A 230,686-nucleotide genomic window follows, 5' to 3' on the forward strand; every position below is an offset into this window, starting at 1 on the left:
TCTGGGCCAGGAATGGTTCCAGTTTGTCCAGCGGCAGAGCTGACGGGCCGTCACATTTGGCCTGATCCGGAGTTGGGTGCGCTTCGATAAACAGGCCGGCAATACCGGTCGCCAGACCAGCCTTAGCCAGTTCTACAGTTTGCTCACGACGACCGCCGGAAGCCGCGCCGGAAGGATCGCGCATCTGCAGAGAGTGAGTTACGTCAAAGATGATCGGGCTGCCGTTAGACGCCTTTTTCATTACCCCAAAGCCCAGCATGTCGACCACCAGGTTGTCGTAACCGTGGCAAGAACCACGTTCACACAGAATCACTTTTTCGTTACCGCATTCAGCGAACTTCTCAACGATGTTACCCACCTGACCCGGACTCATAAATTGTGGTTTCTTCACGTTAATCACCGCACCGGTTTTCGCCATCGCTTCCACCAGGTCAGTCTGACGCGCCAGGAAAGCCGGCAACTGGATCACGTCCACAACGTCGGCAACTGGCTGAGCCTGAGCTTCTGTGTGAACGTCAGTAATGATCTTCACACCAAAAGTATCTTTCAGTTCCTGAAAGATTTTCATCCCTTCTTCCAGGCCAGGGCCGCGGTAAGAGTGGACAGAACTGCGGTTCGCTTTATCAAACGACGCTTTGAATACGTAAGGAATACCCAGCTTTTCAGTTACTTTTACGTAGTGTTCACAGATCTGCATCGCCATATCGCGCGATTCCAGTACGTTCATGCCAGCAAACAGAGTAAACGGCTTGTCGTTCGCTACCGGGATATCACCTACGTGAACAATTTTCTGTTCCATTGTTTTTTCTCTTGGTTAGGCTTAGTGCAGGGTCACAGCGTCGTGACTCAGGGCATTAAGTTGAGTTTTCAGTAATTCTGCGGCCGGATCATCCGGGCACTGTTCAATAAAATATTGGTAGTCGGTCAAGGCAACCTGATGACAATCCAGCTGCTGGTAGATAAAACCGCGATCGCGAATTTCGTACGGATCATCCGGGACAAATGTCAGGGCCAGATCGGTACATCGCAGGGCAAGAGTATAGCGCTCTTCACGCAGCAGAGCACTTTTCACCAGCGCCAGCCAGCGACCGATAATGGTCGGGTGATCGGCCGGTTTGAGGTGATCGGTTTTCAGTTTCGTCAGCGGACCTTTGTGGCCAATCAACCACGCCTGCAGCGTATGCAGCGAGACATATTCACCCGAAAACGGATTGATGTAACGCGGCCCTTCATCCGGCCAGTGCAGCTCAACAATGAACTGAGTCGGGAATGTCACGCCTTGCAGCGGAAAGCCAAGCTGGCGGCCGAAATAGAGCAGCAGAGCCCCCAGACTGACCGGGATCCCTTTCCGTCGCTCCAGTACTTTATCGATAAAGGCGTTACTGGAATCAAAGTAGGCTTCACTGTCACCGGCAAAGCCCCACTCAAAATAAAACAGACGCAAAAACGCCTCAAAGCGTTGTTTCTCATCACGCTCATGCAACAGAGCAAGCTCGGCTTCATCCAGCAGACGCTTAAGCTCCACTTCAGCCCAGGCGACCTGAGTGTCAGGATTGATGGCTTTATTCAGCGCCAGAGCGCCGTCCACCAGCTCCATCGCATCAAAATCTTCATCACACAAATCCAGCATCAAACTACTCTATCGGTTGGTTATTTCTTCAGGTTATATCTGCACGCCCTGCGACAAGAAACACGCCTTAACATGCCATGGCAAGGCAAAACAGCCTGTCAGCCAAAGAACATCGGAACTTTGGTCACCGCGATTTTACCGGCAATCGCCAGCCAGCCCAGCGCGCCAAAAAAGGCCAGAGTGCGCATCAGCTTGGTACGGCCCAGCTTAAGTGCAAACAGACCCAGGGCGATATAAGCCAGTACACAGGTCAGCTTATCCGTCATCCACGGCGCAGCGGCCGTAAATGGAATAAAACCTGTGATGGAAATCAGACCGATACCGGACAGTAACAGAAAGGTATCAACAACATGGGGAGTCACTTTGAGGAACTTATGTTGTAACAGAGCTGAATCGCGCATCATGAGTACATAACGTACTGTCAGCAGCAGCGCACTGAGTGCGATGGTCAGCATGTGAAAATGTTTTAATCCTTCGTACATTCTATTCCTCTTTATTTTAACGTAATCAGCAAGCCGGGAATTGCCCCAGAGTGACGCGGTCATTACCGGCATAATCCTGTTCGGTGCTCACTGACTGATAACCTAAATCCTGCATAATGGTGCGAACCGCCGCGCCCTGCTGATAACCGTGTTCAAACGCCAGCCAGCCGCCCGGCAACAGATAATCCCGCGCAGCCTGACTGATATGTTTGATATCGGCTAAACCGTTATCGGCAGCGACCAGTGCTGTTTTGGGTTCAAAACGCACATCGCCCTGATCAAGATGAGGATCATGCTCATCAATATAAGGCGGGTTGGAGACAATCAAAGCAAACTTTGTACCGGCCGCCAATGGCGAGAACCAACTGCCATGCAGAAACGTGACATTGGTGATATTTAAACGGCGGCCGTTTTCGCAGGCAAGCTGCTGTGCCTCAGGACGTAAATCAATGCCGACCACCTGGCGCTGAGGTAACTCTGATGCCAGAGCCAGAGCAATCGCTCCGGTTCCGGTTCCCAAATCGAGAATATCCCCTTCCTGAGTCACCGCTTTGTCCAGAGCCAGTTCCACCAGGCGTTCGGTATCCTGTCGTGGGATCAGGGTTGAGGGAGCAACTTTGAGCGGCAACGACCAGAATTCGCGTTCACCGAGAATATAAGCGACCGGTTCACCAGTGCAGCGCCGTGCCAGCAGGGCATCAAAACGAGCCTGCAGCTCACCGTCCAGCTCTTTATCCGGCCAGGTCAGCAGGTAAGAGCGTGGTTTATCCAGAGCGTGACACAGCAGCACTGCAGCGTCCAACGCCGGCGAATCGCTGCCGCTGGCGCTCAATTGCAAAGTCGCCGCCTTCAAGGCAGCTTCTATGGTCAGAGACATAAATCAGTGTTGCTCAGCCAGAGCGGCCAGCTGGTCAGCCTGGTGTTCCTGAATCACAGGGTCAACCAGAGTCTGCAGTTCACCTTCCATTACTTCGCTCAGACGGTAGATCGTCAGGTTGATACGGTGATCAGACACACGGCCTTGCGGGTAGTTGTAGGTACGAATACGGTCGCTGCGGTCACCGGAACCCAGCAGGTTACGGCGGGTATCCGAAATTTCAGCGGCACGTTTCGCTTCTTCGGCCTGGGCAATACGCGCGGCCAGCACTGACATCGCTTTGGCTTTGTTTTTATGCTGAGAACGTTCGTCCTGACATTCAACCACGATACCGGTTGGTAAGTGGGTAATACGGATCGCAGAATCCGTGGTGTTGACGTGCTGACCACCCGCGCCCGATGAACGGAAGGTGTCGATTTTCAGATCTGCGGTACGGATTTCCGGGATTTCAGCTTCTGGCACTTCCGCCATCACCGCGACAGTACATGCCGAGGTATGCACACGGCCCTGAGATTCCGTCGCCGGTACACGCTGTACGCGGTGACCGCCGGATTCAAATTTCAGCACGCCGTAGGCGCCATCACCGCTGACCCGGGCAATCATCTCTTTGTAACCGCCGTGTTCCGCTTCATTGGATGACATCACTTCGATACGCCAGCCACGCTTTTCTGCGTATTTGCTGTACATACGGAACAGATCACCGGCAAAAATGCCCGCTTCATCACCGCCCGCTCCGGCACGAATCTCCAGGAAGCAGTTGCGGTCATCGTTAGGGTCTTTTGGCAGCAGCAGGATTTGCAGCTCGTCGCTCAAGCGCTCAATCGCCGCTTTCGATTCTTTGATCTCTTCCTGAGCCATTTCACGCATTTCTGCGTCATCTTCTTTGGCCATCTCTTCGGCGGCCGCCAAGTCATCTTGCGCCTGCTGGTAAGCCTGGAAACACTTGGTGATCTCTTCAAGCTGAGAGTACTCTTTTGACAGAGCACGGAACTTGTCCTGATCACCAATCACCGCTGGATCGCCGAGCAGATGCTGGACTTCTTCGTAACGCTCTACCAGGGATTCAAGCTTAACTAAAATCGACGCTTTCATAGTTTCTTCTTTAATGAATAAGGAGTGATAAATTATTGCGGGTCATCAAGACCCAGACTTTCTCTGATTACCGCCAGTTTACCCGGTTCGCCCTGCTCGGCGGCAGCCTGCATGGCACGTGTTGGGGTGTGGATCAGTTTATTGGTCAGTTTGTTACTCAATTCGGTCAGCAGTTTCTCCGGATCGCCACCGGCCGCTAAGGCCTGCAGGCTTTTACTCAGCAGGTCCTCACGAATTTCATTCGCCGCTTTGCGGTAATCACGAATACTGTCAACCGCCTGCAACGAGCGCATCCACGACATAAAGGCCGCGCTCTCTTCACTGACGATCGCCTCAGCCTGAATCGCCTCGACCTTACGCTGCTCTATATTACTATCGACGATAGACTGCAAATCATCCACTGAGTAGAGATAGGCATCATTGAGATCGCCGACCTGAGCCTCAATATCGCGCGGGACCGCAATATCGACCAGCAGCATCGGCTGATAACGGCGTGCTTTGAGTGCAGTCTCTACCATACCTTTACCAATAATAGGCAACGGGCTGGCGGTCGAGCTGATGACGATATCCGCTGCCGCGAGATGTTCAGGGATTTCATTCAGGGCGATAACCTCAGCGTCAAACTGCTCAGCCAGAGTCATGGCCCGTTCACGGGTGCGGTTTCGCAACAATAATGCGTTTGCAGTTGTGACTGGCGAGGTGCTTGGCTACCAGCTCAATGGTTTCACCGGCACCGACCAGCATGACGGTCGCATCAGAAAGTGATTCGAAAATATGTTTTGCCAGCGTACACGCGGCGTAAGCCACCGAGACCGCGCTGCCACCGATTTCAGTCTCGGTGCGCACGCGTTTGGCGACAGAAAACGCTTTTTGGAATAACTTTTCAATCGACGGGTCAACCGCCCGACTCTCGCGCGAGTCAGCATAAGCCTGTTTCACCTGCCCCAGGATCTGCGGCTCGCCCAGCACCAGTGAATCGAGACCACAGGACACCCGCATCAGATGACGAATGGCTGCCTGCTCTTCATGTACATATAAGCTGGGTTTGAGATCTTCAGGGTTAACCTGATGAAACTGAGACAACCACTCAATCAGTTTATTCTTGCTCGACGATTTCACATCGCAATAGATTTCGGTGCGGTTACAGGTCGACAGAATCACACTGCCGTGCACATAGGCGCTGTCAGACAGTTGCCCCAGAGCCTCAGACAATTTGTCTGGACCAAAAGCAACTTTTTCTCGCAATTCAACCGAAGCCGTATTGTGATTGATACCAATAGCAAGCAAGGACATCTATCGAGGGTTCTCTGATATGAAATGGACTAGGCGCAGAATTTTACTTGATGGACTCGTTTATTGAAAGGGCAACAGGGATTTGTTTTCCCGACAGCGTGATTTCAATGATATAGTGAATCGATCCCCCTCTCCAGACTGGATAAATAACGAGCAAATCATGACTTTTAAGCCACGTATTTACCTGATCTTTGCCCTTTTACTGACGCTGGCTGGCTGTAGCATGGCCCCCGAGCCGGTCAGTGAAGTGCAATGGCAGTCACACCAGGCCAGATTGGCTAATATTTCGCAATTCCGTCTGTCCGGAAAAATGGGCTATATCTCTCCGGAACAGCGTGAATCATTTAATTTCCAATGGCAGAAAAAGGCCGACAGCAGTCAGCTGCGCCTGACCAACTTTCTCGGCCAGACGATTCTCAACCTGACCATTTCTGCCCAGGGTGCGCGGGTCGAAACCTATGATGATCAGGTCTACACGGCCGATAATGCCGAGCAGCTGATCTGGCAACTGACCGGACTGGATATTCCGATCAATCTGCTCCAGGACTGGATCCTCGGCTTACCGTCTCAGGCCGACCAGTACCAACTCAACAGCAATAACACCCTGCAGAGCCTGGACAAAACCGCCGGTAATCGCAGTTGGCATGTCGATTATGCCCGCTACCGTGAATATCCGTGGCAAAGCACTGCCCTGCCTCTGCCGGATAAACTGAAACTGACCCAAAGCCAGACCGCAATTAATCTGGTGGTATCAAAATGGACTCTGACCCCATGATCCAAGGCCCGATTATTGATCAAACCACCCATTGGCCGTCACCGGCTAAACTGAATTTGTTTTTGTACATCACCGGTCGCCGCGCGGACGGTTATCACGAACTGCAAACTCTTTTCCAGTTTCTGGACCATGGTGACACCTTGGCCATTCGAGCCAATAACAGTGGTCAGATAGAGCTTTCGCCGCCTTTACCGGGCGTAGCCACCACAGATAACCTGATCTGGAAAGCGGCCACAGCTCTGCAGCAAGCCAGCGGTTGTTCGTTAGGCGCCGAGATAAAACTCGGCAAAGTTTCTGCCAATGGGCGGCGGGATTGGCGGAGGATCGTCGAATGCCGCCACTGTGTTGGTGGCACTGAATTTTTTATGGCAAACCGGCCTGAGTGATGAACAACTGGCGGAGATTGGTTTAGCGCTCGGCGCAGATGTACCAGTGTTTGTACGCGGTTTTGCCGCCTTTGCCGAAGGCGTGGGTGAGCAGCTGGTCGCGGTTGAGCCAGAGCAAAAATGGTACCTGGTGGTGCGCCCGGATGTGAGCATTGCCACCAAGGATATTTTCACTCATCCGCAACTGACGCGCGACACCCCAAAGCGTGATCTGGCAACGCTGGTTGACACTGGTTACGAAAACGATTGCGAAAAAATTGTCCGAATGCTTTACCCAGAGGTTGATAAGCAACTTTCTTGGCTGCTACAATACGCGCCGTCAAGATTGACTGGGACGGGATCTTGCGTTTTTGCTGAGTTTTTGAGCAAGAAAGAAGCGGAAGCTGTCCTTGCCAAATTGCCTGACAACGTCTCTGCGTTTATTGCCTATGGACGCAATGTTTCACCGCTGAAAGAGACGCTGGCTGATTACCAATTGGCCTACACCCAACCTATTTAAAAACTGGACGCAACCCTGAGGTTTCCACCGTGCCTGATATGAAGCTATTTGCTGGTAACGCCACACCTGAACTAGCCCAACGTATTGCTGAACGTCTCTACATTTCCCTTGGTGATGCAACTGTATCCCGTTTCTCTGACGGCGAAGTCGCAGTACAAATCAACGAAAATGTTCGTGGTAGCGACGTATTCATCATTCAATCAACTTGTGCACCAACCAACGATAACCTGATGGAGTTGGTGGTCATGATTGATGCAATGCGCCGTGCTTCAGCAGGCCGTATTACTGCTGTTATTCCTTACTTTGGTTATGCTCGTCAAGATCGCCGCGTGCGTTCATCCCGTGTGCCAATTACTGCAAAAGTTGTTGCAGACTTCCTTTCTAACGTCGGCGTTGACCGCGTGCTAACCATCGACCTGCATGCAGAGCAAATCCAAGGCTTCTTCGATGTACCAGTAGATAACATCTTCGGTACACCGGTACTGCTGGAAGATATGAAGGTGCGCGGCCTGGAAGATCCGGTAGTCGTTTCTCCTGACCTGGGCGGCGTAGTGCGTGCACGTGCTACTGCAAAAGCTCTGGGCGATATCGATATCGCGATTGTCGACAAACGTCGTCCACGCGCTAACGTATCTGAAGTGATGAACCTGATCGGTGACGTTGAAGGTCGTGACTGTGTTATCGTTGATGACATGATCGATACCGGCGGCACACTGTGCAAAGCAGCAGAAGCGCTGAAAGAGCGCGGTGCGAAACGTGTATTTGCTTATGCAACTCACGCGGTGTTCTCAGGCAATGCTGCTAAGAACATCAAAAACTCTGTTCTTGACCAAGTGATCGTGACTGACTCAATCACTCTGTCAAAAGAGATGGCTGCGACCGGTAAAGTGACTCAACTGACTTTGTCGACCATGCTGGCTGAAGCGATTCGTCGTATCAGCAACGAAGAATCTATCTCAGCTATGTTCAACTAAGCAGCTTCGCTCAGATTATCTCTTCTGAATTGAGCGCTTCATCTTCGGATGAGGCGCTTTTTTGTTTGCTGGCGATGTGAGTTTACTGGCGGTATGAGTTTACTGACGGTGCGAGATTGACACCTGACGCGGCATATTTGCTGAGCAAGCCATTAGCTCACGGATACCCAGCGTCTCGTTGACACTCAGCCTCTCATTTAGCCGCATCGCGCACGAAAATGCAGAGTATCGCCCCACGGCGCTTTTCTGTGCTATCATACCGCGCTTTTTGTTTCCGAAGGGATCCTAGCCTTGAGTCAACCAATTAAATTACTGGTCGGTCTGGCCAATCCGGGACCAGAATACGCCAGGACACGCCACAATGCCGGTGCATGGGTGGTCGAAGAAACTCGCGCGCATTCACAATGTGGTACTCAAAAATGAACCAAAATTCTTTGGTTTAACCGGTCGAATCGTCGTTAACGGCGAAGATCTGCGTCTGCTGATCCCAACGACCTTTATGAACTTATCCGGTAAAGCCGTGGCCGCACTGGCCAAGTTTTACCAGATAAAACCGGAAGAGATCATGATCGCGCACGATGAACTCGATCTTCCTCCGGGCATTGCTAAGTTTAAACAAGGTGGTGGTCATGGCGGCCACAATGGTCTGAAAGACACCATCAGTAAACTGGGCAACAACAAAGAATTTTACCGTCTGCGGATTGGCATCGGCCATCCCGGACACAAAGATAAAGTAGCAGGCTATGTGTTGGGTAAAGCTCCGGCTAAAGAGCAGGAGTGTCTGGATGCAGCAGTGGACGAATCCGTTCGTTGTCTCGACATCTTAATCAAAGATGGCCTAACAAAAGCGCAAAACCGCTTACACACGTTCAAAGCTGAATAAGGTTTACAGTCATGGGTTTTAAATGTGGCATCGTTGGTCTACCAAACGTTGGTAAATCAACACTTTTTAATGCACTAACAAAAGCAGGTATCGAGGCGGCAAACTTCCCGTTTTGTACCATCGAACCAAACACAGGTGTCGTTCCGGTACCGGATCTGCGTCTAGACGCACTGGCAAACATTGTTAACCCAGAGCGTATTCTGCCAACCACGATGGAATTCGTTGACATCGCGGGTCTGGTTGCAGGTGCATCAAAAGGTGAAGGTCTGGGTAACAAATTCCTGGCTAACATCCGTGAAACTGACGCGATCGGTCACGTTGTACGCTGTTTCGAGAACGAAAACATCGTTCACGTTGCGGGTAAAGTCTCTCCGATTGAAGATATCGAAGTGATCAACCTGGAACTGGCTCTGGCTGATCTGGACAGCTGTGAGCGTGCAATCCAGCGCCAGGCAAAACGTGCCAAAGGCGGTGACAAAGACGCTAAATTCGAGCTGACCGTGCTGGAAAAACTGCTGCCAGTGCTGACTGAAGGTGGTTCTGCCCGTACTGTGACTCTGTCAAAAGAAGAGCTGGCAGCCATTGGTTACCTTAACTTCCTGACTCTGAAGCCGACCATGTACATTGCTAACGTGTCTGAAGACGGTTTTGAAGACAACCCGTATCTGGATGCTGTACGTGAATTCGCAGCCAAAGAAAACAACGTTGTGGTTCCGGTTTGTGCCGCGATCGAATCTGAGCTTTCAGAACTGGAAGAAGAAGAGCGTGACGAATTTCTGGCGGATCTGGGTATCGAAGAACCGGGCCTGAACCGGGTTATCCGTTTCTGGTTACGATCTACTGAACCTGCACACTTACTTTACTGCAGGCGTTAAAGAAGTACGCGCCTGGACTATTCCTGTCGGCGCAACGGCTCCGCAAGCAGCGGGTAAGATCCACACCGACTTCGAGCGCGGCTTCATCCGTGCTGAAGTAGTGGGTTACGATGCTTACATCGAGTTCAACGGTGAAAGCGGCGCGAAAGAAGCGGGTAAATGGCGTCTGGAAGGTAAAGATTACATCGTAAAAGATGGCGATGTTATCCACTTCCGCTTTAACGTTTAACCGCTGCGTTTACCTCTCCGTTTAAATAATATTCAACTCGGCTGAGGTAAAATCAGGCAGCTGAACAAAAGCCAACCAAGCGGTTGGCTTTTTTGTTTTCACGGCGGTTAAATCTGAGAAATCCGTTCAGGTCAAAGGTAATGAATCTGTTGTTTTACTAGCGCTTTTTGATCACAAACACGCCTCTTTGATTAAAAATAACCCGAACAGTCAATTTCAGGGAATTTATTCAAAAAAACTGTTGACGCTCCTGAGCCATATCCGCATAATGCGCTCCGTTCTCAGCGATAAGGCAACTTTGAAGCGAGTAACGAAAAGTGAAAAATTGTTGGCTACGTAGCTCAGCTGGTTAGAGCACATCACTCATAATGATGGGGTCACAGGTTCGAATCCCGTCGTAGCCACCATTTCCTAAATGCTTTCGCTTGATTCAATCGAGCAAGAGTAATTAGGAAATAATGCGGAAGTGGCGAAATTGGTAGACGCACCAGATTTAGGTTCTGGCGCCGCAAGGTGTGAGAGTTCAAGTCTCTCCTTCCGCACCATTATTTAAGATAACGCAAGTTATCGCCTGCAGGTCTATCGCCAAGCGGTAAGGCAGCGGCTTTTGATGCCGCCATTCCCTGGTTCGAATCCAGGTAGACCTGCCATTTTTACACCTTGTCTGAGGTTATCAGACAGAATACTGAATTTGCGGTGGTGGCGGAATTGGTAGACGCGCTAGCTTCAGGTGCTAGTGTCCGTTAGGACGTGAGGGTTCAAGTCCCTCCCTCCGCACCAAATTCAGTATGTCGTAGGTCTATCGCCAAGCGGTAAGGCAGCGGCTTTTGATGCCGCCATTCCCTGGTTCGAATCCAGGTAGACCTGCCATAATTCTTTACGTTTCAATACGATGTAAAAATCATTGGAACTGAATACGAGATTGTATTATAGTTTCTCGCTCAAAATTGATGGCTACGTAGCTCAGCTGGTTAGAGCACATCACTCATAATGATGGGGTCACAGGTTCGAATCCCGTCGTAGCCACCACTTATTCAAGTCAATCATTTTAATGATTGACTTAGAATACCGGGACGCGGAAGTGGCGAAATTGGTAGACGCACCAGATTTAGGTTCTGGCGCCGTAAGGTGTGAGAGTTCAAGTCTCTCCTTCCGCACCATCATCCCGACATTCTGAAACTGTTTTGCGGAAGTGGCGAAATTGGTAGACGCACCAGATTTAGGTTCTGGCGCCGCAAGGTGTAAGAGTTCAAGTCTCTTCTTCCGCACCATAATTTGCGATAACGATAAGTTATCCGCTGTAGGTCTATCGCCAAGCGGTAAGGCAGCGGCTTTTGATGCCGCCATTCCCTGGTTCGAATCCAGGTAGACCTGCCATTTTTTACACCTTGTCTGAGGTTATCAGACGAAATACTGAATTTGCGGTGGTGGCGGAATTGGTAGACGCGCTAGCTTCAGGTGCTAGTGTCCGTTAGGACGTGAGGGTTCAAGTCCCTCCCTCCGCACCAAATTCAGTAGATTGTAGGTCTATCGCCAAGCGGTAAGGCAGCGGCTTTTGATGCCGCCATTCCCTGGTTCGAATCCAGGTAGACCTGCCATTACACAACGATGATTCGATATACCAAGTCGGGTTATCTACAAAACATGATGCGGAAGTGGCGAAATTGGTAGACGCACCAGATTTAGGTTCTGGCGCCGCAAGGTGTGAGAGTTCAAGTCTCTCCTTCCGCACCATTATTCTTAACTATTAACTTTGTTGATCGATAAGAATAACAGAGTGGCTACGTAGCTCAGCTGGTTAGAGCACATCACTCATAATGATGGGGTCACAGGTTCGAATCCCGTCGTAGCCACCATTTCCTAAATGCTTTTAAGTCAGGTTAACTGTCTGAGAGTTTTTAGGAAACATGCGGAAGTGGCGAAATTGGTAGACGCACCAGATTTAGGTTCTGGCGCCGCAAGGTGTAAGAGTTCAAGTCTCTTCTTCCGCACCATGTTAACGATAATATGAAAAACTTTTCAATATTATCAAAAAGCTGCGTGACAAGAGCTTAAGTTCCGGTTACTATCCCAGAACAGGTTGTCACAAGATAGCTTAACAGAGTAATACTAAATTTTGCGGTGGTGGCGGAATTGGTAGACGCGCTAGCTTCAGGTGCTAGTGTCCGTTAGGACGTGAGGGTTCAAGTCCCTCCCTCCGCACCAAATTTAGTATCTTGTAGGTCTATCGCCAAGCGGTAAGGCAGCGGCTTTTGATGCCGCCATTCCCTGGTTCGAATCCAGGTAGACCTGCCATACAACGATGATTCGATATTCCAAGTCGGGTTATCAACAAATCAAGTTGCGGAAGTGGCGAAATTGGTAGACGCACCAGATTTAGGTTCTGGCGCCGCAAGGTGTGAGAGTTCAAGTCTCTCCTTCCGCACCATAGATTGACAAACCCAGCCTCGGCTGGGTTTTGTTTTATCTGCTGATAGACTTTATCTGCGACTAAAAAGCACTCACTGCACCTATCCCTTTCCCGCAGACTAAAAAATCCAACCGAAGCTGGATCTTTTAGTGGCTGCCTTGTTTTCAAACTCACTATTTAGTTTACGCACTCACCAGGTAATTCATAAACCAGGTAGTTCATAAACCCAGCCGTTGATAAACCAACCAGTTCATCAGCCAATCAGGGCATTTGCGAACCATGCATGACTGAACTTATCCCAGTAGCGCCAACGCGGTATTTGGGGCCTGTCTTGCCTGTGCCAGAACCGAACCAGACGCCTGTGCCAGGATCTGAGACTTAGTCAGTGCCGTGGTTTCTTTGGCAAAGTCCGTGTCCTTGATGCGGCTCTTAGACGCATTCACGTTCTCGTTAATGTTATCCAGGTTACTGATTGCATGGTTAAAGCGGTTCTGGAATGCACCCAGTTCAGCCCGGTGACTATCAACAAACTTCAATGCCGCATCCACCACAGCCACCGATTGCTGCGCGCCGCCCACAGAGGTAACGTCAATCGTATCAACCGTCAGCGCCTGACCATCCTGGATCCCCAGCTCACCCGCCAGACTACCACCAAAGCTCACCGGTCCGGTAACCTTGTTATTGTCAGCAAACAGCTGCAGCCTGCCCTCTTCATCCACGGACGCTTTGACCATATCGGTCTGACCATTGATATAAGTAGCCAGTTTCTTCAATATCATCGCCTTCTTTGGCGTTAATTGAGATGGTCTGTTCACCGCCAAAACGATCATTGAGGGTAATGGTCAGATCATTCGCATCTGCAGCCACACCCCAGTTACTGTCTTTCCCTTGTGATGCTTGGTAGCCGGTGCCACCCATCATGCGGTTATCACTGCGCATGTTGTTCAGGGTCAGCATGACTGCTTCACCGCTGTCAGCACCAATCTGAAACGCTTTGGTTTCAAAGGTACCATTAAGCAGCTTGTTACCACCAAATGAAGTGGTTTCCGCAATCCGGTTCAGTTCATCATTCAACGCTGTCACTTCTTCCTGGATCGCCTGACGCTCTGATTTCGAGTTAGAGCCGTTGGCCGATTGCAGCGACAAATCACGCATACGTTGCAGAATGTTGGTGGTTTCATTCATCGCACCTTCAGCGGTCTGAGCCATCGAGATACCGTCATTGGCATTGCGCACCGCGACATCCAGGCCACGGCTCTGGACATTAAGGCGGTTAGATATTTGCAGACCGGCCGCATCATCTTTTGCACTGTTGATTCGGTAACCTGACGACAAACGTTCCATAGAAGCCTGTTGGGCGTTGGTCGCACTGTTCAGATAACGCTGAGCTGTCATTGCTGACACGTTAGTATTTACATTAACCGCCATAAGATTATCTCCTGTTGATTTTCAGACGTAGCGGAACTTAACGAACGGTTTCCGACGTCTCGGAAATCCAAAGTGTTCTCTCAAAGTTATCTCTAATAGCGACCCGGCTAAATTTAGCTTTAGACAAACGCAGCGAATAAGTTAAAAAACGAGCAGTTGATGAAAGAAGTGCGAGATAAGGCGTAAAAGTGAACAGCAGAGGACAAAAAAGACTAAAGATTAATCAAATACGGACGGTGCAACAAAATGCACATCAGGACAAATGAATGGAGTCTCAATCAGAAGTGAGTAAACAACAGGCAAAAGAAAAGCCCCTTTCCTTTGAGAGAACCGGGGCTGGGTTGGAAGCCAACGCCAATGTGGAGATCAGAGAAATGAACACATTTTGGCTACCAGATTGTGTATGACAACGTTTGCTTAACAAGCAGGTTTAGGTGAGAGAGCTTGCCAATCTCCGGTTATCATACTTTGCCAGGGTGCCTTCATCATAAGCTCACGTCTGAGCCGGAAATAAAGGCTCCCTATCTTACTGCAATAGTGAAATTGCAGAGTTAGGCAACTGTTTTGCTTGGGCAAGAATCGAAGTCCCCGCCTGTTGCAGAATTTGTGCTTTGGTCATTTGCGTGGTTTCTTTCGCAAAGTCGGTATCTTTAATCCGGCTCTTCGAAGCTTCCACGTTTTCCTGGATATTAGCCAGGTTGCTGATACTGTGGCTCAAACGGTTTTGCTTCGCACCTAGGTCTGCACGCTGTGCATCCACATATTTCAGTGCAGCATCCAGGATACCGACTGCGTTTCTGTGAGCCACCTACCGAGGTCACATCAATGTCCTGCACTGTTGTGTAGACACCGTTATCAGTACTCAGCCCCAACTCATTGGCCAAGCCACCGGAAATGCTTAAACCGGATGCCAGATTCGGTTCCGCGACAAAAACTTGCAGACGTCCCTCATCATCAACCGAGGCTTTAAACATATCGGTCTGACCGTTGAGATAGGTCGCCACTTCTTCAATATCATCCCCAGCTTTGGCATTGATATTAATCGTCACCGGTTCACCGTCTGCTCCGGTGTACTCTAACTGCATAGTGTTGGCATTAGCCGGTACACCCCAGTCCTGATTCTTGCCTTGCTCAGCAAGGTACGACACACCGCCCATACGATGGTCATCAGCACGGATGCTGGTCAGACCCATGATCACCGCTTCACCTGAGCTGGCACCGATCTGGAAGGAGGCTTCACCAAAAGAGCCGTTCAGCAGCTTACGGCCACCGAAAGAGGTGGTTTCAGCGATACGGTTCAGTTCATCCTGCAGAGCTTTCACTTCTTCGTTAATCGCGCCACGTTCAGACTCTGAGTTAGTACCGTTCGCCGATTGCAGTGACAAGTCACGCATACGTTGCAGAATCGAGGTAGACTCATTCATCGCCCCTTCCGCTGTCTGCGCGATCGAGATGCCATCGTTGGCGTTACGCATTGCCACATCCAGACCACGAGACTGAGCTGTCAGACGGTTTGAAATCTGCAGACCGGCCGCATCATCTTTTGCACTGTTGATACGATTACCTGACGACAGACGCTCCATCGAGGTGTTCAGCTCGTTAGACGACTTATTCAGATAACGTTGTGCGGTCATGGCCGACACGTTGGTATTGACGTTAATGGTCATAGTTTGCTCTCCTATCGAGTTCGCAAGCTTTATGCGAAGCGGTCAGCTGGACTCTTTTGGAAGCACTGACCGTGAATAACTTGCCAAACACGCATCACTGCGCGTTTTAGAACCGTATTTATAAACTGTGGTAATAATTTAAGGTTACTAATAACAATCCAAATTGTGTGCCAACTTTAAAATTGTGAGTAATTAAAAATTTATCTAACTATTTTTCAATCACTTAATTAAAGTCTTGTACTTAAAAGGCGTATCAGCTGTTAACCATTACCCCGAGCGGCAAACCACCATAGCCACATACATTGCCGCTTATTTATTCACCACCCGAGGCGGCAAATCCTGCCCTGTCAACGCGGCAAAAAAATGCCCATCAGGTAAAAGGTTAACCAACCTCACCACTGACACCCGGTTTAAGCTGCGTTCCTTTTCATTTCGCTGCTGTCATCTCACTTCGCACATATGGCATAGCTCATATGGCAGAGAAGTGCGATGCAGTTGCGAGCAGATAAAGAACAAGCACCACCTATCGTGCTGATCAGCGCAAGGCGTAATCAAATATAATTAAACAGAGTTAAATCTTTGGTTTTACCAAACGCTTGCTGAGAAGCCTGCAGCGCACGGGAATTCTCATTAAACTCGATCACCGCTTCCGCGTAGTCTAGATCCTCAAACTGGCTTTTCGACTTCGCCAGACTGATTTTAAAATCTTCATGCTGCTCTTCCTGAATATCCAGAGTACTCAGGTGGGCACCAATATCAGTCCGTTGTTTATTAAGATGGATAAAAGCGGTATGAAATTCTTCGGTCATCTGCTGCAACTTTGCTGTGGTCGAAGCGTCAGACACTGACCCTTTAGAGAGCTCAATGGCATCTCTGAAGGTATCGAAAATACTGTAGTTCTCGCGTGGCGTCAGCGACATGCTGTCACCGGCAGTCAGCTGGCCTTTGACGTGAATGGTCAGCCCTTCGTATTGAATACCGGTTTTCGGGTCAAAATCATCCGCAGCAACTACGTCTCCGTCACGCTCCAGCTGATAACCAAACTGGCCGTTTTGCATATCGACAAAGGTCACCGTGTATTGACCATCGTCATCCGGGTCGCTGTTGGTCGCTCTCTCAAGCAACAGTTCTGAGCCTTCCTGCAACTGATAATCCGGTGCGTAATCACCAAACGGGTTTTCAATCTCCATGAACATCTTGCTGCCCGGGGTATTAAACGGCACTTCCAGGCTGTTAGAGATCTTCATCTTGCGCTGGTAATCATCTCCGGCGTACGACACATTGCCGGCATTATCGCGAAAGAAACGGCTGGGTAGTCGGCTTGGTGCCGGCAAAAATATAATTACCCGATTCGTCCTGCACATTGGCCAGGCTGAGCATGTTGTTCGAAATCTCCTCCAGCTCACGGGCTTTAGCTGCCCGGTCTTCAGGAGAAAGTGAGCCGTTGATCATTTCCATCACGTTGCGTTTCGCTTTATCGGCAAAATCTTCAGTGTTGGAGACAATCACTTCCTGATGCTCAAGCCGGTTACGCACCAGAGTAATGGCATCAATGTACTGGCGCAGCTGCTCTTCCTGCTGTGACACATTCTGGATATAGTGGGTTGCCAGGGGATTATCCGCCGCTGACAACAGTTTCTTACCGGAAGCCAGCTGAGCCTGATTGTGATGAACTTTCGATTCCTGACGACGCAAATCATTTTGCACCGACTGATAATTGTGGAAGCTGGAAATACGATTAAACATTCAGTTGCTCCCCCTATCTCAGTGCCAGAATGGTGTTAAAGGTATCGTTGGCCGCCTGCATAATGCGCGACGATGCCATATAAGCCTGCTGAAACTTCATCATATTGGCCGCTTCTTCATCCAGGTTGACCCCGGATACAGAAGCCACCCGTGATTCGGCAGACTCTTTTTCTAAGCGTGCCACGTCGGTCAGACGCGATGCGGTCGACATTTTGAGACCAAATTCGGTATTCAGATTGTGGTAGACATCGATAATGGTCGAGTTGTTGTCATCCACGGTTTTATCACTCTGAATATCAATCATTTTGCGCAGGTTGCCATTGTCACCATCGGACGGGACCAGGTTGGCGGTAAACTTATCATCACGCAGGGCACCACGGCTCAGGGTAAAGATGGTCTCGCGCCCGCCATTCTCCTGCTCCGGAATGGTAATGGTCAGCTGCTCCTGATTGTCGTCAAACTGATAAGGTTCGTTGACCAGGATATTGCCGGCTTTATCCTGCACGCGCAGTTGCAGGCCACCGCTTGGATTACCGTCGCCATCGCGCGGCTGAATCACATAAGCTTCAAATTCACGCACGTCACCCGCCTGCTCAATATTGAATTTGGCGGTCCCCTGAGCAAAAGCGGTCGAAGCTTCATAACTCTGAGCGGCAATTTTGGACGCATCGTCGGTGGCCATGCGCATATTTGCCGCCCCATCACGGGTAGGACGGATAATCACCCGTTCGCCGGCGCGCGGCTCGTTATTAATCTGAATACGGAAACCATCCAGATCGATATGATCGCGTACAGGCACCACAGTGCTCTGTTCACCGTTCGGGCGGGTAATGATGTAATCGTCACCGTTATAGCTCAGTGAGTACTCGCCACCTTGCAACTGGCTGATATCCTGAATATAAACCGCCATGTCGGCCTGTGAATCGCTGGCGGTGATCACGCGGGCCTTGGCTATTTCGTCCGAGTTCACATCAATAAAGATATCGCTGCCGACATCGCCGCGCAGATCCAGGCCCTGATGCTGTAATTTATTGACTTCATAACTGAATGAGGTTGCCATTCGGCCCAGTTCATCCAGCAGCCCGGGTATGTGCTTATCACGCATATCCATCAGTGCTCCGATCTTACCGCCGATGTCGCGTGCGGTAATCGGCTTGATACCGTTGCCTTCCACCATAGCCAGACGATGCTGTTTCACATCCGGGTACCCATCAATCATCTTCAGCTGACTGGCCTCAGTACCGGAAACCAGAGTGTGACCGTTACCGATATGAACATTAAATCCTTCAGCATTTTTGCGCGGCGTCACGGTAACCTTAGTGTACTCAGACAGCTCTTTAACCAGCTTCTCGTGCTGGTCCATCAGGTCATTGTGCGGCCCTGGAGTACGCATCATCAGACGTTGCAGATCGCGGATTTCCAGACCGAGCTGGTTAATACGTTTAATGCCGACATCCAGCCCCTTGTTCGTCACATCAAACTGACGCCGGATGGTCTCATGGAAGTCATTCATGTTCTGGCTGATTAAATCGGCTTTTTCCAGCACCACTTTACGTGCGCCGACATCATTCGGAGAATCTGCCAGGCTTTTTACCGAATCAAACCATTCATTGAGGTTTTCCGGGATTTTTTTCGATGCGACCGACGACAGCAGCTTGGAAAGCATATCGAGGTTTTCTTCACTGTCGCGTTTAAAGGAGTAGTCGGTGGTGGCAAGGTTGAGCTCTTTAACGGCAAACTGATCCCATGAGCGGCGAACATTTTCCACGTGCACGCCCATGCCATACGTTTCACCGCCAAACTGGCGCGGCGTATTGGTGCCTTGGATGACAGACTGACGACTGTAACCCTCTGTATTAACATTAGAAATGTTATGACCAGTGGTGTTAAGTTGTCTCTGAGCTGTCAGTACGCTTTGCGCACCCAAATTCAGCAGATCAGACGCCATAATGCCCCCAAAAACCAAGAAAATTGCCGCACTAATGCAGCACCTGTTAAGGTAAAAGCAATATGTATGCCAAAAGAGAAAGTCAGACTAAGCCACAGAAAAATAAGGGATTGGTGACAAGATAAAATTGAGAATACTCATCAGGCAGCAGTAAAAAACCGGCAAGAATGCCGGCTTATTAATAAAGAAGCGATGCGGTTTTGCATCCACGCTTACAGCACATCCATCTGCTCTATCTGACTTTTCACCCGTAACACCTTGTCGGCATACTCAGGATCCGTGGCATAACCGGCCTGATGGATCCCGCGAATGAAGGCTTCATCATTACCGTCATGCTGCAGCGCTGTATTGTAACGTGGGTTATTTTCCAAAAAGCGCACATAGTCATTAAAGCTGTCCTGATAGGTGCCGTAGGAACGGAATGCCGCTTTTTCCATCACTGGTGTGTGGTTGTAATATTCCAGCGTCTGGGTCGCGACTTTATTACCCTGCCAGCTGCGGTCAGCTTTAATGTTAAAAAGGTTATGGCTGCTGCCACGCGCATTTTTGACCACTTTCTGCCCCCAACCGGTCTCCAACGCCGCCTGAGCCAACAGCAGTGAAGCATCAATTCCCAGAGCTTTGGCCGCTTTATTCGCATACGGCTTGAGCGAGGTCACAAACGACTGCGGTGATTCAAATGCATCCGCTTTCTCACTGGCTACCGGGCTTGCCGCTGCGGCAACCTCCGCCGGCTCAGTTGCCGGTTGCATTGCCGCCTGCTCACGGGCACGCTCGACGCGGCGCATGGCTTGGTCAAAATTATCGCCCTGATCAGCACCGGCATTATCGCCTGCAGAGAGCTGGGCAACTATCATATCGGCTAACCCAAGCGAACCGGAAGCACTCAGTTTCGCTGGTCATCTGTTCATCCAGCATCTGACGGTAAAAGTCTTCATTCTGACTGTCGAACATTCCCGATTTGAAGCTGGCATTAGCATCACGCATCGATTTCAGCATCATGGTCGTGAATATCGATTCGAATTGGCGCGCCGCCGAGCGCAGCGCTTCTTTTTCCGATTGTTTGTCGCCGGTTACCGCCTGCTTACGCAAGCTGTCCAGGCTGGCAATATCGTGAATAAAACCGACATCATTAGGATTATTAACCATGACCTGCTCCTTAAATAATGATCAGTTGGCCTTCAATGGCACCCGCTTGTTTCAGCGCCTGCAAGATAGCCATCAGATCCGACGGAGCGGCGCCCACCTGATTGACGGCGCGGACTAAGTCGTCCAGCGTCACCCCTGGCTCAAGTTTAAACATCTTGCCTTGTTTTTCAGTCACTTCAATGGACGAGTCCGGTACGACCGTAGTCTGTCCTGCCGAGAGTCCGTTTGGCTGGCTAACATTCAAATCTTCTTTAATCGCGACCGTCATGCCGCCGTGAGTGACCGCAGCCGGTCTGAGACGCACATGCTGGCCGACGACTATGGTGCCGGTACGCGAGTTGACGATGATTTTTGCCGCACCGTCAGCCGGATTGAACTCCAGGTTCTCAATCGCAGATAAGAAAGCCACACGCTGGCTGACATCACGTGGCGCGCGCACTTTGACCGAGGTGGCATCGACGGCCGACGCCATTTGCGGCCCCAGGAACTGGTTCACCGCATCCGCCATACGCTGCGCGGTGGTGAAATCAGATTCAAACAGGTTAAAGGTAATAAAATCGCCGCGGCTGAACGGGGTCGGAATTTCGCGCTCGACAATAGCACCGTTGGAGATGATGCCCACGGTCGGGTTATTGCCGACAATACTCGAACCATCCGCACCGTTAGCACTAAAACCGCTCACGACCAGGTTGCCCTGAGCGACGGCATACACCTGTCCGTCCAGGCCTTTGAGGAAAGTCTGCATCAGCGTACCGCCACGCAGGCTGGACGCGGAACCAATCGATGACACGGTCACATCAACGGTTTGCCCCTGTTTGGAAAACGCCGGTAAATCAGCCGTGATGATTACAGCGGCAACGTTTTTGGTTTTTGGCTTGGTACCCGGCGGCAATTGGATGCCGAAATTCTGCAGCATCGCGTTAAAGCTTTGATCGGTAAAGGGTGTGGATTCGCCGGTGCCCGGCAAACCGGTGACCAGGCCGTAACCCACCAACTGGTTACTGCGCACACCCGCTACCTGAGCCATATCTTTGATACGGGCAGCCTGAGCCGTTGCCGCAACAAACATCAACAATAACAATGTGAGTCTTTTCATGGTGGATTACCTGTCTCTTTATAAAAACAATGAGGCCAATCTGGCCCCATCGATACCTCAAGCTGTCAAAACTTCGACCATCGGGTCCGACTTACAAAGAGACATTAAAAAATCGTGCCAAGAATCCAGGTTCTTGCATATCTTGATTGGTTCCGGTGCCTGAATACTGAATCCGGGCGTTGGAAATACGGTTTGATGCTATGGTGTTATCAAACGCAATATCATCCGGACGAATGGTGCCGCTGAGACGAATGTACTCATCCCCGGCATTCAGAGTCAGCCATTTCTCGCCGCGGATCACCAGGTTACCGTTCGCCAGTACTTCGATCACTTCCACCGTAATCGAACCAGATAAGCTGTTGCTCTGGTTGGCGGCAGAACTGCCGGAGAACTTATTGTCATTCGACAATGCGTAAGAAAAATTGTAGTCGCCCAGTTTAAGCTCCTGCCCGCCGACACTGAGCGGATCCATCGAAGCATCATTGGTTTTAGACAAATCCGCATCGGCGCTTTTGGCTGCCTTGGTGCTCTCATCCAGGTTAACCGTGATGATGTCCCCGATACCATGCGGCTTGGAGTCATCGTACAAGCTGTTAGCATGGTCGAGATTAAACAGAGAACCGGTTTCTGCCGCATAATGCTCCGGCTTTTTCTTAGGATGAATCGGCGCCCAGGCCGGGTCACCCGCCACCGGGTCAGTACGATTACGCAGGGTATCAATAAGACCTGTGCTGTCGGCCTCAGACTGATCGCCTTCAACCGCATCCACCACTGTGGTGCCTTGGGCAACATCCGGCGTTTCAATCGGCTCCTGCAGCAGGCTACAACCCGATAACAGCGAAATCAAAGCTAAACTGAGTAAACGTTTCATCGCAGTATTCTCTTGCTAATCTATGACTCATCCAGCGCTTACAGCTGCTGGTTAACAAAGCTCATCATCTTGTCTACAGCTGAGATAACTTTCGAGTTCATCTCGTAGACACGCTGCGCTTCAATCATGTTGACCAGTTCTTCGGTCACATTCACGTTGGAACTTTCCAGCATCGACTGACGAATATTACCCAGACCATCCAGACCAGGAACTCCTTCCTGCGGATCGCCGCTGGCGCCGGTCGGTAAGTAAAGGTTCTGTCCGATCGGTTCCAGGCCACCAGGGTTAATGAAATCAACCGTGGTGATCTGACCCAGCACCTGGTTGTCCTGCTGGCCACGTACCCGTACTGACACTTCACCGTCATTACCAACCGAAATCGAGATAGCATCGTCAGGGATAACAATCTCCGGCTGCAGCGGATAGCCGTCGCCTGAGGTCACGATCACGCCTTCAGCGTTCAGGGTAAACTGGCCATTACGGCTGTAACCGATGTTGCCATCGGGCATCAGAATCTGGAAAAAGCCATCGCCTTCAATCATCATGTCCAAACTGTTGGACGTGGTCTGTGCATTACCATGAGTATGCACTTTTTGGGTTGCGACAACCTTTGAGCCTGCACCCAGCATCAGACCACTCGGTAATTCGGTGTTCTGAGACGACTGGCCGCCTGGCTGGTTAATATTTTGATAAAACAGGTCTTCAAACACCGCACGGCTTTTCTTAAAACCTACGGTCGAGGCGTTGGCCAGGTTGTTGGAAATGGTCGCAATGTTGGTTTGCTGTGCGTCCAGACCCGTTTTACTTACCCATAATGCCGGCTGCATATTAAACTCCTGTTCTCGGTTAGCTCATGCGCAGCAGAGTATCGGATGATTTATCCATGTCTTCTGCCGTTTTCATCATCTTGACCTGCATTTCAAACTGACGTTGCAGATCAATCAGGCTGGTCATTTCGCCAACCGCATTTACGTTACTGCCTTCTACCGCACCGGTCAGGATTTTGACCGTTGCATCTGCGTCATAGGTTGCGTTGGGATCTTTCGCCCGGAACAGACCATTGACATCTTTGTATAACGATTGATTATCGGGTTTGACCAGTTTGATACGATCAACGATTTCCATCGCATCCGGCGGCGCGCCCTGCGGACGAACTGAGATGGTCCCGTCATTGCCGATTGACACTTTGGCCAGCGGAACCGGCAGCGTGATAGGCGCACCGTTCTCACCCAGCACCAGATGACCGCTGCCATTCATCAGCAGTCCGTTCGCGTCGATATTGAGATTGCCGTTCCGGGTCAGACCTTCTTTGCCGGTTTTATCCATCACTGCCAGCCAGCCATCGCCCTGAACAGTCACATCTAAATCTCGGCCGGTCGTGATCACGCTGCCCTGCTGAAAATTGTGCCCCGGACGCTCAGTCATACTGAATACCCGGCTTGGCAGGCCATCACCGTACGCTTGCATGGAACGCGCCTGCTCCAGATCCGCCCGGAAACCGGTGGTACTGACGTTGGCCAGGTTGTTCGCTCTCAGCTGCATTGCTTGCATATTCTGCTTGGCGCCACTCATGGCTAAAAACAAAGCACGATCCATAATTTGCTCCCAAAATCGTTTATTAACTGTAATAAAGCAATTGGCGTGCCAAAAATAAATAGTGTTTTAAATCAGATTATTAGAAAAGATAAAGCAGGAGATTGTGCAGAGAGGAAGACAGATTTTGCCGCGGCAATAAGGCAAGTGGCAATCCTGTCAAACCAGCGTTGCCGCTGGTTTGACAGACCAGATGAAAGGATTATCGAATCTGCAGGATGTTCTGTTGCAGCTGGTTGTGGACTTCCAGAGCACGTGAGTTCGCCTGGAAGTTACGCTGCGCGGAGATCAGGTCCACCAGCTCCTGAGTCATATCAATGTTTGACTGCTCGAGTGTGCCGTTTCTTAATGGTACCAAATGAACCTTTGTTGGATTCACCCCAGATTTTACCACCGGACATCTGAGTCGAATCCCACTGAGTACCACCTTTCTTATCCAGGCCTTGCTCGTTCGGTACACGCACCAGACCCACACGGCCCAGAGTCACGTTTTCACCGTTCGAATAAGTACCCATGACACTGCCGTTTTCGTCAAAGTCGATTTTAGTCAGGAAGCCGGTTGTCGCACCATCTTCATCGAACTTAGTCAGCTCAAACGGAGCGGCAAACTGAGTTGCCGCGTCCAGACCAAAAGACAGGGTCTGATTGACATCGGCACCGTTCAGGTTGATCGGGTTAGCACCAGCGCCCAGCGGGTCAGATACGATCGGCTGACCATTGTTCAGGCTTGCCAGTGTACCATCGTTGTTGAAACGCATGGTGTGACCCACTTGTCCGTTGCCCGCTGTCGCATCACCGCCGGTAATGTTAATTGGCTTCTCACCTTCACGGTCAGTCACTGTGTAGTAAGTCTGCCATGTATTCGGCTGAGTCTGATCTTTCAGATAATACGTGGTTAACTTATATGACTGCCCCATCGAGTCATAGATGGTTGACGAGGTTGAACGGTTGTAAGTTTCCGGATCGGTAAAATCGAACAGCGTCGGATCTTTCAGATCGCCATTAGCCGGTAGGTTAACACCCACATCAATATTTGAAGTCTGCTTTGGCTTACCAAATTCAGCTGGAATGTTCAGCGGTGAAGGCTCATAAGACAGCACTTCGCCGGTATCCGGGTTAACCTGATAGCCCAACAGGAACTCTTCATTCGAGGTCACCATGTAGTTGTCTTTGTTCAGGTGGAAAGCACCGTTACGCGTCAACTCATTTTGCTGCGGCACCATACGATCTTTAGAAACCGCAAAAAAGCCGGTACCTGAGATACGTAGGTCCATCGGGTTGTTGGTATAAATACTGGAACCTTCATGGAATTGCTGCGCGACCTTGTTCGCCATCACACCACCACCCGGAGTGGTTTTCGCGTTAGTGAACAGTGAATTCGAGTAAACATCACCAAATTCCGCACGCGACTCTTTAAAACCAAAGGTATTGGCGTTCGCAATGTTGTTACTGGTGGTGTTCAGATCTAACTGAGCTGCGGACAAACCGCTTAGAGATACATATGACATTCCAAATTCTCCTATCTAGCTAGCATGATTATGCTTGGCCAACTTCTAGTACTTCAGCAAGTCGAACTGGCGATTCAAAACCAGCCAGATTGAGCAGTACGTTACCATCACCTTTACCCAGGAGAAACGCTGTTGACATTGGCATAGGTCGAAACCTCAAAGTCTTTGCTTTCACCATTCAGCAAACCCGAAGCTCTCACTTTGTATTTGCCGCCCGGCAATGGATTACCGTTTTGATCATTACCGTCCCATTCGATGCGGTTGTCACCGCTTGGCTTCGCTCCGAGATCAAACGTGCGCACCAGCTGGCCCGCTTCGTTTTCAACTCGCACCATCACGTTTTCCATGGATTGAGGGAGCTTCACCATCGCCGCCATACTGGCGCCGTCCTTTTTCACCCCTGCTGCACCTGGTACCAGTACATCACGACCTACCAGAGAAGATGCCTGCAGAGCTTGGTTTGATGTCATCGACGCGTTGAGACTTTCAAACTGCTTGTTCATGTTGCCGATACCATCAACCGTGGCAAATGAAGCCATTTGCGCGATCATCTGGTCGTTGCCGACCGGCTTAAAAGGGTCTTGTTGAGAAAGCTGCTTGGTGAGCAACGACAGGAAATCTTCTTGTTTCAGATCCTGTTTACCCGTTGTCTCAGTTGGCTTGTTTTTCTCTTGAAGCGCTTTTAGCTGGTCAACATAGGACAAGCCGCTTTGACCAACGTTATTAATTCCGGCCATTCGCTACCTCCTTATCCTTATTGACCCATCTGCAGCGTACGCAGCAGCATTTGTTTACTCGCCTCAGCAACCTGAACATTACTTTGGTATGCGCGGGATGCTGAGATCATATTGGCCATTTCTTCCATCACGTTAACGTTAGGCTTGTAGATATAACCTTCGTCATTAGCGAGTGGGTGATCCGGATTAAACTCCGCAGAGAGCGGCTTATCGCTTTCTATAATGCCCAACACTTTGACCGGCACGTTGGCATCGTTGTTGTAACGCGCCTTACTTAACTCAGCACCAAACACAGCATGACGGGCTTTGTAGGTGTCTTTCGCAGAGCTGCTGACACTGTCCGCATTCGCCAGGTTGCTTGAGGTGGTATTTAGACGAACAGATTCAGCACTCATTGCAGAACCAGTCACATTGAACACATTAAATAGGCTCATCTAATTATTCCCCTTTGATTGCTTTGGTTAAGTTCTTAAACTTACCGCCTAAGAAGTCGAGTGATGCCTGGTGACGCATCTGGTTTTGCATAAACAGGTTACGCTCCAGATCCACGTCTACCGTGTTGCCATCACCGGTGTCAGGTTGTGTAGGAAGCCGGTAAAGCATTTCCCCTGTCACATTCGCGGAGGCAGGAATATGCCGACCATCGGTAAGGCTAAGACCAATGCTTGCCTCCGAACTTGCCGCTTGCAATGCCTTCTGGAAGTCCATTCCTTTCGCTTTGAACCCAGGTGTGTTTGCTTGCGCAATGTTAGAAGCAATCACTTCCGCATTACGTTCACGCACACCCACCGTGTACTGGTGGATACCGAGTGCATTGTCAAAAGAAATAGCCATACTGTGCCTCTTTGATAGAACTGACCGTTACTGATGAATCTATAGCAATTAGCGTACCAACTTTAAAAATACGTGATTGCCGCATCTTCATCCTTATGCTGTTTTGCAAAATACACGCCAGAGCAGTGAGAAAAGATCATATCCGGTAATATTTTCATCCAACCCTATTTACAAAGCCGCCACCGGGGGAATGTCAGCCCGGCGGCAAGCCTGCCGCGCACCTTTGCCTACTTAGTATAGCCGTCATCTTTCACCGGAAGCATCTTTAACCGGACACACACCTTTAACATATCCATCGCTCTCACATCGGCTTCTTAGCGGAGCTCCTTGCGGGACAGACACGAGAGGAATGTAAAAGGAAGAAGTGCGCAAACGGGACACACACCTTAAGCCGATCGCAGAAGGCCTTGCCAGCGGCAACTGAGAGGTGCCACGGAGAGTACAGCGGCAAACAAAAGCCCGGCAATTTGCCGGGCTGGTCGATGAGTTAATGAAGCTACTTAAGCTTATAGATGATACCTGGGTTACAGCGCACCATCTCAAAACGGTCAGTCAGACCGGTCAGAGATTCTGATGCCCCAAGCAGCAGGTAGCCACCGGGATTAAGGCTGCTTGCCATTTGATTAAGTACTTTAGACTTCATCTCTGGCGAGAAGTAAATCAAGACGTTTCGACAGAAAATAATGTCGAACTTACCTAGCAAGCTATAACTTTCCATCAGATTCTGCGGGCGGAAATTAACCATTCGCTTGACGTTGTCTTTGATCTTCATCCGGCCATCACCGGCGTCTTCAAAGAAGGTGCGGCGGCGCTCCGGAGAAAGACCACGTCCAAGAGCCAGGTTGTCATACACACCAGCGCGGCACATATCCAGCATACTGGTCGAGATATCGGTCGCTGTAATCGATACGCTGGGTAACACACCAGGACGACGCTGCTGTACTTCCAGCACAGTCATCGCCATCGAGTACGGCTCCTGGCCTGAGGAAACTGGCCGAAGACCAGATTTTGATCGGACGCTTGTTCTTAGCCAGTTCAGGCAACAGCTTGTCGGCCAACACTGTGTATGGATAGGTATCACGAAACCATAGGGTTTCATTAGTCGTCATCGCGTCCACTGCGGCGACACGCAACTCACGATTGCGGCCGGTTGTAACATCACGCAGCAGATCGGATAGCGATGCCAGCTTGAATTTGCTGACAAGCGGACTCAGACGACTTCTGACCAGGTATTGTTTACTGTCTCCCAGCACGATGCCGCACTGAGATTCCAGAAAGCGGCAGAAATCACGATATTCTTGATCGCTGATAGTTATCGCAGTCATTCAGTTCTCTTTATTCTACTAAAGCTTTTTTCACTGCGTTACCCAGTTCATCCGGGTTAAATTTCGCAATGAACGAATTCGCACCGACTCGCTCAACCATCGCTTGGTTGAAGACACCACTCAGTGAAGAGTGAAGAATAACATACAAGTCTTTGAGAGCCGGGTTACGACGAATTTCAGCAGTTAGGGTATAACCATCCATTTCCGGCATTTCAATATCTGAAATAACCAGAGAGATCTGATCGTAAATACTCCCCTCTTTTGCCATGTTGGCCAATTGCTGATGAGCATCTTTGCCGTCTTTGGCGAGGATACACTCAAATCCAATTGACTCAATTGCGCGTTGCACCTGTTTGCGTGCCACGCTTGAATCGTCCGCAATCAGTATACGGCGTACAATTTCTTTTTCCTGCTCAGCATGAGCAATCTGCTCGCCAATGCTGGCATCCATCACTTCGTTGACCGGAGCGATCTCAGCCAGAATTTTCTCTACGTCGAGAATTTCCACCAGCTCGTTATCAATATTGGTTACCGCAGTCAGGTAGTTACCTTTACCAGCTCCTTCCGGTGGTGGCAAAATGGCTTCCCAACGCATATTGATGATGCGCTCAACTGAACTAACCAGGAAAGCCTGAATCGTACGGTTGAACTCAGCAATAACCACAAAACTTTTGTCAACTTCGGTGGTCGGACGGCCGCCGATCGCCAGACTTAAATCAATCACCGATACGGTCTGACCACGGATGTGCGCAACGCCTTTTACCAATCGATGCAAATTAGGCATTGCAGTCAAACGAGGGCACTGGAGAACTTCTTTCACCTTAAATACGTTGATGCCATAACGTTGGCGTCCGTTCAGACGGAAGGTTAGTAATTCCAGTCGGTTTTGACCGACGAGTTGCGTACGTTGATTCACAGAATCAAGAATACCCGTCATATGCACATCTCCATCTTAAACATTTTTATGTGAAAAAGTGATAATCTACCTGAGGCTATGAAGAAACCAGAGAACCGAACCATGATTTCGAATACCCGTGTATGCCAACATACCAAATGTAAGTGTAGAGCTTTCTGCCACTTTTATTATAACTGTATCGGCTTTTTGTTAGTTTTCTTTAGTCTTTCTGTGCACAGTGCGACACCGGAACAAATTGTTCAAATCCAACAAGCCGCTCAGCAGCACGTTTCTGAGTAACGTGGATACACCGGCCGGCAGCGAACTGGATGTCAGTGCCGCCAATGTCGATGAGCGTATTTTCGCCACCGACTGCCCTGCACCACTGCAGACCTCATCATCATCTAACAACGGCTCTGCCAGTGCGATCACTGTGTTAGTAGAATGTGAGCCTGATAACTGGAAAGTCTACGTTCCGGTCAAATTAACCGTAACGGTTCCCATGGTCACCGCACTCACACCGCTGACCCGCGGTCAGATCATCACAGATCATAATGTGACTATGAGTATGGTAGATCTGCTGCGCTTCAGACGGCAAGGTTTTTCCTCTCCGGATTTGGTGGTCGGAGCAAAGACCAAGAAAAACCTTAAGTTAGGTGATGTCATCGAGCAAAATGATGTTTGTGTGGTTTGCCGTAATGAAAACGTACGTATCCGCGCCGTCAGCGGCGGGATGAGCATCACAACCGAAGGCACCGCGTTGTCAGACGGGACCTTTGGCGAACAGATAAAAGTGAAAAATAGCAAATCTAACCGTATAATAGATGCTCAAGTCAGCGGAATAGGTGAAGTCACCGTACGATTTTAGCTGCCTCTACTCAACGCAGGGAAATTTACCCGACTGTTAAGAAAAAGCTAAAGTTCGTCGCTCAACAGTCGATATTGACGGTACACGTTCATAGTTTTATAAGGCTCAAAAATATGGCAGGCATTGATAACATTCGCTCAGGTAACTCGTTGACGACAACGAACAGAAGCCCTGCGCGTTCAGAATCTAATGCATCATCAACAACTTCTGGCTCAGTCAGTCAAAGTTCTCAACCGCGTAGCGATGCGGTATCGCTGAGCTCTCAGGGCAAAGCGATCGGTGAAATGCATAACGAAATGGCCGCGACGCCAAGTTTCGACAGCGCCAAAGTCGCTGCAATCAAAGAAGCGATTGCCAACGGATCGTACAAAGTCGATCCGGAGAAACTGGCCGACAATATGATCAAATTTGAAAATGAACTGGGTGGCCTGTAAGCTGATACTCAGTCCGGCAAAAAGGTGATGAAGTCATGGCAGCATTAAAAGACTTAGTCGAGTTCCAGCTCAGAAACGCTCAGGATCTGTCCGCGTTACTGGAGCAGGAAAAAATTGCCATCACCAGCCGTGTTGCCGCGGATATAGAAACGCTGGCAAAACAAAAAATTACTTTAGTTGGCCAGTTGCAACAGACCGATCAGCGCATTTCCAATCATCCTCATGTTCCGAGCCTGACAGAAGATGAATACTTGGCGAATCTGGTCGAACAAATCCGCACCCTGGTACAAGAGTGCCAACAAGCCAATGCCGTCAACGGTGAAGCGCTGAATCGTGCCCAGCTCAGTTTCAACAAACTGAATAATCTGATGCAACAAAGTCACGGTAAAATCGGTATGACTTACAACGCGACCGGTCAAACCCATACCGTGTCGACCTTAGGCACCAATATTAAAGCTTAAGTTAGTTTTTTGGTTCACGGTGTCAACGTGCACTAGTCAGATAATAAAAATGCAGATAATAAAAAAGCGGCTTGAACGGCCGCTTTTTTATTATCTGGAGAGAAGAGAGATCAGCACAGAGTTAGGATCAGAATAATGTTTGCTGACGATTTTCCGGTACCTGCTGCACTTCACCGTAGTCACGCAGACGATCCATTTTACGAATGTCGAGACGCAGCTCAGTCACGTAATTGTCGCCGACTTTATAACTGCGCACCACTTCCGCACCGCGAATCACACCATCAACAGCACCGGCCGTCAGTTCAGTACCCATGCGCTGATCCTGCAGTTGCGAACGCCCGCTGACGCGCATCCCGTACACCTGTTCGGCGAGTTCACGATAAGCATCTATTTTCGATGCGCGCATCGCGCGAAACCTGTTTCTCTGCCGTATCGCGGCCACGCTGTTCATTAATATTGGCGTAACCTACCGCCGTTAACCATTCATCCGCGCGCAAAGTCTGGAGTGGCTGACATCCGGATAAGGCCATCACAGCGGCCAGCAATAAGAGTAATCCGTATTTCATCCTTTCCTCCTAGGGACGCAATATCACAGTGTAGGGTTGAGTCATGGTTGGATCGGAACGAATTAACACCCCATCCTGAGTACGCATACTGTTCAGCGTATCCAAATCGCGGCCAATACGATCCGCCGGCAAAAAGCCTTGTGCCGTTGCCACCACAACGCGCGACTGCATGCCGACCACGCGAGCATTAATTAATACCCCGCCTTCCTGACGCAACATAGTCCCGGTTAGTACGTACTGGATCTCTTGTTGCTGGGCCAGATCCTTCCATTCACGACTGAACGCAAAATCACCCTGTTGAGTGACCTGAATGGAGCCTGTGGTTTTGAAATCCACCACTTTAAAGCCACGACGCTGAAACTGATAAATCAACCCTTCCGAAACGGAATTACCCAGCCAGTTAGTGGTGTCCATATTCTGTAAATCAACAAAAGAGGTAATCGCTATCGGGGTGCGTGCGGTCACACTGGTATTCGATTCCACCAGATCTTCGGTCAGACTGTCCACAAAGAAGTTCAGGGTATGACGCGGACTCTCCATCAACATGAACTGTGAACCGCCGTATGACTCTTTGCCGTTATAAATCGGGGCATAAGAGCAGGCGGTCAACATGACCACCGGCACTAAACAAAGCCATTTTTTCATTATCTTCATCTCCAGATATACTAAGGCGATACGTTCAATTTCACTCTCTCTGATGAAACTGGAACGCTCTTTGCTTTTCTAAGCTGAGACCACTTTGAACAGCAAATGCCTACATCAGCTGAAAATTAAAAAGCAAAATTTGTACCTGACTGGTAAATTACGATGAAAAAAAACATTTCTTCTTTAGTTTCAATGCTTTTATTGGCACTTTGGATTCCTGCAGCCCACGCGGCCTGGTATGAAGTTACCGGAACCTCGACCATTGTTGCCTCCGAGGAATCGGCAAGACTGCATGCATTGGAAGATGCCATCTATAAAGCGGTAAATTTTGCCGGGGCAGATATCGGCAGCATCAGCAACCTGCTGCCACTCTTGCAAGACAACCGGCGCGAATATCTGTTTGCCAATCATGAGGTACGCTCAATTTTAGTGGAAAACCGCCTTGTGGTCGGGAATGTGATGCAGGTGCGCGCCCGGATTGATATTTATCCATCGGCAACAGCTTGCCACATCAGCAACTATAAAAAGACATTTATGATCGGCAATATTGATGTTGCCTCCCCACAACAAGCCGTGATGGGTCAGATCTACGATGTCGGCGATGACTTCGCCCATATCCTCAACCGCCAGATCGAGCAGGACTCACACAGCTTTATGTCCGTGGGGACGACTGATTACGACATGGACGCCCGCAACCCGGAACGAATCAAAATGTTGGCTCAGGATTCAGGCGCTCAGTACCTGGTTGGTGGAGTGATCACCGACCTGACCGCAACCGTAGATCAGAAAACCTTTCAGGACGATGTGATTAACCGCCAGTTCGCTTTGGAACTGCATGTATTCGACGGCAAGACCGGCAGCGAAGTCTATAAAGGTAACTATCGTGAAGTGGCAAACTGGCCGTTTCGCGAAAACCAGTCAGGTCGATACCCGCAGCGCGCGCTTCTGGACATCCACTTACGGCCAGATGCTGCTCCAGGTTAGCCGCGATATCATGCTGGATCTGGAATCACAGATTTCCTGCAAAATAACCCTGCCCGAGGTCGTGGCCAAATTTGGTGAAACCGTGACAATGGATTTAGGCAGAATTCACGGCGTCAGAGAGGGCGATAAGCTGCAGCTGTGGCACACCGGTGCCTTTATCGATCAAAACGGCCTGCCGCGTAACAAAGTATCACAAAGCGAAATCACCCTGACCGTAAGCCGTGTCTATGACACCAACGCAGAACTGACCGTAGACCAGCCTGAGCTGGCTTCCAGTATTCAAGTTGGCGACGTAATGCACAAACAGCTGTGATTGTGATTTGAAAACATGAATTTATTCAAATAATTGGGTAGTATATTACCCATCCGCTCCCGTGGCACAGCTGGATAGCGCGGCCCCCTCCTAAGGGGCAGGTCACAGGTTCGAATCCTGTCGGGAGCGCCATCTTTTTACAGGGCTTAGTGATGAATATCGCTAAGCCCTTTTTGTTTGCCGCCTCCGCTAATTAGCAAATAAGACAACATGACGTATGGCCGGACTCAGATCTCAGCGGTATTGAACATCTAACCTCAGCGACTCATTCTGTATAGCCTGACAGGCTACGCAACTGACTCTGCGCCCAAAGAAATAAACTCAGTTAAACATCAATATCACCGACAAAAAAATCCCCTCAACCACAAAGATGAGGGGATTAGAGATAAACTCGCTATGCTTTATCGGCAACACTAGGTTGTATCACTTCGCATTAGGCTTTGCAGCGCAGCTTATCAGATAGCTTGAGCTTATAGCTCGATATCCGCAATCGGTGCTTTCTCAGGGATAACCGCATCAGCATCTGGTGCCGGCGCATCGCCTTGCGCCTGCTGAGGTTTGTGCAGACCGAGTACGGTACTGGTGTAGTTCAGCTCGTTTAGCGTCGCTTCAACATCACCATTCAGATGCTGACCAAATGAAGGAATGATCTGCTTCAGTTTATCGTTCCAGACACCATCAACACGCTCGCTAAATACGGATTTCAAAACATTCAGCATGATAGGGGCTGCGGTAGACGCACCTGGCGATGCACCCAGCAGAGCCGCCAGTGTTTTATCTTGTGAAGCAACGACTTCAGTACCAAATTGCAGACGACCGCCTTTCTCTTGGTCTTTCTTGATAATTTGTACACGTTGTCCTGCTGTCCACAGTCTCCAGTCTGCTTTTTTCGCATTCGGATAGTACTTCTGCAGCTCAGCAAAACGGTCCTCGTCATCCTGCAGCACCTGGCCAATCAAGTAAGTCACCAGATTAAAGTTATCCAGGCCGACATGCACCATAGGCATCAGGTTATCTGCGGTGGTCGAACTCATAAGATCCCACAGTGAACCATTTTTCAGGAACTTAGTTGAGAAGGTAGCGAACGGACCAAACAGGATCACTTCTTTACCATCAATGCGACGCGCATCCAGGTGTGGTACTGACATAGGTGGCGCACCGACTTCAGCCTGACCGTACACTTTGGCCAGATGCTGTTGCACTACTTCCTGGTTTTCGGTGATAAGGAAACTGGCCACCGACCGGGAAGCCGCCATAGTTATCCGCTTCAGGAATACCCGATGCCTGCAGCAGCGGCAATGACGCGCCACCAGCACCGATGAAAACGAATTTAGCGTGGATCTGTTTTTCCTGCTCGCCGTTGGCCAGATCAGCCACAGTCACAGTCCAGCTGCCGTCCGTGTTCTGTTTCAGGCCACGAACTTCAGTTTGCAGTTGCAGATCAAAGTTCGGTTGCGATTGCAGCGAGCTGACCAGTTGGCGGGTGATTTCACCGTAGTTCACATCCGTCCCCAGCACTGAGCGGGTGGCGGCAACTTTCTGATTCGGATCACGACCTTCCATGACCAGCGGCGCCCAGGCTTTGATCTGTGCCGGATCTTCTGAATAATCCATACTCTGGAACAGCGTGTTTTTCTGCAATTCAGCGTAACGGGCGCGCAGGAAGTTAACATTAGTATCACCCCACACGAAACTCATGTGATTGACGCTGCGGATAAAAGATGCCGGGTTATGCATCACTTGCTGATCGACCTGATAAGCCCAAAACTGACGGCTGATCTGGAAGTCTTCATTCACCTTAACCGCTTTGGTTACATCGACGCTACCATCCTGCATTTGCGGAGTATAGTTCAGCTCCATCAGCGCAGAGTGACCGGTACCTGCGTTGTTCCAACCATTCGAGCTTTCTTGGGCAACATTGTCCAGACGTTCAACCATGGTCATGTTCCACTCAGGCTCCAGCTCCTGCAGATACGTCCCCAGAGTCGCGCTCATGATCCCGCCGCCAATCAGCAGCACATCAACCGGTGAATCATTATCATCAGCATACGCTGACGGAAAAGATGTCATACTGGCAACAGCAAACAACATCATGACTAATTTTTTCATAAAGACACTGACCTTAAATATAAAAATTGAGCAGCGGAGGGAAAACCCGCCTTTGCTCTAAAAAATGGATAACCGATGGATATTAAGTAGTTAATCTGTCAACAACGCATCAATAAATAATCACCTCAAGCCATGTGCCTTAAATAAATAATGATAAAATTAATTAATAGCGCAACACGACCAGATTTAAATTAACATTATTAAAAATAAGCATCGTTATATTTTGAATGAAAAACACGGTGTAAAATCACTCAATAAAGATTAACTAACCATGACTTAGCAGTCATAAAAATAAGACTTCACTTATTTAGCTTTGACTAAATACACTGCGTGCCACAGTGTCCTTCCTTGTGGCACGCAAACTACCACAGCAAAAATGTGAAGTAAACAAACAAATCAACAACAAAAGCTTCACGAATTTGGTCTTTTTTAAATAATTCAATATATAGAATAACATCCCATATAAAGACGCATTATAAACACTACAATATCAAAGGTTATGCACTAAAAAATAAACACTCCGTCAAATACCACTAATAAAATAAGGTATTAGCTAAATACAAAAATAGCCGTAAATATATAATGTTACTTTCCGGAAAATCGCTGTATTTTCATTCATCTTACTAACTACATTTAGCATCTTTCAAGAGATGTGTTTATATCCGTACCAATAATAATCAGGAAGACATAAACGGGACACTCCCCTTTGCGCACTCCACCTTTAACCATACTTTCCATACAGAGTTATTGCATGCCGCAGAGAGCTGAACCGGAGTTATTTAAGAAGCCAATTGTGTTCAAGACATAAACGGGACACTCCCCTTTACGCACTCCACCTTTAACCATACTTTCCATACAGAGTTATTGCATGCCGCAGAGAGCTGAACCGGAGTTATTTAAGAAGCCAATTGTGTTCTGGCTAAACTCAGCCACAATCCAACCATTCAGCCACTACGAGTTTATGTTATGACCACGGCGCGATCCCAGCTTATCTTTCCAGACATCACTCCCTACTATCATTGTGTGTCACGCTGTGTGCGCCGCTCCTTTTTGTGTGGTCAGGATCCGCTGACCGGACAGTGCTATGAACATCGTAAAACCTGGGTTGAGGAACGAATCTTGGTCCTCGGCGAAATTTACTGCATCGATATCTGTGCTTATGCAGTCATGAGTAATCACTACCATCTCGTCGTACGTATAGACCAAAAGACCGCTCAGTCCTTATCCGCCGCAGACATCATTGCCCGCTGGCGCTGTGAACATCACCTCCCGCCGCTAATTGAACGCTACCTGACAGGGGCACTGAGCAATCAGACCGAGCTAAATCTGTGTAACGAGATAATCGAGATCTGGCGCAGCCGCCTTGGATCACTGAGCTGGTTTATGAAAGAGCTTAATTACGACATCGCGGTGCAAGCAAACCGGGAGGACGAATGCACCGGCAGATTCTGGGAAGGTCGCTTTAAATCCCAAGCACTACTGGATGAAAAGGCACTGCTTGCCGCGATGGCTTACGTCGATCTAAACCCGGTTTCGGGCACGAGTAGCCGACGCTCCTGAGCAATCTGAGCATACCTCGATCAAAGCTCGGCTGGATTGCTTCACCCAAGGAAGGAATGAAACAGGGAGTCTCGCCAGTTTTGTCGGTTATCAGCCGCTGGATAATAGTGACGGGATACCATTTCGGTTTATGGATTATCTTGAACTTCTTGACTGGATTGGAAAACAGATTCGTCATGATGGTAAAGGTCATATAGCTCAGCATCTGCCCGCAATTCTGCAGCGACTTTCACTGACACAGCCACAATGTTTAACCTTGTGTACTCAGCTTGAAACCAAATCCAGACGATGGATAGGTGGCTCTCAACCATTGCGCATTGCCAAGCAGAACCTCAACAGACAACGAATGGTTGGCTTAGTCATTACATAGATACAATGAATACTTTAATGATTTAGCGCTGCTTTCATTTCTCATTAATGAGAGTTAATTTAATTTCCATCATCAATAGTGAGGAAAATTTAGTACTTATCCCTCTCCGCTTACACCATAAAATAAGCAACTACATTCTTATTAGATAATCTCATCTAGCTAAATTATCCGCCGCAAAAATAACAACCCACGCAATTAACCCTGTCCGTTTAGTGGCTAATTTTCAGGCCAATTCGTTGTTTTTTATACGGCGCCTTTTTTTGCAAAGATGTGTGTCCAGTTCCATTTCTAAACTTGTGTGTCCCTTTTGTGGCGGGGGCCAGCTTCATTTCGCGCAAATCTGACATCGCCCTGATGAAGGGCGATCAGTTTCCCCTATTCTGTCGCTACTATTCTTGCGAATTTATTCTACTATTACTATTAACAATATTATCTATAACATCGCGTATGACAAAGAGTAACCTGGAAACCAACACTGGTCACCGCTTTATCTCTAAAGCCAAGACGGCGTATAAGATTCATATTCACACCCCTGATGACAAAGTTTTGCATCGGTCGGTGGGCTACATCCGGATTGGTGAGAAAAAGGGTTTAAAAAAAGCAATCAAGATGCGTAACGAGCTTGGACGAGAAATGTGGGGGCCATATTGGCGACGTATCCTGAAAGACCCGTATCTGATGACCCGGCTGCCCCACAGTCTGGAGCCTAAAATCATCTATAAACCGCGCCCGACACAGGATAACCCGGACTGCCGTGATGCCTGTTACATCGCAGCCTGGCGTAACTATGATGACAAAGGCCGCTGCACGTTCAAAAGCGTGGTCTGCTCTATCAATAAGCATGGCAAATTAGCCGCTTACACTAAAACCAAAAAGGCTCTGCTGGAAGCACATAAAGACTGCCTCGACATCTTGGTCTATATGGGCCGTTTAAACAGTATTGATCTCAAATAATCCGTTGGGTTGATATTGTCACAACGAGGTTCAACGTAACACCAGTCAAGCAAACAAGATGAAAAAGCCCACCATTCGGTGGGCTTTGTGCTAACTATCGCTGATTATTCTTGCACTTGGTAATCAAATGCCGGAATCACGATTTCTACACGGCGGTTTTGCTCACGACCTTCTGCAGTCTTGTTCGAAGCAACCGGGTTACTTTCACCCTGACCTGTCGCTGTGATTCGAGAAGCTGCAATGCCTTTTTCTTCCAGTGCTGTAGCAACAGCCTGAGCACGTTTCTCAGACAGCTTCTGGTTGTAGGCTTCAGGACCGCTTGAGTCAGTGTGACCGGTCACTTCTACTTTTGCCTGTGGGTGTTCATTCATGAAGACCACCAGGTCATCCAGCTGAGCTTTTTTCTCAGCACTCAGCGATGCGCTGTCGTTAGCAAAGGTTTTGCTGTCCAGACGCTGGAAACTCAAAAGTTTTGGTTACGATCTGTGGCTCCGGCTCAGGTGCTGGCGCTGGCTCGGCAACTGGTGCTGGCTTCACAGGTGCCATTACCGGTGCTGGCTCGTCATTACCGCCAAAACGGTAAACCAGACCTAAGGTTGTTGTATGCGCTTTGGCACGTACAACATCGTTGTTGATATCACTCAGGTACTGATACTCAAGACGAACACCAAGATTGCTGGTTGCTGCATATTCCAGACCCGCAGCACCCAGGTATGAGTAGTCAGAAGAGTGACCGTAGAACACACGCGCACCACCGACTTTACCGTACAGGTCAAGAGAATCCGTCAGACCGACGCTCAGTTTCGGCGCGATAGTGAATGCTTCTGCCGTGTCGCGATCAATGCCCGCGCCATTAAATTTACCCAGGTAATCGTAACCACCTTCCAGTGCCAACCAATCGTTGAAGTTATAACCGAGTAAAGCCCCTGCCGTCGTACCATCCAAATCACATGATTCGGTGTTGTGACACGCGTCATCAAGCCAGGTTTTACCGACTTTCGCGCCAACATACACATCGGCCATAGCTGCCGTTGATGCGACTAACATTGACGTGGATACCATTGCTGCTAACTTTTTCATAACCATTCCTTACGGTTCATTATTGTGATTGTAAGACTCGCGACTTTAACGTCTTTGTGAACCTGTTCATTACCGACTTCCCGTTAAAAAGCGGGCCTCCGTAGTTAACTATAATGAATACCTATGAAAAGTTGCATATAGTTTTGGTTAAGTTTTGTTAGTTTTCTGCGAATTCTCGAATATAAACGCTTGCAAATCGCACGGTTATCTCACTTCTGACCCAATCAATAACATACAGATATAAAAAAACCGCAGTCATAAACTGCGGTTTTACATTCATATGTACTATTCAATCAGGCTGATATTAAAACCGCCGGTAGGTTTGAATATTACTGTGCGTTTGCTTCACGCTCTTCAATGTATGCCAGTGCCAGCTTGATACGAGCAATGACACGCTCCTGACCGATCAGGTTCATCACAGCATCCACGGAAGGAGACTGACCACCGCCAGTTACAGCAACGCGCAGTGGCATACCGATTTTACCCATGCCGATTTCCAGCTCTTCACACACAGCAGCAATCACCTGATGCAGTGCTTCAGTATTCCACTCTGTCAGAGCTTCAATCTTGCTCAGAGCAAGAGCCAGAGGCTCTTTCGCTACACCACGCAGGTGTTTTTTCGCAGCGCCGGCTTCAAATTCAGAGAAATCTTCAAAGAAGTAACGCGACTGCTCTGCCAGTTCAACCAAAGTATGGCAACGCTCACCCACCAGCTTAACAATGTCAGTCAGTGCCGGGCCATTGTCTTTGTTGATGCCTTGGTGATCAAAATGCCATTCCAGATGCTTAGCAACATGTTCAGGTGACGAGGTTTTGATGTAGTGGTTGTTCAGCCACAACAGTTTGTCAGTGTTAAACGCAGATGCCGATTTAGAAATAGCATTCAGGCTGAACAGCTCAATCATCTCTTGCTGAGAGAAGATTTCCTGATCGCCATGACCCCAACCCAGGCGCACCAGGTAGTTGATCAGTGCTTCTGGCAGATAACCTTCATCACGGTATTGCATTACAGAGACCGCGCCATGACGTTTAGACAGTTTGGCGCCGTCGTCGCCCAGGATCATTGCACAGTGAGCAAAAGTCGGGATAGTCGCACCCATTGCTTTGTAGATGTTGATCTGACGCGGCGTGTTGTTGATATGGTCTTCACCACGGATAATGTGGGTAATGCCCATGTCTACGTCGTCAACAACAACACAGAAGTTGTACGTTGGCGAGCCGTCTGTACGACGAATGATCAGATCATCCAGTTGGTCGTTACGGATTTCGATACGGCCACGGATCTGGTCATCAAAGACCACACTGCCTTCTTTCGGGTTGCGGAAACGGATAACACAAGGATCACCCTCTTTTGCCGCTTCGTTGACCGCTTTGATCTTTGGATGGTTCGCATCGTAACGAGCCATCTCTTTATTCGCTTCCTGCTCAGCACGAATTTCGTCCAGCAACTCTTTTGAAGCGTAACATTTGTAAGCTTTGTCTTCGGCCAGAAGCTGTTCAACCACTTCGTTGTAACGGTCAAAGCGCTTCGTCTGGTAGTAAGGGCCTTCATCCCAATCCAGTCCAAGCCAGCTCATGCCTTCCAGAATGGCATCTACTGCTTCCTGAGTTGAACGCTCAAGGTCAGTATCTTCGATACGCAGTACAAATTCTCCGCCCTGACTTTTTGCATAAAGCCAAGAATACAGTGCGGTACGGGCACCACCTACGTGAAGAAAGCCAGTTGGGCTGGGAGCAAAACGAGTCTTAACCGTCATTATGATTTACCTTTGTCTGGAACTTCTGCTGAGAGTTCAGCATGCGCGAAATTTTGGCCAGTATTCTAGCACCCACAGCTCCCAGTCCACAACGGTGATTGGCATATTCAGCTGCGCTTTAGCCCGGATGGACCTGAAAAGTTGCCCCGAGATGAACAAAGCTTGACCTTGCCGCAAGGGGAAGGTTTATCCTGCTATTATTAGATATCGGAGGGAAAACCATGAGCCATTTTACTTTAAGTTTATCGGGTTTAAATTGCATGGGCTGCGCACGTAAGCTTGAGCGCCGCATTAATGAAGATTTCAGTGCCGAGATTCAGACTCTCTCTCCGACCTTTATCGAACTGGATGTCGATGCGTCGCTTGATCAAGTGCTTGATAGTGTCGAATCTCTTGGCTATCAGGGCGCAGAGGCTCTCGAATTTGATCTGCAAGGGCTGAGCTGCGGGGGGTGTGTCAACAAACTGACCAAACAGCTCGAACAGAGTAACCAGATTGCACGCCTGAAAGTAAACAAAGACTCACTCTCACTAAGAACGACTTTAAGCGCAGACGACATCATCGCCAAAGTAGCTGAGGTGGGTTACCAGGCACAACTGACCGGCACTGCGGCAAACTCTGAGACGGCCGCACAAGTCGAGTCAGATGCAGTCTCTCACACCGTAACCACTCCTGACTCTGGTCAAGACAAGGTGACGGCTGCCCAGTCTCCGGTGGCCTCTATCGCACAATCAGCACCGGCAGACTCCTCACAAGTCAGTACCCACTTACTCATTAAAGGCATGACCTGCGCCAGCTGCGTTTCGTCGGTGGAAAAAGCGCTGAAATCCGTCAGTGGTGTCGACCTAGCGCAAGTTAATCTGGCAGAAACAGAGCGCACTGGTCATCGCAACCGAGGACGTCACCGCGCAATTGGTTGCCGCTGTGCAAAAGGCCGGTTATCAGGCTGAATCCGTCGATGATCCGGCCGAACAACAGCAAAAACAGCAGGCGCAACTTGAACAGGTGAAAAAAGAGCACCAACGCAGTGCTCTGGCTGGTCTGGTGGTCGGTGTGCCACTTATGGCCTGGGGCGTGCTGGGCGGCAACATGATGATCCGTTCCGGCAGCGATCAAATCGCCTGGGGGATCATCGGCTTATTGTGCCTGGCGTTACTTGCCACCGCCGGACGCAGCTTTTTCAGCAGTGCCTGGCAAGCGCTGAAACATGGCCGCGCCACTATGGATACTCTGGTTGCACTTGGTACCGGCGCAGCCTGGTTTTATTCCGTTCTGGTGGTGGTGTTTCCGGACTGGTTCCCGCCCGCTGCACGCCATGTCTACTTTGAGGCCACAGCGATGATCATTGGCCTGATTTCACTCGGTCATTATATCGAAACCAGTGCCAAAGCCCGGACCACCCAATCGTTGCAGGCCCTGATTAACCTGCAGCCACAACAAGCGACTCTGATTGAAGGCAACACCGAGCGCACCATCGCGGTTGCAGAAATCAGCCAGGGTATGCAGCTGCGGATCAAACCCGGTGAAAAAGCCCCGGTGGACGGTAAAGTCCTCGACGGCGACTCGTATATCGATGAGTCAATGCTAACCGGCGAGCCAATCCCAGTGCACAAATCCGCCGGCGATCATGTTTCCGCCGGAACCATTAACCAGGACGGCAGCCTGATCATCACCGCCACCGGAACAGGCTCGCAAACCATGCTGGCCAGAATTATCCAGATGGTACGTCAGGCGCAAAGCAGTAAACCGGCGATTGCAAAAATGGCTGACCAAATTTCCGCGGTATTCGTACCGACCGTGGTCGCCATCGCTTTGCTGGCTGCCGCCGTCTGGTTCTGGGTCGGTCCTGAACCTCGCGCCAGTTACATGCTGGTGATCGCCACCACGGTTCTGATTATCGCCTGTCCTTGTGCCCTTGGCCTTGCCACCCCGCTTTCAGTGACCGTCGGAGTCGGTAAAGCCGCGGAAATGGGCATACTGATCCGGGATGCCAACGTACTGCAAAGCGCCAGCAAGATAGACACCGTGGTGTTTGATAAAACCGGCACCCTGACCGAAGGTAAGCCTGTCGTACAACAAGTGGTCACCTTGCAGGGCGAAGAGTCCGTGATGCTCGGCCTGGCTGTTGCGCTGGAGCAACATTCAGAACATCCGCTGGCCAAAGCGATTATTGACTACGGCAAGCAGCATCAGGTTAAAGCGGCGACGATTTCTCAATTTAATAATCTGCGTGGCCGTGGGCTGGAGGCGCAGTATCAAGATCAGAAAATTCAGGTCGGGTCACTGGATCATTTCCAGCACAGCGGGATTAACCTCGACCCGGCGCAGCAAACGCTGCAGGAATTTGCCCGTCAGGCCTGGACCCCCGTAGCTATTGCCTGTCAAGGACAGTTACTCGGATTTATCGCTATTGCCGACCCGATTAAGCAGAGTGCGCAGCAAGCCATACGCGCCCTCAACGAGATGAATATTCATACCGTAATGCTGACAGGGGACCATCAAAGCGTAGCCGATGCTATCGCCAGAGAGCTTGGTATCCAGCAGGTGATTGCCCAGGTGCTGCCTGATCAGAAAGCGCAGCAAATAGAGCAACTGCAGAGTGAAGGCCGACGTGTTGCAATGGTTGGTGACGGCATCAATGATGCACCGGCACTAGCACAAGCAGATATCGGTATCGCGATGGGCAGCGGCAGTGATGTAGCCATAGAAAGCGCTCAGATGACGTTGCTTAACTCCTCACCACTGGCCGTCGTCAGCGCTATCGAACTGTCTCGGGCCACAGTGAAAAATATGAAACAGAACTTACTGGGAGCCTTTATTTACAATACATTAGGTATCCCGATTGCTGCCGGCGTGCTCTACCCTGCGTTCGGCTTTTTGCTCAGTCCGGTGGTCGCAGGGGCAGCCATGGCGCTGTCTTCGATCACTGTGGTCAGTAATGCCAACCGACTGCGCTTGGTGAAAACTCGTTTTCATTCCTGAATACAAGAGGCAACTATGAATAAATACTCACTCGGACTTGCACTGTTGTTTGCGTTTTCCGGCCAGGCGTTAGCCACCGATGTCATTAACCATAAGTCTCCTTATTGTGGCTGCTGCGGCGAATGGAGCAAGCATATGCAAGAGCACGGTTTTAATGTTAAAGAACAGCTGCACAACAATATGAATGGCATTAAGCAGCAACTGGGGATCACTCTGCAGTTAGCATCCTGCCATACGGCTGAAATCAATGGTTATGTGTTTGAAGGGCATATCCCGGCGGCAGACATTGAGGCTTTCCTCGCTAACCCGCCGAAAAATGCCAAAGGCCTCGCGGTTCCCGGTATGCCTATGGGTTCGCCGGGCATGGAGTATGGCGATCAGAAAGATGCCTACGTGGTGTACGCCTTTAACGAACAAGGCCAGACCTTCAAATACCGGCAATACCCCGCCAATCAGTAATGCCCACCCTAACAGCCCTGCTTCGTGCAGGGCTGTTACTTATTGCGCATGCACATGCTTTACGGGACACACACCTACCATCTTCGTCATCACCCAATCACTGCGTTGAAGTATGTGCGTACAGGACAGACACCCTAACCTCACGGTTTCAGGCTTTATCCACCATTTGCCTGCCGTCGGGTAAAGGTGTGTGTCCTCGTTAAGAAGAAACAGCTTGCACCGGGAGTAACCACAAGGTGTGGGTCCGGCGAAAAATAAAGGTGCGTGTCCCGCTTAAAAACAGTCATAACAAGTCGACCTTTGCCTGCGGGTTCCGGTAAGGTAACTATCTTCAAATACGCAAGGAATACATTATGGCCGGGATCTCCCGCATTATCACCACATGCTGTCTGTTGGCCGCCCTCTCTCTTCATGCAGAGCCTCTTTACTGGCAAGCCAGTAAAGGCAATCTTCAACTGACAATTTTTGGCTCGATCCACGTTGGTGAGCCGAAAATGTATCCTTTACCGCAGCCTGTATACCAGGCTCTGCAGGACGCAGACGGCTTAATCGTTGAAGCCGATATTCGCAACAATCAACATATCCGTTACCCGTACGGGCAACCCAGCGCTGAGCAAGTTTTATCCGATGAGCAGGTTTTTATGCTGGATAAGGTGGTAAAAGATCTGGGTCAGGACGCTGAAGTATTTCGCCAACTGGCGCCATGGAAAGCTGCTTTATCAATCCAGTTAATGCAACTGCAACAACTCGGCTTTCATCCGACACAAGGCGTCGATGCCGTACTGATGGACCAGGCAATCAAAACCAATAAACCCATCGTGGCCCTAGAATCGGTCCAGTTTCAGGTTGATCTGCTGACCAAGCAACCTGATGCCGGTCAGGAGATGTTGACGGCCCTGCTCGAAGACTGGGAAAAAAATCAGGCCATGACTGAATGCATGATCGACAGCTGGATTGCCGGCGACGTCGACAATCTTAATTCAATGGCACAACTGACCGAGATGTCTCCTGAGCTGGAACAAGCCATGGTGCAAAACCGCAACCGCGACTGGGCTGATAAGCTGGCCAGCGGTCAGTTGCTGCCCCAAAGTCAGAGTCAATATCTGATGGTGGTAGGAACCCTGCACCTGGTCGGCCAAGACAACCTGCTGAGTATGCTGCAACAGCGCGGTTTTACCGTACACAAGCTCAATCATTCCCAAACGGCAGATTGTCAGTTTTATTAAGTAAGTGAGGGTCTAGGGTCTAGGGTCTAGGGTCTAGGGTCTAGGGTCTAGGGTCTAGGGTCTAAAATTCAAACACCGGAAATGAAAAAAGCCCCGTCATTTCTGACGAGGCTTTTCAATATGGTCGGTGAAGAGGGATTCGAACCCCCGACCCTCTGGTCCCAAACCAGATGCGCTACCAAACTGCGCTATTCACCGATAACGTTGTGTATAGTACGGATTCTGATTTTTGGTGCAAGCCCTTTAGCAGATTTTTTTTGCATTTTTGTTTTGTTCGCTTAAAACTCCATCAAACACAAAAAAATGTGACTAAAAACACAGCGATATAAACATTGTCGCAACCTATGCAACATAATTAATCCAGATCAGTGTCGTCTCCCTCAACAGATTTTACCTTAGTCCTGTCTTCGAACGCTTTGGAGGGAATACGGACCGACAGCTCAAGCTCCTATTGGGTAATGCAATTAGGAAAGTATCTTGAAGCTCTGGGTCTGGTGCTGTTACACAGCGATTTCTTCATTTGTCAAAGTCATGAACGACAAATCTCCTCACTAGATCGCTTAGCTGCTATTGCAAAATAGAATTTCGCTATGCACCGGAGTAGGTAACTTGTCTGCTCCGGTTTTTTATTATTAGTCGTTGATCACCCACACCATTCCGTTGGTATAATCCTGATATTCAATAATGATTTCGAGATGCGATTATGTCTCAGGATGATTTCGAACTGTTTCAGCAGATGATGGGAGACGTCAAACCCATCACACAAGACACCGCTGAACTGAAAAAACACCACACCATCACCGAAGGTCATCTGGCCAAGCGCGAAGCGGCAATGAGCCTGTCCGAAGACGACCCTGAGTATCTGTCGATCGACTTCGCACCAATGCTTAAACCAGACGATATCATTGAGTTCAAGCGTGACGGAGTGCAGGAAGGCGTTTTCCGCAAATTACGTCTGGGCAAGTATCCGGTTCAGGCCCGCCTTGATCTGCATCGCAAAACACTCAAACAGGCACGGGATGAAGTGGTCAACTTCCTCAGGCAGTGCATGCGCATGGATATCCGCACGGTGCTCATCGTGCATGGTCGCGGTGAAAAGTCTAATCCGCCGGCGATGATGAAAAGTTATGTCGCCAATTGGCTCCATCAGATTCAGGACGTGCAATGTGCTCACTCGGCACAGCGTTTCCATGGCGGCAGTGGCGCGGTCTACGTGCTGCTGAAAAAGAGCGCTGACAAAAAAAGTGAGAATCGCGAACGCCATCAGAAACGACTTGGCTAATCACGCTGACTTGCTACAATGCGCGCCAACCAAGCGTCGCTGAAACGCGCGCATTTACGCAGACGATATATCCTCTGCCTCCCGCTTGCCGTGGCTAACGCTGTGCGAGCCCATTCCGTTGTGAAACGTCAGGAGAACTCATGTCGCAACCTATCGAAAAACGCCTCAATAAATTTATCAGTGAAACAGGCTTTTGCTCACGCCGCGAAGCAGACAAACTGATTGAACAGGGCCGCGTGACCATCAATGGCCAGTTGCCGGAGATGGGCACCAAAGTTACGGAAAACGATGACGTATGCATTGATGGCAAGCCTCTGCGCAGTAAGGAAAAGCCGGTTTATATTGCCCTTAACAAACCGACCGGTATCACTTGTACCACTGAGCGTGATATCCCGGGTAACATCGTGGATTTTATCGGTCACAAGAAGCGTATTTTTCCGATTGGCCGCCTCGATAAACCCTCTGATGGTCTGATTTTTCTCACCAACGACGGTGATATCGTCAATAAAATTCTGCGCGCCGGTAACAGTCATGAAAAAGAGTACGTAGTGCGGGTCGATAAGCCGATCACACCTGAGTTCATCAACCAGATGGCATCAGGGGTCAAGATCCTCGATACCGTGACTCTGCCATGTAAAGTCACGCAGGAAACCAAATTCTCGTTCCGTATCGTTTTGACGCAAGGACTTAACCGCCAAATTCGCCGTATGTGTGAAGCGCTGGGCTATGAAGTGTTCAAACTGCGCCGGGTGCGCATCATGAACATTTCACTGGACGGGATTCCGAATGGTAAATGGCGTTACCTGACCGATGCGGAGATTGCCGAGATCCTGGCGATGTGTGAAGGCTCCAGCGGCACTGAAGAAGCATCGCGAGTTGATAATAAAGGCCAGCGCATTCGTAAAGCGACGGATGCCAAATTGTATGACAGTCGCGAAGAAAACCAACACTCGAGAGCACGCCGCAACCCGAAAACGTTCCGCGGCCATAATGCCGATGAATACCGTCATGCACCGAACTCGAAAAAGGGCCAGCAGCGCCAGTCAGAGCGCTCCGCAGAACGGGCGAACGGCAAGACAGAACGCGACAACGCTAAAACTTACAGCGATAAAGCGCCTGCAGCACGTAAACCAAAAAGTTACGTTTCCAACACATCTCATAAGCCCAATGTTACACCACGCAAAGGTGGAACACTGAGTCTGAAAAAATAGCACCATGATGCAGAAGCGTTGATTTGCTGGTAAACGTTAATTTGCTAATAAGAAAGGGAGCCATTGGCTCCCTTTTCAGTTTATAACAAGCTCGCGTTAAGCTTACTTGGTACCGAAGATTTTGTCACCGGCATCGCCCAGACCCGGAACGATATAGCCTTTATCATTCAGTTTCTTATCGATAGCCGCTGTGTACAGCTCAACATCCGGGTGCGCTTTCTCCAGTGCTTCAACACCTTCAGGCGCGGCCACCAGCACCAGTACTTTAATCTGGTTACAGCCTTTCTCTTTCAGAAGATCGATGGTTGCAATCATAGAGCCGCCGGTCGCCAGCATAGGGTCGACAACCAGAGCAATACGCTCTTCCATGTTCGAGGCCAGCTTATTGAAATAAGGTACCGGCTCAAGTGTTTCTTCATCACGGTAAATACCGACCACGCTGATACGTGCGCTCGGCATGTGTTCCAGAACGCCATCCATCATGCCCAGACCAGCACGCAGAATCGGCACGACCGTCACTTTTTTACCTTTAATTTGCTCTACTTCAACCGGGCCATTCCAGCCTTCAATGGTGACTGTTTCAGTTTCAAAGTCAGCGGTAGCCTCATAAGTCAGCAGGCTGCCAACTTCGGTTGCTAACTCACGAAAACGTTTAGTGCTGATATCACCTTCTCGCATCAGGCCAATTTTATGTTTCACTAGAGGGTGTTTCACTTCAACAACTTTCATTTCCATCTCCGGCATAATTTAATCAAACTTTCCGATTATACACTGAAATTCACCTTATGTTGACGTTTGTCCGGGATTTTTAGCGCTGTCATCGCCCGATTCAGCGCGCTTATTCCGCCCTTCAGCCCTTGTGCCACATAAACTTTGCCCCACAAGCCCGCCTCATCCAGGATCCCGTTCGAGGCGGAAAAATCAAATTGGGCGTAAAAATTTCAGGTTACAAAAATGGCAGAAAAAAACTGACGCAAACGTTTTCCTTTTTGTTTTAAGCCCTGTAGAATAACGCCGTTTTCATATCCAACTAGATCGAGGACTTTCCCCGTGAGCGGCAACAACACTTCTCTTAGCTACAAAGATGCTGGCGTAGATATCGATGCAGGCAACGCGCTTGTTGAACGAATTAAAGGTGCAGTAAAGCGTACTCGTCGCCCAGAGGTAATGGGTGGCATTGGTGGCTTTGGTGCATTGTGTGAACTCCCAACCAAATACAAACAACCGGTCCTGGTGTCAGGCACGGATGGTGTGGGTACCAAACTACGTCTTGCTTTGGATATGAAAAAGCATGACACCATTGGTATCGACCTGGTTGCGATGTGTGTGAACGACCTGATCGTACAAGGCGCTGAACCACTGTTCTTCCTTGACTACTATGCAACCGGTAAACTAGACGTTGATACCGCAGCAGACGTAGTCTCCGGCATTGCTGACGGCTGTCTGCAAGCTGGCTGTGCCCTGATCGGTGGTGAAACTGCTGAAATGCCAGGCATGTACGAAGGTGAAGACTACGACGTGGCAGGTTTTTGTGTCGGTGTAGTCGAAAAAGAAGATATCATTGACGGCAGCAAAGTCGCAGCCGGCGACGCACTGATTGCTGTGGGCTCCAGCGGCCCTCACTCAAACGGCTACTCTCTGGTTCGTAAGATCCTGGAAGTATCCGGCGCTGACAAAAATGAGCTACTGGAAGGTAAAGCAATTGGCGAACACCTTCTGGAGCCAACAAGAATTTACATCAAATCAGGTTTAAAACTGATTGCTGAGCATGACATTCATGCGATTTCTCACATCACTGGTGGTGGTTTCTGGGAAAACATTCCTCGCGTACTGCCAGAAGGCACTAAAGCGGTTATCGACGGCAAGAGCTGGGAATGGCCTGCAATCTTCAAATGGCTGCAACAGCAGGGCAATGTAAACACTCACGAAATGTACCGTACATTTAACTGTGGTGTCGGCCTTGTGATTGCACTGCCAAAAGAGCAGGCTCAGGCTGCGGTAGAACTGCTGCAGCAAGAAGGTGAAACCGCATGGGTTATTGGTGAAATCGCCGCTGCTCAGGAAAATGAAGAGCAAGTAGAGATCAAATAATCAATGAAAAGTATTGTTGTTTTAGTTTCAGGAAATGGTACCAATTTACAAGCGATCATCGATGCTTGTGAAACAAGTATTAGCGATGGCAAAGTAACGGCTGTTTTTTCAAACAAAGCAACTGCTTATGGCTTAGAACGAGCTAAAAAAGCAGGTGCGGCTGCAGTGTTTGTCGATCCAAAAGCGTTTGAAACGCGTGATGCATTCGATCACGCCCTGATGCAACAGATCGATGAATATCAGCCGGACCTGATTGTTCTGGCCGGTTACATGCGAATTCTGAGTAGTGAATTCGTGCGCCATTATATAGGTCGCATGATCAATATTCACCCGTCGCTGTTGCCGAAATACCCGGGGCTGAATACCTATCAGCGCGCTATCCATGCCGGTGATGAAGAGCACGGTACCAGTGTTCATTTCGTTACCGAGCAACTTGACGGTGGCCCGGTGATTCTGCAAGCCAGTGTGCCTATCTACGATGAAGATACGGTGGATAGCCTGACCAAACGCGTTCAGGAGCAGGAATACCGCATCTACCCGCTGGTGACCCAGTGGTTCGTTGAAGGACGCCTGGAGATGAAAGAGGGTAAAGCCTATCTTGATGGTAATCCGCTTGGCATCCACGGCCATCCTGACCAGTAACCGTCCGGGACAAAAAAGTTGATACAAAAAAGGGTTGATATGATATCAACCCTTTTTTTATTTGTGCCAACCAGCCCCAACGACTGGCAGAAGCCGGGACTACTCCAATGGCGCTTTCGGCGACTGGTCTCCCGGTTTACCCGGCACAAACTCAACATCCGCCAGTTGCTCAACATTGGTTGCAATCAGCTCACCACAATGAAACAGGTTATACTCTCCAGGCTTCATGCGCTGCCAGATTTCATTCATGGTCAATGGCTGAGTCGCGATCACCGACACCACATCATTCGGTGTGGTCTCTTCCTGGAAATTGACTTCAACATCTTCATCGATCAACGCAGCATGTCCGAACGGCGCGCGGCGGGTAATCCAGTATAAGTGGTTGGTGCAGTAGCTCATCACGTAGTCGCCATCGGATAACAGCATGTTAAACACGCCTTTGGCGCGTAACTGGTCACACAGCGTAGCAATGTAGGCAAACACTTCGGTCATATCCTCAGGGATCTGCGGATAACGGTGCTCCAGCTCATCCAGCAGCCAGCAAAAGGCAACTTCACTGTCTGTCTCACCAACCGGTCGATGGCGACCGGAAATCAGATGCTGATAATCCGTCAGCTGACCATTATGAGCAAACGTCCAGTACCGCCCCCATAACTCACGGGTAAACGGATGGGTATTCTCCAGATTCACACCACCGCGATTTGCCTGACGAATATGGCTGATCACCGCGCAGCTTTTGATGGGGTAATTCTGAACCAGTTCAGCAATTTTTGACTGGCAACTTGGGCTGGGATCTTTAAAAGTACGAAAGCCTTTACCTTCATAAAAGGTGATTCCCCAGCCGTCACGATGCGGGCCGGTACGTCCGCCACGCTGCATCAGGCCGGTAAAACTAAAACAGATATCGGTTGGCACATTAGCGCTCATGCCGAGCAATTCACACATGGTTTAAACCACTCCTCTTTAAACCACACTTAACCTTTCAGCCATCCCAGAGTCCCGGGCCGCAGCCCGGGTTTCTTGATTACGCCATCTCTTTTTCAATCAACTGAATGACAATGTGGATAATCTTAATATGTACTTCCTGGATACGGTCTGCATAGCCAAAGTGAGGAACGCGGATTTCCACGTCGGCCACACCCGCCATTTTACCGCCGTCTTTCCCGGTCAGAGCGATGGTTTTCATCCCTTTCGCTTGGGCCGCTTCCATCGCTTTGAGGATGTTGCCAGAATTACCGGATGTCGACAGACCAAACAGCACATCCCCTTTAGTACCGACCGCTTCAACATAGCGCGAGAACACGAAATCGTAGCCGAAATCATTGCTCACACAAGACAGGTGACTTGGATCTGAAATGGCAATACCAGGGTAACCCGGGCGATTCTCACGGTAACGACCTGTCAGCTCTTCAGCAAAGTGCATTGCATCGCAGTGTGAGCCACCGTTACCACATGACAGCACTTTACCGCCCTGTTTAAAGGAGTCAGCGATCAGTTTCGCTGCGGCTTCAATCTGAGCCAGATTGTGCTCGTCGCTCAGAAACTTGTTCAGAACATCGGCCGCTTCAGTTAATTCACTTCTAATCAGATCCTGGTACATAGGTATATTCTCTTTATTACGCTGCTGGCAGACAAACTCTCTACAAATCGGAGAGTTTCGTTACCGATGAGTTTACCCAAACGATTTCCTCTGTCGAGAGTTAGCCTGCAAGATTTGCCACATTCAGCGTAAATCGCCTCCTAATACCCGGGCTTGATCCAAAATTTAGAAGCTTTACTCCATTCAGATCACTTTTAAGTATTGCAGGGTTTTACATTTTATTAATATTCCGATTACACTTAACTGGTAAGACCAGAATAAAACACAATCAAACACTCCGGTCTGAATAAGGATAAAAATATGGAAATCTTGCTCTCTGTCTGTGGGTTGATGGTTGTTCTCGGCGGCTGCCTCTATCATCGTACCTCGTTAACTACTGCCTTAGCCGCCCTGACCGTTACCCTGCTCGCCCTCACTCTGTTTGGTCCGCTGGGTACCATCAGTTGGGCCCTGTATCTGGCTGCGGTTGTCCTGCTGGCAATCCCTGCGGTACGCCAGTCCGTGCTATCGCGCAGAGCGCTGAGCGGCTTTAAAAAAGTTCTGCCGGCCATGTCGCAAACGGAAAAAGAAGCCCTCGACGCCGGTACGGTATGGTGGGAAGCCGAGTTGTTTAAAGGTAAACCTGACTGGCAACAGATGCATCGTATCAAGGCACCTGAACTGTCAGCCGAAGAGCAGGCATTTCTCGATGGCCCGGTCAATGAAGTCTGCGCTATGGTCAGTGATTACCAGGTCACCCATGAGCTGGCTGACCTGCCACCACAGGTGTGGCAGTACCTCAAACAACATAAATTCTTCGCCATGATCATCAAGAAGCAGTATGGCGGCCTGGAGTTTTCCGCTTACGCCCAAAGCCTGGTGCTGCAAAAACTGACCGGGGTGTCGGGAGTGCTTTCCTCAACCGTAGGCGTTTCCTAACTCCCTGGGTCCGGGTGAGCTGCTGCAACACTACGGCACCACAGAGCAAAAAGAATACTACCTGCCACGTCTGGCTGAAGGTCGTGAAATCCCCTGCTTTGCTCTGACCAGCCCGGAGGCCGGTTCCGATGCCGGTTCTATTCCGGATTTCGGTATCGTCTGTCACGGTGAGTGGCAAGGCAAACAGGTTTTGGGTATGCGTCTGACCTGGAACAAACGCTATATCACTCTCGCTCCGGTTGCGACTGTGCTTGGCCTGGCGTTTAAACTGCGCGATCCGGACGGTTTGTTAGGCGACAAACAAGAAGTGGGCATCACCTGTGCTCTGATCCCGACGGACCTGCCAGGGGTGGAAATTGGCAACCGCCACTTCCCGCTCAATGTTCCGTTCCAGAACGGCCCGACCCGTGCCAGTGAGCTGTTTGTGCCGCTCGATTTCATCATCGGGGGGCCGCAAATGGCCGGCCAGGGCTGGCGTATGCTGGTGGAATGTCTGTCGGTCGGACGCGGCATTACCCTGCCATCCAACTCAACCGGAGGTATCAAAACCGCAGCACTGGCGACCGGAGCCTACGCTCGTATCCGCCGTCAGTTCAAACAGCCTATCGGTCAGATGGAAGGCATCGAAGAGCCACTGGCCCGTTTGGCGGGTAATGCTTATGTGATGGATGCGGCCAGCAACATGACCGTCGCCGCCATCGATAGCGGGGAAAAACCTTCGGTGATCTCGGCCATTGTTAAATATCACTGCACCCATCGTGGTCAGCGTGCCATTATCGATGCGATGGACATCGTGGGCGGTAAAGGGATCTGCCTGGGCCCCTCTAACTTCCTGGCGCGCGGATATCAGGGCGCCCCGATTGCCATTACTGTCGAAGGGGCCAATATTCTGACCCGCTCAATGATTATTTTTGGCCAGGGTGCGATCCGTTGTCATCCCTATGTTCTGCAGGAAATGGCAGCGGCCTATTCCGATCAGCCGGACGCTTTAGCCCAATTTGATAAGGCTCTTGCCGGTCACGTCAGCTTTACCCTCAGCAACCTGGTACGCAGTATCTGGTTTGGCCTGAGCGACGGACGCGGCTCACAGGTTCCGGTGCGGGATGCGACCCGACGTTACTACCAGCAGCTCAACCGCTACAGTGCCAACCTGGCACTGCTGGCTGATATCTCCATGGCAGTGCTCGGTGGCTCACTGAAACGCAAAGAGCGCCTGTCTGCGCGACTGGGGGATATTCTCAGTCAGCTTTACCTCAGCTCCGCGACCCTGAAACGGTTTGACAATGACGGGCGACCGGCTGAAGACCTGCCTCTGGTGCACTGGGGACTGCAAGACAGCATGCAGCAAGCAGAAGTGGCTATTGATGAGTTCCTGGCCAACTTCCCGAACCGCCTGCTGGGCAGAGTGCTGCGAATGCTGATTCTGCCATTTGGCCGGGTGCGTCAGGCGCCCAGTGACAAGCTCGACAGTCAGGTGGCGAAAATTGTGCAAACACCAAGTGCCACCCGCGACCGCCTGGGCCGCAATCAGTACCTCGAGCCGAGCGAACACAACCCGGCCGGTAAAATTGAGCTGGCTTTGCAGGTGATACTCGAAGCTGAACCGCTGTTTGATAAAGTGTGCCAGGCACTCAACCAGCGCCGTCCGTTCACCGGTCTGGATGAAGTGGCCAAACTGGGGCTGCAGAACAATATCCTGACGCCGGAACAGGCAAAACTCCTCAGCGAAGCTGAAGCGCACCGTCTGGCCACCATCAATGTGGATGATTTTGCGCCGCAGGAGCTGGCCGCAGAGAAAACTTCTCCGCATCTGGGTGATGCCGCCTGAGTCGCAGATCCGCCGCCCCCACGGGCTGATAACAGCTAGGTGTAAACCAAAACGTGTAAACTAAACAGGAGGCAAAAGCCTCCTGTTTTTTGTTATCGCTCTGTTCACTGACTGCTCAGCTGCAAGCCGCTTCACTTTATTTACTGACCGTTAACCCTATCACTGCTTAGTGAATGACGTAGCCGCAGCTTGTGCTATTTTTTCGGCACATTGAGCTGCATCTCCGGCTTCGGCTCTCTGCCGACGCGTAATTTACGCATCACAAACCAACCAACCACAATCAGCAGTAAAACCACCAGATTACCCACCACAATGTAAATGATGCTGCGCTGACGTGCATCTTCGCGCATCTGAATCATCAGACGTTCCTGCTCTATTTTACGCTTAGCGGCCGCTTCCTCTTCCTGCAAGCGGCGGGTTGCCGCTAAATCAATGCCTTTAACGACGCTGTAGGTATGCAGACCAATCGGAAAGTAGAGCTCGCGCTGACTGGCCAAATCGGTCGCATACAATTTAGCCTGCCACGAATAGTTGCCGACCTTTTCACGGTTCGGAATCGTCAGCGTTACCTTCAGTGCCTCTTTCGCAGCCACACCTTCGGTAAGAAACTGCTCGTGGTCAGCATTGAAATGCTCCACATGGGCAGCCAGTGATCCAGGCTCAATCATACCCTGCTCGCCGCTGACGACCAGCTGGTGCGGCTGACCATCTTCACGGGACTGGATAAAGGTGGTCGAGACCGGTGACGGATACACCAGTACTTCCTGTTCCTGAGCTCGCAGGAAAACGCCGTTGCCGGAAGTAATTCGCACCCGGTACTTGCCAGGGTCGGGGGAAATCGGCAGCGAGACTGTAAACACGCCATCACCCGGTTTTTCATCCAGCCCCTGACCATCATCGGCAAATTCACCAATCACAGTCGGCAGTGGACGGGCCTCTTTGAGCAACGACTCTTCGTTTTCGATGTACTTGGTAAAGGTTACTTTCAGATTCACGCGATCCAAAAAGTCCCTCAGCAGCAGAGGCTTGCCATCGGAAGTCAGACGGGCCGTAAACTTGATCTCCTCCCCCTGATAAACCCGGTTCGGAAACACATCTGAGCTGAGCTGAAGGTGAGAAATAAGCTTGATATTGTTCCTCGGCGACACCTTCCCCACTGCCTGCCAGGGGCCCGGCATCGGATTATCAATCGAGATGATGTCCATAGCAGGCTCTTCGTACCAGCGTACATTGTCCGGCTTGCGCCAGGCGTAATACTTTTTACCATCCGGACGAACCAGGACCACCGGCTGAGAATTGTTTTCACGATAGATCACAAAGGTGATCTGAGAGATGGTCGGATCGACCCGAAACCGGTTATCCAGCAAAGACAGGGTTGACTCATCGCTGGCAAATGCACTGACACTAAACAGTAATCCGAATAATACCAACCCTATTCTAAACATAGATTCTCCCTACTGGCGCCAGAGGCACGCCCCATTTTTTTCAACAAGATCCAGGCGTTTCCTGGTGTGCTTGTATTTCATCGGCCGTCGCACGCAAAACCTTTAGCGCTTTTCGACCTTCACTGACCCGTTTGATGTTATCGCCACCAGCGCCGTTTTCCTGTGACCCGGCGGAGAATTGCAGCGAAGTCTGGCCACCGGTCATCAGCAGATAAACATCAGCAAGGATCTCGGCATCGAGCAATGCCCCGTGCAAAGTACGGTGTGAGTTATCAATACCGTAGCGCTCACACAGAATGTCCAGGTTGTTACGTTTGCCCGGGAAGATTTTCTTCGCCATGGCCAGCGTATCGGTTATCTGACAGTACTGCTCGGTTTTACCAATCGAAGCGTTGAGTTTACTGAACTCATAATCCATAAAGCCGACGTCGAAGGGCGCGTTGTGAGCGACCAACTGGGCGCCTTTGATAAAGTCGAGAAACTCATCATGCACATCTTTATATTCCGGCTTATCGACCAGAAATTCATCGGTAATACCATGCACTTCCACCGCTTCGGCCTGGATTTCACGATCCGGTTTGAGGTAAACATGGAAATGACGACCGGTCAGCTTACGGTTGATGATCTCCACCGCACCGATTTCGATGATCCTGTGCCCTTCGTAATGAGGACCGCCTTCAAGGTTCATACCTGTGGTTTCGGTATCGAGAACCACAATGCGACCGTAATCAGAATTGTTGCTAGTATTCATGAGGATTTATATGTCAGACTATGCCAATTGTGTGCCAAACCCAATAGTATCAAATCATGAAGAAACAGGTGGAAATTTTCACTGACGGTTCTTGTTTAGGCAATCCGGGGCCGGGCGGCTACGGGGTCGTTATGCGCTATAAACAAGTGGAAAAAACCCTTGCCAAAGGCTATCGCCTCACCACCAATAACCGCATGGAAATGCTGGCGGCCGTGGTCGCGCTGCAAACCCTGAAAGAGCCGTGCGAGGTGCAACTGACCACCGACAGCCAGTATGTGCGTCAGGGTATCACCCAGTGGATTCATAACTGGAAAAAACGCGGCTGGAAAACGGCCGATAAAAAACCGGTCAAAAATGCCGACTTATGGCAGGCACTGGATAAAGAAACCGCGCGCCATAAAGTGGAATGGCACTGGGTAAAAGGCCATGCCGGTCACCGCGAAAACGAAATGTGTGACGAACTGGCACGCACCGCGGCTGAAAATCCCACCGAAGAAGATACCGGTTATCAACCAAGTTGATGTTGCAGCTCGGTTGATGCACCTTATATGGCCGGGCTAGACGTTTCCAAGTTCAATGTTTCAGCTAGCAGCGCCTCAGGCGTTATTTCTGTTCAGACATCTGTTTAGACTGAGATTTAACCCGGTAATTCACTCCGACTGGTGACAAACGACGTTTGAAACGCCAGTGTGGTTTAATCGGCTTAAGCGGATAGGTACGCTTGCGCGCCACGATGAAATACAGGCTGCCAAAGACACGCCCGTAGTCACCAAGACCATTTTCCAGCCAGGTCCACAGCGGACGATATTTCTGCATCGGAAACAACGCATACTGATCGCACTCCACGACCTGATAATTGAGCACTCCAAGCCAGTCTTTAATCCGGTTAGGGGTAAACATGCGTCCGCTCCACGGCAGGCTACGCTTACGCCAAGGCAAAAAACTGGCCAGCCCGGTCAGACTGAGCGGGTTAAAGCCGGTCAGAATGATGTAGCCATCATCAATCAAGACCCGGTCTACCTCACGTAACATCCGGTGCGGGTCGTTACAGTAGTCCAGTTGATGGGTCACGATCACGGCATCAATACTGCGTTCCAAAAAGGGTAATTCACCACTGTCGGCGATCACAGTATGCAATGGGTTCTGGATATCGAGATGAACTTGGTGTTGAATATTACAGTTACAACTGGCAAGTTCGCAGCTCAGGCCACCCAGTTTCAACATATGATAGCCAAACAGTTTCGGGCACCACTCATCAAGCCGGGTTTGAATCGACTCACAGACCCACTGGCCATTTTTCATTTGAGACCACGAATGCGGTGTCTCAAGTTTTTTTTCACTGCGTGCTGGTTTCATTGCTAACTCGCTTCACCAAGGTGACTGGAGATAACTCATGTTACATATCAAAAGCATACCCGCATTTAATGATAATTACATCTGGCTGATTAAAAATAGCGATCAGCGTTGTGCGGTGGTCGATCCGGGCGATGCCGCGCCGGTGCTTGACTATCTGGCTCAGCATGAACTGGTTTCTGGATGCCATCCTGATCACCCATCATCACCATGACCATATCGGCGGAGTGCCTGAACTGGTGCGTCAGTTTCCGCACGTTGATGTCGTCGGCCCATCCAAAGAGCCGATTCCGACCCAGACCCATCCGGTCGACGGCGGCGATCAGATTGAGCTGTTTGATGAACGTTTTATGGTGCTTGATTTACCGGGCCATACCCTGGGCCATATCGGCTATGTCGGCGACGGCAAGCTGTTTTGTGGCGACGTGCTGTTTTCTGCCGGCTGCGGGCGGGTATTTGAAGGCACGATGGAGCAGATGTTCACGTCACTAAACAAACTCACCAGCCTGCCTGATGAAACCGAGGTGTACTGCGCACACGAATACACCGCCAGTAACATCGCTTTTGCCATGGCCGTCGAGCCCGATAACGAACAGTTACAAATTTATCGTGATGAAGTCATCCGCCTGCGCGGCCAGGGTAAATCCACCCTGCCGACCACTCTGCAACGGGAGAAATGGATCAATCCTTTCTTGCGCACACAGGCTTCAAGCGTCATGAAGTCAGTGAGCAATCGCACCGAGCAAACGGATGCGTTGTCGGTATTTAGTGCATTACGTGAGTGGAAGAACGAATTTTGACGTATTCTTGCTTGTCACGGGATTAATACGGAAAGTATTATCAGCAGCCAACGATAAAAAAGGCTGTCTTACATGCGAGTACAATTCAGCTGGGTAATTGCACTGCTACTTGCCGGATGCCAAACTACCCAGCCTTTGAGTCAAGATACATCAGAAAACAGGGAAAAGAGCACTGCATCTGCCCAGATGACCGTGCCGCCAACCCCATCCAAAACTACGCTGAAAGCCCCGAAGGTAGTCCCCCCTCAGGAGCAGGATGACGTGTGGCAGCGCATCGCTATGCAACTGTCGCTGCCGATTCCGGATGACGAAACGGTCAACTACTACCGCACCTGGTATATCAAACATCCGGGCCATTTAGCGATTGTCGCCGAGCGGGCCAAACCTTTTCTGCATTTAATTACCGAAAAAATCGAACAGCGTCATCTGCCACTCGAACTGGCTCTGCTGCCTGTAGTGGAAAGTTCGTTCGATGCGTTTGCCTATTCACACGGCAGTGCGGCCGGCTTGTGGCAGTTTGTACCGGCGACCGGCAAAATGTACGGTCTTAAGCAGAACTTCTGGTATGACGGACGTCGTGATGTAGACGCCGCCACGGATGCTGCGCTCGATTACCTGACCTATCTGGGTAACCGTTTTGACGGCAACTGGTATAACGCCATTGCCGCCTACAACAGTGGCGGCGGCCGGGTCTCCCAGGCGATGCGTAAAAACATACGCCACGGAAAACCGACCGATTTCTTCTCACTCGACCTGCCGAAAGAAACCAGCGGTTATGTGCCTAAGTTACTGGCTCTGGCTGATATCATCGCCAACCAGGAAAAATACGGTATCGAGCTGCCAGCGATCGCTAACCAGCCGGTACTGAAACTGGTTGATCCGAAAGAGCAGCTCGACCTCGCCATTGCGGCCAAGTATGCCGGCATCAGCGTCAAAGAACTGCAAAGCTATAACCCGGCCTTTAACCAGTGGGCCACGGCGCCTAACGGGCCGCATCAACTGCTGATCCCGGTTGATAAAGTCACGCGCTTTGAACAGCAAGTGGCCGCCAATAAAGGCAAAGGGATGAAGCTGATTCGTTATCAGGTGAAAAGCGGTGATACCCTGAGCGTGATAGCCAATCGCTACAACACCACCACCAAAGTTCTGCAAACTGCCAATAGCCTGTCCGGCACCTCGATTCGTATCGGACAGCATTTGATGGTACCGACGTCAGTCAAAGATGAAAAAGCCTATGCGTTAAGCGCCAGTAACCGTCTGGCCAAAACCCAGTCTTTGGCCCGCGGGCAGTACAAGCTGACCCATACCGTGCACTCCGGCGAGAGCCTGTGGACCATCGCACGAGCAAACAACGTGTCGCATCAGGCATTAGCCAAATGGAACGGTATGGGCCCGCGCGATACCTTGCGGGTAGGGCAGAAATTGGTGATCTGGAAAGACAGCAGCGACGGCGCCATCATCCGCACCGTATTTTATCAGGTACGCAGTGGTGACACCCTGAGCGGCATCGCTTCGCGCTTCAGTGTCAAAACACGTGATATCGTGCAGTGGAATGAATTATCGAATCAGAAATACCTGCGCCCGGGCCAGAAACTGAAATTGTATGTTGATGTCACTAAGGTCACGGTATGACACCTTCAGGTAATCCTTTGATCATGCTGGTGGATGTTTTCCGTTCACCGAGCGACTGTTTTGCCGCCCTCTACCAGCGCAGTCTGTGGGGCTGGCAAACCTATCTGGTGTTAATGATTACGCCGTTTCTGTTCTGGGGAGCGTACTTTGATAACGTTAACTTTGAGTGGCTTCGGCAAGGTCTGCAGGCACAACTGACCAGCGCCAACCCGGCGCAGCTGGAACTGCTGCAGCCGGATACACTGATGGCCAGTGAAATTATCAGCGATCTGGTGGGGCGGACTCTGACCATTCTGACCCTGGCGTTGTGGTTTCGTCTGGCAACAAAGCCGGTCGCGCCACAGATGGGCTACTGGAAATGGTTTGCCGCCAGCAGCGTGGTGCTGTTCCCGGCTGTGATTGGTGATTTAGCCAGTTACGTCAGTCTGTTACTTAAGCATGGTCAGGTGATGAACTACGCCGCAGACCTCAATAGCCTCAATGGCCTGATTAAACTGCCTCTGACCAGTGACTGGGCTCAGTTTGCCGGTGCTTTCCCGCTGCTGCTGCCTTGGTACATTGTGCTGGGTTATACCGCGGTCGGCACCTGGACTCAGCTTGAACGCGGTCAGGTGCTGGTGATCGCCACCCTGCCCTGGCTGGCGTTTTACCTGATCTGGGCCCTGTTTATCGGCTTAAGTTAACCTTTATTGCCGCCCTTTACTGGCTTAAGGTAAACGTCACCAACAAAGGATTATGATCTGAGGCGTCCGAAGCGGGCGCCTCTGCCGCTTTCAGACTGAGCTGTTTAAAAAACACGTGATCAAGTGGCAGACCATTCACAAAACGGACCCGTTGATCGGGAGTAAAGCGCACTTCCTGTAACCCGTGCGCCGTCATTACCTGACTGAGCCATTGGGTCCGCTCCTCACTCCAGCTGTTAAAATCACCGGCGACGATAACCGGCCCCTGATGCTGATTAAGCTGACCGAGCAGTTGCTTAATCTGAGCCTGATACTCTGTGGTACCTAAGGTAAAGTTAATCGCGTGCAAATTCACCAGAGCCAGACTCTGGCCTGAACTGAGCGGATACAGGGCGTACAGGGCGGATTTAGGCAGTCTTAACCAGGGTTTCCAGCGCGGTAAAGGCGCACACCTGTTGCGGCGCTGCACGTGCAGCATTAAGAACACCCGCTGACTCACCAAGTACCTCAAACGCGTTGACCTGATTGGCCTGCCAGCGCCTTTGCTGCAGCCAGGCTTGCAATTCATCGCTCATACTCGCCTCCTGCAACAAGAGTAAATTCGCATCCGCACTCAAATCCTGCAACACCGATTGCCAGTCTGGCCGGTTCTGCTTATAAATGTTCCACACCACCAGCTTCAGCGTACCATCATGGTCGAGATAATCGTGGGCCGGATACTGAGAGCATTGCTGTGGCAAGGTATCGGTAAGGGGAGCAGCCTGAGTTAACTGTGGTTCATCTGGCACCGAAAACAGGACTGCAAAGCTGGCTGGCACCAGCAGGACAGCCAGCAGCAGTCCCCAGACTATAAGGCGTTTTTTCATCACAATTGATCCTGTCAGATATTACCTGCACCTTAGCACTGCGCTGATCACGCGACAAGCCAGCACGACTCTCAGTGCACTTTACTCACATGCCGCGGACAAAAAAATAAGGAGCCGAGGCTCCTTATTCAACAATTCAGGCAATCATGACGTGAGTTCACCCGGCAGGGGTTATACCGCGTCTTCGTCTTCTTCACCGGTACGGATACGCACTACGCGCTCCACTTCAGTAATAAAGATCTTACCATCACCAATTTTGCCGGTTTGAGCGGTTTCGATGATGGTTTCAACACAACGGTCCGCCACATCTTCTGTCACGACAATTTCCAGTTTCACTTTCGGCAGGAAATCGACCATGTACTCAGCGCCGCGGTACAGCTCGGTATGGCCTTTCTGACGGCCAAAACCTTTCACTTCAGATACTGTCATACCGGTAATACCGACTTCCGCCAGAGCTTCACGAACATCATCGAGTTTAAATGGCTTGATAATGGCTTCGATTTTTTTCATGTTCATCCCTTAAACTTCTCTTTGATAGCAATATTATCTGCTAGCCGTTGTAAACAATCAATAAAAAGCCCGAGCGAAGCTCGGGCTGTGTCTCAAACTGAGGGATAGATACCATTACAGGCTGGCGTAATAAGCCGCCAGGTTGGCAATATCCGTATCGCTCAGCATAGAGGCCTGAGGCTGCATAATCATAGCATTGCCGCCAGTACGCTCTTTGTTTTTGTATGCATTCAGTGCATTGATGATGTATTGCTCGCTCTGCCCTTTCAGGTTCGGATAGCCCGGAATTACCGCAATACCATCTGCGCCGTGACACGCTGCGCACACGGACGCTTTGGCTTTGCCTGCCGCTGCATCACCGGCTGCCATGGCATTGCCGGCCAGCAGACTCAGACCCAACATCATTCCCATCGTGAGTTTATTCATTGCTTACCCTTATTTTCCATATTGTTATACGCGTAGTTATCTACTTACTATACCAATATCCATATACGACAAATAAGATACATAAGACAAATATCTATAGTAAGACAAATTGCTATAGTAAGATAAATAGCTATATACGCTGTTTTTACACCCAAATATCACTGCTGCCAGATGAGCTCACCATCACTGCCGCTGAAATCACGCTCAACAAACAGACCGGCCACAGCAACAACCTGTTGCTGATACATGAGTATCGGTATCCGGCGTCGCTGCCAACTCGGAATCTGATACTCCTGAAACAGCTTTTTCAGTTTGCGTGAACCGGCTCTTCCCACCGGACAAGCCGATAATCCCTGCGGCTCAAAAATGACCCGTAAATGTTCCGGCTCGGCGGGAATACGCAGGTTACCACCAGGTGTGACACGCAACACAAGTTGCCCTATATCATCTGGTAAATCAAGTACCTGGTCAGGCTTAATCTGCCGACCCCAGGCGGAGACATCGGCCTGCTGGCCAACACAATATAAACGGCGATTAAAACGCCGGATGTCATACAGCCCTAATTTTAGCTTAGGATTCGCATCCTGCTCAGCCTGCGCCACTTCATGCCAGATGATATCAGTCTGGATACGGCTTGGCATATTCAACTCATGACGGTTCAGCCAGGCGCGCAGCAATTGCCGCCGCACCGCAGCACTGTGTCTGGTCAGGCTGTCAATCGCGAGACTTCCGTCGGCGTGCAGCGCCTGCTGCAGCGCATCCGTGAGTAATTCAGCCAGTACGCCTTCCTGTTCAGCACACAGTTCCGCACTGCGCTGCACCGCCTGACGAATAGCGGGCCAGCGCTGAGTGAGCAGCGGTGTCACCTCATGACGGAGAAAATTACGCTCATAACGGGTATCGAGATTACTTTCATCTTCCACCCAGGCTAACTGCTGCTGCGCAGCAAACGCTTCTATATCGCTCCTGGCGACAGTGAGCAGCGGCCGCAGCAACCGGCCTTGGCCAAACGCAGCGCTGCGCGGCATTGAAGCCAGTCCTTTCGGACCGCTGCCGCGCTTGAGTGCCAGTAAGAAGGTTTCCAGTTGATCATCACTGTGCTGGCCCAGCAGCAGACAACTGTGCTGGTCAATATGGCCAGACAACGCCGCATAACGCGCCTGGCGCGCCAGCTGTTCAATACTGTCACCCTGACCTGTCTCGAAGTTCACCCGCTCAACGCATAAGGGAACCGCTAACGCGTCGCACCAGGCCTGGCACTGCTCAGCCCACTCATCGGCATTAGTACTGAGGCCATGATGAACATGCACCGCTGAGATAAGGGTACCGTGCTGCGCGCGGTAACGTGCCAGCAGTTCCAGCATGACCCGCGAGTCAACGCCACCACTCAACGCCAGCACATAGTGCCGGGCCGGATGCTGACTCAGGGACTGACTGAAATGAGCGTATAGATCCATCATGACTCTTTGATCGAACAGGTAAGGAAAAGCGTGTGTATCTGCTCCAGTATATACACAAAGCCTCACTCTGGCAGCACAGGCCGCCAGGTTATTTGATTGACTTAAAAGCAAAAAGGCCGGACTGAGTCCGACCTTTTATCGTTATCGCGCAGAGCGGTATGCTAATCAGCAGTAACCGTAGCTCATCAGACGCTGGTAGCGGCGCTCAAGCAGAGACTCTTGATCCAGCTTTTCCAGATCTTCCAGCTGACGCAGCAGCGTCGCTTTCATATTAGCAGCCGTCTGTACGTGGTCACGATGCGCGCCACCCAGCGGCTCTTCAATGATTTCATCAATCAGCTCAAGCTCTTTCAGACGAGGAGCAACCAGGCCCATCGCTTCTGCAGCCTGAGGCGCTTTGTCTGAATCACGCCACAGAATCGAGGCACAACCTTCTGGCGAAATCACTGAGTAGGTTGAATATTGCAGCATGTTAACGTAGTCACCCACACCGATTGCCAGTGCACCACCTGAACCGCCTTCACCCACAACGTTACAGATAACAGGTACCGTCAGGCCTGCCATCACTTTGAGGTTTTTCGCGATCGCTTCAGACTGACCACGCTCTTCCGCGCCAACACCAGGATACGCACCTGCTGTATCGATGAAGGTGATGATTGGCATGTTGAAACGCTCAGCCATCTCCATCAGACGCAGAGCTTTACGGTAACCTTCCGGCTTTGGCATACCAAAGTTACGTTTCACTTTTTCACGCGTTTCGCGACCTTTCTGGTGACCAATCACCATCACCGGACGACCGTCCAGACGAGCCATACCGCCGACAATAGCTTTATCGTCAGCAAAGGCACGGTCACCAGCCAGTTTCGTCAAACTCAGTGAATACATTCTCGATGTAATCCAGAGTGTAAGGACGCTGCGGATGGCGTGCCATCTGCGCTACTTGCCATGCACCTAAGTCACTGAAGATTTTCTTTTTAAGCTCCAGGCTTTTCTTTTCTAGCTGTTCAATCTCTTTTTCCAGATCGACTGAAGTATCGCCGCCGTGACGTGAAACATCACGTAGCGCCTGAATCTTAGCTTCAAGTTCTACAATAGGTTTTTCAAATTCTAGAAAATTTAGGCTCATCTACCGATCCTTTTTTACTCAGCTCGCAATGGCGCAGCTGAATTTTAGTTAAATTCGAGTTCTACCTGGTCTTTGCCAAGCAACTGTTTTAATTCGTCTAACAATGTATCGCTTGGAGTGACACGCCACTCAGTGCCTAACGTCAGGCGTGCTCGCGCATCTGGGCGCTGGTAGTATACATTGACAGGGACAGTCCCTGCTCGGTGAGGCTCTAAGATGTGACTAAAGCGCTCAAAAAACTGCTCATTGATCTGCGATTGCTCAATCGAAACCGACAAGCCTCGGGCATATTTTTCACGCGCGCTACCCAAGTCCATGACTTCGCGCGCCGACATTTTAAGGCCACCGTTGAAGTCATCAAAGCTGACCTGTCCGGAAATAACCAAAATTTTATCTGTTTCTAACAATTCTGCATAGCGATCCAGCGCATCGGAAAATAACATCACTTCCATCCGGCCGCTACGATCATCAATTGTCATGATACCAATCCGGTTACCGCGTTTGGTCGTCATGACCCGTGCTGCGATGACCAGACCAGCCACAGTCACCGACTGATCGCGTCGGGTTGGCGTCGCCTCATTCAATCGACAACTGGTGTACTTGTTGAGTTCCTTCAGGTACGCATTAATCGGATGCCCGGTCAGGTAAAGACCCAATGTCTCGCGTTCACCTTCCAGCCACACTTTTTCCGGCCATTCATCGACCTGGGTGTACTTCTGCTCCACCTCTTCCGGCGCATCGGTCAGAACACCAAACATATCGGTCTGGCCAAATGCTTCCGCCTGGTGATGCTGACTGGCTGATTTCACCGCATCGCTCAATGAAGCCATCAGCGCCGCGCGATGCGGCCCGAGACGGTCCATGGCGCCGGCCAGAATCAGCTTCTCAATCACCCGTTTGTTGACTTTTTTCAGATCAATCCGCGCACAGAAATCGAACAGGTCCTTGAAGTAACCGCCTTTAGATCGAGCCTCCAGAATCGCTTCAATCGGCCCTTCACCGACACCTTTAATCGCCCCGATACCATACACTATCGCGCCGGCATCATCGACGTTAAACCGATACAGGCCGGAGTTAATGTCCGGTGGCAATACGGTCAGCCCCATGCGCATACACTCATCGACCAGGCCCACCACTTTCTCGGTGTTGTCCATATCCGCGGTCATTACCGCTGCCATGAACTCCGCCGGATAGTGAGTTTTGAGCCATAGCGTCTGGTACGATACTAAAGCATAGGCGGCTGAGTGCGATTTGTTAAACCCGTATCCGGCAAATTTTTCCACCAGATCGAAGATTTTCATCGCCAGTTCGCCGTCAACACCGTTATTTTCGGCCCCTGACTGGAACACAGCGCGCTGCTTAGCCATCTCTTCCGGTTTTTTCTTACCCATCGCCCGGCGCAACATATCCGCGCCACCTAAGGTATAGCCAGCCAGAACCTGGGCGATCTGCATGACCTGTTCCTGATAGAGAATGATGCCGTAGGTCGGCTCCAGAATCTCTTTCAGCGACTCGTGCTGCCATTTTTCATCCGGATAGGAGATGGCTTCACGACCATGCTTACGGTCGATAAAGTTATCTACCATGCCCGATTGCAGCGGGCCCGGACGGAACAGGGCAACCAGTGCGATGATGTCTTCAAAACAGTCCGGCTGCAGACGTTTAATCAGCTCTTTCATACCGCGCGATTCGAGCTGGAATACCGCGGTGGTTTCTGAGTTTTGTAAGACCCGGAACGAGGCCGGATCAGCCAGCGGAATTGACTCGATACGCACCGGCGCCTCACCGGCTTTTTCACGCCGCGGGTTAATCAGCCCCAGCGCCCAGTCGATGATGGTCAGGGTACGCAGGCCAAGGAAGTCAAACTTAACCAGACCGGCGTATTCGACGTCGTTCTTGTCAAACTGAGTCACCGGATGGTGGCCTTCAGCATCACAATACAGAGGTGCAAAATCGGTAATCGAGGTCGGGGAAATCACCACCCCGCCCGCGTGTTTACCGGCGTTACGTGTACACCCTTCCAGAATGCGACACATATCGATCAGTTCTTTAACTTCTTCGTCGGCTTCGTACAGCTCCGGCAGGGCCGGTTCGGCTTTAAACGCTTTTTCCAGCGTCATACCCGGGTCCGGCGGGATCATTTTCGAGATGCGATCGACAAAGCCAAACGGATGCCCCAGCACCCGGCCAACATCGCGAATTACCGCTTTCGCCGCCATGGTACCAAAGGTGATGATCTGCGATACCGCATCGCGGCCGTACATTTCCGCCACGTGATCAATCACCAGATCGCGTTTATCCATACAGAAGTCGACGTCGAAATCGGGCATGGATACCCGCTCCGGGTTAAGGAAGCGTTCGAACAGCAGATCGTATTCAAGCGGATCCAAATCGGTGATTTTCAGGGCGTAAGCCACCAGAGAACCAGCACCTGAGCCCCGCCCCGGGCCTACCGGAATATCGTTATCTTTCGACCATTGGATGAACTCCATTACGATCAGGAAGTAACCCGGGAATCCCATCTGGTTGATCACCTGCAGCTCGATCTCCAGACGCTCATCATAAGCCGGGCGACGCTCGGCTCTCACGGCCGGATCCGGAAACAGGAATTCCAGACGCTCTTCGAGGCCTTCCTGCGACTTTTTGACCAGGAATTCCGTTTCCAGCATCCCCTCAGTCGGGAATGCCGGCAGGAAATATTCGCCCAGACGTACAGTCACGTTACAGCGCTTGGCAATCTCGACACTGTTTTCCAGTGCCTCCGGAATATCGGCAAACAGATTGCACATCTCTTCTTCGCTGCGCAGATACTGCTGCGCGCTGTAGTTCTTTGGCCGGCGCGGGTCTTCTAAGGTGTAACCATCGTGAATCGCCACCCGGATTTCATGGGCATCGAACTGTTCCGGTTCAAGAAATACCACGTCGTTGGTCGCCACCACCGGCAGGTCGGCCTGCTCAGCCAGTTCAAGCGCAAAATGGAGATAACTTTCTTCATCGGCACGCCCGGTACGTACCAGTTCAAGATAAAAATGGTCAGCGAAATGGGTCTGGTAAAACTCGACACATTTCTCCACCAGCGCCTGGTTACCTTTCAGTAGCGCACGGCCGATATCACCGCTTTTCGCACCGGACAGCAGGATCAGGCCTTCGGAATATTTCACCAGCCACTCTTTATCAATCACCGGCTGGTGCTGAACATGACCACGCAGATACGCATCGGAGATCAGCAGGGTCAGGTTTTTGTAGCCTTGATTATTTTTAGCCAGGACAGTAATGCGGGTCAGCTCATCACCAAACTCGTCAGAACGCACGGCAAAGTCAGCGCCGACAATCGGCTTGATGCCACAGCCATGCGCAGTGCCATAGAACTTCACAAGACCACACAGGTTGGTAAAGTCGGTCAGGGCCATTGCCGGCATGCCCATTGCTGCCACTTTTTTCACCAGAGGCGGCACTTTTGACAGGCCGTCAACCATGGAGAAATCACTGTGAACACGTAAGTGGATAAACTTTGGGTCTGACATTTAATTCTGTCCTGGGGTACTGATAAATTTAACTGGCGCTTATTCTACGTAAATCTGCGCTGAGATACAGGGCTTATTCCTGTCTCAGCCATTGGCTAGTCGAGACCAAGAGCCCGCTTAACCGGGCCGAAACTGCGCCGGTGTTCGGCAATGACGCCATGTTGCTCAATGGCCGCAAAATGGGCCTTGGTCGGATAACCTTTATGCTGGGCAAAACCAAATTCGGGATGGGCCTTATCCAGCTCTTCCATCTCCTGATCGCGCACCACTTTAGCTATGATCGACGCCGCACTGATCTGCGCCACACGCAAATCGCCTTTGACCACAGCTTCAGCCGCCATAGGCAGCGCCGGGATCTTATTGCCGTCGACCAGCACCAGGTCCGGCTGTATTGCCAGCCCCTCCACTGCCCGCTGCATCGCCAGCATGGTGGCCTGGAAGATATTCAGCTCGTCGATTTCCTGCGGGCTGCAGCGACCGACCGACCAGGCCAGCGCTTTTTGTTGAATTTCCGGCAGCAACGCCAGGCGCTTTTTCTCCGACAATTTCTTCGAGTCGTTGAGTCCGGCAATCGGATTATTAGGATCGAGAATGACTGCCGCGGTCACCACATCGCCGACCAGCGGGCCGCGCCCGACTTCATCCACACCGGCAATACAGTGGAAACCGGCCGGAATCTGATACGGAGGAAGTTCTTGTTGCGGTTTTTTCGCCATAATCTGCTCTGAGCCTGAAATGTTGGATTGTGTGATTAGTGTTGAATGCTTTAATTAGTGTTGAACAAGAGCGAGTACGGCCTGCGCCGCCTGCTGGTCGGCGTCTTTACGAATCCAGTGATGCATCTGGTCAAATTTATCCAGCATCACCCGGTTGTCGCTGTCGAGTAACTGGCTGACTTCCCGGTAGAGGTTATCCACGGTGCAGTCATCCTGCAGCAGCTCTTTGACCAGCTCCTGCTCGGCAAGAATATTCGGCAGCGAAACGTACTTGGTTTTAAGCAGTCGTTTAGCCAGAAATGCCGTGATAGCATTGACCCGGTAACCAACCACCATAGGGCGTTTGAGCAGCATGCACTCCAGCGCAACCGTCCCCGACGCCAGCAACACCGCGTCGGATGCCGTAATCACATTACGCGCGGTATCATCGACCAGAAACAAAGTGCAGTTCAGGGGCTATCGCCTGCCAGGCCGCTTCAAATTGTTCACGTCGTTTCTGATTGACCAGAGCGACAACAAAACCGAGGTCCGGATAACTCTGCTGCAAACGCTGACAGGTGCGAATAAACGGCTCGGCCAGCATTTTCATCTCACTGCCCCGGCTGCCCGGCAGCACAGCCAGCCAGCGCTTCGCCGGATCAAGGCCCAGCAGTTGCTGCGCCGCCTGCTGATCACTCTGGAAAGGAATCGCATCGGCCAGGGTATGACCAATAAACTCACACGGCACATTAAATTTATCGTAGAAGGCTTTCTCAAACGGCAGAAACGCCAGTACCAGATTGGTCGCAGCTGCAATTTTAAAGATGCGCTTCTGGCGCCAGGCCCAGACAGACGGACTGACGTAGTGCACGGTTTTGATCCCGGCCTGCTTAAGATCGAGCTCAAGGCGCAGATTGAAATCCGGCGCATCGATACCGACAAACACATCCGGCGGATTAGTGGTGAAATACTTAACCAGCTCTGCTTTGACTTTAAGCAAACGCGGCAGACGTCCAAGCACTTCCACCAGTCCCATCACCGCCAGCTCTTCCATATCAAACAGAGACTGACAGCCCTGGGCCATCATCTTCGGACCACCAATGCCGACAAACTCAGCATCCGGATAGCGGGCTTTAACGGCTTTGATAAAGCCCTCGCCCAGGGTATCACCGGATAGCTCACCTGCCACAATGCCGATACGTAGTGGTTTTTTCACGCCGAATGTCCTCTATAAAACTAACTTATGCATTTTGGGCAGCAGCTTTGAGAAAAAGCGGCTGTCCAAAAAACATGACGCACAAAACACGCCGGGCTATAAAACACAAAAAGACCGTCCGCAGGCGGACGATCTTTTTCCATCATCGGATTAGCCGAGCTTAGCGGATAATGCCACGCTCAGAGCTCTCCAGCAGGTCAACAAAGCTCTGCACAGATGACCACTCAGCCGCCATCTCTTTCAGTACGACCAGGGCTTCAGCCTGAGTTTTACCGGCGCGGTAGATCTCTTTGTACGCTTTTTGCAGAGCTCGAATTTCTGCTTTTTCAAAGCCGTTACGCTTAAGACCAACCAGGTTAAGACCAAACGGAGACGCATGGTTACCCTGCGCCAGCACGTAAGCCGGTACATCCTGAACCACGGCAGAACAGCCGCCGATGTAGGCATAAGCGCCGACTGAGCAGAAACGGGTGAATCGCTGACAGAGCCATGACACCTGCGTAATCATGCACGGTCACGTGACCGCCCAGAATCGCGTTGTTACCAATGTGCGTGTGGTTGCCCACAATCACATCGTGCGCAATGTGCGCATTAACACATAGCAGGTTGTCGTTGCCGACCACGGTTTCGTGTTTATCCTGCGTGGTACCACGGTGGATCTGGACTGCTTCACGAATGACGTTACGGTCACCGATGATAACGCGCGTATCTTCGCCGCCGTACTTCTTGTCCTGGTTCTCTTCACCAATGACAGCATGCGGGAAAATGCGGTTGTCTTTGCCGATTACTGTGTTGCCTTTGATCACAACATGCGACATCACTTCCGTGCCTTCACCAATGGTGACGCCGGCAGTAATGTAAGTAAATGGCCCAACCGTGACATTAGCGCCAATCACTGCGCCGTCTTCGACCACCGCTGCCGGGTGGATTTGTGCCGTTTCGTGGATCATATTAAAATTCTCTGCGTGCACATTTCAGTTCAGCTGAACACACCACTTCACCGTCAACTTTCGCAACGCCATTAAACAGTGCGATACCGCGACGCTCTTTAACGAATTCCACTTCAATCATCAGCTGGTCACCAGGACCCACTGGTTTACGGAATTTTGCGTTGTCGATGCTGGCAAAGTAGTACAGCTCGTTTTCTTTTGGCGCACCGAAGGTTTTGAATGCCAGCAGGCCGGTTGCCTGTGCCATAGCTTCAAGGATCAGTACACCAGGAAAGACTGGAAGCTGGGGAAAATGACCGGTGAACTGAGGTTCATTCACTGAAACATTCTTAAGGCCAATCAGGTATTTACCTTCTTCATAATCCGTTACGCGATCAATCAGCAGAAAAGGATAACGGTGTGGAAGAAGCTCCTGAATTTCAGTGATATTCATCATTTTCTTTTCAGTAGTCAAAGTCATATTCCTATTTATCAATACAAAAATTAATTAGGGCATTATAGACGAAAAAGACTCGCATATTGCGAGCCTTTTTAACAAAAAACCGGAATTATGATTCCGCTTTTTGCTCAAGCAGCTTCTCTACCGCCTTTAAGCGCTTATTCATCTCATCAATACGATGAACGCGAGCTGCTGTCTTACGCCACTCTTTATTAGGTTGCAGCGGAATGCCTGAAGAGTACATGCCCTTCTCATCAATACTGCGCATCACCATCCCCATACCGGTAATGGTAACACCGTCTGCTATCGTGATATGGCCGTTAATTACCGACGCGCCGCCGATGATACAGTATTTACCGATCGTCGTACTACCGGCCACAATAGTACCACCGGCCATGGCTGTACCATATCCGATGTGCACGTTGTGGGCGATTTGGAGTTGGTTATCGAGAATAACGTTATCTTCAATCACGGTATCATCGAGTGCACCACGGTCAATGGTGGTACACGCCCCGATTTCAACCCGGTTACCGATACGCACTGAGCCAAGCTGAGGAATTTTAATCCACTCGCCACGCTCATTGGCATAACCGAAACCATCCGAGCCAATCACAGTGCCGGACTGCACCAGGCAGTCCGTACCGATAGCCACATCATGATAAATACTGACGTTAGCCCACAGCTTAGTATTGTTACCCAGCTTAGCATTTTGGCCAATAAAGCAACCTGCGCCAATTACCACGTTATCACCCAGCTCAGCGCCAGATTCAATCACCGCATTGGCGCCAATTGAAACATTACTTCCTAACTTAGCGTCCTCGGCCACCACTGCACTCGGTGCAATGCCGCCTTTAGCCGGCGCCGGAGTGGTATCCAGAGCCTGTGCCACCTTAGCAAACGCCACATAAGGGTCTGCAACCACCAGAGCGTTGGATGGGCATAGCGCCTGCTCCGCCGCTTTCACCATGATCACGGTGGCTTGACACTCTGCCAGGTGTTTACTGTATTTCGGATTTGACAGGAAGGTTACATCTCCCTGCTGTGCGCGATTCATCGGCGCAACGGCAGATACCACTGCGCTGCTGTCACCGTGAACCTCGCCCCCAGTAATCGTTGCCAATTCGGCTAAAGTTAGTGTTGTCATAATGATTTAATTATTTAATTGCTTTGATAACTTGTTCGGAAATATTGTACTCAGGCTTGCCGTATTGCATTGCACTCACGTCAATGATCATATCGTAGCCATCTTTTTCCGCTACTTTTTGTACTGCATCCTGAATCACTTTGAACAGTTTTTGCTTCTCTTCTGCTTCACGACGCTTAGACGCTTGATCCAGTGCCTGAGCTTTGATCTTGTATTTGCTGTCCAGCTGACCAATCTCAATACGCAGTTTCTCTACGTCTGCTTCGCTCATCAGTTTCTGAATCGCGTTTCAGTTTCTCGATTTTGGTCTTAGCTTCAGCCTGAATGCTTTGCAGTTCAGCCGCTTTATCCTTGAACTCTTCCTGCATCTTTTGCAGAACCACATCACGCTGTGGCAGAGCCTGGAAGACTTGTGCAGTGTTAATGAAACCCACTTTTTGCGCAGCTTCAGCCGCCTGCGCAATAAATGAAGAGCTGAGTACAATAAGGCTAACACCTGCAGCTTTGATGATGTTTTTCAAAATAGCTTCCTCTATTAGAAGGTTCGTCCGATTGTGAAAGTGAAGAATTCTTCGTCGTCACCTTCGTATTTCTCAATAGGTTTCGCCAGTGAGAACACCAGTGGTCCCATCGGCGACATCCATTGCAGCGCCACACCGTAAGATGAGCGGTAGTTGGTTGGATCCGAGTAATCGTAGTAATAGTTAGCACCGTAAGCGGCACCACCATCACGGTAGTCAAATTCGGTATCCCACACGCTGGCCATATCGTAGAAAATACTGGTACGAATCTGGTTACGTGCTTCATCCGATGCGAAAGGCGTCGGAACGATCAGCTCCACGCTGCCGAGGGCAACCGCGTTACCGCCCACTGAATCATCGGTCGCGGTATCCGCACCGTTGTTCGAGCCGGAGTAATCACGATACACCGCTTTAGGACCAGCAGAGTTCGAGCCAAATCCACGCAGCGAGGTAAAGCCACCTGCGTAAAAGTTTTCATAGAACGGATAGAGGTTATCTTTGCCGTCGGTCTGACCATAGCCGTTACCGTAACCTAAGCGGCCACGCAGTAACAGCGTAAACTCATGCTTTTTGGTCAGCGGAATGTACTGACGCACATCATATTGCAGTTTAAAGTACTTGGCATCCGAGCCAGGTACGGTCATTTTGGCCGACGCACGCTGATAGTTACCTGCGGTCGGGAAGTAACCTTTATTAAGGTTATTGCGGGTCCAGGCCACGTTGATATCAAAGTCATCGGTGATCAGACTGCCGTCTGAGTCCATGTTGCTTTCCTGAGCACGCAGGAACTGCTCAACCTGCAGGTAAGGCGTCAGGTTACCGATCTTGTTGTGGGTGTAGCCGACACCAAACTCAAAACGGTTCAGTTCATCAAACGGGAAACCCCAGGTCAGACTGGTGCCGTAACTTTCGTTGGTATAGTCAACAATACCGGCTTCTGATGCTTCAAACTTGTTGAAGAACACTTTGCCGCCCAGGCTGACGCCGTCGATGTTCCAGTACGGGTCACGATATTCCAGCGTGATGTTACGCTGATAATCGTTGGTGGTCGCGTTAATACCAACCCGGTTACCGGTACCAAGGAAGTTATCCTGAGTCAGACCCACGGTAAAGCTCACGCCTGATTCGGTACCGTAGCCAACACCAAAGTTGACGCTGCCCGAGTTGGCTTCTTTGACGTTATACACCAGGTCAACCTGGTCATCAGTACCCGGTACACGTACCGTCTGCACATCAACGGTTTCAAAGAAACCAAGACGGTTGAGACGGGCTTTACCGGTATCAATCGCTTTCGAGTTCAGCCAGGAGCCTTCCATCTGACGCATCTCACGGCGCAGTACTTCATCTTTGGTCGCATTGTTACCGACAAAACGGATATCACGTACATACATACGTTTGCCCGTTTCAACGTTAATCACCAAAGATACCTGCTGTGTTTCATCGTCAAATTCAGGAATAGTCCGCACCTGAGGATAAGCATAACCTGCTTCACCCAGTTCACGTTTGATTGACTCTTCCAGCTGTGTCACCGCCGACCCCTGATAGGTTTCACCCATCTCAAACGGGATCATGGCTTTAAAGTCATCTTCTTTGCCAATCAGCTCACCACGGAATTTGACATCCTTCACCGTATAAGGCTTACCCTCGTTGAGGTTCATGGTGATATACACACCCTTTTTATCGGGTGAGATAGAAACGTTGGTCGAGTCCACCTGGAACTTGAGGTAACCACGATCGAGATAGAAGGAGCGCAGCGCTTCAATATCACCGGCCAGAAACCTGCTTCTGATATTTATCATCAGACAGGAAGTTCCACCACGCGACATCCACATTAAGATTAAAACGCGAGCGCAGCTCTTCATCTGAGAAGACATCATTACCGATAAAGTTGATCTGCTGAATTTTAGCCGAGACACCTTCGGTGAAGACAAATTTCAGGTCGGCACGGTTACGTGGCAGCGGTGTGACAACCGCTTTAACCGTGGCGTTGTATTTACCTACACTGTAGTAGAAATCTTCCAGGCCCTTTTCGATGTTGCTCAGCTTAGTGCGATCCAGTGCCTCACCAACGCGAATGCCGGAAGCATCCAGGTTCTGTTGCAACTGCTCTTCTTTAATCGCCTTGTTGCCGGAAAAAGAGACGCTAGCAATTGTCGGACGCTCTTTGACCTGCACCATCAAAGTATCGCCGTCACGCAGCACTTTGACATCTTCAAAGTTACCGGAGGCGTAAAGGGCTTTAATGATCTCGGCCACGTCCTGAGAATCCACGGTATCGCCAACCCGTACCGGCATTTTCAATAATGCGGCACCCAGCGCTACGCGTTGCAAACCCTCAATCTGAATGTCCTGCACAACAAAGTTTTCGGCACTGTGCGCTGACACGCTTGTTGCGAGCAGTGTCGCGAACAGGATTTTTTTCATTGCCATATTTGTTTTAGTTAGTCCTTACTACAACCTTTGCCTAATGCGTATCAATCACAGGCGAGTAAAATCGTTAAATATTGCCACGGCCATCAGAGAGAAAATGATCATACCACCGATGCGGTAGCCCATTTCCTGTACTCTTTCCGGTACCGGACGACGAATGACAGCCTCAATGGCAAAAAACAGCAGGTGGCCGCCATCAAGCATCGGCAGAGGAACCAGATTAATGATCCCTAAGTTAACGCTGATCAACGCCAGAAAACCAAGGAAGTAGACCAGACCGTAATCCGCGGTCGTCCCGGCCCCTTTGGCAATCGAAATCGGGCCACTCAGGTTATTCAGGCCGACATCCCCTACCAGCAGTTTTTTCAGCATGCTGATCGTCAGATCAATAATCTGCCCGGTTTTATCAACCGCTTTTCCGATCGATTCAAATACACCAAATTGCAGTTCAAATCGATAATTTTCCGGCCAATCTGCGATTTTTGGCGCAATCCCCGCAAAACCAATCACTTTTCCTTGAGACAGCTCTCGCGCCTGTGGATTCAGCTCTACCGACAGGCTCTGCTGATCACGCTCAAGGTCAAGCGTCAAGGATTGCTCAGGGTGTGCCTGAATCGCCTCAACCACCTGTTGCCAGTCTGTAATCGGCTGACCGTCAATGCGGGTCAGCACATCCCCTACCTGTAATCCGGCGCGCTCTCCGGCTCCGCCGGCAGACACACTGGTCAACTCCGGCGAAATTGCAGGGGTAAATGGATTAAATCCAAGCGCTCCCATAGCAGACTCTGATTCAGGATCAAAGTTCCAACTGCTCAGGTCAAAAGTTTTGATTTCGTCGACACCGACACCGTCTGGTGAAGAAACCGTCATCGTCATGCGCTGATCGCCAATATGGGAAATCAGCCCCATGTTCACCGATTCCCAGTCCGGCGTTTCCACCCCGGAGACGGATTTAATTTCCATCCCCGACTGCAGGCCGGCATCGGCAGCGATCGAATACGGGGTTACAGTACCGACCACCGGCTTAACGGCCGGGATGCCGATCATAAATACCAGCCAGTAGGCAAACACGGCAAAGATAAAGTTAAATGCCGGACCGGCACTGACAATCGCACTGCGTTGCCAGAGCGGCTTTTTATCAAACGCAAACTGCTGCTGTTTCTGGCGCTACATCATCGACACGCCCGTCGAGCATCTTGACGTAACCACCCAGCGGAATCATGGCAATACTGTACTCAGTGCCATCTTTACCGATCCGTTTCCAGATAGACTTACCAAAGCCGATCGAGAATTTTTCGACCCGGACACCACATTTTCTTGCTACCCAGAAATGGCCGTATTCATGCACAGCCACCAAAATGCCCAGGGCAACAATAAACGACACCAGATTCCACAATATGCCACTCATAACAATCGCTCTTTTAACTCCTGAGATGCCAGACTGCGAGCCATTGTATCCAGCTCCAACAGGCTTTCCAAGGTATAGGAATGTAACGGATTATTCATGCCGCAAATTTTAGACAACACCTGCTGGTTAATAGTTGCGATATCAGTAAACCGGATTTGACCGTTCAAAAATGCCTCAACCGCCACCTCATTCGCCGCATTGAGTGAAGTCGTGGCATGCTGGCCTTCGTAGCAGGCGTCGATGGCCAGCTTAAGACACGGATAGCGCTGGTAATCGACATCCATAAAAGTCAGTTCACTCAAACGGGTAAAATCAAGCGGAGCCACTCCGGCTCCGACCCGCTCCGGATACGCCAGAGTATGAGCAATCGGTGTCGCCATGTCCTGCTCACCTAGCTGGGCAATCACAGAACCATCACGGTACTGCACCATGGAGTGAATCACCGACTGGGGATGAATCAGCACTTTGAGCTGCTGCGGCGCCGCGTTAAACAGCCATTTGGCTTCAATAAATTCCAGACCTTTATTCATCATAGTGGCGGAATCGACCGAAATTTTGGGCCCCATCGACCAGTTTGGATGGGCGATCGCCTGCTGCGGCGTCACATCAGATAACGTGTTGATATCACTATAACGGAAAGGACCACCGGAGCCGGTCAGCAGAATGTGAGAAACGCCGCTTTGGGCAAGATCACAACGTCCGAGACGAGTCTGAATTTCCACTGGCAGGCACTGGAAAATCGCATTGTGCTCGCTGTCGACCGGCATCAGCTCTGCGCCGAACTCTTCCACTGCGTCAATAAACAGCTGGCCGGACATCACCAGGGCTTCTTTATTGGCGAGCAGAAACGCGTTTACCGGCTTTGACCGCGGCCATGGTCGGCAGCAGCCCTGCTGCACCGACAATCGCCGCCATCACGGTGTCGACTTCATCGCAGGCAGCAACCTGACACATAGCGTCAGTGCCGTACAGCACCTCGACATTCAGCTTAAGTTCACGCAGTTGCGCCTGCAGTGTCTGCGCGGCTTGCGCCGTGGCCATCACCGCATATTTCGGCTGCCAACGCTGGCAAAGCTCACGCATTTTGTCAACATTGCCACCTGCCGCCAGTGCGACCACGGTAAATTGTTCAGGATTCTCTGCGACTACCTTGAGCGTACTGGCTCCGATTGAACCCGTTGCCCCCAGAATCGTTAATTTACGCATAGCAAAAACCGTTGTGATTAAAGATGAGCAGGCCAAATGCCTGCTCAAACATTAGAACAAGAAGTATAGAAGAGCGAATACAGGGAAAGCAGCCGTCAGGCTGTCGATACGATCCAGAATACCACCGTGTCCGGGAATGATGTTGCTGCTGTCTTTGATGCCGGAGACACGTTTAAACATGCTCTCGACCAAATCACCCAGCACCGAGATAACCACAGTGAGCAAAATGGTCAGCAACATAACCGGTAAAGAACTGAATTCAATGGCGAACAGATCCGCAAACACCCAACCAACCAGCATGGCAGCGATCACACCGCCCACCAGACCTTCGATGGTTTTATTCGGACTCACCGCCGGAGCCATTTTGTGTTTACCGAAGCTTTTTCCGGAAAAATAGGCGCCGCTATCGGCCGACCAGACGATCAGGCACACAAACAGCACCAGTTTGGCACCGTGGAAAAAATCACTGTCTATCTGCTCTGCACGCAGAAACACCACGCTCCAGAAAAACGGCAGCAGGGTCAGCAGCCCAAACGCATGGCGTGAGACATTGCAGCCTTCCCACCAGCTACGTGATTTCGGATAAGTGATCGCGAGAAAACTTGAGTACAGCCACCACAGCGTACCCAGCACTAATACAGCATAATGCAGCGTTGAAGGCTCACGTAGATCGGCGGCTGCCGGAGAAATAATAAAAAAGCTTGCTCCACCAACGATAACCGCCGGTAACAGCGCAGAGTAACGTGAAGAGTGCTCAACAAACTGAGTCCACTCCCAAAAGCCCAATAAGGTAACTACGGCCAGAGCGGCCACAAACCAAGCCAGCGGCAAATAGACAATGCCGGCAATCACCAGAGGGGCAAGAATGAGCGCGGTTATAATTCTTTGCTTCAAACTCAGAAATCCTATTCTATGATTCCATCAGTGCCTTAACCTGCTCACCAGTGCAGCCGAATCGGCGCTCGCGGTTCACAAACCAGGTCACTGCTTCAATTAAGCTGTCTTCACCAAATTCAGGCCAGTATTGCGGCGTGAAATACATTTCTGCATACGCCAGCTGCCACAACATAAAGTTGCTGATGCGGCATTCACCACTGGTGCGGATCAACAGGTCCACTTCCGGAATATCGGCCATGGTCAGATGCTGGGTAATCATGGCTTCATCAATCTGCGATGGATCCACTTCACCGCATGCGACCTTACGGGCGATTTCACGTGTGGCCTGAGTAATGTCCCACTTACCGCCATAGTTGGCGGCAATATTGACCACCAAACCGGTATTATTGGCAGTCAGGGCTTCCGCCTGGGCAATTTTTTTCTGCAGCCGCTCACTAAAACGACGTGTGTCGCCGATGATACGGAGACGCAGGTTATTCTTGTGCAATTTTTTGACTTCGGTCGACAGAAACTGTGATGAACAGCTCCATTAACACACCGACTTCTTCTTCAGGACGACGCCAGTTCTCGCTGCTGAATGCAAAGAGGGTGACCGCTTTGATGCCTAGTTTCGCTGCAGTAGAGATGGTTTTTCGAACAGCTGAGACGCCATTTTTATGGCCGAAGACTCGAGGTTTACCTTGCGCTTTCGCCCAGCGCCCGTTGCCATCCATAATGATTGCAATGTGCTGAGGTAAAACATCTGAAGAGAGTTGCGAATTTTGCATAGGAACGTATTGACGACAAAAAAGATGATGAAGAGTAGCATAAAAAAACGCTGTGCTGCGAGCACAGCGCTTTTATCACTGAAATTAATCGGAAATTATACTTCCATCAATTCTTTTTCTTTTGCTGCCAGCACTTCATCAATGCGTTTAACAGCAGCGTCAGTCAGTTTCTGAATTTCGTCCTGCGCTTTATGATCTTCATCTTCAGAGATTTCTTTCTCTTTCAGCAGGGCTTTCAGATCCGCGTTCGCGTCACGACGAATGTTACGTACAGCAACACGACCGCCTTCAGCTTCACCACGTACGATTTTAACCAGATCACGACGACGCTCTTCAGTCAGTGGTGGCAGTGGTACACGGATTACCGTACCTGCTGACATTGGGTTCAGACCCAGGTCAGACATCAGGATCGCTTTTTCGACTTTTGGCGTCAGCTCTTTGTCGAATACGGTGATTGCCAGAGTACGAGCATCTTCTGCTACGACGTTAGCAATTTGGTTAAGAGGCGTTGGTGCACCGTAGTACTCAACTGAGATGCCAGATAGCAGGCTTGGGTGCGCACGGCCAGTACGAACCTTACTCAGGTTGTTCTTTAGTGCTTCTACACTTTTGTCCATACGCTCTTGAGCGTCTTGTTTGATCTCATTAATCACAATTTCACCTTAATTCTTATTTCATCTTGCCAGTGATTCTTAAGCGGAGGTAATCAAAGTACCTTCCGTCTCACCCATCACTACGCGGCGCAGAGCGCCAGGTTTGTTCATGTTGAAGACACGGATTGGCATCTTGTGGTCACGAGCCAGAGTAAATGCCGCCAAATCCATAACTTTCAATTCTTTCTCAAGTACATCGTTGTATGCGAGCTTATCATACAGCTGTGCGTCTGGGTTGGCTACCGGGTCTGCACTGTAAACGCCGTCGACTTTTGTCGCTTTGAGAACTATGTCCGCTTCAATTTCGATACCACGCAGACATGCAGCCGAATCAGTAGTAAAGAACGGGTTACCGGTACCTGCAGAGAAGATCACCACTCGGCCCTGACGCAGTTGGCTAATCGCATCTGCCCAGTTGTAGTCATCACACACACCGTTCAGAGGAATTGCTGACATTACGCGTGCGTTTACATAAGCACGGTGCAGTGCGTCACGCATTGCCAGACCATTCATTACTGTTGCCAACATGCCCATGTGGTCACCCACAACGCGGTTCATACCAGCTGCAGCCAGACCAGCACCACGGAACAGGTTACCGCCACCGATAACAACGCCAACCTGAACACCAAGTTCTACCAGTTCCTTGACCTCCTGCGCCATGCGATCAAGAAACGGTTGGATCGATACCAAAACCTTCTTCGCCTTGAAGCGCTTCACCGCTAAGTTTTAACAGAATACGTTGATATGCTGGTTTAGGGTTCGTTGTCATGGACTTTACCTTCCAAAGAGAGTTCAAAGAGTTGTTTAACAGTCATGATTGGAGGCCAGGTTAAGACCTCCAATCATCACGGCTAAACGAAATGCATGCCTAGTCGTGAAAAGACCGCAGCCTGGGCTACGGTCTTTATCTGAGCAGTCTCGAAAAGGATTAACCTTTTTGAGCCATTGCTACTTCTTCAGCAAAGCTCAGCTCTTCTTTCTTCTCGATACCTTCGCCTACTTCCAGACGAACGAATGAAGTTACAGAAGCGCTTTTCTCTTTCAGAACTTCACCTACAGATTTCTTAGGTTCCATTACGAAAGGCTGGCCAGTCAGAGAAACTTCGCCAGTGAACTTACGCATACGGCCTTCAACCATCTTCTCAGCGATTTCTTTAGGCTTGCCTTCGTTCATTGCGATTTCTACTTGAACTTCACGTTCTTTAGCAACAACGTCAGCTGGTACATCTTCTGGGTTCACGTATTCTGGACGTGAAGCAGCAACGTGCATTGCAACGTGCTTCAGTGTTTCTGCGTCGCCTTCACCAGCAACAACAACACCGATTTTCTCACCGTGACGGTAAGAAGCTAGAGCTACACCCTGTACGTACTGTACGCGACGGATGTTGATGTTTTCACCGATTTTAGCAACCAGTGCAACACGCTCTTCTTCGAATTTAGCTTGTAGCTCTTCAACAGATACTTTAGAAGCCAGTGCTTCTACAGCTACTTTCTCAGCGAATGCTGCGAAGTTTGCATCTTTTGCTACGAAGTCAGTTTGGCAGTTAACTTCAAGAAGAACCGCAACGCCTTCACCTTCTTTGATGATGATCGCGCCTTCAGCAGCAACGTTGCCTGCTTTTTTAGCAGCTTTAGCAGCGCCTGACTTACGCATGTTCTCGATCGCTAGCTCGATGTCACCGTTAGTTTCAACAAGCGCTTTCTTACATTCCATCATGCCTGCGCCAGTACGGTCGCGCAGTTCTTTAACTAGAGCAGCAGTAACAGCCATTCTCTATTCCTCAGTTGATTCTGGATGTGGTAAAAATTGGGGGCCTACGTTTTCGGCCCCCAATGCTAACTATAATAACTTAGCTTATGCTTCAGCTTTGTGGCACATAGAACTAAGTATTACTATGAGCAGCTATTATTCAGCTTCTACGAAGTCGTCTTTGTCAGCAACAGCTGCAACGTCTTTGTTGCGGCCTTCAGTCAGAGATGCAGCAGCAGCGTTCAGGTACAGTTGAACAGCGCGGATTGCGTCGTCGTTACCTGGGATGATGTAGTCGATGCCGTCTGGGCTAGAGTTAGTATCAACTACTGCAAATACTGGGATACCCAGGTTGTTTGCTTCTTTAACTGCGATGTGCTCGTGATCAGCGTCGATTACGAACAGAGCGTCTGGTAGACCGCCCATGTCTTTGATACCACCAAGAGACTTCTCTAGCTTCTCCATTTCACGAGTACGCATTAGAGCTTCTTTCTTGGTCAGCTTGTCGAAAGTACCGTCAGTAGATTGTACTTCCAGCTCTTTCAGACGCTTGATTGACTGGCGAACAGTTTTCCAGTTAGTCAGCATACCGCCCAACCAGCGGTTGTTAACGTAGTACTGGTTGCTAGCAATAGCAGCTTCTTTAACCGCTTCAGATGCAGCGCGCTTAGTACCTACGAAAAGAACTTTACCTTTTTTCTCGCCAACTTTAACCAGCTCAGACAGAGCTTCGTTGAACATAGGTACAGTTTTTTCCAGGTTGATGATGTGAACCTTGTTACGAGCGCCAAAGATGAATGGCTTCATTTTTGGGTTCCAGTAACGAGTCTGGTGACCGAAGTGAACACCAGCTTTCAGCATATCGCGCATTGATACAGTTGCCATTATATAATCCTCTATGGGGTTAGGCCTCCACATCCCCCATGTTTCCGACCTCTCAGACTTACGCTGGAGGCACCCCGGATCATGTGTCGGAATGTGTGTGATTTAAAGTTAAATGTTAGTGGAATCGTATCTGTTTCGCCAAATGAAGAAATCAGACCGGGTTTCCGGCGCGCTTTATACCATATTTTGCGCTCAGGTGGCTAGTAAAAAATCGGTCGGCCTCACAGCCGGACCTCGCTCGTCATGCCCGTTATCGCTCTCTTTTTGACACACGCGGCAGCCTGGTTAATGACAATTCAATCACCTCTGATTCTCATTCTTACTTGACGGTATTGTTGCGCTTCCCTCTTCCACTGTTACAATAGCCCGATTAGCACAATGTGTGTGCATAAGCGTTAGTAGAGAAAGCCGATGTCTGTAATTATTAAAACTGCTGAAGAAATTGAAAAAATGCGCGTAGCCGGCCGTCTGGCGGCTGAGGTTCTGGAAATGATTGAACCTCATGTTAAGGCGGGCGTAACGACCGAAGAAACTGGATCAGATCTGTCACAAGTACATCACTGAAGTTCAGGGCGCAATTCCGGCTCCTCTCAATTATCACGGTTTCCCTAAATCTATCTGTACGTCAATCAACCACATCGTCTGCCACGGCATCCCGGCAGAGCAAGACACTGCTTACGGCCAGATCACCCGCCCGGCAGTGCTGAAAGATGGCGATATCATGAACATCGACATCACAGTGATTAAAGATGGCTATCACGGTGATACCTCGAAGATGTTCCAGGTCGGTGAAGTTGCTCCGGCGGATAAGCGCCTGTGCCTGGTTGCGCAGGAATGTCTGTACCTGGCACTGAAAAAAGTCAAACCGGGTACACAACTGGGTGAGATTGGTACCGCGATTGAAAAACACATCAAGACCAACAACAAGAATAACCCGCGCCTGAAATTCTCTATCGTGCGTGATTACTGTGGCCACGGCATCGGTGCCGGCTTCCATGAAGAGCCACAAGTTGTGCACTACCGCAACAGCGACCGCACAGTGCTGCGCGAAGGAATGATTTTCACCATCGAGCCGATGATTAACGCCGGTAAGTTCGGCTGCCGTCTGGATGATGAAGATAACTGGACCGTTTACACCGCCGACGGCAAAAACTCGGCGCAGTGGGAACACACCATTCTGGTCACCGCAGACGGCTGCGAAATCCTGACCCTGCGTGAGGAAGAGAGCATCCCACGCGTGTTCCACAACGCATAACCCGCTTCTAATCCCTGCTTCGGCAGGGATTTTTTTATCCCCGGTTTCCGGCCCCACGCCTTGGCAGCTCTGACGTAATATCTTGAGGCCGCTGACCGTTATCTGATAAATTCAATCACAGTATGTATTGAAACATTTGCATGGACGCACTTATGCCCTATTTATCTCCTGTGAGCCTGAGCGAAGAACAACTGACCATCAGTGAACTGAAACAGCAGCTCGAACAGTTTGCCCAGTATCAGAAAGACGAATTCCTCAGCCATCATCCGGTTGCCGATCTGGTTATCGGCCGTGCCGAATACATGGATCTGTTGCTCAACCGTTTATGGCGCCACTTCGGTTTTGATCAAATCGCAGAGATGAGCCTGGTGGCCGTGGGCGGTTACGGCCGCGGCGAGCTTCATCCGCTGTCCGATATCGATATTCTGGTGGTCTCCAGCCACAAGCTCCCCGACGACATCGCCGCCAAAATCAGCGAGTTCATCACCTTCTTATGGGATTTGCGTCTTGAAGTCGGTCATGCGGTACGTACCGTCTCTGAATGCGGCGATATCGGCCGCGAAGATCTCACCGTCGCCACTAACCTGCAGGAAGCACGTTTGCTGAGCGGCAGTGAAGAGACCTTCCACCGCCTGAAACTGGTTATCCATTCAGAAAGCTTCTGGCCCAGTGAAACCTTTTACCGCGCCAAGATTCAGGAGCAGCGTGAGCGTCACGCACGCTACCACGACACCACCTACAATCTGGAAACCGGACATTAAATCAACGCCGGGCGGCCTGCGCGACATCCATACCCTGGGCTGGGTAGCGCGCCGCCACTTCGGGGCCAAGACGCTGTATGAAATGAGCACGTTTGGCTTTCTGACCGATGCGGAGTTTCGTGAACTGGTCGAGTGTCAGGACTTTCTGTGGCGGGTACGTTTTGCCCTCCATCTGGAGCTGAAACGCTACGACAACCGACTGACATTTGCCCATCAGGCTCAGGTCGCTGAACACCTGGGGTTCACCGGTGAACATAACCGTCCGGTCGAAATGATGATGAAAGAGTTCTACCGTACCCTGCGCCGGGTAGCTGAACTCAACAAAATGCTGCTTAAGCTGTTTGATCAGGCGATCCTCAATAACGGTGAAGAGTGCGAGCCGCAAATCATCGACGATGACTTTCAGCGCCGCGGCAACCTGATTGAAGCGCGTAAACCGGCGCTGTTTCAGGCCCGTCCGGAAACCATTCTCGACATGTTCCTGCATATTGCCAATGACTCGAGCATAGAAGGTGTGTCACCACCGACCATGCGCCAGCTGCGCACGGCGCGTCGGCGTCTGAATAAGTTCCTGCACACTATTCCGGCGGCGCGGGAAAAATTCATGGAGCTGACCCGCCACCCCAATGCGCTGCATAAAGCCTTCAGCCTGATGCACAAACTGGGCGTACTGGCGGCTTACCTGCCGCAATGGAGCCAGATTGTCGGCCAGATGCAGTTCGATCTGTTCCACGTCTATACCGTCGATGAACACAGCATTCGCCTGCTCAAGCATATTCATGTCTTCTCTGACATGAAAAACCATGATAAACACCCGATTTGCTGTGAAGTTTACCCTAAAATCCAGAAAAAAGAGTTGTTAATCCTGGCAGCCATTTTCCATGACATCGGTAAAGGCCGCGGCGGCGATCACTCTGAAATCGGCGCAGTTGAGGCCTACGACTTCTGTATTGAACACGGCTTGTCCAAACCGGAAGCTAAACTGGTTTCCTGGCTGGTACAAAACCACCTGCTGATGTCGGTCACCGCCCAGCGCCGCGACATCTACGATCCGGATGTGATTATCGAGTTTGCCAAAAAAGTACGCGATGAAGAGTACCTGGAATACCTGCTGTGTCTGACCGTAGCGGATATCTGTGCCACCAACCCGGAATTGTGGAACAGCTGGAAACGCACCCTGCTGGCCGAACTTTACTACTCAACCCAGCGCGCCCTGCGGCGCGGACTGGAAAACCCGGTCGACGTCCGCGACAGGATCCGTCACAACCAACAGATGGCCTCTGCCCTGCTGCGCAAAGAAGGCTTCAGTGCGCGTGAAATCGAGCTGTTGTGGCAACGTTTCAAAGCCGACTATTTCCTGCGTCACACTCATAAACAGATCGCCTGGCACGGCACACACCTGCTGCGTCTGGAAGATCACACTAAACCCATGGTGATGATCAGTAAAAAAGCACCGCGCGGCGGCAGCGAAATTTTTGTCTATACCAAAGACCAGCCAGCCCTGTTTGCCACTGTGGTGGCTGAGCTCGACCGGCGCAATCTCAGCGTCCATGACGCCCAGATTATGACCAGCAAAGACGGCTATGTACTCGATACTTTTATGGTCCTGGATCAGAAACGGTAATGCGATTGAAGAAGCCAACCGCGAACCTTTAACCCAGCAACTGTTACAGGTACTGCAGGAAGGCCAGCGGCCTAAAATCCGCCCACGCCGTATTCCGCGTCAGTTACAACATTTTAAAGTCAAAACCCAGGTCGACTTTTTACCCACCAAGAGTAAAAAACGTACCCTGATGGAGTTTGTCGCGCTCGATACGCCGGGATTACTGGCTACCGTCGGTGCCACCTTCTCCGAACTGAATCTTGATTTGCACGCGGCAAAAATCACCACCATCGGCGAACGGGCAGAAGATTTATTCATTCTGACCGGCGCCCACGGCGGTAAACTGAGTGAGGAAGAAGAACAGACATTGCGTGAACATCTGGTAAGTAACGTCTCCGAACTTGCGCCGAATTAGGACAAACTCGCGGGAAGCGCGATCTTGCCCACAAGTTAGAGGTGTGGGTATAAAGTAAGCTATCTCAGTCAGTGACAGGCTGCTACATTATTAATAACCGTCTCACTGTTCACTATCGTACTGATAATAAAGAGGTCGCTTATGTTTCCACACCTCACGGGTCTAGGAATTTCCGAACCGACGCAAATTGAACGCTATTCGCTGCGCCAGGAGGCACACAAAGATGTCTTGAAAATCTATTTCAAGAAGCAGAAAGGCGAGCTGTTTGCCAAAAGTGTTAAGTTCAAATACCCACGCCAGGTTAAAAATGTCCTGGTCGACAGTGGCAGCCATCAGTACAAAGAGGTCACGGAAATCAACCGAAACCTGACTCTGGTGATTGAAGAGCTCAACAAAGTGACCCGTCATGTCAGCGTGAGCACAACGGATACTAAACAGAAGATTCTCAACGACCTGCGCCACCTGGAAAAGGTGGTCGCAAGTAAGATTGCCGAGATTGAAGCCGATCTGGAAAAACTGTAACCGGCCTGCTCAGCAGTACGTTCACCGACCAACAAAAAAGGTTCCTTCAGGAACCTTTTTTCGTTTAAACCAGCCACCCGGCCCAGTGCCCGACCAGCACCAGAGCAATCGCCGCCATCACACCGGCCACCAGATCATCGAGCATGATGCCGAATCCGCCGTGAACCCGCTTATCAAGCCAGCCAATCGGCCAGGGTTTGACCATGTCAAAGAAGCGAAACAGCACAAAGCCAGTGACCAGCCAGCGCCAGTCCAGCACCGGTAACTGCATGACCGGTACCACCAGCATGGTGATCCAGAATCCGGCAAATTCATCCCACACAATGGAGCCGTGATCGTGCACCTGCATGTCATCAGAAGTGACCTGACAGATTTTAATTCCAATCACAGAAGCGGCAACAATCACCACTACATACAGTGCCAGCGGCAGTTGTGCCAGCAGCAGATAAAACGGCACCGATGCCAGAGTGCCCATCGTGCCTGGCACCACAGGCGACAGACCACTGCCGAACCCGGTAGCCAGCAGATGCCACGGATTATTCATATGTAAACGAGACTTGGGATTGGTCATTTTACTTCCTTGAAGTGATCATAGCCGCTCAGCGACCAATCTAGTTTCTGGCCGTTGTTCATCAGCTCAAACACACCTTGCGGGCGAATCTGACCAATACAGGTCACTTTGGTGCCGCAGTGCGCCAACGCACTATTGAGCGTGCCCTTGTTTTGCTCAGGGACGGTGAAACACAATTCGTACTCTTCGCCACTGGTCAGTGCATACTGCTGCGCAACCTGAATCGAAGGGGCAAACTGACGCAGTTTCTTTCGACATCGGCAGACAGTTGACATCCAGACTCACACCGACCTGTGACTGATGCAGAATATGCCCCAGGTCTGAAATCAGACCGTCCGAGATATCGATTGCTGCGGAAGCGAGGTTGAGCAGAGCCTGCCCGGCCAGAATGCGTGGAGTAGAGAGATAGTGGCGCTGCTCGAGCTCAGCGGCGAATGGTTCATGCCGTTTGGCGGGATCAAGAATCACATCCAGCCCCGCTTTGCTGTCACCCAGTTCACCGGTCACATACACCCAGTCACCGACTTTAGCCTGGTTACGCAGTAAGACTTTATCTTGCGGCACAAAGCCCTGAACTGTCAGCGTAATGCTGAGCGGACCTTTGGTCGTGTCACCACCTATCAGCTGAATGTTGTAGTAATTGGCCAGCTCAAAGAACGCATTACAAAATGGTTCCAGCCAGGCTTCATCAATCTGCGGCAGAGTCAGCCCCATAGAAACCCAGGCCGGTGTCGCGCCCATCGCGGCTAAATCACTCAGGTTAGAGGCCAGTGCCTTATGCGCCACCCAGGCCGGATTGGCATCCGCCAGAAAGTGAGTACCAGCAACCAGGGTATCGGTGCTGATGGCAATACGCACGTTATCAGGTGCTTTGACGATGGCGCAGTCGTCACCGAGAGTCAGGTGGACATCTTTGCGCTGCGCCTGACGGGCAGAAAAATACTTATCGATTAGGTTAAATTCACCAAACATCAGGAGTACCAAGTCTTGTCGACAAGACTGAATTGACGATAGAAAAAGACTAAACGAACTATATAGAAAGACCAAACGTACTAGACAGAAAGATTAAACGAACTGTGTAGAAAGACGAAATTTACTATATAGAAAACACGAAATTGACGATATAAAAAAGGTCAGCGATTGCTGACCTTTTCATTGTAAAGCGAATTACGATTTTTTGCGTACATGGGGTGCGGCTTTATCCAGCACACCATTCACAAATTTATGGCTGTCTTCTGCAGCGAAGACTTTAGCCAGTTCAATCGCTTCATTGATGACCACTTTGTAAGGAACATCATCGCGGCGAGTCATTTCGTACATCGCCAGACGCAGCAACGCCAGCTCCATCATATCCAGATCCTGCATAGGACGAGATACAAACGGGCGTAGTTTGCTGTCTAATTCAGTGTGGTTCAGAACAACCCCTGCGAGCAGGTCACGGAAGTATGCCACATCAGTTTCTGGCGCTGAAAGTGCAGGTTCTGCAGCATGATGCTCTTCTTCATCATACTTACCACTGGATAAAAATTGCTCTTCGATAGTCGCAACATTATCTTTAGTAATCTGCCACGAATAAATAGCTTGTAGCGCAAACTGGCGTGCATTACGACGTGCGGCTGGTTTCACACTGGCCCCCATTAGGAATCAATTTCAGAAAGAACGTTAATCATCTCAAGTGCGCTTAGTGCAGCTTCTGCACCTTTATTACCAGCCTTGGTTCCTGCGCGTTCAATAGCTTGATCGATTGTATCAACGGTCAGAACACCGAATGCGACAGGAATGCTGAATTCCATCGACACTTGTGCCAGACCTTTATTCATTTCACTACAAACATAGTCAAAGTGTGGTGTACCACCACGAATTACTGAACCCAGCGATACGATCGCATCAAATTTACCGGTTTTCGCCACACGTTGGGCAACCAGTGGTAGCTCTACCGCACCCGGGCAACGAACTACAGTGATGTTGTCGTCGCTCACTTGGCCGTGACGCTTCAAAGTGTCGATGGCACCAGACAGCAGACTTTCGTTAATAAAACTGTTGAAACGAGAAATCACAATCGCAACTTTTGCATTTGGTGCTGGGAAACCACCTTCGATCACTTTCATAAGCTTTCCTTTAACTATGTTCATCAAGTGAGAATCGCCGGATTCTAGCACAATTTTGTGAGCGATATCTAATGGAAATTGACACACTCAGCCCACACTGACCCAGCCCTCTCCCTGAGAACTTGATTGAATTTGAATTTATTATTAAGGCTTAAACACTTGCCGCCCACCTTGGCGACAGGTATCGGTTTTATTGCTCAGACCCATCAACGGGCCTGAGCGAAGTTTGCTTACTCGCAGATGTACTCAACCACGTTGAGGCCAAAGCCACCTAAAGCGTGGTATTTTTTGTTCGGTGACGACAGCAGACGCATATCACTCACACCCAAATCTGCCAGGATCTGCGACCCGACACCGACGCGACGCGAGGTGCCCTGTTTCTTAGCCAGTGTCGGCGCTTCACCTTTGTCCTGCTGTTCAAACATTTTCAGACGATGCAGCAGCAGTTCAGTCGACTCTTCATTACCGAGGATAACCAGCACGCCACCATCCTGACCGATGCGTTTCATCGCTTTGTCCAGCGTCCAGCTACGCTCGGCATTGCGGTCACTGCGCAGCAGATCGGTAAACGTATCTTGCAGATGAACCCGAACCAGCGGTACTTCTGTAACCAGATCGCCTTTCTTCAGCGCATAATGCAGTTGGTTATCGATGATATCGCGATAGGTCACCAAGTCGAACTCACCAAACTCGGTCGGCAGCTTACACTCAGAAACACGCTCAATCGTGGTTTCGGTGTTATTGCGGTATTCGATCAGATCAGCAATGGTGCCCAGTTTAATGTCGTGCTTGTCAGCAAACAGTTCCAGATCCGGGCGACGCGCCATCGTGCCGTCATCATTGAGGATCTCAACAATCACCGAAGCCGGCTCCAGGCCCGCCAGACGCGCCAGGTCACAACCGGCTTCCGTATGGCCGGCACGAATAAGCACACCGCCGTCCTGTGCGGCCAGCGGGAAGATATGACCAGGCTGGACCAGGTCAGAAGCTACTGCGCCTTTCGCTACCGCCGCCTGCACAGTTCGGGCACGATCAGCGGCAGAGATACCAGTGGTTACGCCACGGGCCGCTTCAATAGAAACAGTGAAGTTGGTGGTATACTGAGCATTGTTATCCTGCACCATAGGTGGCAGGCCAAGGTTGTGACAACGCTCTTTGGTCATGGTCAGACAAATCAGACCGCGGCCGTGGGTCGCCATAAAGTTGATCGCTTCCGGCGTAATATGCTCGGCAGCCATGATCAAATCACCTTCATTTTCCCGGTCTTCATCATCCATCAGGATGACCATCTTACCGAGGCGAATATCTTCGATAATTTCTTGCGGCGTACTAATTGGCATGATTCTCGTCCTATTGTCCGGTGCGCGCACGTTACGTGTTACGCGAAACCATTTTGTTGTAAGAATTCCATTGTAATGCGTGACTCTGGCTGCTCGGCTTGACGACCGCCCTGCAGCAGTCGCTCCAGATAACGGGCCAGCACATCCACTTCCAGGTTCACTTTATGTCCGACCTGGAACTGGTCGATCGTCGTCTCTTGGGAAGTGTGCGGCACTATGGTCAGTTTAAACGCATTTTTACGCAAGTCATTGACGGTTAAGCTGATACCATCAACCGTTACCGAACCTTTCTCGGCGATGTACTTGCTCAGCTCAGCTGGAATCGCGACCCAGAATTCGATCGCCCGACCGACCGCATTACGTTCAACGATTTCACCTACGCCATCCACGTGACCCGACACGATATGACCACCAAAACGGGTTGTCGGTAACATGGCTTTTTCTAAGTTTACTTTGTCACCCACTTTGTAGTGAGCAAAACCCGACTTTTTCAGGGTCTCGAGCGACAAATCAGCGCTGTAGCTGTGGTCATCAAATGCCACCACGGTCAGACAGACACCATTGGTAGCAATACTGTCCCCGAGTTTGACATCACTCATATCCAGAGCGCCGGCATCGACAGAGATGCTGATGTCCTCGCCTTTTGGCGTAATCGCAGTCAGCGTACCGACCGCTTCGACAATTCCAGTAAACATAATCTAATCATCTTTCAATTGTGGCTTTGCCACGATGCGAATATCCGGGCCGACCATACGGCAATCCTGAATTTTAACATCCAGAACCTGCTGCATATCGGTCAGTCCCAAAGCTCCAAACAGGCCGCGTCCGTCGCTGCCCATCACCTTTGGTGCCAAATATAAAATCAGTTCATCAACCAGTTGCTGCTGCAGCAGTGATTTGGCCAGAGTTGCCCCTGCTTCTACCCAAATATGGTTGATGTTGTGCTGCTTAGCTAGTGCTCCCAGAGCCTGAGCGAGGTCGAGCTGACCATCCGTATTCACCGCCACGCATACTTCAGCGTCCTGTTCGGCCACGCGCAGTACCGCGCCGTCTGCCGCATACAGTTTCAGTTCCGGATGCAGCTGGTGCTGACGATCCAGCACCACACGCACCGGCTGACGCAACTCCTGCTCAGCATAAGCGTCCTGAACGCCTTGCGGTAACTCAGACCAGCGTACCGTCAGCGAGGCATTATCGGCCAGTACTGTCTGGCTGGTTGACAGAACAGCACCTGCTTTAGCGCGCAAGGCCTGCACATCACGACGCGCCTGCGCAGAGGTGATCCACTGACTGCGTCCGTTGGCGAGCGCCGTCTGTCCATCCAGACTGGCAGCCATCTTAAGTTGCACGAACGGCATGCCGCTTTGCATACGTTTAATGAAAGCCGGATTAAGCGCGTACGCATCCTGCTCCAGCAAGCCCACTTCTACCTCAATGCCCGCATCGCGCAGCATCTGAATACCGCGTCCGGAAACCTGAGGATTCGGGTCCTGCATCGCGCAGATCACTTTCGCCACACCGGCATTAATCAGGCCTTCGGCACACGGCGGAGTGCGACCGTAATGAGAACAGGGTTCGAGGGTGACATAGGCGGTCGCACCTTGCGAAACGCTCACCCGCCATGCGCAGCGCATGGACTTCAGCGTGGGGCTGACCGGCACGAAAATGGAAACCTTCACCGACGATCGTCTCACCCTGGGTGATGACACAGCCGACATTCGGATTAGGTGCAGTGGTAAACTGCCCGCGCTGGGCTAATTTGATCGCGCGGGACATCATCTGAAAATCAAAAGGAGTAAATGTAGGCATAGTCGGAAATGATCAATCTTCTAGTTTGGCAATCTCTTCACCAAATTCACGTACATCTTCAAAACTGCGATATACCGAGGCAAAACGGATGTAGGCCACTTTATCCAGCTCTTTGAGCTGCTCCATGACCAGATTGCCGATAAGCTTACTCGGCACTTCTCGTTCGCCGGTAGCACGTAATTTGGATTTGATGGTGGTGATAGCCAGATCAATTGAATCGGCGCTGACCGGACGTTTTTCCAGTGCACGCTGCAAACCACCTACCATTTTGTCTTCATCAAACGGTTCACGGTTGCCGTTAGACTTGATTACACGCGGCATCACCAGTTCGGCCGTTTCAAATGTGGTGAAACGTTCATTACAAGCCAGACACTGGCGACGGCGGCGCACCTGGTGGCCATCTGCAACCAGACGTGAGTCGATCACTTTTGTATCGTTCTCAGAACAAAAAGGACAATGCATATCACCTCCATAACAATCCTGTCAGTGTACCGGAATTGCTTGAATGAAGAAAAGAAAAAGGGGCATATACGCCCCTTTTCAGTTCAACTTCACGCGATTTTGTTAACTGCGTGACAAGTAGTTCGCTTTCCCGACCCATTTGTAGCTGGTCAGCTCTTCAAGGCCCATAGGTCCGCGTGCATGCAGCTTCTGAGTAGACACCGCGACTTCAGCCCCCAGACCAAACTGAGCACCGTCGGTGAAGCGGGTCGAAGCATTGACGTACACCGCAGCCGAACCGGCAGAATTGATGAAGAGTTCAGCATTGAACAGGTCATTGGTCATGATGGCATCCGAGTGACTGGCATTGTGCTCACGCATGTGCTCAATCGCTTCCTGCACGTCTTTAACCACTTTAACGCCCAGGGTGTAGCTCAGCCATTCCATATCGAAATCACCCGCCTGGGCCGCACGGACTTCCGCCGCTGAGGTCATCAGTGGTTGCGCTTTTTCTTCCGCGACAAAACTGACCTTGTTGCCGAGTTTGGCAATCAGTTTTTCCAGTAGCGGCTGCGCTACGGCTTCATGCACCAGCAAGGTATCGAGTGCGTTACAGGCCGACGGACGCTGCACTTTGGCGTTTTCAATCACGTCAACTGACTTATCCAGATCGGCACTGGCATCGACAAAAATGTGGCTGATACCAAAACCGCCGATAATCACAGGAATGGTGCTGTTCTCTTTACACATCTTGTGCAGGCCAGCGCCACCACGCGGAATGATCATATCGACGTAGTCATCCAGTTTAAGCAGTTGGGTCACCAGTTCACGATCCGGTTTCTCAATGTACTGCACTGATGCAGCAGGCAGATCCGCTTTCTGCAGCGCCGACTGAATCACTTTGACCAGTTCCATATTGGAGAAAAAGGTCTCTTTACCACCACGCAGAATAGAAGCATTACCGGTTTTCAGACACAATGCCGCAATATCGATGGTCACGTTAGGACGCGCTTCATAAATGACACCGACCACACCCAGAGGTACGCGACGGCGAGAAAGCGACATGCCGTTTTCCAGCACCTTGCTGTCAATTTCACTGCCCACCGGATCGCTCAGGCTGATCACGTTACGCACGTCACCGGCAATCGCGCTCAGGCGCGCTTCGTTCAGTAAAAGACGATCCAGCAGCGCATCGGTCAGACCGGCTGCGCGGCCAAGTTCAATATCTTTGGCATTCGCAGCCAGAATTGCATCAGCATTTGCTTCCAGTTCATCGGCAATAATCGCCAGCGCCTGGTTTTTCTGTGCCGTCGAGGCGGTGGCTAACTGAAAAGCGGCCTGTTTGGCGGCTTTTCCCATCAAGGTTAAATCCACTTTCTCTTCTCCCTACTTCTATTCCTGAATCACGACCATGTCGTCGCGGTGAATCACTTCTGAGCCATAATCATAGCCAAGTGTTTCGATAATAAGTTTACTGTGCTTACCGGCAATTTTTGCCATGTCGTGGCTCGAGTACGCGGCAATACCACGCGCAATCAGATGGCCATGACCATTGGTCACCCGTACCACTTCACCACGGGAGAATTCGCCCTGAACACGCACCACGCCTTTAGCCAGCAGGCTGCTGCCTTTGGTGGTTACTGCGCGCACGGCGCCGTCATCAATGAAAATATCACCGGATGCGGCCGGACCGGCCAGAATCCAGCGTTTGCGGTTTTCCAGCGACTCTTCCAGCGGCAGAAAACGAGTACCCTGCGGGTTATTGCTCAGTGAGTCAAAAATCACGTTCGGTGCACGACCTGCGGCTATGATAACCTCTATGCCGGCCCGGCGCGCGATGTCCGCCGCCTGCAACTTAGTGGCCATACCACCGGTCCCCAATGTAGTACCGCTGCCACCGGCAATTTTGCGCAGAGTGTCATCGATGGTTTTGACTTCTTTAATCAGCTCCGCGTTGGGATCTTTACGCGGGTCAGCGGTAAACAAACCTTTCTGATCAGTCAGCAGCAGTAATTTATCGGCACCACACAAAATACCGACCAGCGCCGATAAGTTATCGTTATCGCCGACTTTGATTTCATTGGTCGCTACCGCATCATTTTCATTCACGATCGGAATAATACCGTGGTCAACCAGGGCATTAATGGTATCGCGCGCATTAAGGAAACGTTCACGGTCTTCCAGATCGGCGCGAGTCAGCAACATCTGACCAATTTTAATCCCATAAATAGAGAACAGACGTTCCCACGCTTCAATCAACTGACTTTGCCCGACAGCGGCCAGAAGCTGTTTGCTGGCGATCGCGTTGGGCAATGCGGGGTAACCAAGATGTTCACGGCCTGCTGCAATTGCACCAGACGACACGATCACCACTGAGTGACCCTGTTTTTTCAGTTCAGCACACTGACGCGCCAGTTCGACCATATGCGCACGGTCTAGCGCCAATGTACCACCGGTAAGAACACTGGTTCCTAGTTTCACAATCACTGTTTGTGAAGCTTTTCCGCTTTGTTGATTCGATTTCATGATTTCTTCTTGGTGGAAACATTTGAGAGAGGATGTTTTAGCAATCAACTGACCAATGCACAAGCAGAAAAAGGTGCTAAAAGCACCTTTTTGATTCAGTTTTCCAATACTAAGGGCGAATCAGACAAATTCGGCTGATTTTGCGTCCAGGGTTAAGCTGAGAGCGAAACGCTGCTGCAGGGTATCTTCCAGTTTTTGATGAAACTCTTCCTGAATACGGCTGACTTCCGGCAGTGCTTTAGCAGGCGGAGCATCGCTGTCCCACTCACCGGCCAGATTGTAGCGCCCGATATGATAATTGGCCTCAAAACCGTCGCCGCTGGCATTTAATTCCATCCACCAACCCCAGAATTCACGTTTTTCCGGTGACTTCTTGTCGTTGACGCACACCGCGAGACAATCAAACAGATAAAAGCCTTCTTTGCACTGTCCTTCGCGCAAATACGGACCGATTGCCTTCAGGGCTGCCAACAAACGATAATGAGTAGGATTTTGCGCCATCTCAGACATATTGACTCCTTGCTTCCATGTTAAGAATGACAATTATTATTATTAATCATGAAGTTAATAATACACATTCACCACTCTTAACTAATTTGTGCAAAAAGTCACCTACAGAGTTCATCTTCTAGCCAATTTATCGCCAAATCGAGGGATTGCTCATAACCCTGACTGATTGTCTTACTTTTTATTTGCTTAGCTTTGCCACCTTGGCTAAAGAGCGCAACCAGTTGATTATCACTATAAGGTGACACAGGATCGCCCTCCAGACCCATGGCCAGGATTGGCACCTTGGTGCGCCGACTGGATAAAAAGCCCTGAACTTTGAGAGACCAGGCCATCATCTGCCCGGCCAGACTGTCAATATCGACCGCGTTTTTGCCCAGACGCGATGCCAGTACATCGATATACATCTTCGGCATTTTTTTCATTTTCGGCGGTGAAACCAGCACGTCATGAATCGGCGCGCCGAGTGTGACACACGCTTTGATGCGCTCAGGTTCGAGAAACGACAGCCGCACCATGGCATTGCCGCCAAAGCGAAAACCAATCAGCCCGACCCGGAAGTGATCCACCCACGGCAGGGTATGCAGCTGGCTCAGGACTTCCTGATGTAAACAGCAAGAATCTTCGGTCAGGGTCCAGTGCGAGCTCTGACCGACTGACGGCATATCTAAAGTCAGCATGGCGATATTGCGCTTGGCGAGAAAATCGCGGAACAGGCGCCACATATCAGTTTGCAGACTGTCGAGCCCGGCGCTGACAATCACCACCGGCTGTGGTTTGTCGGTTTTCGATAAATGCAGATGACCAATGATTTTTTTATTCTTAAACGGAAACTCGAGACGTTTAATCACGTACTTGGTGTGAGTCGCCGCTTGCGCATAAGCCGTATTGGCCAGCACCTGGGCCTGAGTTGCCAGATTGTCATTTTTCAGGTGCGGGTAGCCGGCAATGCTGAAACAAAGCGAGGCGGAAAACATTTCATCTGCGGCTTGTTCGCCCTGCTGCTGCTGAGCCCGTAACTGGTGACGCATACCGAGCTTAGTCCACTCAAATGCCCAGTTACCACTGTGATAGCCCATGACGGTATCCAGCCACTGCTCTTCAGTGCGCGAATGTGTAGACGATGCGATCCGGGCCAGTACCTCTTCCTGCTCTATCGGATCAATGCCCTGCCACGCCCACTGTAAGCGACGCAGGTTGCGATACCAGGCATGCCCCTCCTCTGCCATTTTATCGGCCAGGAACTTATGGCTGCTCGGCATGTATTGAGTGAGTGATGAGGTCTCTTGAGCTTGCTTGTACTTTTGGAATAACGTCTCAGAAAGGTTTTTACTGACTTCTTCGGACATAACGCGTCTCTGTTGAGGGCAATGGCCTAATAGTAATAAAAAAAATGGCCCTATACAGGGCCATTATCAAATAAAGTTGCGATCTTGGACTTATTTTTGTTTGCGGTTAACCGGCTCAACAAAAGACAGCGCCATATCCCATGGCTGTTCAATCCAGGTATCCTGCTCAATATCTACGATGTACTCGTCAACCAGGTCTTTACCCGCTGGTTTAGCACATACAGTAACAAATTTCGCTTTTGGATACATTTCACGGATTTTACGTGCTGTATCGCCGCTGTCGACCAGGTCATCAACAACAATAAAACCTTCGCCATCGTGCTCAGGAGCTTTCAGAACATTCATGTCACGCTGGTGATCGTGGTCGTAGCTGGAGATACACACGGTATCTACGTAACGAATACCCAGTTCGCGGGCCAGAATTGCTGCTGGTACCAGGCCACCTCGGCTCACACCCAGGATACCTTTCCATTGTTCTGCAGGCATTTGAAGTTGTGCCAGTTCACGGCAGTACTTCTGCATATTGTCCCAAGTGATAACGAATTTTTTGCTCATTGTGATAAACCTAACTTTAAAAAATGTAGTGGACTGCGCTTACGCAGCCACAATGTATTTAGCCGCGAAGATGATTGCCATCACCCAGACACTGAGTGATACGCTGCGACCTTTACCACTCAGAAGCTTGATCACTGCATAAGCGATAAAGCCCATTGAGATACCTTCTGCAATCGAGAAAGTCAGTGGCATCAGCAGACAGGTCACGACGGTTGGCGCCGCTTCGGTCAGGTCACGCCAGTCGATGCTGACCAGACCAGACAACATCAGAATCGCCACATAAAACAGCGCACCTGACGTTGCGTAAGCTGGAATCATACCCGCTAATGGCGAGAAGAATAGTGCAAGCACAAACAGAATGCCAACCACAACCGCAGTCAGACCGGTACGACCGCCTGCTGCGACACCTGATACACTCTCAACGTAAGAGGTGGTGTTTGAGGTACCCAGCAGAGCGCCCACTGAAGTTGCGGTAGAGTCCGCCAGCAGTGCGCGGTTAAGACGTGGAATTTTGCCGTCTTCACCAATCAGGTTCGCTTTGGTTGCCACACCCACCAGCGTACCGGCAGTGTCGAACAGATCAACGAACAGGAAGGCAAACACAACCGAAATCATGCCGACTTCAAATACAGAAGAGAAATCCAGTTGCAGGAATGTCGGCGCAATACTTGGTGGCGCAGACACAATGCCGCCCCACTGAACATCACCAAACAGCAGACCCAGCGCAGTAATCGCCAGGATTGCGATCATAACAGCACCTTTCACGTTGCGGTGTACCAGCGCGATGGTCAGGAAGAAGCCCAGAGAACCCAGTACTGCAGGCAGAGAAGTGATGCCACCCAGTGAAACCAGAGTTGCCGGGTTATCAACCACGATACCCGCATTTTTCAGCGCGATGAACGCCAGAAACAGGCCGATACCGGCCGAGATACCGGTGCGCAGCGACAATGGAATCGAGTTGATGATCCACTCACGAATCTTAAACAGACTCAGAATGATAAACAGCACGCCTGAGCAGAATACTGCTGCCAGCGCAACCTGCCAGGTGTAACCCATACCCAGTACCACTGAGTAAGTGAAGAATGCGTTCAACCCCATACCCGGCGCTTGGGCGATTGGGTAGTTAGCCACGAAGCCCATGATGAAACAGCCGACCGCCGCTGCCAGACAGGTCGCGACAAACACCGCGCCGTGATCCATTCCGGCGTCGGAAAGAATCGCAGGGTTAACAAAAATAATGTAAGCCATGGTCAGGAAGGTGGTGATCCCGGCAATGACTTCAGTGCGCACGTTAGTGCCATATTCACTGAGTTTGAATAGCCTTTCCAGCATGTTCGATTCCTAATAAAGGTAAAAGAGTAAACGGTTGCGTAATCGATTGGGCGCAGATTATAAAGTTATCAAATCACAAATTCCAGACAGAATTTATGGGAACGAGAAGCAGGCGGGAACAGAATAAGACCAGAATGGCACAAAAGCGCGGGATTTTAGAGCAAAAATACCAATTTTTTTAATAACTTGCAAAAACGAGATCTAACTCTCCCTTTACTGAATCATAAAAGGGAGAGTTGCAGAATAAACCTCAGATGATCACATTTTAAACCAGCTAGTTCATCACCTTATTAGGCAACCAGGTGACCAGATCCGGGAACAGCATACAGATGACCAGCACGGTAAACTGAACCAGAATGAACGGCGTCACCGACTTGTACAGGTCCATCATGGTCACCCCTTTCGGCGCGATACCTTTCAGGTAGAACAAGGCAAAACCATAAGGTGGTGTCTGCACCGCAATCACGATGTTAAGAATCATCAGCACCCCGAACCAAATCGGGTCATAACCGAGCGATACCGCAACCGGGGTGAAAATCGGCGCGCACATCAGTACGATAATGAATTCATCAATGATGAAACCCAGCAGCAGCATGATCACCTGGAACATCATGATAATCACAATCGGCGGCAGGTCGAGGTCGCGGGTAAAACCGGACACCATGCCCTGAATTCCCATCAGCAAATGGAAATTACTGAATACCGACGCGCCGAGAATAATCCACATCGCCACACTGACCAGCAGCGCAGTCTGCATTCCGGAGCGCATCAACAGCTCAGGTTTAAAACGTTTAAACAGAATCGACAGCAGAATCGCCCCGACTACCCCCAGCGCACCGGATTCGGTTGGCGTCGCGATCCCGGCAATAATACTGCCCAGCACGATGACGATCAGTGCAAACGAAGAGGCACCATCACGAATGGTCTTAAACATCTCATACCCTTTCGGGATTTCGATGTCATTGTCACTGTCGAGCGGTGCGCGCTCAGGACGCAGCTTACAGCTGATCACCACATAAGCAATCAATAACACTATGGTGATCAGAGCCGGCACCATAGCCCCGAGGAACATTTTACCCACGGAGTTCTGCGTCGCCGAAGCGAACATAATCATCGGAATACTCGGCGGAATCAGGATCCCCAGCGAGCCCCCGGCCATGATCACACCCAGCGCCAGCTTCTTATCGTAACCACGCTCCAACATAGGTTTGAGTGCGATAGAACTTGAGGTCATGATACCGGCACCGATAATGCCCACCATGGCACCAATCATCGAACACACACCGATAACACTGATGGCCAGAGAGCCACGCACACGGCCAATCAGCAGCTGGCTGGCATTAAACATCGCATCACCGATACCAGAACGGGTCAGGATTTGCCCCATATAGATATAGAGCGGGATAGCGAGCAGGATGAAATTAAAGAAGGTGCTTTCCACTGTGGTCGGAATGATGTTGAACATCGACTCGCCCCAGGTCAGATAACCGACCCCCATGGCAATTCCGCCCAGTGCCAGCCCCACCTGAGCACCGAGGACAAACGCGGTCAGAATACAGCCCAGCAACACCAGGGTTAACATCTCAATTCCCATTTGTGTTCTCCTTGTCAAAAACGGAATTCAACTGGTCGTTATCGACCTTAAAGGGCTGTTTCGCTCAGATGGACGTGTTTGTGAACATCGCCATTTAATTCGCGGCCTTTGATCAAAAAGAACAGGTTTGCGATCAGCTCAGTGGAATATTCGGCGATAAAGATGATGGCAGACACGGTAATCATCAGCCAGAAGTGGTGCATCGCAGGCGCCCACTCACTCTGAGTTTTATAGTTAAACTCCAGGGCTTCAAAAAACATACTGCCGCAGGTTTTGGCCATCACCGCCAAGAAACCAATCGCCAGGATGCCGGTCAGGACATCAAAAACACGGCGGGTCTTCTCTGACACTTTGGCGTGGACAATATCCACGTTAATGTGTGCTTCGCGCTGCTGTGCATACGCGCCGCCAAGGGCTGCAATGTAACCGAATAAAAACAGTGACGTGTCGTAACCCCAGATGGTCGGTTTGTTTAACACATAACGGGCAAACACTTCATAGAATACGATCGCAGCCAAAACGGGAAGCAAGTACGACACTGAGCGTCCAATCAGACTGACGATGTATTTCGTGAATTGGCAATACCTCAGTAAAATGGCTTCAAGCATAAATAAACTCCCTGTAAAAAACAGGTGAACCCAGAGGGTCCACCTGCGTTATGCCTTATTGTTGCTCCAGAATATCAACCAGCTGTTTGGAGTACTTATCTTCACTTGCGTACTCTTTCGCCAGTGACAGACCCGCCTCGTTCCAGGCTTGTTTGTCAGCGTCAGAAGGCTGCGGGCTCCATAGCAGACCTTTGGCTTCCATGTCAGCAACGGCCTGAGATTCCCATAGTTTTGATTTAGACATCTGCTCCTGAGCGTGAACCGCGGTCGCCGCTTTCACAATCGCCTGCAGATCTTGTGGCAGTTTGTTCCACTCTTTCTTGTTAACGATGATAGGCAGTACCTGCGCACCTGCCAGAGGCAGCGGATACATGTACTTAGCCACTTCAACGTGGTTACCGTCACGGTGGTCAATCATGTTAGAACCGATAGAACCATCGATAACACCGGTAGCCAGTGAGGTGTAGATTTCACTCCAGGCCAGAGAAACTGGCGAAGCGCCTAAATTACGCAGGAATTTGCCGTACGCACCTGGCGCACGAATCTTCAGACCTTTGAAATCGGCGATAGAATTGATTGGCTCTTTAGTGATGATGTAAACCGGTGGCTGAATGTACGGGTCAAGCCATTCCAGGCCTTGTGAACCGTATGCTTCTTTCAGAACCTTGCCCCAGCCTTTGTCGTGAAACAAGGTGGTCAGCTCGGCAACATCCGACGTACCGCCAGGTAAACCGACTTCAACCACACCAGCAGGAAATTCACCCGCATGCATCGGCTGGAAACGGTGCGCCCATGGTAATCAGACCCGATTTCACCGCAGTCAGAATGCCGCTGGTACCCACCCCCTCACCGGAGTAAAGCACCTGCACAGCAATACGGCCGTTTGACATGGTTTCAATGTTTTTGGCCAGGTCTTCATACACTTCACCAAAGGCAGTGCCACGACCATATAAGTTGGCGAAACGCCAGTTGTAATCAGCCGCCATGGCAGCGGTTGAACAGACCAGAGTGCTGACACCCAGCGCCGCGGTCAGAAAGGCTTTCGCCAGTTTAGTTCCTTTAACGCTTAACATAGAAATTTCTCTTCCTGCATGGTTACACTTTTGTTATTTATTTGTTTCCCGGACTCAATATGAAGAACACGGCAGGAATGCGATAGTGCCAGTCGGGCAGTTGTTATGGTACCAGCGGGTTAGTGCCAACTGGTACCAACGTTTGTGACAAACTGGTACTTAGGGTCGACTGAGGTTTGTGTCTAACATGCAATCAACAGCCTACAAAAGAGACACAAACATGGAGCAAATTGTTAACACGACGCTATTGAAAGCGACCTGTCCGGCCAGCGATGATGCCATCGCGGTTTTGAACCCGGCTACCGATGAGATCCTGGCGTACATTCCGTCCATGGATACGCAGACTATTCACACCATGATCGACCGCTCCAAACAGGCGCAGGCCGAATGGCAGGAAAAAAGTGCCGCTGAGCGCTCTGCTGTTCTGAAACGCTGGTACGATCTGATGATCGACAACGCCGACGATCTGGCGCGCATCATGACTCTGGAACAGGGTAAACCGCTGGCAGAAGCCAAAGGTGAAGTGATGTACGGTGCCTCTTTTATCCAGTGGTTTGCCGAAGAGGCCAAACGCACTTACGGCGATACCATTCCAGCACCTACCGGCAATAAACGCCTGATGACCATCAAGCAACCGGTCGGTGTCGCGGCAGCAATCACGCCGTGGAACTTCCCGATTGCGATGATTACCCGTAAAGCCGCACCGGCACTGGCTGCTGGCTGTAGCTTTATCGTGAAACCGGCCAACCAAACACCGCTGTCAGCATACGCCACCGCTGAACTGGCGTATCAGGCGGGTCTGCCACAAGATTTGCTGATTGTGCTCAACAATCATTCATCCGTCGCCGTGGGTGATATTTTCTGCAGTCATGACGACATCAAAAAGCTGTCGTTCACTGGCTCAACTCAGGTTGGCCGCCATCTGATCACCCAATGTGCTGACACCATCAAGCGCACCTCAATGGAGCTGGGCGGCAACGCACCTTTCATCGTGTTTGATGATGCCGACATTGACGAGGCGGTCAAAGGCGCAATGGCCTCAAAATTCCGTAATGCCGGCCAGACCTGTGTGTGTGCCAACCGCTTCTACGTCCAGGATGGCGTCTATGATGCTTTCGTTGAGAAGTTTGTCGCCGCTGTGGCTGAACTGAAAATGGGTAATGGCCTGGAAGCCGGCGTTAATATCGGTCCGCTGATTGATATCAAAGCCAAAAACAGCGTCCTCGGCTACATCGACACGGCGATTGCGCAGGGTGCCAAAGTGGCACTGGGCGGTAAATCAGCCGGCGGCCTGTTTGTCGAACCAACCGTTCTGACCGACGTGACCCAGGATATGGACATCATTCAGACTGAACTGTTTGGCCCGGTTGCTCCGGTTGTCCGCTTTAGCCAGGATGAAGAATTGGTCGAAAAAGCCAATGACACCATCTACGGCCTGGCGAGCTACTTCTACACCAATAACATTCACCGCGCTTTCCGTATCGCCGAGAAACTGGAATATGGCATGGTCGGTATCAATGAAGGTCTCATCTCCAATGAAGTCGCACCCTTTGGTGGTGTGAAACAGTCTGGTTTTGGCCGCGAAGGTGCCAAACAAGGCATCGATGAATACCTGAACGTTAAATATCTTTGCTTGGGCGGCTTCTAAGCCTCTCCTGAATCACGAAAAGGACACCTCATTATGACAAACTCGGAATGGCAAAATCGCAAGGAAAAAGTCGTTGCAAAAGGCATGGCTAACCTGGCCCCAATTTATGCAGCGAAAGCGGAAAATGCATTGATCACCGACATCGAAGGCAACCAGTACATTGACTTTGCAGCGGGTATCGCGGTCAACAACACCGGTCATTCACACCCACGTATCGTGGCAGCAGTGAAAGACCAGCTGGATAACTTCAGCCACACCTGTTCTATGGTGACCCCTTACACCAGCTTCGTTGAACTGGCAGAAAAAGTGGTCGAAATCGCGCCGGGTGACTTCGACAAGAAAGCAGCATTTGTAACGACCGGTGCAGAAGCCGTAGAAAACGCGGTTAAATTTGCCCGCGCCCATACCGGCCGCAGCGGTGTTATCGCGTTTAAAGGTGGCTTCCACGGCCGTACCAACATGTGTATGGGTCTGACCGGTAAAGTCGCGCCTTACAAAATCGGCTTCGGTCCGTTCCCGGGTGACATCTTCCACGTACCATACCCAAATGCTTACCACGGTATCAGTGAAGAGCAGAGCTTGAGCGCGCTTAACGATCTGTTTGCGTGTGACATCGAGCCGTCACGCGTGGCAGCCATCATCTTTGAACCGATTCAGGGTGAAGGTGGTTTCTATCAGGCACCGAACTCCTGGGTCAGCGCGATTCGCGAACTGTGTGACAAACATGGCATCGTGATGATCTGTGATGAAATCCAGACTGGCTTTGCCCGTACCGGTAAAGTGTTTGCGTGTGAATACTATGATGCGAAACCTGACCTTATCACCATGGCGAAAGGCATCGCAGGCGGCTTCCCTCTGTCGGGCGTGGTCGGTAAAGCAGACATCATGGACTCAGCCACTCCGGGCGGTATCGGCGGTACTTACGCGGGTTCACCACTGGCTTGTCGCGCTGCACTGGAAGTGATTGGCATCATTAAAGATGAGAATTTGTGCGAAAAAGCCCAGCATGTCGGCCTACAATTTAAAGAAAGTTTGATCGAGATGCAGAAAGCGATCCCACAGATCGGGGATATTCGTCAGGTCGGCGCGATGATCGCAATTGAGCTGAACGATCCTGAAACAAAACAACCACTTGCAGATGTGACCAAACAACTGGTATTAAAGTGTCATCATCAGGGCGTGATCCTGCTCTCATGTGGTGTGAAAGGTAACGTGATTCGTTTCCTGCCACCACTGACTATCGAGCCGGAGCTAATCACCAAAGGCCTGGAGATCATCACCAAGGAACTTCAGTCGTTAATCTGAGCTTCAACGATGCTTTAAAAAAGATGTGCAGCAATGCACATCTTTTTCTCTCCCGCTGTCGTTGATTCTGAACGGATTCGACTCTTTGATAAGCAGGAAAGCTATGCTGTACCAATTTATCCATATCGACCCGCAAGATTCGCGAACCCTGCAGGATCAAATCAAAGGTGACATAGCCAAAGCCATCTTTGCCGGTTTTGTCCCCAAAAATACCAGTATCATGTCGTCTCGTCGCTTAGCCGAGCAGCTCAAAGTCTCTCGTAACACCATATTGCGCGTGTATGAACAGTTAGCGGAAGAAGGCGTTCTGGTCCCGATTGAGCGCAAGGGCTACTACGTTAATCCGCAGCTAGAAACTGCAAGTACCATCCGCCGAGCAACAGCAGCAACCCGGCAGCCAAAACCTCAACTGGGTCAACTATCTTAATGCCGAGCATACCGTCTCAGACATCGCGGTGAAAAACCTCAACCAGTATCCTTATCTGTTTGTCAGCGGCATGGTGGATGAGGATCTGTTTCCGGTTTCGGAATGGCGCAAATGCAGTATTCAGTCACTCAACAAAAGTAACCATCGCAGCTGGACCTCGGACGATCATGATTACCATGAACTGATCGAGCAGATCCGCACCCGAGTGCTCACCAAGCGCGGGATCTTTGTCGGCAAGGAAAATATCGCGATCACGCTCGGCAGCCAGAACAGCCTCTATTTTCTGTCCAAACTGCTGGTATCTAAACGCAGTTGTGTCGCCATGGAAAATCCGGGCTACCCGGAAGCCCTGCATCAATTTCAGGCACGGCGTGCCCGGGTCATGCCGATCGAAGTCGATCGCAACGGCATGGTGATCGATGAACGCCTCACCTCAGCCAATGTGGTGTACACCACGCCGAGCAACCAGTTTCCGACCACGGTACGCATGTCCGCCGAGCGACGCAAGGCCTTGATGGATTGCGCCGAGCAGCATGATTTTCTGGTGATTGAAGATGACTTCGAACATGACATTAACTTCATGGAACACAGTTGTCCGCCGCTGCGCTGCGAATATCAGAGCGAACGCATCATCTATATTTCCAGTTTTACGTCCAGCATTGCCCCCGGGCTGCGGATCGGTTTTATTGTCGCAGCAGCGCCGCTGATCGCACAGATAAAATCTCTCCAGGTACGCACCCACAGCCTGCCTCCGAAAAGTAACTGCCAGACGCTGGCGCTGTTTCTCAGTCTGGGGTATTACGACGTACTGGCGCAAAAACTGCTCAAACGCTATCGCGACAAATGGCTGACGATGGAAAAAGCGATGAATTACTACTTCCCTCAGTCCGGCGCGATCCCGTCGCTGGCCGGGACCGCATTCTGGGTGGAGTACAAGCAGGGCTTCGATGCCGAACGTTTTGAGCAACTGGCACAAGAGCAAGGCATCCTGATTAACAACGGGGCCAAATACTTTAGTTGCGATCATAAAAACAACAGCTTTCGTCTCAGCTTTCAGTCGATCCGTTGTGAGAACATCCGCGAAGGCATCAAACAGCTGGCCGCGATTGCCAAACAGATTCTGCCGATCCCCCGCATTGAGGATTGTACCAGCGCACCACTGGATAGCGCGCAAATCCGCGCCGCACTGACCAATCAGACCCTGCTGACTAAAGACTGCTTTAATATTCCTTATCGTATTACTCTGCAGGCGGACGGTAAGTTGCTGGGCATTTCAGAACGCCCGAATGATATGGATGAAGGCTACTGGTGGGTTGAGAATAACAAATTTGTCTACCAGTGGCGTAACTGGCAGTTTTCCGATATCCGCTATATCACGATTGTGCAGGAAAACGGTGAGATCAAACGCTTTGATGAGCAGGGCTATTTTATCGGTGAAGCGCGCATCGCCTCCTGATCCCCACCTCCCGCATCACACCTTTACCCCTGGTCCGGCTGGATCCTCAGTCATCCCAAGCGATAACAAACCGGATCAACAGGCAAAAAAAACGCCACCTGAACTCAGGTGGCGGAGAATTCTATTAATCAAATTGATTAAAAATAAATTCCAATATAGGGGTGAACAAAACTGTTCAGGAAGCAAATTTGATCTCAATAACCAAAACTTGCTGGATATGCAAAGTTCCCGGTAAATACAGCACGTTTTTGCCAGAACATTACAGACGATAAACCTTTACTCATTACTATCACCTTTATAAACCAAACATTGTGTTTTGATTTCTCGGTTCCCTGGAGGCGATAAATCGGACTCATCCTTTGAGCATTTTTGCTTCGCTTGCGAAGTGGTTATAAATATACCACCAAGAAATTTTATTACAACACATAAGGTGATAAAAATCACACAAACCACACAAAGTGACTTTAATTTGAATTTTTTGGTAATTAAATTACAAAATAGTCAGCCTGAATGCTAAAAAAATTACTTCTAGATAGCAATGTGTTGCTTATAGTGTGATTCAGATTACAGCGCATCAGACACGACTGTGCTAACCGGGATGTATACGGTAATGAATAGCACTACACCCTCTCAGCGCATAGTGATATGCTCTTCAGTAGATTCACTATGTCACAGCCCGATATCAGTTAATTTCTCCGGAAATTAAACAATAACCAGTAAAAATTCGGGAAATGTTATACAAAAGGAGTTAACTGTGTCTGAGTTCCATTCTGAAATCAGTAAATTATCACCAGCGCCTGTCTGGCAGTTTTTCGATATGATCTGTTCGATCCCTCACCCGTCTAAACATGAAGAAGCGTTAGCCCAAGCTATCATCCGCTGGGCTGAAGATCAGGGTCTGGCAGTTCGTCGTGATCCAACCGGTAACGTGTTTATCAAAAAACCGGCCACTCAGGGTATGGAACACAAGAAAGCGGTGGTGCTGCAGGCTCATATTGATATGGTGCCCCAAAAAAATGAAGACACCGATCATGACTTCATCCGCGATCCTATCCAGCCTTATATCGATGGCGAATGGGTGACGGCGAAAGGCACTACATTAGGTGCCGATAACGGAATTGGTATGGCCACCTGTCTGGCGGTGCTGGCATCCGATGAGATCAAACACGGACCGCTGCAAGTCCTGCTGACCATCGATGAAGAAGCCGGTATGAGCGGAGCGTTCGGCCTTGAAGCCGGTTGGCTGGAAGGCGATATCCTGCTCAACACCGACTCCGAGCAGGAAGGCGAAGTTTACATGGGTTGTGCCGGTGGGGTAGATGCAGCGCTGACCTTTAACATCCGCCGTGAAGCACAACCGGCCGGTTACGTCACTCGTCAACTGATTCTGAAAGGTCTGAAAGGCGGTCACTCCGGGGTCGATATCCATACCGGACGCGGCAATGCCAACAAGCTGCTGGCGCGTTTTCTTGCCGCTCACGCCGCTGAACTGGACCTGCGTTTGATTGAATTTCGCGGCGGCAGCCTGCGTAACGCCATTCCGCGTGAAGCGTTTGTGACGCTGGCCGTTCCGGCCTCGAACCAGGATAAGCTTGATCGCTTGTTCCAGACGTATATCGAACTGCTGCAAAGCGAGCTGGGCCGAATCGAAACCAATCTGGTTGGCTACAACCAGGCATCCGATAGCCAGGCAGAAGTGCTGATACTGGCCGATCAACAGCGTCTGATCGCCGCACTCAATGCCTGCCCGAACGGCGTCATGCGCATGAGTGATGAAATTGAAGGTGTCGTGGAAACGTCACTCAATCTCGGTGTGATCACCACAGAACAAGACACGGTCAAGGTATTGTGCCTGATTCGCTCCCTCATCGATTCCGGCCGCAGCCAGACGGAAGGCATGCTGGCTTCCGTCGCTGAACTGGCCGGTGCTGAGATCACATTCTCAGGCGCTTACCCGGGCTGGAAGCCGGATGCTAACTCAGAAATCATGCAAATTTTCCGTGACATGTATGAAGGCATCTACGGCCATAAGCCTAACATCATGGTCATTCATGCCGGCCTGGAATGCGGTCTGTTTAAAAAGCCATATCCGGACATGGACATGGTCTCTTTCGGTCCGACGATTAAATTTCCTCACTCCCCGGACGAAAAGGTCAAGATAGATACTGTGGGCCTGTTCTGGCAACAAATGGTCGCCCTGCTGGAAAACATCCCGGCCAAAAACTGATCCCCCTCAGCCGGGACATCTCGTCCCGGCTGCTTTTCCTCTACCCGCCCATAGGCTCAATGGCCGGCACACGGCGACTTTCTTGCGTGGCAGCTCACAAATAAGTTATTAATATTTTTTGTCGATACGGAAAATTTTATTCGTTAGCTAATATTGATTAATCACTGATAGAGTTCGCCTCCTTGAAGTTCCCTGAGTTAATCACCAAACTCTATTCAAGCGATAACGCCATTATGATGTGGTATCGGGGATGCGGCTTTACGTTCGACTTTTACGTCTGATGGCCAGATCCGTGTCTGAAATTCTCCAAATAATGAACTGCAATGAAAGAAAAAATGATTGTCGGATGGCGAGAAACTCTCAGCCTTCCAGCTTTAGGCATTGATAAAATTAACGCAAAGATCGATACCGGAGCCCGAACGTCTTGCTTACATGCATTTAAGATCGAGAGCTTTCGCAACCAAGATGAACTTTGGGTTCGTTTCTGGATGCACCCAATCCAACATAATGACGACGTCGTCGTCGTGTGTGAAGCTAAAGTGGTCGATGAGCGCACGGTACGTGACTCAGGAGGCCATGAAGAAACCCGCTATGTGGTTCAGTCTGAGATCTGTCTGGGCGGACAAACCTGGCCGGCAGAAATTACCCTGACCAACCGTGAAAACATGGCTTTCCGTATGCTGCTGGGGCGCACCGCAATGCACCACAGAATCATTGTCGATCCTACAGCATCGTTTTTGATCCCTTTCGAGGAGTGTAAATAATGAAAATTGGTATTCTGTCTCGTAATTCGTCTTTGTATTCAACTAAGCGCTTGATCGAGGCTTGTAAGCAACGCGGCCATGAGGTCAAAGTGATCGATGCCCTGCGTTGTTATATGAATATCAATTCACAAGAGCCGGAAATTCACTTTAAGGGTGAACAGCTCTCCGGCTTTGACGCAATCATTCCACGTATCGGCGCCTCGGTCACCTTTTATGGTACAGCTGTCCTGCGCCAGTTCGAGATGATGGGGGTTTATCCGGTTAACGAATCGGTGGCTATCAGCCGCTCACGCGACAAACTGCGCTCGATGCAGCTGCTGTCCCGCAAAGGCATCGGTATGCCAATTACCGGCTTTGCCAGCAAACCGGATGATGTCAAAGACCTGCTCGACATGGTGGGCGGCGCGCCAGTGGTGATCAAACTGCTGGAAGGCACGCAAGGTATAGGTGTGGTTCTGGCCGAAACCCGTAAAGCGGCCGAAAGCGTTATCGAGGCCTTTATGGGTCTGAAAGCCAACATCATGGTTCAGGAATACATTAAAGAAGCCGGCGGTGCTGATATCCGCTGCTTCGTCATCGGCGACAAGGTCATCGCGGCAATGAAACGTCAGGGCGCAGAAGGCGAATTCCGCTCTAACCTGCATCGTGGCGGTACCGCATCACTGATCAAGATTACTCCGACCGAACGCAAAACCGCGATTGAAGCGGCCAAATCAATGGGGCTCAATGTCGCGGGTGTCGATCTGCTGCGCTCTGAGCGCGGCCCACTGGTGATGGAGGTGAACTCATCGCCGGGCCTGGAAGGCATCGAAGCTGCAACCGGAAAAGACATCGCAGGAATGATTGTCGAATTCATTGAAAAAAATGCGGCCAGTAAAAGGACTAAAACACGTGGTAAAGGCTAACAGAAAACAGATACCCTACCAATTCCTGGGGGAAACCATTCCCCCAGCCAGCCGAAAAGTCATCGAGCTGGAAGCGGCGAAGCTTTATACCCATTCGCCGCTCTCAATCCCGGTCGAAATCATCCACGGTTACGCACCGGGTCCGGTTCTGATGGTGAATGCCGCCATTCATGGCGATGAACTCAACGGTGTTGAGATTGTCCGCCAGCTCAACAGCACCATAGACCCGAAAAAACTCAAAGGCACACTGATAGCGGTGCCGATCGTCAATGTATTTGGCTTTATTCATAAATCCCGTTACCTGCCGGACCGCAGAGACCTCAACCGTTGCTTTCCGGGCAGCGAAAAAGGCTCGCTCGCCTCACGTATGGCGCATACGTTCTTTTCTCAGGTTGCTCTCAACTGCGATTACATCATCGATCTGCATACCGGTGCCATTCATCGCACCAACCTGCCGCAGATTCGTGCCGATTTGAGCAACGAAGAAACATTACGTATTGCACAGGCGTTTGCGACTCCGGTAGTGATTGATTCGCCGTTGCGTAACGGCTCGCTGCGCAGTGAGGCAGAAAAAGCCGGTATTACCGTTCTGACCTATGAAGCCGGTGAAGCACTGCGCTTTGAGCCTATTGCGATTAATGCCGGCATTGTGGGCGTTAAACGGGTGATGCAGGCGGTGGGTATGTTACGAGCCAGCCGCAAGAAACTGCCGACCTCCGTGATTGCCAAATCCACCAGCTGGCTGCGCGCGGAAGCAGACGGCATCCTGCGCACCGTGGTGTCGCTGGGCGATCGGGTAGAAAAAGGTCAGGTTTCTGGCGTATATCAACTCCCCGCTGGGTAACGTCGAGGTCGAGATCAAGGCGAATAAAGGCGGTATTGTGATTGGTCAGCAAACACTGCCGCTGGTTAATGAAGGCGATGCCGTGTTCCATCTGGCCTATTTCACCCAGCGTGATGATGTGGTCGAACAGGTTGTCGGCGACTTTATTGAAGAAGTCGCAGATACCGATCTCGAACCGCTGACGACGGGGCAGATAATGCCACCCTCCCCGCTTTGAGCCGGCAACATTGTACTGTTCACAAACAGATGCTGTTCACACAGAAATGCTGAGCACAAAGATACCAAGTCACAGTACAAAACAGACTAACGCCACATAGCCAAAGCCCCTGCAGCGATGCAGGGGCTTTGTTGTTTTCGTGAGTAGCTTGTCGCCGGCATTAACCCAGTGATGCCCAGATAACCGTAATCACCAGCAGCGGGCAGACAAAGCGTACATACCAAGGCCAGATTTTGCCAAACAGGCTTTGGCTGAACTCCGGAAAACCCTGGCGCAGCTCATTGAATTTCTCGTTACGTTTCCAGACCCAACCACCAAACAGACAGAACATCAGGGCGGCGACCGGCTGCAGATACTGGGTGGCGGTCTTTGCCACCAGGCCAAACAGCGCGCCAAAGTTATACACGATCACCACACTAAACAGCGCAATCAGACCGCCCAGTACCCAACTGGTTGGAGTACGTTTGGTATTCAGACGTTCACTGACCAGAGCAACCGGACACTCAAGCATCGAAATCGATGACGTTAAAGCGGCAATCGTCAGCAGCAGGAAGAAAACAATCGCAAACAGCTGCCCCAGCAGCCCCAAGCTGTCAAACATTAGTGGCAGAACCGTAAACACCAGCGTGTCCGAGCTGAGCAGAGAACCATCCTGGGCATAGATTTCAACCCCTTTGTGCATCGCGACAAACATCGCAGGCATCACTACCAGACCGGCAATAAACGCGACCGCTGTATCGACCAGAGTGACACTCATTGCCATTTTCGGCAGATTCTCTTTTTTGCTCAGATACGAACCGTAAATCAGCATTGAGCAACCACCAATGGTGAGAGAAAAGAAGCCTTGCCCCATCGCGGCCAGAATCAGGTCGCGATCCCAAATCTTGGTAAAGTCCGGGACCAGATAATGCTGTAAGCCTTCCATCGCCCCCTGCTGGAACATGATGTAGACAAACAGGACGGCAAACAGGACAAACAGTGCCGGCATTAAACGGGTCGACCACTTTTCAATTCCCTGCTTCACGCCGCCCTGCACAATCAAAATCGTCAGGACATAAAACAGCAAGGTACCCAATAAATTACGCTCAACCGAAAAACCTTTAAACCATGCGGCGGCGTCAGTCAGACCGAGTACATCACTCATGGCGCCAAACATATAGCAGAGGATCCAACCGCCGACAATGCTGTAAAAGGCCAGCACGGCACTTGGCACACTGAGGCCAATCCAGCCAACCAAACCACCAATACGCTTGGCGACATGATTATCAGTAAGTGAGTGCATACTATCAACCGGATTTGCCTGGCCGTAGCGACCAATCGCCATTTCGACCACCAACATCGGATAGGCAACCACAAAGATAAGGATCAGATAGACCAGCAAGAAGGCTCCGCCACCATTACTGGCTGCCTGAGTAGGAAACCCCCAGATATTGCCCAGTCCGACCGCAGCGCCGGCCGCAGCCAGGATAAAGCCCAGACGGGATCCAAAGGTTTCTCGAGAATTGTTCTGTGCCATTACGACTCACACATACCATTAAACTAGTTGGCTAGTACACTAATATAAACCAACAAAATACTCAATGAGTAAAAGAATGGTTTACTGGATAAATCGTATTTTTAGCTTAATTTGTGTGGCAAAGGAGAGCCTGTATGGTTTTTCTGTTTGCCAGCTTGCCAGTCGACCACTTGATAGCGATTCCGCCCGGTATGTTTGGCCTGATACAAAGCAGCATCCGCATGATGGAATAAGTGCAGATAATCATCGAGTCCCGCTTGAAACGCTTTGACGCCACCGATACTGACAGTAACCGTTTCTCCTAGAGGGGAACTTTGGTGTGGGATCGCCAACTGACGGATCTGTGCACATAATTGCGCGGCATAATGGCTGATATTAGGCTCACTATCGCCAGCCAACACGACACAGAAACTCTTCACCGCCAAAACGGGCGACCACTTTATCGCCACTAAAGTCGATCTGCTCCAAAGCCTGGGCAACTGATTTAAGCACCTCATCGCCCTCAAGATGGCCGTAGTAGTCGTTATACAACTTAAAGTAATCGACATCGATCAGATAGACCGCTAACCAGTCATATTTGAGTTCAGCAATAAAGTGTTTCAGTTGCCGCTCCAGCTTACGCCGGTTGGAAAGTCGGGTCAGAGGATCGTGATCAGATTGCCAGCGCAATTTATTGCGGCTCTCTTCAAGCTCAGCAAAAATCCGATTAATTGCACGGGCAAAATCCTTCATTTCACGCGATACAAACAAGCTTTCGTCCGGCATTTTACCGCGTGACGCTTTAAAATTCTCCAGCGCCATATTAGCTTGGGTAATCGGCCGCACCAGATAACCGACCATGAGTAAGCTGACAAAGAACAGCAACAGCGAGAAAGCGATCAATGCGATAATTTCGTCAGTGCGAATAAAATCGGGCAGCTTCACTTTATGCCACAACTTGATCAGCACACTCGCATGGCCCTGAAAATCAAGCGGAGTAAGGTAAGTCACATTGACTTGCTTAGCAGGTAAAGAAGTAAAAGGCGCCCGACTCAGGACATCAATATCAGTCCCGGTTGCCTGTTCGACCACGCTCTCAAACTGGCTGCGTACCTTCTTCATAAAGATCAGAAAACCTTTGTCACAGTTCAATCCTTCGCTGTCACATACCCTTGATGCTGCGGCCAGATAAGGCTCCTGATCGATGACGACGAAACGCACTTTCGGATCAACCATGTCAGCCGAAGAGCGCTGCGACTCACGCAGCATGACCGGGAAATAAGGAATAAAGCTGTCATAGCCGATCTGCTGACCGGCTTCATCATCATATTGCATCCCCCACACCAGACTGGCATCGGGAGCAAAAATGAATATCCCGTCCAGTGACTGGGAAGTAAACGCATGAATGCCGATACTGTCTTCAACAAAGCTGGGATCAGGCGAAACAATATAATCGGCCATGTCATTCCAGGCCGCATAGTCCGCCATCGAGCTGCCCATCTCCTTCTTTTCCAACGCAATCACGGTTTCGACCCGCTTGGTCTCTTCATGCTGCAAAAGCAGAGCATGTTGCGTCTCACGTTCAAATGACCAGAAATATTTAAACGTGAGATAAAAAAACACAAAACAGACCACCACACAGGTGGCGGTAATCGCGGTTAACCAACGAATACTGATATTGGAAAGTAACATGGCACCTAACTAAACAGGAATAACGAAAAAGAGCGCCGTCGCGCCCTTTTATTTTAGATCGTAAAAACCTGATAATTCTTGAGTTCAGGTATCTTTTTATGCAGTTGTTGCTCTTGTTGCACCATTTCGTCGAGCGAATCACATAACTCTTGACGTTCTTCCTCGATGGTTTGTGAATGCTCACTAAATCTCTGTTCCAGACGCGAGCGCAACTGGGCCATGGTGTTCCCCAGCTCGGTCAGGTTGATGCCGCCATCTTGGCTCATCTTAGCGGCAATCGCGTCAAACGCACCGCTGAGAAATTCCTGGGTAAACAGCGCACGGGCTTTATCAAAATCCTGCTGCCATTGCTGGCTCATGGATTCAAACGTATCCGCCGGCAGAACCCAGTCGCCCTCTTTTTGGTAGCGGGCTTCAATATCCGTCACAAACTGCTGCAGTGAATGTTTGACCTTGTCAAACGCCTGTGGCGAATCGATACTGTCAGCCACATCGTCCAGAATATCATTGGCCATGGCAACGCCATCCTGGGCAACCTGACGCGCTTTCGGTAACGCGTCGGCGATACTTTCACGGTAGGACTCCAGCGCATCCTGCTGCTCGGAATTCAGCGCCTGTTTCTGACCTGACAAATACAGATTGTTGTCGTGATCCAGTAAGGCTGTCGCACCATTGGCGGTATGGATTTCAACATCAGAGCCACGGCTGAGACGCAGTTCATTTTTCACATCCACCGTCTGGCACTGAGCCGCCCACAAAGAGCCACTGGATAACAAAGAAATCACTAATACTAACTTTTTCATCATAGCCTCAGTTTGTCTGTTTTCGCTCACCATAACCAAAACCATTCAGCGCTTGGTTAGCCGCGTGTCAGTTATTGCTCTGACTGATGTGACCATCGTCAATGCTGCGCAGCATATGCTGTCGCCAAATAAAGCGCAAGCGTGGCGCATACATCTGCCGGTGACAGGTTCCATCGTGGTGGATTCAAAAAAAACTCAGTTGCCGGATCTGATCTTCCGGCTTTAACATTACGCTCAATCCAAGCAACCGAATTTCGCGTCCTTTTTGCCGTTTGAGCACCTCGCTCAGCAACAGCTTAAAATCTTCCAGTTCAAGCTGTGGGTGAATGTGCTCTATGGTGGTCTGCTGAAAATCGGCGAACTTCACTTTAATCCCCTGCTTGATGATACCGCGCTCGGCCGCGGCGCGGGTCAGACGAGCATCCAGTTCAGGGTAGAGACGCTGCTCAATCACCTGCCAGCACTCCTCGTAAGTCGAAATATTGTGGCTGAAGGTTCGCTCGACCCCGACCGACTTGCGCTCGCGTTCAACCACGACTTCTCGCTCATCAATGCCGTGGCTTTTCTTCCATAACGACGCTCCCAAGCGACCAAAGCGGCGCAGCAGCTCCCGGTAGTCACTGTTCTTAATATCTTCGCACACAAAAAAACCGGCCTGATTGAGCTTTTCCAGGCTGACTTTGCCGACCCCGGGTATCTTGCCCAGAGGCAGCTTATCGACCACGTCCTGAACCTGTTCCGGCGTCACCACATAACAGCCGTTAGGTTTGTTGATATCGGAGGCGACTTTGGCAAGAAACTTAACCGGAGCAACCCCGGCCGATGCGGTCAGATGCAGCTCATTCCAGATATCGCGCCGGATGGCTTCAGCAATCAGAGTCGCGCTACCGTGGCAAGCCGGTGATTCGGTGACATCCAGGTAGGCTTCATCCAGCGACAATGGCTCAATCAAATCGGTATAGCGCTGAAAAATAGCATGAATCTGGCGGGAAACGTCTTTATAAACCGACATGCGCCCGGGAAACCACCAGCAGGCCCGGGCACAACTTTATCGCCTGGGCCGTCGGCATCGCTGAATGCAAACCGAACTTACGGGCTTCATAGTTACAGGTGCTCAACACGCCACGCTGCTTCTCTGAACCGCCGACAGCCATCGGCCGGCCGCGGTAGTGAGGGTTATCCCTCATTTCCACAGCAGCATAGAAACAGTCCATATCAATATGGATAATTTTACGAATCCGCTCGGCCATCTTTGTTCAGTCAGTGATGATAGATTACTGGTTAAAAAAACAGTATACACCAGTTAAGCCGCGAATCGATCAGCATGAGCAACAATTCATCGATCTGCTTTCATCTGTCAGTGAAGCGAACAAGCCAATGAGACGTCCGGGAGGCACTGCTGTGTCTCAAGCAATCATTCAGGGACGCAGCATCACATCGAGCTGATCCACCAGCTCCGCCCAGTCAGCATCCTGTTCAATCGCCTGTTTGAGAAAATGCGCCTGGGATGCGCTCCAGAATCGCGCCTCATATAAAGGCGCACTGTCACGCTGATGCTTATGCTGAGTAATAAAATCGCGCATTTCCTGCGGACTGCTGCCTAACCCGAGCTGTTCAAACAGCTCCGCCATACCATGTTGATGCAGTTCCATAATTCCTCCAATAAGGGGATTGCTCTGATCCCATGAGTGCGTAAAACAATCTAACGTGTCAGGACACAATAAATATCCGAACCCGCTTTCATTGAGTATAGCGGTGCCAGGCGAAAGCACCTGCCAGGCCACAGGCATAAAAAAACCGGCCTGAGCCGGTTTTCTCTGCTATTTGGCTTTAAGCAATTATTAGCTTTTAAGCCGTGGCAACGAGTTAAGCAATGCGATCTTTTTCCCATGCCGCAATGCGTTCCGCACGGGCTGCTTCTCGCGCTTCGCGCTTCTTACGCGCATCACACGGCTCAGGACAGTTACACACTTTCTCGATGCCAACCGCACCCAGACCACCGCAGCTGCCTTTAACCACTTTTTTCTGGAAGATATAGCCGACCGCCATCGCAGCGATAACAGCCAGAAATACTCCGAATGTAATCAGAAAAGTATTCATAATTCCACGCTCACTCAGTTAATTACGGTTGAGATAAGGCTTGAAAGCACTTGATGCGACTTCTTTAAAACCATCGTCAGTCTTTACAATCATAAAGACCGGAACCTGGTTTTGTTCCGCAATCTCAATTCCTTTTTTATCGCCTAATACCATCAGGCCGGTCGCCAGACCATCGGCCGTCATACAGGACTTATCTAATACGGTAACAGATACTACACGGTTATGTATAGGACGCCCAGTCTGTGGATCGATAATGTGCGAGTAACGGACACCATCACGTTCAAAGTAATTGCGGTAATCACCGGAGGTGGCAATCGCCATGTCGCCCGGCTCAATGATTTCCTGCACGCTACGTTCATCAACGGTTGGTTTCTCCACCGCAATACGCCACGGCACACCATCACGGTTAAGGCCTTTGAGCCGGATTTCTCCGCCGACTTCCACCATGTAGTTGTGAATGCCCTCTGATTGCAGATAGTCAGCAACCACATCCACACCCCAGCCTTTGGCAATCGTTGACAGGTCAACATACAGATGCGGCAGATCTTTACTCAGCTTATTACCATCCACACTCAGATGATGAATACCGACATTCGCCTTACGCTCGGCCAGTTTCCTCGTCACTCGGTACCACTTCCGGACGTGCCTCAGGGCCAAAGCCCCACAGATTGACCAGAGGACCGACGGTCACATCCAGTGCGCCTTGCGTCACCTGATTAAGACGAATCGCCTCTTTCACCACGGTCGCAGTCTGCTCAGAAACCTCATACGGATCCGTACTCTGATGCTGATTAAAACGACTCAGCTCTGAATCCTTACGGTAGGTCGACATCTGGTCGTTGACCTGCTCCAGCAAGCGATCCACTTCGGTTTGCAAATCTTGTGACGACGGCTGGCCGTCCTGAACTATGTATTTAATGTTGTAGGTCGTGCCCATAGTCGGGCCACTTAAATGCACTTGCTGAGGTGGCTGCTCACAACCAGCCAACAGCATTAAGGATGCGAATGCAACAAGCCAGGTTTTCACTTGTTTACTCCTTGAGGTCAGTAAATAGATATAGGGAAATCCGAATCCCGGCGGTCAGCAGGCTCCTCGCCTTATTTACCTATATCTACTCAGATATGTCTCGGTGTGAATATATTGATACCCAAACCAGAGAGCCAAAAAAAGAATGGCTGACTCAAACGAGCCAGCCATAGAGATATCACTTACTGTGGATTAACCACCGAAGTCATCCAGCAGGATGTTTTCGTCTTCAACACCAAGGTCTTTCAGCATACCGATAACGGCGGCGTTCATCATTGGTGGACCACACATGTAGTATTCACAATCTTCAGGCGCATCATGGTCTTTCAGATAGTTTTCGTACAATACGTTGTGGATGAAGCCAGTGTAACCATCCCAGTTGTCTTCCGGCGTAGGATCAGACAGTGCACAATGCCAAACGAAGTTATCGTTCTCGCTTTGCAGCATGTCGAAGTCTTCTACGTAGAACATTTCACGACGTGAACGTGCACCGTACCAGAAAGACATCTTACGTTTAGATTGCAGACGTTTCAGTTGGTCGAAGATATGTGAACGCATCGGAGCCATACCAGCACCACCGCCGATAAAGACCATTTCTGCGTCAGTATCTTTGGCGAAGAACTCACCGAACGGACCAGAAATTGTACACTTATCACCTTCTTTCAGTGACCAGATGTAAGAAGACATTTGGCCTGGTGGTACGTCTGGGTTGTTTGGCGGCGGAGTCGCGATACGCACGTTCAGCATGATGATGCCAAACTCTTCCGGGTAGTTAGCCATTGAGTATGCACGGATGATTGGCTCATCCACTTTAGACTCGTAGCGGAACAGGTTGAATTTATCCCAGTCACCACGGAATTTTTCCGGTACGTCGTAATCGGCGTACTTAACATGGTGAGCAGGTGCTTCAATCTGAATGTAACCACCAGCACGGAAAGGTACTGATTCGCCATCCGGGATCTGCAATTTCAGTTCTTTGATGAAAGTCGCTTTGTTATCGTTAGAGATAACAGTACATTCCCACTTCTTAACACCAAAGATCTCTTCCGGCAGTTCCAGTTCAAGATCGTTTTTCACTGCAACCTGACAAGCCAGACGCTCACCTTCACGCGCTTCACCTTTAGTAATATGGTCAAGCTCGGTAGGGAGAATGTCGCCACCGCCAGATTTAATTTTCACACGGCACTGACCACAAGAGCCACCACCACCACAAGCAGACGAAACGAATACGCCAGAGCCCGCCAGGGCACCCAGCAGCTTACCGCCTGGTTGGGTCACGATCGCTTTTTCAGGATCGCCATTGATAGAGATTGTAATGTCACCTGTTGGTACCAGCTTAGATTTGGCGAACAGAATCACCAGAAACCAGAGCCAGAACAATCAGAGTAAACATCACTACACCAAGAATAATGTCCATTGACTATTCCTTTATTGTTGCGGTTTACCCGACTTACAGTTGAACACCAGAGAAAGACATAAAGCCCAGCGCCATCAGACCCGCTGTGATAAAGGTAATACCCAGACCACGCAGACCAGGAGGCACGTCAGAATATTTCATCTTCTCACGGATACCTGCAAGAGCGACGATAGCCAGCATCCAACCCAGACCAGAACCGAATCCGTAAACCACAGATTCACCGAAGTTGTAGTCACGTTGTACCATGAAAGATACACCACCAAAGATCGCACAGTTTACTGTGATCAGCGGCAGGAAGATGCCCAGCGCGTTGTACAGAGGCGGGAAGAAACGATCGAGGATCATTTCCAGAATCTGTACCAGCGCCGCAATTACACCGATAAAGGTAATAAAGTTCAGGAAGCTAAGATCCACTCCCGGAGCCAGCGCATCAGGTTTCAGAACCAGATTATAAACCAGGTTGTTAACTGGTACAGAGATAGTCAGTACAACAGTTACCGCAATGCCCAGACCAAATGATGTCTTAACTTTCTTAGATACCGCCAGGAAGGTACACATACCCAGGAAGAAAGACAGTGCCATGTTCTCGATGAAAATCGATTTAACCAGCAAACTAATATAATGTTCCATGACGCCCTTACTCCTTCGCTTCTACTTGTTCAGGTTTGAAGGTACGGATCGTCCAAATCAGGAAACCGATTAAGAAGAATGCTGAAGGTGCCAGTAGCATCAGACCATTTGGCTGGTACCAGCCACCTTTGCTGATCAGAGGCAGCACTTCCAATCCGAACACTTTGCCTGAACCCAGCAGCTCACGGAAGAAGCCCACAGTGATCAGTACAAAACCGTAACCCAGACCGTTAGCGATACCATCGATGAACGACGGAACCGGTGCTGACTTCATCGCGAATGCTTCTGCGCGACCCATTACAATACAGTTAGTAATGATCAGGCCAACGAATACCGACAGCTGTTTAGAGATGTCGTACAGGTATGCTTTCAGGATTTGGTCTACCACGATTACCAGTGATGCGATGATCGCCATCTGAACGATGATACGAACACTGCTCGGAATGTGGTTACGGATCAAAGACACGAAAAAGTTAGACAGAGCAGTAACAAACATTACCGCCAGAGTCATAACGAATGCCGTTTCCAGCTTAGTCGTTACTGCCAGAGCAGAACAGACACCAAGAAACTTGCAGCGCGATTGGGTTGTTATCCAATACCGGCGCGACAATGCTCTTTTTAAGATCTTTTGCGCTAGCCATTAGTTCAGACCTCCGTCACGAACTTTTGTCAGGAACGGACCAAAGCCCATGTCACCTAACCAAAAGTCGAATTGATGTTGAACACCATTACTGGTCAGTGTTGCACCCGACAGAGCATCAACACCGTGCTCAGAACCTGCTGGCGCGCCACCTTTCACGATTTTAATCGCTGGTTTGTGGTTTTCGTCATACAGCTTCTTACCTGGCCACTGGGCACGCCAAGATGGGTTTTCAACTTCGCCACCCAATCCAGGAGTTTCACCCTGTTCGTAGTAAGTAATGCCCGCAACAGTGTTGCCGTCTGTTTCTACTGCAACAAAAGCGTACATCATAGACCACAGGCCGTTACCGTGAATCGGCAGAATCACTTTAGACACTTTGTCGCCGTCTTTCACCAGGTACACTACGCCGGTATTTGAACGGCGAATGATCTTACCGAAGTCTTCATCTGCTGGCAGTTTGATTGACTCAGCAGGATCTTTCGCTGCTGCGCGCTGATCAAATTGCGCTGCGTTACCTTCGACAAAATCACCGGTCTTAAAATCAATCAGACGCGGTTCGATGTACTGAGCAAACAACTCAGGAACAGAACCTGACTCTTGAATACCCGCAACTTCGATGATTTTGCTTTGCTTGTCTAACAGTGCGTTACGTTGCTGTTTACTACGCAGACCCACTGCCGCTGTCGATACGATGATTGAGCACACCAGGCTCAATGCAATAACAACAAACAGCGTCTTTTTAATGCTATCGTTCTTACTTGCCATAGCGCGCTAGTCTCCGTTTGATGTTTTTCTCAACCACAATGTGGTCGAACAGCGGTGCAAATAGGTTCGCGAACAGAATCGCCAGCATCATACCCTCAGGGTAAGCCGGGTTAATCACGCGGATAAGCACACACATTAGGCCAATCAGAATACCGTATGCCCACTTCGCTTTATTAGTAAATGAAGCGGAAACCGGGTCCGTCGCCATGAAGAACATACCGAATGCAAAACCACCCAGAACCAGGTGCCAGTGCCAAGGCATGCTGAACATTGCGTTGGTATCTGAACCAATCACATTAAACAGGGTCGACAGCGCAATCATACCGATCATCACACCTGCGATGATGCGCCATGAAGCAATACCCATATAAACGATAAATGCAGCGCCGATAGCCAGAGCCAGCGTCGATACTTCACCAATAGAACCAGGAACATTACCGATGAAAGCATCCATCCAGGTAATTGCCTGGCCAGTTGCCGAGTTCACCAGAGCACCGTTACCGCCTTGTGCCCACTGGCTCAGTGCTGTTGCACCAGAGAAGCCATCTGCCGCAGTCCAAACCAGGTCACCAGAGATTTGCGCCGGGTATGCAAAGAACAGGAATGCACGGCCTGCCAGAGCAGGGTTCAGGAAGTTACGACCTGTACCACCGAACACCTCTTTAGCAACCACGACACCAAAGGTAATACCCAGAGCCGCTTGCCATAGTGGCAGCGTTGGCGGAACGATCAGTGCGAACAGGATAGAAGTAACAAAGAAACCTTCGTTAACTTCGTGCTTACGCACCATACAGAACAGCACTTCCCAGAAACCACCGACAATAAAGACAGTCGCGTAGATAGGCAGGAAGTAAGTTGCACCCAGCAGCATTTTGCTGCCCCAACCCGCGTCAGACGCAAGCGTGCCACCCAGCATCTCTGTCAACCAGTAATGCCAGTTGCCATCGATGATAGAGGTCAGTTGCGCACCCGCATACATGTGGTTTAGTGCTGCGATAGCCTGACCACCAGCGTTGTACATACCCCAGAACATTGCCGGGAATACTGCTAGCCAAACCATGATCATGATACGTTTCAAATCAACGCTATCACGAACGTGTGAGCTTTTTTTCGTCACCAAGCCAGGGGTGTAGAACACTGTCGCAACAGCTTCGTACAGAGCAAACCATTTTTCATGTTTGCCACCTGGTTCAAAGTGAGGCTCGATATCTTCAAGAAACTTTTTGAGGCCCATGAAAATTACCCTTCCTTCTCAATCTTGTCCAAGCACTCACGCAGAAGCTGACCGTACTCGTACTTACCCGGACATACAAAGGTACACAGCGCTAGATCTTCTTCGTCCAGTTCCAGTGCGCCCAGTGCTTGCGCACTGTCGGAGTCACCGGCACAAAGATCACGAAGCAACAGAGTCGGCTCCATGTCCAGCGGCAATACTTTTTCATAGTTACCGATTGGTACCATTGATCGATCACTACCGTTCGTCGTTGTGGTCATGTTGAACAGCTGACCTTTGAACAGGTGACCCAAGAAGGCACGGGTGACTGAGAATTTGTTCTTACCCGGCATAGCCCAGCCCAGGAAGTCCTTCTCGCGACCTTCACGCAGTACAGAGACTTGCAGATGGTAGCGACCAAGGTAAGCATGAGGACCAGACGCTTTCACACCAGACAGCACAGAGCCAGAGATAACACGCACTTCACCAGGCATGATTTCATTGCTGGTCAGTTGGTCAAGGCTTGCACCTAAAACGGTACGGATAAGACGTGGTTTGTTTACGACAGGGCCAGCCAGTGACACAACGCGCTCACTAAACAGTTCGCCAGTCAGGAACAGCTTACCAATCGCGATAACGTCTTGATAATTGATGCTCCAAGCCACTGTTTCTGCATTTACCGGATACAGGAAATGCATGTGAGTGCCAGGCAAACCGGCAGGGTGAGGGCCGTCAAAGACGTGCTCTTCTACGTTTGACTGAGAAGAACGTGGCAGGCTGTTGCCTTTCTTACACACGTAAACTTTGCCTTCAGTCAGAGCAGACAGCACATCCAAGCCAGCAACGAAGGCTTCGGATTGCTCATTGATGATCACCGCCGGCTCTGCTGCCAATGGATTGGTGTCCATTGCCGTAACAAAGATTGCCTTAGTGGTGGAATCAATAGCGGGAACCTTGCTGAACGGACGAGTACGCAGCGATGTCCAAAGACCAGATTCAACCAGTTGAGTTTTCACCGCTTCACGGTCAAGACTAGCTAGCTGATTGGCTTCAAACTTGTTGAAAGTTACCTGGTCATCACCTGCTACTTCAATCACTACGGATTGAAGAACACGTCTTGCACCACGGTTGATTTCAACAACTTTACCGCTGACAGGTGAAGTAAACAGAACCCCTGGATTCTTCTTATCTTCAAAAAGAAACTTGAGCTTTCTTTACTTCATCACCTACGCGAACATGCATCGTAGGACGCATGCCAACGTACTCTTCGCCAAGCAAGGCGACTTTGTTGATGGCTTTGCCATCACTAATCACCTGGGATGGAGTTCCTGCGATAGGAAGGTCCAAACCCTTTTTTATTGTAATCATACGCACTTGCACTACTTTTTTATCGGGAAAAAGATTCTTTAATTGCGTAAATTCGAGACGCACTGAACTCTGCGAGCTTGCATGAATAGAAGCGACTGCAGAAGTGGACTGTCTCTAGACACGACATTTTCAGTGTCCGCTTCTGGCTGTAAAAAGCCAAAACCGCAACATCCTATTAAAAATCTCAGCACCTAGTCAGAGTGAGATTTATCAGGTGCGATATTCTAGCACCTTTTCGGAACTTGATGCCATGATCAATCCCCTCATCAGTCGCTTTATTTGGGGTTAAATGAAGAAGCAGACCGATGTATTGACCATAAATTTGAAGCACCGCACACTTAACTAGTGCGGCTGTTTTCGCGCACTGGGTCACACATTTATTGACCAAAACAATGCTTGATTCTGATTTTATTAACGCAACTTGTTGAAAAGGTGTTAAGCATTTGCACACTCTTCCACCTGTTCGCGCAATGTTTAAACTTAATGGCCACCACCGACACACATCGGGCTGTCCGGGGCGCTGTTTTCCTTCTCATTCCATTCTTGTGGCGTATAGGTGTGAATCGCCAGCGCATGGATATGATTTGACAGCTCTTCCATCAGTGCCTGGTTGACCTGACGATGACGCGCCAGTAAACGCTGCCCAGCAAAACTGTCACTGACAACAATCACCTTAAAATGGCTTTCCGAACCAGGCGCAACATTGTGCATATAGCTCTCATTTATAACTTTAAGATATTCTGGCTGAAAAGCATTATGTAATTTGGTTTCAATCACTTCTTGAATCATAGGTATTCCTTGTCACGCGAACGCGGATAAACGTAAACCGGATGGCTCAACACCAGCATAGAGGCTTAGCGTATAAAGCGTCATTTAAGGCTGATGGCCTTTAAACTGATGGTCTTTAAATATGTGGCTTAGTTTACTCGCGCATGACGGGAAGAGAAAGGTTTTGGTTTCAACATCCATGTCCATTTGAGACAATGAACGCGACTTGTCATTAACTACATTGCAAATATGAAAACTGAGCTTTCACTTCACGAACGCCACCTCACGCTAAGCCGTTTCCCGCCGCGTAACAATGAGACGCTGCAAGCCTGGGACGCCGGTGACGAGTATCTGATTAATTATGTTGAGGATTCGGGCTTGCCGGCTGACAGCCACATTCTGGTCCTCAACGACAGCTTTGGAGCGCTGAGCTGCTGGTTCTCTGACCAGCACCGGGTCACTATGATGAGCGACTCGTATATCGCCCATCAGGCCACGCTGAACAACTTACAACACAACCATTGCGCCCCGGTGACATTACTGAGCACGTTAGATGCTATACCTGACGATGTCGATCTGGTCATCATGCAAATACCGCGTAATAACCGTCACTTAGTATGGCAACTTAGCCAGTTAAGGCAGCACCTGCCAACATCGTGCCAGGTTATCGCCGTCAACAAGGCGAAAGAGATTCATACCTCGACGCTTAAGCTGTTTGAGAAGTACCTTGGGACTACCACCACCTCTCTGGCCTGGAAAAAACATCGTTTAGTGTTCAGCCAGCCAGACAGCCAGGTCGTACTTGACGTCAGTCCGGATACACGCTGGCAAGTGGAAAACAGCGACATCACGCTGAATAATCTGCCGAACGTTTACTCCGGAGAGAGCCTGGATCAGGGGGCGAGATTTTTATTACCTCACCTGCCGAATGATGAGAAGCTGGAACAGTTTATTGATCTTGGCTGTGGTAACGGCGTGTTATCGGTACGAATGGGTCAGCTTAACCCGCAGGCACGCATTACTTGCGTGGATGAAAGCTTTATGGCGACCGAATCGGCACGGCAAAACCTGCAGAGCAACCTGCAGGGCGAGCGAAATGTGTCCTGTATTACCAATAACTGCCTGGATGGCTTCGAGGCCAACAGCACTCAACTGGTGGTATGTAATCCGCCCTTTCACCAACAGCAGGCGATTACCGACCACATTGCATGGCAAATGTTCTGTGACTCAAAGCATGTTCTCAGTAAGGGTGGCAAATTATTAGTGATCGGCAATCGTCACCTCGGCTACGATGTAAAACTGACGAGATTATTTGGCCGCTCTCAAGTAAAGACTGTCGCCAGCAATAAGAAATTTGTTATCTTACAGGCTATTAAGCAATAAGCATTTAAGCATTTAAGCATGCTCACTAAACGAAAGGAATTGACCATGAAGAAACTGGTTCTCGCGGCGTCTATCGCTCTGTTGACGGCGTGTTCAGCCCCTCAACAGCCACAGCTTAACTTTATGCCTCAGCCAGTGCTGAGCCGCAGCGACATTGTCAAAAACAGCACCTTTACGCTGGTCAGTAAAGATGTTCGCTCTGCGCAGTACGTCGCTTTGGTTGACAGTGGTCGCAATAACATTGAACCGGTCCATGCCAAGCAGAAACGTACGTATCGCACTGGAAAATGCCCTGTCTGAACAGTTCGCTTCTCAAGGCTTCCAGTTGACAGTGAACAGTGAAAACACCGTGACGCTGGAAGTTCAGGAAGCTCTGGTTAACGTCACTCACTCCATTTTTGAAAACCAGATGGATGCAAAAGTAACCCTGGAACTGACCGCAGAAACGCCACAAGGCAAACTGGTAAAAAGCTACAACGGCACAGCAAAACGTACGGCTGCACTGAGCGCATCTGACGAAGACATCGAGAACGTACTTAACGATGTGGTGAACTTAGTGCTCAAAGAGATCTCTAATGACAAAGAATTGCAAACTTACATGAAGGACCGTTTCCGTGGCTAAACTGTGGCTAACGGCACTGGCGCTGCTCAGCAGCGCTGTATGGGCCGGACCGAAAGTAGAATTTGAAACGACACTGGGTAATTTCACTGTCGAGTTGAATGATGAAAAAGCACCGATCAGCAGTGCGAACTTCCTCAAATATGTCGAAGACGGCAGTTACGTCGGTAGTCAGTTCCACCGTATCATCCCGGGCTTTATGGCTCAGGGCGGTGGCTATGATAAAGACATGAATCAGCTCAAGACCTACGCACCGATCAAAAATGAAGCAAGCAATGGCCTGGCCAATAATACCGCGACCATTGCTATGGCACGTACCGCGAATCCGAATTCTGCGACACGCCAGTTCTTCATCAACCTGACTGACAATAATTTCCTCGATTATAACCAACGTCCACCGGGTTACGCGGTATTCGGCCAGGTGGTTGAAGGTTTTAGTGTCATTCAGACGATGGCGAAACAGCCGACTCACTCAGTTGGCCGCATGGGCGACGTACCGCAAACTCCTATCGTGATCACCAAAGCCACCCTCATCAAGTAATCTCATCAGGGCTCTGACAATTATCAGGGCCCTGGTTTTAAGGAATCATTCATGCAGAGCGACCAGTCTTATACCTGGAAAGAAACCGTGCTTAGTTACTTTGACCGCCGCTTACTTTGGGTTTTCATGCTCGGCTGTTCAAGTGGTTTCCCTTGGGTGCTGATTGGATCCAGTATGTCCGGTTGGCTGACAGATGCCGGGTTAACCTTATCTGCCATCGGCTACTTTGGCAGCGTGTTCTCGGTCTACGCGATTAATTTCCTCTGGGCACCTCTGGTTGACCGGGTAAAACTACCGCTGCTGCAACCCTTGCTCGGACAACGCCGCAGCTGGATATTTTTCTGCCAAAGCCTGGTTCTGCTCTGTACACTGGCGATTGCCAAGGTCGACCCGGCCAGTAACCTGTTGCTCACTTCCATGCTGGCACTGGCGATTGCCACCGCTTCAGCTACCCAAGACATCGCCATTGATGCTTTTCGTATCGACAGCTTTCCTAAATCAGAGCCCTCCAAACTGCCCCAGGCTTCAGCCATGGCCGTCATCGGATGGTGGACCGGCTATTCGCTGCCGGGTTATCTGGCCTTTGTCAACGCAGACCAGGTCGGCTGGAATCAGGTTTACCTCGGGATGGCCGCTATTGTGGTACTGCTGATGTTTTTTACCCTATTAGTGGGTGAGCCCAAAACCCTGCGCGATCAACTGCAACAACAAGCAGAGAGTCGTCACAGCAAGTATGTCCATTCAAAGCTCGGCCGCTGGCTGAGTGTCACTCTGATTGAGCCTTTCGTTGACTTCTTTCGCCGTAACGGCACTCAGGTGGCTCTTACCCTGTTGCTGTTCGTATTCTTGTTTAAGATTGGTGAAGCGTTTCTTGGGTCGAATGTCGATCGCCTTCTATAAGGAAATCGGTTTTAGTAATGAACAAATTGGCTATTACTCTAAACTCATTGGATGGGGAATGACCATGCTGTTTACCTTTATCGGCAGCATGTTCAACGTGCGGTTTGGTATTGTGCGCGGCCTGATGATTGGCGGCATTGCCATGTCGGCCAGTAATCTGATGTTCTCGTGGATTGCCGAAGTCGGACCAAATGAGGATCTGCTGCTGGCAACTATATTTGTCGATAACTTCACCACCGCTTTCTCTACCGTGGCATTTGTTTCCTTCCTTACCGTTGTCACCGGCCAGGCATTTTCCGCTACCCAGTACGCCTTATTAGCCTCTTTGGGTAACTTTGGTCGTACGGTATTGGCATCGTTCAGCGGCAATCTGGCAGAGATGCTCGATAACTGGTCGCTGTTCTTTATCCTGACAGCTGTCATGGTGGTTCCGAGCCTGATTATGCTTTATTCGCTGCGCCACTACTTCACAGACATGCTGCGCAATGCCCAGCAAAAACATCAAGACGAAGTCTCATCGGTCAAGCAGAGCGATTAATCTTCCGGACCACTGAATGGTTAAATAAAAAACCGCCTGTCGGCGGTTTTTTATTAGCTTAACGCTTGGCCAGTCCTTTACGCTGCAGATAATCGAGCATGTAAGGGCGAGACTCCTGACTGAGCTTAGTGGTGATTTGCTCAGACCAGCCCTGCTGCTTAGCGTTACTTGAGCGGGAGCTGTAGTACTCGATCATGGTCTGATCGTATTGTTCGATCAATGCATGATCGAGTGGCTGATAGCTGTTCTCATGCACGATCACCTGAGGGCTGAGACGAGGCTTGAGTTGAGGATCCTGATCCGGTTCTCCAAGGCACATACCAAACAACACCGCAGTATAGGGAGGCAGGTCCAGCAGAGCATCAACCTCATCCGGCGCGTTACGCAACCCACCAATGTAGACGCCACCCAGACCGATAGATTCTGCAGCCAGCAAACAGTTCTGCGCCATAATACCTGAGTCAACCGCACCGATTAAAGTCAGTTCCATAAACTCAGGTTTGACATTCGGGTTCATCGCGTAATGACGCTGATAGTCGATACAGAACACCAGAAACTCTGCCGCACTCTCGACATATACCTGATTACCCGCCAGTTGAGCGAGCTTGGCCCGCTTCTCTTGATCGGTGATCCGGATGATAGAGACAACTTGTAACAAGCTGGAAGATGAGGCGGAAATACCTGACGCAATGATAGTATCCAACTGCTCTTTGGATACCGGTGTATCGGTGAAAGCCCGAATCGAGCGATGTCCCTGAATCGTTTCAATGACACTGTTCATACCCAGCTCTCCCGTAATTAATAATGTTCGCCGTTGTCGTAATACTGTTCCGGCTTGAGCGCAGTAAAAATAACCGCGACATTAAGCTCTTCACCGATAACATCACGCACCTGACGGGTAATGATTTCGGCAACCTTATCCTGCTTTTCCTGGCCCCGATCGAACCAAAGGACTTCGACAAACGGATAAGCCGGAGAGACTTCTTCCTCAAAGAAAAACGTGGTGTAGATATATTCAAAGGTAAAATCAGCACGCGGCGACTGCATGATCGACTCTAGTTCATCAATCAGGCTTTTGGATAATACTTGTACCGTCTGCGGCTCTACCGCGCGAAAACGAAAATGTGGCATAAATTTACTTCCTCTTTTTCAAAGCATAATAACAGCTTAAAAATAGAGGTTCGACCTTATGCCACTCAATTTATTTAATTGATATCCCGCCACCATCAAATCAAGTGCGATTTAAAGAAGATCAAGGTTTTCCCCCAGGCCGATTCGGCGGCCTCTTCGTTGTAACGGGCAGTCGAATCATTATGGAAACCATGGTTCACACCAGGGTAAACCACCGCCTCATAAGGCACCTGATTCGCCTGTAAGACTTGTTGATATTCTGGCCATGTATCGTTAACGCGCTTGTCCAGCTCAGCAAAATGAATCAACAGTGGCCCCTTAACCTGAGCACGCAGACTTTCAGCTGCTGGTGTGCCATAAAATGGTACCCCTGCATTCAGTTCATCCGGTATAACAGCAGCCAGCATATTGACGATATAGCCACCAAAACAGAAACCCACAGCACCAAGCTTACCGGACGATCCCGAATAAGACTTAATAAAACGCGCCGCAGCAATAAAGTCCTGTTCAATTTTAGCGCGGTCCATACTGCTCTGCATTGCGCGGCCATCATCATCATTGCCAGGATAACCGCCGAGTGGATAGAGTGCATCAGGAGCGAAAGCAATGAAACCGTTTCATCGCCAGACGACGGGCGACGTCTTCGATATAGGGATTCAGACCACGATTTTCATGCACAACTAAAACCACCGGCAGCGGTTTGGTCATCTCTTTCGGCATCACCAGGTAGCCACGACCTTTGCCATGCCCTAGAGGTGAATCGAACTCGGTATACGTCGCTTTGATCTTTGGGTCATTGAATGAGACCTGCTCCGCCAAAGCGTAGTTAGGCATCAATACTGAGGTTAGACTCGAAACAGTCAGCCCGACAACAGCCAGACCAGACAAGCGTTTGATGAATTCACGGCGGTCAATGATGCCGTGAGCATATTCGTCATACCAGTCAAACGCTTCCTGAGGAATATCATGAGGCTCCAGGGCCGATTGAGATTGAGAAGAAGTGGTGCTGCGCATAGCAATATCCTTGTCATACAGATGCATAATCCAGTATCAAAAAGCTTAGATGAAATAAGACAAATTGCCTGAATCGACAAGGGAGAATTTACTGCCAAGGGCAAAATAACGTTAGCAGAGGAACCGAAAACTCTACCAATTGGAGCTAAATTTCGTCGATATTCATACCAATCGCACTAATTTTATGATCTAATATCAGCTTCAATAGGAGCTGATATGACGACCCCTGACTTCCCAAAACTTATTCGTGAAACATCCGATGCTAGGATGCGTACGAGACTTCTTGCTATATCTCATTTCGTGGATGGAAAAAGCCGCACTCAGATCGCCAAATATTTAAAAGCCAGCCGTACCAGTATCAATAACTGGGTCGCGGCTTATTTAAAGAATGGTGTTGAAGGCTTGGTAGAAAAGCAGCATACAGGCCGTCCTCCACGACTGACTGAAGACCAGCTATCTCAGTTAAAGCTGTACATCACTTCCAATGCGATTAAGCCTGAAGGTGGCAGACTACAGGGGACAGATATTATTGAATTCATCCATGAAGAATTTGGCCTATCGTACAGCTTATCAGGCATCTATAAGATATTGAGAAAGCTTGATTTAGTTTGGATAACAACGCGTTCAAAGCACCCAAAGCAATCTGTAGAAGCACAAGAAGCTTTTAAAAAAATTCCCAATAGAAACGATCCTTAAGATCCCAGGACATGTTGCTTTAAAAGATGTTCAAATCTGGTTTCAAGATGAAGCCAGATTTGGCCAGCGCAACACAACAACCCGAATATGGGCAGAAAAAGGGACTCGTCCCAGAGCGGTACAACAACAGCAATTTGAGTATGCGTACCTATTTGGAGCGGTGTGCGTTAATACCGGAGAAACTGAAGCTATTGTTGTTCCGATGAGCAACATGGAAGCAATGAAAGAGCAACTCAGGCTCATTTCTCAATCCACACCCGCAGACAAACATGCTGTCGTCATCATGGATCAAGCCAGTTGGCATCAAAGTTATCTTGCTGATTCATTCAAGAACCTGACTGTCATTCATATACCGCCCTATTCACCGGAAACTCAACCCAATAGAGCAGGTATGGAGTTGGTTGCGTCAGAACGAAATAGCCAATAGGTGTTTTGAATGTTACGACGATATTGTCGACAAGCTGTGTAGTGCTTGGAATCGTTTTTGTGCAGACAAAAGCAGAGTCATTTCGCTCTGCTTTAGAGATTGGACTATATTGACCAGTTAATTAGTGTGATTGGTATCAAACGTAAAAAAGCCCCAGTATTGCTGCGGGGACGCCTAGTCTGAGGTTTCTTATACCAATCGCACTAATTTTATGATCTAATATCAGCTTCAATAGGAGCTGATATGACGACCCCTGATTTCCCAAAACTTATTCGTGAAACATCCGATGCTAGGATGCGTACAAGACTTCTTGCGATATCTCATTTCGTGGATGGAAAAAGCCGCACTCAGATCGCCAAATATTTAAAAACCAGCCGTACCAGTATCAATAACTGGGTTGCGGCTTATTTAAAGAATGGTATTGAAGGCTTGGTAGAAAAGCAGCATACAGGCCGTCCTTCACGACTGACTGAAGACCAGCTATCTCAGTTAAAGCTGTACATCACTTCCAATGCGATTAAGCCTGAAGGTGGCAGACTACAGGGGACAGATATTATTGAATTCATCCATGAGGAATTTGGCCTATCGTACAGCTTATCAGGCATATACAAGATATTGAGAAAGCTTGATTTAGTTTGGATAACAACGCGTTCAAAGCACCCAAAGCAATCTGTAGAAGCGCAAGAAGCTTTTAAAAAAATTCCCAATAGAAACGATCCTTAAGATCCCAGGACATGTTGCTTTAAAAGATGTTCAAATCTGGTTTCAAGATGAAGCCAGATTTGGCCAGCGCAACACAACAACTCGAATATGGGCAGAAAAAGGGACTCGTCCCAGAGCGGTACAACAACAGCAATTTGAGTATGCGTACCTATTTGGAGCGGTGTGCGTTATACCAATCACACTAATTAACTGGTCAATATAGTCCAATCTCTAAAGCAGAGCGAAATGACTCTGCTTTTGTCTGCACAAAAACGATTCCAAGCACTACACAGCTTGTCGACAATATCGTCGTAACATTCAAAACACCTATTGGCTATTTCGTTCTGACGTAACCAACTCCATACTTGCTCTATTGGGTTGAGTTCCGGTGAATAGGGCGGTATATGAATGACAGTCAGGTTTCTTGAATGAATCAGCAAGATAACTTTGATGCCAACTGGCTTGATCCATGATGACGACAGCATGTTTGTCTGCGGGTGTTGATTGAGAAATGAGCCTGAGTTGCTCTTTCATTGCTTCCATGTTGCTCATCGGAACAACAATAGCTTCAGTTTCTCCGGTATTAATGCACACCGCTCCAAATAGGTACGCATACTCAAATTGCTGTTGTTGTACCGCTCTGGGACGAGTCCCTTTTTCTGCCCATATTCGGGTTGTTGTGTTGCGCTGGCCAAATCTGGCTTCATCTTGAAACCAGATTTGAACGTCTTTTAAAGCAACATGTCCTGGGATCTTAAGGATCGTTTCTATTGGGAATTTTTTTAAAAGCTTCTTGCGCTTCTGCAGATTGCTTTGGGTGCTTTGAACGCGTTGTTATCCAAACTAAATCAAGTTTTCTCAATATCTTATAGATGCCTGATAAGCTGTACGATAGGCCAAATTCCTCATGGATGAATTCAATAATATCTGTCCCCTGTAGTCTTCCACCTTCAGGCTTAATCGCATTGGAAGTGATGTACAGCTTTAACTGAGATAGCTGGTCTTCAGTCAGTCGTGGAGGACGGCCTGTATGCTGCTTTTCTACCAAGCCTTCAACACCATTCTTTAAATAAGCCGCAACCCAGTTATTGATACTGGTACGGCTGGCTTTTAAATATTTGGCGATCTGAGTGCGGCTTTTTCCATCCACGAAATGAGATATAGCAAGAAGTCTCGTACGCATCCTAGCATCGGATGTTTCACGAATAAGTTTTGGGAAGTCAGGGGTCGTCATATCAGCTCCTATTGAAGCTGATATTAGATCATAAAATTAGTACGATTGGTATTATTGATACTGGTACGGCTGGCTTTTAAATATTTGGCGATCTGAGTGCGGCTTTTTCCATCCACGAAATGAGATATAGCAAGAAGTCTCGTACGCATCCTAGCATCGGATGTTTCACGAATAAGTTTTGGGAAGTCAGGGGTCGTCATATCAGCTCCTATTGAAGCTGATATTAGATCATAAAATTAGTGCGATTGGTATTAATACCGGAGAAACTGAAGCTATTGTTGTTCCGATGAGCAACATGGAAGCAATGAAAGAGCAACTCAGGCTCATTTCTCAATCAACCCCCGCAGACAAACATGCTGTCGTCATCATGGATCAAGCCAGTTGGCATCAAAGTTATCTTGCTGATTCATTCAAGAACCTGACTGTCATTCATATACCGCCCTATTCACCGGAACTCAACCCAATAGAGCAGGTATGGAGTTGGTTGCGTCAGAACGAAATAGCCAATAGGTGTTTTGAATGTTACGACGATATTGTCGACAAGCTGTGTAGTGCTTGGAATCGCTTTTGTGCAGACAAAAGTCGAGTCATTTCGCTCTGCTTTAGAGATTGGACTATATTGACCAGTTAATTAGTGTGATTGGTATTAATATGGCAGGGGGACTAGGTCGGCACACCGAAGATTCGGCCGGGCTGGCGTTTCCTGCAGCCAACACGCGCCAATTTGTAAAATCAGGGGAATCCGTTGCTCTGTCAATTAGAGCTCAAATTCGCCAATATTGAGACGTAAAAAAGCCCCAGCATTGCTGCTGAGGCTTCTTAATATGGCAGGGGTGGAGAGATTCGAACTCCCAACACGCGGATTTGGAATCCGCTGCTCTGCCAATTGGAGCTACACCCCTGTAGTTCGTTTTTAATGAGTCGACACTCAGAAATAAGTGGCGGAACGGCCGGGCTTGCGTTCAAGCGGGACTCATTCGACCATAGGGCGAACCCTACAAATAAGTGGCGGAGCGGACGGGACTCGAACCCGCGACCCCCGGCGTGACAGGCCGGTATTCTAACCAACTGAACTACCGCTCCGCATTGGCCAGACTATGAAGTCTTTTCTCGTTTTTGCTTTCAGGCTATTCCTTAAAAAGGAGTAATCTGAAGCAAGAAATTAAAGCCTGGCGATGTTCTACTCTCACATGGGGAAGCCCCACACTACCATCGACGCTGTTTCGTTTCACTTCTGAGTTCGGAATGGAATCAGGTGGGTCCAAAACGCTATGGTCGCCAAGCAAATTCTGTTTTTATTTTCACTTTTTCTAAAAAGTGAAGACAAAAAATTCGGAAAGCTGTTTATGTTCTCACACACATTCAATGTACTTGCATTGAGTCCAATCAAAACCCCTTGGGTGTTGTATGGTTAAGCCTCACGGGCAATTAGTACAGGTTAGCTCAACGCCTCACAACGCTTACACACCCTGCCTATCAACGTTCTAGTCTCGAACAACCCTTTAGGACACTTAAAGTGTCAGGGAAGACTCATCTCAGGGCTCGCTTCCCGCTTAGATGCTTTCAGCGGTTATCGATTCCGAACTTAGCTACCGGGCAATGCGTCTGGCGACACAACCCGAACACCAGAGGTTCGTCCACTCCGGTCCTCTCGTACTAGGAGCAGCCCCCTTCAATCTTCCAACGCCCACGGCAGATAGGGACCGAACTGTCTCACGACGTTCTAAACCCAGCTCGCGTACCACTTTAAATGGCGAACAGCCATACCCTTGGGACCGACTTCAGCCCCAGGATGTGATGAGCCGACATCGAGGTGCCAAACACCGCCGTCGATATGAACTCTTGGGCGGTATCAGCCTGTTATCCCCGGAGTACCTTTTATCCGTTGAGCGATGGCCCTTCCATTCAGAACCACCGGATCACTATGACCTGCTTTCGCACCTGCTCGAATTGTCATTCTCGCAGTCAAGCGGGCTTATGCCATTGCACTAACCTCACGATGTCCAACCGTGATTAGCCCACCTTCGTGCTCCTCCGTTACTCTTTGGGAGGAGACCGCCCCAGTCAAACTACCCACCAGGCACTGTCCTCGAACCGGATAACGGTCCAGAGTTAGAACATCAAACATACAAGGGTGGTATTTCAAGGACGGCTCCAACGCAACTGGCGTCACGTCTTCAAAGCCTCCCACCTATCCTACACATGTAGGTTCAATGTTCAGTGCCAAGCTGTAGTAAAGGTTCACGGGGTCTTTCCGTCTAGCCGCGGGTACACTGCATCTTCACAGCGATTTCAATTTCACTGAGTCTCGGGTGGAGACAGCGTGGCCATCATTACGCCATTCGTGCAGGTCGGAACTTACCCGACAAGGAATTTCGCTACCTTAGGACCGTTATAGTTACGGCCGCCGTTTACCGGGGCTTCGATCAAGAGCTTCGACCGAAGTCTAACCCCATCAATTAACCTTCCGGCACCGGGCAGGCGTCACACCGTATACGTCATCTTACGATTTTGCACAGTGCTGTGTTTTTAATAAACAGTTGCAGCCACCTGGTATCTGCGACTCTCAATAGCTCCATCCGCAAGGGACTTCACCGTCAAGAGCGTACCTTCTCCCGAAGTTACGGTACCATTTTGCCTAGTTCCTTCACCCGAGTTCTCTCAAGCGCCTTGGTATTCTCTACCCGACCACCTGTGTCGGTTTGGGGTACGATTCCTTACAATCTGAAGCTTAGAGGCTTTTCCTGGAAGCATGGCATCAATGACTTCATCACCGTAGTGACTCGACGTCGTGTCTCAGCCTTAAAGAGAGCCGGATTTACCTAACTCTCAAGCCTACGCACTTGAACCTGGACAACCGTCGCCAGGCCCACCTAGCCTTCTCCGTCCCCCCATCGCAATTGTAAGAAGTACGGGAATATTAACCCGTTTCCCATCGACTACGCCTTTCGGCCTCGCCTTAGGGGTCGACTTACCCTGCCCCGATTAACGTTGGACAGGAACCCTTGGTCTTCCGGCGAGGAGGTTTTTCACCCCCTTTATCGTTACTCATGTCAGCATTCGCACTTCTGATACCTCCAGCAAACCTTACAGTTCACCTTCAACGGCTTACAGAACGCTCCCCTACCCAATGCGATAAATCGCATTGCCGCAGCTTCGGTTTACAGCTTAGCCCCGTTACATCTTCCGCGCAGGCCGACTCGACTAGTGAGCTATTACGCTTTCTTTAAATGATGGCTGCTTCTAAGCCAACATCCTAGCTGTCTGAGCCTTCCCACATCGTTTCCCACTTAGCTGTAATTTGGGACCTTAGCTGGCGGTCTGGGTTGTTTCCCTCTCCACGACGGACGTTAGCACCCGCCGTGTGTCTCCCGGATAGTACTTACTGGTATTCGGAGTTTGCAAAGGGTTGGTAAGTCGGGATGACCCCCTAGCCTTAACAGTGCTCTACCCCCAGTAGTATTCGTCCGAGGCGCTACCTAAATAGCTTTCGGGGAGAACCAGCTATCTCCGAGTTTGATTGGCCTTTCACCCCTAGCCACAAGTCATCCGCTAATTTTTCAACATTAGTCGGTTCGGTCCTCCAATTGATGTTACTCAATCTTCAACCTGCCCATGGCTAGATCACCCGGTTTCGGGTCTATATCCAGAGACTGAACGCCCAGTTAAGACTCGGTTTCCCTACGGCTCCCCTAAATGGTTAACCTTGCCACTGAATATAAGTCGCTGACCCATTATACAAAAGGTACGCAGTCACACCACGAAGGTGCTCCTACTGCTTGTACGTACACGGTTTCAGGTTCTATTTCACTCCCCTCACAGGGGTTCTTTTCGCCTTTCCCTCACGGTACTGGTTCACTATCGGTCAGTCAGGAGTATTTAGCCTTGGAGGATGGTCCCCCCATATTCAGACAGGATAACACGTGTCCCGCCCTACTCGATTTCACTGAACATACGCTGCCGGTTACGGGGCTATCACCCTGTTTCGCGGTCCTTTCCAGAACCTTCACCTGACGCATATAAAGCTTAAGGGCTAATCCAATTTCGCTCGCCGCTACTTTCGGAATCTCAATTGATTTCTTTTCCTCGGGGTACTTAGATGTTTCAGTTCCCCCGGTTCGCTTCATTAACCTATGTATTCAGTTAATGATACGTGCTTATGCTCGTGGGTTTCCCCATTCGGAAATCCCAGACTCAAATGACTCTTACTGTCTCATCTGGGCTTATCGCAAGTTAGTACGTCCTTCATCGCCTCTGACTGCCAAGGCATCCACCGTGTACGCTTAGTCACTTAACCATACAACCCGAAGGGGTCTTTACGTATGGCAAACAACCAAGGTTTAGTTGTCTCTCATTATTTGAATGAGCGAGAGACATTTCGATTTTGCCGGACTCAATTTTGAAACTCGTTAAACAAGTTTCTACCAAGCACACTTGAATGTGTTGTTGGTGTATTCCACTCAGGAATACATTGAGAACTTTACAAACAAATCTTATTCACAAGGAATAAAGTTTGTTTTGTCAGCTTTCCTAATTGTTAAAGAGCAAGATTCGTATCTCTAATGAGATGAACCAATTTTAAGAACACTTATCTCTTCGTATGAAGAAATGTGCTTAAAATTGGTGGAGCTAAGCGGGATCGAACCGCTGACCTCCTGCATGCCATGCAGGCGCTCTCCCAGCTGAGCTATAGCCCCACGAATCTCTTTAAATAAACCATCAATCTGTGTGAACACTCATCGCAATAATCATTCGTATAAGGAGGTGATCCAGCGCCAGGTTCCCCTAGCGCTACCTTGTTACGACTTCACCCCAGTCATGAACCACAAAGTGGCAAGCGTCCTCCCGAAGGTTAAACTACCTGCTTCTTTTGCAGCCCACTCCCATGGTGTGACGGGCGGTGTGTACAAGGCCCGGGAACGTATTCACCGTGGCATTCTGATCCACGATTACTAGCGATTCCGACTTCATGGAGTCGAGTTGCAGACTCCAATCCGGACTACGACGCACTTTTTGGGATTCGCTCACTTTCGCAAGTTGGCCGCCCTCTGTATGCGCCATTGTAGCACGTGTGTAGCCCTACTCGTAAGGGCCATGATGACTTGACGTCGTCCCCACCTTCCTCCGGTTTATCACCGGCAGTCTCCCTGGAGTTCCCGACATTACTCACTGGCAAACAAGGATAAGGGTTGCGCTCGTTGCGGGACTTAACCCAACATTTCACAACACGAGCTGACGACAGCCATGCAGCACCTGTCTCTCAGTTCCCGAAGGCACTAAAGCATCTCTGCTAAATTCTGAGGATGTCAAGAGTAGGTAAGGTTCTTCGCGTTGCATCGAATTAAACCACATGCTCCACCGCTTGTGCGGGCCCCCGTCAATTCATTTGAGTTTTAATCTTGCGACCGTACTCCCCAGGCGGTCTACTTAACGCGTTAGCTCCGAAAGCCACGGCTCAAGGCCACAACCTCCAAGTAGACATCGTTGACGGCGTGGACTACCAGGGTATCTAATCCTGTTTGCTCCCCACGCTTTCGCATCTGAGTGTCAGTATCTGTCCAGGGGGCCGCCTTCGCCACCGGTATTCCTTCAGATCTCTACGCATTTCACCGCTACACCTGAAATTCTACCCCCCTCTACAGTACTCTAGCCTGCCAGTTTCAAATGCAATTCCGAGGTTGAGCCCCGGGCTTTCACATCTGACTTAACAAACCACCTGCATGCGCTTTACGCCCAGTAATTCCGATTAACGCTCGCACCCTCCGTATTACCGCGGCTGCTGGCACGGAGTTAGCCGGTGCTTCTTCTGCAGCTAACGTCAAACGAATGCGCTATTAACACACCCGCCTTCCTCACTGCTGAAAGTACTTTACAACCCGAAGGCCTTCTTCATACACGCGGCATGGCTGCATCAGGCTTGCGCCCATTGTGCAATATTCCCCACTGCTGCCTCCCGTAGGAGGCTGGACCGTGTCTCAGTTCCAGTGTGGCTGATCATCCTCTCAGACCAGCTAGGGATCGTCGCCTTGGTGAGCCCTTACCTCACCAACTAGCTAATCCCACCTGGGCATATCCTGACGCGAGAGGCCCGAAGGTCCCCCTCTTTGAGCCGAAGCTATCATGCGGTATTAGCCATCGTTTCCAATGGTTATCCCCCACATCAGGGCAATTTCCCAGGCATTACTCACCCGTCCGCCGCTCGCCGCCCTTAACGTTCTCCGAAGGTTCAGTTAAGTCGCTGCCGCTCGACTTGCATGTGTTAGGCCTGCCGCCAGCGTTCAATCTGAGCCATGATCAAACTCTTCAATTTAAGATTTTGTCGGCTCAATGAATACTGACTTCAAATTACCTTAGTAATTCAAAGCTATTATCGTTCCAACAGAACGATAATGAATTGACTGTGTCGATACCGAAGTATCGATTGGTCACTCAGTTCATTGATACCTAAGTTGATTCTTTAGAATCATCTTCGATTATCATCAACGAGTGCCCACACAGATTGATAGGTTTATATTGTTAAAGAGCGTTGCTTTTCGAAGCTTTCTTCTCAAAGCGGACGGCCATTTTAGCGACTTAATTTAGCGAGTCAACCATTTTTTTATTTTAAATTTCTTTAACTTAAGAAACTTAATTTTCCGTCTTCGCTGCCCTGCCTGCTAAAGCAGTTTTGCCTGACAACGGAAGCGCATTATAGGGAGGAATAAACGCTTGGCAAGAGTAATTTAAGAAAAAAATGACCTTTTGCAATCAAGCGAACAAATAAACATCACATTGATTCTTAAACCAACAAATCCTGCCCCAAACATCTAAAAAACTACTTTTTCAACGCCATCAGGCCTGGCTTTCAGGTCACACAGAGGAACAAAAAACAAAAGCCATGCTGGGCATGGCTTTTACTGTTTTACTGGCTGGCACTTATACGGCCATCTTTGACTTCCAGTTTGATCGGCGTGCCAGGCAGGAATTCTCCGGCCAGGATTGATTTCGCCAACGGGTTTTCGACGTTTCTGCTGGATAGCGCGTTTGAGCGGGCGCGCACCATAAACAGGGTCGAAACCGACCTGAGCAACCATATCCAAAGCTTCATCGCTGACTTTAAGCTCGTAGTCTCGTTCCACTAAGCGTTTACGCAGACGCTCAAGCTGAATAGAAGCAATCGACTTAATCTGATCCCGTCCCAGAGGATGGAACACCACGCTCTCATCCACCCGGTTGAGGAACTCAGGACGGAAATGATGACTGACCACTTCCATCACCTGCTCTTTAATACCCTGGTAATCGAGCTGAGCAAAGTTTTCCTGAATCCGTGACGACCCCAGGTTCGAAGTCATAATCACCACTGTATTGCGGAAATCAACCGTACGTCCCTGACCATCAGTCAGACGTCCGTCATCCAAAACCTGCAACAGAATGTTGAACACATCCGGATGAGCCTTTTCTACTTCATCGAGCAAAATGACGGAATAGGGTTTACGGCGTACTGCTTCAGTCAGATAGCCGCCCTCTTCATAACCAACATAACCCGGAGGCGCGCCCACCAGGCGTGCCACTGAGTGTTTCTCCATAAACTCGGACATGTCGATACGTACCATGGCATCTTCACTGTCGAACATGAAGTTGGCCAGAGTTTTACACAGCTCAGTCTTACCCACCCCGGTCGGACCAAGGAACAGAAACGAGCCGATTGGCCGGTTTGGATCCGATAGTCCGGCACGGCTGCGTCGAATCGCATTTGCGACCACTTCGACCGCTTCAGCCTGACCAATGACACGCTGATGAAGTACCTCTTCCATGCGCAGCAGTTTCTCTTTTTCTGCTTCAAGCATTTTCGATACCGGAATACCGGTCTGCTTCGACAGGACTTCCGCGATTTCGGCATCGGTCACTTTGTTGCGCAGCAGAGTCATCTCCTGCATTTCAGCCTGGGCTGCCAGATCAAGCTGTTTCTCCAGTTCAGGGATACGGCCATATTGTAACTCGGACATACGGCTCAAATCACCGGCGCGGCGCGCCACTTCCAGATCAAGACGAGCCTGCTCCAGTTCACTTTTAATATGCTGGGTACCAGACAAGGCTGCTTTTTCCGCATTCCACACTTCTTCCAGCTCCGCGTACTCACGCTCTTTTTCCTCAAGCTCATCGTTGAGAATATTGAGACGTTTTTCACTGGCATCATCGTGCTCGTTGCTCAGTGCCTGCTGCTCAATTTTCAGCTGGATAATTTTACGCTCCAGCTTATCCAGAGCTTCTGGCTTGGAGTCAATTTGCATCCGGATGCTGGATGCGGCTTCATCGATCAGGTCAATCGCTTTATCCGGTAACTGACGGTCCGAGACATAACGGTGGGATAAACTTGCCGCCGCCACGATCGCCGGGTCGGTAATTTCCACATGATGATGCAGCTCGTAACGCTCTTTCAGACCACGCAGAATCGCCACGGTATCTTCCACACTCGGCTCATCAACCAGTACTTTCTGGAAACGACGTTCAAGGGCCGGATCTTTCTCGATGTACTGACGGTATTCATCCAGTGTAGTGGCACCGACACAGTGCAGTTCACCGCGCGCCAATGCGGGCTTTAGCATATTACCGGCATCCATCGAGCCTTCACCCTTACCGGCGCCGACCATGGTATGCAGCTCATCAATAAACAGAATGACGTTGCCCTCTTCTTTGGCTAACTCATTCAGGACCGATTTAAGGCGTTTCTTCAAATTCACCTCTATATTTGGCACCTGCCACCAGCGCGCCCATATCGAGCGAGAGCACACGACGACCGCGCAGCCCTTCCGGCACCTCATTATTGATGATGCGCTGGGCCAGGCCTTCGACAATAGCAGTTTTACCAACCCCGGGTTCACCGATCAGTACCGGGTTGTTTTTGGTCCGGCGCTGCAGGACCTGAATGGTACGGCGGATTTCGTCATCACGGCCAATCACAGGATCAAGCTTGCCTTGCTCGGCACGCTCGGTCAGATCGATGGTGTATTTTTCCAGCGCCTGACGCAGTTCTTCTGCATTCTGATCATTGACCTTCTGACCGCCACGAATTTTCTCTATCGCGTCGGTAACCTTTTTCTCGGTCAGACCAAACTCTTTAAGTAATTTGCCGAGCGGACCATGATCCTGCAACGCTGCCAACAGGTAAATTTCAGAGGAGATGTAGGCATCCTGACGCTTTTGCGCCACTTTATCGCACAGGTTAAACAGGTTGCCCAGGCCACTTGAGAGCTGAACATCCCCGCCGATACCGCTGACTTTCGGCAAACGATCAAGCATTTCACCTAATTTAGAGCGCAGTTGCATGGCATCGACATCCAACATCGTCAGCAACGGACGAATCGGACTGCCATTTTGATCCAGGAGTGCCACCATAAGGTGTACAGGTTCGATGTACTGATGATCCCGCCCAAGTGCCAGTGACTGAGCGTCAGAAATCGCTATTTGGAATTTGCTGGTAAACCTATCAAGACGCATAACAACCTTCCTAACCTCGTCTGAGATAAACTATTAACGATTAGAAAGATGGTTACGCAAAGGGGAATTTTCAAGGCAAGACCACTAACTTTATCTGGTTTAATTTTCACCAATCCAGATGAAAGTGGCCTGACGGCCGGTCACACCATCACGGCGATAGGAATAGAAACGTTCTGCATCCTGATAGGTGCACAGTCCGTTGTCGAATATGGCATCAATACCGAGACGGTTCAGACGCAGTCGCACCAGCTGATTCATGTCAGCCCACCACTTACCGGTTTGACGACCAGGTCTGAAAGCCTGCTCAGCCTCAGAGTGTGCGGCGCAAAATGCCGCCACGACATCATCGCCGACTTCAAATGCCTGCGGGCCGATGGCCGGCCCCAGCCACAACAGGACATCCTGACCGGCAAAATTGGCCAGGGCATTTTCGATAATGCCACCGGCTAATCCGCGCCAGCCGGCATGCACTGCCGCTACCTGAGAGCCCTGAGTGTTGGTGATCAGCACTGGCAGACAATCGGCGGTCATGGCACTGCACACCACATTGGCGCTGTCAGTCCAGACGCCGTCGGCGTCCAGTATCTGCTTTGTTGGCTCACCGACCTGTACTACCCGGGTGGAATGAGTCTGATTCAGCCACACCGGCGCAACCGGCATACCTGACTGCTGTTGCAGCCAGTCACGGTTACGTTGAACGAACAGAGGATCATCCCCAACATGCATGCCAAGATTCAGCCCGGCATATGGCTGAGGTGAGACTCCGCCGGTCCGGGTTGAAGACAGTGCACGCACTGTTTTTGGCGCTGGCCAGTTGGGGGTAATCCAGCTCATGCTCAATACTCTTCCGAATGATTCAGTTTGGCATCTTCACGCAGCGCTTCGCTCATCGCGACCATATCGTCCGGTACCGGAGCATGGAATTCCAGCTCTTCACCCGTAATCGGGTGTTCGAAACGCAGCATGACAGCATGCAGCGCCTGGCGGTCAAAACCACGAATCATTGCCGTCAGCTCTTCGGTCGCACCTTTAGGAATACGCGCGCGGCCACCGTATGCACTGTCACCCAGCAGCGGATGCTGCAGATAAGACATGTGGACACGAATCTGGTGAGTACGGCCAGTTTCCAGACGCAGACGGATACGGGTGTGTTCACGGAAATGCTCCGCAACACGGTAATGGGTTACCGCGGGTTTACCCAGCGGGCTGACTGCCATCAGAGTACGCTTGGTTGAGTGACGGCCAATCGGTTTATCAATCATGCCACCAGCGGTCATTTTACCGATCGCAATCGCCTCGTATTCACGGGTAATGTTACGCTTTTGCAGTTCACGTACCAGACGGGTCTGAGCCGGAACGGTTTTCGCGACCACCATCAGACCGGTCGTGTCTTTATCCAGACGATGCACAATACCGGCACGCGGCACTTCAGCGATAGCCGGGTAATGGAACAGCAAAGCGTTCAGCACGGTACCGTCCGGCGTTCCCGCCCCCGGGTGGACTACAAAATCACGCGGTTTGTTGATAACGATAATGTCGTCATCTTCGTAGACGATATCGAGCGGAATATCCTGTGCTTCCCAGCGCTGTTCATCTTCCAGTTCTGCCTGAACTGTGATCTCTTCACCACCCATGACTTTAGTGCGTGGTTTTGTCACCACACTGCCGTCAACGGTAACTTTCCCTTCCAGCAACCACTCTTTGAGGCGCGAACGGGAAAAATCGGTGAATAATTCAGCCACAGCCTGGTCTAAACGCTGACCGAGCTGGCTATCTTTTACTGTTTGAGTTAATTCAATCTGCTGAGCCATATCGAACTTTTTTAAAAACCGTGAGACTAATAGTCACTAGTATGGAAAAATATGGCGCCATTGTATCTGTTACTGCCAAGAAAGTAACGAACCGTTTTGCGGAGCGCCGATGCTCCAAGTGTATCAGCTTTAATTGCAAGGAACTCACTCCTGACATGAAATACCAAACTTTATCAGGCTTACTCGCGTTATCTATTCTGGCTGGCTGTTCAAGCACGAAAGAGATTGTGCCGGATGTACCACCCGCTCAGCTGTACACCGAAGCGCAGACCTCGCTGCAGGGTGGCAACTGGATGACAGCGATTGAAAAGCTTGAAGCACTGGATTCACGCTACCCGTTCGGGGCGTATTCCGAACAAGTGCAACTGGATCTGATTTACGCCTATTATAAAAATGATGATCTGGCGTTGGGTCTGGCGACCATTGAGCGCTTCATCCGCTTAAACCCGACCCATGAAAAGATGGACTGGGTACTCTACATGCGCGGCCTGACCCATATGGCGCAGGATCGTAACTTTATGCATGACCTGTTCAATGTTGATCGCAGTGACCGTGATCCTGAGCCGGTGAAAGCCGCATTTGCCGACTTCAAAAAGCTGCTGCAACGCTACCCGGCCAGCCCTTACGCAGAAGATGCGCAGCGCCGCATGTTTGCGCTGAAAAACCGCCTGGCCGATTACGACCTGGCAACCGCCGATTTTTATCTGCGCCGTGAAGCCTGGATTGCTGCAATTAACCGCACCCAGGAGCTGCAAAAAACCTATCCGGATACCGAAGCTGCGCGTAAATCACTGGAGATCCAACTGGAAGCCTATCAGCAACTGGGTCTGAAAGACTCAGTTGAGCGTACCCGCAAGTTGATGCAACTCAACCCGGAGCAGTAAGCAGGCGATAGCGTTAAACTCATCGCTTTGTGATGACTGAAAGCCACTTCTTCGGAAGTGGCTTTTTTGATTCGGCTAAGATGGCCAGGCAACAGAGACACACAAAGTCAGGATTTACCCGCTGTGACGGCATCGGAATAAAGAGAGAAAGCAGCAAGGTGAGCCACCTCACCAGAGGCGCTGTATACAAATTAAGCGCAGAATTTTTTCAGGTCGAAGCAAGCCACTAAAAAGCGGGGATTTTTTAGTAACAACACTCCCCACTGTAGCCCGTTCATTGTGAATCTCAAGCTTTTTTCTTCACTCACGATTGCACTCTTTGCTTAAGATCACGTTTGTTTTCACTCGCAGGAATACCAGATACAAAAGTGACATTGATCACATTTTTTTTAGTTTGAAAACGGCAATCTGAACTCAACCCATAAGGGATGCAACAGAGGAAAAATCACTATGCAAATGAATATCACTGGTAAAAACATTGAAATCACCTCTGCAATCCGTGCGCACATTGAGAGTAAATTCAAAAAGCTGGAAAAATGGCAAGTAGACATCATCGGCTGCCAGGCCAGCTTTAGCGAAGAACCTAACAAACAGAAAAAATTTGAGGCAACCATCAGCATTCCAAAAGGACAAATCAACGCCTCAGCAGTCCATGAAGATCTTTACGCAGCCATTAACGAGGTAGAGCAGAAACTCGAACGTCAACTGAATAAACTGCGTCATAAGCCGGAAGCTCGTCGTACTGACAAACCAGAGCTGGAAGAAGAAGTGGAAGAATAAGGAAACGGTTTTCGAGATAGCGCCTGCGGGCGCTATTTTTTTGCTTGACGCTCCCAGCCCGCTTGCTTATTGTGTGTTCTCTTTCACCCCTTTATACGGACAAACATGACTCTGCACTCACTGTTCTTTTTTGACTTCTTTTTTCTCCAAAACTAGTTGGAGGCACGCTCGTTCGCGAAAGATAAGTCAAAAACGAACAGAAAGCCTCCCATACGGGGGGCTTTTTTTATAAGGACAATAAGTATGACAGACAGACAGTATTCACTCGAAGAGATTCGACTGCGCCTCAATGAACTCGATGATCAACTTCTCAGCCTGCTTTCTGAGCGCCGCAGCCTCAGTATCGAAGTGGCGAAAAGTAAAGTTGAAACATCCAAGCCGGTACGTGATGCCGCACGAGAGCAGCAACTGCTTGTCAAACTGATCCACGCAGGCAAAGACAAATATCAGCTCGATGCCCCCTACATTACCAAAATTTTCCATACCATCATCGAAGACTCTGTGCTGCTGCAGCAAACTTACCTGCAAAACCTGGCCAACCCGCAAAGCCGTAAGCCTTTGGCCCGAGTTGCTTTTCTGGGTTCAAAAGGCTCCTATTCCCACCTTGCGACTCGGGAATATTTCAGCCGCAAAAATACCGAACTGATTGAATTGAATTGTGAACAGTTCAAAGAGATCACGACCACGGTTGAATCCGGCCACGCTGACTACGGCGTACTGCCGATTGAAAACACCAGTTCTGGCTCGATCAATGAAGTGTACGATCTGCTGCAGCACACCACGTTATATATTGTGGGTGAAATTACCCAGCCGATTGAACACTGCCTGGTGGCAACCCAGGATATCCGCCTGGAAGATATCAAGGTCCTCTACTCTCATCCGCAGCCGCACCAGCAATGCAGCGAATTTATCAGCCGCCTTAACGGGGTAAAACTGGAAACCTGTGCCAGCACCGCCGATGCAATGAAAAAAGTTCAGGAAACTGGGCCGCAATGATGTCGCCGCTATCGGCAATGCGTCGAGTGGCAAACTGTATGGCCTGCAACCTATTCAGGGCAATATTGCCAACCAGACCGAAAACCACACCCGTTTTATTATCGTGGCACGCAAACCGGTTGAAGTGTCGGCTCAGATCCCGGCCAAAACCACGCTGATTATGTCAACCTCACAGGAAGCAGGATCGCTGGTTTCTACCCTGCTGGTACTGCAGCGTTACGGTATCAATATGACCAAGCTGGAATCACGTCCGATTATGGGCAATCCGTGGGAAGAGATGTTCTATGTCGATCTCGAAGCCCATCTCGATTCCGAGAGTATGCAAAAAGCGCTGCTTGAACTGACCCGCTTAACCAAACACCTCAAGGTATTAGGTTGTTATCCAACGGAAAATGTCAAACCGACCCAGGTAAAGCTAGCTGAACGATAGCTGAATCATATATTTCACTGTAAACGCTGGTAGTTGCATATTCTATCCCTATAATAGGCACGCTATTTTGATTAGTGATAATGGATGCACTACCGGTGGTTTTATATTACCGGGCATGTGAGTAAGGACTAACACAAGGATAGATGCCCGGTGACTGCCGGACTCGCTCAGATACGGATGACCAGAACGCTCCTCTTTGCTTTACTCGGGCTCTCCATGCCAGCAATGGGACACGAGCTCAATATCTATCTGTGGGAAGACACCCTGTCGCCACGGGTTATCGACGCCTGGAACCAAACCCACGATACACCTCTGCACCTTTATCATTTTGACAACGATGACGAACGCAGTCTGCTGATGCTGAACAGCGTCCAACTGCCATTTGATGTCGTTATTCTCGACAATGTCTCCGCCCATATCTTTTCGCGCCAGAATGAGTTTGAAGACCTCTCTGAACTGTCGGGGCGAGACAATAACTTTCCGCGCTGGAATCAGGCCTGTGGTACTCATGCGATACCGTACTTCTGGGGCTATGTCGGTATCGCTTATCGTAAAAGTAAACTTGCGGCGCCACCAACACACTGGTCTCAACTGGTCGATATCAGTGATGAGTTAAAGGGGCATATCGGACTGATTTACGACAGTGTCGAGACTCTTTTACCTACTCTATACAGCCTCGATTACTCACCGATCACCGATTCCTTGCCAGAGCTGAAAAAAGCCTATCAGGTCATGGAAGCCGCTACCCCGAATGTGTTGACCTATGAATACGCATTGAGCTACGTGCGCAGTCACACTCAAAACGACGACTTATACATGGCATTGGCCTACAGCGGCGACCATTACGCACTGAATCGTTTTTTCGATAATGACGACTGGGCCTTTACTCTGCCGCAAGGCAAGCCTTATATCTGGATTGACTGCCTGGCTATCAACAGCAATTCACAACAAAAAGCCGAGGCACGTGCGTTTCTTGAGTTTCTGATGCGTCCTGACATCGCAGCAATGAATGCGCTGGATATGCAAAGTGCCACTCCGAACCGTGCCGCGTTTCAGCGCATGCCGGCGACATATATTCACGATAGCAGCCTCCACCTGTCCGATGAGCAACTGGATCAAGGTATTATCGACCATGAGCTCTCACCACGAAATCTCAGCGTCAGAGCCAAAATCATCAATAACGTGATCGACCTTCATGAAGCTAAACCATAGAATCCTGCTGCTAATCGCACCAGTTATCCTGCTCAGTGCGGCCGCATCAAGCTATATCATCTACAGCAGCCAGAAAGATGCCCTGCTTAAGCGCACCGACAGTTATCTGCAGCTCAACATGGAAAAGCTGGCCAGCCATTTCGGGCAAACGCGTGCCCTGCTTAACAGCTACTCGTTCACATTGGCCAAAAGCGATATTCTCCGGCACTACTTTGAGCATGAAAACAATCCCTATCGTGAGCTGGAAACTGGTGGATAACCTCAATGAGACTATCGATATTCTTCAGCCCAGTGATGTCGATTTTGTCGCGCTGTCTATTTTGGATGAACAGCACAATGAGCTCTATTATGCCGAGAACAGTAACGATCCTTTCGCGCGCTTTGACCCCAAAGTCAAACACTTTGTCGAGCAGCAATTTAAGCAGACTCATAACACTTCCAACGTCAGCTACACCGAAAACTCTGGCGGTGAAGGCGTTCTGGTCCGTTATGACGTGCTGGATACCCAAACCCTGCAGACCCCGCTGAGTTACAACCGGGATGAAATATTTTTCGTGGTGGTGTACGTCACGCTTGATAAATTCAACGCGCTGCGCAGACAAATAGAATTTGATAACCAAAGCCCGCTGTTTTTCCAGCCCCAGCCACCGCAGAAGCCGCAACAACTGACCCAGAGCGTCGAACTGCAACCGGACATGTACGCCATTCTCGATCCGGCCCCGCTGCTGCTGCGCCAGCATCTCAACAGTATCCAGAAAGAGCTGATGATGTCGTTTGGTTTATCGGCGTTGATCACGGTAATCCTGCTGCTGATGCTGCTGTATAAGCATATGATCAATCCGATCCTGCGTCTGGATGAACAGTTGCAGGAGGTAGAGAATAAACAGCGTAAGAATATTGAACTGCGCGACTCGGATGATGAGATTGGCCGCCTGTCAGCCCGTTTTTATGCCATGTATGCCGAGCTCGACAGCTCTTATCAGCAAACCAAAACTCTGGCCGAATACGATCATCTGACCAAGCTGGCCAACCGACGTCAGTTTCATCACAAAGCGGAGAAAACCCTGCTGGATATCCCGGGTAACCATCACCTGTGGGTGCTGTATATCGACCTGGATAACTTTAAATACGTCAACGACAAATACGGCCATCAGGTCGGTGATTCTCTGCTGGTTAACTTTGCCTCTCACGTCAGGCTGGTGTGCGAGGAATTCGAGCTCTATCAGGTCTCCAGCCTGGCTGCCCGTCTGTCTGGTGATGAGTTCGCTATTTTATTAAGCGCACCGGCTGACGGCGCACATTACGCTGATGATTTTGCCCAGCGTCTGCTGGATCCGATTCAGAACCGTGACTATTCCCCTCTGAGCCACTTTCCGATTACCGCCAGTATCGGGATTGCCACCTATCCGCAAGATGGCGTTTCGGGTGGAAAAACTGCTGCTTAACTCAGATACCGCGATGTATCAGGCCAAAAACGCCGGTAAAAATCAGATTGCCCACTACTCACAGCAACTGGATGATATCGTCAAACGGCGCAATGACATTGAACGTGCTTTGCGAGAGCAAAATTTTGATCAGGAATTCAGCCTGGTCTATCAACCTTACTTCACCTGTTCCGGACATAAAGTCGCCGGATTTGAAGTCCTGTTACGCTGGTTCTCTCCGCAACTGGGCGAAGTGGCTGCGGACGAATTTATCCCGATCGCCGAGCAGACCGGTCTGTTTGGGATCATTGATCGCTGGGTTATTCAGTCCGCTTTCGCCGACTTTAACACCTTGAGCCGGGAATTTTCCCAGCCGGTACAGCTGTCGATCAACCTCTCCTCAGCCGAGCTGGACTCAAAAAATCTGGCTCAGTTTATCGAACAACATGCCCGTTATTACGATCTGGAGCCGTACCGGATTGAGTTTGAAATTACCGAAACCTTTGCCGCTAATTCGCAAAGCTACCCGCTGCTGGATGAACTTTCCAAACAGGGGTTTGGCCTCACCATTGATGATTTTGGGTCGGGTTACACCTCGATAGCCCAACTGGTACAATATCCGGTACAGAAAATAAAATTTGATCGCCAGTTCCTGGATACTCTGCTCAGTACCAATAAGCAGCAAGTGATTAAACCACTGATAGAGCTGTGTCACTCACAAGGAATTGAAGTGACCGCCGAAGGGATAGAAAGTGTGGAAATGCATCACTGGCTGGCCGAATATCAGTGCGATTTTATGCAGGGCTACTTTTTTGGTAAGCCGATGACGCTGACAGAGATACGTAACTGGCAACAATACAGCGAGAGTAATCAGTTTTATGCACAAAGTGATCATTGCTTCACTTAATCCGGCCAAAATCAGTGCCGTAGAAAGCGCATTCAGCAGCGTGTTTCCCGCACAGGCATTCAGTTTTAGCGGTGTCAGCGTCGCCAGCGAGGTCGCCGATCAACCGATGAGTGACGCCGAAACCAAACTCGGCGCGCTCAACCGGGTCCGTAATGCCCGGCAGGCAGTCAGTGACGGCGATTATTATGTCGGCCTGGAGGCGGGAATTGAGGGCGGTGTTACGTTTGCCTGGATGATTATCGAATCCGGATCGCGGCGCGGTGAGTCACGTTCAGCCAGTTTGATGCTTCCGCCGCAGGTATTAGCAAAACTGGCTGACGCCAATGAACTGGGCGACGTGATGGATGAAGTCTTCGGCACACAAAATATTAAACAGCAAGGCGGTGCGATTGGCTTGCTGACCCAGCACCAGCTGACCCGCAGTTCGGTCTATCATCAGGCACTGATTCTGGCTTTGATCCCGTTTATTAATCCGGAGCATTTTCCTGCCGCAACGATATAAGCCAGGCAATGCCCGCGATTAATCCGATTAATCGTATGCCGGTCGTGTAACAGAGACAAAAACGCCAGCCTGGGGCTGGCGTTTGATTTATCCGGGCTGTGGTTATTTCAGTATCAGCTTAGCCAAGGTATCCCGCTCTGCATCGGTGCGGGATTTTAGTTCGTTAGAACCACGGGTAATGGTTGCAATTCCCACTCCGAGCATCTGGCTGACCTGACGCTGAGACAGTTCACCTTTGAGCAGCTCACACAGAATATTGACCCGTGCGACCAGCGACTCACGTTCATCCGGGGTCATTAACATCGTCAGCAGCATTGTATGCTGATCGCTAGCAGCGGCCTCTTTCACCACTGGCATCAATTGTGACCAGTCGTCGTACTCAGGTTGTTGTGACATGATTGTACTCGTTGAGTGATACATGAGCTCTATTGTAGTGAACACTCAAACGGAATCAATATTTTGTCGCGATCTCCTGTGAATTGAGAAACGCGCCATCAACCCCTTTAAGATCACGGTAATAGGTTTCAAACATCAGAATGTTCTGCACATAGCCGCGCGTCTCACGAAACGGAATGGCTTCGATAAAGGCGAACGCATCCAGTTTACCACCACTCTCTTTGCGCCAGCGGTCGACCCGATGCGGACCTGCGTTATAAGCCGCAAAAGCGAAAATACGGTTATTGTCGTATTTCTCCAGCAGCCCGTTAAGATAATGGCTGCCTATCTCGATGTTTTTGCCGACCTCAAACAGGTCGTCCGCACCGTTATAGCTAATTTGATACTTTTTCGCAGTGTAACTGGCCGTAGCCGGCATAATTTGCATGATACCGCGCGCACCCACTGGCGAGCGAGCTTCCGAATCCATCGCACTCTCCTGACGTGCCAGAGACATCAGCATAATCGGATCCAGGCCATGCTTATCGGCATAGAAATCAAACCACCATTGATGAGCCAGAGGAAAGCGCAGTTGCATATTATCCCACATCCGCGCCGATATCGACGCCGTCACCGTGAGGTGATGCCAATGCTGGCTGGCAGCATAGGCCGCCAGCATCTCTTTTTGCGGCTGTTTGACCCGGCTCAGCAGCCAGTACCACTCACTTTTCGCGGCCGCGATTTTATCCCGTTCAATCAATTCCTGAATTCGCACCAGACTGGTGTGATAAGGCTTAACCTGCGCCGCATCCAGATCCACCGTCGAGATCGGGTATTTGATCGACTGTTGCAGCGCTTTTGCCGCCGCCACACTGTAGAAGTTACGCTGGCCTAAAATAGCGCGCAGCCGCTGGTTGCCCTGCTCCTGCTTACCGAGCGCGATTTCACTGCGCCCCAGCCAATACTGCCAGCGGGTCTCTTGCTGTTCGTCCTCCGGGAATTGCTTTATCCAGTTTTCGACGCCTTGCCAGTCGAGATTAACCAGAGCCAGCCGGATACGCGCTTCAATCAGATCGCTGTTGTGGCTGCCGACAATCATGTTGTCACGCCACTGGCGCAGCGCCACTGACTCAACCTCCATCATGCGCCGGGCGATGTACTGACCAACCCGTGAGGTTTGTTGCTCGGACCAGTTCTGCGCCTTAGCAACCGGTGCCAACAGTGGTTGAGCTTTCAGCTCATCAATCCGGGCCAGCTTCTCCAGCGCCAGCACCGCCTGACGCTGTGCCAGTTCACCACTGCTGTGCTGACGGGCAAAGCTCTCTACCGTATCCGGCTTATCAAACAGCGCCAGCATCGACTGGGCACTTTGCTGAGCATTTTTGCCCTTTACTTTCTTGGCCAGATAACGCAGCAAGGAGCGGTTACGCCCCTCAAATGCCAGCACCATGCGCTGCAGGATAAGGTCATCACTCAGACCGCCCTGTTTATCCCAGCTGTCAAACAGAGGATCGCAGGCATCAGAAACGCTGGCTCCGCTGAGCCACAATGATTCAGCCCCACGGTAAGCTTCATCGCGCTTACCGGTTTGCAACTTCGCGTTGTAATAGTGACAGCGATAGGTTTCACCGTTGGGTTCATTGGGAGAAAACTGCAACAGCGCCCCCCATTTCTTATCGCGCGCCAAAGCGCTGATATAGGGCGCACTGATGCGGGCGGAGAATGGAAATTCCTGATGGGAATCGATAAAAGCACGTACCGCAATCGGCGGCTTGCTACCCATATCAATCAGAAAGCTACGGTAATCGAGATAAGGCGTCAGCGGATAATCATCCAGCTTAGAACGCACTTGCTTAAACGCGTCCACATTACCGTCATCCAGCCACTGCTGGGCCTGATCATATAACGCGCGCTGCGCGTCTGTTTCTGCCGAGCTTGAGAAACGCTGCGCCGCTCACCAATGTACTGCATACCAGCATTGATGACACAAGACGATACGGCCGAGAAAAACACCAAAGCGTCATGGCTCTTATTCCTTTAAAAAACGAGTCATTTCTATATGAACATTACGCTGATCGTAGCGTTAATTGTAAAGATGCCAGATGTAAAGTTGATGTAAATAATACGACAGCGCCACTTCAGCGGGTCAAACTGTGTGGCAGGCTACGTATCCTTAACCTGCTATTTGGGTGCTTCATCAGTTATCAATTACATGGCAGCATCAGATTGCTGCACGGGTCATCCGCCACCTCTGCCTGACGATGTGCCACGCAGGCCACAGTCGTGAAAAATCAGCGTTAAAGATCAGGCGTCGCTAGTAACAAACGGCGCTGCTTTAGTATAGAATATCAGCTTTATTCTGTTTGAAAGTTTAGGAATGATCGGCAATGGCTGAATACGTCTATACCATGTCACGGGTGAGCAAAATTGTGCCACCTAAACGTCAAATTCTTAAAGACATCTCACTGAGCTTCTTCCCTGGAGCTAAGATCGGTGTTTTGGGTCTGAACGGTGCAGGTAAATCGACTCTGCTACGTATCATGGCGGGCATCGATACTGATATCGATGGTGAAGCACGCCCGCAACCAGGTCTGAATGTCGGCTACCTGCCTCAGGAACCGGTGCTGGATGAATCCAAAACCGTGCGTGAAGTAGTAGAAGAAGCCGTGTCTGATGTGGCCGGTGCTCTCAAGCGCCTTGACGCGGTATACGCCGCATACGCAGAACCGGATGCAGACTTTGATGCTCTGGCGAAAGAACAGGGCGAACTGGAAGCACTGATTCAGGCGAAAGATGGACACAATCTGGAAAACGCACTGGAACGTGCTGCCAACGCACTGCGTCTGCCGGAGTGGGATCAGAAAATTGCCCATCTGTCAGGTGGTGAGCGCCGCCGTGTGGCGATCTGTCGCCTGCTGCTGGAAAAACCGGACATGCTGCTGCTGGACGAGCCAACCAACCACCTGGATGCCGAATCTGTAGCCTGGCTGGAACGTTTCCTGGTGGACTACACAGGTACTGTGGTCGCGATTACCCACGACCGTTACTTCCTTGACAACGCGGCTGGCTGGATTCTGGAACTGGACCGTGGTGAAGGTATTCCATGGCAGGGTAACTACACCTCATGGCTGGAACAAAAAGACGCACGTCTGCAACAAGAAGCATCGCAGGAAAAAGCTCGTCAGAAGACGATTGAGAAAGAGCTGGAATGGGTTCGTCAGAATCCAAAAGGCCGTCAGGCGAAATCGAAAGCTCGTATGGCTCGCTTTGAAGAACTGCAAAGCGGCGATCACCAGAAGCGTAATGAAACGAACGAACTGTTCATTCCGCCAGGTGAACGTCTGGGCGATAAAGTGATCGAAGTGAAGAACCTGACCAAATCATTCGATGGTCGCGTACTGATCGATGACTTGTCATTCAACATGCCAAAAGGCGCGATCGTCGGCATCATCGGTGCTAACGGTGCCGGTAAATCGACACTGTTCAAAATGCTGAGCGGCACCGAGCAACCTGATTCAGGCACCATCGAAATGGGTGATACTGTGAAACTGGCTTCTGTTGATCAGTTCCGTGATTCAATGAATGACAAGAACACGGTATTCCAGGAGATCTCGGAAGGCGCGGACATCATCAAGATCAATAACTTTGAAATTCCGGCGCGTGCTTACTGCTCACGCTTTAACTTCAAAGGCTCAGATCAACAGAAAGTGATCGGTGAACTGTCTGGTGGTGAACGTAACCGTGTTCACCTGGCAAAACTGCTTAAAGCCGGCGGTAACGTACTGCTGCTCGATGAACCGACCAACGACCTGGACGTAGAAACTCTGCGTGCCCTGGAAGAAGCGCTGCTGGAGTTCCCTGGCTGTGCCATGGTTATCTCGCACGACCGCTGGTTCCTCGACCGTATTGCGACCCATATCATAGACTACCGTGATGAAGGTCAGGTGAACTACTACGAAGGTAACTACAGCGAATACATGGATTGGCTGAAGAAAACCCTCGGTCCGGAAGCGGCAGAAACCGCACCGTATCAAGTACAAACGTATCACCAAATAATCTGCTGTCAGATTTGACGCCAAAGGCCGCTTTATGCGGCCTTTTTTATTGTGTTGCTCAAGGTTAAATTGTTTTGTGCACGATAAAATAGTTTTGCGCACGGTAAAATAGTATTGCCGTACAGTTAAACAGTAGATAGTGCCACTCTTTGCTATGCTTGAAGAGCTCAGTTCAAAAGGAAAACTGCCATGATCGAACGCCGCCACTTCAGCCGCATCATTTACCAGGCTCCCGCAACCATTATTCAGGGAGATTACCAGCTTGCCACCTGCATCCAGGACCTGTCACTGCACGGGCTTTTATTGTGGGCGGTCGATGAACCGGATATTGATCCTTCGCGTCTGGTTGACGTCTCTTTTATGCTACCGGACAGTGATATCAACATCACCCTGAGTGCCCAATTAGTCAACCAGGACGAACGTATCCTGCGTCTGACTATCGATCACATCGATATCGAGAGTATCAGCCACTTAAAACGCCTGGTCGAACTCAATGTCGGCAACGACAGTCTGCTGCACCGCGAGATGGAGTACCTGGCTGATCTTGGTGATTGCGCCGCCGACTAGTCTGCTTGGCAGTGCGTGTTCTGCTGACTGCGAGTCAGGCAGAAACTGAAAATCGCTACGCTAAACACAAGACACTAAACAGGATAAAAAAAAGCGCTGCCGAAGCAGCGCTAATTACCGGGGGAGAGTTAGCCTCGATGAATCGAGTCATTTGCTTGTTTTAATAAATTCTGGCTCTCCAGCATAAATTGCTGGGAGTACTCGCCAAACCACTGGCTGACTTTGTCAAAGTTGGTGATGAAGCCCTGTTTGTCACGGTCAGTAATCAGTTTGACCGCTTGACCAAAGTTACGGTAGAAGTCCTCGATCATGGTGATATTCTCTTCCGATGACAGAATAATATCGCCGTACAGATTCGGATCCTGACCAAACAAACGCCCCACCATCGCCAGTTCAAGACGGTAAATCGGTGAACTGAGCTGCAACAGCTGCGCCAGGTTCGGATTCACTTTCGACAAATGCAGGCCGTAAGCAAACGAAGTAAAGTGGCGCAATGCCTGAATCAAGGTCATACCATGGTCATGCTCAGCGGCATCAATCTGACACAAACTCGCGCCCCAGATGGAAAATTGTTTGAGCAGCCATTGGTAATGCTCTTCACCGCGTCCATCACAGTACACGATCACCTGCTTAGCCAGGCTAGGAACATCCGGACCAAACATCGGGTGCAGGCCGACTACCGGCCCCTGATGCGCCGCAAGCATGGCTTTGAGCGGCTTGTTCTTGACCGAGGTCAGGTCGCACAAAATACAGTCAGCCGGCAGATTGTTCAGTTTTTCTATCACGCCCAGCGTAAGGTGGATCGGTACTGTAACCACCACCATGCCGGCATCACTGAGCATTTCGTCTGCACGGTCCCAATCTTTGCTGCCCAGCACTTTGACCTGGTAGCCCGACAGTTTGAACATCCGCGCGAACAAACCGCCAAGCTGACCGTGACCACCGATGATCACAACCGAGCGCAGCTCTGGATTCAGGCACTTAAAACCGGAATCCTTTTCACTGGCGTAGGATTCACGCATGGTACGACGCAGAATGTCTTCGATGAGTTGCGGTGGTACCCCTTTACGCTCCGCTTCTTCACGGCGGGACGCGAGCATCGCGGCCTCGCGGTCCGGAGCATAAATCGGTAAGCCATGCTGACTTTTTACTTCACCAACTTTCTCGACCAATGCCAGGCGACGAGCCAGCAGTTCCACCATCTGCTTGTCAACGGCATCAATCTGATCACGCAATTCATTTAATTCTACGGCCATGAATAATCCTTTAATTAACCTTTAAGGCGATCTTGCAAAAACGGAATCAGCTCCTGATGAGCGTGGCGTAATAATGCCTCAGTTGTATCCCAATTAATACAGGCATCCGTGATGGAAACGCCGTAAGCCATCTTATCGAAAGGCAGGTCTGAAGACTGGTTGCCTTCGTTGATATGGCTCTCAATCATTACACCAATAATTGAGCGGTTACCTTCACGGATCTGGTGAATCACATCCTCTGCCACCAGTGGCTGACGACGGTAATCTTTACGTGAGTTTCGCGTGGCTGCAGTCCACCATCAGAGCCGCATCCAGGCCGACTTTACCCAGCTCCTCTTCACATTCCGCGACGGAAACCGAATCGTAGTTGGTTTGCTTACCGCCACGCAGGATAACGTGACCGTTGCTGTTACCTTGCGTGGTCAGCAGAGATACCTGTCCGTCACGGCTGATCCCCATAAAGCGGTGGCTGGAAGACGCGGCCTGCATCGCATTGATCGCCGTTGCCAGGCTGCCGTCAGTACCGTTTTTAAAGCCGATCGGCATCGACAGACCACTGGCCATTTCACGGTGCGTTTGTGATTCTGTGGTACGCGCGCCGATCGCAGCCCAGCTGAAGGTATCCGACAGGTATTGCGGACTGATTGGATCCAGCGCTTCAGTCGCGAGCGGGATTTCCATCTCAGCCAGATCCACCAGCAACTGGCGACCGACGTGCAGGCCGTGCTCGATATCAAAGGTACCGTCCAGGTGCGGATCGTTAATCAGGCCTTTCCAGCCCACCGTGGTACGCGGCTTTTCAAAGTACACGCGCATCACAATATAAAGTTGATCTTTGAGTTCTTCTGATAACGCTTTAAGACGCTTGGCGTACTCTTTCGCCGCTGCAATATCGTGAATAGAACACGGACCGCATACCACCAGCAGACGGTGATCGCGCTTGTGGATGATGTCGGCAATTTCCTGACGCGACTGACGAATAAAACGACGGGCATTGTCACTCAAAGGCAGCTTCTCTTTCAGTGCATCCGGAGTAATCAGTATCTGTTCATCAACAATGTTGATATCGCTTAATTCACTTTTTTTCATCGCGTCACCTGTAAATTTTTATTTACACACCTTGGTAGCCAGGAGTGTTCAAACTGTATAAAACACAAATTAACAGGGTTTAAAAACAATGCAAGTGTAAATTTAAAAAAACATTTAGTGTAAATTTTAATTTACATATGACAATTATGCTATTTTCACCACAAAGTGCTGTCTGAGGCGTGTTTTCTTGCCTCACTCTCCCCTAAAATAGCCTCCTTTCCGCCAGCGATGAAACAGCTTTATGGATTTAATTCTCTCGTTACTGCAGCAAATGTGTGTCTATCTGGTGCTGGCCTACATGCTGAGTAAAACACCCATTTTTTTGCCATTACTGAACATTTCACGCCGCTTCAATCACCGGCTCAGTGTGTATGTGCTGTTCTCGCTGTTCTGTATTATGGGCACCTATTTTGGTCTGCAGATTAACGATGCCATCGCCAACACGCGGGCTATCGGTGCTGTGATGGGTGGTCTGTTCGGCGGCCCTGTGGTTGGTTTTGCGGTCGGACTGACCGGCGGTATCCACCGCTACTCTCTCGGCGGATTTACCGATCTGGCTTGTGCGGTCTCAACCACAGCGGAAGGGATCATCGGCGGCTTGCTGCATACCTATCTGATGCGCAAGAGCAAAGGCCGCCTGCTATTTAGTCCGAGCGTAGTGTTTGCCGTCACTCTGTTTGCCGAAATTGTCCAGATGTTGCTGATTTTGCTGATTGCCGATCCGTATGAAGAGGCGTATGCCCTGGTCTCAACCATTGCAGCGCCAATGATCATAGCCAACTCCGTCGGCGCGGCCCTGTTTATGAGTATCCTTCAGGATCGCAAAACCATTTTTGAAGAGTATTCCGCGACGTTTTCACGCCGCGCGCTGAATATCGCCGAGCGCTCGGTCGGGATCCTGGCCAACGGTTTTAACCCGCAAAACGCAGAAAAGATTGCCCGCATCGTTTATGAGCAGACCAATGTCGGCGCAGTCTCCATCACCGACCGGGATAAAATTCTCGCCTTTGTCGGCATTGGTGACGACCACCACAAGCCCAATACCCCGATTTCCTCGCAAAGCACGCTGGATGCCATTGCACGCAACGCGATCATTTATCTCGACGGCAAGGAAACGGCCTTATCAGTGCTCGATCTCTCCCAGTTGCCGCCTCGGCTCCGCGCTGATTATCCCGCTGCGTGCAGGAGATCGGGTCATTGGAACCATAAAGCTGTACGAACCGAAGCGTAAGCTGTTTTCGACCATCAATATGTCGATGGCGGAAGGGATCGCCCAGATGTTGTCCAGTCAGATCCTGTATGGTGAATATCAGCAGAAACAAATTCTGCTGTCACGGGCTGAAATCAAACTGCTGCAGGCTCAGGTCAACCCGCATTTCCTGTTCAACGCGCTCAATACCATCAGTGCGGTTATCCGGCGCGATCCGAATAAAGCCCGTGAACTGATTCAGCATTTATCGCAGTTCTTTCGCAGTAACCTGAAACAAAACATCGGCATCGTGACCCTGAAAGAGGAGCTGGCACACGTCAACGCCTATCTGACCATAGAGAAAGCGCGCTTCAGTGACCGGCTCGATGTGGACATTGCCATTGATGAATCTCTGCTCGATCGCAACGTGCCAAGTTTTACCCTGCAGCCACTGGTGGAAAACGCCATCAAGCACGGTACGTCCAATCTGCTGGAAGGCGGTAAGGTACGCATCTACAGTATTAAAGAAGCGCACGGCTATCGTATCGTCGTCGAAGACAACGCCGGCAGTTATCAGGCTCCGAGTGAGGATCACGATGGTCTGGGGATGCAGATCGTCGCCAAACGCCTGAGTTACAAATTCGGTGCTGACTGCGGCCTCAATATAGAGGTCGAACATAATAAATATACCCGAATGAGCTTTCTCATCCCCGACGAAGGAACCTATTGAGGAATCAGAATGTTATCTGCACTGGTTATTGATGACGAGCATTTCGCCCGTGAAGAGCTGATTGAGTTACTGGCGGAAAGCGGCCAGATTGATGTGATTGGCGAGGCCAACAATGCCATCGAAGGACTGAAAAAAATCAACCAGCTACGGCCTGAGGTCGTGTTTCTCGACATTCAGATGCCGCAAATCACCGGCATTGAACTGCTCGGCATGCTCGATCCGGAAACCATGCCCAAGGTGGTCTTTGTCACCGCCTATGATCAGTACGCCCTGCAGGCTTTCGAAGATAATGCGTTTGATTACCTGCTCAAACCGATTGATCCGGCCCGACTGGAAAAAACCATCGCCCGCCTGGTACGCAGTATCAGCAAGCCGCAGGATTACTCCATGCTGGCACCGAACAATTTGGATCAGGTACCCTGTATCGGCTTAAACCGTATCGTGATTGTTCCGACAACCGAGGTCGAATTTGCCTTCAGCGATATCAGTGGCGTGCATGTCCAGACTTCCCAGCAGCGTGCCACCAGCCAGCTGACCCTGAAAATACTGGAAGAAAAAACCCCGCTGGTACGCTGTCATCGCCAGTATCTGGTCAATACCAAGGCGATTAAAGAGATTAAATTACTGGACAACGGTCTGGCTGAAATTATTACCCGCTCAGGCCATCAGGTACCGGTCAGCCGCCGCTACCTCAAAGAAACTCAAAGAGAAGCTGGGTTTCCATTAACCGCCTCTTTAACGTCGTGACGAAAAAGGCTCCCATTACCCGGGAGCCTTTGCCATTTAACCAAACTGTTCGACCAGACGTTGCATCGCCTGGCTGGCCTGTTTCCACTGCGCTGAGCTCTGTAACTCGCGGTAGCTGAAACTGCGCTGTTTACGCAACAGCTGCGCTTGCGGCACCTCACTGATCGCCAGGTTATCCAGCACCGCGACAGCTGACTCGCGCTTATTGCACATCAGTACCATATCGCAGCCTGCCTGCAGTGATTGCTTGGCACGTTGAGCCGGACCACCCATCACCGCAGCCCCTTCCATACTGAGATCGTCAGAAAAGACAATACCGGCAAAGCCGAGCTGCTCACGCAGCACACGCTTGAGCCAGTAAGGTGAGCCACTGGCAGGCTGATCATCATAATGGGGATAAATAACATGGGCCGGCATCATGGCATCCAGTAAGCCCGCCTTAATTTGTGCTTCAAAAATCTGCATATCTGCAGCGATACTGTCGCGCTCATCAAACGGCGTCTCAAGGTGTGAATCGGCAATCACAGCGCCGTGGCCGGGAAAATGTTTGCCCGTGGTCGCCATGCCGACCGACTTCATCCCGCGCAGGAAAGCGCTGCTGTGAGTCAGTACCGTCGCCACATCGTCACCAAACGCGCGGCTGCCGATGGCCCGGCATTCAAAACCTTTGTCCAGGACCGGAGCAAAACTGAGATCGATGTCATGCGCGATCAGCTCAGCGGCCATTAACCAGCCCCCCTGCTCGGCCAGTTGCTCACCCTGTGCAGAGCGGGCATAGCTTTGCGCAGCCGGGATACGACTAAAGCCGTCACGAAAACGCTGCACCCGCCCCCCTTCCTGGTCAACACCAATCAGAATCGGCCGTTTCGCCGCCTGACGAATGGCCTGATTAAGCGCAAGCAACTGCTGGTTATCGTGATAATTACGCGCAAAAAGAATCACCCCACCGACCGTCGGATGCGCCAGTATTTCGCGATCTTCTGCTGTCAGTTCACAGCCTTCCACATCAAGCCACAACGGACCCATCATTGCCTCTCATTCATCCAACGGGATGATAAAAATTTGTCATTGCAAAGGAGGTTATTCAGTTTGTTTTTCAATTACAATGGCTTTTAGCGAGTTACGCTCCGCAGAGCGAATAATCTGACAAGCGGATAACATAATGGATCAACGCGAGCTTTACATCGGCATTATGTCCGGCACCAGTCTGGACGGCGTCGATACCGCCCTGGTTGCCCTGAGCGGCGATCAGATTGAATTAGTGGCGCACGATTTTCTGCCCATGCCTGACCCACTCAGACAGCGCCTGCTGGCCGTATGCCTCGGCCAGTCTACCAACCTGGCAGAGATCGGCACTTTGGATCACCTGCTCGGTCACCTGTATGCCGATGCCGTCGAGCAGTTGCTGACCGCCAGCGGCACCAAACCAGAGCAGATACGCGCGATCGGTAATCACGGCCAGACCGTGTTTCACCAGCCCACCGGAGCGACACCTTTCACCATCCAGCTTGGCGATGCCAACATCCTCGCCGTGCGCAGCGGCATCACTACCGTGGCGGACTTTCGCCGTAAAGACATGGCTCTGGGCGGTCAGGGCGCTCCGCTGGTGCCGGCGTTTCACCGTACCGTCTTTGCGGTCGGTGATTCCAGCGTGGTCGTTCTCAATATCGGCGGTATCGCCAATCTTTCGGTGCTCAGTCCGGACGCCAGCGTGACCGGTTATGATTCGGGTCCGGGTAATGTGCTGATGGATGGCTGGTGTAAGCGCCACACAGGGCAACACTATGACAGTAATGGTGACTGGGCACGCCAGGGACAGGTAATCACATCTCTGCTGCAACAACTTAAGCAAACCGGCTATTTCAGCCAGCCGGCACCCAAAAGCACCGGTCGCGAGCTGTTCAATCTCGACTGGCTCGATCATCAACTGGCCGGGCACCACTCTGCGCCCGCCGACGTGCAGCGCACCTTGTGTGAATTGAGTGCAGCCACCATCGCCGACCAGGTGCGCCAACACGCACAAGGCCCTCGCCCCGAGTTACTGGTGTGCGGCGGCGGCGCGCAGAATGGCTTGCTGATGGAACGGTTACAGACCCTGTTACCGGACTGGCAGGTTGCCCCGACCACCAGCAAAGGGGTGAATGGCGATTACATGGAAGCGATGGCGTTTGCCTGGCTGGCGCAACGGCGCATACATGGATTGGCGAGTAATCTGCCCAGCGTCACCGGAGCGCGCCAACTGGCGTCACTCGGGGTGATTTATCCGCCTAATTAGTCGCGAAAACGTTAGGCGTGAGAACGCCGCTGATTTAATCGCACACACAATGCGCAAACCAATATTAATTAACTGACAACGTGGACCATAACAATGACAAATGATGCTCTGCTGGCTGCCCTTTCCCACCTGGTTTCTGAAGGACGCAACCCGGATACCATGGATATTGACCTGCTTTCCTCACTGGAAATCGTTGAACGCATCAACCAGCAGGACAAACTGGTCCCGCTGGCGGTCGAAAAAGAGTTGCCGCATATAGCTGCCGCCGTGGATAAAATCACCGCCGCATTCAAGCAGGGTGGCCGTCTGATTTATATGGGCGCCGGGACCAGTGGCCGGCTTGGTGTTCTGGATGCCTCGGAATGCCCGCCAACGTTTGGGGTCTCTGACCAGATGGTGATCGGCCTGATAGCCGGGGGCCGGGATGCGATGTTCAAAGCACGCGAAGGCGCTGAAGACTCAGCGACGCTCGGTGTGGACGATCTTAAGACTGTCGGCTTTAACCAACGAGATGTGGTAGTCGGAATCGCGGCCAGTGGCCGCACGCCCTACGTCATTGGCGCGCTGGAATACGCCAATGATCTGGGCGCAGTAACGGTGGCGTTGTCATGTAACCCCGATTCACCAATTGCCGCTCTGGCGCAGATTGCCATCAGCCCGGTCGTCGGGCCGGAAGCACTGACCGGCTCCACCCGCCTCAAATCAGGCACTGCGCAGAAGCTGGTACTTAATATGCTGACCACCGCCAGTATGATCCGGTTAGGTAAGAGCTATCAGAAACCTGATGGTCGATGTAAAAGCCACCAACAAGAAATTGGTGGCTCGTGCGGTCCGTATCGTGATGCAGGCCACCGACTGCGAACGCGATGTCGCAGAAGCGCTGCTGGCCGAGAGCGGCAACAATGCCAAAGTCGCGATTCTGATGTATCTGACCGGCGTGAATGCCGAACAGGCCAAAACACGCCTGTCCGACTCGGATGGTTTCCTGCGCCGGGCCATGGACGACGAAGACGACACCCAGAGCCCTGGCGCTTAAGCCGTTTTCTTAATCAGCGAGACGACAGTTTCGCCCTCTTTGGCGGCAAAATTGGCCGGATCTGCACACATCTGCACCCGGCCTCGCTGATCGACCACAAACAGCGGCAGCCAGAAACTGGCTTTATGCTGCTGCTGATAATCAGCAAAGGTGAAGTTGTCGCTTAGTTTGGTGTGTTTGATTTCACCGCCCTGACTCATCAGGCTGGCCAGTTTTTTATAGCTGACCGTACCGCCGAGAAACGACAAGCCATGGTACTCTTCGGCGACCGCATGTTTATCGTTCTGATTGCCATTACCGTTGTCGTGCAGGCAGAACACCCGTTTCTCACCGAAGTATGATAAAAACTGCATACACGCCATGATGTTAAAGTGCTTATCCGAACTGAGTGCCAGCATGTGACCGACCCCAATCAGGTTGAGATATTCATCGGCATGACTGGAGATCGGGTTACCGTAATAGTGTTCCAGCCCCGCCATCCGCGCCTGGCGAATGTAATCCCAGTTGGAATCGGTCACCACCACGCGACACTCATATTTCGCGATTGCTTTACCGATTTCACGCGCCACTTCATTGGCCCCCAGAATCAAAAATCCTTTTGGCGCCGGCTCTGCGACTTTAAGCGCCACGGCCATCGGGCGCGCAGTCACACTCTGTAATACCACGGTGCCAATAATCACCATGAAGGTGAGCGGCACCAGCAGATTGGCTTCGCTCATCCCGAACGAGTCGAGTTTGATAGCAAACAGAGACGAGATCGACGCAGCAACAATCCCGCGCGGCGCCACCCAGGCCAGAAAACCGATTTCACGCCATTTGAGATTACTGCGCAGGGTTGCCAGCAATATCGACACCGGGCGCGACACCAGTTGCATCACTACAAACAGCGCCAGTGAACTCCAGCCAAGAACAGTAAAGTCACTGATATCAATCCGCGCCGCCAGCAGGATAAACAAGCCGGTGATAAGCAGTATGGTCAGATGCTCTTTAAAGTGAAGAATATGCTGGATATTGACATCGCGGCTATTAGCGAGCCACATGCCCATCACTGTGACAGTCAGCAGCCCGGATTCCGATTCAATCGCATTAGAAGCGGCGAATACCCCCAGCACCACGCTTAACACCGCAAATGGCTGCAGGTATTCCGGCAGTCCGCCATGGCGCAGTACATAGGCAACCGCAGCGCCGGACATCACGCCAATCCCGACCCCGACCAGCAGAATCAGGCCAAACACCTGCAAACTGTGTGTTTCACTACTCGAGACGATGAACTCATACACCATGACGACAAACAGCGCACCAAGCGGGTCAATCAGAATCCCTTCCCAGCGCAGAATATTCGATAAACGGGTATTGGGACGCACCGTGCGCAGCAGAGGCACTATCACTGTCGGCCCGGTCACCACAGTCAGACTGCCGAACAGCAGGGCCAGCGGCCAGTCAAAGCCAAGCAGCCAGTGGGTGGCATAAGATGTAATGCCCCAGGAGATCAGCGCCCCCAGCGAAACAATACTCCACACCGTTTTGCTGACCCCGCGGATATCTTTAAAATTGAGGGTCAGACTGCCTTCAAACAGAATCACGGCGACCGCCAGCGAGATAAGCGGAAACAGCAGCTCCCCCAAGAGCTGTTGCGGCTGCAGCAAGCCGGTAATCGGCCCGGCCACAATACCGGCCAACAGTAAAAATAGAATGGCGGGCAGGCGCAGCTTCCACGCCAACCACTGACACGCCAACCCCACAACTCCGATCATGGCTAACGCCAGAGCGATATACTCTTCATGCATGTTTGTTATTGCCTAACCCTGACTATTTGTTGTATTCGTTCCAGCCACGCTGCCATTCCATACGGAACCGTTGCGCCTGCTTGGTGCCTTCACACACACCTTCGTAATATTGCCCGTTCACTCCCATCTGGTAAGCGAAATCCGGATTACAATATTCACTCACTCCGTCCAGATAACCCTGATGGTAATCGGACTGACTGGCAGAACCGAGTTCAGCCAGTTTTTTAGATGAACGCTGGGTATGACCGGCAATACCATCGTTATAGCCAATCTGATACCAGTTTCCCTGTGCTGCCAGTTCGTTTTCTGTTGCAGAGCAACCCCAAAGCCCTATTGCCACCAACATTAATAGTATTGTTTTCATTTTTTGCCTTTATACCCGGTTAACTGCGAATCGGTTACCTTACCACGGCTGTCAAGCCCCCCTTGGGGCTGCCAGCCAACACCTGTACTGCTATTGAAATCGGCACTGCTAGCAGACCTAAACTGATCTTGAAATCTATAGTGCCACCGACCAGGCCGCACTGCTATTGAATGCGTATCATGGCCGTTAATTCGTGACCAACAGCGCTAATTCGCTGTTTCAGCCTTTGTCTGCCAGGCCGGCCACTTACTCTTTGTCGCTGCCGCTGAGCAGCAGTTAAAAACCACTAATACGTGCCAGAAACCACTTAATTCGCTATACGACCACTGACCGGCAAACCCGGTGAAGCTCGATTGTTGATCATTTAGTATCCATCCTGAGATTAATTCAATAACACCCTACTTCAATCATAAAGGACAATCGCTATGTTGTGGTTTCTAACCTGTGTCGCAGCCCTGATCGGCGGCTACTTCATCTACGGCACGTTCGTAGAAAAAGTTTTCGGCATCAACGAAAAGCGCCAGACTCCCGCGCATACTCAAACTGACGGTGTCGACTATGTACCTATGTCCACCCCGAAAGTTTACCTTGTTCAACTGCTGAATATTGCCGGTGTTGGTCCTATCTTTGGTCCAATAATGGGCGCACTGTATGGTCCTGCCGCCATGCTGTGGATTGTTATCGGCTGTATCTTTGCCGGTGCCACCCACGACTATTTCTCCGGCATGCTGTCAATCCGCAATGGTGGTGCTTCAGTACCGTCACTGTCTGGTCGTTATCTTGGCAATGGCGCCAAACATTTTATGAATATTTTTGCCATTGTTCTGCTGCTGCTGGTCGGTGTGGTCTTTGTTTCGGCACCCGCTGGTATGATCACTAACCTGATCAACGAGCAAACTGACCTGACCGTAAACATGACCACCATGGTCGTCATCATCTTTGCTTACTACATCGTAGCAACGATTGTGCCGGTCGATAAAATTATCGGTCGCTTCTACCCGCTGTTCGGCGCCCTGCTGATTTTTATGTCAGTTGGCCTGATCACAGCTATCGCTTTCTCAAGCGAGCACCAGATTCTGGGCGGTTTTGAAGTCAGCGACATGCTGACGAACATGAACCCGAACGATATGCCGCTATGGCCTGCGCTGTTTATCACTATCGCATGTGGTGCTATCTCTGGTTTCCACGCGACTCAGTCTCCACTGATGGCGCGCTGTCTGGAAAACGAAAAGAACGGCCGCTTTGTGTTCTACGGAGCAATGATCGGTGAAGGTGTGATTGCCCTGATTTGGTGTGCGATTGCCCTGTCCTTCTTCGGCTCACTGGACGCGTTGTCTGCTGCAATTAAAGACGGTGGTCCGGGTAACGTAGTGTACAGCTCATCATTTGGTCTGCTGGGCGTATTTGGCGGTATCATTGCCTTCCTGGGTGTGGTTATTCTGCCGATCACTTCTGGTGACACAGCATTCCGCTCCAGCCGCCTGATCCTGGCTGAATACTTCAACATGGAACAGAAGACCCTGCGTAACCGCCTGCTGATGGCTATGCCTCTGTTCGTGATTGGCGGCATTCTGACTCAGGTTGATTTCGGTATCATCTGGCGTTACTTCGGCTTTGCCAACCAGACAACAGCCGTGATGATGCTGTGGACCGCATCCGCTTACCTGCTGCGTCACAATAAACTGCACTGGATCACAACTATCCCTGCCATGTTTATGACTGCGGTATGTATCACCTTCATCCTGAACAACAGTACTCTGGGCTTTGGCATGCCAATGCAAATCTCGACCATCATTGGCCTGGTGGCAACCCTGGCTATCACTGTGTACGTTATCAAGATTTCGAAAGGCAAAGGCGAAACTGACCTGGCTGACGAAGTCAAACCTGCAGCAGGTGCGACCGAGACTGCGTAAAGCAGACCCTCACCAATAACGCTGCAACTGAAAAGGGCTCCTTCGGGAGCCCTTTGTTGTTATGCTGCGGCCGCTCTTTGCTAGCATTTGTCTGGTAAACCGCCCAACCTCTTAGCGCCACACACCTCTTGCCAGTACATCTATAGCCATAACGATAGCAATAGCAATAGCAATAGAAAGCGGCTGTGACACAAAGAAAACAGGCTGGCATCTCGCCAGCCTGTCACTTAATCAACCTGTTTAATCTGCAGCTCTTTCGGCACTTCAAAGAACATGTTCTCTTCACGGCCCAGCACTTCTTCCACCGAAGTCGCGCCAAGTTCCTGAATCCGTTCTAAGATCTGGTTGACCAGCTCTTCCGGTGCAGAAGCTCCTGCCGTCACACCAATCAAGCTTGCCCCCTGTAACCAGACGGCATCAATATCCTCAGGACAATCCGTCAGATAGCCCGGCGTCCCCAGTTTTTCCGCCAGCTCTTTCAGGCGGGTTGAGTTGGAGGAGTTTTTCGAGCCGACCACAATCATCACATCCACCTGCTCTGCCAGAATTCGCACGGCGTCCTGACGGTTTCTGGGTTGCGTAACAGATATCGTCTTTACGCGGGCCCTGAATCTGCGGGAACACTTCACGCAGTTTGTCGATCACATCGGCGGTTTCATCGACCGACAAGGTGGTCTGGCTGACATAGTGCAGATGAGACGGGTCTTTCACCTTGGCCTGCAGAGCGACCACATCGTCTGGTTTCTCGACCAGATACATGCCTCCGGTCTCGCTGGCATACTGGCCCATGGTCCCTTCCACTTCCGGGTGACCGGCGTGGCCAATCAGGACCACTTCCATATTACGTCGGCTGGCACGGGCCACTTCCATATGCACTTTAGTCACCAACGGACAGGTAGCATCAAATACGGTCAGGTCACGCTCTTTGGCTTCCAGACGTACCGCCTGCGACACACCATGAGCAGAGAAAATGACGATATTGTCATCCGGCACTTCACTCAGCTCTTCAACAAAGATGGCACCGCGCTGTTTCAGACCTTCAACCACAAAACGGTTATGCACCACTTCGTGACGGACATAAATCGGTGGCTGATACATTTCAAGTGCACGTTCAACAATGCTGATGGCACGGTCAACGCCGGCACAAAAGCCGCGCGGGTTCGCTAACAGTATTTTCATGGGATTGCTCATGGTTCTCTTTTAAGCTGGCTATTCTACGTTATTCGACCGACAAAATCTCAACATCAAAAATGACATCCTGGCCCGCCAGAGGGTGGTTAAAATCGACAGTGACCGAATCGCCGGCAATTTCGGTAATAATACCCGGAATTTCCATACCATCGGGGCCGCTGAATGCCATGATAGTGCCGACTTCCACTTCCGCGTCACCGACAAATTTGCTGCGATCCATGTAGTGGATGTTGTCCGGGTTAGGGGCGCCGAATGCATCAGCCGCCGCCAGTTCAATCGACTGGCTATCGCCGGCCTGCAGCCCCAGCAGACACTGTTCAAAGTTATCGCTCAGGCTGCCGTCACCGATGACCAGTTTGGCCGGTTTGCCAAAATTGTGGGTGCTGTCGGCCACTGAACCGTCTTTAAGTTTGATAGTAAAATGCAGAGTTACTGCCGAGTCTTGGCTAATCGTAGTCACGTTCAGGCTTCCTTAAGTTGGGTTATTGGCGTCGTTTTGCAGTTACAGATGTGCCGGTCAGCGCCGGTAACGCGGCTGACGGCCCGCCAATTGCCTCATTTCTTGCTGATGAGGTGTGATGGCTGGTATGACTCTTTCTCTTACTGCCTTGCCATGCTATCCAGGCTGCGAGCAGTCCGCTGCGCTCTCAAATCCTCAGCAACTGTTGCGCGCGCAGATAAACGGCCCGGCCAGATAGAGTTATCAGATAACTGTTTAGTTTCAGATAACTGTTTAGTGTCAAATAACTGTGTAGTGTTAGATAACAAAAAGCGCCCCCCGAATCAACGGGCGGCGCTTGGGGTTATTATGACTTCGTCATCTAGGCAGTCTGTTTCTTAGGGCGGAAACCATCAGCAATGATCATCACCGCACCAATACAGATTGCGCTGTCAGCCAGGTTGAATGCCGGCCAGTGGTATGTGCCCCAGAAAAAGTCGAGATAATCGACCACGAAACCGTGCACTACCCGGTCGAACACGTTGCCGACCGCACCACCAATAATCAGCGCGTAAGCAACGTTGTTCCACTTGTCGCTGGCAGGCAGACGACGCATCCAGAACGCCAGTAAACCGACCACCGCAAAGGCGATACCGGTAAATAACCAGCGCTGCCAACCGGCCTGGTCACTCAGAAAACTGAACGCCGCACCGTAGTTATGGACGTATAACAGGTTAAAGAATGGCAGAACTTCAATCCGGTTTCTCCCAGCCAAACCCCATACTGTTCATTACTACCAGCTTGATGCCGATATCCGCAACGAAGACAAGGAGCGCCAGCCACAGCCAGCGGACTCCCGATTGTTTAAGTGTAAGTACTTGCGTCATGCAACCTATCTTTGATTAAGCAAATTTACGGACTTCACCGTCACCTTCAACGTTGGACACGCAACGACCACAAATAGTTTCATGACCTTTGATCGTGCCAACTTCCGGAGTGTGGTGCCAGCAACGGTCACACTTCTCAGCTTCAGTTTTGCTTACCTGAACGAACAGGCCGTCAATGTCGGTCGCCTGAGCCGCATCGCTCTTCTCAGCCAGCGGTTTTACGCTCGCTTGTGAGGTCAGCAGAACAAAGCGCAGTTCGTCATCCAGTTTATTGATGGTCGCCGCCAGTTCATCGCTGGCGAACAGAGTCACTTCCGCCTGCAGAGAACCACCAATGGTTTTCTCGTTACGCGCGCTTTCCAGCAACTTGTTTACTGCGCCACGAACTTTCTGGATTTCAGTCCAGAATTCGTTGTTGAGCTCTTCGCCATCGTTCAGAGCGAACAGGCCTTCATACCATTCGCTGACAAACACGAATTTATCGCGGGCTTCACCGTTTGGCTGGTTAACCGGCATGTCATTCCAGATCTCATCGGCGGTAAACGACATGATAGGTGCCATCCAGCGAAACCAGAGCTTCGACGATGTAGTACAGCGCCGTCTGACAGCTGCGCTGTGCATTACTGCCCAGTTTCGCGGTGTACTGACGGTCTTTGATCACATCCAGGTAGAAAGAGCCCATTTCGATAGAACAGAAGTGCATCAGACGTTGCACCACTGCGTGGGTGTTGTAATCTTGGTACGCTTTAACAATCTCTTGTTGTGCCGCCAGTGCACGAGCAACAGCCCAGCGATCCAGTGCCACCATCTCTTCCGGTGCCACCATGTCCGTTGCCGGATCAAAACCATTCAGGTTGGCCAGGAAGAAACGCGCCGTGTTTCGGATACGACGGTAAGAGTCCGCGCTGCGTTTCAGGATCTCATCCGATACCGCGACTTCACCGGTGTAGTCGGTTGAAGCCACCCACAGACGCAGAATATCTGCACCCAGTTTATTGGTGACATCTTTTGGCGCAACCACGTTACCAATCGATTTCGACATCTTACGGCCCTGACCATCAACCACGAAACCGTGGGTCAGAACTTCTTTGTACGGAGCTTTACCTTTCATCGCCACTGATGAAATCAGTGATGACTGGAACCAACCACGGTGTTGGTCTGAGCCTTCCAGGTACATGTCAGCTTCTGCGCCGTTAAACTCCGGACGGTTATCCACCACAGCGTAGTGAGTCACACCTGAGTCAAACCACACATCCAGCGTGTCGAGTACTTTTTCATAGTTGTCAGCATCAGCGCCCAGCAGTTCAGCAGAATCTACATCCCACCAAGCCTGGATACCTTTTTGCTCAACCAGTTGTGCAACTTGCTCAATCAGAGCCGCACTGTTTGGATGCAGTTCAGCCGTCTCTTTATGCACGAACAGGGCAATTGGCACACCCCAGGTGCGCTGACGAGAGATACACCACTCAGGACGGCCTTCCACCATGCCCTGAATACGGCTTTGACCCCAGTCCGGCATCCATTTAACGCCTTGGATTGCGCTCAGTGCCTGCTCACGCAGACCGGCTTGATCCATAGAGACGAACCACTGCGGCGTAGCACGGAAAATGATTGGCGTTTTATGGCGCCAGCAGTGCGGATAGCTGTGCTCGTAGGCATGGTGATGCAGCAGCGCGCCATGCTCTTTCAGTACTTCAATGACTGAGTCGTTGGCTTTAAATACGTGCTGACCGGCGAACAGCTCAGTATCTGACAGATACACACCGTTGGAACCCACAGGGTTGGCCACTTCCAGACCGTAGTGCTGACCTACCGCGAAGTCTTCCTGACCGTGGCCAGGCGCAGTGTGAACCACACCAGTACCAGAATCCGTCGTCACGTGGTCGCCCAGAATCGCCGGTACAGTGAAATCGTAGAAACGGGTGGTTAAACTGGCTCAGTTCCAGATCCGCACCTTTAGCAAAACCAAGGAAGTGGAAATGCTCGATACCGGCGCGATCCATGACAGATTTCGCCAGCTCAGACGCCACAATAATACGTTCAGGCTGTTCACCTTCCGTTTGGATCAGGACGTATTCCAGATCATCACGCAGACAGACTGCACGGTTGGCCGGCAGTGTCCAAGGCGTCGTGGTCCAGATAACGATTGAGATATCGCCCTGACCTTCATGGCCTTCGCTCAGGCTGAATTTAGACAGCACCGCTGCCTGGTCCGCCGCTTTGAAGCGTACATCGATAGACGGAGAAACCTTATCTTTGTACTCCACTTCCGCTTCGGCCAGTGCACTACCACAATCGGTACACCAGTGCACCGGTTTGAAACCTTTCAGCAGATGGCCGTTGTCAGCAATCTTGCCCAACGCGCGGATGATGTTCGCTTCGGTAGCAAAATCCATCGTACGGTATGGTTTATCCCACTCCCCCAGGATACCCAGACGCTTGAAGCCCTCTTTCTGGCCTTCAACCTGACCGGCTGCGTATTCACGACATTTTTCACGGAATTCAGCCGCGGTCACTTTCTGGCCCGGCTTACCCACTTTCTTCTCAACCATCAGTTCGATTGGCAGACCGTGGCAGTCCCAGCCCGGGATGTAAGGTGCGTCAAAACCTGAAAGTGTTTTGGATTTAATAATAATGTCTTTAAGAATCTTGTTCAGTGCGTGACCAATGTGAATATCACCGTTGGCGTACGGAGGGCCATCGTGTAATACGAAAGATTTTTTGCCTTTTTTAGCTTTACGGATTGCACCGTACAGATCTTCTTTGTACCAACGCTCAAGCATTTCTGGCTCACGATTGGCCAGATTACCGCGCATCGGAAACCCTGTTTCAGGTAGGTTCAGGGTATCTTTATACTCACTCATCGATTCTTAATTCCGTTATATTGGGCGAAGTTAGACATTATGGTATCCGGTGGAATCAACCGGTTAACCCTTAAGCTGACGCAGCCACACCCTTGCTGCCTCAGCATCCAATTCTATTTGCTGTTTCAGAGCCTCAAAAGACTCAAATTTGTGCTCATTGCGCAGCTTGTGTAAAAGCGCGACTTCCAGCTGCTTGCCATATAAATTGCCCTGAAAGTCGAATAAATGCACTTCTAACTGTTGACGAACCCCGTTGACTGTCGGGCGCTGGCCAATATTAGCCACACCGCCGACCGGTTGTTCGCCCAAGCCGTACGCTTGCACCACATACACACCGGAAACCGGTGATACACAGCGCTTGAGCGGAATATTAGCCGTAGGAAAGCCTATCGTCCGGCCAAGTTTGCGACCATGCGAGACACGCCCACTGATACTATAGTGACGCCCCAGCATATGTGCCGCATTGTCCAGCTCATCACTGGCCAAAGCTTCACGAATCGCAGTACTGCTGACCCGCATCTGCTGTAAACAGAAACTCTGGGTACTGACCACTTCAAAACCGTAACGTAAACCGGCCTGCTCAAGCATGGCAAAGTTACCTTTACGGCCACGGCCGAAGCGGAAGTCATCGCCAACCACCAGAAACTTAACACCCAATCGGGCCACCAACAAGTCACGGATAAATGCCTCCGCTTCGATGTTGGCAAAGTGGTGGTTGAAGTTCACACACAATAGGCGATCGATACCCAGCTTGCCGATATGGACAAACTTATCCCTCAATCTTGTTAACCGGGCCGGAGCTTTGTCTTTCAGAAACAGCTCCATAGGTTGCGGTTCAAACGTCATTACTACCGAGGGCAGATCAAACAGCTTTGCCCGCTCAGCAACCTGATTTAATACCTGTTGATGACCGAAATGGACACCATCAAAGTTTCCTATAGTCAGTACACAGCCGTTATGCTGTGCTTTGATGTTATGAATACCGCGAATCAATTCCATTGGAATACGCTTAAAACCTATAGTTCTCAGTTATATTGGTGTGAAACCGACGGATTATAACCTAATCAGCGTTAATCTGTCGCCGCTTTTAAATCTTTTAACCGGATTCCCAGCACCAAAGCGGTGAGGAAATAAACAATCGCCCCCAGAGCGATCAGGGCCGTCAACATCAGGCCACGCTGCATCAGTCCCCAATCCAGCCAGACCGACATGGCCTGCATCTGCCACAGAATGGCTGCGACCATAGCGCCCCCGGCCAGTGCCAGACGGATAATAAAGCGGATGGTCTGTGCCGAGACCCGGTATACCCCCTGCAGATGCAGGCCACGGTATAACAGCGCCATATTAATGAAGGCAGACAACGCAGTTGCCGCCGCCAGGCCGACATAGCCGTAAAACCAGGCGAAGATGGCATTGAACACTATGTTGCTCAGCATCGCAACGATGCCGTAACGAACCGGGGTTCGCGTATCCTGACGTGAGTAATAGCCCGGCGCCAGAACTTTAATCAGCATAAAGTTGAGCAGGCCGGCCGAATAGGCCAGCAGTGACGCCGATGCCATCTGCACATCTTGCGGCGTAAACTCACCACGCATAAACAGCACCATCAGCATCGGCTTGGCCAATACCATCAGGCCAAGCATCGCCGGGATCCCCAGCAGGATCACCATACGCACACCCCAGTCCATGGTATGGGCAAAGCCATCGCTGTGCGCATCGACGTGTTTGCGCGATAACGCCGGCAGAATGACGGTTGCGATGGCGATACCGAACAAACCAAGCGGAAACTCGAGCAGACGATCTGAATAGTACAACCAACTGATCGAGCCGGTATGCAGAAAACTGGCGACAAAAGAGTCGAACAACAAGTTGATCTGACTGACTGAAACACCAAATAAAGCCGGAATCATCAGTGTGCGAATTTTAACCACCCCAGGATCTTTCCAGCCCCATTTTGGTTTCACCAGCACACCGGCCTTGATTAAAAACGGCAACTGAAACAGGAACTGGACCAGACCGCCTAAAAACACCCCTATTGCCAGGCCGACTTCTGGCTGCTCAAGGTTTGGCGAAACAAACCAGGCACACAAGATCATCATGACATTGAGAAATACCGGCGTAAAAGACGACACGGCAAATTTGCCCAGAGTATTCAATACCGCCCCGGACAGCGCAACAAAGGTGATAAACCAGAGATAAGGAAAGGTAATCTTAAGCAGAAAACTGGCCAGCTCGAATTTGGGTGCTGCCGGGCCGTCATTGAGCCAGTCCAGAAACCAGCCCGCCCCGAACAGAGCCGTAACCGCGCCGGAACAAAGTACCCCGCTCAGCGTCACTATCGAGACCAGCACACCCAAGGTACCCGACGCTCTGGCGATCAGTTCACGGGTTTTATTGAGGTCACCACTGGCGTGATACTCGGTCAGAACCGGGACAAAAGCTTGCGAAAAAGCACCTTCAGCAAACAGACGACGTAAAAAATTAGGGATGCGGTTGGCAAAGAAGAAGACATCAGCACTGGCTCCTGCGCCCATTAAGTTCGCGACCACTATGTCCCGAACCAGGCCCAGGACGCGCGAAATCAACGTCATGGCACTGACAATCATGCCTGACTTGAGCAAGCGTTTACTCACGGTAACCTCGAAAAATACGCGAAAACAACATTATCTTTCCCTGCCACTAAATAATGTCAGTGAGAGATCAGATAAGTATTAGCATTGGCAAAAAAATACTGTTAGAATCCACGCCATCTTAACCGCGAAGACCTTCCGATACCAAACTTGTTTGGCTTAGATGGGTTTTTGCACAAATCATTTGACAATTAAGTGCAAATAGGGGATATTTCCGGCCCTTAAATTGTCACCGAACTAAAGTTTTTGGGAGTTAGACCCTTGGCAAACTGTAAATCTGCTAAGAAGCGCGCTATCCAATCTGAAAAACGTCGCCAGCACAACGCTAGCCGTCGTTCAATGATGCGCACTTACATGAAGAAAACTGTTGCTGCAATCGCTGCAGGCGACAAAGAAGGCGCAACTGCTGCATTCGCAGCTGTTACACCAATCCTGGACCGTATGGCAACTAAAGGCCTTATTCACAAGAATAAAGCAGCTCGTCATAAGTCTCGTTTCGCTGCTGCTATCAAAGCTCTGTAATCAGAACTTGATAACCCAGTGATAAAAAAAACCGGCTTTTGCCGGTTTTTTTATTGCCTGTCATTTAGAATCAAACCCATCATACTGATTCGATTTCATTTATTATCGAGTCAATCCATCACATCCGATTCAATGGTCAATAACCGCACCAACGCGTTATCAGCCAGTAAGCGGTAGCCCCAGCGCTCTTATCTCCGTAACCTGTCTGTCTGTTTGTCTACGGATAACAGCAAAAACGCTGGCACTACGACCTGATTAAGACTCGCAGTACAACCGATGCAGCAACTCAATCATCAACTTTACTTCATCACTGCTGAGCGTGTAATACACAGTTTGTGCTTCTTTACGCGTCTCAACTAAACCATCCCTTCTCAGCCAGGCCAAATGCTGTGACAACGCTGACTGACTCAATTCCAGTCTGCCACACAGTTCCCCTACGGATAGCTCCTGATTATGCAGTAAGCATAGGATCTGCAGTCGTCTCTCATTCGCCATCGCCTTTAACAGCACCACTGCCTGGGCGGAGTTTTGTTCCATTTCTTGTAGGTTCATGAGTAAGCCTCTTTGACATAACCGTTTAAGCCAAACCATGGCATTTATTTTTATTCACAAACGGCCTGCGTCCTTGACCGCCAAGTTACTTACGTACTTCCGTCATGATGGATATCCCACAATCTGGGTCCAAAAACCCGGACTGTCCATCAGTTCGCCTCAAATTACCGACATCATCATTGCCCAAGAAAGCGGTTACAAAGACATTATCAGTGGCGTGATAGTAATCTATTTATAAACAGTAATAAAATATTCATTCAAATAAATTGCTGAAATCAGCATCATAAACATTCTTTACCGCCGGATGCTGAATCATTCTTTCGGCAAAAATAACGTAGTATTCCTCTTTAATTTCTTCAATCCGACTGACCAGTTGCAGCGACAATTCCTGCTCCATCTCATTCATATACATCAGCGGAGCCATAAAAATCACCTCGGGATGATAGCGGGCAAAGGCTTTCATTAGCGCTGCATCATCAAATTCGCCCAGAATATTGGGCTGGATTCCCTGATGATCAAACCACTGGCGTACTTTTCTCCCCATCGCGGTACGACTGCCCGGGATCAGTAGTTTACGCTGTTCCAGTACCGCCGGATAATCACTGTTATCCAAACTGCCGCTGGAAAAAAAGCCCATATGACTCTCACCGAGTTTTTTACTGAATAAGCCCGGGCTCTGACCGGAATCCACCGGGCAATCCGACAAGATCATATCCAGTTTATGTTGCGATAACTGCTCCAGCAGCATTTCGTGAGTCGACTCAAAACAGCGTAAATGGATACTGTTGTCATCCGGCACTGTGGTCATCAGGATTTTGCTCACCAGTCTTTTCGACAGGGCATCCGCTACGCCCACATCAAACAACACATTATTGCGCTGACTGTAATTGACAATATCCAGCATCTCGTAACTGAGGCCAAACATACGGTCGGCATATTTAAAGACTAACTGGCCCAGTTTCCGTCGGCTCAAGGCTGCGTCCGTTGCGCTTCGTCAGCTTGCCCGCCATGCGTTCTTCCAGCGCTTTAATCTGGCCGGTCACCGTTTGCGGCGTCAGAAACAGTGCATCCGCGGCTTTGGTCACTGAACCTTGTTTGCACACCATCCAAAAATAGTAAAGATGATTGTAATTAAGATGAGACATAGTAATTGCCAGTCATTGATAAACCTAGTAAGTGAGTTTTGTTTATAACAGAAGCCCTGACTGCTTCGCAAGATATTCGGTATTTTCGAATTAAAAGGACGAAACACTCAGCAATCACGAATTATCTACCTTTTAATATGACAGTACTGACATAAACCTTGCCGCCCAAATGGCTAAAAATGAGCTGAGCGTTAAAATTTTTTCACGTCCTCACTCGCAGACCCAATCCAAAAAAATAACTTAAAAACAGTTAATTACAAAACAACCAACAGAACCATAAAGTACAAAAAACGAGCTAAATGATAAACCACTCGATTTGAAAGCAATCTGTCATATTACTGCAATATTCACGTTCTACTATCGCGCACAGATTCAACAACCGACCACACAATATCCAAAGGTCAATGGAGAAAACAATGATCAACCAAGCAACTTCCGCAGCGGCGCCAATTTCAAGTACCACTCGTTGGCTGCGCTGGGCAAACTTGGGTTTCATGCTGTATCTGCTGCTATTAGCGGTGGCTATGGTGGGCAGTGGCTTTAAACTGGCCACAGGTGATCAGGCTAAAGTCCTGTTTGAATTTGCCTCCCATCCGATTGCCGGCCTGATGATAGGCCTGGTTGCAACCGCACTGATTCAGTCTTCCAGTACCGTAACTTCTATTATCGTCGGTCTGGTTGCCGGAGGCCTGCCCGTTGAAACCGCTATTCCGATGGTGATGGGTGCCAATATCGGTACAACCGTCACTAACACTCTGGTCAGTCTTGGTCACATGCGTTGTAAAGAAGAGTTCAAGCGCGCCTTTGCCAGTGCCACGATCCATGACTTCTTTAACGTGCTGGCAGTCGTCATCTTCCTGCCACTGGAAATGATGTTCGGCATTCTGGAAAAAATCTCCCACTGGCTGGTATCACCTCTGCTGGCAACGGGCGACATGAGCATGAAAGGGCTCAACTTCATTAAGCCAATCACCAAACCTGTGATCAGCGCACTGAAAGATCAGTTTGCCTCGTTCGGGGATATGCTGGGAGGTATTGCCCTGATCGTACTGGGTATTGCAACCATCTTTGTCGCTATCACTGTGATGGGTAAACTGATGAAGAGCCTGATGGTGGGTCGCGCCCGTGACATCCTGAAGAATGCGATTGGCCGTGGTCCGCTGCACGGTATTTTCTCTGGTACAGTGGTAACGGTATTGGTTCAGTCGTCATCAACCACAACCAGTCTGATGGTTCCTCTGGTTGGTACTGGCGTGCTGAAAGTACGCGAAGTATATCCATTTACTCTGGGCGCAAACATTGGTACCTGTATCACTGCACTGCTGGCAGCAACAGCGGTCTCCGGTGAGTTCGCGGTATTTGCACTGCAAATCGCTCTGGTGCACCTGACCTTTAACGTCCTGGCCACAGTACTGATTTACGGCGTTCCTTTCCTGCGCGAACTGCCACTGAAAGGCGCAGATGCACTGTCAGAAATGGCGGTCAAAAACAAAGCTGTGGTGGCCGTTTACTTGCTATCACTGTTTATCCTGCTGCCGGGTGTGATTCTGGCGCTGAGCTCTTAAGTGGCCATTGACTCGGCTAAAAGCTCTCCTCTGGGAGAGCTTTTTTATTACCTGAATCCAGAACGAATCAGCCTTACTATCAGTTGTCGCCCAGTTGTCGCCGATAAAAACAGGTTGCCACCGACAAAAAAACGCCGCTAACAAGCGGCGTTTTCTATATTTCATCGAACAGCAAGTTCAGACAGAGAACGGGTACTGAATCGGGTCATGGAATTCATACCCCGAGACCTCAAAATCATCCAGCGTCACCCAGGTTTCCAGATCGTGCAACGATTTAATATCCGGGTTAATGTGGAACTGCGGCGCTGTCAGTGGCTCGCGCTTAAGCTGAACATCACGCATCAGCTCAAGCTGATCCTCATAGATATGCGCATTGACAATCTTATGGAATGCCTGACCCGGTTTATGACCGGTAATCTGCGCCATGATGGCCAAAAACGCATACACCTGAACCATGTTAAAGTTCAGGCCGAGCGGAACATCACACGAACGCTGCGTACTGTTCAAGTACAAGGTGTCACCGAGCAGAGAAAAGTGATGACTGTACATACACGGACGCAAACAGCCCATGTGAAATTCACCCGGGTTGTAAAAATTAAGGATTTCGCCACGGTCATCGATGCCACGACTCAGGTCATCAACAATCTTTTTCAACTGATCGATATGGCCGCCATCCGGCTTAGCCCAGGCACGGCCCTGTACACCGTATACCCGCCCCATGTCATCCTCACCTTTGCGATACGGATTATTCAGCCATGCCTGATTGAGGTTGGCATTCGCATCCCAGGTTTTTGTCCCCAGTTTGCGAAAATCTTCCGCACTGTCATAACCCCGAATATAGCCCAGTAACTCAGCCACTGCCGCTTTCCAGAAGCTTTTCCGGGTGGTCACCAGTGGAAACTGGTTGTTAGCCACATCATAAGTGAGATCGGCATTAATCACCGTCAGACAACGTTTACCGGTGCGCTCATTCTCAACCCATACGCCTTCATCGACGATGCGCTGACAAAGATCTAAATACTGTTTCACTACTAACCCTTACTTCGCCGCAGCCTGATCTTGGAACCGGCCGCGTTTGTAGGCCCATACCATTAAGAGTACGCCGCCAAAAATCATTGGTGTGGAAAGAATTTGTCCCATCGAAATGATGCCGCCAAACAAGCCTAACTGGGCATCCGGTTCACGGACAAATTCAACCAGGAAGCGGAATGTACCATATCCGGCCAAAAATAGCCCTGATACCGAACCTAAAGGACGAGGCTTCTTAATAAACCAGTTGAGAATAAAGAACAGCACCACACCTTCCAGAGCAAATTCGTACAACTGGGATGGATGACGCGGGAACGGACCCGCCCCCGGGAACACAACCCCCCACGGCAGATCGGTCGCTCGTCCCCATAGTTCGCCATTCATAAAATTACCTAAGCGGCCCATACCCAGGCCAAACGGCACCAGCGGCGCGACAAAATCCGCCACACCAAACAAGGTGCGCTTATTTTTATGCGCATACCAGAACATGGCCGTAATAACGCCAAGCAGACCGCCATGAAATGACATGCCGCCGGTCCACACTTTAAACAGGTAAAGCGGGTCATCAAGGAACATCTCGAAGTTGTAGAACAGCACATAGCCAACCCGGCCGCCGATCACGACCCCAAGGAAAGCTGCAAACAACAGATCAGACACCTGCTCACGATTCCAGCCACTTCCCGGCTTATCGGCCCGGCGGTTAGCCAGCCACATAGCAAACAGGAAACCAACCAGATACATCATGCCGTACCAGCGCACAGAAACCGGCCCGATAGAAAAAATGACGGGGTCAATATTAGGAAACTCAAAATAGCCCTGAGACATAAATTAGTATTCTCTTGTTTGGATAAATCAGATTATTGCATCAACATAGATACAGCGACGAACATCAGAAAAACGGCAAAGAAACGCTTCAGAACCGCGGTAGGTAAACGGGTAGCCAACCGGGCACCGATCCGGGTGGTCAGCATTGAGGTTGATGCAATAGCCACCAGCGCAGGCAGATAAACATAGCCCACACTGTACTGAGGCAGCCCTTGGGCATGAATGCCATGCAACACAAAACCGAGCATGCCGGCAATCGCAATCATAAAACCACACACAGAAGAGGAACCGACCGCTTTTCGCATCTCGACGCCGTGGTGATTAAGAAAAGGCACTGACAAAGAACCGCCGCCAATCCCGGCCAGGCTGGAGACAATACCGATACCGCTGCCGTACAACGCCGTCAGGGCCGCACCCGGCATCGGTCGCGAGCGGGTTGATTTGATTGAGCGGAACATCTGCAGTGCCAGCAGCAGAACAATGACACCGAATACTTTCGGCAGATACTCACTTGGGATCCATTCTGCAATCACCGAACCGAGAAAACCACCGACCAGCACGCCGGGCAATAACCACTTGACGACAAACATGTCGACATTACCCAGTTTAAGATGATTAATAGCAGATGAACCCGAGGTCACTATGATGGTGGCGAGCGAGGTCGCCAAAGCCAATTGCATGATAATGTCCGGTGCAATTCCGGCATAAGGCAACAGAAACAGCAGAGCCGGTACAACCACCAACCCGCCGCCGATGCCCAGCAAACCCGCCAGCACACCGACTACTGACCCCAATAACAGCAACAGGGCCATTAATTCTATATTCACATTCTGTTCCTATTTTTTTCCCGCACGTACGAAGCCGGCAAAACCTTTGTCCTCGAAATAAGCCAGCATCATATTATAAATTTCTTTACCATAAGGTTGCATCAGCGCTTTGTCAGCAAGCGCGGTCAGTTCAGTCAGCTCAGAATGACGAATCAGATATTTAACCCGAGCCACGTTGGACGTGTTCATGCTCAGCGCCTGATAGCCCAGACCAATCAAGAGTAGCGAGCCAATCGGGTCACCCGCCAGCTCACCACACACACAAACCGGAATGTTGTGACGTTCACAGGTCTGCTGGATCTGCTTAAGTGCCATCACCACCGCGGGATGCATCGATTCATAGACATCAGCAACCCGGGAATTGTTCCGGTCGACGGCCAACATATACTGGGTCAGGTCATTGGTTCCCACAGAAACAAAATCGATTTTATCGGCGATCAACGGCAACAGATACAACATAGAGGGCACTTCGACCATGATGCCGATTTCCGGCATACGCACCCGGGCATCGAGTTTAGCGCTCTCTTCATAGGCCTGATGAATCAGCTTGAGCGCATCATCGAGCTCCTTGGTACCAGAAATCATCGGCAGCAGAATGCTCAGGTTATGATGGTCACAACTGGCGCGTAACATGGCCCGCAGCTGAATAAGAAAGATGTCCGGGTGATCGAGGGTAAAACGAATTCCGCGCCAACCCAGGAACGGGTTATCCTCTTCAATCGGCAGGTAAGGCAGAGGTTTATCACCGCCGATATCGAGCGTACGCATCACCACCCGCTTGTCAGGATAGGCCGAGAGCACTGTGCTGTATTGCTGAATCTGCTCCTCTTCGGACGGGAAACGGTGCTGGAGCAGGAAAGAAATTTCGGTACGGTATAGCCCGACCCCATCGACGCCCTGATTGACCGCAATATTGGTGTCGGCACTCAGGCCCGCGTTGAGCAGCAATTCGATACGCTGACCGTCTTCGGTAAACGCCGGCTCCTCCATGGCCTCATTGACCATTTGCGACAATTCACGCTCTTCATTAGCCAAAGAACGGTATTCAGCCAGAATTTGGCGCGCCGGAGAGATAAACAGCTTACCGCTGTAGCCATCGACAATACCGATTTTGCCGTTAATCTGCTTAAGATTAAGCGATACCCCCATTATGGCCGGGATCCCCAGCGCGCGCGATAAAATCGCCGCGTGAGAGTTAGCCGCCCCTTCTATCGAGACCACCGCCAGCAACTTATCTTTTGGCATCGCGGCAAGAAACCGACGCCGTCAGCTCGCGTACCACCAGGATAATCGGTTTGTCGATCTGCTGCTGTTCATGCTCGGTGTTGTAGAGGAAAAACAGCAAGCGCTGCCCCAGCTCACGCACATCCTGGGCCCGCTCACGCAGGTAGTTATCGGACATGCGGGCAAAACGGTTGGAGTAAGCTTCCACCACCTGACGCAGCGCCCAGTCCGCGCGATCTCCCTTGAGGATCTGCGCTTTAAGATCCTTACGCAACATCGGATCGTTGAGTAAGTGGGTAAACAAATCGAAGATCGCCAGGGCTTCTTTATTGATTTCACTGTCGAGCTTTTTGCGCATTTTACGAAAATCGCCCAGTGCACTTTCAATCGCACGCGCCAGCCATTCCTGTTCACGATCCATATCAAGTGTAGAAGCAGGGGCAACATCGTACAGTTGTGGCTGTGAGTCATCCCACCACAGCTCGCCAATCGCCACCCCGGATGAAGCCGGGATACCGCTGATTGCCTGCTGCTTTTTACTCAGCAGCCAGTGGCCCTGAGTCTGGGCATGGGCAATAATCACTGCCAGCTGCGCCGCCAGAGTCACCAGGAAAGAGACTTCCATTTCGCTGAACAGACGCGGCGATTTTTGCTGCACAACCAGCACGCCCAGCACCTGCTTGCGGTAAATGATCGGGGTACCAAGAAACGACTGGTACACCTCTTCACCAAGCTGTTTGAAATATTTGAAATTGGGGTGTTTAGACGCTTCCGCCAGGTTAATCGGCTCAGCAGAACGTTTGACCAGGCCAACCAGGCCTTCATCAAAGTCAATCAGGATCTTATCACCTTTAAACTTCAGGCCCTGGGTTGCCATCAGTTCGAGACGATGCATCTCCTCATTCGCGAGATAGACAGTACAACATTCAGTGCTCATCGCACTGCATGTCTGCTTTACAAAAATATCCAACGCCTGATAGACGTCTTCTACCTTTGAAACTTGTTCAACTATATCCCGTAGCTGAGAGAGCATCGCTATCCTCTTCGATTTTTGCGCTTACCTTTCACTTTTCGTTCTCTAAACGGCATCGCTAATGACGCAAACTCTTTCATGGCACGACGATACACATCACGCTTAAAAGAGACCACTTGTCTGACTGGATACCAGTAACTCACCCAGCGCCAACCATCAAATTCAGGGGTGCTTCCACGTTGCATGTTAATTTTAGCTTCATCGCAATCCAAACGCAGTAAGAACCATTTCTGTTTTTGTCCGATACAGACCGGCTGAGAGTCCCACCGAACCAGACGTTTTGGCAGTTTGTAACGGAGCCAATGACGACTGGTTGCAATGATTTTGACATCTTTTTTTGTTAAACCAACCTCTTCGTAAAGCTCCCGGTACATTGCCTGTTCAGGAGATTCACCCTCATCGATTCCGCCCTGGGGAAATTGCCATGAGTGTTGTCCGTATCGTTTCGCCCAGAATACCTGACCATGGTTGTTACAAATCACAATACCGACGTTAAGCCGGTAACCATCGCCATCTATCACTGGCAAACCTCTATTAAAATCTTAATTGCTTTGATTTTTCCACATATCCCCAACAGGAGCAAACTAACTAATGTGATTCACCTAATATTTATCGCTGACAAGTGCATAATTGAATAACTTTTGTTCAAATTTTAAGTTATCAACAAAAGAGTGAGATATGGACCACATTTATTCACGTTTTCTGTGAATAACCATGTGAAGAAGAGTGTGAACTGTGCAAAAACGCCTGAATTGAGTCACATCACCAGATTGGACAAAAATCACAAAAACATCAATAAAACCTTAAATATCAATAAATAATACGAACTATCTTTATTATCACATCAGGGCAAGTGTCGAAAGATCATTCAAAAACCAACAGTGCTCAAAGATCCACCAACCTAGCTGTTATCCACACAGATCCGTAAAGATACACTTTTAATCTGCCTGAAAAAGAACAAATACCCCTTATAAACCCCTGTTCATGCATACATACTCCATGAATTTCGCCAAATAGACACCATGTCCTGTGGATAACTATAGTTATGATGATCTTTTATCCACTTTGATCAATTTGTCTGCATGATCCTCTGCCAGCCATTTTTTGTTACTATTGGCTTTTTACGACTGCAGTACGCTTTATGAAACCTGAACCCCAGAGCGAACAAGAATTACTCGATCGGGCCTGGCAAATCGCCGGTGTCAGCTTTTCCGATCTGGCCGCGGAAGCAGCAATGCCAGTGCCCAAAGATCTTACCCGTGACAAAGGCTGGGTCGGACAATTACTGGAATGGCATTTAGGCGCCAGTGCCGGCAGTAAACCGGAACAGGATTTTGCCAAACTGGGCATCGAGCTGAAAAGTATTCCTATCAGCTACAGCGGTAAGCCACTGGAAACCACCTTTGTTTGTGTGGCTCCGCTGACCGGAATACACGGACTGACCTGGGAACAGAGCCATGTACGCCATAAGTTATCGCGTGTATTGTGGATACCGGTTGAAGGTGAGCGGGAGATTCCACTTGCCCAGCGCCGGGTCGGATCGCCGCTGATCTGGAGTCCGTCGGCGCAAGAAGAAGCGATGCTAAAAGCAGACTGGGAAGAGCTGATGGAGTTTATCGTGCTGGGCAAGGTCGGCCAGATCACCGCCCGCCATGGTGAAGTCCTGCAGCTGAGGCCCAAAGCGGCCAATGGTAAGGTCAAAACGGAAGCTTATGGCAGCAATGGCAAACCGATTCGCACTCTGCCGCGTGGTTTTTATCTGCGTACCCAGTTTACCGCCCGGATCCTGGCTTCGTATTACGCCTGAGACGAAGCGTTTGCCGAATCAGACACTTGTTCAACTGTAATAACAGTGCAGGCAGGCCTCTGTGGACTGCCTGCAGCAAATCAGTCTAGTGACGGGTTAACGGCAGAGGGATCTCACTGTATCTCTGCCCTCCCTCCAAACCACACTCTTCGTAAGCGCAGCTCATACGCAGGTAGGCCTGAGCAAATCCAAGCTGGGCCAATTCCTGTTTAGCGGCCTCCAACGAAGAGAAATGCATCGGCTCATCTCCTTTCATTAAAGGTTCAATCTGGTGTCTGACTTCGACCCCAACCGTGTAGTGCGTGGCATCAGCACATCCTATGACATACACCTTGGGCAGGGTTGCCCCCGGCTTATGATTACCATGCAACCATTTATCCAGTTGTTGTTTGTGCATACATCACCCCCTTTCTATCCAGTGTAGCCGACTCATAACCAGGCTCAATCTTTTGCCATACCGGGCTCCGCACCCGGTGTGCGAACAAATTTCATTTCCTTTTGCCCTGACGGATGGCTTATAGTGGAATTGAGATTAAAAGCCGATGTGTTTCAACGTGCTATCCATTCAGCCTGTACGCCTCTGATCAGAGTTAAGTCTGATACGGCTCATGGACGATAAGGATCAGCTCTCTGTTTGCACTCAGACAAGGAAGGATTATGCAATACACTAAACTGCCTCACTCAAGCCTTGAAGTCAGTAAACTGTGCCTCGGAAACCATGACATTCGGGGAGCAAAATACGCAGGCAGAAGCCTCCAGTCAGCTCGATTACGCCCTGGAGCGCGGGATCAATTTTATTGATACTGCAGAAATGTATCCCGTGCCCCCGAAAGCAGAAACTCAGGGCAAAACGGAACAATTTATCGGTAACTGGCTGGAGAAATCCGGTAAGCGTGAAAAAGTACTGCTGGCGACGAAAGTTGCCGGTCCGCGTAACGTACCGCACATTCGCGATAATATGGCACTCGATCACCGCAATATTCATCAGGCGATTGATGACAGCCTGAGCCGCCTCAAAACAGACTACATCGATTTATACCAGTTGCACTGGCCACAACGTATCACCAATACCTTTGGTCAGCTTAACTATCCGGATTCAGATCAACAGTCGGAAATTACCCTGATAGAAACCCTTGAAGCACTTAACGATCTGGTGCGGATGGGCAAGGTTCGTTATATCGGCGTATCGAATGAAACACCCTGGGGTCTGATGACCTATTTGCGTCTGGCCGAAAAGCACGATCTGCCACGCATGGTCTCGATCCAGAACCCGTACAACCTGCTCAATCGCAGTTTTGAAGTCGGCTTGTCAGAAATCAGCCATTACGAAGGGGTTAAGCTGCTGGCCTATTCCCCCATGGCATTCGGCGTGCTGAGCGGTAAATATCTCAACGGTGCACGGCCGCAAGGCGCGCGCTGCAGCCTGTACGAGCGTTTCAAACGTTACTTTACCCCTCAGGGTCTCAAGGCAACTGAAGCGTACGTGAATCTGGCCCGCGAGTTCGGTCTGGATCCGGCTCAGATGGCGCTGGCATTCGTCAATCAACGTCCGTTTGTTGCCTCGAATATTATCGGTGCCACCAATCTTGATCAGTTGAAATCAAACATCGACAGCCTGGATGTGGTGCTCAGCGATGAGCTGATGGCTAAAATTGAAGAGATTGGCATCCAGTACTCCAATCCTTGCCCATAATTGGGATCATGACGGTAATCCGGAGCTGGCGATAAGCCAGCCCCGGACCGTTACGTCGGTATTCGCGCACTGAGTATCCGGCGCAGATGACGCACACGGCGTTCCACTTTGACTTCATCCGGCTCACTATGACCAATCGGACGACCGTCCGGCTGTAAACCGATATCTTTCAGCAAATGGGTATTATGCCAGGGCAAATCATAAGCACTGCGACGCACTTTACGTTTCCAGGCGCGCTCTTCACGGCGGAGGTCGGCTCGCAGTAACAGGGTAGCCAGCTGCAGATAAATTGAATGACGCATGATGTTTCTCCAGTTATCAATTGTGACTGGGAAAACAGACCTGACGGCGGGTAAAAAATGGCAATCCCTGTGCGCGGCTGTTTTCCGCAGCCTGACAGGGTACGGATTAATTTACGACGATGCTGAAATCAGGCGATCATGGCCTCGCGCCACCACAACGGCGGTCACAGGTTTGATAGCATGATGGAAAGCGCGATGCAGATGAACAAAATTGAACGATGTCATATTGCGCTTCCCAGCAAGTCATTAATCCAAAAAGAAGTGTGTTTTCAGTAAGCTAGGCTTACGGTTAAATAATAATCAACTGACGATATTCTTCAACCCTTAATCTTGTTTAGTAGCTAAAACAATTCATCCAGCCAAGATCAAGCCCATCACCAGTTGTATATAACGAAAAGCAATCCATTGATTTATCTTATGCAATACTTTTCACTGTTTGAGTATTTTATCAGCGATAAAAAAAGCCACCGAAGTGGCTTTTTACAGTCGATTAAAATGACCCGTCCGAAATCAGATTGTGTTTATTGAGCAATCGGTACATGGTGGCACGCGACACACCAAGCTCCTTCGCCGCAGTAGAGACCTGGCCGGAATGGGATTCCAGTACCAGTAACAAGGCATCACGCTCGCTGCGCTCACGAATGCTTTTCAGACTGCGCTTACCGTCACCACGCTTCGGCAGGTCAAGATCCGACTCTTCCAGCATCACTGAATCCGACATCAGCACGACGCGCTTAATCTGATTCATCAGCTCACGGACATTACCCGGCCAGTGGTAGCGGGTCAGCGCACGCATCGCATCTTCAGAAAAACTGCGCGCCTGTGCATTGTACTCTTTGGAGTACTCCACCAGAAAATGCTTCGCCAAAATACCGATGTCACCGGCGCGCTCTTTAAGACTGGGGACATTAATGCGCAGCACATTGATGTAATGGTAGAGCTCTTCGTTAAAATCACCGTCGATCAGCGCTTTCTCAATATCCGAGGCATTCGCGGCCAGAATACGCACATCCACCGCCTTCATGCCCTGCGCCGTTTCCACCGTCCCTTCCTGCAGGAAACGCAACAGATTAAGCTGCTGGCTCTTTGGCATAGTGAGAATATCGTTGAGCAGCAAGGTGCCGCCATCGGCCTGATAAAGCAGCGGTGTCGCCGCTTGATCATCACACCCGATACCAAACAGTTTCGCATTCGAGGCGGCTTTCTGACATCGCACGACAGTTCACCGAGACAAACGGTTTCTGCGCCCGGGCTGAGGTTTTGTGAATCGCTTTCGCCACACTGCCCTTGCCGGAGCCATTCTCACCATAGATAAGGATACTGACGTCGGTCGGACCGATACGCTTGATTTGATCGCGCAGGCGCTTAACCGGGATCGAATCGCCCATCAGCCCCATGTCACCGTTCGCACCAAAATGCGGCCAGACCTTTTTCTCCAGCTTGAGCATCCCGAGCTGGTGACCGATAGTACTCAGCAACTGGGCATCCGGGATCGGGGCCGTAAAGAAGTCGATACAGAAGTTGACGATAAACTGGCAGATCGTATCTGAGCTAAGCTGAGACTCACGAATAAACGCCAGCCAGCGCACTTGTTTATGGCTGCTGACCAGATTGGCAATGCCATTAAGGCTGAATTCATCGTGGCTGAGATCCACAATACCAATACATGGCCCTGTTTCAGAAAACAGCAGATCGGCTTTACGCAGATCCGCGCACTGCGTGCAACGCCATCCTACTTGTTCTAAAACCGACAACCAGGGCTCGTAGGTACCACCGACTACGATCAATGAGCCCGGCACGGAGTCCATGCGGAATTGAGTACCCATCAACTGATTCCTTATTTTTATACCATTTTTATCCAGTGCGACTTTTGGCACTTTCACCACTGACGCTACATTAACGGCACTTGTGAGTGGAGTCTGTCTTAAACATAAGACTATAAAGGAAATTGAAAACTTTCTAGCGCTCAATAACGCAAAAGCGCAATCTTGCTTCGAAAAATGACGGTGAAAATTCATCCGGCAAAAACAGAAAACCATCATAAACAAAAAAGCCGCCATAACTGGCGGCTTTTATTGATGTTTTTAGCAGTTACGCCTGAGGACGCATTGCTGGGAACAAGATCACATCCCGGATCGTGTGCGTGTTGGTGAACAGCATCGCCAGACGGTCGATACCGATACCCTGACCAGCTGTTGGTGGCAGACCATGTTCCAGCGCAGTAATGTAGTCCGCATCGTAGAACATCGCTTCATCATCACCCGCATCTTTTGCTTCAACCTGAGCTTTAAAACGCGCATCCTGATCTTCAGCATCATTCAGTTCCGAGAAGCCGTTGGCAACTTCGCGGCCGCCGATGAAGAACTCGAAGCGGTCAGTGATGAACGGGAAACTCGTCGTTACGACGTGCCAGCGGTGAAATGTCTGCCGGGTAGCCGGTGATGAAGGTCGGCTGAATCAGTTTTGGCTCAGCCGTTTCACCAAAGATCTCTTCCAGCAGCTGACCACAGGTCCAGAACGGCTCTACCTCAACATGCACAGATTTCGCGATCGCGACCATGTGGGCACGATCCTGAACTTTATCGTAATCCAGTGCCTGAATATCCGCATGATTCGGGTTGTAGTGCTTAATCGCTTCCAGCATGCTCATGCGCGCGTAAGTACCACCAAACTCAACCGTCTCATCACCGTAAGGCATTGAAGTTGAACCCAGTACATTCAGCGCAACCGTGCTCAGCATCTCTTCCGTCAGATCCATCAGATCTTTGTAATCTGCGTACGCCTGGTAGAATTCCATCATGGTGAATTCAGGGTTATGACGTGGTGACAGACCTTCATTACGGAAGTTACGGTTGATTTCGAATACACGGTCGAAACCACCCACAACCAGACGCTTGAGGTACAGTTCAGGAGCGACACGCAGGTACATATCGATATCCAGCGCGTTGTGGTGAGTTACGAACGGACGTGCAGTCGCACCACCCGGGATCACGTGCATCATCGGGGTTTCTACTTCCAGGTAACCTTTTGAACTCATAAAGTTACGGATAGCAGCCACCAGCTTAGAACGGATAATAAACGCGTGGCGTGAATCTTCGTTGACGATCAGATCGACGTAACGCTGACGGTAACGCATTTCCTGGTCAGTCAGACCGTGGAATTTTTCCGGCAGAGGACGCAGCGCTTTGGTCAGCAGCTCGTACTCTTCCATGTTAACGTACAGATCGCCTTTGCCTGATTTGTGCAGTGCGCCTTTAACACCAACGATATCGCCGATATCCAGACCGTGGTACTGCTCTTTGAGGGCTTTTTGTACGTCTTTCGATGCGTAAGCCTGAATGCGGCCAGAGGTTTCCTGGATTACTAGGAAAGGACCACGTTTTGCCATCACACGACCTGCAATCGCAACGACGTGATTCAGCGCTTCCAGCTCTTCTTTGCTCTTTTCACCGAACTCGGCTTGCAGATCGCCCGCCAGGCTGTCACGACGGAAATCATTCGGATGACCGTTCGCCTTACAACCTTGACGGATATGCTCTAACTTACTGCGACGCTCTGCAATCAGTTTGTTTTCTTCCTGCGTGATTTGTGCTTGATTCGTTTCATTTTGAACAGCATCAGTCATTTTGCATGTACCCTGTTTTGTCGGTAAAAAGCTTAGAGACCTGATTTCAGGCTAGCTTCGATAAATTTGTCTAAGTCACCGTCAAGAACCGCTTGCGTGTTACGGTTTTCAACGCCGGTGCGTAAATCTTTGATTCGCGAGTCATCCAGTACGTAAGAACGGATCTGGCTGCCCCAGCCAATGTCCGACTTCGCGTCTTCATTGGCTTGCTTCTCAGCATTTTGCTTTTGCAGTTCAAGCTCAAACAGTTTTGCGCGCAGCTGTTTCATTGCCTGATCTTTGTTTTTGTGCTGAGAAACGGTCATTCTGACACTGCACCACAGTGTTGGTCGGAACGTGGGTAATACGTACCGCAGATTCCGTGGTGTTAACGTGCTGACCACCCGCACCAGACGCGCGGTATACGTCGATACGCAGGTCAGCAGGGTTAATATCAATTGCGATGTTGTCATCAATCTCTGGGTAAATGAATGCAGAGGCAAACGAGGTGTGACGACGGCCGCCGGAGTCAAACGGAGACTTACGTACCAGACGGTGAACACCGGTTTCGGTGCGTAGCCAGCCGTAAGCGTAATCGCCGGAAATCCGTACCGTAACCGATTTCAGGCCCGCAACTTCACCTTCTGACACTTCGATCACTTCGGTCTTGAAGCCTTTGGCATCTGCCCAGCGCAAATACATGCGCAGCATCATTGATGTCCAGTCTTGTGCTTCTGTACCACCGGAGCCCGCCTGCAAATCGAGGTAACAATCGGAGCTGTCGTGGTCGCCGGCAAACATACGACGGAATTCCAGCTGTTCCAGCTTGGTTTCCAGCTCGTCCAGTTCAGGGCCGATCTCATCGAACGTTTCCTGATCTTCTGCTTCAATCGCCAGTTCCAGCAGACCTTCGACATCTTCGAGGCCCTGGTCAAGCTGATCGATAGTATCGACCACAGCTTCCAGAGACGCACGTTCCTTACCCAGCGCTTGAGCACGCTCAGGTTCGTTCCATACGTCCGGTTGTTCTAATTCTGCATTGACTTCTTCTAGACGCTCTTTCTTGGCGTCATAGTCAAAGATACCCCCTCAGGACATTTGTGCGCTGTGACACATCCTGAATACGGTTTTTAATTGGATTGATTTCAAACATGATTGCTTTTGCTTTATGAATAGAATTTAACCGCAGAATTCTACTTAAAAATGTGACGAAGATACAGGAAAAATTCGTCACATTCTCGCGCGGGAACGCGGCGGGTGCAGCAAAATCCGGGCACAAAAAAAGCGGATGATTTCTCATCCGCTCTTTCGTTTTTATTTGCGCTTACGCATTATCACGCGCCAGCTTTTGTGCCGGTGAAGCACCAACAAAACACATCACGCCTAACGCGATAAAGGTTGGCAGGATCCAGCCCATACCCACGTCGAACAGCGGCAAGCGTTCAAACAGAGACACATCCAGACCCACCACTTTCGCTGCATCAATCAGCGCGAACAGGAAAGCAACCAGAGTCACCACACGGAATCCCGTCGTCGGATTGGCCAGTTTATTACGTACAAAGGTCAGCAGAAACCAGCGCAATCGCGACCGGATACAGTGCCACCAGCACCGGAATCGACAACGAAATGAGCTGTGACAGACCAACATTGGCCACAATCGCACACGCGACACCGACAATGATCACCCAGCTACGGTAAGAGAGTGAAGTCAGTGAACTGAAGTATTCCGAACAGGCCGAGATGAGACCAATGGCGGTCGTCAGACAGGCCAGCAGCACAATCGCGGACAACACAATCTGGCCATACGGACCAAACAGAGCCTGCACGTACTGGCTGAGAATATAACCGCCGTTATCGGCACCAGCTGCCACGGTAGCACTGGTCGATCCAAGGTAGAACAGCGAAGTATAAACAGCGGCCAGGCCAAACGCGGCAATAAAGGCAGAGCTAATCAGATACTTGGTCGTTGCTCGCGCCTCAGTAATACCTTTATTACGCAGCGCATCGACAATCAGCATGCCGAACATCAGTGCCGCCAGGGTGTCCATGGTGTTGTAGCCTTCCAAAAAGCCTTTGGTAAACGGCTGGGTCGCATAAGGACCTGAAGCCGGCATCCACTCACCCTGCGGATCAATAAACACCGCAACAGCCAGTACAATCAGACCAATGAAAAGTGCCGGAGTCAGCAACTTACCAATCAGATCAATCAGGCGCCCCTGGGACCAGGAGAAGAACATCGCGATCAGGAAGAAAACAACCGAGAAAATGGTCAGGTGCAGTTGGGTTGCTTCAGCAAACAGCGGGCTGACCGCCATTTCATAAGCCACCAGACCGGTACGCGGCGCCGCAAAAGCAGGACCAATGATGATAAAAATCAGCACCGCAATCAGAGCAGCAACCTTGCTCGGCAAATCTTTGGCCAGATGCTGCCAACTACCGCCGGCAATTGCGACAGCAATGATCGCCAGCAGTGGCAGGCCCACGGCAGTTAACAGGAATCCACCCATGGCAGGCAGCAAATGCTCACCCGCTAACTGGCCCGCCAACGGCGGAAAAATGATGTTACCAGCGCCCAAAAAGAACGCGAAAAGCATAAAGCCTAAAGCGGCAATATCTGTTAGTTTTAACGTCTGCTTCACAGATAACCCTTAATTATTAATGTAATGAACGTTGTGTATGCACTGGTTAGAATATCGCCATTCTAACCACCAGCAGGGGGCGAATAATGACGAAACAGGTCGTTTTTGGCAAGTATAACGACCAAAACGATAGATTAATTCAAACCCATAACCAAACAGCAGCCATTCACACCTTAAGACAAAAACTAAGCAGAACAATATTTTAACAATCTATGAAAAACCCAGCCAACAAGACAGAACAAAACACCAAACATTAAAGCAACACTAGTTATAATTACTTCAACTAATGACGAATTCGATACATTAATGAAAAGCAGCACATTACACACTAAAGGCTTCAGATTTAAGCAATTTGCTATTCAGGGCGGGCAAAGTGGCATGCCGGTCAGCACCGATGGCGTGTTACTTGGCGCCTGGGCGTTCCGCGATACGCCGCTGCGCATTCTGGATATCGGTACCGGTACCGGTCTGCTGGCGCTGATGTGCGCGCAACGCTTTGAGCAAGCACAGATAAAAGCCGTGGATATCGACACACACGCGTTTGCGGCCGCCAGTCATAACGTGGCCGATTCCCCCTGGGCAACACGTATCCGTGTTGTTCAGCAGGACATCCTGCAGGCGGATCTTAAGGATCCCTTTGACGGCATCATCTGTAACCCACCCTACTTCAACAGTGGTGAAACCTCACAGCACAGCCAGCGCGCCACCGCCCGACACACAGACAGCCTGAGCCACAGCGCGCTGATAGAGGCCATGTCGCGTCTGCTCAGCACCAATGGCCGCGCGGCTTTAATACTACCGCTGGTTGAAGGCGAGCAATTTATTCAGCTGGCGCAGCAGCGCGGCTGGTTTGTGGCCCGGCGCTGTGAGGTTCGCCCATCACAACGCAAACCTGTACACCGCTTACTGTTTGAGCTACAAAAGACACAGAGTGACTGCCAGTTCAGTACATTAACCATCCAGGAATCTGATGGTTACAGTGCCGACTTTATTGCCCTTACCCGGGCGTTTTATCTTAAGATGTGAAAATTAAAGATGTGATCTGACTGATGATCCATCTATAATGTGCGCCCTTTAAAATAGACTGATCAACCCAGCGCTTGCGGAGAAACCACAGTGATTAAAACCTTTGCTGACCTAGAACTGGATCCAAATCTTCTTGAAGCCATTGAAGAAATGGGCTTTGAACGCCCAACACAGGTCCAGGCTGAAGCCATTCCACTGGCCCTGGACGGCAAAGACGTACTGGCCTCTGCGCCAACCGGTACCGGTAAAACTGCCTCTTTCGTGATCCCGGCGCTGCAATATCTGCAGGATTTCCCGCGTAAGAAAGCCGGCCCGGCCCGGGTTCTGATTCTGACCCCGACCCGTGAACTGGCCATGCAGGTCGCCGATCAGGCGCGTGAACTGGCCAAGTACACCAAGCTGAATATTTTCACCATTACCGGTGGGGTGCAGTATCAGGAGCACGCCGACATTCTGGCCACCACTCAGGATATCGTGGTCGCAACTCCTGGCCGTCTGCTGGAATACATTGAAGCTGAGCGCTTTGACTGCCGCGCTATTGAATGGCTGGTACTCGATGAAGCAGACCGGATGCTGGATATGGGCTTTGGCCCGGCTGTGGATCGTCTGTCAGCCGAATGCCGCTGGCGTAAACAGACCCTGCTGTTCTCAGCCACGCTGGAAGGACGCGGAGTCGAAGGCTTTACGGCTGATCTGCTCAAGAAACCCGGCCGAAGTGAATGCCGAGCCGCCACGCCGTGAACGCAAGAAGATCTCACAGTGGTATCACCGCGCTGACGATATAGCGCATAAAGTAGCGATGCTGAAAGTGATCCTGACAGAGCAATCCGAACGTGCGATTGTGTTCTTCAAAACACGTGAGCGTCTGGCTGAAATTCGTGCCCTACTGGAGAGCGCGCAAATTAACTGCTCGTGGATTCAGGGTGAAATGCCGCAGGATCGCCGTAACAATGCCATCAGCCGCTTCCGTGACGGCAGCGTAAATATCCTGCTTGCCACCGATGTCGCGGCCCGTGGTATCGATGTGCCGGATGTCAGCCACGTGATCAACTTCGATCTGCCACGCAGTGCTGACGTATACCTGCACCGTATCGGCCGTACCGCTCGTGCCGGTAAAAAAGGCATTGCTATCTCGCTGGTGGAAGCTCATGACCAACCTATGATGGATCGCGTCGCTCGCTACATCAAAGAAGACATCAAAGAGCGCTATGTTGACGGCCTGCGCCCGACACATAAAAAGCCGGTGTTTAAGAAGAAGAAAAAAGACGACAAGAAAAAAACCGCAGTGAAAAAAAGCGGCGATAAAAAGAAAAGCCCTAAAGCGAAGAAGAAAAAATAACCACACCGTTAAACGGTCTTGTTAAACGATAACTGTCTTGTTAAATAACAAAAAAGCCGATGCATGCATCGGCTTTTTTAGTGCTCGCTTGTCATCAGCCAGATGCCCGGGCCATCACCCGGGCAAGGCTCAACGCGATTAGTGCTCGCGTGTCGCGCGGAACGTAACTTCAGGGAAACGTTCATGGGCCAGGTTAAGGTTAACCATGGTCGGCGCGATGTAAGCCAGATTGTCACCGCCATCGAGGGCCAGGTTACTCTGGTTTTTACGTTTGAATTCTTCAAACTTCTTCACATCACCGCACTCTACCCAGCGCGCTGTTGCAACGTTAACACCTTCGTAAATCGCTTCCACGTTGTACTCAGATTTCAGACGTGCAACCACGACATCAAACTGCAGCACACCGACCGCACCCACGATCAAATCGTTGTTCTGCAGTGGACGAAATACCTGTACCGCCCCTTCTTCCGACAGTTGAACCAGACCTTTCAGCAGTTGCTTCTGCTTAAGTGGATCTTTAAGGCGGATACGACGGAACAGTTCCGGTGCAAAGTTTGGAATACCTGAGAACTTCAGCGCTTCGCCCTGAGTAAAGGTATCACCAATCTGAATAGTACCGTGGTTGTGCAGACCGATAATATCACCGGCAAACGCTTCTTCAGCGCGTGCACGGTCACCGGCCATGAAGGTCACCGCATCCGAAATGCTGACCTGCTTACCGATACGGACATGGTTCATTTTCATGCCCTGCTTGTAAGTACCCGATACAATACGCATAAAAGCAATACGGTCGCGGTGCTTCGGATCCATGTTGGCCTGGATCTTAAACACAAAGCCGCTGAACTTCTCTTCTGTCGCTTCCACTTCACGCTCATTCGCCTGACGCGGTAATGGCGATGGTGCCCACTCAGTCAGACCATCCAGCATGTGGTCAACACCAAAGTTACCCAGAGCAGTACCAAAGTAAACCGGGGTCAGCTCGCCGCTGAGGAACATCTCCTGATCAAACTCATTCGATGCGCCTATCACCAGTTCCAGCTCGTCACGCAGTTGCGCGGCCAGATCAGCACCCACCTGCTCATCCAGCTCAGGGTTATCCAGGCCTTTAACAATACGCTCTTCCTGGATCGTATGGCCCTGACCGGTTGAGTAAAGGATCGTCTCATCGCGGTGGATGTGGTACACACCTTTGAACTCTTTACCGCAACCAATCGGCCAGGTAATCGGCGCACACAGGATTTTCAGCTCGTTTTCCACTTCATCCAGCAGTTCCATCGGATCACGGATGTCACGGTCGAGTTTGTTCATAAAAGTGACGATCGGCGTATCACGCAGACGGGTCACTTCCATCAGTTTGCGGGTCCGATCCTCAACACCTTTAGCTGCATCGATCACCATCAGACAAGAGTCCACCGCAGTCAGAGTACGGTAGGTATCTTCCGAGAAGTCTTCGTGTCCCGGAGTATCGAGCAGGTTAACCAGCGCATCACGATACGGGAACTGCATCACGGACGTGGTAACTGAGATACCACGCTCTTTTTCCATCTCCATCCAGTCGGATTTGGCATGTTGGGAAGAACCACGTCCTTTAACCGAACCTGCGGTTTGAATAGCGTGTCCGAATAACAGCACTTTTTCAGTGATGGTCGTTTTACCCGCATCCGGGTGCGAGATAATAGCGAAAGTACGGCGTTTCGATACTTCGCCCATAAAAGGTGATGTAGACATGAAAAGGATCTTCTGTTGATGCTAAAGCGCAGAAACGATGCCGGCCCTTAGCCTTGCGGTTAACATTTTGGCGGTATTGTCCCTGATCTTAGCGCACGGAGCAACTTTAAGACACCGACAACCATGCCGGAGTAATCCGGACTGATGAACACAAGGCATTTTTGTCGCCGGGTTGAGAATAAAAGCTGAGTTTTCACTTTAACATTAATATCTGCGCCAGAATGGGCTATAACTGATAGAACAAACAGGAAAACCCGAACTCTATGACCCGATTCAGACAAATTCACTCACTTGCCTTCCGCCAGGCCAAAACCGTATTTATGGTTTCGGTTTTGCTCGGCTTGTGTTTCAGTCTTTACCAAGCGGGGATCGAGTTTCATCAGGAGCAGCAGCGCATTAAGCAGCACTACCAGATTAAGCTGCAACAACATTATGATAATGCCAGTCAGGCGGCCTATCATCTTAATCATCTGTTGGCAGAACAGGTCGCCACCAGCCTGATGGCTGATGACGCTATCGTCCGGGTGCAACTGGTGGATGACTTTGGTGATGACCTGACCCGTCTGGAACAACGCAGTGCCATGGCTGAGCCCCTGGTGAAATGGCTGGCCCCCTACTTCACCCCGGATCCGCCTGTGTTTACCAGCCAGTTATACCAACCGGGTACCGAGGTTCTGGTCGGCACACTGGCCTTTGAGGTCGACGGCACATCCATCGCGCGCAACTTTATTGCCAAAATCCGCCGTGTACTACTATTTGATCTGCTGCGCAATATACTGCTGACATCCATCCTACTGGTGTTTTTCTACCGCAAACTGTCAAGGCCGCTGACTACCTTGATTGGCTGGGTTCGTACTTTGCCCAACCGTCCTCATAATCACTTACCGCTCCCTGCTCTGGATCAGGAAAACGAAATCAGCGAACTGGCCTCTTCGTTTCATTCGTTATGGCGTGAACGCGAGCAGGCAGAAACGAAACTGAATCAGTTGGCCTACTATGACAGTCTGACGGGTCTTGCCAACCGCAGTCTGCTGCTGCAAATGCTGACGAAAGCGATTGAACAGGCTGAACAGCATCAACACAGTGGTGTGCTGTTTTATCTCGATCTGGATCGCTTCAAAACCATCAATGACTCGCTTGGCCACACCATCGGCGATCGTATGATCACAGCTATTGCCACCCGGCTGCGCGCCTGGGCCAAGCAGGATTACATCTGTGCCCGCATCGGCGGTGATGAATTTGTCATCCTGATACCAGCGCTGGAATCACCGCAGGTTGAAGCTGTTGCGCGCCAATTACTGGCGTTAATATCTAACCCTTATAATATCGATGATCATCAGCTGTATTGCTCGGTGAGTATCGGGATTGCAACCTTTCCCTCTTCCGGCCATAACAATGTCGATGTACTGCGCCAGGCCGATACTGCTCTGTATCGGGCTAAAGTCAGTGGGCGCGGCAAGTACGTCTTCTATGAACCAGAAATGCGGGCTCAGGTCGAATCCTTCCTGCAAACTGAAAAAGGGCTGCACGAGGCACTCAATCATCATCAGTTCGAGCTCTACTACCAGCCACAGCTCAATACGCAGCATCAGATCATCGGGGTCGAAGCGCTGATACGCTGGCATCATCCGCAAAAAGGCCTCCAGGCGCCGGGACTGTTTATGCCGGTCGCCGAAGAGACCGGGCAAATCCTGCCGATTGGGAACTGGATCATCGAGCAGGCTTTTTACCAGTATGCACAATGGAAAAAAGCCGGCGTTTCTGCCCGCCGAATTTCGTCGTCTGGCGATCAATATCAGCCCGCTGCAGTTTGCTCAGGAATCGTTTGTCGAACACATTAATGAGGCACTGCAGCAAGCCGGGATCAGCGGAGAGCATATTGAGCTGGAAATCACCGAAAACCTGCTGCTGGAGAATGTTGCGGGCGCTGTGGAAAAAATGCACCGTCTCAAAGAGAGTCAAATCAAGATCTCGATTGATGACTTTGGCACCGGGTATTCATCACTGCGTTATCTGAAACATCTGGCAGTCGATGTTTTGAAAATTGACCGCTCATTTGTGACTCAGCTTCATCTGGATGATAACGATCAGGCGATCGTGGATACCATCATCATGATCGCTCATCGTCTCGGTCTGGAGGTGATCGCGGAAGGGGTGGAAGATGTGTTTGAGCTCAATGCGCTCAAGCAGCTTGGTTGCCAGCAGTTTCAGGGGTTTCTGTTCGATCAGCCGTTACCGGCCAGTGTCATCACCCAGCGTTTTGCCGACAACCATTATCAGTCATTGTTAGAGCATGCTCTGACGGCCGCTCAGAGCGAAGTGTTCAAACAAACGGGTAACTCATAATGATCGCGTCTTCACGCCCTTTCGCGGTCGGATAGTAGTTGACCCGGCGATCGATATCATTAAAGCCAAGCTGACAATACAGCTGATAGGCGCGCTGGTTGCTGTCGCGAACCTCCAGCCAGGCACTTTCCGCGCCCGCTTGCTCGCACATCTCGAGAAAATACTCCACCAGTCGGCGACCATAACCTTGGCCTTGCTGCTCAGGGGCAACCGCAACATTAAGCAGCGTCACTTCCCCGACAATATTCTGGGCATAAAAATAACCCACCACTTGTTGCTCAACCAGCATCACCTGATGACAAGCGCCACGGCTTGCCACATCACCGATCATGGTTTGCGACCATGGGTGGCTATGCGCGGCCTGTTCAATACGATACACATCCTGCACATGTTCGGCAGTTAAAGGGACAAACTCAATAGTCACGATGTCGGTGCTCCGTAAGCACAAATCTGCTGCCACAGATCGCGGCGATGCTGGTTGTTACCGGCGATAGCACGCAGTAACGGCGAGACCAGACGTTTGGCGGCAATCTCAGGTGTGGCATCACAACCGGCAAACCAGATCCATTCCAATGCGGATAAATCCAGCTGGGCCAGTTGATGGGGATAAACATGTCTGGCCTGCTCCAGACTGACATGAAAACTTTTCAGAAACCCGCGCAAATAGCGCGATGTCTTGTGCATCCGGAAAGGTTTCACACACCAGTAATAAGCGGCAACCGGCGTCAAGCGGCTGCAAAGACGGCTGATACCCGGCCAGTCGCTCGGGATGAACCAGTTCCCAGGTCTGAATGCCCATCGCCTGAAGATAATGCTGTTGCTCAAACATGAATGTGTGCCCGTCAAATGAATGCTCGCCATGCTAACAAACTTGGCTCAGGCCGCTCAAGCAGGAATGCCGTAAATGCAGCTAAAAAAACGGAAGCCAGCGGCTCCCGTTATCTGTTGTCGTGCGAGTGCGGACGTTAATCTAACTCAGCGAACTCTGCGCAATACTCAATCAGCCCTTCGCGTCCCTGAAGTTCATTCTCCCACAGAGAGACGATTTGGAAATATTGCTCATGCGCCGGCCACTGGCAGTGAAAACCCGATTGAGCCGCCAAATCAAAGCCCAATCGTCCGTAGTAAGCCGGATCCCCCAGTACCACACACGCCGGATAGCCAAGCTCCCCCAAGGATGCCAGGCCTTCACGCACCATCTCAGCACCAATCCCCTGACGGCGCCAGGACGCTTTGACGGCAAGAGGCGCCAACCCCTGCCAATTGAGATCTTCTCCGTTGAGCGTGACCGGGCTGAACATGGCATGGCCAATCACTTCACCGTCATCATCACACGCAACCAGTGACAGTGTGCGATGACCATTTTCCCGTAACGCCATCACCAAATTGGCTTCAGCATCTGTGTCAAACACAGACTTTAACAGGCGGTCGACCGCCAGAATATCTGCTGGAGCCTCAGTTCGAATAAGCATTCACTACCTCATTTTGTGTATTGGGCGTTTGCATGCCTTTATGCACAAAATCGGCCAAATGTTGAAGTAAAATTTGTCCCGCTTTAGGTAATTGTTGCAAATCCACACTATCCATCAAATTTTTGACTTCCAGTCCGAGTTCAGTATCGCCTTCAATCAGCAAGCGACGCTGAAAGAATAAAGTGTCCGGATCTTCTTTGCGCCCCGCGATTAAAATCAACTCATTCAGGTCGCCACTGAAGCTGACATCTTCATGTTTGACGTTATCTGCAACAATCAGACGTTCATTCTCAAAACTGATAAACCAACGTAGATCCAGGTCACGAATCTCAATTTTGAGCCACTTACCCTGCAGAAACTCAAAATCGCCGTCCTGCAGCGCTTCATGGAAAACCCGTTGCAATACCTGTAATAAGGCGCTTTTTTGTACTGACTGAGGTAATAAATCGATCGGAGATCGCAAAATTGAAGCAGCATTTTGAACCAGTTGAGTGCGAATCTTGTTAATCACGCGAAATATCCGTTACTTTTTATTCAAGAATGGCGTAATCATAATGGATATAATTGCAGCAATTCCTGTTATGCATCAAAAAACACACCGGTCAGGTATCTTTTCAGTAACAGGAATCAAAGTTATAGTTAACCTTTCTTGTCAAAGTAACAAATTCAATGAATAGTACGCGCTATGGACAGTTGGTAGTATCTTGATGCTTTCGCACATGCCTTCGCAAAATATACAGCACTGGTTTGCAAAAATGACGTCGAATAGTCCGTTCTTTTTTGCTTTGCTCGATCATCAACATAAGTATGTGTTGGTCAACGAGCGCTATTGTGATATCGCCGGACTACCGTCTGCAGAGCTGGTAGGGATGGATGACGTTCAAGTATTAGGCGAGCAGTTCTATCAGCATCTCAAACCCTACTATCAACGCGCGTTTAATGGCGAAAACCTCGAAGCGGAAGTAACGCTGCATGAGCTGGATCTGGAAACCAGTCTGCACTTCTCCCTGTCGCCGATCAGCAATGACAATCAGATTGAATACATTGTTTTTCATGCCATCGATACCTCAGAAAAGCAGATTCTGATCCGTTTCTCTGGAAGAATCGGAAAATAAATTCTCTACCCTCACCGCCCTGCTGCCGGATGGCTTACTGTTGGTGGAAGAGGACTGCATCATTTCCGCTAATCCGGCTTCAGCTCGTTTACTGGGTTTTGACACCGCAACCGAATTACTCGGCGAAGAGCTGTCGCGTCTGTTTGTCGATGAGAAAACCAAAGCCGTCTTCAATACGCCACTTGGACTGTTGCTGTCAGAAGCGCCGCTCAGTTGTCTGACCGGGCCGCGCTGCGGCTTTGAACGCAAGGTGCAGCTCAATGCCAGTCCGACCCGGTTACTGGGCAGCAATTCGCAGCTGATCCTGATTCAGGATGGTGACCAGGCCAGTAAACAGTTGTCTGCTACCACACAGACAGACCTGCATATCGACACGCTGACCGGGCTGTCTAATCGTCTCGGCTTCACCAAACGCCTTGAGCAGCTTATCCACAATGATACTCCGCTGGTGATGCTCTATCTCGACATTGATAACTTTAAAAACATCAATGATTCGCTCGGCCACCATATTGGTGACAAGGTGATCAAAGAAGTCTCCTCCCGCCTGAAACGTCTGGTTCCGCCCCATGCGGTACTCGGCCATCTGGGCGGAGACGAATTCGGTCTGATCCTGCCGCAGCCAGAGAACAATCGCTCCGCCGACCTGCTGGCAGAACGCATCATTGCGCTTATCAACCAGCCGTTTGACCTGCACCATTTCAGTAAGCGCCTGGCCTGCTCTATCGGTAGCGTGCACTATCCCGGCGATGGTAACGATGCGCGTGTCCTGCTGCAAAACGCCGATACGGCGATGTATGAAGCCAAAGACCGCGGCCGTAATCGTTTGATCAAGTTCAACGATCAGATGAACAAAGAAGCGCGGATGCGCTTATGGCTGGAAATTGAACTGCAAAAAGCGTTGCAGCAAAATGGTCTGGAAGTGTGGTATCAACCTAAGGTTAACGCGCGTGATTTCAGCATTAATGGCGCAGAAGCACTGGTACGCTGGAAACACCCGGTTGAAGGCTACATCAGTCCGGGCGCCTTTATTCCCGTGGCTGAAAAAGCCGGCCTGATTGAGCATTTAGGCCGGGTGGTAATGCGTGAGGTATTCGCCACAGTAAAACGCTGGAAACAACAGGGCATCCTTCCTGGCCGGGTGGCGATTAATATCTCCCCTGAACAGTTTGGTAACCCGCAGCTGATTGATTACCTGGAAAAACTACTGCGCACCACGCAACTGGACCCAAGCTGTATCACGTTCGAGCTGACAGAAAGTGCGGTAATGAGTGACAGCGAACATACCCTGCAAATGCTCAATGCGATAAAAAAACTCGGCTTTGCCCTGTCGATTGATGACTTTGGTACCGGCTATTCTTCCTTAGCCTACCTGGCTCGTTTTCCAATCGATGAGCTCAAAATTGACCGCGCCTTCATCGCCGATATCGATACTCTGCCTAAGCAGGTCACAGTGATTGAAAACATCATCAATCTGGGGAAATCACTCAACCTGACCGTTGTGGCCGAGGGGGTGGAAACCCAACCACAGGCCACTCTGCTGTCAAACCTCAATTGTCACTCCATTCAGGGCTTTCATTTCTACCGCCCGCAGCCTCGTCATGAGGTGGAAGAGCTGTTCTCGCAAAATCGTCGCCACCGGCCGCTGACCAAGTAAGCCCTCTACCCTACCCGGCGGTTCAGGTCCGCAGCAGACGAGACCTGCGTACTTTTTGCCTTCGCACACTAGACCGCACCGCAACAGAAGCTATATGGCAGAAGACAAGTCACTGATCGCTGTACAGATAATTGTCCCGAATCGCCGCAAACCTGCCTTATATCAAATCCGTCGGCGCGGTTTGTGCCTAAAATGCCGGTTCTTTTCCTTTTCAAACAGACCTGAGCAATGGAACTTCTCTGTCCGGCAGGTAACCTGCCAGCCTTAAAAACGGCCATTGACTGCGGTGCCGACGCGGTGTATCTCGGCTTCAAAGACGATACCAACGCCCGCCACTTTGCCGGCCTCAACTTCAATGGTAAAAAACTGGAAAAAGCCAGCCAGTATGTGCATGACCACGGTAAAAAAATGCACATCGCCCTGAACACGTTTGCCCATCCGCAAGGGTTCGAGCGCTGGACCCGGGCAGTGGATCAGGCGGCCGATCTCGGCGTCGATGCGCTGATTATCGCTGATGTCGCGCTGCTCGATTACGCCGCAGAGCACTATCCGGGGATTGAATTGCACCTGTCAGTGCAGGCTTCAGCCACTAACGTCAAAGCGATTGAATACTATCATCATCATTTCAACGTCAAACGCGTGGTGCTGCCACGGGTGTTGTCGATTCATCAGGTGAAGCAGCTGTCGCGCACCGTGCCTCAAGGAGTCGAACTGGAAGTATTTGCCTTTGGCAGTCTGTGCATCATGTCAGAAGGGCGTTGCTATCTTTCGTCTTACCTGACCGGCGAATCCCCCAATACGGTCGGGGCCTGCTCGCCGGCCAAATATGTGCGCTGGCAACAGACCGACGCTGGTCTTGAATCGCGCCTCAACGAGATCCTGATTGACCGTTATGCCGATGGGGAAAACGCGGGATATCCGACCTTGTGCAAAGGCCGTTTTCATGCCGAAATTGACGGCCAGACCAAACGCTATCACGCTCTGGAAGAGCCCACCAGCCTCAATACTCTGGCCATGCTGCCCCAGCTGTTTGCCGCTAATGTCGCTTCGGTCAAAATTGAAGGCCGTCAGCGCAGCCCGGCTTATGTCGAGCAGGTCACCCGCACCTGGCGCGCCGCCATTGATCGCTACCTGGCTGCCCCTGAACGCTATCAGGTCGACAGCCAGTGGGACAAAACATTAGCCAATGTCTCGGAAGGCTCTCAAACCACACTCGGTGCTTACCACCGTCAATGGCAGTAATCACAAGGAGAAAGCATGAAATACGCATTAGGCCCGCTGCTTTACTTCTGGCCCAAACAAGACGTCGAGCAGTTTTACCTGCAGGCCAGTAGCAGTGAAGCGGATATTATCTACCTGGGAGAAACCGTCTGTTCCAAACGGCGTGAACTCAAGCCGCAACACTGGTTAGAGATAGCCACCCAACTGAGTCAGGCCGGCAAACAGGTCGTACTGTCAACCATGGCACTGCTGGAAGCACCGAGCGAAATTAAAGTCATGCAAAGCTATATCGATAATGGTGACTTTATTATTGAGGCCAACGACATGGCGGGTATTCAGCTCGCCAGTGAGAAAAAAATGCCGTTTGTGGTCGGGCCGGCGATCAATACTTATAACGCCCACGCGCTCAAACTGTTTCTCAAACAAGGCATGATGCGCTGGTGCATGCCGGTTGAGTTATCCCGCCAATGGCTGAGCAATACTTTACAGCAGTGTGAGACTCTGGGTATCCGCGGTCAGTTTGAAGTGGAAGTGTTCAGCCATGGTTACCTGCCGCTGGCTTATTCTGCGCGCTGCTTTACCGCCCGGGCGGAAAACCGAGCCAAAGATGAGTGCCAGACCTGTTGCATCCGCTATCCGACCGGCATTCAGGTCGACAGTCAGGAAGGACAGGCCGTGTTCAATCTCAATGGCATCCAGACCCAGTCCGGTTACTGTTACAACCTGATTAATGATCTGCCGCACATGCAGGGCCTGGTCGATGTCGTCCGCCTCAGTCCGCTCGGGGTTGAGACCTTTAATCACTTAAGCCGCTTTTGTGCCAATGAGCAGGGCCAGAATCCGCAACCGCTCGAGCATTATCAGTGTAACGGCTACTGGCACCAACTGCCCGGATTGGCGGTCGAAATAGCGTAATACTTATTCCACCTGACATTGGTTCATGCCCCAGCTAGACATAAACCGAGTCAGACATAAACCTAGCCAGGCTGAAACCCTTTCAGCCTGGCGCTCACACCGGCTGAGGACGCTGGACCAGATTCATGCGCCGCAGGCTGCGCCACAGCATCACCGCGACCACCAGGCTGAGCGCCAGATTGGAGAGCGGAAAGGCCAGCCAGACACCGGTCATGCCCCATAATTTAGGCAACACAAACAGAAACGGCAGCTGCAGTACGATATTACCTATGGTGACAAACATCGCCCGGTTACCCTGATTGGTGGCCTGGTAAAATGCCGCGCACACCACCAAAAAGCCATCCAGGTACAAAGCGGACAAATGCAGCGTCAGCGCGAAAGAGGCCCCCTGCAGCAAGCGGGCATCATCAGAGTTAAAGATACTGATGACCTGTTCGCTAAACAGATTGAGCAGTAAAACAAACACCATGCCGCCCAGCACCGCGACACTCATCGCCAGTTTTAACAGCCGGCGCAGGTTGTCATTTTGTCCGGCCCCGTAATAAAAACTGGCCAGAGGCTGCATGCCGCTGGCAATCCCTTCGGCCGTGAAGTAATACACCACTATGATGTAGCCGAGCATGGCATAAGCGCCGACCAGTACCTCATCCCCGTAGTGCATAATCACACTGTTATGAATCGCCACCATGATGGCGCCATAAGCATACATAAACAGGCTCGACGCGCCGATGTGCAGCATCTTGGGCACATAGTGCCAGTCAAATCGCAGGCAGGCACGGGTCAGACGCATATTGGCTCTGCGGCTGAAAAAGTAGCTCATGCCGAGCACACTGACCACCATCTGAGCGACAGCTGTGGCTATCGCCGCACCGGTCAGCTCCCAGCCGGCCAAGGCAATCAGCACATAATCGAGTACAATATTGATCAGCGCTCCCAGCATCATCAGCAAGGTGGCCAGATTCGGGCTGTCGTCATTACGCAGCAAAAACGGCATCGCAATTGAACCCAGGCTGAACACACAACTTAACATCAGGACCTGCAAGTTACTGTAAGCCAAGCTGCAATACCTGTCCTTCCACACCCTGCCAGCGCAAGAAGTCGTCAGCCAGCCACCATAAAACCGCCGCGACACAAGGCGCCAGAACAATCAAACTCATCAGGCCGGTGGCCAAAATGCGCCGAGCCTGCTCAATATCCCCTTCCCCCTGCCGGATAGAAGCCAGAGCGCCGCATCCGACGCCAACCATCATACCAATACCGAGAGTGGTGCCAATCACCGGCCAGGCGACATTGATTGCTGCCAGGCCAGCAGCACCGATGTAGTGGCCGATAAAAATACCATCCACCACCTGATAGAGACCGTTGACCAGCATTGCCGCGACTGTCGGCACGGTAAAACGTAAAAACTGACGCAATACAGACATCGTCTCTCTCCTGCTGCCAATTTAGTTAGCAAGACTAACCAATAAAGTAAACATTAACGTAGCGCTTTGCTCAGTAAAACGTCCAGAAACACCGCTTCTTCATCACTGAGGTGGCGGGAAACCTGATGTGCCAGACGCTGATATACCTTGGCTTCCGATTGCAACGACAGCAACGCAGCATCAGTCAGGCTAAAACGGTGCGCGCGGGCATCTTCACTGCAGCGCTGGCGGCAAACCAGTCCTTTACGCTCGAGGCGTTTTATCATGGCCGAAGCCGAAGGCTTAGTCACTTCCATCTGCGTCGCCAGGTCAGTCAGTCGCATCGGCTCGCATCCGCCCTGCAATACTTTTAAATAGTCGTACTCATTAAAGCTCAGCTGAGCTATCGGATCTTCTTTGCTGTACTGGCGCCATACCTTGGCGGAAAAACGTTCCAGCTTCTCCAGATTGACATCTAAACTCATACACCGCCCATTTAGTTAGTTTACCTAACCAATATTGTGCCAACGTTGTGGTAAAGTGGCAATAAAAAAAGCTGCTTATCTAAGCAGCTTTAAAAAGGTGACGCTTTAGAACTGTGCACTAGGATTGCGGCTGAGCCTGCTCCTGACGTGCTTCACGTAGTTGCTGATAGATACGTCCCAGTTCGATGAAAGCGTAACGATGTTCAACGTACTCATAGACATTGAATGAAATCGCCAGCTTATACAGTGAAATCGCCTGAGCCAGTTCACCTTGCATCTGGTAACGCTTGCCGAGGTAATAATAGGCTTCGGTCAGATGCTGTGCCAGCAGAGTGTTGTCACGGGTGGCACTCAGCACCGCTTTAAACGCCTGTTTCTTCTGACACATCACCCAGCATCAGACCGGCTAGTACCCAGCCCCACTGTTCATCGTGCTGCTGATAACGGGCCATCAGCTCGTCATAAGCATGCTCAGGGTCAAGATCACTCTCGATGATGTACATCCACAAGGCGCGAAACGGATCGTTAGGATCCTGCTGATAATGCTTGTTAATTTCTTCCAGAGCCAACTCAGGACGATCACCGTAGTAAAGCGCAATCGCACGATTGCGCTCAGCGTAATAATTGCCGGGATCGAGCTCCAGAGTAGAATCAAACGACTCGTAAGCCGCATCAAACTCGCCCGCTTCGGTGTAATACACGCCAAGCAGGTTAAAGATATCCGGCTGGGCAGGATTGAGTGACAGAGACTGAGTAAAGTCGAGACGCGCTAAATCTCTCAGACCAACACTGTCATAATAATTACCACGCTCAAACAACATTTTAGCCCGTACCTCATCACTGAGATCCGGTCGCTGCAGCAGTTGAGTTAAACGGGCAATCTGCACTTCCTGCTGGACACTCGGTTGCAAAGGAATCGCCATCGGCGGATAAACCCATTGCGTGGCCTGTGACGAAGACTGAGAAGCACAGCCTGCCAAGAGCAGCAGTGCGGCACTGATCGTTGCGGTTCGAAACCATTTCACAAATCGATACTCCTGTTGATCCCGCATTCTGGTTCAAAAAGAAACAGATAAAAAAAGGGAGCGAATGACGCTCCCTTTATAACATGCTTTTACGCTAAAAAGCGAAAACGACTCGCCTTTAACGCAGACTGTGAAGCTTATTCAGCTTCAGGTGCTGCTGGCGCTTGTTCAGCTGATGCTTCTACCGCTTCTTTCATGCTCAGACGTACGCGGCCCTGACGGTCGATTTCCAGTACCTTAACTTGTACTTCCTGGCCTTCAGACAGGTAGTCAGATACTTTCTCAACACGCTTGTCAGCGATTTGAGAGATGTGAACCAGACCATCTTTACCAGGCAGAAACTGTCACGAATGCACCGAAATCAGCCAGACGCGCTACTTTACCTGTATAGATACGGCCTACTTCAACTTCAGCAGTGATCTCTTCGATACGGCGAATAGCTTCTTTCGCTGCCGCACCTTCAGTTGCTGCGATCTTGATAGTACCGTCATCTTCGATTTCAATCGTTGTACCGGTTTCTTCAGTCAGCTGACGAATTACCGCACCACCTTTACCGATCACGTCTTTGATCTTGTCAGCGCTGATCTTCATGGTGTGAATACGAGGAGCGAACTCAGAGATATCATCGCGAGCACCAGAAATAGCCTGATCCATCACAGACAGGATGTGCTTACGCGCACCTTGTGCCTGGTTCAGAGCGATCTGCATGATTTCTTTAGTGATACCTTCGATCTTGATGTCCATCTGCAGTGCAGTTACACCAGAGTTAGTACCTGCTACTTTGAAGTCCATGTCACCCAGGTGGTCTTCATCACCCAGAATGTCAGACAGAACCACGAAGTCATCGCCTTCTTTCACCAGACCCATTGCGATACCCGCAACAGACGCTTTAATTGGCACACCAGCATCCATCAGAGCCAGAGAAGTACCACATACCGACGCCATTGAAGATGAACCGTTGGATTCAGTGATTTCAGAAACCACGCGTACAGTGTACGGGAATTCATCGATTGAAGGCATCACTGCAGCAATACCACGTTTCGCCAGTTTACCGTGGCCGATTTCACGACGCTTAGGTGAACCCACAAAACCTGTTTCGCCCACACAGTATGGAGGGAAGTTGTAGTGCAACAGGAAGTGATCTTTACGCTCGCCAGTCAGTTCATCGATGATCTGCGCATCACGCTGAGTACCCAGAGTCGCAGTAACCAGTGCCTGAGTTTCACCACGAGTGAACAGTGCGCTACCGTGAGTACGTGGCAGAACGCCGGTACGTACATCCAGAGCACGAACCATGTCTTTTTCACGGCCATCGATACGTGGGTTACCCGCGATGATGCTGCGACGTACTACTGTTTTTTCCAAGTCATGGAAAATAGTGTGAATTTCTTTTGGATTCAGAGTTTCGTCTTCAGCCAGAAGCTTAGCGTTTACGTCAGCACTGATAGCATGGATACGGTCATAACGCGCCATTTTCTCAGTGATTTGGTAAGCTTCAACCAGTTGGCTTTCAGCCAGCTCAGCAATTTTCGCTTTCAGCTCAGTGTTTTCAGCTGGTGCTACCCAATCCCATGCCGGAGTCGCTACTTCAGCAGCGAATTCGTTGATCGCGCTGATCACAGCTTGCTGCTGATCGTGGCCGTAAACCACTGCAGACAGCATTTCTTCTTCAGTCAGGTTGTCTGCTTCAGATTCAACCATCAGTACGGCTGATTCAGTACCAGCAACAACCAGATCAAGGCGAGATGACTGCAGTTCAGTCTGGCTTGGGTTTAGTACCAGTTGACCATCGATGTGACCAACACGCGCTGCACCGATAGGACCGTTAAACGGAATACCTGAGATAGCCAGTGCCGCAGAAGTACCGATCATGGTCACGATGTCTGGCTGCACATCCGGGTTTACCGAAACCACAGTGGCAATAACCTGAACTTCGTTTTTGAATGAATCCGGGAATAGCGGACGGATAGGACGGTCAATCAGACGCGCAGTCAACGTTTCGCCTTCAGAAGGACGACCTTCACGCTTGAAGAAACCGCCAGGGATTTTACCCGCAGCGTACGTGCGCTCTTGGTAGTTTCACTGTCAGTGGGAAGAAATCCTGACCTTCTACCGCTTCTTTTTTACCAACAACACTAACGAATACCGCTGTGTCATCCATAGTAACCATTACTGCAGCAGTCGCCTGACGCGCCATTACACCGGTTTCCAGAGTAACGGTGTGGTTACCGTACTGGAACGTTTTTACTACTGGTTTTTCGAACATGAGTTTTCCTTTTCCAGGTTATGCCTGGATAAATAAATGAAGACTCAAAGCATCACCAATCGCGACTAGTGAAAACAGACTGCGCAAGGCCAATCCATTTTTAATAGCCGCGACCTGTTGGCCGACTTACGGTGACTGTAATGCAATGAGTTTTAAGCAATCCACTCCAAACAGAGCAGACGGCGGCTAGTATAAACTAGATTAGGAGGGTTATGCCAAATTTCGATAACAAAAAAGGGGCGAAACGCCCCTTTTTTGAACAAACTGTACTATGCAGCCGTCGATTAACGACGTAGGCCTAGACGTTTGATTAGGTCTTGGTAACGTCCCAGATCTTTACCTTTCAGGTAGTCCAGTAGTTTACGACGACGAGAAACCATGCGTAGCAGACCACGACGGCTGTGGTGATCGCCTTTGTGCGCTTTGAAGTGACCTTGTAGGTGGTTGATAGAAGCAGTCAGTAGAGCTACTTGTACTTCTGGTGAACCAGTGTCGCCTTCGCCACGTGCGTAGTCAGCAACGATTGCTGCTTTAGTTTCTGCATTCAGAGACATAATTCTCTCCTAAAGAGTTAAGGTTTATAGTTGTGCCGCCAATCTCTGATTCAGCCGACACGAGGAGCGCGAATTATAGGGAATAATTCGCGCCTGCACAAGATCAAAACACGCTTACTGCGCGGAATCCTCGCGGTGTACCACTAAGCGTTTGGGTGCGATCTTGCCATCATCGTTCATCTCACCGACGCCGAGAAACAACTTCTCGTCACCGCCAGTCAAACGCACGTAACCCTGTTCCGGCGCGCCGAAAATCTGTACCGCCTGACCATGTTGCACCATGTGCATCAGTTCAGGGATCAGATTCACTTCCGGCAGGTCTTCCACCGCGGTATCCATTGGCAGCAGCAACGCATCCAGAGCCTCGTACGGAGAACGCTCTTCGCGATGCGCCTGTTCAACCAGCGTATTGAGCTCTTCCAAGGTCACCATATTCTGGTAAGGATAGTGAGCCACACCCGTACGACGCAGCATGGTCACATGAGCGCCACAGCCGAGCATCTCACCCAGATCGTCGACGATGGTGCGGATGTAAGTCCCTTTAGAACAGTGCACTTCCATTTCCACTTCATCGCCTTCAAAACGGTGCAGAAACGATGTCGTAAACGGTGATTTTGCGCGCTTCACGCGGTACATCAATCCCTTTACGGGCATATTCGTACAACGGGCGGCCCTGATACTTAAGCGCCGAAAACATCGACGGTACCTGATCGGTTTCACCACGGAAAGATTCAATCTTAGCCAACAGCGTATCACGGTCGACATTCACCGCGCGGGTTTGCACCACTTCACCATCCGAGTCAGACGTATCAGTACGCTGGCCCAGCTTGGCAATCACACGATAACGCTTATCCGAATCGAGCAGAAACTGGGAAAACTTAGTCGCTTCCCCAAGACAAATCGGCAACATGCCCGTTGCTAACGGGTCCAGAGCACCGGTATGACCGGCTTTCTCGGCGAAAAACAGACGCTTCACTTTTTGTAAAATGTCGTTCGATGACATGCCCGTTGCTTTATCCAGTAACAGGACACCGTTTATCGCACGGCCTTTACGACGACGCGCCATTACTCTTCGTCCTCGCGACCCGCATCTTTCTGTTTGCTTTTGTCATTATTGACGACTTCAGTCACCAGGTTCGACATACGCATACCTTCAACTAAGGTATTGTCGTAATGGAAGCGGATTTCCGGAGTCAGACGCAGACGAATGCGTTTACCCAGCATCATGCGAATGTGCACTTCGTGCTCGCGCAGAGCTTTCAGGCACGATTCCGGCGTTTGCTCACCCACACACAGGAAGGTCACAAACACTTTGGCATACGCCAGATCACGGGAAACTTCAACGTCAGAAATGGTGACCATGCCCAGGCGGGAGTCACGCACTTCGCGTTGCAGAATCATCGCTAATTCTTTTTGTAATTGCTGTGCCACACGTTGAGTACGGCTGAATTCTTTTGGCATATTGTTTCTCACTAATGAAAGAATGGGGGGATGGTTTTCCCAGCCCCCCATGGTGTATTCAACAACCTAAACTTGCCGATAATGCAATTTTAGTTGATTAGTCGATGGTACGCTGAATCTCAACGATTTCGAACACTTCGATCTGGTCGCCTACGCGAACATCGTTGTAGTTCTTAACGCCGATACCACACTCGTAACCGTTCTTAACTTCAGCCACGTCATCTTTAAAGCGACGCAGTGATTCCAGTTCACCTTCGTAGATAACCACGTTATCACGCAGAAACGCGGATTGGGTTGTGACGTTTGATCACACCTTCCGTTACCATACAACCTGCGATTGCACCCAGTTTCGGAGACTTGAACACGTCACGAACTTCAGCAAGACCAATGATTTCCTGCTTGAATTCCGGCGCCAGCATACCGCTCATCGCTTGCTTCACTTCGTCAATCAGCTGGTAGATGATTGAGTAGTAACGCAGGTCGATGTTTTCAGCATCAATCGCACGGCGTGCTGATGCATCGGCACGTACGTTAAAGCCGACTACGATAGCATTAGAAGCGGCTGCCAGTACGGCGTCAGTTTCGGTAATACCACCAACACCAGAACCAACGATGTTTACTTTCACTTCGTCAGTTGACAGTTTCAGCAGTGAGTCAGCGATCGCTTCCACAGAACCTTGTACGTCTGCTTTCAGTACGATGTTCAGCTCAGCCACATCACCGGCAGTCATGTTCGAGAACATGTTTTCCAGTTTAGATTTCTGCTGACGAGCCAGTTTCACTTCACGGAATTTACCCTGACGGTAGTTCGCTACTTCACGTGCTTTACGCTCGTCACGAACAACAGTCGCTTCGTCACCCGCTGACGGAACGCCAGACAGACCCAGGATTTCTACCGGGATAGACGGACCCGCATGCTCAACTTCGTTACCTAGTTCGTCGCGCATTGCACGAACACGGCCGTATTCCTGACCACAAAGTACGATGTCGCCTTTGTTCAGAGTACCAGACTGAACCAGAACAGTCGCTACCGGACCGCGGCCTTTATCCAGGAAGGATTCAACCACAACGCCTGATGCCATACCTTCTTTAACTGCAGTCAGTTCAAGAACTTCCGCTTGCAGCAGGATAGATTCCAGCAGTGAATCAATGTTAGTGCCCTGTTTCGCTGAAATGTGAACGAAGATGTTCTCACCGCCCCATTCCTCAGGAATAACATCGTAGGCTGCCAGTTCGTTTTTCACGTTATCCGGGTTAGCCGCTTCTTTATCGATCTTGTTCACTGCAACGATCAGAGGAAACGCCTGCCGCTTTCGCGTGCTGGATCGCTTCTACTGTCTGTGGCATTACGCCATCGTCCGCTGCAACAACCAGTACTACGATATCTGTCGCCTGAGCACCACGAGCACGCATAGCGGTAAACGCCGCGTGTCCAGGAGTATCCAGGAAGGTAATCATACCGTTCTCGGTCTCTACGTGGTAAGCACCGATGTGCTGGGTAATACCACCCGCTTCACCAGAGGCAACGTGAGTACGACGGATGTAGTCCAGAGTCGATGTTTTACCGTGGTCAACGTGACCCATGATGGTAACAACCGGTGCACGTGGCACAGCTTCAAACGCATCATCGCGATCAGACATGATAGCTTCTTCAAGCTCATTTTCTTTACGCAGGATAACTTTGTGGCCCATCTCTTCAGCAACCAGCTGTGCGGTTTCCTGATCGATAACCTGGTTGATGGTTGCCATAGCACCCATCTTCATCATCACTTTGATCACTTCACTTGACTTAACTGACATCTTAGAAGCCAGTTCAGACACAATGATAGTTTCGCCGATCACAACATCTGATTTTGCTACTACTGCGCTCTTATCGAAGCCGTGTTGCATAGATGTCGGTTTACTGATACGACCTTTACGGCCTGCTTTTCCACCACGTGGACGCGAGTTGCGCTCTTGCTTGTCATCGCGAGACGACATTTTACGCTTGTTCGCTTTAGTCGAACGACGAGTTGACCCTTCTTCACGACGGTCTGCTTCATCCTCAGCTTCACGAGCGTAGGTTGAAGTCGTTACGTGGTAATCTGTATCTTCTTGCATATCACCCTTTTTCTCTTCTTCAGCAGACCAACGCTCTTTATTGATTTCGGCCAATTCGCGTGCTTTTTCAAGCTGACGGCTACTTTCCTCTTCAGCCTTACGTCTCGCTTCTTCTTCCTGGCGACGTTTCAGTGCTTCGGCCTCTTTTAGCGCTGCTTCTTGCTTGGATTTATCTTCTGCAGAAACGTTCGCGTTTTGCTGCTTGTGCTTCACGCTGTGCTTTTTCCTCAGCGGCGCGTTTGGCTTTTTCTTCCGCTTCGCGCTTAGCTTTTTCTTCCGCTTCCAGTTTGGCTTTTTGTTCCGCCTCACGTTTCAGCGCTTCTTCAGCTTCACGTTTCACTTGTTCTTCTGCTTCACGTTGAGCTGCTTCTTCAGCTTCACGTGACGCATCATCATCAATTGTACTGCGCTTAACATACGTACGTTTTTTGCGCACTTCAACCTGAACATTCTTACTTTTACCGCCACCGGCATTTACGCTCAGTGTGCTGCGGGTCTTGCGCTGGAGTGTTAAACGGGTTGGTTCTGATTCAGAACTGTCGCCGTGCTCCTTGCGCAGATGGGAGAGAAGCTTCTGCTTCTCATCCTCAGTTACGCTGTCTGAACCTGATTTCTTCATGCCAGCGTCAGCAAGTTGTTCTAATAAGCGGTCAACTGGAGTACCAATTTCTTCACTCAGTGCTTTAACTGTAACTTGTGTCATGCCGCTACCTCCCCTTGCTGAAAATTATGCGTCTTCGCCAAACCAACAAATGTTGCGAGCCGCCATAATTAATTCGCCCGCACGTTCTTCGGTCAGGCCTTCAATTCCTTCAAGGTCATCAATACCCTGATCTGCCAGATCTTCCAGTGTTACCACACCTTTAGCTGCCAGTTTAAACGCTAATTCACGTTCCAGACCTTCCAGTGCCAGCAGATCTTCTGCAGGCTCAAGACCGTCGTACGACTCTTCTTGTGTCAGTGCGATAGTCGTCAGTGACTCTTTCGCACGGCTGCGCAGCTCTTCAACCAGATCTTCATCCAGGCCGTCGATTTCCAGCAGCTCATTAACCGGTACGTAAGCGATTTCTTCCAGTGTAGAGAAACCTTCTTCAACCAGCATTTCGGCAAAGTCCTGCTCGATATCCAGATACTTCATGAAGTTCTCGATCGAAGCCATTGACTCTTCCTGGTGTTTCTTCTGCAGGTCAGCCACTGTCATTACGTTCAGTTCCCAGCCAGTCAGCTGAGAAGCCAGACGTACGTTCTGACCGTTACGGCCGATAGCCTGGGCCAGGTTGTCTGCTTCAACGGCAATATCCATTGAGTGCGCATCTTCATCAACGATGATAGAAGCAACATCCGCAGGAGCCATTGCGTTGATCACGAATTGCGCCGGGTTATCATCCCAAAGTACGATATCGATACGCTCGCCGCCCAGTTTCGCCAGAAACAGCCTGAACACGCGCACCACGCATACCCACACACGCACCGACTGGGTCGATACGCTTGTCATTGGTTTTCACTGCAATCTTGGCACGTGAACCCGGATCGCGTGCTGCACCTTTCAGTTCAATCAGCTCTTCACCGATTTCTGGTACTTCAACACGGAACAGCTCAGCCAGCATTTCTGGCTTAGAACGGGTAATAAACAGCTGGAAGCCACGCGCTTCCGGTGCCACTTTGTACAGCAGACCACGCACGCGGTCGCCCGGACGGAAGTTTTCTCGTGGCAACTGGTCTTCACGCAGAATGACCGCTTCAGCGTTGTTACCCAAGTCCATAATAACAGTGTCGCGGTTCACTTTCTTGACCACGCCTGTGATCAGCTCACCTTCGTTATCGATAAACTGTTCAACAATTTGTGCACGTTCAGCTTCACGTACTTTTTGTACGATAACCTGTTTGGCAGTTTGAGTGGTGATACGGTCAAAGGTCACAGACTCAATCTGATCTTCAATGAAATCACCCAGCTCGACAGATTCGTCGTCGTATTGAGCCGCTTCCAGAGAAATCTCTTTGGTTGGTGTTTCTACTTCATCAACCACTAACCAGCGACGGAAAGTTTCGAATTCACCGGTTTTACGGTCGATGGCAACGCGCACGTCAATCTCGATTTCGTATTTTTTCTTTGTTGACGTCGCAAGAGCAATTTCAAGCGCTTCAAAAATACGCTCACGAGGTACCGCTTTCTCGTTAGAAACCGCTTCAACAACCGCTAAAATCTCTTTACTCATTGTTATAGCCTCTTAAGCCTTTTTCTCTAGGAGAACTAAAATTTAGGGATCAGGTTAGCTTTCGCAATGTTGCTCAGCGCAAAGTGTTCTTCTTGCCCGTCAACTTTGACATTAATGGTCTCACCATCAGCGCCCAGGATTTCTCCTTTCCACTTACGACGGTTACCCACTGCCATTTTCAATACGATGCTGACCTCGTGGCCTTTAAATTGCTCGTAATGTGCTGCGGTAAAGAGTGGTCTTTCTAAACCTGGTGAAGAAACTTCAAGGTTGTAAACCACTGAAATCGGATCTTCCACATCCAGCACGGCACTCACTTGACGACTCACTTCTGCGCAGTCATCAACGGTAATACCGTTTCTCGTGATCAATATAGATACGTAACGTTGAGTGCTGTCCTGCACGAACAAATTCTAATCCAACTAACTCATAACCTGATGCAACAACTGGAGCTTCAAGCATTTCAGTAAGTTGTCTTTCTAAACCAGTCATTTAAACCACTCCAGAAACAAAAAAAGGGCATAGAGCCCAATTTAAATTCCAAGCAAGTATCTGAATTTCATCTTGGAGAAATTCAGATAACAAAAAACCCCGAAAGTCGGGGTTTTTTGTTGCTGGACCCTGATAAATTGAGAATTGCTTCTCAACTGCAGTGAGGTTCGCACTGCCAAACTTGCTGCATTAACCTGTCGTTCCAAACAAACTGAGCAGGAAAATGGTTGCGGGGGCCGGATTTGAACCGACGACCTTCGGGTTATGAGCCCGACGAGCTACCAAGCTGCTCCACCCCGCGTCCGACTTGTAGCAATTATACGCGCTACATAGTGATTTACAAGTTTGTAAATATGGTGCCGAGAGAGGGACTCGAACCCTCACACCTAGGGCGCTAGCACCTCATGCTAGTGTGTCTACCAATTTCACCATCTCGGCATAACCTGAGGCTTATCTTCGTTGATAAGCTTAGTGAGGAATCTCGTCGCCGCCTTCGGCCGGAGCTTCACTCACTGTATTATCAGCTGGCTGTTGCTGCTGAATCACCTGACCTTGCGAAGGGTCAACCCATTGTGATTCGACTTTGTGCGTAGACATATTGCCCAGCACTAGGCTGATAATAAAAAATACGGTTGCAAAAATTGCAGTCATTCGGGTTAGGAAGTTACCTGAGCCGCTCGCGCCAAACACAGTGTTTGATGCACCAGCACCGAAAGAGGCTCCCATATCTGCGCCTTTACCTTGTTGAATCAACACCAGGCCAATGATACCAACCGCTGCCAACAGGTAAATCACAAGTAGAACTGTAAACATTACTTCCACCTATGTTCCAAATTGTTGAGCCAGCGCCGTTCAATCATTCGCTTGAACAAGGCTAGCGACCTCCTCATCAGAGGCGGACGCCATACTAACCAATGCAAGTTAGGCTGACAAGTGGAATTTGCGAAAAAAGCGCACTTTATGAATCAAACGGTCAAAAAAGGGCCAAAGCACAAATTCCACCAAATTAGCCCGAATTCCTTTCCATTTTCAATGAACTAGTCATCCGGGCTCAAGCCGATCAGCAGTTCACTTTCACCGCTTCGGCAATACGCAGTGCCGAGGCTTTCACCAGAGCGGCATCTTCACCTTCAACCATGACCCGAATCAAGGGTTCTGTACCTGATTTACGCAGTAACACCCGGCCTTTATCACCCAGTTCTGCTTCCACCTGCTTGACCGAAGCCAGTACAGCTTCTGCTTCGAGCGGGTTCGTATCACCGCTAAAGCGCACGTTTTCCAGTACTTGCGGGTACAGCGTCATGCCCTGTGCCAGCTCATTCAGGCTCATGTCACTGCCGACAACCGAAGCCAGAACCTGCAGTGCAGCAACAATAGCGTCACCTGTGGTCACTTTATCCAGCAAGATAATATGACCAGAGTTTTCAGCGCCAATCAGCCAGCCTTTTTCGAGCAGTTTTTCCATCACGTAACGGTCACCGACCGCCGCACGCACAAATGGGATACCGAGCTGTTTGAGGCCGTTTTCCATCCCCAGGTTCGTCATCAGGGTCCCGACCACACCACCTTTTAGTTCGCCACGACGCAGTGCATCACGGGCAATGATATAAGCAATCTGGTCACCATCGACCTTGTTGCCCAGTTCATCCACCATGATCAGGCGATCACCGTCACCATCGAACGCAAGACCAAGATGAGCTTTTTCATCCAGCACGCGCTGCTGCAGCGCACGTACATCGGTCGCACCTACCTGATCATTGATGTTAAGGCCATCGGGTTCAACCCCCATGGCGATTACGTCAGCACCCAGCTCACGGAATACGCTGGGTGCAATGTGATAGGTTGCACCATGGGCGCAGTCGACGACAATTTTTAACCCTGCCAGGCTCAGTTTGGTCGGGAAAGTGCTTTTACAGAACTCGATATAACGGCCGGCAGCGTCAATCAAGCGTGATGCCTTACCCAGTTCGGCTGATTCCACACATTCAATCTGCTTGTCGAGCTCAGCTTCAATCGCCAGCTCAACTTCATCCGGCAGTTTGGTGCCTTGTGATGAGAAGAACTTGATACCGTTATCATCATACGGGTTATGTGAGGCAGAAATTACAATGCCGGCCTCAGCACGGAACGTCTGAGTCAGGTAAGCCACCGCCGGAGTTGGCATCGGACCAGTCAAAATCGCCTTTAAACCTGCCGCAGCAAGACCAGCCTCGAGAGCCGACTCCAGCATGTAACCGGATATGCGGGTATCTTTGCCGATAATGACTTTTCTAGTGCCTTGCTGTGCTAATACACGGCCGGCGGCCCAGCCGAGTTTTAGCACAAAATCCGGGGTGATCGGGTATTGGCCAACCTTGCCACGTATGCCATCTGTACCAAAATAGCGTCTTGTATCAGACATGTTGAATCCTATATTTATAATGCTTAGCGGTTACTATTCATTGCGTTGATAATGGTCATAGCTTCCAGCGTTTCATCCACGTCATGGACACGGATGATTTGTGCCCCCTTCAGAGCTGCAATCGAAGCACAGGTGACACTGCCAACCACACACTGGGCAGGCTTTTTATCAAGCAATTTAAAAATCATAGATTTGCGTGACATTCCCGCCAGGATAGGCAGGCCGAAACGGTGGAACTGTTCCAAATTCGCCAGCAGATGATAATTGTGTTCAACCGATTTGCCAAAGCCAAATCCGGGGTCGAGGATGATGTTGTCGCGCTGAATACCGGCGGCTTCACATGCTGCCATACGTTCTACCAGGAAACTGCTCAACTTCCTGCATCAGATCATCGTATTGCGGATCCTGCTGCATGGTCTTAGGTTGACCTTTCATGTGCATGATACAAACCGGGACATTTGCCTCAGCCGCGACTTGTAAAGCGCCCGGCTCAGTCAGTGAACGGATATCGTTGATCAAATCAGCGCCAGCCGCGACCGATTGGCGCATTACTTCGGCTTTACTGGTATCGACTGAAATCCACACTTGCGGGAATTTAGCCCGGATTGCCGCGACGATAGGAATAACACGTTGCAGTTCATCTTCCAGGGTTACTTCCGGTGCTCCCGGACGAGTGGACTCACCACCAATATCGATAATACTGACCCCCGCCGCAATCATTTTCTCAGCGCGTTCCATCGCCGTCTCCAGCGTGGTATAGCTGCCCCCGTCGGAAAAAGAGTCCGGCGTGGTATTGAGAATGCCCATCACATGCGGGCGGTCAAGTTCCAGTTGTTTGGTTGCGGTTTGTATTTTCATAAATCACTATCAACTAATCTTACATCAAACACAAAATCAGACGCTGCACCAAGCGCTGTCTATACCGCCAGGGTAAGCACACGGCATCTGCAGCCAAAAGCCGCTGCGACACGAAAGGCGCTGGATGACAAGCTTTGTAGCATAAAAAACGTCGATTTAGGAAACAGAAAACCCCGAGCAAGTCGGGGTTTTGTTTTAATAGAGGAGTTATTCTGCGTCTTTCTTATCTGCAGACTGATCTGAGCCTTGCTCTTCTGTGCCTGGCTGAGACTCTTCTGCGACAGGTTCGACTTTCGCCGGCGCTTCTTCTTGCGCAGGCTGACTACGGTCACCCCAACCAGCTGGTTCACGAATATCACTCTTACGTGCCATCAGATCATCAATCTGGCCTGCATCGATAGTTTCATATTTCATCAGTGCATCTTTCATTGCATGCATGATGTCCATATTTTCAACCAGAATTTTACGCGCGCGTTCGTAGTTACGATCGATCAGCTTACGCACTTCATCATCGATAAGTTTGGCGGTGTCATCAGACATATGCTTGGTCTGCGTAACACTACGGCCCAGGAAACACTTCACCTTCGTCTTCTGCATACAGCATAGGACCCAGTTTTTCCGAGAAGCCCCACTGAGTCACCATCTTACGGGCGATGTCGGTGGCGCGCTCGATATCGTTCGATGCACCGGTCGATACTTTATCGACACCGTAAATCAACTCTTCAGCCAGACGACCACCGTACAGACTGGAGATCATCGATTCAAGGTGTTGCTTCGACATACTGATGCGATCTTGTTCCGGCAGGTACATGGTTACACCCAATGCACGGCCACGCGGAATAATCGACACTTTGTAAACCGGATCGTGCTCAGGCACCATACGACCAACAATTGCGTGACCCGCTTCGTGATACGCAGTGGATTCCTTGATCTCTTCTGACATCACCATGGAGCGGCGCTCGGCACCCATCATGATTTTGTCTTTCGCCAGTTCAAACTCAACCATAGACACATTGCGTTTGTTACCACGGGCAGCAAACAGTGCAGCCTCGTTGACCAGGTTAGCCAGATCTGCACCTGAGAAACCCGGAGTACCGCGTGCAATCAGGGATGGCTCAACATCACCGGCCAGAGGAACTTTACGCATGTGTACTTTAAGAATTTGTTCACGGCCACGCACATCCGGCAGACCAACCACAACCTGGCGGTCAAAACGACCAGGACGCAACAGCGCAGGGTCGAGTACGTCCGGACGGTTGGTTGCGGCGATAACGATGATACCTTCGTTACCTTCAAAACCATCCATTTCCACCAGCATCTGGTTCAGAGTTTGCTCACGTTCATCGTGCCCCCCCCCCACACCAGCACCACGTTGGCGACCGACAGCATCGATTTCATCAATAAAGATGATACAAGGCGCCGCTTTTTTGGCTTGTTCGAACATGTCACGGACACGGGATGCACCCACACCAACGAACATTTCCACAAAATCAGAGCCGGAAATGGTAAAGAACGGTACTTTCGCTTCACCGGCAATCGCTTTAGCCAGCAAGGTTTTACCGGTACCCGGAGGACCAACCATCAGTACGCCGGTCGGGATTTTACCACCCAGCTTCTGGAAGCGGCTCGGATCACGCAGGTAATCCACCAGCTCTTTAACATCTTCTTTCGCTTCATC

At 50.4% G+C, this 230,686-nt stretch carries 125 protein-coding genes, 24 tRNA genes, 3 rRNA genes, 77 pseudogenes and 1 other annotated feature (2 of these 230 only partly in view); of the genes and pseudogenes, 82 read left to right on the top strand and 147 right to left on the bottom strand.

What is annotated here, in order from left to right; translation table 11 throughout:
- From kdsA to hemA, 6 genes and pseudogenes are all read right to left on the bottom strand, one after another.
- Nucleotides 1-799 carry the 5' portion of a 3-deoxy-8-phosphooctulonate synthase gene (gene kdsA / locus ABDK09_19665; protein ID XAW89101.1) on the bottom strand. 53 nt of this gene lie to the left of the window's left edge, so the window shows 799 of its 852 coding nt (coding positions 1-799); the start codon lies at nucleotides 797-799; its stop codon lies off the left edge, out of view.
- Nucleotides 800-820: 21 nt separating this feature from the next.
- Nucleotides 821-1,630: a SirB1 family protein gene (locus tag ABDK09_19670; protein XAW89102.1), complete on the bottom strand. Its 810-nt coding sequence runs from the start codon at nucleotides 1,628-1,630 to the stop codon at nucleotides 821-823.
- A gap of 98 nt (nucleotides 1,631-1,728) precedes the next feature.
- Complete coding sequence (locus ABDK09_19675) at nucleotides 1,729-2,112, bottom strand: SirB2 family protein (GenBank protein XAW89103.1); 384 nt, start codon at nucleotides 2,110-2,112, stop codon at nucleotides 1,729-1,731.
- A gap of 25 nt (nucleotides 2,113-2,137) precedes the next feature.
- Nucleotides 2,138-2,989: a peptide chain release factor N(5)-glutamine methyltransferase gene (gene prmC, locus ABDK09_19680; GenBank protein XAW89104.1), complete on the bottom strand. Its 852-nt coding sequence runs from the start codon at nucleotides 2,987-2,989 to the stop codon at nucleotides 2,138-2,140.
- Nucleotides 2,990-2,992: 3 nt separating this feature from the next.
- Nucleotides 2,993-4,081 carry a peptide chain release factor 1 gene (gene prfA / locus ABDK09_19685; protein ID XAW89105.1) on the bottom strand — a complete coding sequence of 363 codons (1,089 nt, stop codon included), beginning with the start codon at nucleotides 4,079-4,081 and terminating at the stop codon, nucleotides 2,993-2,995.
- Between the two features lie 32 nt (nucleotides 4,082-4,113).
- Nucleotides 4,114-5,374, bottom strand: a pseudogene (hemA, locus tag ABDK09_19690) (glutamyl-tRNA reductase).
- Nucleotides 5,375-5,534: 160 nt separating this feature from the next.
- On the opposite strand from hemA, the gene lolB reads away from it, so the two are divergent.
- The 22 genes and pseudogenes from lolB (at nucleotide 5,535) to ABDK09_19800 (ending at nucleotide 12,423) form a co-directional block, all read left to right on the top strand.
- Entirely contained in the window at nucleotides 5,535-6,149 is a 615-nt protein-coding gene (lolB, locus tag ABDK09_19695) for a lipoprotein insertase outer membrane protein LolB (protein XAW89106.1), read from the top strand.
- 11 nt (nucleotides 6,150-6,160) lie between these two features.
- A pseudogene (gene ispE, locus ABDK09_19700) lies at nucleotides 6,161-7,034 on the top strand (4-(cytidine 5'-diphospho)-2-C-methyl-D-erythritol kinase).
- Nucleotides 7,035-7,063: 29 nt separating this feature from the next.
- Nucleotides 7,064-8,008: a ribose-phosphate pyrophosphokinase gene (locus ABDK09_19705; GenBank protein ID XAW89107.1), complete on the top strand. Its 945-nt coding sequence runs from the start codon at nucleotides 7,064-7,066 to the stop codon at nucleotides 8,006-8,008.
- Between the two features lie 291 nt (nucleotides 8,009-8,299).
- Nucleotides 8,300-8,891, top strand: a pseudogene (pth, locus tag ABDK09_19710) (aminoacyl-tRNA hydrolase).
- Nucleotides 8,892-8,902: 11 nt separating this feature from the next.
- Nucleotides 8,903-9,995: pseudogene (gene ychF, locus ABDK09_19715) on the top strand (redox-regulated ATPase YchF).
- 330 nt (nucleotides 9,996-10,325) lie between these two features.
- Nucleotides 10,326-10,402: transfer RNA gene (locus ABDK09_19720), tRNA-Met, on the top strand.
- Nucleotides 10,403-10,455: 53 nt separating this feature from the next.
- Nucleotides 10,456-10,540, top strand: a tRNA-Leu gene (locus ABDK09_19725).
- A gap of 30 nt (nucleotides 10,541-10,570) precedes the next feature.
- Nucleotides 10,571-10,645 (top strand) — tRNA-Gln (locus tag ABDK09_19730).
- A 43-nt stretch (nucleotides 10,646-10,688) separates the two neighbouring features.
- Nucleotides 10,689-10,775, top strand: a tRNA-Leu gene (locus ABDK09_19735).
- 15 nt (nucleotides 10,776-10,790) lie between these two features.
- A tRNA-Gln gene (locus tag ABDK09_19740) sits at nucleotides 10,791-10,865 on the top strand.
- Between the two features lie 82 nt (nucleotides 10,866-10,947).
- Nucleotides 10,948-11,024: transfer RNA gene (locus ABDK09_19745), tRNA-Met, on the top strand.
- 46 nt (nucleotides 11,025-11,070) lie between these two features.
- Nucleotides 11,071-11,155, top strand: a tRNA-Leu gene (locus ABDK09_19750).
- A 26-nt stretch (nucleotides 11,156-11,181) separates the two neighbouring features.
- Nucleotides 11,182-11,266: transfer RNA gene (locus tag ABDK09_19755), tRNA-Leu, on the top strand.
- A gap of 31 nt (nucleotides 11,267-11,297) precedes the next feature.
- Nucleotides 11,298-11,372 (top strand) — tRNA-Gln (locus tag ABDK09_19760).
- A 44-nt stretch (nucleotides 11,373-11,416) separates the two neighbouring features.
- A tRNA-Leu gene (locus ABDK09_19765) sits at nucleotides 11,417-11,503 on the top strand.
- 15 nt (nucleotides 11,504-11,518) lie between these two features.
- Nucleotides 11,519-11,593 (top strand) — tRNA-Gln (locus ABDK09_19770).
- A gap of 51 nt (nucleotides 11,594-11,644) precedes the next feature.
- Nucleotides 11,645-11,729: transfer RNA gene (locus ABDK09_19775), tRNA-Leu, on the top strand.
- 45 nt (nucleotides 11,730-11,774) lie between these two features.
- Nucleotides 11,775-11,851 (top strand) — tRNA-Met (locus ABDK09_19780).
- 53 nt (nucleotides 11,852-11,904) lie between these two features.
- Nucleotides 11,905-11,989, top strand: a tRNA-Leu gene (locus ABDK09_19785).
- A 124-nt stretch (nucleotides 11,990-12,113) separates the two neighbouring features.
- Nucleotides 12,114-12,200 (top strand) — tRNA-Leu (locus tag ABDK09_19790).
- Between the two features lie 15 nt (nucleotides 12,201-12,215).
- Nucleotides 12,216-12,290 (top strand) — tRNA-Gln (locus ABDK09_19795).
- A gap of 48 nt (nucleotides 12,291-12,338) precedes the next feature.
- A tRNA-Leu gene (locus tag ABDK09_19800) sits at nucleotides 12,339-12,423 on the top strand.
- 275 nt (nucleotides 12,424-12,698) lie between these two features.
- Here ABDK09_19800 and ABDK09_19805 read toward each other — a convergent pair.
- From ABDK09_19805 to ABDK09_19875, 15 genes and pseudogenes are all read right to left on the bottom strand, one after another.
- Nucleotides 12,699-13,833: pseudogene (locus ABDK09_19805) on the bottom strand (flagellin).
- A 526-nt stretch (nucleotides 13,834-14,359) separates the two neighbouring features.
- Nucleotides 14,360-15,500, bottom strand: a pseudogene (locus ABDK09_19810) (flagellin).
- 551 nt (nucleotides 15,501-16,051) lie between these two features.
- Nucleotides 16,052-17,246, bottom strand: a pseudogene (gene flgL, locus ABDK09_19815) (flagellar hook-associated protein FlgL).
- Nucleotides 17,247-17,259: 13 nt separating this feature from the next.
- Nucleotides 17,260-19,194, bottom strand: a complete 1,935-nt coding sequence (flgK, locus tag ABDK09_19820) for a flagellar hook-associated protein FlgK (protein ID XAW89108.1) — start codon at nucleotides 19,192-19,194, stop codon at nucleotides 17,260-17,262.
- 212 nt (nucleotides 19,195-19,406) lie between these two features.
- Nucleotides 19,407-20,343: pseudogene (gene flgJ / locus ABDK09_19825) on the bottom strand (flagellar assembly peptidoglycan hydrolase FlgJ).
- 10 nt (nucleotides 20,344-20,353) lie between these two features.
- A complete protein-coding gene (locus tag ABDK09_19830; protein XAW89109.1) occupies nucleotides 20,354-21,439 on the bottom strand; it encodes a flagellar basal body P-ring protein FlgI in 1,086 nt (361 codons plus the stop codon).
- A 91-nt stretch (nucleotides 21,440-21,530) separates the two neighbouring features.
- Nucleotides 21,531-22,310 (bottom strand): flagellar basal body L-ring protein FlgH, encoded by a 780-nt coding sequence (gene flgH / locus ABDK09_19835; GenBank protein XAW89110.1) that lies wholly within the window; start codon nucleotides 22,308-22,310, stop codon nucleotides 21,531-21,533.
- Between the two features lie 38 nt (nucleotides 22,311-22,348).
- Entirely contained in the window at nucleotides 22,349-23,137 is a 789-nt protein-coding gene (flgG, locus tag ABDK09_19840; GenBank protein ID XAW89111.1) for a flagellar basal-body rod protein FlgG, read from the bottom strand.
- Nucleotides 23,138-23,156: 19 nt separating this feature from the next.
- A complete protein-coding gene (gene flgF / locus ABDK09_19845; protein XAW89112.1) occupies nucleotides 23,157-23,906 on the bottom strand; it encodes a flagellar basal-body rod protein FlgF in 750 nt (249 codons plus the stop codon).
- Between the two features lie 199 nt (nucleotides 23,907-24,105).
- Nucleotides 24,106-25,411 (bottom strand): annotated as a pseudogene (flgE, locus tag ABDK09_19850) (flagellar hook protein FlgE).
- A gap of 28 nt (nucleotides 25,412-25,439) precedes the next feature.
- Nucleotides 25,440-26,148, bottom strand: a pseudogene (flgD, locus tag ABDK09_19855) (flagellar hook assembly protein FlgD).
- Between the two features lie 17 nt (nucleotides 26,149-26,165).
- Nucleotides 26,166-26,582, bottom strand: a complete 417-nt coding sequence (gene flgC, locus ABDK09_19860; protein ID XAW89113.1) for a flagellar basal body rod protein FlgC — start codon at nucleotides 26,580-26,582, stop codon at nucleotides 26,166-26,168.
- 4 nt (nucleotides 26,583-26,586) lie between these two features.
- Complete coding sequence (gene flgB, locus ABDK09_19865) at nucleotides 26,587-26,982, bottom strand: flagellar basal body rod protein FlgB (protein XAW89114.1); 396 nt, start codon at nucleotides 26,980-26,982, stop codon at nucleotides 26,587-26,589.
- A gap of 496 nt (nucleotides 26,983-27,478) precedes the next feature.
- Nucleotides 27,479-28,307: pseudogene (locus ABDK09_19870) on the bottom strand (protein-glutamate O-methyltransferase).
- 10 nt (nucleotides 28,308-28,317) lie between these two features.
- Nucleotides 28,318-29,244 (bottom strand): chemotaxis protein CheV, encoded by a 927-nt coding sequence (locus tag ABDK09_19875; GenBank protein ID XAW89115.1) that lies wholly within the window; start codon nucleotides 29,242-29,244, stop codon nucleotides 28,318-28,320.
- 81 nt (nucleotides 29,245-29,325) lie between these two features.
- Here ABDK09_19875 and flgA point away from each other — a divergent pair.
- The 3 genes and pseudogenes from flgA to flgN all read left to right on the top strand — a co-directional run bounded on the left by flgA (nucleotide 29,326) and on the right by flgN (nucleotide 30,965).
- Nucleotides 29,326-30,070, top strand: a pseudogene (gene flgA, locus ABDK09_19880) (flagellar basal body P-ring formation chaperone FlgA).
- A gap of 113 nt (nucleotides 30,071-30,183) precedes the next feature.
- Nucleotides 30,184-30,504, top strand: a complete 321-nt coding sequence (gene flgM, locus ABDK09_19885) for a flagellar biosynthesis anti-sigma factor FlgM (GenBank protein XAW89116.1) — start codon at nucleotides 30,184-30,186, stop codon at nucleotides 30,502-30,504.
- A 35-nt stretch (nucleotides 30,505-30,539) separates the two neighbouring features.
- Nucleotides 30,540-30,965, top strand: coding sequence for a flagellar export chaperone FlgN (gene flgN, locus ABDK09_19890; GenBank protein XAW89117.1), 426 nt, complete (start codon nucleotides 30,540-30,542; stop codon nucleotides 30,963-30,965).
- 127 nt (nucleotides 30,966-31,092) lie between these two features.
- Here the strand turns inward: flgN and flgP are convergent.
- Nucleotides 31,093-31,531, bottom strand: a pseudogene (gene flgP / locus ABDK09_19895) (flagellar assembly lipoprotein FlgP).
- Between the two features lie 9 nt (nucleotides 31,532-31,540).
- Nucleotides 31,541-32,176 carry a FlgO family outer membrane protein gene (locus ABDK09_19900; protein XAW89118.1) on the bottom strand — a complete coding sequence of 212 codons (636 nt, stop codon included), beginning with the start codon at nucleotides 32,174-32,176 and terminating at the stop codon, nucleotides 31,541-31,543.
- A 162-nt stretch (nucleotides 32,177-32,338) separates the two neighbouring features.
- Between ABDK09_19900 and ABDK09_19905 the strand changes: the two are divergent.
- Nucleotides 32,339-33,473, top strand: a pseudogene (locus tag ABDK09_19905) (flagellar assembly protein FlgT).
- A gap of 55 nt (nucleotides 33,474-33,528) precedes the next feature.
- Nucleotides 33,529-33,605 (top strand) — tRNA-Arg (locus tag ABDK09_19910).
- 338 nt (nucleotides 33,606-33,943) lie between these two features.
- Here the strand turns inward: ABDK09_19910 and ABDK09_19915 are convergent.
- The gene (locus ABDK09_19915) at nucleotides 33,944-34,675 is read right to left on the bottom strand and encodes a malate:quinone oxidoreductase (GenBank protein XAW89119.1); all 732 of its coding nucleotides are present in this window, start codon (nucleotides 34,673-34,675) and stop codon (nucleotides 33,944-33,946) included.
- Nucleotides 34,638-35,582 carry a malate:quinone oxidoreductase gene (locus tag ABDK09_19920; GenBank protein ID XAW89120.1) on the bottom strand — a complete coding sequence of 315 codons (945 nt, stop codon included), beginning with the start codon at nucleotides 35,580-35,582 and terminating at the stop codon, nucleotides 34,638-34,640. The genes ABDK09_19915 and ABDK09_19920 overlap by 38 nt, the downstream gene beginning before the upstream one ends.
- A gap of 966 nt (nucleotides 35,583-36,548) precedes the next feature.
- Here ABDK09_19920 and ABDK09_19925 point away from each other — a divergent pair.
- Together ABDK09_19925 and ABDK09_19930 are read left to right on the top strand one after the other, a co-directional pair.
- Nucleotides 36,549-37,142 carry a hypothetical protein gene (locus tag ABDK09_19925; protein ID XAW89121.1) on the top strand — a complete coding sequence of 198 codons (594 nt, stop codon included), beginning with the start codon at nucleotides 36,549-36,551 and terminating at the stop codon, nucleotides 37,140-37,142.
- 817 nt (nucleotides 37,143-37,959) lie between these two features.
- On the top strand, nucleotides 37,960-38,466 hold the full coding sequence (locus ABDK09_19930; GenBank protein XAW89122.1) for a Fe3+-citrate ABC transporter substrate-binding protein: 507 nt from the start codon (nucleotides 37,960-37,962) through the stop codon (nucleotides 38,464-38,466).
- Nucleotides 38,467-38,570: 104 nt separating this feature from the next.
- Here ABDK09_19930 and ABDK09_19935 read toward each other — a convergent pair.
- Both ABDK09_19935 and gltX read right to left on the bottom strand, forming a co-directional pair.
- Nucleotides 38,571-39,546, bottom strand: a pseudogene (locus ABDK09_19935) (OmpA family protein).
- A gap of 329 nt (nucleotides 39,547-39,875) precedes the next feature.
- Nucleotides 39,876-41,303, bottom strand: coding sequence for a glutamate--tRNA ligase (gene gltX, locus ABDK09_19940; GenBank protein XAW89123.1), 1,428 nt, complete (start codon nucleotides 41,301-41,303; stop codon nucleotides 39,876-39,878).
- Between the two features lie 221 nt (nucleotides 41,304-41,524).
- On the opposite strand from gltX, the pseudogene ABDK09_19945 reads away from it, so the two are divergent.
- The 3 genes and pseudogenes from ABDK09_19945 to ABDK09_19955 all read left to right on the top strand — a co-directional run bounded on the left by ABDK09_19945 (nucleotide 41,525) and on the right by ABDK09_19955 (nucleotide 45,970).
- Nucleotides 41,525-44,285: pseudogene (locus ABDK09_19945) on the top strand (heavy metal translocating P-type ATPase).
- Nucleotides 44,286-44,300: 15 nt separating this feature from the next.
- Nucleotides 44,301-44,744 carry a DUF411 domain-containing protein gene (locus ABDK09_19950; protein XAW89124.1) on the top strand — a complete coding sequence of 148 codons (444 nt, stop codon included), beginning with the start codon at nucleotides 44,301-44,303 and terminating at the stop codon, nucleotides 44,742-44,744.
- A gap of 353 nt (nucleotides 44,745-45,097) precedes the next feature.
- Nucleotides 45,098-45,970 (top strand): TraB/GumN family protein, encoded by an 873-nt coding sequence (locus tag ABDK09_19955; protein XAW89125.1) that lies wholly within the window; start codon nucleotides 45,098-45,100, stop codon nucleotides 45,968-45,970.
- A gap of 121 nt (nucleotides 45,971-46,091) precedes the next feature.
- Here ABDK09_19955 and ABDK09_19960 read toward each other — a convergent pair.
- A tRNA-Pro gene (locus ABDK09_19960) sits at nucleotides 46,092-46,168 on the bottom strand.
- A gap of 505 nt (nucleotides 46,169-46,673) precedes the next feature.
- Between ABDK09_19960 and smrA the strand changes: the two genes are divergently transcribed.
- Both smrA and rluF read left to right on the top strand, forming a co-directional pair.
- Complete coding sequence (smrA, locus tag ABDK09_19965) at nucleotides 46,674-47,252, top strand: DNA endonuclease SmrA (GenBank protein XAW89126.1); 579 nt, start codon at nucleotides 46,674-46,676, stop codon at nucleotides 47,250-47,252.
- Nucleotides 47,253-47,392: 140 nt separating this feature from the next.
- On the top strand, nucleotides 47,393-48,463 hold the full coding sequence (gene rluF / locus ABDK09_19970) for a 23S rRNA pseudouridine(2604) synthase RluF (GenBank protein XAW89127.1): 1,071 nt from the start codon (nucleotides 47,393-47,395) through the stop codon (nucleotides 48,461-48,463).
- A gap of 102 nt (nucleotides 48,464-48,565) precedes the next feature.
- Here rluF and upp read toward each other — a convergent pair whose 3' ends face one another.
- The gene (upp, locus tag ABDK09_19975) at nucleotides 48,566-49,192 is read right to left on the bottom strand and encodes a uracil phosphoribosyltransferase (GenBank protein XAW89128.1); all 627 of its coding nucleotides are present in this window, start codon (nucleotides 49,190-49,192) and stop codon (nucleotides 48,566-48,568) included.
- Between the two features lie 321 nt (nucleotides 49,193-49,513).
- Between upp and purM the strand changes: the two genes are divergently transcribed.
- Both purM and purN read left to right on the top strand, forming a co-directional pair.
- Entirely contained in the window at nucleotides 49,514-50,554 is a 1,041-nt protein-coding gene (purM, locus tag ABDK09_19980) for a phosphoribosylformylglycinamidine cyclo-ligase (protein XAW89129.1), read from the top strand.
- A 3-nt stretch (nucleotides 50,555-50,557) separates the two neighbouring features.
- Complete coding sequence (purN, locus tag ABDK09_19985; GenBank protein ID XAW89130.1) at nucleotides 50,558-51,196, top strand: phosphoribosylglycinamide formyltransferase; 639 nt, start codon at nucleotides 50,558-50,560, stop codon at nucleotides 51,194-51,196.
- 99 nt (nucleotides 51,197-51,295) lie between these two features.
- Here purN and ABDK09_19990 read toward each other — a convergent pair whose 3' ends face one another.
- Together ABDK09_19990 and lpcA are read right to left on the bottom strand one after the other, a co-directional pair.
- Nucleotides 51,296-52,141, bottom strand: a complete 846-nt coding sequence (locus ABDK09_19990) for a class II glutamine amidotransferase (protein XAW89131.1) — start codon at nucleotides 52,139-52,141, stop codon at nucleotides 51,296-51,298.
- 79 nt (nucleotides 52,142-52,220) lie between these two features.
- A complete protein-coding gene (gene lpcA / locus ABDK09_19995; GenBank protein XAW89132.1) occupies nucleotides 52,221-52,796 on the bottom strand; it encodes a D-sedoheptulose 7-phosphate isomerase in 576 nt (191 codons plus the stop codon).
- Nucleotides 52,797-53,096: 300 nt separating this feature from the next.
- Between lpcA and fadE the strand changes: the two are divergent.
- Nucleotides 53,097-55,542, top strand: a pseudogene (gene fadE, locus ABDK09_20000) (acyl-CoA dehydrogenase FadE).
- A gap of 194 nt (nucleotides 55,543-55,736) precedes the next feature.
- Here the strand turns inward: fadE and ABDK09_20005 are convergent.
- Nucleotides 55,737-56,987, bottom strand: coding sequence for a TIGR03503 family protein (locus ABDK09_20005; protein ID XAW89133.1), 1,251 nt, complete (start codon nucleotides 56,985-56,987; stop codon nucleotides 55,737-55,739).
- Between the two features lie 9 nt (nucleotides 56,988-56,996).
- Nucleotides 56,997-57,738: pseudogene (gene dnaQ, locus ABDK09_20010) on the bottom strand (DNA polymerase III subunit epsilon).
- Between the two features lie 56 nt (nucleotides 57,739-57,794).
- On the opposite strand from dnaQ, the gene rnhA reads away from it, so the two are divergent.
- Nucleotides 57,795-58,259: a ribonuclease HI gene (gene rnhA, locus ABDK09_20015; protein ID XAW89134.1), complete on the top strand. Its 465-nt coding sequence runs from the start codon at nucleotides 57,795-57,797 to the stop codon at nucleotides 58,257-58,259.
- Nucleotides 58,260-58,341: 82 nt separating this feature from the next.
- On the opposite strand, the gene ABDK09_20020 is transcribed toward rnhA, so the two are convergent.
- Entirely contained in the window at nucleotides 58,342-59,094 is a 753-nt protein-coding gene (locus ABDK09_20020) for a class I SAM-dependent methyltransferase (protein ID XAW89135.1), read from the bottom strand.
- Between the two features lie 37 nt (nucleotides 59,095-59,131).
- Between ABDK09_20020 and gloB the strand changes: the two are divergent.
- From gloB to ABDK09_20035, 3 genes and pseudogenes are all read left to right on the top strand, one after another.
- Nucleotides 59,132-59,891: pseudogene (gloB, locus tag ABDK09_20025) on the top strand (hydroxyacylglutathione hydrolase).
- A 72-nt stretch (nucleotides 59,892-59,963) separates the two neighbouring features.
- Complete coding sequence (locus ABDK09_20030) at nucleotides 59,964-61,523, top strand: LysM peptidoglycan-binding domain-containing protein (GenBank protein XAW89136.1); 1,560 nt, start codon at nucleotides 59,964-59,966, stop codon at nucleotides 61,521-61,523.
- The gene (locus ABDK09_20035) at nucleotides 61,520-62,206 is read left to right on the top strand and encodes a YIP1 family protein (protein XAW89137.1); all 687 of its coding nucleotides are present in this window, start codon (nucleotides 61,520-61,522) and stop codon (nucleotides 62,204-62,206) included. Before ABDK09_20030 ends, ABDK09_20035 begins: the two co-directional genes overlap by 4 nt.
- Nucleotides 62,207-62,222: 16 nt before the next feature.
- Here ABDK09_20035 and ABDK09_20040 read toward each other — a convergent pair.
- The 21 genes and pseudogenes from ABDK09_20040 to rpsB all read right to left on the bottom strand — a co-directional run bounded on the left by ABDK09_20040 (nucleotide 62,223) and on the right by rpsB (nucleotide 85,079).
- A pseudogene (locus tag ABDK09_20040) lies at nucleotides 62,223-63,072 on the bottom strand (endonuclease/exonuclease/phosphatase family protein).
- A gap of 171 nt (nucleotides 63,073-63,243) precedes the next feature.
- Nucleotides 63,244-63,582 (bottom strand): nitrogen regulatory protein P-II, encoded by a 339-nt coding sequence (gene glnB, locus ABDK09_20045; GenBank protein ID XAW89138.1) that lies wholly within the window; start codon nucleotides 63,580-63,582, stop codon nucleotides 63,244-63,246.
- 114 nt (nucleotides 63,583-63,696) lie between these two features.
- Complete coding sequence (locus ABDK09_20050) at nucleotides 63,697-64,008, bottom strand: cytochrome c (GenBank protein XAW89139.1); 312 nt, start codon at nucleotides 64,006-64,008, stop codon at nucleotides 63,697-63,699.
- 158 nt (nucleotides 64,009-64,166) lie between these two features.
- The gene (gene tilS, locus ABDK09_20055; GenBank protein ID XAW89140.1) at nucleotides 64,167-65,468 is read right to left on the bottom strand and encodes a tRNA lysidine(34) synthetase TilS; all 1,302 of its coding nucleotides are present in this window, start codon (nucleotides 65,466-65,468) and stop codon (nucleotides 64,167-64,169) included.
- 165 nt (nucleotides 65,469-65,633) lie between these two features.
- Nucleotides 65,634-66,594, bottom strand: a pseudogene (gene accA / locus ABDK09_20060) (acetyl-CoA carboxylase carboxyl transferase subunit alpha).
- 44 nt (nucleotides 66,595-66,638) lie between these two features.
- Nucleotides 66,639-70,118, bottom strand: a complete 3,480-nt coding sequence (gene dnaE / locus ABDK09_20065) for a DNA polymerase III subunit alpha (protein ID XAW89141.1) — start codon at nucleotides 70,116-70,118, stop codon at nucleotides 66,639-66,641.
- A gap of 95 nt (nucleotides 70,119-70,213) precedes the next feature.
- Complete coding sequence (gene rnhB / locus ABDK09_20070; GenBank protein XAW89142.1) at nucleotides 70,214-70,834, bottom strand: ribonuclease HII; 621 nt, start codon at nucleotides 70,832-70,834, stop codon at nucleotides 70,214-70,216.
- Between the two features lie 54 nt (nucleotides 70,835-70,888).
- Nucleotides 70,889-72,029 (bottom strand): annotated as a pseudogene (gene lpxB, locus ABDK09_20075) (lipid-A-disaccharide synthase).
- A 160-nt stretch (nucleotides 72,030-72,189) separates the two neighbouring features.
- Nucleotides 72,190-72,979: pseudogene (gene lpxA, locus ABDK09_20080) on the bottom strand (acyl-ACP--UDP-N-acetylglucosamine O-acyltransferase).
- 1 nt (nucleotide 72,980) lies between these two features.
- Nucleotides 72,981-73,412 (bottom strand): 3-hydroxyacyl-ACP dehydratase FabZ, encoded by a 432-nt coding sequence (gene fabZ, locus ABDK09_20085; GenBank protein XAW90791.1) that lies wholly within the window; start codon nucleotides 73,410-73,412, stop codon nucleotides 72,981-72,983.
- A gap of 115 nt (nucleotides 73,413-73,527) precedes the next feature.
- Entirely contained in the window at nucleotides 73,528-74,562 is a 1,035-nt protein-coding gene (lpxD, locus tag ABDK09_20090; GenBank protein ID XAW89143.1) for a UDP-3-O-(3-hydroxymyristoyl)glucosamine N-acyltransferase, read from the bottom strand.
- A 10-nt stretch (nucleotides 74,563-74,572) separates the two neighbouring features.
- Nucleotides 74,573-75,083: pseudogene (locus ABDK09_20095) on the bottom strand (OmpH family outer membrane protein).
- A gap of 14 nt (nucleotides 75,084-75,097) precedes the next feature.
- A pseudogene (bamA, locus tag ABDK09_20100) lies at nucleotides 75,098-77,513 on the bottom strand (outer membrane protein assembly factor BamA).
- A gap of 48 nt (nucleotides 77,514-77,561) precedes the next feature.
- Nucleotides 77,562-78,921 (bottom strand): annotated as a pseudogene (gene rseP / locus ABDK09_20105) (sigma E protease regulator RseP).
- Nucleotides 78,918-80,127: pseudogene (gene ispC, locus ABDK09_20110) on the bottom strand (1-deoxy-D-xylulose-5-phosphate reductoisomerase). Before ispC ends, rseP begins: the two co-directional pseudogenes overlap by 4 nt.
- Before the next feature lie 51 nt (nucleotides 80,128-80,178).
- Nucleotides 80,179-81,021: a phosphatidate cytidylyltransferase gene (locus ABDK09_20115; GenBank protein ID XAW89144.1), complete on the bottom strand. Its 843-nt coding sequence runs from the start codon at nucleotides 81,019-81,021 to the stop codon at nucleotides 80,179-80,181.
- A 16-nt stretch (nucleotides 81,022-81,037) separates the two neighbouring features.
- A pseudogene (uppS, locus tag ABDK09_20120) lies at nucleotides 81,038-81,791 on the bottom strand (polyprenyl diphosphate synthase).
- Between the two features lie 95 nt (nucleotides 81,792-81,886).
- Nucleotides 81,887-82,444, bottom strand: a complete 558-nt coding sequence (gene frr, locus ABDK09_20125; GenBank protein XAW89145.1) for a ribosome recycling factor — start codon at nucleotides 82,442-82,444, stop codon at nucleotides 81,887-81,889.
- Between the two features lie 39 nt (nucleotides 82,445-82,483).
- Nucleotides 82,484-83,213 (bottom strand): annotated as a pseudogene (pyrH, locus tag ABDK09_20130) (UMP kinase).
- A gap of 159 nt (nucleotides 83,214-83,372) precedes the next feature.
- On the bottom strand, nucleotides 83,373-84,215 hold the full coding sequence (gene tsf, locus ABDK09_20135) for a translation elongation factor Ts (GenBank protein XAW89146.1): 843 nt from the start codon (nucleotides 84,213-84,215) through the stop codon (nucleotides 83,373-83,375).
- Nucleotides 84,216-84,350: 135 nt separating this feature from the next.
- A complete protein-coding gene (gene rpsB, locus ABDK09_20140; protein XAW89147.1) occupies nucleotides 84,351-85,079 on the bottom strand; it encodes a 30S ribosomal protein S2 in 729 nt (242 codons plus the stop codon).
- 411 nt (nucleotides 85,080-85,490) lie between these two features.
- Between rpsB and map the strand changes: the two are divergent.
- The 3 genes and pseudogenes from map (at nucleotide 85,491) to ABDK09_20155 (ending at nucleotide 89,635) form a co-directional block, all read left to right on the top strand.
- Nucleotides 85,491-86,334, top strand: a pseudogene (gene map / locus ABDK09_20145) (type I methionyl aminopeptidase).
- Between the two features lie 152 nt (nucleotides 86,335-86,486).
- Nucleotides 86,487-89,113 (top strand): annotated as a pseudogene (glnD, locus tag ABDK09_20150) (bifunctional uridylyltransferase/uridylyl-removing protein GlnD).
- Between the two features lie 141 nt (nucleotides 89,114-89,254).
- The gene (locus tag ABDK09_20155; protein XAW89148.1) at nucleotides 89,255-89,635 is read left to right on the top strand and encodes a DUF3461 family protein; all 381 of its coding nucleotides are present in this window, start codon (nucleotides 89,255-89,257) and stop codon (nucleotides 89,633-89,635) included.
- 64 nt (nucleotides 89,636-89,699) lie between these two features.
- Here ABDK09_20155 and pgpA read toward each other — a convergent pair whose 3' ends face one another.
- The 17 genes and pseudogenes from pgpA to ABDK09_20240 all read right to left on the bottom strand — a co-directional run bounded on the left by pgpA (nucleotide 89,700) and on the right by ABDK09_20240 (nucleotide 105,448).
- Entirely contained in the window at nucleotides 89,700-90,206 is a 507-nt protein-coding gene (gene pgpA / locus ABDK09_20160; protein XAW89149.1) for a phosphatidylglycerophosphatase A, read from the bottom strand.
- Nucleotides 90,203-91,178 (bottom strand): annotated as a pseudogene (gene thiL / locus ABDK09_20165) (thiamine-phosphate kinase). Before thiL ends, pgpA begins: the two are co-directional and overlap by 4 nt.
- 195 nt (nucleotides 91,179-91,373) lie before the next feature.
- Nucleotides 91,374-91,844 (bottom strand): transcription antitermination factor NusB, encoded by a 471-nt coding sequence (nusB, locus tag ABDK09_20170; GenBank protein XAW89150.1) that lies wholly within the window; start codon nucleotides 91,842-91,844, stop codon nucleotides 91,374-91,376.
- Nucleotides 91,844-92,314 (bottom strand): 6,7-dimethyl-8-ribityllumazine synthase, encoded by a 471-nt coding sequence (ribE, locus tag ABDK09_20175; protein ID XAW89151.1) that lies wholly within the window; start codon nucleotides 92,312-92,314, stop codon nucleotides 91,844-91,846. The genes nusB and ribE overlap by 1 nt, the downstream gene beginning before the upstream one ends.
- Nucleotides 92,315-92,544: 230 nt before the next feature.
- Nucleotides 92,545-93,654, bottom strand: a complete 1,110-nt coding sequence (gene ribBA, locus ABDK09_20180; protein ID XAW89152.1) for a bifunctional 3,4-dihydroxy-2-butanone-4-phosphate synthase/GTP cyclohydrolase II — start codon at nucleotides 93,652-93,654, stop codon at nucleotides 92,545-92,547.
- 38 nt (nucleotides 93,655-93,692) lie between these two features.
- Nucleotides 93,693-94,349 carry a riboflavin synthase gene (locus ABDK09_20185; protein ID XAW89153.1) on the bottom strand — a complete coding sequence of 219 codons (657 nt, stop codon included), beginning with the start codon at nucleotides 94,347-94,349 and terminating at the stop codon, nucleotides 93,693-93,695.
- 3 nt (nucleotides 94,350-94,352) lie between these two features.
- Nucleotides 94,353-95,463 (bottom strand): annotated as a pseudogene (gene ribD, locus ABDK09_20190) (bifunctional diaminohydroxyphosphoribosylaminopyrimidine deaminase/5-amino-6-(5-phosphoribosylamino)uracil reductase RibD).
- A 12-nt stretch (nucleotides 95,464-95,475) separates the two neighbouring features.
- Nucleotides 95,476-95,925: a transcriptional regulator NrdR gene (gene nrdR, locus ABDK09_20195; protein ID XAW89154.1), complete on the bottom strand. Its 450-nt coding sequence runs from the start codon at nucleotides 95,923-95,925 to the stop codon at nucleotides 95,476-95,478.
- Nucleotides 95,926-96,027: 102 nt separating this feature from the next.
- Nucleotides 96,028-97,278 (bottom strand): glutamate-5-semialdehyde dehydrogenase, encoded by a 1,251-nt coding sequence (locus ABDK09_20200; GenBank protein ID XAW89155.1) that lies wholly within the window; start codon nucleotides 97,276-97,278, stop codon nucleotides 96,028-96,030.
- A gap of 18 nt (nucleotides 97,279-97,296) precedes the next feature.
- Complete coding sequence (proB, locus tag ABDK09_20205) at nucleotides 97,297-98,430, bottom strand: glutamate 5-kinase (protein XAW89156.1); 1,134 nt, start codon at nucleotides 98,428-98,430, stop codon at nucleotides 97,297-97,299.
- A gap of 120 nt (nucleotides 98,431-98,550) precedes the next feature.
- Nucleotides 98,551-98,940: a sigma factor-binding protein Crl gene (gene crl / locus ABDK09_20210; protein XAW89157.1), complete on the bottom strand. Its 390-nt coding sequence runs from the start codon at nucleotides 98,938-98,940 to the stop codon at nucleotides 98,551-98,553.
- 98 nt (nucleotides 98,941-99,038) lie between these two features.
- Entirely contained in the window at nucleotides 99,039-100,286 is a 1,248-nt protein-coding gene (frsA, locus tag ABDK09_20215; protein ID XAW89158.1) for an esterase FrsA, read from the bottom strand.
- Between the two features lie 90 nt (nucleotides 100,287-100,376).
- Nucleotides 100,377-100,841 (bottom strand): xanthine phosphoribosyltransferase, encoded by a 465-nt coding sequence (gene gpt, locus ABDK09_20220; protein ID XAW89159.1) that lies wholly within the window; start codon nucleotides 100,839-100,841, stop codon nucleotides 100,377-100,379.
- 39 nt (nucleotides 100,842-100,880) lie between these two features.
- On the bottom strand, nucleotides 100,881-102,173 hold the full coding sequence (locus tag ABDK09_20225) for an NCS2 family permease (GenBank protein XAW89160.1): 1,293 nt from the start codon (nucleotides 102,171-102,173) through the stop codon (nucleotides 100,881-100,883).
- A 274-nt stretch (nucleotides 102,174-102,447) separates the two neighbouring features.
- Nucleotides 102,448-103,767 (bottom strand): TRAP transporter large permease subunit, encoded by a 1,320-nt coding sequence (locus ABDK09_20230; GenBank protein XAW89161.1) that lies wholly within the window; start codon nucleotides 103,765-103,767, stop codon nucleotides 102,448-102,450.
- A gap of 47 nt (nucleotides 103,768-103,814) precedes the next feature.
- Complete coding sequence (locus ABDK09_20235; GenBank protein ID XAW89162.1) at nucleotides 103,815-104,306, bottom strand: TRAP transporter small permease; 492 nt, start codon at nucleotides 104,304-104,306, stop codon at nucleotides 103,815-103,817.
- 124 nt (nucleotides 104,307-104,430) lie between these two features.
- A pseudogene (locus ABDK09_20240) lies at nucleotides 104,431-105,448 on the bottom strand (TRAP transporter substrate-binding protein).
- Between the two features lie 220 nt (nucleotides 105,449-105,668).
- Here ABDK09_20240 and ABDK09_20245 point away from each other — a divergent pair.
- The 8 genes and pseudogenes from ABDK09_20245 to ABDK09_20280 all read left to right on the top strand — a co-directional run bounded on the left by ABDK09_20245 (nucleotide 105,669) and on the right by ABDK09_20280 (nucleotide 115,241).
- A complete protein-coding gene (locus ABDK09_20245; GenBank protein ID XAW89163.1) occupies nucleotides 105,669-107,096 on the top strand; it encodes an NAD-dependent succinate-semialdehyde dehydrogenase in 1,428 nt (475 codons plus the stop codon).
- Nucleotides 107,097-107,129: 33 nt separating this feature from the next.
- Complete coding sequence (gabT, locus tag ABDK09_20250; GenBank protein ID XAW89164.1) at nucleotides 107,130-108,401, top strand: 4-aminobutyrate--2-oxoglutarate transaminase; 1,272 nt, start codon at nucleotides 107,130-107,132, stop codon at nucleotides 108,399-108,401.
- Nucleotides 108,402-108,504: 103 nt separating this feature from the next.
- Nucleotides 108,505-108,828, top strand: a complete 324-nt coding sequence (locus ABDK09_20255; protein XAW89165.1) for a winged helix-turn-helix domain-containing protein — start codon at nucleotides 108,505-108,507, stop codon at nucleotides 108,826-108,828.
- 28 nt (nucleotides 108,829-108,856) lie between these two features.
- A complete protein-coding gene (locus tag ABDK09_20260) occupies nucleotides 108,857-110,284 on the top strand; it encodes a PLP-dependent aminotransferase family protein (GenBank protein XAW89166.1) in 1,428 nt (475 codons plus the stop codon).
- A 754-nt stretch (nucleotides 110,285-111,038) separates the two neighbouring features.
- Complete coding sequence (locus ABDK09_20265; GenBank protein ID XAW89167.1) at nucleotides 111,039-112,511, top strand: aminoacyl-histidine dipeptidase; 1,473 nt, start codon at nucleotides 111,039-111,041, stop codon at nucleotides 112,509-112,511.
- Nucleotides 112,512-112,834: 323 nt separating this feature from the next.
- Nucleotides 112,835-113,275: an ATP-dependent zinc protease gene (locus ABDK09_20270; GenBank protein ID XAW89168.1), complete on the top strand. Its 441-nt coding sequence runs from the start codon at nucleotides 112,835-112,837 to the stop codon at nucleotides 113,273-113,275.
- The gene (gene rimK, locus ABDK09_20275) at nucleotides 113,275-114,180 is read left to right on the top strand and encodes a 30S ribosomal protein S6--L-glutamate ligase (GenBank protein ID XAW89169.1); all 906 of its coding nucleotides are present in this window, start codon (nucleotides 113,275-113,277) and stop codon (nucleotides 114,178-114,180) included. The genes ABDK09_20270 and rimK overlap by 1 nt, the downstream gene beginning before the upstream one ends.
- Nucleotides 114,140-115,241: pseudogene (locus tag ABDK09_20280) on the top strand (succinylglutamate desuccinylase/aspartoacylase family protein). The gene rimK and the pseudogene ABDK09_20280 overlap by 41 nt, the downstream one beginning before the upstream one ends.
- Nucleotides 115,242-115,401: 160 nt before the next feature.
- Here ABDK09_20280 and ABDK09_20285 read toward each other — a convergent pair.
- The 14 genes and pseudogenes from ABDK09_20285 to bolA all read right to left on the bottom strand — a co-directional run bounded on the left by ABDK09_20285 (nucleotide 115,402) and on the right by bolA (nucleotide 129,183).
- Complete coding sequence (locus ABDK09_20285; protein XAW89170.1) at nucleotides 115,402-116,757, bottom strand: sodium-dependent transporter; 1,356 nt, start codon at nucleotides 116,755-116,757, stop codon at nucleotides 115,402-115,404.
- Nucleotides 116,758-116,858: 101 nt separating this feature from the next.
- A pseudogene (locus tag ABDK09_20290) lies at nucleotides 116,859-118,428 on the bottom strand (diguanylate cyclase).
- 53 nt (nucleotides 118,429-118,481) lie between these two features.
- On the bottom strand, nucleotides 118,482-119,231 hold the full coding sequence (locus tag ABDK09_20295) for a DUF2884 family protein (protein XAW90792.1): 750 nt from the start codon (nucleotides 119,229-119,231) through the stop codon (nucleotides 118,482-118,484).
- Between the two features lie 184 nt (nucleotides 119,232-119,415).
- A pseudogene (dinB, locus tag ABDK09_20300) lies at nucleotides 119,416-120,481 on the bottom strand (DNA polymerase IV).
- A gap of 168 nt (nucleotides 120,482-120,649) precedes the next feature.
- Nucleotides 120,650-120,883: a DUF2789 domain-containing protein gene (locus ABDK09_20305; protein ID XAW89171.1), complete on the bottom strand. Its 234-nt coding sequence runs from the start codon at nucleotides 120,881-120,883 to the stop codon at nucleotides 120,650-120,652.
- A gap of 214 nt (nucleotides 120,884-121,097) precedes the next feature.
- Complete coding sequence (gene nqrM / locus ABDK09_20310; protein XAW89172.1) at nucleotides 121,098-121,331, bottom strand: (Na+)-NQR maturation NqrM; 234 nt, start codon at nucleotides 121,329-121,331, stop codon at nucleotides 121,098-121,100.
- A gap of 18 nt (nucleotides 121,332-121,349) precedes the next feature.
- Nucleotides 121,350-122,358 (bottom strand): annotated as a pseudogene (locus ABDK09_20315) (FAD:protein FMN transferase).
- 192 nt (nucleotides 122,359-122,550) lie between these two features.
- A pseudogene (gene nqrF, locus ABDK09_20320) lies at nucleotides 122,551-123,775 on the bottom strand (NADH:ubiquinone reductase (Na(+)-transporting) subunit F).
- A gap of 33 nt (nucleotides 123,776-123,808) precedes the next feature.
- Nucleotides 123,809-124,405, bottom strand: a complete 597-nt coding sequence (gene nqrE, locus ABDK09_20325) for an NADH:ubiquinone reductase (Na(+)-transporting) subunit E (protein XAW89173.1) — start codon at nucleotides 124,403-124,405, stop codon at nucleotides 123,809-123,811.
- A 7-nt stretch (nucleotides 124,406-124,412) separates the two neighbouring features.
- Nucleotides 124,413-125,015 carry an NADH:ubiquinone reductase (Na(+)-transporting) subunit D gene (locus ABDK09_20330; protein ID XAW89174.1) on the bottom strand — a complete coding sequence of 201 codons (603 nt, stop codon included), beginning with the start codon at nucleotides 125,013-125,015 and terminating at the stop codon, nucleotides 124,413-124,415.
- 30 nt (nucleotides 125,016-125,045) lie between these two features.
- Complete coding sequence (locus ABDK09_20335; GenBank protein XAW89175.1) at nucleotides 125,046-125,813, bottom strand: Na(+)-translocating NADH-quinone reductase subunit C; 768 nt, start codon at nucleotides 125,811-125,813, stop codon at nucleotides 125,046-125,048.
- Nucleotides 125,803-127,047, bottom strand: coding sequence for an NADH:ubiquinone reductase (Na(+)-transporting) subunit B (locus ABDK09_20340; protein ID XAW89176.1), 1,245 nt, complete (start codon nucleotides 127,045-127,047; stop codon nucleotides 125,803-125,805). Before ABDK09_20340 ends, ABDK09_20335 begins: the two co-directional genes overlap by 11 nt.
- A gap of 5 nt (nucleotides 127,048-127,052) precedes the next feature.
- A pseudogene (locus ABDK09_20345) lies at nucleotides 127,053-128,394 on the bottom strand (Na(+)-translocating NADH-quinone reductase subunit A).
- 480 nt (nucleotides 128,395-128,874) lie between these two features.
- On the bottom strand, nucleotides 128,875-129,183 hold the full coding sequence (gene bolA, locus ABDK09_20350; protein XAW89177.1) for a transcriptional regulator BolA: 309 nt from the start codon (nucleotides 129,181-129,183) through the stop codon (nucleotides 128,875-128,877).
- 228 nt (nucleotides 129,184-129,411) lie between these two features.
- On the opposite strand from bolA, the gene ABDK09_20355 reads away from it, so the two are divergent.
- From ABDK09_20355 to ABDK09_20370, 4 genes and pseudogenes are all read left to right on the top strand, one after another.
- Nucleotides 129,412-130,545, top strand: coding sequence for a methyltransferase (locus tag ABDK09_20355; protein XAW89178.1), 1,134 nt, complete (start codon nucleotides 129,412-129,414; stop codon nucleotides 130,543-130,545).
- A 45-nt stretch (nucleotides 130,546-130,590) separates the two neighbouring features.
- Nucleotides 130,591-131,167, top strand: a pseudogene (locus tag ABDK09_20360) (YajG family lipoprotein).
- Nucleotides 131,160-131,705 carry a peptidylprolyl isomerase gene (locus ABDK09_20365; GenBank protein ID XAW89179.1) on the top strand — a complete coding sequence of 182 codons (546 nt, stop codon included), beginning with the start codon at nucleotides 131,160-131,162 and terminating at the stop codon, nucleotides 131,703-131,705. Before ABDK09_20360 ends, ABDK09_20365 begins: the two are co-directional and overlap by 8 nt.
- Nucleotides 131,706-131,756: 51 nt before the next feature.
- A pseudogene (locus ABDK09_20370) lies at nucleotides 131,757-133,143 on the top strand (MFS transporter).
- A 58-nt stretch (nucleotides 133,144-133,201) separates the two neighbouring features.
- Here ABDK09_20370 and nfsA read toward each other — a convergent pair.
- The 3 genes and pseudogenes from nfsA to ABDK09_20385 form a co-directional block, all read right to left on the bottom strand.
- Nucleotides 133,202-133,924 carry an oxygen-insensitive NADPH nitroreductase gene (nfsA, locus tag ABDK09_20375; protein ID XAW89180.1) on the bottom strand — a complete coding sequence of 241 codons (723 nt, stop codon included), beginning with the start codon at nucleotides 133,922-133,924 and terminating at the stop codon, nucleotides 133,202-133,204.
- Between the two features lie 17 nt (nucleotides 133,925-133,941).
- Nucleotides 133,942-134,274 (bottom strand): DUF1904 domain-containing protein, encoded by a 333-nt coding sequence (locus tag ABDK09_20380; protein ID XAW89181.1) that lies wholly within the window; start codon nucleotides 134,272-134,274, stop codon nucleotides 133,942-133,944.
- A gap of 95 nt (nucleotides 134,275-134,369) precedes the next feature.
- Nucleotides 134,370-135,288, bottom strand: a pseudogene (locus tag ABDK09_20385) (dienelactone hydrolase family protein).
- 216 nt (nucleotides 135,289-135,504) lie between these two features.
- Between ABDK09_20385 and ABDK09_20390 the strand changes: the two are divergent.
- Both ABDK09_20390 and ABDK09_20395 read left to right on the top strand, forming a co-directional pair.
- Nucleotides 135,505-136,532: pseudogene (locus tag ABDK09_20390) on the top strand (IS630 family transposase).
- 122 nt (nucleotides 136,533-136,654) lie between these two features.
- Entirely contained in the window at nucleotides 136,655-137,134 is a 480-nt protein-coding gene (locus ABDK09_20395) for a winged helix-turn-helix domain-containing protein (protein XAW89182.1), read from the top strand.
- 185 nt (nucleotides 137,135-137,319) lie between these two features.
- Here the strand turns inward: ABDK09_20395 and ABDK09_20400 are convergent.
- Nucleotides 137,320-138,347 (bottom strand): annotated as a pseudogene (locus ABDK09_20400) (IS630 family transposase).
- Between the two features lie 53 nt (nucleotides 138,348-138,400).
- Nucleotides 138,401-138,547, bottom strand: a pseudogene (locus ABDK09_20405) (IS630 family transposase).
- Here ABDK09_20405 and ABDK09_20410 point away from each other — a divergent pair.
- Nucleotides 138,526-138,978 (top strand): transposase, encoded by a 453-nt coding sequence (locus ABDK09_20410; GenBank protein XAW89183.1) that lies wholly within the window; start codon nucleotides 138,526-138,528, stop codon nucleotides 138,976-138,978. The pseudogene ABDK09_20405 and the gene ABDK09_20410 overlap by 22 nt on opposite strands.
- 194 nt (nucleotides 138,979-139,172) lie before the next feature.
- Here ABDK09_20410 and ABDK09_20415 read toward each other — a convergent pair.
- The 9 genes and pseudogenes from ABDK09_20415 to rluD form a co-directional block, all read right to left on the bottom strand.
- Nucleotides 139,173-139,249: transfer RNA gene (locus tag ABDK09_20415), tRNA-Trp, on the bottom strand.
- Between the two features lie 104 nt (nucleotides 139,250-139,353).
- A tRNA-Asp gene (locus ABDK09_20420) sits at nucleotides 139,354-139,430 on the bottom strand.
- 84 nt (nucleotides 139,431-139,514) lie between these two features.
- Nucleotides 139,515-139,630, bottom strand: a 5S ribosomal RNA gene (rrf, locus tag ABDK09_20425).
- 124 nt (nucleotides 139,631-139,754) lie between these two features.
- Nucleotides 139,755-142,644 (bottom strand): 23S ribosomal RNA (locus ABDK09_20430).
- A gap of 324 nt (nucleotides 142,645-142,968) precedes the next feature.
- A tRNA-Ala gene (locus tag ABDK09_20435) sits at nucleotides 142,969-143,044 on the bottom strand.
- Nucleotides 143,045-143,104: 60 nt separating this feature from the next.
- A 16S ribosomal RNA gene (locus ABDK09_20440) occupies nucleotides 143,105-144,657 on the bottom strand.
- The 16S, 23S and 5S rRNA genes sit together here with 3 tRNA genes alongside, the layout of an rRNA operon.
- A gap of 591 nt (nucleotides 144,658-145,248) precedes the next feature.
- Nucleotides 145,249-147,824 (bottom strand): annotated as a pseudogene (gene clpB / locus ABDK09_20445) (ATP-dependent chaperone ClpB).
- A 99-nt stretch (nucleotides 147,825-147,923) separates the two neighbouring features.
- Nucleotides 147,924-148,658, bottom strand: a complete 735-nt coding sequence (pgeF, locus tag ABDK09_20450; protein XAW89184.1) for a peptidoglycan editing factor PgeF — start codon at nucleotides 148,656-148,658, stop codon at nucleotides 147,924-147,926.
- 2 nt (nucleotides 148,659-148,660) lie between these two features.
- Nucleotides 148,661-149,635 (bottom strand): 23S rRNA pseudouridine(1911/1915/1917) synthase RluD, encoded by a 975-nt coding sequence (rluD, locus tag ABDK09_20455; protein ID XAW89185.1) that lies wholly within the window; start codon nucleotides 149,633-149,635, stop codon nucleotides 148,661-148,663.
- A gap of 155 nt (nucleotides 149,636-149,790) precedes the next feature.
- Between rluD and ABDK09_20460 the strand changes: the two genes are divergently transcribed.
- The 6 genes and pseudogenes from ABDK09_20460 to yjjX all read left to right on the top strand — a co-directional run bounded on the left by ABDK09_20460 (nucleotide 149,791) and on the right by yjjX (nucleotide 156,770).
- Nucleotides 149,791-150,519 (top strand): outer membrane protein assembly factor BamD, encoded by a 729-nt coding sequence (locus ABDK09_20460; protein ID XAW89186.1) that lies wholly within the window; start codon nucleotides 149,791-149,793, stop codon nucleotides 150,517-150,519.
- Nucleotides 150,520-150,969: 450 nt separating this feature from the next.
- On the top strand, nucleotides 150,970-151,299 hold the full coding sequence (raiA, locus tag ABDK09_20465; GenBank protein ID XAW89187.1) for a ribosome-associated translation inhibitor RaiA: 330 nt from the start codon (nucleotides 150,970-150,972) through the stop codon (nucleotides 151,297-151,299).
- 107 nt (nucleotides 151,300-151,406) lie between these two features.
- Nucleotides 151,407-151,529 (top strand) — a sequence feature (Phe leader region).
- A 13-nt stretch (nucleotides 151,530-151,542) separates the two neighbouring features.
- A pseudogene (pheA, locus tag ABDK09_20470) lies at nucleotides 151,543-152,725 on the top strand (prephenate dehydratase).
- Nucleotides 152,726-152,902: 177 nt separating this feature from the next.
- Nucleotides 152,903-153,937, top strand: a complete 1,035-nt coding sequence (locus ABDK09_20475; protein ID XAW89188.1) for a spermidine/putrescine ABC transporter substrate-binding protein — start codon at nucleotides 152,903-152,905, stop codon at nucleotides 153,935-153,937.
- Nucleotides 153,921-156,268 (top strand): annotated as a pseudogene (locus ABDK09_20480) (EAL domain-containing protein). The gene ABDK09_20475 and the pseudogene ABDK09_20480 overlap by 17 nt, the downstream one beginning before the upstream one ends.
- Complete coding sequence (yjjX, locus tag ABDK09_20485; protein ID XAW89189.1) at nucleotides 156,240-156,770, top strand: inosine/xanthosine triphosphatase; 531 nt, start codon at nucleotides 156,240-156,242, stop codon at nucleotides 156,768-156,770. The pseudogene ABDK09_20480 and the gene yjjX overlap by 29 nt, the downstream one beginning before the upstream one ends.
- Nucleotides 156,771-156,872: 102 nt before the next feature.
- On the opposite strand, the gene trpR is transcribed toward yjjX, so the two are convergent.
- Both trpR and sltY read right to left on the bottom strand, forming a co-directional pair.
- Nucleotides 156,873-157,166, bottom strand: coding sequence for a trp operon repressor (gene trpR / locus ABDK09_20490; GenBank protein ID XAW89190.1), 294 nt, complete (start codon nucleotides 157,164-157,166; stop codon nucleotides 156,873-156,875).
- 55 nt (nucleotides 157,167-157,221) lie between these two features.
- Nucleotides 157,222-159,124 (bottom strand): annotated as a pseudogene (gene sltY, locus ABDK09_20495) (murein transglycosylase).
- Nucleotides 159,125-159,532: 408 nt separating this feature from the next.
- On the opposite strand from sltY, the pseudogene ettA reads away from it, so the two are divergent.
- Both ettA and ABDK09_20505 read left to right on the top strand, forming a co-directional pair.
- Nucleotides 159,533-161,201 (top strand): annotated as a pseudogene (gene ettA, locus ABDK09_20500) (energy-dependent translational throttle protein EttA).
- Between the two features lie 188 nt (nucleotides 161,202-161,389).
- Nucleotides 161,390-161,767, top strand: coding sequence for a PilZ domain-containing protein (locus tag ABDK09_20505; protein ID XAW89191.1), 378 nt, complete (start codon nucleotides 161,390-161,392; stop codon nucleotides 161,765-161,767).
- Between the two features lie 128 nt (nucleotides 161,768-161,895).
- On the opposite strand, the gene tyrA is transcribed toward ABDK09_20505, so the two are convergent.
- Together tyrA and ABDK09_20515 are read right to left on the bottom strand one after the other, a co-directional pair.
- Complete coding sequence (gene tyrA / locus ABDK09_20510; GenBank protein ID XAW89192.1) at nucleotides 161,896-163,023, bottom strand: bifunctional chorismate mutase/prephenate dehydrogenase; 1,128 nt, start codon at nucleotides 163,021-163,023, stop codon at nucleotides 161,896-161,898.
- 14 nt (nucleotides 163,024-163,037) lie between these two features.
- Nucleotides 163,038-164,112, bottom strand: a pseudogene (locus tag ABDK09_20515) (3-deoxy-7-phosphoheptulonate synthase).
- 241 nt (nucleotides 164,113-164,353) lie between these two features.
- Here ABDK09_20515 and ABDK09_20520 point away from each other — a divergent pair.
- Together ABDK09_20520 and btsR are read left to right on the top strand one after the other, a co-directional pair.
- Nucleotides 164,354-166,031, top strand: a pseudogene (locus ABDK09_20520) (sensor histidine kinase).
- A gap of 9 nt (nucleotides 166,032-166,040) precedes the next feature.
- On the top strand, nucleotides 166,041-166,778 hold the full coding sequence (gene btsR / locus ABDK09_20525) for a two-component system response regulator BtsR (GenBank protein XAW89193.1): 738 nt from the start codon (nucleotides 166,041-166,043) through the stop codon (nucleotides 166,776-166,778).
- Nucleotides 166,779-166,814: 36 nt separating this feature from the next.
- On the opposite strand, the gene nagZ is transcribed toward btsR, so the two are convergent.
- Nucleotides 166,815-167,804: a beta-N-acetylhexosaminidase gene (gene nagZ / locus ABDK09_20530; protein ID XAW90793.1), complete on the bottom strand. Its 990-nt coding sequence runs from the start codon at nucleotides 167,802-167,804 to the stop codon at nucleotides 166,815-166,817.
- A 136-nt stretch (nucleotides 167,805-167,940) separates the two neighbouring features.
- Between nagZ and ABDK09_20535 the strand changes: the two genes are divergently transcribed.
- Together ABDK09_20535 and murQ are read left to right on the top strand one after the other, a co-directional pair.
- Nucleotides 167,941-169,053: an anhydro-N-acetylmuramic acid kinase gene (locus tag ABDK09_20535; GenBank protein XAW89194.1), complete on the top strand. Its 1,113-nt coding sequence runs from the start codon at nucleotides 167,941-167,943 to the stop codon at nucleotides 169,051-169,053.
- 93 nt (nucleotides 169,054-169,146) lie between these two features.
- Nucleotides 169,147-170,089 (top strand): annotated as a pseudogene (murQ, locus tag ABDK09_20540) (N-acetylmuramic acid 6-phosphate etherase).
- On the opposite strand, the gene ABDK09_20545 reads toward murQ, so the two are convergent.
- Nucleotides 170,086-171,876 (bottom strand): sodium:proton antiporter, encoded by a 1,791-nt coding sequence (locus ABDK09_20545; protein XAW89195.1) that lies wholly within the window; start codon nucleotides 171,874-171,876, stop codon nucleotides 170,086-170,088. The pseudogene murQ and the gene ABDK09_20545 overlap by 4 nt on opposite strands.
- Nucleotides 171,877-171,898: 22 nt before the next feature.
- A complete protein-coding gene (locus tag ABDK09_20550; GenBank protein XAW89196.1) occupies nucleotides 171,899-172,240 on the bottom strand; it encodes a DUF2799 domain-containing protein in 342 nt (113 codons plus the stop codon).
- Between the two features lie 425 nt (nucleotides 172,241-172,665).
- Here ABDK09_20550 and ABDK09_20555 point away from each other — a divergent pair, with 425 nt between their 5' ends.
- The gene (locus tag ABDK09_20555; protein ID XAW89197.1) at nucleotides 172,666-174,153 is read left to right on the top strand and encodes a carbon starvation protein A; all 1,488 of its coding nucleotides are present in this window, start codon (nucleotides 172,666-172,668) and stop codon (nucleotides 174,151-174,153) included.
- A gap of 227 nt (nucleotides 174,154-174,380) precedes the next feature.
- Here the strand turns inward: ABDK09_20555 and ispH are convergent.
- The 6 genes and pseudogenes from ispH to murJ all read right to left on the bottom strand — a co-directional run bounded on the left by ispH (nucleotide 174,381) and on the right by murJ (nucleotide 182,167).
- A pseudogene (gene ispH / locus ABDK09_20560) lies at nucleotides 174,381-175,344 on the bottom strand (4-hydroxy-3-methylbut-2-enyl diphosphate reductase).
- 28 nt (nucleotides 175,345-175,372) lie between these two features.
- Entirely contained in the window at nucleotides 175,373-175,804 is a 432-nt protein-coding gene (gene fkpB / locus ABDK09_20565) for an FKBP-type peptidyl-prolyl cis-trans isomerase (GenBank protein XAW89198.1), read from the bottom strand.
- 361 nt (nucleotides 175,805-176,165) lie between these two features.
- Nucleotides 176,166-176,670, bottom strand: a pseudogene (lspA, locus tag ABDK09_20570) (signal peptidase II).
- 15 nt (nucleotides 176,671-176,685) lie between these two features.
- Nucleotides 176,686-179,534: pseudogene (gene ileS / locus ABDK09_20575) on the bottom strand (isoleucine--tRNA ligase).
- 63 nt (nucleotides 179,535-179,597) lie between these two features.
- Nucleotides 179,598-180,533, bottom strand: coding sequence for a bifunctional riboflavin kinase/FAD synthetase (gene ribF, locus ABDK09_20580; protein XAW89199.1), 936 nt, complete (start codon nucleotides 180,531-180,533; stop codon nucleotides 179,598-179,600).
- A 71-nt stretch (nucleotides 180,534-180,604) separates the two neighbouring features.
- Nucleotides 180,605-182,167, bottom strand: a complete 1,563-nt coding sequence (murJ, locus tag ABDK09_20585; GenBank protein ID XAW89200.1) for a murein biosynthesis integral membrane protein MurJ — start codon at nucleotides 182,165-182,167, stop codon at nucleotides 180,605-180,607.
- A gap of 258 nt (nucleotides 182,168-182,425) precedes the next feature.
- Between murJ and rpsT the strand changes: the two genes are divergently transcribed.
- Entirely contained in the window at nucleotides 182,426-182,686 is a 261-nt protein-coding gene (gene rpsT / locus ABDK09_20590; protein XAW89201.1) for a 30S ribosomal protein S20, read from the top strand.
- Nucleotides 182,687-182,941: 255 nt separating this feature from the next.
- Here rpsT and ABDK09_20595 read toward each other — a convergent pair whose 3' ends face one another.
- Both ABDK09_20595 and nhaR read right to left on the bottom strand, forming a co-directional pair.
- Entirely contained in the window at nucleotides 182,942-183,238 is a 297-nt protein-coding gene (locus ABDK09_20595) for a metalloregulator ArsR/SmtB family transcription factor (protein XAW89202.1), read from the bottom strand.
- 253 nt (nucleotides 183,239-183,491) lie between these two features.
- A pseudogene (gene nhaR / locus ABDK09_20600) lies at nucleotides 183,492-184,383 on the bottom strand (transcriptional activator NhaR).
- Between the two features lie 416 nt (nucleotides 184,384-184,799).
- Between nhaR and ABDK09_20605 the strand changes: the two are divergent.
- Nucleotides 184,800-185,948, top strand: coding sequence for a Na/Pi symporter (locus tag ABDK09_20605; GenBank protein ID XAW89203.1), 1,149 nt, complete (start codon nucleotides 184,800-184,802; stop codon nucleotides 185,946-185,948).
- Between the two features lie 177 nt (nucleotides 185,949-186,125).
- Here ABDK09_20605 and ABDK09_20610 read toward each other — a convergent pair whose 3' ends face one another.
- The 5 genes and pseudogenes from ABDK09_20610 to rppH all read right to left on the bottom strand — a co-directional run bounded on the left by ABDK09_20610 (nucleotide 186,126) and on the right by rppH (nucleotide 191,407).
- Complete coding sequence (locus tag ABDK09_20610) at nucleotides 186,126-186,977, bottom strand: thymidylate synthase (protein XAW89204.1); 852 nt, start codon at nucleotides 186,975-186,977, stop codon at nucleotides 186,126-186,128.
- 9 nt (nucleotides 186,978-186,986) lie between these two features.
- Complete coding sequence (gene lgt, locus ABDK09_20615) at nucleotides 186,987-187,802, bottom strand: prolipoprotein diacylglyceryl transferase (GenBank protein ID XAW89205.1); 816 nt, start codon at nucleotides 187,800-187,802, stop codon at nucleotides 186,987-186,989.
- 32 nt (nucleotides 187,803-187,834) lie between these two features.
- On the bottom strand, nucleotides 187,835-188,629 hold the full coding sequence (locus ABDK09_20620) for a sulfite exporter TauE/SafE family protein (GenBank protein XAW89206.1): 795 nt from the start codon (nucleotides 188,627-188,629) through the stop codon (nucleotides 187,835-187,837).
- 9 nt (nucleotides 188,630-188,638) lie between these two features.
- A pseudogene (gene ptsP / locus ABDK09_20625) lies at nucleotides 188,639-190,886 on the bottom strand (phosphoenolpyruvate--protein phosphotransferase).
- A 2-nt stretch (nucleotides 190,887-190,888) separates the two neighbouring features.
- Nucleotides 190,889-191,407 (bottom strand): RNA pyrophosphohydrolase, encoded by a 519-nt coding sequence (gene rppH, locus ABDK09_20630; GenBank protein ID XAW89207.1) that lies wholly within the window; start codon nucleotides 191,405-191,407, stop codon nucleotides 190,889-190,891.
- A gap of 620 nt (nucleotides 191,408-192,027) precedes the next feature.
- Here rppH and mutH point away from each other — a divergent pair.
- Nucleotides 192,028-192,693: a DNA mismatch repair endonuclease MutH gene (gene mutH / locus ABDK09_20635; GenBank protein ID XAW89208.1), complete on the top strand. Its 666-nt coding sequence runs from the start codon at nucleotides 192,028-192,030 to the stop codon at nucleotides 192,691-192,693.
- Between the two features lie 85 nt (nucleotides 192,694-192,778).
- On the opposite strand, the gene ABDK09_20640 is transcribed toward mutH, so the two are convergent.
- The gene (locus tag ABDK09_20640; protein XAW89209.1) at nucleotides 192,779-193,090 is read right to left on the bottom strand and encodes a DUF6482 family protein; all 312 of its coding nucleotides are present in this window, start codon (nucleotides 193,088-193,090) and stop codon (nucleotides 192,779-192,781) included.
- A gap of 260 nt (nucleotides 193,091-193,350) precedes the next feature.
- Here ABDK09_20640 and ABDK09_20645 point away from each other — a divergent pair.
- A pseudogene (locus tag ABDK09_20645) lies at nucleotides 193,351-194,386 on the top strand (NADP(H)-dependent aldo-keto reductase).
- 50 nt (nucleotides 194,387-194,436) lie between these two features.
- Here ABDK09_20645 and ABDK09_20650 read toward each other — a convergent pair.
- From ABDK09_20650 to brnQ, 5 genes and pseudogenes are all read right to left on the bottom strand, one after another.
- Complete coding sequence (locus ABDK09_20650; protein XAW89210.1) at nucleotides 194,437-194,688, bottom strand: DUF1127 domain-containing protein; 252 nt, start codon at nucleotides 194,686-194,688, stop codon at nucleotides 194,437-194,439.
- A gap of 490 nt (nucleotides 194,689-195,178) precedes the next feature.
- Nucleotides 195,179-196,514, bottom strand: a pseudogene (vpsR, locus tag ABDK09_20655) (cyclic-di-GMP-binding transcriptional regulator VpsR).
- 265 nt (nucleotides 196,515-196,779) lie between these two features.
- Nucleotides 196,780-198,313: pseudogene (lysS, locus tag ABDK09_20660) on the bottom strand (lysine--tRNA ligase).
- 32 nt (nucleotides 198,314-198,345) lie between these two features.
- Nucleotides 198,346-199,445: pseudogene (gene prfB, locus ABDK09_20665) on the bottom strand (peptide chain release factor 2).
- 171 nt (nucleotides 199,446-199,616) lie between these two features.
- Nucleotides 199,617-200,931, bottom strand: a pseudogene (gene brnQ, locus ABDK09_20670) (branched-chain amino acid transport system II carrier protein).
- A gap of 306 nt (nucleotides 200,932-201,237) precedes the next feature.
- Here brnQ and ABDK09_20675 point away from each other — a divergent pair.
- Both ABDK09_20675 and srmB read left to right on the top strand, forming a co-directional pair.
- Nucleotides 201,238-201,957, top strand: a complete 720-nt coding sequence (locus ABDK09_20675; protein ID XAW89211.1) for a methyltransferase — start codon at nucleotides 201,238-201,240, stop codon at nucleotides 201,955-201,957.
- A 90-nt stretch (nucleotides 201,958-202,047) separates the two neighbouring features.
- A pseudogene (gene srmB / locus ABDK09_20680) lies at nucleotides 202,048-203,296 on the top strand (ATP-dependent RNA helicase SrmB).
- Nucleotides 203,297-203,434: 138 nt separating this feature from the next.
- On the opposite strand, the gene prfC reads toward srmB, so the two are convergent.
- A complete protein-coding gene (prfC, locus tag ABDK09_20685; GenBank protein ID XAW89212.1) occupies nucleotides 203,435-205,024 on the bottom strand; it encodes a peptide chain release factor 3 in 1,590 nt (529 codons plus the stop codon).
- Nucleotides 205,025-205,287: 263 nt separating this feature from the next.
- On the opposite strand from prfC, the pseudogene ABDK09_20690 reads away from it, so the two are divergent.
- Nucleotides 205,288-207,370: pseudogene (locus tag ABDK09_20690) on the top strand (EAL domain-containing protein).
- On the opposite strand, the gene rimI reads toward ABDK09_20690, so the two are convergent.
- From rimI to ABDK09_20710, 4 genes and pseudogenes are all read right to left on the bottom strand, one after another.
- A complete protein-coding gene (gene rimI / locus ABDK09_20695) occupies nucleotides 207,348-207,794 on the bottom strand; it encodes a ribosomal protein S18-alanine N-acetyltransferase (protein XAW89213.1) in 447 nt (148 codons plus the stop codon). The pseudogene ABDK09_20690 and the gene rimI sit on opposite strands and share 23 nt — an antisense overlap.
- Nucleotides 207,791-208,199 (bottom strand): annotated as a pseudogene (locus tag ABDK09_20700) (DNA polymerase III subunit psi). Before ABDK09_20700 ends, rimI begins: the two are co-directional and overlap by 4 nt.
- 136 nt (nucleotides 208,200-208,335) lie before the next feature.
- Nucleotides 208,336-208,842 (bottom strand): N-acetyltransferase, encoded by a 507-nt coding sequence (locus ABDK09_20705; protein XAW89214.1) that lies wholly within the window; start codon nucleotides 208,840-208,842, stop codon nucleotides 208,336-208,338.
- Nucleotides 208,826-209,353 (bottom strand): SCP2 domain-containing protein, encoded by a 528-nt coding sequence (locus ABDK09_20710; protein XAW89215.1) that lies wholly within the window; start codon nucleotides 209,351-209,353, stop codon nucleotides 208,826-208,828. Before ABDK09_20710 ends, ABDK09_20705 begins: the two co-directional genes overlap by 17 nt.
- Before the next feature lie 208 nt (nucleotides 209,354-209,561).
- Here ABDK09_20710 and ABDK09_20715 point away from each other — a divergent pair.
- The 3 genes and pseudogenes from ABDK09_20715 to ABDK09_20725 all read left to right on the top strand — a co-directional run bounded on the left by ABDK09_20715 (nucleotide 209,562) and on the right by ABDK09_20725 (nucleotide 213,747).
- Nucleotides 209,562-211,611 (top strand): annotated as a pseudogene (locus tag ABDK09_20715) (EAL domain-containing protein).
- 228 nt (nucleotides 211,612-211,839) lie between these two features.
- The gene (locus tag ABDK09_20720; protein XAW89216.1) at nucleotides 211,840-212,853 is read left to right on the top strand and encodes a peptidase U32 family protein; all 1,014 of its coding nucleotides are present in this window, start codon (nucleotides 211,840-211,842) and stop codon (nucleotides 212,851-212,853) included.
- 15 nt (nucleotides 212,854-212,868) lie between these two features.
- Nucleotides 212,869-213,747, top strand: a complete 879-nt coding sequence (locus ABDK09_20725) for a U32 family peptidase (GenBank protein XAW89217.1) — start codon at nucleotides 212,869-212,871, stop codon at nucleotides 213,745-213,747.
- A gap of 94 nt (nucleotides 213,748-213,841) precedes the next feature.
- Here the strand turns inward: ABDK09_20725 and ABDK09_20730 are convergent.
- From ABDK09_20730 to ftsH, 16 genes and pseudogenes are all read right to left on the bottom strand, one after another.
- Nucleotides 213,842-215,171, bottom strand: a pseudogene (locus tag ABDK09_20730) (MATE family efflux transporter).
- Nucleotides 215,172-215,224: 53 nt separating this feature from the next.
- A complete protein-coding gene (locus ABDK09_20735) occupies nucleotides 215,225-215,635 on the bottom strand; it encodes a MarR family transcriptional regulator (protein XAW89218.1) in 411 nt (136 codons plus the stop codon).
- 118 nt (nucleotides 215,636-215,753) lie between these two features.
- Nucleotides 215,754-216,660, bottom strand: a pseudogene (gene nlpI, locus ABDK09_20740) (lipoprotein NlpI).
- Nucleotides 216,661-216,797: 137 nt separating this feature from the next.
- A pseudogene (gene pnp / locus ABDK09_20745) lies at nucleotides 216,798-218,926 on the bottom strand (polyribonucleotide nucleotidyltransferase).
- 284 nt (nucleotides 218,927-219,210) lie between these two features.
- On the bottom strand, nucleotides 219,211-219,480 hold the full coding sequence (gene rpsO, locus ABDK09_20750; protein ID XAW89219.1) for a 30S ribosomal protein S15: 270 nt from the start codon (nucleotides 219,478-219,480) through the stop codon (nucleotides 219,211-219,213).
- Nucleotides 219,481-219,594: 114 nt separating this feature from the next.
- Nucleotides 219,595-220,546, bottom strand: a pseudogene (gene truB / locus ABDK09_20755) (tRNA pseudouridine(55) synthase TruB).
- Entirely contained in the window at nucleotides 220,546-220,941 is a 396-nt protein-coding gene (rbfA, locus tag ABDK09_20760) for a 30S ribosome-binding factor RbfA (GenBank protein ID XAW89220.1), read from the bottom strand. Before rbfA ends, truB begins: the two are co-directional and overlap by 1 nt.
- Nucleotides 220,942-221,038: 97 nt before the next feature.
- Nucleotides 221,039-223,744: pseudogene (gene infB / locus ABDK09_20765) on the bottom strand (translation initiation factor IF-2).
- Between the two features lie 24 nt (nucleotides 223,745-223,768).
- Nucleotides 223,769-225,257 (bottom strand): annotated as a pseudogene (gene nusA, locus ABDK09_20770) (transcription termination factor NusA).
- Nucleotides 225,258-225,292: 35 nt separating this feature from the next.
- Nucleotides 225,293-225,749 (bottom strand): annotated as a pseudogene (gene rimP / locus ABDK09_20775) (ribosome maturation factor RimP).
- Between the two features lie 224 nt (nucleotides 225,750-225,973).
- Nucleotides 225,974-226,050 (bottom strand) — tRNA-Met (locus ABDK09_20780).
- 53 nt (nucleotides 226,051-226,103) lie between these two features.
- Nucleotides 226,104-226,187: transfer RNA gene (locus ABDK09_20785), tRNA-Leu, on the bottom strand.
- 30 nt (nucleotides 226,188-226,217) lie between these two features.
- Nucleotides 226,218-226,562: a preprotein translocase subunit SecG gene (gene secG, locus ABDK09_20790; protein ID XAW89221.1), complete on the bottom strand. Its 345-nt coding sequence runs from the start codon at nucleotides 226,560-226,562 to the stop codon at nucleotides 226,218-226,220.
- Nucleotides 226,563-226,809: 247 nt separating this feature from the next.
- Nucleotides 226,810-228,150 (bottom strand): phosphoglucosamine mutase, encoded by a 1,341-nt coding sequence (glmM, locus tag ABDK09_20795; protein XAW89222.1) that lies wholly within the window; start codon nucleotides 228,148-228,150, stop codon nucleotides 226,810-226,812.
- A gap of 23 nt (nucleotides 228,151-228,173) precedes the next feature.
- Nucleotides 228,174-229,008 (bottom strand): annotated as a pseudogene (gene folP / locus ABDK09_20800) (dihydropteroate synthase).
- 207 nt (nucleotides 229,009-229,215) lie between these two features.
- Nucleotides 229,216-230,686, bottom strand: a pseudogene (ftsH, locus tag ABDK09_20805) (ATP-dependent zinc metalloprotease FtsH); it runs 474 nt beyond the window's last position.

This window comes from Vibrio sp. CDRSL-10 TSBA (assembly GCA_039696685.1).
Taxonomy (GTDB): Bacteria; Pseudomonadota; Gammaproteobacteria; order Enterobacterales; family Vibrionaceae; genus Vibrio.

Excerpts from the sequence above, each read along its gene's own strand:
- ABDK09_19670 (XAW89102.1), bottom strand. The coding sequence starts at position 1,630 with ATGCTGGATTTGTGTGATGAAGATTTTGATGCGATGGAGCTGGTGGAC.
- ABDK09_19675 (XAW89103.1), bottom strand. The coding sequence starts at position 2,112 with ATGTACGAAGGATTAAAACATTTTCACATGCTGACCATCGCACTCAGT.
- prmC (XAW89104.1), bottom strand. The coding sequence starts at position 2,989 with ATGTCTCTGACCATAGAAGCTGCCTTGAAGGCGGCGACTTTGCAATTG.
- prfA (XAW89105.1), bottom strand. The coding sequence starts at position 4,081 with ATGAAAGCGTCGATTTTAGTTAAGCTTGAATCCCTGGTAGAGCGTTAC.
- lolB (XAW89106.1), top strand. The coding sequence starts at position 5,535 with ATGACTTTTAAGCCACGTATTTACCTGATCTTTGCCCTTTTACTGACG.
- flgK (XAW89108.1), bottom strand. The coding sequence starts at position 19,194 with ATGGCGTCTGATCTGCTGAATTTGGGTGCGCAAAGCGTACTGACAGCT.
- ABDK09_19830 (XAW89109.1), bottom strand. The coding sequence starts at position 21,439 with ATGAAAAGACTCACATTGTTATTGTTGATGTTTGTTGCGGCAACGGCT.
- flgH (XAW89110.1), bottom strand. The coding sequence starts at position 22,310 with ATGAAACGTTTACTCAGTTTAGCTTTGATTTCGCTGTTATCGGGTTGT.
- flgG (XAW89111.1), bottom strand. The coding sequence starts at position 23,137 with ATGCAGCCGGCATTATGGGTAAGTAAAACGGGTCTGGACGCACAGCAA.
- flgF (XAW89112.1), bottom strand. The coding sequence starts at position 23,906 with ATGGATCGTGCTTTGTTTTTAGCCATGAGTGGCGCCAAGCAGAATATG.
- flgC (XAW89113.1), bottom strand. The coding sequence starts at position 26,582 with ATGAGCCTATTTAATGTGTTCAATGTGACTGGTTCTGCAATGAGTGCT.
- flgB (XAW89114.1), bottom strand. The coding sequence starts at position 26,982 with ATGGCTATTTCTTTTGACAATGCACTCGGTATCCACCAGTACACGGTG.
- ABDK09_19875 (XAW89115.1), bottom strand. The coding sequence starts at position 29,244 with ATGACGGGTATTCTTGATTCTGTGAATCAACGTACGCAACTCGTCGGT.
- flgM (XAW89116.1), top strand. The coding sequence starts at position 30,184 with ATGGCAGGCATTGATAACATTCGCTCAGGTAACTCGTTGACGACAACG.
- flgN (XAW89117.1), top strand. The coding sequence starts at position 30,540 with ATGGCAGCATTAAAAGACTTAGTCGAGTTCCAGCTCAGAAACGCTCAG.
- ABDK09_19900 (XAW89118.1), bottom strand. The coding sequence starts at position 32,176 with ATGAAAAAATGGCTTTGTTTAGTGCCGGTGGTCATGTTGACCGCCTGC.
- ABDK09_19920 (XAW89120.1), bottom strand. The coding sequence starts at position 35,582 with ATGAAAAAATTAGTCATGATGTTGTTTGCTGTTGCCAGTATGACATCT.
- ABDK09_19925 (XAW89121.1), top strand. The coding sequence starts at position 36,549 with ATGACCACGGCGCGATCCCAGCTTATCTTTCCAGACATCACTCCCTAC.
- ABDK09_19930 (XAW89122.1), top strand. The coding sequence starts at position 37,960 with ATGACAAAGAGTAACCTGGAAACCAACACTGGTCACCGCTTTATCTCT.
- gltX (XAW89123.1), bottom strand. The coding sequence starts at position 41,303 with ATGACGGTTAAGACTCGTTTTGCTCCCAGCCCAACTGGCTTTCTTCAC.
- ABDK09_19950 (XAW89124.1), top strand. The coding sequence starts at position 44,301 with ATGAATAAATACTCACTCGGACTTGCACTGTTGTTTGCGTTTTCCGGC.
- ABDK09_19955 (XAW89125.1), top strand. The coding sequence starts at position 45,098 with ATGGCCGGGATCTCCCGCATTATCACCACATGCTGTCTGTTGGCCGCC.
- smrA (XAW89126.1), top strand. The coding sequence starts at position 46,674 with ATGTCTCAGGATGATTTCGAACTGTTTCAGCAGATGATGGGAGACGTC.
- rluF (XAW89127.1), top strand. The coding sequence starts at position 47,393 with ATGTCGCAACCTATCGAAAAACGCCTCAATAAATTTATCAGTGAAACA.
- upp (XAW89128.1), bottom strand. The coding sequence starts at position 49,192 with ATGAAAGTTGTTGAAGTGAAACACCCTCTAGTGAAACATAAAATTGGC.
- purN (XAW89130.1), top strand. The coding sequence starts at position 50,558 with ATGAAAAGTATTGTTGTTTTAGTTTCAGGAAATGGTACCAATTTACAA.
- ABDK09_19990 (XAW89131.1), bottom strand. The coding sequence starts at position 52,141 with ATGTGTGAATTGCTCGGCATGAGCGCTAATGTGCCAACCGATATCTGT.
- lpcA (XAW89132.1), bottom strand. The coding sequence starts at position 52,796 with ATGTACCAGGATCTGATTAGAAGTGAATTAACTGAAGCGGCCGATGTT.
- ABDK09_20005 (XAW89133.1), bottom strand. The coding sequence starts at position 56,987 with ATGTTTAGAATAGGGTTGGTATTATTCGGATTACTGTTTAGTGTCAGT.
- rnhA (XAW89134.1), top strand. The coding sequence starts at position 57,795 with ATGAAGAAACAGGTGGAAATTTTCACTGACGGTTCTTGTTTAGGCAAT.
- ABDK09_20020 (XAW89135.1), bottom strand. The coding sequence starts at position 59,094 with ATGAAACCAGCACGCAGTGAAAAAAAACTTGAGACACCGCATTCGTGG.
- ABDK09_20030 (XAW89136.1), top strand. The coding sequence starts at position 59,964 with ATGCGAGTACAATTCAGCTGGGTAATTGCACTGCTACTTGCCGGATGC.
- ABDK09_20035 (XAW89137.1), top strand. The coding sequence starts at position 61,520 with ATGACACCTTCAGGTAATCCTTTGATCATGCTGGTGGATGTTTTCCGT.
- glnB (XAW89138.1), bottom strand. The coding sequence starts at position 63,582 with ATGAAAAAAATCGAAGCCATTATCAAGCCATTTAAACTCGATGATGTT.
- ABDK09_20050 (XAW89139.1), bottom strand. The coding sequence starts at position 64,008 with ATGAATAAACTCACGATGGGAATGATGTTGGGTCTGAGTCTGCTGGCC.
- tilS (XAW89140.1), bottom strand. The coding sequence starts at position 65,468 with ATGATGGATCTATACGCTCATTTCAGTCAGTCCCTGAGTCAGCATCCG.
- dnaE (XAW89141.1), bottom strand. The coding sequence starts at position 70,118 with ATGTCAGACCCAAAGTTTATCCACTTACGTGTTCACAGTGATTTCTCC.
- rnhB (XAW89142.1), bottom strand. The coding sequence starts at position 70,834 with ATGGCGAAAAAACCGCAACAAGAACTTCCTCCGTATCAGATTCCGGCC.
- fabZ (XAW90791.1), bottom strand. The coding sequence starts at position 73,412 with ATGAATATCACTGAAATTCAGGAGCTTCTTCCACACCGTTATCCTTTT.
- lpxD (XAW89143.1), bottom strand. The coding sequence starts at position 74,562 with ATGACAACACTAACTTTAGCCGAATTGGCAACGATTACTGGGGGCGAG.
- tsf (XAW89146.1), bottom strand. The coding sequence starts at position 84,215 with ATGGCTGTTACTGCTGCTCTAGTTAAAGAACTGCGCGACCGTACTGGC.
- rpsB (XAW89147.1), bottom strand. The coding sequence starts at position 85,079 with ATGGCAACTGTATCAATGCGCGATATGCTGAAAGCTGGTGTTCACTTC.
- ABDK09_20155 (XAW89148.1), top strand. The coding sequence starts at position 89,255 with ATGTTTCCACACCTCACGGGTCTAGGAATTTCCGAACCGACGCAAATT.
- pgpA (XAW89149.1), bottom strand. The coding sequence starts at position 90,206 with ATGACCAATCCCAAGTCTCGTTTACATATGAATAATCCGTGGCATCTG.
- nusB (XAW89150.1), bottom strand. The coding sequence starts at position 91,844 with ATGGGGGCCAGTGTGAAACCAGCCGCACGTCGTAATGCACGCCAGTTT.
- ribE (XAW89151.1), bottom strand. The coding sequence starts at position 92,314 with ATGAAAGTGATCGAAGGTGGTTTCCCAGCACCAAATGCAAAAGTTGCG.
- ribBA (XAW89152.1), bottom strand. The coding sequence starts at position 93,654 with ATGCCAATTAGTACGCCGCAAGAAATTATCGAAGATATTCGCCTCGGT.
- ABDK09_20185 (XAW89153.1), bottom strand. The coding sequence starts at position 94,349 with ATGTTTACTGGAATTGTCGAAGCGGTCGGTACGCTGACTGCGATTACG.
- nrdR (XAW89154.1), bottom strand. The coding sequence starts at position 95,925 with ATGCATTGTCCTTTTTGTTCTGAGAACGATACAAAAGTGATCGACTCA.
- proB (XAW89156.1), bottom strand. The coding sequence starts at position 98,430 with ATGAAATCGAATCAACAAAGCGGAAAAGCTTCACAAACAGTGATTGTG.
- crl (XAW89157.1), bottom strand. The coding sequence starts at position 98,940 with ATGTCTGAGATGGCGCAAAATCCTACTCATTATCGTTTGTTGGCAGCC.
- frsA (XAW89158.1), bottom strand. The coding sequence starts at position 100,286 with ATGTCCGAAGAAGTCAGTAAAAACCTTTCTGAGACGTTATTCCAAAAG.
- gpt (XAW89159.1), bottom strand. The coding sequence starts at position 100,841 with ATGAGCAAAAAATTCGTTATCACTTGGGACAATATGCAGAAGTACTGC.
- ABDK09_20225 (XAW89160.1), bottom strand. The coding sequence starts at position 102,173 with ATGCTGGAAAGGCTATTCAAACTCAGTGAATATGGCACTAACGTGCGC.
- ABDK09_20230 (XAW89161.1), bottom strand. The coding sequence starts at position 103,767 with ATGGGAATTGAGATGTTAACCCTGGTGTTGCTGGGCTGTATTCTGACC.
- ABDK09_20245 (XAW89163.1), top strand. The coding sequence starts at position 105,669 with ATGGAGCAAATTGTTAACACGACGCTATTGAAAGCGACCTGTCCGGCC.
- gabT (XAW89164.1), top strand. The coding sequence starts at position 107,130 with ATGACAAACTCGGAATGGCAAAATCGCAAGGAAAAAGTCGTTGCAAAA.
- ABDK09_20255 (XAW89165.1), top strand. The coding sequence starts at position 108,505 with ATGCTGTACCAATTTATCCATATCGACCCGCAAGATTCGCGAACCCTG.
- ABDK09_20270 (XAW89168.1), top strand. The coding sequence starts at position 112,835 with ATGAAAGAAAAAATGATTGTCGGATGGCGAGAAACTCTCAGCCTTCCA.
- rimK (XAW89169.1), top strand. The coding sequence starts at position 113,275 with ATGAAAATTGGTATTCTGTCTCGTAATTCGTCTTTGTATTCAACTAAG.
- ABDK09_20285 (XAW89170.1), bottom strand. The coding sequence starts at position 116,757 with ATGGCACAGAACAATTCTCGAGAAACCTTTGGATCCCGTCTGGGCTTT.
- ABDK09_20295 (XAW90792.1), bottom strand. The coding sequence starts at position 119,231 with ATGAAAAAGTTAGTATTAGTGATTTCTTTGTTATCCAGTGGCTCTTTG.
- ABDK09_20305 (XAW89171.1), bottom strand. The coding sequence starts at position 120,883 with ATGGAACTGCATCAACATGGTATGGCGGAGCTGTTTGAACAGCTCGGG.
- nqrM (XAW89172.1), bottom strand. The coding sequence starts at position 121,331 with ATGAATACTTTTCTGATTACATTCGGAGTATTTCTGGCTGTTATCGCT.
- nqrE (XAW89173.1), bottom strand. The coding sequence starts at position 124,405 with ATGGAACATTATATTAGTTTGCTGGTTAAATCGATTTTCATCGAGAAC.
- ABDK09_20335 (XAW89175.1), bottom strand. The coding sequence starts at position 125,813 with ATGGCAAGTAAGAACGATAGCATTAAAAAGACGCTGTTTGTTGTTATT.
- ABDK09_20340 (XAW89176.1), bottom strand. The coding sequence starts at position 127,047 with ATGGGCCTCAAAAAGTTTCTTGAAGATATCGAGCCTCACTTTGAACCA.
- bolA (XAW89177.1), bottom strand. The coding sequence starts at position 129,183 with ATGATTCAAGAAGTGATTGAAACCAAATTACATAATGCTTTTCAGCCA.
- ABDK09_20355 (XAW89178.1), top strand. The coding sequence starts at position 129,412 with ATGAAAACTGAGCTTTCACTTCACGAACGCCACCTCACGCTAAGCCGT.
- nfsA (XAW89180.1), bottom strand. The coding sequence starts at position 133,924 with ATGAACAGTGTCATTGAAACGATTCAGGGACATCGCTCGATTCGGGCT.
- ABDK09_20380 (XAW89181.1), bottom strand. The coding sequence starts at position 134,274 with ATGCCACATTTTCGTTTTCGCGCGGTAGAGCCGCAGACGGTACAAGTA.
- ABDK09_20395 (XAW89182.1), top strand. The coding sequence starts at position 136,655 with ATGACGACCCCTGATTTCCCAAAACTTATTCGTGAAACATCCGATGCT.
- pgeF (XAW89184.1), bottom strand. The coding sequence starts at position 148,658 with ATGAGCTGGATTACCCCCAACTGGCCAGCGCCAAAAACAGTGCGTGCA.
- rluD (XAW89185.1), bottom strand. The coding sequence starts at position 149,635 with ATGGCTCAGCAGATTGAATTAACTCAAACAGTAAAAGATAGCCAGCTC.
- ABDK09_20460 (XAW89186.1), top strand. The coding sequence starts at position 149,791 with ATGAAATACCAAACTTTATCAGGCTTACTCGCGTTATCTATTCTGGCT.
- raiA (XAW89187.1), top strand. The coding sequence starts at position 150,970 with ATGCAAATGAATATCACTGGTAAAAACATTGAAATCACCTCTGCAATC.
- ABDK09_20475 (XAW89188.1), top strand. The coding sequence starts at position 152,903 with ATGACCAGAACGCTCCTCTTTGCTTTACTCGGGCTCTCCATGCCAGCA.
- yjjX (XAW89189.1), top strand. The coding sequence starts at position 156,240 with ATGCACAAAGTGATCATTGCTTCACTTAATCCGGCCAAAATCAGTGCC.
- trpR (XAW89190.1), bottom strand. The coding sequence starts at position 157,166 with ATGTCACAACAACCTGAGTACGACGACTGGTCACAATTGATGCCAGTG.
- ABDK09_20505 (XAW89191.1), top strand. The coding sequence starts at position 161,390 with ATGATCGAACGCCGCCACTTCAGCCGCATCATTTACCAGGCTCCCGCA.
- tyrA (XAW89192.1), bottom strand. The coding sequence starts at position 163,023 with ATGGCCGTAGAATTAAATGAATTGCGTGATCAGATTGATGCCGTTGAC.
- btsR (XAW89193.1), top strand. The coding sequence starts at position 166,041 with ATGTTATCTGCACTGGTTATTGATGACGAGCATTTCGCCCGTGAAGAG.
- nagZ (XAW90793.1), bottom strand. The coding sequence starts at position 167,804 with ATGGGTCCGTTGTGGCTTGATGTGGAAGGCTGTGAACTGACAGCAGAA.
- ABDK09_20535 (XAW89194.1), top strand. The coding sequence starts at position 167,941 with ATGGATCAACGCGAGCTTTACATCGGCATTATGTCCGGCACCAGTCTG.
- ABDK09_20545 (XAW89195.1), bottom strand. The coding sequence starts at position 171,876 with ATGCATGAAGAGTATATCGCTCTGGCGTTAGCCATGATCGGAGTTGTG.
- ABDK09_20550 (XAW89196.1), bottom strand. The coding sequence starts at position 172,240 with ATGAAAACAATACTATTAATGTTGGTGGCAATAGGGCTTTGGGGTTGC.
- ABDK09_20555 (XAW89197.1), top strand. The coding sequence starts at position 172,666 with ATGTTGTGGTTTCTAACCTGTGTCGCAGCCCTGATCGGCGGCTACTTC.
- ribF (XAW89199.1), bottom strand. The coding sequence starts at position 180,533 with ATGGAATTGATTCGCGGTATTCATAACATCAAAGCACAGCATAACGGC.
- ABDK09_20595 (XAW89202.1), bottom strand. The coding sequence starts at position 183,238 with ATGAACCTACAAGAAATGGAACAAAACTCCGCCCAGGCAGTGGTGCTG.
- ABDK09_20605 (XAW89203.1), top strand. The coding sequence starts at position 184,800 with ATGATCAACCAAGCAACTTCCGCAGCGGCGCCAATTTCAAGTACCACT.
- lgt (XAW89205.1), bottom strand. The coding sequence starts at position 187,802 with ATGTCTCAGGGCTATTTTGAGTTTCCTAATATTGACCCCGTCATTTTT.
- mutH (XAW89208.1), top strand. The coding sequence starts at position 192,028 with ATGAAACCTGAACCCCAGAGCGAACAAGAATTACTCGATCGGGCCTGG.
- ABDK09_20640 (XAW89209.1), bottom strand. The coding sequence starts at position 193,090 with ATGCACAAACAACAACTGGATAAATGGTTGCATGGTAATCATAAGCCG.
- ABDK09_20650 (XAW89210.1), bottom strand. The coding sequence starts at position 194,688 with ATGCGTCATTCAATTTATCTGCAGCTGGCTACCCTGTTACTGCGAGCC.
- ABDK09_20675 (XAW89211.1), top strand. The coding sequence starts at position 201,238 with ATGAAAAGCAGCACATTACACACTAAAGGCTTCAGATTTAAGCAATTT.
- prfC (XAW89212.1), bottom strand. The coding sequence starts at position 205,024 with ATGTCTACATCACCTTTTATGGGCGAAGTATCGAAACGCCGTACTTTC.
- ABDK09_20705 (XAW89214.1), bottom strand. The coding sequence starts at position 208,842 with ATGCTTATTCGAACTGAGGCTCCAGCAGATATTCTGGCGGTCGACCGC.
- ABDK09_20720 (XAW89216.1), top strand. The coding sequence starts at position 211,840 with ATGGAACTTCTCTGTCCGGCAGGTAACCTGCCAGCCTTAAAAACGGCC.
- ABDK09_20725 (XAW89217.1), top strand. The coding sequence starts at position 212,869 with ATGAAATACGCATTAGGCCCGCTGCTTTACTTCTGGCCCAAACAAGAC.
- ABDK09_20735 (XAW89218.1), bottom strand. The coding sequence starts at position 215,635 with ATGAGTTTAGATGTCAATCTGGAGAAGCTGGAACGTTTTTCCGCCAAG.
- rpsO (XAW89219.1), bottom strand. The coding sequence starts at position 219,480 with ATGTCTCTGAATGCAGAAACTAAAGCAGCAATCGTTGCTGACTACGCA.
- rbfA (XAW89220.1), bottom strand. The coding sequence starts at position 220,941 with ATGCCAAAAGAATTCAGCCGTACTCAACGTGTGGCACAGCAATTACAA.
- secG (XAW89221.1), bottom strand. The coding sequence starts at position 226,562 with ATGTTTACAGTTCTACTTGTGATTTACCTGTTGGCAGCGGTTGGTATC.
- glmM (XAW89222.1), bottom strand. The coding sequence starts at position 228,150 with ATGTCTGATACAAGACGCTATTTTGGTACAGATGGCATACGTGGCAAG.